At 72.7% G+C, this 226,758-nt stretch carries 196 protein-coding genes, 1 tRNA gene, 5 pseudogenes and 1 riboswitch (2 of these 203 cut by a window edge); of the genes and pseudogenes, 75 read left to right on the plus strand and 127 right to left on the minus strand.

What is annotated here, in order from left to right:
* On the plus strand, positions 1–243 hold the 3' portion of the coding sequence (locus BS75_RS17740; protein WP_034088934.1) for a Uma2 family endonuclease. Its footprint begins 435 nt before the window's first position; 243 of the gene's 678 nt are visible here — the last part of the coding sequence; its start codon lies off the left edge, out of view; it ends in the stop codon at positions 241–243.
* Between the two features lie 10 nt (positions 244–253).
* Here BS75_RS17740 and BS75_RS17745 read toward each other — a convergent pair whose 3' ends face one another.
* The 5 genes from BS75_RS17745 to BS75_RS17765 form a co-directional block, all read right to left on the minus strand.
* Positions 254–1,558 carry a geranylgeranyl reductase family protein gene (locus BS75_RS17745; RefSeq protein ID WP_034093259.1) on the minus strand — a complete coding sequence of 435 codons (1,305 nt, stop codon included), beginning with the start codon at positions 1,556–1,558 and terminating at the stop codon, positions 254–256.
* A gap of 127 nt (positions 1,559–1,685) precedes the next feature.
* Positions 1,686–2,378 carry a demethylmenaquinone methyltransferase gene (locus BS75_RS17750; RefSeq protein ID WP_034088935.1) on the minus strand — a complete coding sequence of 231 codons (693 nt, stop codon included), beginning with the start codon at positions 2,376–2,378 and terminating at the stop codon, positions 1,686–1,688.
* Between the two features lie 19 nt (positions 2,379–2,397).
* Positions 2,398–2,811 carry an imidazolonepropionase-like domain-containing protein gene (locus tag BS75_RS17755; RefSeq protein WP_034088936.1) on the minus strand — a complete coding sequence of 138 codons (414 nt, stop codon included), beginning with the start codon at positions 2,809–2,811 and terminating at the stop codon, positions 2,398–2,400.
* Between the two features lie 7 nt (positions 2,812–2,818).
* Entirely contained in the window at positions 2,819–4,081 is a 1,263-nt protein-coding gene (gene mqnC / locus BS75_RS17760; RefSeq protein ID WP_081983302.1) for a cyclic dehypoxanthinyl futalosine synthase, read from the minus strand.
* Positions 4,082–4,215: 134 nt separating this feature from the next.
* Positions 4,216–5,094, minus strand: a complete 879-nt coding sequence (locus BS75_RS17765; RefSeq protein WP_042438192.1) for a menaquinone biosynthetic enzyme MqnA/MqnD family protein — start codon at positions 5,092–5,094, stop codon at positions 4,216–4,218.
* A 265-nt stretch (positions 5,095–5,359) separates the two neighbouring features.
* Between BS75_RS17765 and BS75_RS17770 the strand changes: the two genes are divergently transcribed.
* Positions 5,360–5,563, plus strand: coding sequence for a cold-shock protein (locus BS75_RS17770; protein ID WP_034088937.1), 204 nt, complete (start codon positions 5,360–5,362; stop codon positions 5,561–5,563).
* 143 nt (positions 5,564–5,706) lie between these two features.
* Here BS75_RS17770 and BS75_RS17775 read toward each other — a convergent pair whose 3' ends face one another.
* The 4 genes from BS75_RS17775 to BS75_RS17790 are packed head-to-tail and all read right to left on the minus strand — an operon-like array spanning position 5,707 to position 10,516.
* The gene (locus tag BS75_RS17775; protein WP_034088938.1) at positions 5,707–6,795 is read right to left on the minus strand and encodes a Zn-dependent alcohol dehydrogenase; all 1,089 of its coding nucleotides are present in this window, start codon (positions 6,793–6,795) and stop codon (positions 5,707–5,709) included.
* 29 nt (positions 6,796–6,824) lie between these two features.
* On the minus strand, positions 6,825–8,318 hold the full coding sequence (locus tag BS75_RS17780; protein WP_034088939.1) for an aldehyde dehydrogenase family protein: 1,494 nt from the start codon (positions 8,316–8,318) through the stop codon (positions 6,825–6,827).
* Positions 8,319–8,333: 15 nt separating this feature from the next.
* A complete protein-coding gene (locus BS75_RS17785) occupies positions 8,334–9,563 on the minus strand; it encodes an acyl-CoA dehydrogenase family protein (RefSeq protein ID WP_042438161.1) in 1,230 nt (409 codons plus the stop codon).
* A 44-nt stretch (positions 9,564–9,607) separates the two neighbouring features.
* Entirely contained in the window at positions 9,608–10,516 is a 909-nt protein-coding gene (locus tag BS75_RS17790) for an SDR family oxidoreductase (RefSeq protein ID WP_034088940.1), read from the minus strand.
* Between the two features lie 148 nt (positions 10,517–10,664).
* On the opposite strand from BS75_RS17790, the gene BS75_RS17795 reads away from it, so the two are divergent.
* The gene (locus tag BS75_RS17795) at positions 10,665–11,603 is read left to right on the plus strand and encodes a cyclase family protein (RefSeq protein WP_034088941.1); all 939 of its coding nucleotides are present in this window, start codon (positions 10,665–10,667) and stop codon (positions 11,601–11,603) included.
* An 807-nt stretch (positions 11,604–12,410) separates the two neighbouring features.
* On the opposite strand, the gene BS75_RS17800 is transcribed toward BS75_RS17795, so the two are convergent.
* The 4 genes from BS75_RS17800 to BS75_RS17815 all read right to left on the minus strand — a co-directional run bounded on the left by BS75_RS17800 (position 12,411) and on the right by BS75_RS17815 (position 16,846).
* Complete coding sequence (locus BS75_RS17800) at positions 12,411–12,884, minus strand: ATP-binding protein (protein WP_034088942.1); 474 nt, start codon at positions 12,882–12,884, stop codon at positions 12,411–12,413.
* A gap of 437 nt (positions 12,885–13,321) precedes the next feature.
* Positions 13,322–14,326 carry an acyl-CoA dehydrogenase gene (locus BS75_RS17805; protein WP_034088943.1) on the minus strand — a complete coding sequence of 335 codons (1,005 nt, stop codon included), beginning with the start codon at positions 14,324–14,326 and terminating at the stop codon, positions 13,322–13,324.
* Positions 14,326–15,531 carry an acyl-CoA dehydrogenase family protein gene (locus BS75_RS17810; RefSeq protein WP_034088944.1) on the minus strand — a complete coding sequence of 402 codons (1,206 nt, stop codon included), beginning with the start codon at positions 15,529–15,531 and terminating at the stop codon, positions 14,326–14,328. Before BS75_RS17810 ends, BS75_RS17805 begins: the two co-directional genes overlap by 1 nt.
* 46 nt (positions 15,532–15,577) lie before the next feature.
* A complete protein-coding gene (locus BS75_RS17815; protein WP_042438164.1) occupies positions 15,578–16,846 on the minus strand; it encodes an amidohydrolase family protein in 1,269 nt (422 codons plus the stop codon).
* Between the two features lie 63 nt (positions 16,847–16,909).
* Here BS75_RS17815 and BS75_RS17820 point away from each other — a divergent pair, with 63 nt between their 5' ends.
* The 3 genes from BS75_RS17820 to BS75_RS17830 all read left to right on the plus strand — a co-directional run bounded on the left by BS75_RS17820 (position 16,910) and on the right by BS75_RS17830 (position 20,770).
* Positions 16,910–17,629 (plus strand): cysteine hydrolase family protein, encoded by a 720-nt coding sequence (locus tag BS75_RS17820; protein WP_231607814.1) that lies wholly within the window; start codon positions 16,910–16,912, stop codon positions 17,627–17,629.
* Positions 17,630–17,768: 139 nt separating this feature from the next.
* Entirely contained in the window at positions 17,769–19,391 is a 1,623-nt protein-coding gene (locus tag BS75_RS17825) for a class I adenylate-forming enzyme family protein (RefSeq protein WP_034088946.1), read from the plus strand.
* A 275-nt stretch (positions 19,392–19,666) separates the two neighbouring features.
* Entirely contained in the window at positions 19,667–20,770 is a 1,104-nt protein-coding gene (locus tag BS75_RS17830) for an alpha/beta hydrolase (protein WP_052069511.1), read from the plus strand.
* A 32-nt stretch (positions 20,771–20,802) separates the two neighbouring features.
* Here BS75_RS17830 and BS75_RS17835 read toward each other — a convergent pair whose 3' ends face one another.
* Positions 20,803–22,968 (minus strand): bifunctional glycosyltransferase/CDP-glycerol:glycerophosphate glycerophosphotransferase, encoded by a 2,166-nt coding sequence (locus BS75_RS17835; RefSeq protein ID WP_052069512.1) that lies wholly within the window; start codon positions 22,966–22,968, stop codon positions 20,803–20,805.
* Between the two features lie 48 nt (positions 22,969–23,016).
* The gene (locus BS75_RS17840; RefSeq protein WP_231607815.1) at positions 23,017–23,415 is read right to left on the minus strand and encodes an STAS domain-containing protein; all 399 of its coding nucleotides are present in this window, start codon (positions 23,413–23,415) and stop codon (positions 23,017–23,019) included.
* A 183-nt stretch (positions 23,416–23,598) separates the two neighbouring features.
* Here BS75_RS17840 and BS75_RS51920 point away from each other — a divergent pair.
* The 3 genes and pseudogenes from BS75_RS51920 to BS75_RS17850 all read left to right on the plus strand — a co-directional run.
* Positions 23,599–23,817, plus strand: a pseudogene (locus tag BS75_RS51920) (sigma factor); the annotation flags it as partial.
* A gap of 200 nt (positions 23,818–24,017) precedes the next feature.
* Positions 24,018–24,155: a sigma factor-like helix-turn-helix DNA-binding protein gene (locus tag BS75_RS51925; RefSeq protein ID WP_331281471.1), complete on the plus strand. Its 138-nt coding sequence runs from the start codon at positions 24,018–24,020 to the stop codon at positions 24,153–24,155.
* Positions 24,152–25,315: a hypothetical protein gene (locus BS75_RS17850; RefSeq protein ID WP_042438168.1), complete on the plus strand. Its 1,164-nt coding sequence runs from the start codon at positions 24,152–24,154 to the stop codon at positions 25,313–25,315. Before BS75_RS51925 ends, BS75_RS17850 begins: the two co-directional genes overlap by 4 nt.
* 43 nt (positions 25,316–25,358) lie before the next feature.
* Here the strand turns inward: BS75_RS17850 and purU are convergent, their stop codons facing one another.
* The 4 genes from purU to BS75_RS17870 all read right to left on the minus strand — a co-directional run bounded on the left by purU (position 25,359) and on the right by BS75_RS17870 (position 29,732).
* Positions 25,359–26,240, minus strand: a complete 882-nt coding sequence (purU, locus tag BS75_RS17855; protein ID WP_231607816.1) for a formyltetrahydrofolate deformylase — start codon at positions 26,238–26,240, stop codon at positions 25,359–25,361.
* 103 nt (positions 26,241–26,343) lie between these two features.
* Positions 26,344–26,787 (minus strand): SCO4402 family protein, encoded by a 444-nt coding sequence (locus BS75_RS17860; protein WP_408022541.1) that lies wholly within the window; start codon positions 26,785–26,787, stop codon positions 26,344–26,346.
* 126 nt (positions 26,788–26,913) lie between these two features.
* On the minus strand, positions 26,914–28,116 hold the full coding sequence (locus BS75_RS44450; RefSeq protein ID WP_052069513.1) for a hypothetical protein: 1,203 nt from the start codon (positions 28,114–28,116) through the stop codon (positions 26,914–26,916).
* Between the two features lie 236 nt (positions 28,117–28,352).
* Positions 28,353–29,732, minus strand: a complete 1,380-nt coding sequence (locus tag BS75_RS17870; protein WP_034088949.1) for an efflux RND transporter permease subunit — start codon at positions 29,730–29,732, stop codon at positions 28,353–28,355.
* 241 nt (positions 29,733–29,973) lie between these two features.
* Here BS75_RS17870 and BS75_RS17875 point away from each other — a divergent pair, with 241 nt between their 5' ends.
* Positions 29,974–30,678: a bifunctional DNA primase/polymerase gene (locus tag BS75_RS17875; protein ID WP_034093270.1), complete on the plus strand. Its 705-nt coding sequence runs from the start codon at positions 29,974–29,976 to the stop codon at positions 30,676–30,678.
* Positions 30,679–31,169: 491 nt separating this feature from the next.
* Here BS75_RS17875 and BS75_RS17880 read toward each other — a convergent pair whose 3' ends face one another.
* The gene (locus tag BS75_RS17880) at positions 31,170–31,859 is read right to left on the minus strand and encodes a metal-dependent transcriptional regulator (protein ID WP_034088950.1); all 690 of its coding nucleotides are present in this window, start codon (positions 31,857–31,859) and stop codon (positions 31,170–31,172) included.
* A gap of 183 nt (positions 31,860–32,042) precedes the next feature.
* Here BS75_RS17880 and BS75_RS17885 point away from each other — a divergent pair, with 183 nt between their 5' ends.
* A complete protein-coding gene (locus BS75_RS17885; protein ID WP_034088951.1) occupies positions 32,043–32,792 on the plus strand; it encodes a sugar isomerase domain-containing protein in 750 nt (249 codons plus the stop codon).
* A gap of 4 nt (positions 32,793–32,796) precedes the next feature.
* Here BS75_RS17885 and BS75_RS17890 read toward each other — a convergent pair whose 3' ends face one another.
* The gene (locus tag BS75_RS17890) at positions 32,797–34,197 is read right to left on the minus strand and encodes a PAS domain-containing protein (RefSeq protein WP_042438171.1); all 1,401 of its coding nucleotides are present in this window, start codon (positions 34,195–34,197) and stop codon (positions 32,797–32,799) included.
* Positions 34,198–34,692: 495 nt separating this feature from the next.
* Between BS75_RS17890 and BS75_RS17895 the strand changes: the two genes are divergently transcribed.
* Positions 34,693–35,610, plus strand: coding sequence for a DUF4231 domain-containing protein (locus BS75_RS17895; RefSeq protein WP_034088952.1), 918 nt, complete (start codon positions 34,693–34,695; stop codon positions 35,608–35,610).
* A 44-nt stretch (positions 35,611–35,654) separates the two neighbouring features.
* On the plus strand, positions 35,655–36,584 hold the full coding sequence (locus tag BS75_RS17900; RefSeq protein ID WP_034088953.1) for a DUF4231 domain-containing protein: 930 nt from the start codon (positions 35,655–35,657) through the stop codon (positions 36,582–36,584).
* A 39-nt stretch (positions 36,585–36,623) separates the two neighbouring features.
* Here BS75_RS17900 and fxsT (BS75_RS17905) read toward each other — a convergent pair whose 3' ends face one another.
* Entirely contained in the window at positions 36,624–40,661 is a 4,038-nt protein-coding gene (gene fxsT, locus BS75_RS17905; protein ID WP_034088954.1) for an FxSxx-COOH system tetratricopeptide repeat protein, read from the minus strand.
* Positions 40,662–40,920: 259 nt separating this feature from the next.
* On the opposite strand from fxsT (BS75_RS17905), the gene BS75_RS17910 reads away from it, so the two are divergent.
* Entirely contained in the window at positions 40,921–41,823 is a 903-nt protein-coding gene (locus tag BS75_RS17910) for an alpha/beta fold hydrolase (RefSeq protein WP_034088955.1), read from the plus strand.
* A 37-nt stretch (positions 41,824–41,860) separates the two neighbouring features.
* Here the strand turns inward: BS75_RS17910 and fxsT (BS75_RS17915) are convergent, their stop codons facing one another.
* The 5 genes from fxsT (BS75_RS17915) to BS75_RS17935 all read right to left on the minus strand — a co-directional run bounded on the left by fxsT (BS75_RS17915) (position 41,861) and on the right by BS75_RS17935 (position 51,087).
* On the minus strand, positions 41,861–45,901 hold the full coding sequence (gene fxsT, locus BS75_RS17915; RefSeq protein WP_081982412.1) for an FxSxx-COOH system tetratricopeptide repeat protein: 4,041 nt from the start codon (positions 45,899–45,901) through the stop codon (positions 41,861–41,863).
* Complete coding sequence (locus BS75_RS17920; RefSeq protein WP_052069514.1) at positions 45,898–47,463, minus strand: TIR-like protein FxsC; 1,566 nt, start codon at positions 47,461–47,463, stop codon at positions 45,898–45,900. Before BS75_RS17920 ends, fxsT (BS75_RS17915) begins: the two co-directional genes overlap by 4 nt.
* A 126-nt stretch (positions 47,464–47,589) precedes the next feature.
* Positions 47,590–48,396: an aminoglycoside N(3)-acetyltransferase gene (locus BS75_RS17925; RefSeq protein ID WP_034088956.1), complete on the minus strand. Its 807-nt coding sequence runs from the start codon at positions 48,394–48,396 to the stop codon at positions 47,590–47,592.
* The gene (locus BS75_RS17930; protein ID WP_034088957.1) at positions 48,397–50,874 is read right to left on the minus strand and encodes an FxsB family cyclophane-forming radical SAM/SPASM peptide maturase; all 2,478 of its coding nucleotides are present in this window, start codon (positions 50,872–50,874) and stop codon (positions 48,397–48,399) included.
* Positions 50,875–50,901: 27 nt separating this feature from the next.
* Positions 50,902–51,087 carry a hypothetical protein gene (locus BS75_RS17935; protein WP_034088958.1) on the minus strand — a complete coding sequence of 62 codons (186 nt, stop codon included), beginning with the start codon at positions 51,085–51,087 and terminating at the stop codon, positions 50,902–50,904.
* 1,098 nt (positions 51,088–52,185) lie between these two features.
* Between BS75_RS17935 and BS75_RS17940 the strand changes: the two genes are divergently transcribed.
* Positions 52,186–53,160 carry an alpha/beta fold hydrolase gene (locus tag BS75_RS17940; RefSeq protein ID WP_034088959.1) on the plus strand — a complete coding sequence of 325 codons (975 nt, stop codon included), beginning with the start codon at positions 52,186–52,188 and terminating at the stop codon, positions 53,158–53,160.
* A 64-nt stretch (positions 53,161–53,224) separates the two neighbouring features.
* On the opposite strand, the gene fxsT (BS75_RS17945) is transcribed toward BS75_RS17940, so the two are convergent.
* From fxsT (BS75_RS17945) to pdxH, 6 genes are all read right to left on the minus strand, one after another.
* Complete coding sequence (gene fxsT, locus BS75_RS17945; RefSeq protein WP_034088960.1) at positions 53,225–57,259, minus strand: FxSxx-COOH system tetratricopeptide repeat protein; 4,035 nt, start codon at positions 57,257–57,259, stop codon at positions 53,225–53,227.
* Complete coding sequence (locus BS75_RS17950) at positions 57,256–58,521, minus strand: toll/interleukin-1 receptor domain-containing protein (RefSeq protein WP_034088961.1); 1,266 nt, start codon at positions 58,519–58,521, stop codon at positions 57,256–57,258. The genes fxsT (BS75_RS17945) and BS75_RS17950 overlap by 4 nt, the downstream gene beginning before the upstream one ends.
* 32 nt (positions 58,522–58,553) lie before the next feature.
* On the minus strand, positions 58,554–59,261 hold the full coding sequence (locus tag BS75_RS17955; protein ID WP_052069515.1) for a TIR-like protein FxsC: 708 nt from the start codon (positions 59,259–59,261) through the stop codon (positions 58,554–58,556).
* 73 nt (positions 59,262–59,334) lie between these two features.
* Positions 59,335–61,677 (minus strand): FxsB family cyclophane-forming radical SAM/SPASM peptide maturase, encoded by a 2,343-nt coding sequence (locus BS75_RS17960; RefSeq protein WP_231607818.1) that lies wholly within the window; start codon positions 61,675–61,677, stop codon positions 59,335–59,337.
* Positions 61,674–61,868, minus strand: coding sequence for a hypothetical protein (locus BS75_RS17965; protein WP_042438173.1), 195 nt, complete (start codon positions 61,866–61,868; stop codon positions 61,674–61,676). Before BS75_RS17965 ends, BS75_RS17960 begins: the two co-directional genes overlap by 4 nt.
* 280 nt (positions 61,869–62,148) lie before the next feature.
* On the minus strand, positions 62,149–62,772 hold the full coding sequence (gene pdxH, locus BS75_RS17970; RefSeq protein WP_034093276.1) for a pyridoxamine 5'-phosphate oxidase: 624 nt from the start codon (positions 62,770–62,772) through the stop codon (positions 62,149–62,151).
* Between the two features lie 459 nt (positions 62,773–63,231).
* On the opposite strand from pdxH, the gene BS75_RS17975 reads away from it, so the two are divergent.
* A complete protein-coding gene (locus BS75_RS17975; protein WP_034088963.1) occupies positions 63,232–64,332 on the plus strand; it encodes a citrate synthase 2 in 1,101 nt (366 codons plus the stop codon).
* Positions 64,333–64,476: 144 nt separating this feature from the next.
* Positions 64,477–65,595, plus strand: coding sequence for a phosphoserine transaminase (gene serC, locus BS75_RS17980; RefSeq protein ID WP_034088964.1), 1,119 nt, complete (start codon positions 64,477–64,479; stop codon positions 65,593–65,595).
* Positions 65,596–65,746: 151 nt separating this feature from the next.
* On the opposite strand, the gene BS75_RS17985 is transcribed toward serC, so the two are convergent.
* The 6 genes from BS75_RS17985 to BS75_RS18010 all read right to left on the minus strand — a co-directional run bounded on the left by BS75_RS17985 (position 65,747) and on the right by BS75_RS18010 (position 70,251).
* A complete protein-coding gene (locus tag BS75_RS17985; RefSeq protein WP_034088965.1) occupies positions 65,747–66,085 on the minus strand; it encodes a DUF4229 domain-containing protein in 339 nt (112 codons plus the stop codon).
* Positions 66,086–66,222: 137 nt separating this feature from the next.
* On the minus strand, positions 66,223–66,747 hold the full coding sequence (locus BS75_RS17990; RefSeq protein ID WP_034088966.1) for a GNAT family N-acetyltransferase: 525 nt from the start codon (positions 66,745–66,747) through the stop codon (positions 66,223–66,225).
* A gap of 3 nt (positions 66,748–66,750) precedes the next feature.
* On the minus strand, positions 66,751–67,914 hold the full coding sequence (mqnE, locus tag BS75_RS17995; RefSeq protein WP_034088967.1) for an aminofutalosine synthase MqnE: 1,164 nt from the start codon (positions 67,912–67,914) through the stop codon (positions 66,751–66,753).
* Positions 67,915–67,968: 54 nt separating this feature from the next.
* Positions 67,969–68,943: a threonine ammonia-lyase gene (locus BS75_RS18000; protein WP_034088968.1), complete on the minus strand. Its 975-nt coding sequence runs from the start codon at positions 68,941–68,943 to the stop codon at positions 67,969–67,971.
* A gap of 9 nt (positions 68,944–68,952) precedes the next feature.
* Complete coding sequence (locus BS75_RS18005; protein ID WP_034088969.1) at positions 68,953–69,429, minus strand: Lrp/AsnC family transcriptional regulator; 477 nt, start codon at positions 69,427–69,429, stop codon at positions 68,953–68,955.
* Between the two features lie 117 nt (positions 69,430–69,546).
* Positions 69,547–70,251 carry a UbiX family flavin prenyltransferase gene (locus tag BS75_RS18010; protein ID WP_034093277.1) on the minus strand — a complete coding sequence of 235 codons (705 nt, stop codon included), beginning with the start codon at positions 70,249–70,251 and terminating at the stop codon, positions 69,547–69,549.
* A 157-nt stretch (positions 70,252–70,408) separates the two neighbouring features.
* On the opposite strand from BS75_RS18010, the gene BS75_RS18015 reads away from it, so the two are divergent.
* The gene (locus BS75_RS18015; RefSeq protein WP_034088970.1) at positions 70,409–71,143 is read left to right on the plus strand and encodes a hypothetical protein; all 735 of its coding nucleotides are present in this window, start codon (positions 70,409–70,411) and stop codon (positions 71,141–71,143) included.
* Positions 71,144–71,205: 62 nt separating this feature from the next.
* Here the strand turns inward: BS75_RS18015 and BS75_RS18020 are convergent, their stop codons facing one another.
* The 3 genes from BS75_RS18020 to BS75_RS18030 all read right to left on the minus strand — a co-directional run bounded on the left by BS75_RS18020 (position 71,206) and on the right by BS75_RS18030 (position 74,324).
* Positions 71,206–71,799 (minus strand): NADPH-dependent F420 reductase, encoded by a 594-nt coding sequence (locus BS75_RS18020; RefSeq protein WP_052069516.1) that lies wholly within the window; start codon positions 71,797–71,799, stop codon positions 71,206–71,208.
* A 141-nt stretch (positions 71,800–71,940) separates the two neighbouring features.
* Positions 71,941–72,870 carry a menaquinone biosynthesis prenyltransferase MqnP gene (mqnP, locus tag BS75_RS18025; RefSeq protein ID WP_034088971.1) on the minus strand — a complete coding sequence of 310 codons (930 nt, stop codon included), beginning with the start codon at positions 72,868–72,870 and terminating at the stop codon, positions 71,941–71,943.
* On the minus strand, positions 72,867–74,324 hold the full coding sequence (locus BS75_RS18030; protein WP_034088972.1) for a menaquinone biosynthesis decarboxylase: 1,458 nt from the start codon (positions 74,322–74,324) through the stop codon (positions 72,867–72,869). The genes mqnP and BS75_RS18030 overlap by 4 nt, the downstream gene beginning before the upstream one ends.
* 164 nt (positions 74,325–74,488) lie before the next feature.
* Between BS75_RS18030 and BS75_RS18035 the strand changes: the two genes are divergently transcribed.
* Complete coding sequence (locus tag BS75_RS18035; RefSeq protein WP_042438175.1) at positions 74,489–75,931, plus strand: purine-cytosine permease family protein; 1,443 nt, start codon at positions 74,489–74,491, stop codon at positions 75,929–75,931.
* A 14-nt stretch (positions 75,932–75,945) separates the two neighbouring features.
* On the opposite strand, the gene BS75_RS18040 is transcribed toward BS75_RS18035, so the two are convergent.
* A complete protein-coding gene (locus BS75_RS18040; RefSeq protein WP_034088973.1) occupies positions 75,946–77,196 on the minus strand; it encodes a PucR family transcriptional regulator in 1,251 nt (416 codons plus the stop codon).
* Between the two features lie 138 nt (positions 77,197–77,334).
* Between BS75_RS18040 and BS75_RS18045 the strand changes: the two genes are divergently transcribed.
* Together BS75_RS18045 and BS75_RS18050 are read left to right on the plus strand one after the other, a co-directional pair.
* Complete coding sequence (locus BS75_RS18045) at positions 77,335–77,778, plus strand: nucleoside deaminase (protein ID WP_034088974.1); 444 nt, start codon at positions 77,335–77,337, stop codon at positions 77,776–77,778.
* Positions 77,779–77,810: 32 nt separating this feature from the next.
* Positions 77,811–78,893 carry an isopenicillin N synthase family dioxygenase gene (locus BS75_RS18050; protein WP_034088975.1) on the plus strand — a complete coding sequence of 361 codons (1,083 nt, stop codon included), beginning with the start codon at positions 77,811–77,813 and terminating at the stop codon, positions 78,891–78,893.
* Positions 78,894–78,966: 73 nt separating this feature from the next.
* Here BS75_RS18050 and BS75_RS43410 read toward each other — a convergent pair.
* A pseudogene (locus BS75_RS43410) lies at positions 78,967–79,922 on the minus strand (DUF3027 domain-containing protein).
* Positions 79,923–80,304: 382 nt separating this feature from the next.
* Between BS75_RS43410 and BS75_RS18060 the strand changes: the two are divergent.
* The 4 genes from BS75_RS18060 to BS75_RS18075 are packed head-to-tail and all read left to right on the plus strand — an operon-like array spanning position 80,305 to position 83,928.
* On the plus strand, positions 80,305–81,651 hold the full coding sequence (locus BS75_RS18060; RefSeq protein ID WP_042438307.1) for an MFS transporter: 1,347 nt from the start codon (positions 80,305–80,307) through the stop codon (positions 81,649–81,651).
* A 27-nt stretch (positions 81,652–81,678) separates the two neighbouring features.
* Positions 81,679–82,236: a hypothetical protein gene (locus BS75_RS44455; protein WP_052069517.1), complete on the plus strand. Its 558-nt coding sequence runs from the start codon at positions 81,679–81,681 to the stop codon at positions 82,234–82,236.
* Between the two features lie 32 nt (positions 82,237–82,268).
* Positions 82,269–83,018 (plus strand): futalosine hydrolase, encoded by a 750-nt coding sequence (locus BS75_RS18070; RefSeq protein ID WP_152645914.1) that lies wholly within the window; start codon positions 82,269–82,271, stop codon positions 83,016–83,018.
* 34 nt (positions 83,019–83,052) lie between these two features.
* A complete protein-coding gene (locus BS75_RS18075) occupies positions 83,053–83,928 on the plus strand; it encodes a 1,4-dihydroxy-6-naphthoate synthase (protein WP_034088978.1) in 876 nt (291 codons plus the stop codon).
* Between the two features lie 31 nt (positions 83,929–83,959).
* On the opposite strand, the gene BS75_RS51510 is transcribed toward BS75_RS18075, so the two are convergent.
* The gene (locus BS75_RS51510) at positions 83,960–84,343 is read right to left on the minus strand and encodes a cold-shock protein (protein WP_034088979.1); all 384 of its coding nucleotides are present in this window, start codon (positions 84,341–84,343) and stop codon (positions 83,960–83,962) included.
* A 399-nt stretch (positions 84,344–84,742) separates the two neighbouring features.
* Between BS75_RS51510 and BS75_RS18085 the strand changes: the two genes are divergently transcribed.
* Positions 84,743–84,982, plus strand: a complete 240-nt coding sequence (locus tag BS75_RS18085; RefSeq protein WP_034088980.1) for a hypothetical protein — start codon at positions 84,743–84,745, stop codon at positions 84,980–84,982.
* On the opposite strand, the gene BS75_RS18090 is transcribed toward BS75_RS18085, so the two are convergent.
* Positions 84,983–85,609 carry an HAD family hydrolase gene (locus tag BS75_RS18090; protein ID WP_034093281.1) on the minus strand — a complete coding sequence of 209 codons (627 nt, stop codon included), beginning with the start codon at positions 85,607–85,609 and terminating at the stop codon, positions 84,983–84,985.
* 116 nt (positions 85,610–85,725) lie between these two features.
* On the opposite strand from BS75_RS18090, the gene BS75_RS18095 reads away from it, so the two are divergent.
* Complete coding sequence (locus tag BS75_RS18095) at positions 85,726–86,679, plus strand: class I SAM-dependent methyltransferase (RefSeq protein ID WP_052069518.1); 954 nt, start codon at positions 85,726–85,728, stop codon at positions 86,677–86,679.
* Here BS75_RS18095 and BS75_RS18100 read toward each other — a convergent pair.
* Entirely contained in the window at positions 86,666–87,691 is a 1,026-nt protein-coding gene (locus tag BS75_RS18100; RefSeq protein ID WP_034088981.1) for a hypothetical protein, read from the minus strand. The two genes, BS75_RS18095 and BS75_RS18100, sit on opposite strands and share 14 nt — an antisense overlap.
* Before the next feature lie 233 nt (positions 87,692–87,924).
* On the opposite strand from BS75_RS18100, the gene BS75_RS18105 reads away from it, so the two are divergent.
* The 3 genes from BS75_RS18105 to BS75_RS18115 all read left to right on the plus strand — a co-directional run bounded on the left by BS75_RS18105 (position 87,925) and on the right by BS75_RS18115 (position 93,237).
* Positions 87,925–90,345 carry a helicase-associated domain-containing protein gene (locus BS75_RS18105; protein WP_034088982.1) on the plus strand — a complete coding sequence of 807 codons (2,421 nt, stop codon included), beginning with the start codon at positions 87,925–87,927 and terminating at the stop codon, positions 90,343–90,345.
* Positions 90,346–90,440: 95 nt separating this feature from the next.
* Positions 90,441–91,487 carry an alpha/beta hydrolase gene (locus tag BS75_RS18110; RefSeq protein WP_081982416.1) on the plus strand — a complete coding sequence of 349 codons (1,047 nt, stop codon included), beginning with the start codon at positions 90,441–90,443 and terminating at the stop codon, positions 91,485–91,487.
* A gap of 97 nt (positions 91,488–91,584) precedes the next feature.
* Positions 91,585–93,237: a DNA repair helicase XPB gene (locus BS75_RS18115; protein WP_034088983.1), complete on the plus strand. Its 1,653-nt coding sequence runs from the start codon at positions 91,585–91,587 to the stop codon at positions 93,235–93,237.
* Between the two features lie 19 nt (positions 93,238–93,256).
* Here BS75_RS18115 and BS75_RS18120 read toward each other — a convergent pair whose 3' ends face one another.
* A complete protein-coding gene (locus tag BS75_RS18120) occupies positions 93,257–93,970 on the minus strand; it encodes a DUF4232 domain-containing protein (RefSeq protein ID WP_152645913.1) in 714 nt (237 codons plus the stop codon).
* A 170-nt stretch (positions 93,971–94,140) separates the two neighbouring features.
* The gene (locus BS75_RS18125) at positions 94,141–94,458 is read right to left on the minus strand and encodes a hypothetical protein (RefSeq protein WP_034088985.1); all 318 of its coding nucleotides are present in this window, start codon (positions 94,456–94,458) and stop codon (positions 94,141–94,143) included.
* A gap of 346 nt (positions 94,459–94,804) precedes the next feature.
* Here BS75_RS18125 and BS75_RS18130 point away from each other — a divergent pair, with 346 nt between their 5' ends.
* Positions 94,805–96,916: a HelD family protein gene (locus BS75_RS18130; RefSeq protein ID WP_034088986.1), complete on the plus strand. Its 2,112-nt coding sequence runs from the start codon at positions 94,805–94,807 to the stop codon at positions 96,914–96,916.
* A gap of 32 nt (positions 96,917–96,948) precedes the next feature.
* Here the strand turns inward: BS75_RS18130 and BS75_RS18135 are convergent, their stop codons facing one another.
* On the minus strand, positions 96,949–97,656 hold the full coding sequence (locus BS75_RS18135) for a copper homeostasis protein CutC (protein ID WP_034088987.1): 708 nt from the start codon (positions 97,654–97,656) through the stop codon (positions 96,949–96,951).
* A 317-nt stretch (positions 97,657–97,973) separates the two neighbouring features.
* Entirely contained in the window at positions 97,974–99,314 is a 1,341-nt protein-coding gene (locus BS75_RS18140; protein WP_034088988.1) for an aldehyde dehydrogenase family protein, read from the minus strand.
* Positions 99,315–99,469: 155 nt separating this feature from the next.
* Here BS75_RS18140 and BS75_RS18145 point away from each other — a divergent pair, with 155 nt between their 5' ends.
* Positions 99,470–100,141, plus strand: a complete 672-nt coding sequence (locus BS75_RS18145) for an HD domain-containing protein (protein ID WP_081983305.1) — start codon at positions 99,470–99,472, stop codon at positions 100,139–100,141.
* An 86-nt stretch (positions 100,142–100,227) separates the two neighbouring features.
* On the opposite strand, the gene BS75_RS18150 is transcribed toward BS75_RS18145, so the two are convergent.
* The 6 genes from BS75_RS18150 to thrC all read right to left on the minus strand — a co-directional run bounded on the left by BS75_RS18150 (position 100,228) and on the right by thrC (position 105,445).
* Positions 100,228–100,488: a DUF4031 domain-containing protein gene (locus BS75_RS18150; protein ID WP_034088990.1), complete on the minus strand. Its 261-nt coding sequence runs from the start codon at positions 100,486–100,488 to the stop codon at positions 100,228–100,230.
* Entirely contained in the window at positions 100,485–100,862 is a 378-nt protein-coding gene (locus BS75_RS18155) for a hypothetical protein (protein WP_034088991.1), read from the minus strand. The genes BS75_RS18150 and BS75_RS18155 overlap by 4 nt, the downstream gene beginning before the upstream one ends.
* Before the next feature lie 130 nt (positions 100,863–100,992).
* On the minus strand, positions 100,993–102,615 hold the full coding sequence (groL, locus tag BS75_RS18160; protein WP_034088992.1) for a chaperonin GroEL: 1,623 nt from the start codon (positions 102,613–102,615) through the stop codon (positions 100,993–100,995).
* A gap of 342 nt (positions 102,616–102,957) precedes the next feature.
* A complete protein-coding gene (locus tag BS75_RS18165; protein WP_030255564.1) occupies positions 102,958–103,158 on the minus strand; it encodes a cold-shock protein in 201 nt (66 codons plus the stop codon).
* Positions 103,159–103,788: 630 nt separating this feature from the next.
* Positions 103,789–104,067 carry a MoaD/ThiS family protein gene (locus tag BS75_RS18170; RefSeq protein ID WP_034088993.1) on the minus strand — a complete coding sequence of 93 codons (279 nt, stop codon included), beginning with the start codon at positions 104,065–104,067 and terminating at the stop codon, positions 103,789–103,791.
* Positions 104,068–104,146: 79 nt separating this feature from the next.
* On the minus strand, positions 104,147–105,445 hold the full coding sequence (gene thrC, locus BS75_RS18175) for a threonine synthase (protein ID WP_042438241.1): 1,299 nt from the start codon (positions 105,443–105,445) through the stop codon (positions 104,147–104,149).
* Positions 105,446–105,462: 17 nt separating this feature from the next.
* Positions 105,463–105,596: riboswitch (SAM riboswitch) on the minus strand.
* 168 nt (positions 105,597–105,764) lie between these two features.
* On the opposite strand from thrC, the gene BS75_RS18180 reads away from it, so the two are divergent.
* Both BS75_RS18180 and BS75_RS18185 read left to right on the plus strand, forming a co-directional pair.
* Positions 105,765–106,775: a glucosyl-3-phosphoglycerate synthase gene (locus tag BS75_RS18180; RefSeq protein WP_034088995.1), complete on the plus strand. Its 1,011-nt coding sequence runs from the start codon at positions 105,765–105,767 to the stop codon at positions 106,773–106,775.
* A gap of 78 nt (positions 106,776–106,853) precedes the next feature.
* Positions 106,854–108,287: an alpha,alpha-trehalose-phosphate synthase (UDP-forming) gene (locus BS75_RS18185; protein ID WP_034088996.1), complete on the plus strand. Its 1,434-nt coding sequence runs from the start codon at positions 106,854–106,856 to the stop codon at positions 108,285–108,287.
* 3 nt (positions 108,288–108,290) lie between these two features.
* Here the strand turns inward: BS75_RS18185 and BS75_RS18190 are convergent, their stop codons facing one another.
* The 3 genes from BS75_RS18190 to BS75_RS18200 form a co-directional block, all read right to left on the minus strand.
* Positions 108,291–108,650 (minus strand): hypothetical protein, encoded by a 360-nt coding sequence (locus BS75_RS18190; RefSeq protein ID WP_034088997.1) that lies wholly within the window; start codon positions 108,648–108,650, stop codon positions 108,291–108,293.
* A 95-nt stretch (positions 108,651–108,745) separates the two neighbouring features.
* Positions 108,746–109,585 (minus strand): trehalose-phosphatase, encoded by an 840-nt coding sequence (otsB, locus tag BS75_RS18195; RefSeq protein WP_034088998.1) that lies wholly within the window; start codon positions 109,583–109,585, stop codon positions 108,746–108,748.
* A gap of 52 nt (positions 109,586–109,637) precedes the next feature.
* Positions 109,638–109,865: a DUF3263 domain-containing protein gene (locus BS75_RS18200; protein ID WP_034088999.1), complete on the minus strand. Its 228-nt coding sequence runs from the start codon at positions 109,863–109,865 to the stop codon at positions 109,638–109,640.
* Positions 109,866–110,109: 244 nt separating this feature from the next.
* On the opposite strand from BS75_RS18200, the gene BS75_RS18205 reads away from it, so the two are divergent.
* Together BS75_RS18205 and BS75_RS18210 are read left to right on the plus strand one after the other, a co-directional pair.
* Positions 110,110–110,400 carry a hypothetical protein gene (locus BS75_RS18205; protein ID WP_034089000.1) on the plus strand — a complete coding sequence of 97 codons (291 nt, stop codon included), beginning with the start codon at positions 110,110–110,112 and terminating at the stop codon, positions 110,398–110,400.
* Positions 110,401–110,506: 106 nt separating this feature from the next.
* Entirely contained in the window at positions 110,507–110,860 is a 354-nt protein-coding gene (locus BS75_RS18210) for a cupin domain-containing protein (RefSeq protein WP_034089001.1), read from the plus strand.
* Positions 110,861–110,954: 94 nt separating this feature from the next.
* Here the strand turns inward: BS75_RS18210 and BS75_RS18215 are convergent, their stop codons facing one another.
* The 3 genes from BS75_RS18215 to BS75_RS18225 form a co-directional block, all read right to left on the minus strand.
* Entirely contained in the window at positions 110,955–111,833 is an 879-nt protein-coding gene (locus BS75_RS18215) for a carbohydrate ABC transporter permease (protein WP_081982417.1), read from the minus strand.
* Positions 111,834–111,836: 3 nt separating this feature from the next.
* The gene (locus tag BS75_RS18220) at positions 111,837–112,652 is read right to left on the minus strand and encodes a carbohydrate ABC transporter permease (protein WP_231607819.1); all 816 of its coding nucleotides are present in this window, start codon (positions 112,650–112,652) and stop codon (positions 111,837–111,839) included.
* Positions 112,653–112,889: 237 nt separating this feature from the next.
* Positions 112,890–114,155, minus strand: coding sequence for an extracellular solute-binding protein (locus tag BS75_RS18225; protein ID WP_152645911.1), 1,266 nt, complete (start codon positions 114,153–114,155; stop codon positions 112,890–112,892).
* 569 nt (positions 114,156–114,724) lie between these two features.
* On the opposite strand from BS75_RS18225, the gene BS75_RS18230 reads away from it, so the two are divergent.
* Together BS75_RS18230 and nagA are read left to right on the plus strand one after the other, a co-directional pair.
* Positions 114,725–115,669, plus strand: a complete 945-nt coding sequence (locus tag BS75_RS18230; protein ID WP_034089004.1) for an ROK family protein — start codon at positions 114,725–114,727, stop codon at positions 115,667–115,669.
* Complete coding sequence (nagA, locus tag BS75_RS18235; RefSeq protein ID WP_034089005.1) at positions 115,666–116,868, plus strand: N-acetylglucosamine-6-phosphate deacetylase; 1,203 nt, start codon at positions 115,666–115,668, stop codon at positions 116,866–116,868. Before BS75_RS18230 ends, nagA begins: the two co-directional genes overlap by 4 nt.
* 94 nt (positions 116,869–116,962) lie before the next feature.
* Here nagA and BS75_RS18240 read toward each other — a convergent pair whose 3' ends face one another.
* From BS75_RS18240 to BS75_RS18250, 3 genes are all read right to left on the minus strand, one after another.
* Positions 116,963–117,583, minus strand: coding sequence for a carbohydrate-binding protein (locus BS75_RS18240; RefSeq protein WP_156164265.1), 621 nt, complete (start codon positions 117,581–117,583; stop codon positions 116,963–116,965).
* The gene (locus tag BS75_RS18245) at positions 117,580–117,969 is read right to left on the minus strand and encodes a hypothetical protein (RefSeq protein WP_034089007.1); all 390 of its coding nucleotides are present in this window, start codon (positions 117,967–117,969) and stop codon (positions 117,580–117,582) included. The genes BS75_RS18240 and BS75_RS18245 overlap by 4 nt, the downstream gene beginning before the upstream one ends.
* 183 nt (positions 117,970–118,152) lie before the next feature.
* Entirely contained in the window at positions 118,153–119,841 is a 1,689-nt protein-coding gene (locus tag BS75_RS18250) for a diguanylate cyclase (RefSeq protein ID WP_034089008.1), read from the minus strand.
* A 428-nt stretch (positions 119,842–120,269) separates the two neighbouring features.
* Between BS75_RS18250 and BS75_RS18255 the strand changes: the two genes are divergently transcribed.
* Positions 120,270–120,851 carry a flavin reductase family protein gene (locus BS75_RS18255; RefSeq protein ID WP_081982419.1) on the plus strand — a complete coding sequence of 194 codons (582 nt, stop codon included), beginning with the start codon at positions 120,270–120,272 and terminating at the stop codon, positions 120,849–120,851.
* Positions 120,852–120,873: 22 nt separating this feature from the next.
* Here BS75_RS18255 and arfB read toward each other — a convergent pair whose 3' ends face one another.
* The gene (gene arfB / locus BS75_RS18260) at positions 120,874–121,302 is read right to left on the minus strand and encodes an alternative ribosome rescue aminoacyl-tRNA hydrolase ArfB (protein WP_034089009.1); all 429 of its coding nucleotides are present in this window, start codon (positions 121,300–121,302) and stop codon (positions 120,874–120,876) included.
* Between the two features lie 114 nt (positions 121,303–121,416).
* Here arfB and BS75_RS18265 point away from each other — a divergent pair, with 114 nt between their 5' ends.
* Positions 121,417–121,905 (plus strand): hypothetical protein, encoded by a 489-nt coding sequence (locus tag BS75_RS18265; RefSeq protein WP_034089010.1) that lies wholly within the window; start codon positions 121,417–121,419, stop codon positions 121,903–121,905.
* 63 nt (positions 121,906–121,968) lie between these two features.
* Here the strand turns inward: BS75_RS18265 and BS75_RS18270 are convergent, their stop codons facing one another.
* The 7 genes from BS75_RS18270 to BS75_RS18300 form a co-directional block, all read right to left on the minus strand.
* Entirely contained in the window at positions 121,969–122,592 is a 624-nt protein-coding gene (locus BS75_RS18270; protein ID WP_034089011.1) for a GNAT family N-acetyltransferase, read from the minus strand.
* A gap of 48 nt (positions 122,593–122,640) precedes the next feature.
* Positions 122,641–123,864, minus strand: coding sequence for a hypothetical protein (locus BS75_RS18275; RefSeq protein ID WP_034089012.1), 1,224 nt, complete (start codon positions 123,862–123,864; stop codon positions 122,641–122,643).
* A 56-nt stretch (positions 123,865–123,920) separates the two neighbouring features.
* The gene (locus BS75_RS18280; protein ID WP_034089013.1) at positions 123,921–124,427 is read right to left on the minus strand and encodes a SigE family RNA polymerase sigma factor; all 507 of its coding nucleotides are present in this window, start codon (positions 124,425–124,427) and stop codon (positions 123,921–123,923) included.
* A 184-nt stretch (positions 124,428–124,611) separates the two neighbouring features.
* On the minus strand, positions 124,612–125,370 hold the full coding sequence (locus BS75_RS18285) for a bestrophin-like domain (RefSeq protein WP_034089014.1): 759 nt from the start codon (positions 125,368–125,370) through the stop codon (positions 124,612–124,614).
* Positions 125,371–125,437: 67 nt separating this feature from the next.
* Positions 125,438–126,820 carry a family 2B encapsulin nanocompartment shell protein gene (locus tag BS75_RS18290; protein ID WP_034089015.1) on the minus strand — a complete coding sequence of 461 codons (1,383 nt, stop codon included), beginning with the start codon at positions 126,818–126,820 and terminating at the stop codon, positions 125,438–125,440.
* 130 nt (positions 126,821–126,950) lie between these two features.
* Positions 126,951–127,739 (minus strand): alpha/beta hydrolase family protein, encoded by a 789-nt coding sequence (locus BS75_RS18295; RefSeq protein WP_034089016.1) that lies wholly within the window; start codon positions 127,737–127,739, stop codon positions 126,951–126,953.
* 70 nt (positions 127,740–127,809) lie between these two features.
* Positions 127,810–128,244: an Lrp/AsnC family transcriptional regulator gene (locus BS75_RS18300; protein ID WP_152645910.1), complete on the minus strand. Its 435-nt coding sequence runs from the start codon at positions 128,242–128,244 to the stop codon at positions 127,810–127,812.
* A gap of 155 nt (positions 128,245–128,399) precedes the next feature.
* On the opposite strand from BS75_RS18300, the gene BS75_RS18305 reads away from it, so the two are divergent.
* The 3 genes from BS75_RS18305 to BS75_RS18315 are packed head-to-tail and all read left to right on the plus strand — an operon-like array spanning position 128,400 to position 131,553.
* Entirely contained in the window at positions 128,400–129,191 is a 792-nt protein-coding gene (locus BS75_RS18305) for a tryptophan 2,3-dioxygenase (protein ID WP_034089018.1), read from the plus strand.
* The gene (gene kynU, locus BS75_RS18310; RefSeq protein WP_034089019.1) at positions 129,181–130,440 is read left to right on the plus strand and encodes a kynureninase; all 1,260 of its coding nucleotides are present in this window, start codon (positions 129,181–129,183) and stop codon (positions 130,438–130,440) included. The genes BS75_RS18305 and kynU overlap by 11 nt, the downstream gene beginning before the upstream one ends.
* 60 nt (positions 130,441–130,500) lie before the next feature.
* Positions 130,501–131,553 carry an EamA family transporter gene (locus BS75_RS18315; protein WP_042438231.1) on the plus strand — a complete coding sequence of 351 codons (1,053 nt, stop codon included), beginning with the start codon at positions 130,501–130,503 and terminating at the stop codon, positions 131,551–131,553.
* Here the strand turns inward: BS75_RS18315 and BS75_RS18320 are convergent.
* The 6 genes from BS75_RS18320 to BS75_RS18345 all read right to left on the minus strand — a co-directional run bounded on the left by BS75_RS18320 (position 131,525) and on the right by BS75_RS18345 (position 136,320).
* Positions 131,525–132,016, minus strand: coding sequence for a DUF3180 domain-containing protein (locus BS75_RS18320; RefSeq protein ID WP_034089020.1), 492 nt, complete (start codon positions 132,014–132,016; stop codon positions 131,525–131,527). The two genes, BS75_RS18315 and BS75_RS18320, sit on opposite strands and share 29 nt — an antisense overlap.
* A gap of 69 nt (positions 132,017–132,085) precedes the next feature.
* Positions 132,086–132,673 carry a 2-amino-4-hydroxy-6-hydroxymethyldihydropteridine diphosphokinase gene (folK, locus tag BS75_RS18325; protein ID WP_034089021.1) on the minus strand — a complete coding sequence of 196 codons (588 nt, stop codon included), beginning with the start codon at positions 132,671–132,673 and terminating at the stop codon, positions 132,086–132,088.
* A complete protein-coding gene (folB, locus tag BS75_RS18330) occupies positions 132,670–133,029 on the minus strand; it encodes a dihydroneopterin aldolase (RefSeq protein WP_034093287.1) in 360 nt (119 codons plus the stop codon). Before folB ends, folK begins: the two co-directional genes overlap by 4 nt.
* Positions 133,030–133,265: 236 nt before the next feature.
* Positions 133,266–133,718, minus strand: coding sequence for a nuclear transport factor 2 family protein (locus BS75_RS18335; RefSeq protein ID WP_034089022.1), 453 nt, complete (start codon positions 133,716–133,718; stop codon positions 133,266–133,268).
* Entirely contained in the window at positions 133,715–134,584 is an 870-nt protein-coding gene (folP, locus tag BS75_RS18340; protein ID WP_231607820.1) for a dihydropteroate synthase, read from the minus strand. Before folP ends, BS75_RS18335 begins: the two co-directional genes overlap by 4 nt.
* Positions 134,581–136,320: a phosphatidylglycerol lysyltransferase domain-containing protein gene (locus tag BS75_RS18345; RefSeq protein WP_408022593.1), complete on the minus strand. Its 1,740-nt coding sequence runs from the start codon at positions 136,318–136,320 to the stop codon at positions 134,581–134,583. Before BS75_RS18345 ends, folP begins: the two co-directional genes overlap by 4 nt.
* Positions 136,321–136,587: 267 nt before the next feature.
* Between BS75_RS18345 and BS75_RS18350 the strand changes: the two genes are divergently transcribed.
* Together BS75_RS18350 and BS75_RS18355 are read left to right on the plus strand one after the other, a co-directional pair.
* The gene (locus BS75_RS18350) at positions 136,588–137,778 is read left to right on the plus strand and encodes an alpha/beta hydrolase (RefSeq protein ID WP_063771498.1); all 1,191 of its coding nucleotides are present in this window, start codon (positions 136,588–136,590) and stop codon (positions 137,776–137,778) included.
* Between the two features lie 205 nt (positions 137,779–137,983).
* A complete protein-coding gene (locus tag BS75_RS18355; RefSeq protein ID WP_052069520.1) occupies positions 137,984–139,282 on the plus strand; it encodes an alpha/beta hydrolase in 1,299 nt (432 codons plus the stop codon).
* On the opposite strand, the gene folE is transcribed toward BS75_RS18355, so the two are convergent.
* The 6 genes from folE to dacB form a co-directional block, all read right to left on the minus strand.
* A complete protein-coding gene (folE, locus tag BS75_RS18360) occupies positions 139,279–139,887 on the minus strand; it encodes a GTP cyclohydrolase I FolE (protein ID WP_034089023.1) in 609 nt (202 codons plus the stop codon). The genes BS75_RS18355 and folE overlap by 4 nt on opposite strands.
* A 119-nt stretch (positions 139,888–140,006) precedes the next feature.
* Entirely contained in the window at positions 140,007–142,010 is a 2,004-nt protein-coding gene (gene ftsH / locus BS75_RS18365; RefSeq protein ID WP_034089024.1) for an ATP-dependent zinc metalloprotease FtsH, read from the minus strand.
* Positions 142,011–142,279: 269 nt separating this feature from the next.
* Positions 142,280–142,834: a hypoxanthine phosphoribosyltransferase gene (gene hpt / locus BS75_RS18370; RefSeq protein ID WP_034089025.1), complete on the minus strand. Its 555-nt coding sequence runs from the start codon at positions 142,832–142,834 to the stop codon at positions 142,280–142,282.
* A 111-nt stretch (positions 142,835–142,945) separates the two neighbouring features.
* Complete coding sequence (gene tilS / locus BS75_RS18375; RefSeq protein WP_034089026.1) at positions 142,946–144,121, minus strand: tRNA lysidine(34) synthetase TilS; 1,176 nt, start codon at positions 144,119–144,121, stop codon at positions 142,946–142,948.
* 264 nt (positions 144,122–144,385) lie between these two features.
* Entirely contained in the window at positions 144,386–145,504 is a 1,119-nt protein-coding gene (locus BS75_RS18380; RefSeq protein WP_081983306.1) for a zinc-dependent metalloprotease, read from the minus strand.
* A gap of 119 nt (positions 145,505–145,623) precedes the next feature.
* The gene (dacB, locus tag BS75_RS18385) at positions 145,624–147,096 is read right to left on the minus strand and encodes a D-alanyl-D-alanine carboxypeptidase/D-alanyl-D-alanine endopeptidase (RefSeq protein ID WP_081982420.1); all 1,473 of its coding nucleotides are present in this window, start codon (positions 147,094–147,096) and stop codon (positions 145,624–145,626) included.
* Positions 147,097–147,173: 77 nt separating this feature from the next.
* Here dacB and BS75_RS18390 point away from each other — a divergent pair, with 77 nt between their 5' ends.
* Positions 147,174–147,668, plus strand: coding sequence for an inorganic diphosphatase (locus tag BS75_RS18390; protein ID WP_034089028.1), 495 nt, complete (start codon positions 147,174–147,176; stop codon positions 147,666–147,668).
* 96 nt (positions 147,669–147,764) lie between these two features.
* On the opposite strand, the gene BS75_RS44460 is transcribed toward BS75_RS18390, so the two are convergent.
* Positions 147,765–148,760 (minus strand): M23 family metallopeptidase, encoded by a 996-nt coding sequence (locus BS75_RS44460; protein WP_152645909.1) that lies wholly within the window; start codon positions 148,758–148,760, stop codon positions 147,765–147,767.
* A 154-nt stretch (positions 148,761–148,914) separates the two neighbouring features.
* Between BS75_RS44460 and BS75_RS18400 the strand changes: the two genes are divergently transcribed.
* The gene (locus BS75_RS18400) at positions 148,915–149,268 is read left to right on the plus strand and encodes a trypco2 family protein (RefSeq protein WP_034089029.1); all 354 of its coding nucleotides are present in this window, start codon (positions 148,915–148,917) and stop codon (positions 149,266–149,268) included.
* A 1-nt stretch (position 149,269) separates the two neighbouring features.
* Positions 149,270–152,503, plus strand: a complete 3,234-nt coding sequence (locus BS75_RS44465; RefSeq protein WP_052069522.1) for a serine protease — start codon at positions 149,270–149,272, stop codon at positions 152,501–152,503.
* Positions 152,504–152,568: 65 nt separating this feature from the next.
* Here BS75_RS44465 and BS75_RS18410 read toward each other — a convergent pair whose 3' ends face one another.
* Entirely contained in the window at positions 152,569–155,100 is a 2,532-nt protein-coding gene (locus tag BS75_RS18410) for an ATP-dependent Clp protease ATP-binding subunit (protein ID WP_034089030.1), read from the minus strand.
* 468 nt (positions 155,101–155,568) lie between these two features.
* Between BS75_RS18410 and BS75_RS18415 the strand changes: the two genes are divergently transcribed.
* On the plus strand, positions 155,569–155,988 hold the full coding sequence (locus tag BS75_RS18415) for a hypothetical protein (protein WP_156164266.1): 420 nt from the start codon (positions 155,569–155,571) through the stop codon (positions 155,986–155,988).
* Here BS75_RS18415 and BS75_RS18420 read toward each other — a convergent pair.
* From BS75_RS18420 to BS75_RS18475, 12 genes are all read right to left on the minus strand, one after another.
* Positions 155,927–156,271, minus strand: a complete 345-nt coding sequence (locus BS75_RS18420) for a histone-like nucleoid-structuring protein Lsr2 (protein ID WP_034089032.1) — start codon at positions 156,269–156,271, stop codon at positions 155,927–155,929. The two genes, BS75_RS18415 and BS75_RS18420, sit on opposite strands and share 62 nt — an antisense overlap.
* A 136-nt stretch (positions 156,272–156,407) precedes the next feature.
* On the minus strand, positions 156,408–156,911 hold the full coding sequence (locus tag BS75_RS18425; RefSeq protein ID WP_034089033.1) for an amino-acid N-acetyltransferase: 504 nt from the start codon (positions 156,909–156,911) through the stop codon (positions 156,408–156,410).
* A 230-nt stretch (positions 156,912–157,141) separates the two neighbouring features.
* On the minus strand, positions 157,142–157,300 hold the full coding sequence (locus tag BS75_RS49350) for a hypothetical protein (protein ID WP_034089034.1): 159 nt from the start codon (positions 157,298–157,300) through the stop codon (positions 157,142–157,144).
* A gap of 142 nt (positions 157,301–157,442) precedes the next feature.
* The gene (gene lysX / locus BS75_RS18435) at positions 157,443–158,966 is read right to left on the minus strand and encodes a bifunctional lysylphosphatidylglycerol synthetase/lysine--tRNA ligase LysX (RefSeq protein ID WP_081982421.1); all 1,524 of its coding nucleotides are present in this window, start codon (positions 158,964–158,966) and stop codon (positions 157,443–157,445) included.
* A gap of 106 nt (positions 158,967–159,072) precedes the next feature.
* The gene (locus BS75_RS51930) at positions 159,073–160,023 is read right to left on the minus strand and encodes a hypothetical protein (protein ID WP_174515058.1); all 951 of its coding nucleotides are present in this window, start codon (positions 160,021–160,023) and stop codon (positions 159,073–159,075) included.
* A gap of 111 nt (positions 160,024–160,134) precedes the next feature.
* Positions 160,135–160,923, minus strand: a complete 789-nt coding sequence (locus BS75_RS18445; protein WP_034089036.1) for a type III pantothenate kinase — start codon at positions 160,921–160,923, stop codon at positions 160,135–160,137.
* Between the two features lie 50 nt (positions 160,924–160,973).
* Positions 160,974–161,963, minus strand: coding sequence for a carboxylating nicotinate-nucleotide diphosphorylase (gene nadC, locus BS75_RS18450; RefSeq protein WP_034089037.1), 990 nt, complete (start codon positions 161,961–161,963; stop codon positions 160,974–160,976).
* Complete coding sequence (locus BS75_RS18455; RefSeq protein ID WP_042438226.1) at positions 161,960–163,639, minus strand: L-aspartate oxidase; 1,680 nt, start codon at positions 163,637–163,639, stop codon at positions 161,960–161,962. The genes nadC and BS75_RS18455 overlap by 4 nt, the downstream gene beginning before the upstream one ends.
* Positions 163,636–164,127, minus strand: a complete 492-nt coding sequence (gene panD, locus BS75_RS18460) for an aspartate 1-decarboxylase (RefSeq protein ID WP_042438223.1) — start codon at positions 164,125–164,127, stop codon at positions 163,636–163,638. The genes BS75_RS18455 and panD overlap by 4 nt, the downstream gene beginning before the upstream one ends.
* Positions 164,128–164,180: 53 nt before the next feature.
* Positions 164,181–165,029: a pantoate--beta-alanine ligase gene (panC, locus tag BS75_RS18465; RefSeq protein ID WP_034089038.1), complete on the minus strand. Its 849-nt coding sequence runs from the start codon at positions 165,027–165,029 to the stop codon at positions 164,181–164,183.
* A complete protein-coding gene (locus tag BS75_RS18470; RefSeq protein ID WP_034093298.1) occupies positions 165,026–165,931 on the minus strand; it encodes a Rossmann-like and DUF2520 domain-containing protein in 906 nt (301 codons plus the stop codon). Before BS75_RS18470 ends, panC begins: the two co-directional genes overlap by 4 nt.
* 111 nt (positions 165,932–166,042) lie before the next feature.
* Positions 166,043–166,735 (minus strand): lysophospholipid acyltransferase family protein, encoded by a 693-nt coding sequence (locus tag BS75_RS18475; protein WP_034089039.1) that lies wholly within the window; start codon positions 166,733–166,735, stop codon positions 166,043–166,045.
* 197 nt (positions 166,736–166,932) lie between these two features.
* Between BS75_RS18475 and BS75_RS18480 the strand changes: the two genes are divergently transcribed.
* A complete protein-coding gene (locus tag BS75_RS18480; RefSeq protein ID WP_042438221.1) occupies positions 166,933–168,078 on the plus strand; it encodes a threonine aldolase family protein in 1,146 nt (381 codons plus the stop codon).
* Between the two features lie 64 nt (positions 168,079–168,142).
* On the opposite strand, the gene BS75_RS18485 is transcribed toward BS75_RS18480, so the two are convergent.
* Complete coding sequence (locus BS75_RS18485) at positions 168,143–168,853, minus strand: response regulator (RefSeq protein ID WP_034089041.1); 711 nt, start codon at positions 168,851–168,853, stop codon at positions 168,143–168,145.
* Positions 168,854–168,886: 33 nt separating this feature from the next.
* Positions 168,887–170,206 (minus strand): sensor histidine kinase, encoded by a 1,320-nt coding sequence (locus tag BS75_RS18490; protein WP_063776572.1) that lies wholly within the window; start codon positions 170,204–170,206, stop codon positions 168,887–168,889.
* A 118-nt stretch (positions 170,207–170,324) separates the two neighbouring features.
* Between BS75_RS18490 and BS75_RS18495 the strand changes: the two genes are divergently transcribed.
* Together BS75_RS18495 and BS75_RS18500 are read left to right on the plus strand one after the other, a co-directional pair.
* A complete protein-coding gene (locus BS75_RS18495) occupies positions 170,325–171,344 on the plus strand; it encodes an SAM-dependent methyltransferase (RefSeq protein WP_034093300.1) in 1,020 nt (339 codons plus the stop codon).
* Positions 171,345–171,370: 26 nt separating this feature from the next.
* Positions 171,371–172,525, plus strand: a complete 1,155-nt coding sequence (locus BS75_RS18500; protein ID WP_034089042.1) for an NADH-quinone oxidoreductase subunit D — start codon at positions 171,371–171,373, stop codon at positions 172,523–172,525.
* A 90-nt stretch (positions 172,526–172,615) separates the two neighbouring features.
* Here the strand turns inward: BS75_RS18500 and BS75_RS18505 are convergent, their stop codons facing one another.
* Positions 172,616–173,818, minus strand: a complete 1,203-nt coding sequence (locus BS75_RS18505) for a hypothetical protein (RefSeq protein ID WP_034089043.1) — start codon at positions 173,816–173,818, stop codon at positions 172,616–172,618.
* A gap of 293 nt (positions 173,819–174,111) precedes the next feature.
* Positions 174,112–174,606, minus strand: coding sequence for a carboxymuconolactone decarboxylase family protein (locus tag BS75_RS18510; protein ID WP_034093301.1), 495 nt, complete (start codon positions 174,604–174,606; stop codon positions 174,112–174,114).
* A 47-nt stretch (positions 174,607–174,653) separates the two neighbouring features.
* Here BS75_RS18510 and pdxR point away from each other — a divergent pair, with 47 nt between their 5' ends.
* Entirely contained in the window at positions 174,654–176,099 is a 1,446-nt protein-coding gene (pdxR, locus tag BS75_RS18515) for a MocR-like pyridoxine biosynthesis transcription factor PdxR (RefSeq protein WP_034089044.1), read from the plus strand.
* Between the two features lie 79 nt (positions 176,100–176,178).
* On the opposite strand, the gene BS75_RS18520 is transcribed toward pdxR, so the two are convergent.
* Positions 176,179–177,732: a hypothetical protein gene (locus BS75_RS18520; protein WP_042438219.1), complete on the minus strand. Its 1,554-nt coding sequence runs from the start codon at positions 177,730–177,732 to the stop codon at positions 176,179–176,181.
* A gap of 284 nt (positions 177,733–178,016) precedes the next feature.
* Positions 178,017–178,475, minus strand: coding sequence for a hypothetical protein (locus tag BS75_RS18525; RefSeq protein ID WP_034089046.1), 459 nt, complete (start codon positions 178,473–178,475; stop codon positions 178,017–178,019).
* A gap of 219 nt (positions 178,476–178,694) precedes the next feature.
* Here BS75_RS18525 and BS75_RS46690 point away from each other — a divergent pair.
* The 3 genes and pseudogenes from BS75_RS46690 to BS75_RS18540 form a co-directional block, all read left to right on the plus strand.
* Positions 178,695–179,345, plus strand: a pseudogene (locus tag BS75_RS46690) (DUF5753 domain-containing protein); the annotation flags it as partial.
* An 85-nt stretch (positions 179,346–179,430) separates the two neighbouring features.
* Positions 179,431–179,649, plus strand: a complete 219-nt coding sequence (locus tag BS75_RS50355; protein WP_034089047.1) for a DUF397 domain-containing protein — start codon at positions 179,431–179,433, stop codon at positions 179,647–179,649.
* 107 nt (positions 179,650–179,756) lie between these two features.
* Positions 179,757–180,533, plus strand: a complete 777-nt coding sequence (locus tag BS75_RS18540) for an SDR family oxidoreductase (RefSeq protein ID WP_081982422.1) — start codon at positions 179,757–179,759, stop codon at positions 180,531–180,533.
* Between the two features lie 165 nt (positions 180,534–180,698).
* Here the strand turns inward: BS75_RS18540 and BS75_RS18545 are convergent, their stop codons facing one another.
* The 6 genes from BS75_RS18545 to BS75_RS18570 are packed head-to-tail and all read right to left on the minus strand — an operon-like array spanning position 180,699 to position 187,691.
* Positions 180,699–181,865 carry an ABC transporter ATP-binding protein gene (locus BS75_RS18545; RefSeq protein WP_231607822.1) on the minus strand — a complete coding sequence of 389 codons (1,167 nt, stop codon included), beginning with the start codon at positions 181,863–181,865 and terminating at the stop codon, positions 180,699–180,701.
* A gap of 20 nt (positions 181,866–181,885) precedes the next feature.
* On the minus strand, positions 181,886–183,526 hold the full coding sequence (locus BS75_RS18550; protein WP_197091948.1) for an ABC transporter permease: 1,641 nt from the start codon (positions 183,524–183,526) through the stop codon (positions 181,886–181,888).
* Positions 183,523–184,569, minus strand: coding sequence for an extracellular solute-binding protein (locus tag BS75_RS18555; RefSeq protein WP_034089048.1), 1,047 nt, complete (start codon positions 184,567–184,569; stop codon positions 183,523–183,525). The genes BS75_RS18550 and BS75_RS18555 overlap by 4 nt, the downstream gene beginning before the upstream one ends.
* Positions 184,566–184,985: a hypothetical protein gene (locus tag BS75_RS49360; protein ID WP_160312268.1), complete on the minus strand. Its 420-nt coding sequence runs from the start codon at positions 184,983–184,985 to the stop codon at positions 184,566–184,568. The genes BS75_RS18555 and BS75_RS49360 overlap by 4 nt, the downstream gene beginning before the upstream one ends.
* A gap of 55 nt (positions 184,986–185,040) precedes the next feature.
* Positions 185,041–186,453: a Dyp-type peroxidase gene (locus BS75_RS18565; RefSeq protein ID WP_231607823.1), complete on the minus strand. Its 1,413-nt coding sequence runs from the start codon at positions 186,451–186,453 to the stop codon at positions 185,041–185,043.
* Complete coding sequence (locus BS75_RS18570) at positions 186,453–187,691, minus strand: NHL repeat-containing protein (RefSeq protein ID WP_152645907.1); 1,239 nt, start codon at positions 187,689–187,691, stop codon at positions 186,453–186,455. Before BS75_RS18570 ends, BS75_RS18565 begins: the two co-directional genes overlap by 1 nt.
* A gap of 337 nt (positions 187,692–188,028) precedes the next feature.
* Between BS75_RS18570 and BS75_RS48325 the strand changes: the two genes are divergently transcribed.
* Positions 188,029–188,205: a hypothetical protein gene (locus BS75_RS48325; RefSeq protein WP_156164267.1), complete on the plus strand. Its 177-nt coding sequence runs from the start codon at positions 188,029–188,031 to the stop codon at positions 188,203–188,205.
* 184 nt (positions 188,206–188,389) lie between these two features.
* Positions 188,390–189,556 carry a lactonase family protein gene (locus BS75_RS18575; protein ID WP_042438274.1) on the plus strand — a complete coding sequence of 389 codons (1,167 nt, stop codon included), beginning with the start codon at positions 188,390–188,392 and terminating at the stop codon, positions 189,554–189,556.
* A gap of 82 nt (positions 189,557–189,638) precedes the next feature.
* On the opposite strand, the gene BS75_RS18580 is transcribed toward BS75_RS18575, so the two are convergent.
* The 3 genes from BS75_RS18580 to BS75_RS18590 all read right to left on the minus strand — a co-directional run bounded on the left by BS75_RS18580 (position 189,639) and on the right by BS75_RS18590 (position 196,305).
* Positions 189,639–193,244, minus strand: coding sequence for a putative Ig domain-containing protein (locus BS75_RS18580; RefSeq protein WP_034089051.1), 3,606 nt, complete (start codon positions 193,242–193,244; stop codon positions 189,639–189,641).
* 264 nt (positions 193,245–193,508) lie between these two features.
* Positions 193,509–194,951, minus strand: coding sequence for a S1C family serine protease (locus BS75_RS18585; protein WP_197091949.1), 1,443 nt, complete (start codon positions 194,949–194,951; stop codon positions 193,509–193,511).
* 169 nt (positions 194,952–195,120) lie between these two features.
* A complete protein-coding gene (locus BS75_RS18590) occupies positions 195,121–196,305 on the minus strand; it encodes an ROK family transcriptional regulator (protein WP_034089052.1) in 1,185 nt (394 codons plus the stop codon).
* Between the two features lie 360 nt (positions 196,306–196,665).
* Here BS75_RS18590 and BS75_RS18595 point away from each other — a divergent pair, with 360 nt between their 5' ends.
* Positions 196,666–198,552: a glycoside hydrolase family 9 protein gene (locus BS75_RS18595; RefSeq protein ID WP_160312267.1), complete on the plus strand. Its 1,887-nt coding sequence runs from the start codon at positions 196,666–196,668 to the stop codon at positions 198,550–198,552.
* 61 nt (positions 198,553–198,613) lie between these two features.
* Here BS75_RS18595 and BS75_RS18600 read toward each other — a convergent pair whose 3' ends face one another.
* Entirely contained in the window at positions 198,614–199,186 is a 573-nt protein-coding gene (locus BS75_RS18600; protein WP_042438215.1) for an HdeD family acid-resistance protein, read from the minus strand.
* 44 nt (positions 199,187–199,230) lie between these two features.
* Positions 199,231–200,199 carry a LysR substrate-binding domain-containing protein gene (locus BS75_RS18605; RefSeq protein ID WP_034089053.1) on the minus strand — a complete coding sequence of 323 codons (969 nt, stop codon included), beginning with the start codon at positions 200,197–200,199 and terminating at the stop codon, positions 199,231–199,233.
* 71 nt (positions 200,200–200,270) lie between these two features.
* Here BS75_RS18605 and BS75_RS18610 point away from each other — a divergent pair, with 71 nt between their 5' ends.
* A complete protein-coding gene (locus BS75_RS18610; RefSeq protein WP_034093311.1) occupies positions 200,271–201,347 on the plus strand; it encodes a YeiH family protein in 1,077 nt (358 codons plus the stop codon).
* A gap of 399 nt (positions 201,348–201,746) precedes the next feature.
* Here the strand turns inward: BS75_RS18610 and BS75_RS18615 are convergent, their stop codons facing one another.
* Positions 201,747–202,067: an ArsR/SmtB family transcription factor gene (locus BS75_RS18615; protein WP_034089054.1), complete on the minus strand. Its 321-nt coding sequence runs from the start codon at positions 202,065–202,067 to the stop codon at positions 201,747–201,749.
* Between the two features lie 223 nt (positions 202,068–202,290).
* Here BS75_RS18615 and BS75_RS18620 point away from each other — a divergent pair, with 223 nt between their 5' ends.
* The gene (locus tag BS75_RS18620) at positions 202,291–203,199 is read left to right on the plus strand and encodes a polysaccharide lyase family 7 protein (RefSeq protein ID WP_042438212.1); all 909 of its coding nucleotides are present in this window, start codon (positions 202,291–202,293) and stop codon (positions 203,197–203,199) included.
* A gap of 85 nt (positions 203,200–203,284) precedes the next feature.
* Here BS75_RS18620 and BS75_RS43415 read toward each other — a convergent pair whose 3' ends face one another.
* Positions 203,285–203,926 carry a pyridoxamine 5'-phosphate oxidase family protein gene (locus tag BS75_RS43415; RefSeq protein ID WP_042438209.1) on the minus strand — a complete coding sequence of 214 codons (642 nt, stop codon included), beginning with the start codon at positions 203,924–203,926 and terminating at the stop codon, positions 203,285–203,287.
* Positions 203,927–204,400: 474 nt separating this feature from the next.
* Here BS75_RS43415 and BS75_RS44475 point away from each other — a divergent pair, with 474 nt between their 5' ends.
* On the plus strand, positions 204,401–206,767 hold the full coding sequence (locus tag BS75_RS44475) for a SpoIIE family protein phosphatase (RefSeq protein WP_052069526.1): 2,367 nt from the start codon (positions 204,401–204,403) through the stop codon (positions 206,765–206,767).
* A gap of 6 nt (positions 206,768–206,773) precedes the next feature.
* Here BS75_RS44475 and BS75_RS18635 read toward each other — a convergent pair whose 3' ends face one another.
* Positions 206,774–208,102, minus strand: coding sequence for an NAD(P)/FAD-dependent oxidoreductase (locus tag BS75_RS18635; protein ID WP_034089056.1), 1,329 nt, complete (start codon positions 208,100–208,102; stop codon positions 206,774–206,776).
* A 196-nt stretch (positions 208,103–208,298) separates the two neighbouring features.
* Between BS75_RS18635 and BS75_RS18640 the strand changes: the two genes are divergently transcribed.
* A complete protein-coding gene (locus BS75_RS18640) occupies positions 208,299–209,894 on the plus strand; it encodes an APC family permease (protein WP_081982426.1) in 1,596 nt (531 codons plus the stop codon).
* A 94-nt stretch (positions 209,895–209,988) separates the two neighbouring features.
* Positions 209,989–210,912 carry an NADP-dependent oxidoreductase gene (locus tag BS75_RS18645; protein WP_034089057.1) on the plus strand — a complete coding sequence of 308 codons (924 nt, stop codon included), beginning with the start codon at positions 209,989–209,991 and terminating at the stop codon, positions 210,910–210,912.
* Between the two features lie 71 nt (positions 210,913–210,983).
* On the opposite strand, the pseudogene BS75_RS52225 reads toward BS75_RS18645, so the two are convergent.
* Together BS75_RS52225 and BS75_RS52230 are read right to left on the minus strand one after the other, a co-directional pair.
* Positions 210,984–211,349, minus strand: a pseudogene (locus BS75_RS52225) (response regulator transcription factor); the annotation flags it as partial.
* A 228-nt stretch (positions 211,350–211,577) separates the two neighbouring features.
* A pseudogene (locus BS75_RS52230) lies at positions 211,578–211,796 on the minus strand (histidine kinase); the annotation flags it as partial.
* 318 nt (positions 211,797–212,114) lie between these two features.
* Between BS75_RS52230 and BS75_RS18660 the strand changes: the two are divergent.
* Together BS75_RS18660 and BS75_RS18665 are read left to right on the plus strand one after the other, a co-directional pair.
* Complete coding sequence (locus tag BS75_RS18660) at positions 212,115–212,732, plus strand: FtsX-like permease family protein (protein WP_034089059.1); 618 nt, start codon at positions 212,115–212,117, stop codon at positions 212,730–212,732.
* Positions 212,733–212,859: 127 nt separating this feature from the next.
* Positions 212,860–212,932, plus strand: a tRNA-Arg gene (locus BS75_RS18665).
* Positions 212,933–213,053: 121 nt separating this feature from the next.
* On the opposite strand, the gene BS75_RS18670 is transcribed toward BS75_RS18665, so the two are convergent.
* Complete coding sequence (locus BS75_RS18670) at positions 213,054–214,520, minus strand: purine-cytosine permease family protein (protein ID WP_034093314.1); 1,467 nt, start codon at positions 214,518–214,520, stop codon at positions 213,054–213,056.
* A gap of 79 nt (positions 214,521–214,599) precedes the next feature.
* On the opposite strand from BS75_RS18670, the gene BS75_RS18675 reads away from it, so the two are divergent.
* From BS75_RS18675 to BS75_RS48330, 5 genes are all read left to right on the plus strand, one after another.
* Positions 214,600–215,295, plus strand: coding sequence for a TetR family transcriptional regulator C-terminal domain-containing protein (locus BS75_RS18675; protein ID WP_042438207.1), 696 nt, complete (start codon positions 214,600–214,602; stop codon positions 215,293–215,295).
* Positions 215,296–215,320: 25 nt separating this feature from the next.
* Entirely contained in the window at positions 215,321–216,952 is a 1,632-nt protein-coding gene (locus BS75_RS18680) for an amidohydrolase (protein WP_034089060.1), read from the plus strand.
* A 122-nt stretch (positions 216,953–217,074) separates the two neighbouring features.
* Positions 217,075–217,677, plus strand: coding sequence for a SigE family RNA polymerase sigma factor (locus tag BS75_RS18685; RefSeq protein ID WP_034089061.1), 603 nt, complete (start codon positions 217,075–217,077; stop codon positions 217,675–217,677).
* A 2-nt stretch (positions 217,678–217,679) separates the two neighbouring features.
* Positions 217,680–218,867 carry a hypothetical protein gene (locus BS75_RS18690; protein WP_034089062.1) on the plus strand — a complete coding sequence of 396 codons (1,188 nt, stop codon included), beginning with the start codon at positions 217,680–217,682 and terminating at the stop codon, positions 218,865–218,867.
* Between the two features lie 96 nt (positions 218,868–218,963).
* Positions 218,964–219,125, plus strand: coding sequence for a hypothetical protein (locus BS75_RS48330; RefSeq protein WP_408022543.1), 162 nt, complete (start codon positions 218,964–218,966; stop codon positions 219,123–219,125).
* A 20-nt stretch (positions 219,126–219,145) separates the two neighbouring features.
* Here the strand turns inward: BS75_RS48330 and BS75_RS18695 are convergent, their stop codons facing one another.
* Complete coding sequence (locus BS75_RS18695) at positions 219,146–219,637, minus strand: Lrp/AsnC family transcriptional regulator (protein ID WP_042438204.1); 492 nt, start codon at positions 219,635–219,637, stop codon at positions 219,146–219,148.
* A gap of 166 nt (positions 219,638–219,803) precedes the next feature.
* Between BS75_RS18695 and BS75_RS18700 the strand changes: the two genes are divergently transcribed.
* Positions 219,804–221,555 carry a PLP-dependent aminotransferase family protein gene (locus BS75_RS18700; RefSeq protein ID WP_052069528.1) on the plus strand — a complete coding sequence of 584 codons (1,752 nt, stop codon included), beginning with the start codon at positions 219,804–219,806 and terminating at the stop codon, positions 221,553–221,555.
* A 3-nt stretch (positions 221,556–221,558) separates the two neighbouring features.
* Here the strand turns inward: BS75_RS18700 and BS75_RS18705 are convergent, their stop codons facing one another.
* From BS75_RS18705 to BS75_RS52235, 3 genes are all read right to left on the minus strand, one after another.
* Positions 221,559–222,062: a DUF4276 family protein gene (locus BS75_RS18705; RefSeq protein WP_231607824.1), complete on the minus strand. Its 504-nt coding sequence runs from the start codon at positions 222,060–222,062 to the stop codon at positions 221,559–221,561.
* A gap of 15 nt (positions 222,063–222,077) precedes the next feature.
* Positions 222,078–223,301, minus strand: a complete 1,224-nt coding sequence (locus tag BS75_RS18710) for an AAA family ATPase (RefSeq protein ID WP_034089064.1) — start codon at positions 223,299–223,301, stop codon at positions 222,078–222,080.
* A 471-nt stretch (positions 223,302–223,772) separates the two neighbouring features.
* On the minus strand, positions 223,773–224,528 hold the full coding sequence (locus BS75_RS52235) for a helix-turn-helix domain-containing protein (protein ID WP_034089065.1): 756 nt from the start codon (positions 224,526–224,528) through the stop codon (positions 223,773–223,775).
* A 254-nt stretch (positions 224,529–224,782) separates the two neighbouring features.
* Here BS75_RS52235 and BS75_RS18720 point away from each other — a divergent pair, with 254 nt between their 5' ends.
* The 3 genes in view from BS75_RS18720 to BS75_RS18730 are tightly spaced (at most 49 nt apart) and all read left to right on the plus strand, a layout consistent with a single transcriptional unit that may run on beyond the window.
* Complete coding sequence (locus BS75_RS18720) at positions 224,783–225,445, plus strand: DUF4097 family beta strand repeat-containing protein (protein WP_034089066.1); 663 nt, start codon at positions 224,783–224,785, stop codon at positions 225,443–225,445.
* A gap of 49 nt (positions 225,446–225,494) precedes the next feature.
* Entirely contained in the window at positions 225,495–226,487 is a 993-nt protein-coding gene (locus tag BS75_RS18725) for an ATP-binding cassette domain-containing protein (RefSeq protein ID WP_034089067.1), read from the plus strand.
* Positions 226,484–226,758: the 5' portion of an ABC transporter permease gene (locus BS75_RS18730; RefSeq protein ID WP_034089068.1), read on the plus strand. The gene runs 517 nt beyond the window's last position; 275 of the gene's 792 nt are visible here — the first part of the coding sequence; its start codon is at positions 226,484–226,486; the stop codon falls past the right edge of the window. Before BS75_RS18725 ends, BS75_RS18730 begins: the two co-directional genes overlap by 4 nt.

Genomic DNA, 226,758 nt, shown 5'->3' on the forward strand with positions numbered 1-226,758 from the left:
GACCGGTATGCCGAGGCCGGCATCCCCTGGTACTGGGAGGTCGAACTCGACTCCCTGGGCAACTGGGACATCTCCGCGGTCAGGGCCTACGAACTCGTGACGCTGCCGACGCAGGGCCTCGCGGTCAAGCCGCTGCGCCCGTCCGTCTACGTCCCGGTCGGCGAATGGGAGCCCGGGGACGCGGGCATCGACTTCCCGGAGCCGTTCGGCATCCGCATCCCCTGGGCCGACCTCGCCTTCTGAGAACCGCCGGTCAGGCCCTCGGAGCCACCTTGGCCAGGCCGTTGATGATGCGGTCCATCGCGTCGCCGCCCTGCGGGTCGGTCAGGTTGGCCAGCAGCTTCAGCACGAAGCGCATCAGCATCGGGTGGGTCAGGCCGCGCTGCGCGGCCATCCGCATCACCAGCGGGTTGCCGATCGCCTTCACGAAGGCCCGGCCCAGCGAGTAGTAGCCGCCGTAGACCTCCTTGAGGATCCTCGGGTAGGCCTCCAGCGCCCGCTCCCGGCCCAGGTCGGTCTGCCGGGCCAGGGCCTGGACGATGACGCCGGCCGCGATCTGCCCGGATTCCATCGCATAGGCGATGCCCTCGCCGTTGAACGGGTTGACCATCCCGCCGGCGTCGCCGACCAGCAGGAAGCCCCGGGTGTAGTGCGGCTGCCGGTTGAAGGCCATCGGCAGCGCCGCGCCCCGGATCGGCTCGGTCATGTTCTCCGGGGTGTAGCCCCACTCCTCCGGCATGCCCGCGCACCACACCTTGAGCAGCTCGCGGTAGTCGATGTCCTTGAAGGAGGCGGTGGTGTTGAGCAGCCCCAGGCCGACGTTGCTGGTGCCGTCGCCCATGCCGAAGATCCAGCCGTAGCCGGGCAGCAGCTTCTCCTGGCCGCCGCGCCGGTCCCACAGCTCCAGCCAGGACTCCAGGTAGTCGTCGTCGCTGCGGGGCGAGTTGAAGTAGGTGCGGTAGGCGACGCCCATCGGCCGGTCCTCGCGCCGGTGCAGGCCCATGGCCAGCGAGAGCCGGGTGGAGTTGCCGTCCGCGGCGACCACCAGCGGCGCGCGGAAGACCACCTCGCGCTTGTCCGGGCCGAGCTTGGCGGTGACCCCGACCACCCGGCCGGAGCGCTCGTCCAGCACCGGGCCGGTGACGTTGCACTGCTGGTGCAGCTTGGCCCCGGCCTTCTCGGCCTGACGGGCCAGCAGCTCGTCGAAGTCGGCGCGCTTGCGGACCAGACCGTAGTCGGGGAAGCTCGCCAGCTCCGGCCAGTCCAGCTCCAGCCGGACCCCGCCGCCGATGATCCGCAGCCCCTTGTTGCGCAGCCAGCCGGCCTCCTCGGAGATGTCGATCCCCATGTCGACCAGCTGCTTGGTCGCGCGCGGCGTCAGGCCGTCGCCGCAGACCTTCTCCCGCGGGAACTGCGCCTTCTCCAGCAGCAGCACCTCCAGGCCCGACTGGGCCAGGTGGTACGCCGTGCTCGCCCCCGCAGGACCGGCGCCGACCACGATGACATCGGCCTCAGCCTCGATGGCGGCAGCCTCGCTCGCTGCGGTCTGCTGGGTCAGCTGCGACACCTGGGACTCCTGCTGCTCTCGTCGGAAGACTGTGGGCCCGCCCGGGGCCACCTCGCAGTCTAGGAGATGGTCGTGCGCGGCCGACGCCGAGCCGCACCCGTCAGCGGGTCACGGCGGGTCACGGCCGGAGGCCGCGGTGGAGGGCGACGATGCCGCCGGTGAGGTTGCGCCAGGCGACGGCGGACCAGCCGGCCTGCTGCAGCCGGGCGGCCAGGGCGGGCTGGTCCGGCCAGGCCCGGATGGAGTCGGCCAGGTAGACGTAGGCGTCCGGGTTGCTGCTGACGGCGGTGGCGACCGGCGGCAGCGCCCGCATCAGGTACTCGGTGTAGACGGTGCGGAAGGGCGACCAGACCGGGTGGCTGAACTCGCAGATGACGACCCGGCCACCGGGCTTGGTGACCCGCAGCAGCTCGCGCAGCGCGGCGTCGGTGTCCTGGACGTTGCGCAGCCCGAAGGAGATGGTGACCGCGTCGAACACGGCGTCGGCGAAGGGCAGCCGGGTGGCGTCGCCGGCGGTCAGCGGCAGCTCCGGGTGGCGGCGCTTGCCCTCGCGGAGCATCCCGAGCGAGAAGTCGCAGGGCACCACGGTCGCCCCGGCCTCGGCGAAGGGCAGCGAGGAGGTGGCGGTACCGGCCGCGAGGTCGAGCACGTACTCGCCGGGGCGGGCGTCGACGGCACGGGCGACGGCCTTGCGCCAGAGCCGGGTCTGGCCCAGCGAGAGCACGTCGTTGGTCAGGTCGTACTTGGCGGCCACGTCGTCGAACATCGAGGCGACTTCGTGCGGCTGCTTGTCCAGGGAGGCTCGGGTCACCTCCCCATTGTTCACCCAGTCACGCCCGGCGGTGGACCAGTCGTCCGGCCAGCACGGTCGCCACGCAGCTGCCGTCCTCGGCGAAGACCGCCAGGTCGGCGCGGGCACCGCGCTCCAGCGAGGGCGGACGGTCCAGCACCGCCAGGTTGTTGCGCTGCGCGGCGGCGCGCAGCGCGGGGTCGGCCAGGTGCTCGGCGCGCGCACCGGTCGCGCCGAGGCGCAGCAGGGCGTGCACCCGCTCGCGGGCGCTGGGCGCCTCCGGCAGCGGGCCCTCGTGCAGCAGTCCGGGGCCGAGCCGACCGCGCCAGCGGCGGACCCGGGCGGTCGGGTAGGCCGCGGCGACCTCGTCCGGGCTGCCGAGCGCGACGATCCGCTCGCCGTCGACTGCGACGGCGAGCGGCGGCTCCTGCGAGCCGGTGTGGATCGTCAGCACGGCTGTGTCAGTTGGCGTTGAGGAGCTTGAGCTCCGGATGCGCCGTGCCGCCCGCCCGTCGCCCGCCGCCACCCTTGTCCGAGTGGGCTGCGCCCACGCCTCCCCCTTCGATCGCGGTGGAGGCGATGTGCGAGTACGCGTGGTCGTTGACCGGGTCGTCGGCCGGGTCGTCGTGGATCACCAGGTGCTCGTAGGTGGTGGCGCGCTGGGCCGGCACCCGGCCGGCCGCGCGGATCAGGTTGATCAGCTCCATCCGGTTGGAGCGGTGCTTGGCCCCGGCGGAGGAGACCACGTTCTCCTCCAGCATCACCGAGCCGAGGTCGTCCGCACCGTAGTGCAGCGTCAGCTGGCCCATCTCCTTGCCGACGGTCAGCCAGGAGCCCTGGATGTGGGCGACGTTGTCGAGGAACAGCCGGGCGACCGCGATCAGCCGCAGGTACTCGATCAGCGTGGCCTGGGTGCGGCCCTTGAGGTGGTTGTTCTCCGGCTGGTAGGTGTACGGGATGAAGGCCCGGAAACCGCCGGTGCGGTCCTGGACGTCGCGGATCATGCGCAGGTGCTCGATCCGCTCGGCATTGGTCTCGCCGGTGCCCATCAGCATGGTGGAGGTGGACTCGACGCCCAGGTTGTGGGCGATCTCCATGATCTCCAGCCAGCGCTCGCCGGACTCCTTGAGCGGGGCGATGGCCTTGCGCGGGCGCTCGGGCAGCAGCTCCGCGCCGGCGCCGGCGAAGGAGTCGAGACCGGCCGCGTGGATCCGGCGGATGGCCTCCTCGGCGGTGACGCCGGAGATCCGCGACATGTGCTCGATCTCGGAGGCCCCGAGCGAGTGGATCACCAGCTGCGGGAAGTCCTTCTTGATCGCGGCGAAGGCCCGCTCGTAGTACTCGACGCCGTAGTCCGGGTGGTGGCCGCCCTGGAACATGATCTGGGTGCCGCCGAGCTCGACCGTCTCCGCGCAGCGCCGGAGGATCTCCTCCAGGTCACGCGACCAGCCCTTCTCGACGTCCTTGGGGGCGGCGTAGAAGGCGCAGAACTTGCAGGCGGTCACGCAGACGTTGGTGTAGTTGATGTTGCGCTCGATGATGTACGTCGCGATGTGCTCGGTGCCGGCGTAGCGACGGCGGCGCGCGGCGTCGGCCGCCGCGCCCAGCGCGTGCAGCGGGGCGTGCCGGTAGAGGTCGAGCGCCTCCTCCGGGCTGATCCGGCCGCCGCCGGCGGCCCGGTCGAGGACGGCCTGACGAGCGCTCTCGGCGGTCGTGGTGGGCATGCTCTCGGGCACCTTGGCGTCCTCTCGTACTGCACTGCTACGGGCATCGACCAGCCTACGCGAGCCCCCGGCGGGGCCGGGGGAGGGTCCGGCCCCGCGTCCGGTCCCGCATCCGCCCCTGCGTCCGGGGCGCCTCAGCGCTGCAGCAGGCTGATGTGCTCGGTGCTCATGCCGATCCGGTCGGCGAACTCCCGCAGCCCGGTCAGCTGCCGCTCGCCGAAGGAGAAGTCCAGCGCCTCGGCGTAGTAGCGGCGCAGCAGTTCCGCGTCGAAGGACTCCCAGCGGGCGGCCTGCTCGGCGACCTTGTCGACCTCCTCCATCGAGAGGTCCCGGGACTCCAGGAAGGCCCGGTGCACCTCGTGCACCTGCTCCGGCTCCCGGGCCAGGAAGTCGCGGCGGGCGGCCCAGACCGCGAAGACGAAGGGGAGGCCGGTCCACTGCTTCCACATCTCGCCCAGGTCGTGCACCTGCAGCCCCAGCCTCGGGGCCTCGTGCAGCGAGGCCCGCAGCGCGGCGTCGCCGATCAGCACCGCGGCGTCGGCCTCCTGCATCATCAGCGAGAGGTCCGGCGGACAGGTGAAGTAGTCGGGCTGCACCCGGTACTGCTCGGCGAGCAGCAGCTGGGCCAGCCGGACGGAGGTCCTGCTGGTCGAGCCGAGGGCGACCCGGCGGCCGTCCAGCTGCTCCAGCGGCACCTGGCTGACGATCAGGCAGGACAGCACCGGGCCGTCGCTGCCGACCGCGATGTCCGGCATGACCACCAGCTGATCCGCGTTGCGGAGGTACTCCACGCAGGTGATCGGGGAGATGTCGAGCTCTCCGGCGACCAGGGCGTCGCTCAGCCGTTCGGGGGTGTCCTTGGTCAGGTCCAGATCAAGGAGGGTCCCGGTCCGGGCCAGGCCCCAGTAGATCGGCAGGCAGTTCAGGAACTGGATGTGCCCCACCCGGGGGCGGACGGCGCTGCCGTTCGGGCTGCCGTTCGGTGCGGTGTCACGCTCGGTAGAAGTGTCCACATCCAGCACAGTAGCCCCGTGTATCCGGTGCGGTGCCCCCGTGTCCCGGCCCCCGATCGTCCCTGGCCGGGCGGGAACCTGCGTGCTAGGGTTTCTGCAGTTGCAGTTTGATTTCCCATGCAGTACTCAAGCCTGCGGAGCATGTGACCGCGGGCTTCTGTAGTTTTCAGAGCTTTGTCACAGAAGTACCTGAAGCGGGGATCAGCGCAGCGGACCGGGCGTCACGAGGTGTGGCGTCCATTCGTCCCTCGCAAGGAGAACGGTTATGGCGACCGGAACCGTCAAGTGGTTCAACGCCGAAAAGGGCTTCGGCTTCATCGCCCAGGACGGCGGCGGCCCCGACGTCTTCGTCCACTACTCCGCCATCAACGCGAGCGGCTTCCGCTCGCTGGAGGAGAACCAGCCGGTGGAGTTCGACGTCACGCAGGGCCCGAAGGGTCCGCAGGCGGAGAACGTCACCCCGGTCTGAACCCAACCACTGGTCAACCGCTCCTGATCAATCCCGATCGGGTCGCCTGATCCTCCGGTGGCTTCCGCAGCACCGACCCAAGAGGGCCCGCGTCCGCACCCCGGACGACGGGCCCTCTGCCTTGCCCCGGCTCGGCCGCCCCCTCAGAAGACCAGCACCGCCCGGGCCACCCGGGCGTGGTGGGTGTCGTCGGCGGCCCGGTCGAAGTCGTCCACCGGATAGGTGGCGGTGACCAGTTCGTCCAGCAGCAGCCGGCCCGAGCGGTACAGCCCGACATAGCGCGGGATGTCGGTCTGCGGACGCGAGGAGCCGTAGCGGCAGCCGAGGATCGACTTGTCCAGGAACAGCTCCGCCGGGCGGAAGCCGGCCTCCGTCGTCGGCGGGGTCATCCCCAGCAGCACCGCCTGGCCGTGCCGGTCGAGCAGGTCGATCGCCTGCCGGACCAGCGTCGGGCTGCCGACGCACTCGAAGGCGTGGTCGACCCCGGTCGGCAGCAGCGCCCGGACCGCCTCGACCGTGCTGCCGCCCGCCTCGGCCACCGCCCTGGCGTCGATGAAGTCGGTCGCGCCGAAGGTCCGGGCGACCTCCTCCTTGGCGGCCACCGCGTCCACCGCGACGATCCGCGAGGCTCCGGCGATCCGCGCGCCCTGGACGACGTTGAGCCCGATCCCGCCGCAACCGATCACCAGCACCGTGTCGCCCAGGCCGACCCGGGCCCGGTTCAGCACCGCGCCGACGCCGGTCACCACGCTGCAGCCGATCAGCGCGGCCGAGGCGAAGGGGATCTCCGGGTCGATCCGGACCGCCTGCACCGCCTTCACCACCGTCCGTTCGGCGAAGACCGAGGCCGAGGCGAAGTTGTGGAGCGGGGTGTTCGGCTCCGAGGCGCGGGTGAACGGCTTGGTCGGCCGGCCGATGGCGAACCGGCACATGGTCGGCCGCCCCTGCCCGCACTCCGGGCAGGCGCCGCAGTTGGCGATGGTGGACAGCGCGACATGGTCGCCCGGGGCGACGTTGGCGACGCCCTCGCCGACGGCCTCGACCGTGCCCGCGCCCTCGTGGCCGAGGACCACCGGGACCGGGAACGGGATCGTCCCGTTGATCACCGACAGGTCGCTGTGGCAGAGCCCGGCGGCGGCGATCCGCACCAGGACCTCGCCAGGACCCGGGTCGCGGACCGCGAGATCGTCCACCACCCGGGCCGCCCTGCCGTCGAAGATGACGCCTTTCATCGGTTCCCCTCACGGTTGGTGATGGTTGGTCAGGACTGCCAGACCAGCGCCTGCAGCTCGCTGTAGGCGTGCAGCGCGAAGGAGCCGCAGTCGCGGGCCACCCCGCTCTGCTTGAAGCCGCCGAAGGGCGCCTCCGGGTGGCGCTGGACGGTGTTGATGCCGACGCTGCCGCTGCGCAGCCGCCCGGCGAGGGCGTAGGCGCGGGCGGTGTCGCGGGAGAAGACGTAGTCGTAGAGGCCGAACTCGGTGGAGTTGGCCAGTGCGACGGCCTCCTCCTCCTCGTCGAAGGGCAGCACCACCACGACCGGTCCGAAGATCTCCTCGCGGGCCGCCGCCATCCCCGGGGTGACGTCGGCCAGCAGCGTCGGGGCGACGTAGAAGCCGGTCCCGGGGACGGCCTGGGCGCCCTCGACCCGCTCCTTGCGGGTGCCGCCGGCGACCAGCCGCGCGCCCTCGGCCAGCGCCCCGGCGATGTACCCCTCCACCCGGTCCCGGTGCGCGGCGGTGATCAGCGGGCCGACCACCGTGCCCGGCAGCAGCGGGTCGCCGAGCGGCAGCGCCGCGGCGAAGCGGGCCAGTCCGGCCAGCAGCTCCTCCTGGCGTGAGCGGTGGACCAGCACCCGGGTCGGCGCGGTGCAGATCTGCCCGGAGTGGAAGGCCCAGGTCGAGCCGACGGCCGGGACCACCTGGGCCAGGTCGGCGTCGGCCAGCACCACCGCCGCGCCCTTGCCGCCGAGTTCCAGCAGCAGCCGCTTCATGCTCGCCCCGCCGTCCGCGGCGATCCGTCGGCCGACCCCGGTCGAGCCGGTGAAGCTGACCATGTCGACCTCGGGCGAGGCCACCAGCGCCGCCCCGACCCCGGGGCCGGAGCCGGTGACGACATTGAGGATCCCGGGCGGCGCCCCCGCCTCCTCGAAGATCTCGCCCAGCCGCAGGCAGGTCAGCGGATCCTGCGGGGCCGGCTTGGCGACCACGGTGTTGCCCATCGCCAGCGCCGGCGCCAGCTTCCCGGCCAGGTTGACGATCGGGAAGTTGTAGGAGGTGATGCAGCCGACGACGCCGACGGGCCGGCGGGCGGCCACCGAGTTGGTCAGCCCCCCGGACGCCAGCGCGGTCGCGCCGACCGGCACCGGGGCGAAGGGGAGCAGCGCGGGTTCCAGCGCGCCCCTGGCGTAGCGGCGGAACCGGTCGGCGACCACCGGCAGTTGCATCGACGAGGCCACCCGGATGGTCGCCCCGGTCTCCTGCTGGAGCAGCGGCACGAAGTCCTCGACGTGCGCCAGCACCGCGTCCGCGATCCGCTCCAGCACGGCGGCGCGTTCGGCCGGGGAGGTCCGGGACCAGCCCTCGTAGGCCCGGCGGGCGGCGGCCACGGCGTCCGCCACGTCGGCGGCCGAGGCCTCGGGCGCGTGGCCGACCACCCGCTCGGTGGCCGGGTCGACGACGGGGTAGCTGCCGTCGCCGCCCTCGCGCCAGGCGCCGTCGATGTAGAGCCGGTGGGTGGCTGGGGTACTGCCGGTCATGGCTTTCCTTCCGGGTCACGGCTGGTCGGGGCGCGGGTCCTGGTTGGTCGGGGCGGCCGCCGGTTGCGGGCGCGGCTCGCGGGGCAGTCGGAGCACCCGCTCGGCGATGAGGTTGCGCTGGACCTGGTCGCTGCCGCCGTAGACGGTGTCCGCCCGGGAGAACAGCAGCCGGTGCTGGTCGGCGGTGAGCGGGTAGCGGCCGGGGAGGTGGGGGCCGGGGGCGGTCGCCCCGGCCGGGCCGAGGACCGCCAGCGCCAGCTCGCCGAGCCGCTGGTGCCAGCCGCCCCACAGCAGCTTGGCCACCGCCGCCGAGCCCGGCTCGGCGGTGCCGAGGGTGCGCAGCGCATTGCAGCGCAGCGCGTGCAGGTCGGCCCACTGCCGGGTGAGCCGCTCCCGCAGCACCGGGTCGCCGACCGCGCCGGTCCGCACCGCCGTGGCCAGCACCGCCTCGAACTCCCGGGCGTAGCCGATCTGCCGGCCCAGCATCCCCGCGCCGCGCTCGAAGGAGAGCAGCGCCATCGCCACCCGCCAGCCGTCCCCGGGCGCGCCGAGGACGTCGGCGGCGGCGGCCCGCGCACCGTCGAAGAAGACCTCGCTGAACTCGGACGCCCCGTCCAGCTGCCGGATCGGCCGCACCTCGATCCGGTCCGGCTGGTCCATCGGCAGCAGCAGCAGGCTCAGCCCGTGGTGCCGGTGCGAGCCCGGTTCGGTCCGGGCCAGGACGAAGCACCAGTCGGCCCACTGCGAGAGCGAGGTCCAGGTCTTCTGCCCGGTCACCAGCCAGTCCGCGTCCGCAGCTCCGGTCTCGCGCCGGGCGCCGGTGCGGACGGCCGCCAGGTCGGAGCCGGCCCCCGGCTCGCTGTAGCCCTGGCACCAGATCTCCGTGCCCGCCGCGATCGGCGGCAGGAAGCGCTCCCGCTGCGCCCTGCTGCCGAAGCGCAGCAGCGTCGGCGCGAGCAGGTGCTCGCCGACGATGCCCAGCGGGGCCGGGCCCCGGGCGCGGGCGTACTCCTCGGCCCAGACCACCTGCCGGGTGAGCGCGCCCTCGGACCAGCCCAGGCCGATCCAGCCGCCGGCCCCCAACTCCTGCTCCCAGGACCGGCGCCGGTCGGGGTCGAGCTCGGTCGGGCCGACGTCGGTGCACAGGTCGGCGAAGGGCGCACCGGCGCCGTCCAGCCGCTCGGCCAGCCAGGTCCGCGCCCGCGCGCGGAACGCCTCGTCCTCGGCGCTGAAGGAGAAGTCCATCTCGGTGGTCGGTCCCTTCCCTGGTCGACTGCCGGGTGGGGCGGTCAGGCGTTGGGGCGCTGCTTGGCCGCGGCGGCCCGCGCCATCGCGTCCAGTTGGGCGAGCATCGGCATCGGGTCGCTGCCCACCGCCCCCGGCAGCGCCTCGGCGATGCGCTCCGGCGTCCAGCCGCCGCCCTCGGCGTACATCGAGCGGAGTTCGCGCGGCTGCGCCCAGACCGCGATCTTCGGGCCGGCGACGGTGTAGACCTGCCCGGTGATCCCGGCGGCCCGCGCCGAGAGCAGGTAGACCACGAGGGCGGCGACGTCCTCGGGCTCGCCGATCTCGGTGAGCTCCATCGGGACGTTGGCGGACATCCGGGTCCGGGCCACCGGGGCCACGCAGTTGGCGGTCACCCCGTACTTGTGCAGCCCGAGCGCGGCGCTGCGGACCAGCGAGATGACACCGCCCTTGGCCGCGCTGTAGTTGGCCTGGCTGACGCTCCCGGTGTGGTTGCCGCTGGTGAAGCCGACCAGCGTGCCGCCGCCCTGGGCCCGCATCAGCGCGGCGGCGGCGCGGAAGACGGTGAAGGTGCCCTTGAGGTGGGTGTCGACGACGCCGTCCCACTCCTCCTCGGACATGTTGAACAGCATCCGCTCGCGCAGGATGCCGGCCACGCAGACGACGCCGTCCAGCCGGCCCCAGCGCTCGACCGCGGCGGCGACCACCCGGGCTCCCCCGGCCATGGTGGAGACGTCGTCGGCGACCGCCACCGCCTCGCCCCCGGCCGCCTCGATCTCCTTGACCACGGCCGCCGCGACCTCGCTGGTCGGGTTTCCGCCGTCCATGGCGACGCCGTAGTCGTTGACGACCACCCTGGCCCCCTCCGCGGCGCAGCCGAGCGCGACCGCGCGGCCGATCCCGCGCCCCGCGCCGGTCACCGCGATCACCCGGCCTTGCAGGAAGTCACCCACGTCGTACCCCTCCTCAGGTTTCTGACGGACCGTTAGATTCTAGGAGCGAGGGCGGGGCGAGGCCATAGCTGAGTGGTCGTCAGATTTCCCCGGCCCTGCTCGCGCCCACCGCACCGCTTCACACCCACCGCTACCGACGGAGGCACCCGTGGCCGCTCCCAACGACTTCGACGAGTTCCGCGAGATCGCCAAGCGCGTCAACAACTGGGGCCGCTGGGGCGCTTCGGACGAGATCGGCACACTGAACCTGATCACCCCGGAGGCGGTCCGCGCCGCCGTCGCGACGGTGCGCTCCGGCCGCCGGTTCCCGCTGGCGCTACCGCTCCGGCAGCAGGGCGTGCAGAACGGCCTGATCCCCGGCCGGGTCAACCCGCTGCACACCATGACCGCGCTGAACTGGGAGATGTTCGGCCCCGGCGCCATCGCCACCAGCGACGACGTGGCCACCCTCGGACTCCAGGCCGGGACCCACTGGGACGGCCTCGGCCATGTCAGCCACGGCAACCGGATCTACAACAACCGGCCGGCCGACAGCGCGATCACCGCCCACGAGGGCGCGGTCCGCAGCGGCGTCGAGAAGGCCGGTCCGGTGCTCGGCCGGGGCGTGCTGCTGGACGTGGCCCGGGCCCTCGGAGCGGGCAGGCTGGAGCCGGGCCACCCGGTGACCGCCGAGGAGCTGGACGCGGCCGAGGAACTGGCCGGGACCGAGGTCCGCAGCGGCGACCTGGTACTGGTGCGCACCGGGCAGGTCCAGCTGTACCTGGGCGGCGACCGGGACGCCTACGCCTTCCCCTCCCCCGGCCTCTCGCTGTCCACGCCGGCCTGGTTCCACGCCCGTGACGTGGCGGCGGTCGCCAACGACACCCTCACCTTCGAGATCTTCCCGCCCGAGATCGACGGCCTCTATCTGCCGGTGCACGCCCTGGACCTCGTGGAGATGGGCATGATGCAGGGCCAGAACTGGAACCTGGAGGCGCTGGCGGCGGACTGCGCCGAGGACGGGCAGTACGCGTTCCTGCTGTCCGCACCGCCGGAGCCCTTCGTCGGCGGCGTGGGGGCCCCGGTCGCCCCGGTCGCGGTCAAGTAGCCGCCGAACCGGCCCACAGAACGGGTGGCGAGACGCCGTGCAGATCGGACGGCCTGCCCGGAGTCCCGCCACCCGGCCCCGACGCCTGGACTCCGTACGCATACGGACTCTGCCCTGACCCGCGCCGACCCGGCCCACTCTCGCCAAGGACGCTCCCCATCGACCAGTGGTCGAACACGCCCTCAACGTCCCCTCGCAGCGAGCCGTTGACTCCAAGCGTGATCAGCCGACCACGCCACGTCAATGCCTTGTCCGTGATTCGGATTGGTTGCGTACGCTTTCGGTCGTCGGGAAATTCGCAAGTTGGCCGGAATCGACCGGCCGTCACGCCGGGCCGGGACAACCCGCCGAATCGTTCCGCCCCACGGCTCCCACGCCGACCGTCGGCACTCGATCATTCCACCGAATCAGGCTTCCCACCAGCATGCGGAGCAGGTCCGGAGGACCGTCGCGAGCCGCCCCGGCAGCCGACCCGATCGGTCCAGGCACCGGACCGTGCGCGCACGTCCGCCGCCGCCCGTCGACCCTCCGGACCGGCCGGGGTTACCGGGGCGTATGCCGCCCGAGACCGAATTGTGGCCGAGCCGGAGCGGCCGACAGACCCCCGGAACGGCACGGCGGGCCCCGGCGAATGCCGCCGGACCGCCCACATAATTGCCGCTCGGTTTCCGCGCGGTGGCGGATTGCCGCAATGGCGGAATACCGCAGCGGATTCACGGCGCCGCCGATATTCGGCGCGCTCCCGGCCGACGGACGGCGGTGCGGCGGTCGGGCGGTGCGGCGGTCCGGCAGTGCGGCGGTGGCGGCTCAGCCCACCAGCAGATGGAGTCCGGGGACGCCGGCGCCCTGCCGGGCTTCGCCGGCGGTGCCGGCCGCGCTCTGCGGCTCGATCTCGCACCAGACGCGCTTCCCGACGCCGTCCGGGTGCCAGCCCCAACGGTCGGTCAGACACTCGACCAGTTCCAGGCCCCGGCCGTTGGTGGCCTCGCTGCGGGTGTGCCTCGGCAGCGGCGGCTGGTCGCTGGCGTCCGCGACCTCGACCCGGACCGGGCGCCGCTCCGCGTCCCGGCCGACCGGGAAGACCAGGCGCAGCACGGCCGGTGAGCCGGTGTGCACCACCGCGTTGGTCACCAGTTCGGAGACCACCAGCACCAGCGTCTCGGCAAGCGGCGCGTCAGGGTCCACACCGCAGCTCTGCAATCGGGTCCGGGTCCAGCGCCGGGCTCGCCCGACCTCGGCCGGATCGGCCTGCACCGCGATCTGCACCTGTAGCACCTGCACCGCTCACACCACCCGTACTTGCGGGATCAGTCGTGCCTTGGAAAACACGGGGGTGCTGGGACTCTGCGGACAGCTTCCCTCCCCGGATCTGATCCAGGATGATTCGCCCACGCCGGCCGGAGCAAGCGCTTCAGGCATATTCCAACATTGGGACCGCCCCGGGGTGCATACTGCCCCCGCCGGCCCGACTGCCACTGCGGCGGACCGCGGCGGCGTCAGCGGAGGGCGCCCGACCTGCTGCGCAGGACGGTTCCTACGCCCTGCACGCCGAGACAGCTCCCGATTCGTCCGCACTCATGGAGCGTAGCCGAACCGTAACCGGATCACCGGCAACCGGCTGGCGTCCGGACAAAACCACCCTTCCTACAAGTGTCCACAGTCTCCCCACAGTGGTCGTCACCCACCGTCGCCGCACCCGTCCCGCACAGCTGCCGCTGTCACAACAGCAACTGACGGGACAGCAGTTCGGCGCACTCCTCGCTGTCGGCGAAGCTGTGCTGCCACACCCAGGAACGTTTCAGCAGGAGCTGGACGTCCGCCTCCCAGGTGAACCCCATTCCGCCGTGCACCTGGAGACAGTCGCGCGCGCCGCGCACCGCCGCCTCGTCGGCGAGCAGCTTCGCCCCGGCCACCGCCGCGCGGGCCGCGGGGGTCGCTCCGTCCGCGTCCAGCACCACCGCTGCCGCCCGCACCGCCACCCGGGCCGGTTCCAACCGCGCCAGCATGTCGGCGCACAGGTGTTGCACCGCCTGGAAGGCCCCGATCGGTTGTCCGAACTGCTCGCGCCGCCCGGCGTGGACCACCGCCGACCTGACCGCCCGGTCCGCCAGCCCGACCTGCAGCGCGGCGGTCAGCAGCGTCCCCTCGGTCCACACCAGGGCGGCGTCGGCCCGGTCCAGGAGGGTGCCGGACGGGAGCGCCGCGTCCACCCGCCACAGGGGGGTGAGCGGGTCGACCGCGCGCACCGGCTCCGCCCCGGCGGCCACCTCCGCCGGGTCGACCCGGCGCAGCTCGCCCGAGCCGGTGTCCAGGACCAGCAGCAGATCGAGCCTGGGCAACTGCTCGACCAGCAACGGGCCGCGCCCGGCCGGCAGCCGTACCAGCGCGGCCGTGCCGTCGAGCCCGAGCGCCCCGGCCAGTTCGGTGGCGACCAGCGGCCCGGGTACCAGTGCCCGTCCCAGCTCCTCGAAGACCAGCACCGCCTCGGCCAGTCCCAGCCCCAGCCCGTCCGAACCGGCCCGCCCGTCCGACCCGTCCGCCCCGTCGGGTCCGCGCAGCCCGAACACCCCCGCCCGTCGCAGCTCCGCCCAGAGGACGGGGTCGGGACCGCCGCCGTCATCGTCGACAGCGGCGCGCAGCCGCTCCGGCCCGAACCGGCCCGCCAGCAGCGCGCGTACCGCGGCCTGCAGCTCCCGCTGTTCGACCGTCAGTCGAAAGTCCATCAGCTCCCCCTGGTCGCGGATCGAGGCTTCGGCAGGCCGAGGATCCGCTGGGCCACGATGCTGCGCTGGATCTGCGAGGTGCCGGCGGCGATGGTGTAGGAGAGGCCCTGCAGCCGCTGCCCGGTCCAGTCCTCCTCCTCCCCGACCGCTCCCAGCAGCAGGGATCCGCTGCCGAGGACCTCGGCGGCCAGGTCGTACAGCTCCTGCCGGGCCTCGGAGAAGCGCAGCTTGAAGACCGAGGCCCCGGCGCCCGGCACCGCGTCGCCACCGGTGCGGGCCGCCGCGGCGGCCGCCTCCGAGACGTTCCACTGGACCAGCCGCCACAGCGCGTCGAACTGTCCGGCCAGCAGCCCGAAGCGGCGGCGCAGCACCGCGTCCGTCCACGCCCCCTCGGTCTCGGCCAGCCGGGCCAGTCGGCCGAGGGTCCGGCGGCAGGCCACCACCTCGGCCGCGAAGGCCGTCCCCCGCTCGAAGGAGAGGGTGACCATGGTGACCCGCCAGCCGTCGTTCTCGGCGCCCACCCGGTTGCTGACCGGCACCCGCACCTCGTCCAGGAACAGTTCGGCGAACTCCGTGGTCCCGGCCAGGGTGCGCAGCGGCCGGACGGTCACCCCCGACGCGTCCATGGGCAGGATCAGCCAGCTGATGCCCTGGTGCCTGGGCGCCTCGGGGTCGGTGCGGACCAGCAGTTCGCACCAGTCGGCGACCTCGGCGTGCGAGGTCCAGATCTTGCTGCCGGTGACCACGTAGTGGTCGCCGTCCCGCACCGCGCGGGTGCGCAGGGCGGCGAGGTCGGAGCCCGCGTCGGGCTCGCTGAAGCCCTGGCACCAGATCTCCTCGCCCCGGAGGATCGGCGGCAGGTAGCGTCGCCGCTGCTCGGGCGTGCCCTCGGCGACGATGGTCGGCCCCGCGTGGAGCAGCCCGACGAAGTTCGCCCCGACGTAGGGGGCGCCGGCCCGCTCGGTCTCCTCCAGCAGGATCAGGTGCTCGACCGGTCCGGCGCCGCGTCCGCCGGCCTCGGCCGGCCAGTGCACCCCGGCATAGCCGGCCTCGTACAACTGCCGCTGCCAGGCCGTGTCGTAGGCGCGCCGGGCGGGCCAGTCGGCGGGGTCGGGCGGCGGTCCGAGCTCGGCCATGGCCTTCGCCAGCCAGCTCCGCAGCCCGCACCGGAACCCGGCCTCGGCAGGGGTGTCGCTCAGGTCCACGGCGCGTGCCTCTCTCCGGAGCAGTGGGGTGGCGGGCGGTCGCGGTTCAGCCCGCGAGCGGTCGGCCGCTCAGGTCCAGGTGGCGGTCGAGGTCCAGGCCGAGCATCCGGATGGCGTTGCCGCGCATGATCTTGTAGATCACGTCCGGCGGCAGTCCGCCGACATGGTCGCGGGCGACCGCCTCGGTCTCCGGCCAGGTCGAGTCGACGTGCGGGTAGTCGGTCTCGAAGGTGATGTTGTCCACGCCCACGGTGTCGAGCGAGGCGATGCCGTGCTTGTCGCGGAAGAAGCAGGCGAAGATCTGCCGGTAGTAGTAGCTGGACGGCGGCTCCGGGACGATGTCGCGCACCCCGCCCCAGGCCCGGTGCTCGCGCCAGACGTCGTCGGCGCGCTCCAGGGCGTACGGGATCCAGCCCATCTGCCCCTCGCTGTAGGCCAGCTTCAACCGGGGGAAGCGCACCAGCACGCCGGAGAAGAGGAAGTCCGTCATCGAGGCCATGGCGTTGTTGAAGCTCAGCGTGGCCTGGACGGCCGGGGGCGCGTCCGGCGAGGCGGCCGGCATCTGCGAGGAGGAGCCGATGTGCATGCAGACCACGGTCCCGGTCGCCGCGCACTCGGCGAAGAACGGGTCCCAGTAGCCGCTGTGGATGCTGGGCAGACCCAGGTAGGTGGGGATCTCGCTGAAGCAGACGGCGCGGACGCCGCGCGCGGCGTTGCGCCGGATCTCGGCTGCGGCCAGTGCCACGTCCCAGAGCGGGATCAGGCAGAGCGGGATCAGTCGGCCGCCGCTGTCGCCGCACCACTCCTCCACCATCCAGTCGTTGTAGGCGCGGACGCAGGCCAGCGCGACCTCCTTGTCGTGCGCCTCGGCGAAGGTCTGGCCGCAGAAGCGGGGGAAGGTCGGGAAGCAGAGCGAGGCCTCGACATGGTTGTTCTCCATGTCGTCGATCCGGGCCTTGGGGTCCCAGCAGCCCCGGCGCATCTGCTCGCGGGTGATGCCCTCCAGGGTCATCTCGTCCCGGTCGAATCCGACGGCGGCGATGTTGCGCTTGTACGGGAACTGCAGGTCCTCGTAGATCCACCAGTCGGTGGGCGGCCCCTCCGGATCCATGGTGATCCGGTACTTGCCGCCGACGTAGGCGAGTTCGCCGATGCCCGCGCGCAGCGGCTTGGGGCCCCGGTCCCGGTACCTGGCCGGGAGCCAGGTCTCGAAGAGGTGGGCCGGCTCGATCACGTGGTCGTCGACGCTGACCACCATCGGCAGCGCCGACTCCGGCTCGGGCTGTGGCTCGGGCTGCGGCTCGGGGTGGTCCATGGGTCTCCCTCCGAGGTCCGGCTGCCCGAACCCTTTACCTGACGATCCGTCAGATTCAGACTAGTGACCCCGACAACGGGCGGCAAGCGCCCGGACGAGCGGGCGGGACAGGGGACGGCGATGAACGCGAGGCTCGACCGACTGCTCGACCCGGCCCGGTCCGCACTGGTGACCTGCGAGTGCCAGCAGGGGGTGCTCGGCGCGGACGCGGTCTTCCCGGCCCTGGCCGAGGCGGCGGCCGGGGTCGGACCGGACGGACTGGTGGCCCAGGTTCGGCGGCTGGGCGCGGCGGCCCGCGCCACCGGGGTGCCGGTGCTGCACTGCACCGCGCTGCGGCGGGCGGACGGACTCGCGGCCAACCGCAACGCCCTGCTGTTCGCGGCGGCGGCCAAGGCGGGACCGGGGCTGACCCCGGGCTCGGCGGCGGCCGGGCTGCACCCCGGGATCGGCGCCGACCCCGAGCGCGACCTGGTCCTGCCGCGACTGCACGGCCTCGGCCCGTTCCAGGAGACCGGCCTGGCCCCGGCACTGCGCAACCTCGGCGCCCGGACCGTGGTGTGCGTCGGGGTGTCGCTCAATGTCGCACTGCTGGAGCTGGTGCTCGGCCTGGTCGGGGCCGGATTCCAGGCGGTACTGCCCGCCGACGCCGTCGCCGGGACCCCGCCGGAGTACGCGGAGGCGGTGCTCCGGCACACCCTGGCCCTGGTGGCCACGGTGACCGACACGGCGGCGGTGCTCGACCGCTGGGGCGGCGCCCCGCCCCGACCGGCGGAGGAATCCTGAGCACGGCAGGGGCCCCGAACACGGCACGGGCCTTGAGCACGGCACGAGTCTTGAGCGCGGCACGAGTCTTGAGCGCGGGGCCGGGCACTCGTAGTCTCATCCAGTATCTGACAGATAGTCAGATCTCTGGAGGCCAGCCATGCCGAGTCCCGGATCCGCCGCCGCACGGATAGCCGATGCCCGCACCCTGTGGGAGCTGCTGGAGCGCCGGGCGGCGCAGACCCCGGACGCGCCCATGCTGCTGCAGGAGGTCTCCCCCGGGGTCGACCGCCGGCTGAGCTTCCGCGAGGTGCGCGACCGCGCCGAACGGGTCGCCGCCGGGCTGCACCGGGAGCAGGGGGTGGCCGAGGGCACCCGGGTCGCCTGGCAGCTGCCGACCCGGGTGGAGACCGTCGTCCTGTCGCTCGCCCTCGCCCGGCTGGGCGCGGTGCAGACCCCGGTGATCGCCATCTACCGGGGGGCCGAGGTCGGCCGGATCCTGCGCGAGTCCGAGGCCGAGCTGTTCCTCCTGCCGGGGCTGTGGCGCGGCTTCGACTACCGGAAACTGGCCGAGGAGCTGGTGGCCGGCCTCGACGCCCCGCCCCGGCTGCTGGTCGCCTACGAGGAGGCGGACCTGCCGGTCGGCGACCCGTCCGGACTGCCGCCGGCCCCCCGGGGCGACCTCGCCGACGACCGGGCGCCGGTCCGCTGGGTCTACTACACCTCCGGCATCACCGCCGCGCCCAAGGGCGCCCGGCACACCGACCGGACGCTGATCGCGGGCGGTGCGGGCCTGGCCGACGCGCTGGGGATGAGCCCGGCGGACGTCGGCTCGATCGCCTTCCCCTACGCCCACATCGGCGGCCCCGACTACCTGGTCACCATGCTGGTCCACGGCTTCCCGGCGCTGCTGGTCGAGTCCTTCGCACTGCCCGAGGTGCTGCCCGCGTACCGCCGCAACGGGGTCACCATGGCCGGCGGCAGCACCGCCTTCTACGCCGCCTTCCTGGCCGAGCAGCGGCGGCTGCCGTCCGGCGAGCGGCTGCTGCCGAGCCTGCGGATCATCTCCGGCGGCGGCGCGCCCCGGCCGCCGGAGATGTACCGGGAGGTCGCCGAGGAGCTGGGCTGCGTGCTCGCCCACGGCTACGGCATGACCGAGGCCCCGGCGATCTGCATGGGATCGCCGAGCGACACCCCCGAGCAGCTGGCCCACACCGAGGGCCACCCGGTGGCCGGGGTGGAGGTGCGGGTGGTGCGGCGCGAGGGCGGGGAGGCGGAGCCGGGCGAGGTCGGCGAGGTGTGGCTGCGCGGTCCGATGGTCTGCCGCGGCTACACCGATCCGGCACTGACCGCGCAGGCGTTCACCAGCGACGGCTGGTTCCGCACCGGGGACCTGGGCCGGCTCAGGCCCGACGGCCATGTGGTGCTCACCGGGCGGCTGAAGGACCTGATCATCCGCAAGGGCGAGAACATCGCCCCGCAGGAGATCGAGGACCTGATCTACCAGGACCCCAGGGTCGCCGGGGTGGCCGTGATCGGCCTGCCGGACCCGGTGCGCGGCGAGCGGGTCTGCGCCGTGGTCGAGCGGCGGCCGGGGACGGAGCCGCCGACCCTGGCCGAGCTGGCCGAACGGCTGCGCGCGGCCGGGCTGATGGCGCAGAAGATCCCCGAACAGCTGGAGATCGTCGACGCCCTGCCGCGGAACGACACGCTCCGCAAGGTGCTGAAGCACGAGCTGCGGGACATGTTCGCCGTTCTGCCCTGGTCGGATCCGCGCGGCTGAGCGCCTGCCGGGCGCTTCCCCGGCCCGCGCGACCTCCGGGCAACCGTTCCCCCGCCGTACGGCCATTCGAGCGTCATCCATTGGTATGAAAAACTCCACCGACTCCCAGGTAATCTCAAGGTAAGCACGCCTCCTGGATTCGCCCGTACGGCTGCGCACCTTGTCGACGGTTGCAACCCAGCGGTCATCGGATGCGTCTTCACCAGCGGATTCCGTCCAGTTGCCGTCCGTCCGACGGCTGCAGGCGACGGCGGGAGAGTCCGGAAGGGTTACCGATGAGTCTCACAGGAACGCCGTTCTTCGCCATCACCATCCTGATCGTGGTGCTGGCAGTGACCGGCATGATCGCCGTATGGAACCGGATACCCGGTCCCCACGCGGTACGAATAATCGGCAGGGTCGGTATGACCGTGCTCAGCCAGGCCGCAGCGGTGCTGATGGTGCTGGTGTACGTCAACAACAGCATGGGCCCCTTCTACGACAGTTGGGGCGATCTGTTCGGCAGCAACGCCACCGTTCAGATGAGCGCGACCGGCAACCAGACCGGGAAGCCCATCGGAGGCACCAAGCCGGGGACCGTCCAGGCGGACCCGCTCACCTTCAGCACCTACACGACGGGTGTGCTCAAGACCAAGGCCGTCGGCCCTGAGTCGCACATCAAGGGCAGCCTCTATGTCTGGCTGCCGCCGCAGTACAACCAGGCGCAGTTCGCCCACACCGAGTTCCCCGTGGTCGAACTGCTGCCCGGTACCCCCGGCACCCCGCAGACCTGGTTCGGCACCATGAAGGCCAACGACGAAATGGTCAAGCTCATGGGCGAGGGCAAGGTCAAGCCGATGATCCTGGTCGCCGCCACGCTGAACATGTTCGGCGGCGGCAACGACTCCGGCTGCGCCAACCTGCCCGGCAGCTACCAGACCGCGACCTGGCTGGCCAAGGACGTGCCGACGATGATCAAGGGCAACTTCCGGGCCGCGACCGACGCCAAGCACTGGGCGATCATGGGTTACTCGGCCGGCGGCTACTGCTCGGCCAACCTGACCGTCCAGTACCCGCAGTCCTTCCACGCCGCGGTCACCATGTCCGGCTACAACTACCCGGACGCGGCGGTCGTGCTCAAGGACCCGGCGCTGGCCAAGGCGAACAACCCGTACCTGCTGCTCAAGGACGCCAAGCAGCAGCCCGACATCGTGATCCTGGCAGCCGGCTCGCTCGGCGACCCCGGCACCATGCCGGACGCCCGGGCCCTGATCGGCGTGCTGCACAACCCCGGTCCCAGCCGGGTGATGCAGCTGGACCACGGCAGCCACACCACCGCCGTCTTCCAGACCATGCTGCCGGACTCGCTGGTCTGGATCTCCCAGCAGATCGCGGTCTGAGCCGCCGCCCGATCAGTTCGAGGCTCGCCCGATCACGTCAAGAACACGCCGCGGACCACACGTTCCGCGGCGTGTCCGTCGTCCCAGGGGCAGAAGCGGTCCCGGAACGCGGTCCGCAGCTTCACCGACTCCGGGCCCTCGGCCGAGCCGTCCAGCAGCACCCGCTGCAGCTCCTCCTGGGTGGTGGCGAACGGCCCTGGCGGCTCGGCCCGGAGGTCGAAGTAGACGCCGCGGATCCGCTGGTAGTCCTCCCAGTCCGGGGCGAAGACCACGATCGGGCGGTCCAGCACCGCGTAGTCGAACATCGCCGAGGAGTAGTCGGTGACCAGGACGTCCGCCGCCAGGTAGAGCTCCTCCACCGAGGGGTGGGCGGAGACGTCCAGCAGCTGCCCGGAGGCGCCGAGGTCCTGGCCCGCGTCCGCGTAGAAGTAGTGGGTGCGGACCAGCAGGGTGGTGTCCGGACCGAGCGCCGCCGCCAGCGCCGCCAGGTCCAGCGCCGGGACGTAGCCCGCCTGCTGCTCGCGGTGGGTGGGCGCGTACAGCACCACCCGGCGTCCCTCGGCGATGCCGAGCCGGCCCCGGATCTCCGCGGCCTCGGCCGGATCGGCGGCGGCCAGCCGGTCGTTGCGCGGGTAGCCGGTCTCCAGCACCCGGTAGCCGCCCGGGTAGGCGCTGCCGAAGGCCGCGGTGGAGTGCGGGTTGGGCGACACCAGGTAGTCCCAGCGGGCCACGTGCTCCAGCATCCGCTCGAAGTCCATGTCGCCGCCGGCCTCGGGCCGGTCCCGCAGGTCCAGGCCGAGCAGCTTCAGCGGGGTGCCGTGCTGGGTCTGCACATGCACCGAGCCGGGCCGCTTGGTCATGGTGTGCGGGAAGTTGACGTTGTTGACCAGGTACTTGGCGGTGGCCATGGCCCGGAAGTAGGCCGGCGTGTTGGCCAGCACGTACGGGACGCCGTCCGGCAGCGCGGCGGCCTGGGCCCGGGTCTCGACCACCCACACCCCCCGTACCTGCGGGGCGAGTTCGCGGGCCGCGCGGTAGATCGCGGCCGGGTTGCAGGCGAAGCCCCGGTACCAGTAGGCCGCGTAGACCGCGAGCCGTTCGTCCAGCGGCAGCCGCCGGTACGCCCCGTACAGGCTGCGCCGGGCGGCGCCGCGGACCACCTTGCGCGCGCCGTTGCGCAGGGTGCGCGGCAGCGCCTGCAGCGGGCGCAGCTGCTGGTACGCGCCCCAGGCGTCGCGGTCCACCAGCCGGTACTGGACGCCGCGCAGCCCGCCCGGGTAGCCGTAGCCGGCCGGACGGTGCCGGCGGAAGTGCTCGGCGGTGCGGTGGAAGAAGTCGCGCCGCAGCTCGGCCGGGACCAGCCCGGGCGTGTCCAGGATGGTCACCGCCTGCTTGACGGTGCGGTCGAAGACCAGCCGCCGCAGCTCGGCCGGGACCGGGCGGCCCTCGGCCGCGCGCCGGTCCAGGAAGGCGAAGATCGCGTCGTACTGGGCGAAGGCGTCGACGTGCTTGGGCGAGGCGGTGTTGGTGATCGCGCCCTCGCGCTGCCGCCGGTAGAAGTAGCAGTCCCGGTCGAGGTAGCCGATCCGCTCGGCGGCCAGCAGCAGCGGGTAGGTGACCGAGATGTCCTCGTAGTAGCCGCTGCCGAAGCGGACGTCGAGCCCGAGCAGGAACTCCCGGCGGACCACCTTGTTCCAGACCGCGAGGATCATCTGCAGCAGCCCCGGCCGCTCGGCCAGGGTGAACGAGGCCGGGACGCCGTCGAGCAGCCGGCGCCAGGTGTCGGGCTCGGTGCTGCCGTCGGGGAAGATCCGGGCGAAGCCGGTGACCAGCACGTCCGGGCGGTCGGCGGCGAGCCGGTCGGCGACCGCCGGGAGCGCGCCCTCGGCCAGCCAGTCGTCGCTGTCGACGAACCAGACGTACTCGCCGGTGGCCTCGGCCAGCCCGGCCTCGCGGGCCCCGCCGAGGCCGCGGTTCTCGGTGAGGTGCAGCACGGTCAGCCGGGCATCGCGGGCGGCGTAGGCGTCCAGGATCGCGCCGCTGCCGTCGGGCGAGCAGTCGTCCACGGCGATCACCTGCAGCGTGACGCCGGCCGGGAGGTCGGCGGCGAGGACCGAGTCCAGGCAGCGCGGCAGGTAGTCGGCGACGCCGTACACCGGCAGGACGAGGCTGAGGCTGAGGGTGGCTGCTGGGTTCACGAGAACCGAGCCTACTGCTCCGCTTCCGCGCGGACGGGACGGGCCGGCTCAGGCCGGGCGGGCCAGCGGACGGGGCACCGGCGCGGCGGTGGCGGAGGCGACGTCGGGGTGGATGTCGAAGAGCCGGCGCAGGCCGAGCGCGGTGAACACCCGGTGCACATGGCCGGCCTGTCCGGCCTCGGCCCCGGGCGGGGCCGGCGGCAGCACCAGCCGCAGCTCGCCCCCGCAGGAGCGCAGCAGCCGCCGGGCCCCGATCAGCACGCCGATGCCGCTGGAGTCGCAGAACCGCACCCCGCCGAGGTCGATCACGATCCGCCGCTGCCCCTCGGCCACCAGCCGGTGCGCCTCCGCCCGGATCCGACCGCCCGACACCAGGTCGATCTCACCCACGGCGCGCAGCACGGTCCAGCTCTCGCACGCCTCGGAACTCACTGTCAGTGTCGTCACGCCGAGCCACGATTCTGAGATTGTCGGGACAGGACCATTCAGGATCAGTCACGAACAGTCGTGACACCTGATCAGGTTACCCGCGAACTTGGACCAACCGGATGCGCGGCCCCCTGACCGGGCGATAGATTCGAGAGCACGACCGGCCCGTCCGCGCACCGGCATCCAGGGGGAGGCGGCGCCATGGCAGCATCGGCCCCGCTTCGCTGGGACCGCCGGATCCAGCGTCGGCTGGTCCGCGGCGAGGAGTCCGCACTCGGCGAGCTCTACGACCAATTCGCGCCGCTGGTCCACGGGTTGGCGCTCCGGGTGCTGGCCGACCCGGAGGCCGCGGAGCAGATCACCCGCGAGGTCTTCGCCCAGGTCTGGGAGCACCCCGAGGAATTCGACCCGGCCTCCGGCTCCATGCGCTCCTGGATCGGCACCCTCACCCACCGGCGCGCCGTGCACCGGCTGCGGCCGGAGCAGGGCCCGGCCGAGGGCGCCGGGGAGCAGGAGGGGCCGGGCCCGCCGGCCCGGAGGAGGAGGCCCTGGCCGCGGCCACGGCCGCGCGGGTCCAGCACATCGTCGCCGGGCTGCCGCAGACCCTGCGGGAGACCCTGCTGCTCACCTACTTCGGTGGCCGCACCTACCGGCAGGCCGCCAAGGAGCTGGGGATCACCCCGGCCGGCGCCAAGCACCGGATGCGGCTCGGGCTGCAGTTGCTGGCCACCGCCCTCGCCTCGGAACCCGTCCGGTGACCACCGACTGCTCCCCCTCCCCCGCACCGTCCCCGGGCGCGCCGCTGGACCACGGGACCCTGCGCGGGCTGCTCGGCGCCTGGGCCCTGGACGCCTGCTCCGACGAGGAGTCGGCCCAGGTCGAGGCGCACCGCACGGTCTGCCGGAGCTGCTCCGAGGAGGCGTCCCGGCTGCGCAACGCGGCCGGCTGGCTCTCCGCCGACGAACCGCTCGACCCGGATCCCAAGCTGCGTGGATCGGTGCTGGCCCGGGCCCTCGCCCGCCGCGCGCCGCGATTCCCGGTGCCCGGCTACACGGAGGTCTACATCGCCGAGACCGCCCGGCTCGACGCGCTCCTGCGCGACCTGGGCGAACCGGACTGGCGGGAGTCGGCCGAGCTGCGCTGGCACAGCGGCTCCGAACTGCTGCGCCCGGCCGAGGTGCTGTGCCATCTGACGGCTGTGGACGGCCTGCTGGCGGTGGCCCTCGGGCTGCCCGACCCCAGTGCCGGCGCCGGCCTCGGCGAGCGCACCGCGCTGCTGCGGGAGCGCTCGCTCCGGCGCTCGCCGGAGTCCGTCCGCGCCCAGTGGCGGGCGCAGACCCGCGCCGTGGTGGCCACCGCCGCCCTGGCCGAGGCCCTGGACGAGGATGACCGGGCGGGCCCGGGCCCCGCCGGCGACGTGCCGGTGGACTACGGCGCCTTCCGGATCCCGGTCCGCACGGCCTTCCTCGACCGGGCCTTCGAGTGCTGGATCCACGCCGACGACATCGCCGAGGCGGTCGGCTACCCCTACGACCCGCCGCGCAGCTCCCATCTGCGGCAGTTGATCGGACTGGCGGCGCAGTTGCTGCCGACCGCCCTCGCTGCGCTCCGGGCTGCCGGCAACGCCTCGCTGACCGCCTGGCAGGACCCGGCCTTCGGCGACCCGCGCGGTCCGCGCGCGGTGCGGCTGATCATCGAGGGCCGGGGCAGCGGCGAGTGGCTGGTCCCGCTGGAGGCCGACGCCCCCGTTCCGCCGCCGGACACCGAGCCGGTGGCGGTGCTGGCCGTCGACGGCGTCGAGTTCTGCCACCTCGCCGCGGCGCACCGCGACGCGGACCGGCTGCCCTGCGGCATCACCGGCGACCGCGCCGCCGCGCGCGACCTGCTGCACGCCGTCCGACTGCTCTCCCGGCCCTGAGCCTGAACGGCCCTGAACCTGCCCTGCCCGGGCCGGGCCCGGCTCAGGTGAAGACGACCGTCCGGCTGCCGTTGAGCAGCACCCGGTGCTCGGCGTGCCACTTCACCGCGCGGGCCAGCGCCTGGCACTCGACGTCCCGGCCCAGCGCGACCAGTCGCTCCGGGGTCACGTCGTGGCGGACCCGGACGACCTCCTGCTCGATGATCGGCCCCTCGTCCAGCTGCGCGGTCACATAGTGCGCGGTGGCGCCGATCAGCTTCACGCCCCGGGCGTGCGCCTGGTGGTAGGGCTTCGCGCCCTTGAAGCTCGGCAGGAACGAGTGGTGGATGTTGATCGCCCTGCCCTCCAACTGCTTGCACAGGTTGTCCGAGAGCACCTGCATGTAGCGGGCCAGCACCACCAGGTCGACCTGCTCGCGGTCGACCAGCTCCAGCAGCGCGGCCTCGGCCTCGGACTTGGTGTCGGCAGTCACCGGGATGTGGTGGAACGGCACCCCGTAGGAGGCGGCCAGCTCACGGAAGTCGGTGTGGTTGGACACCACGCCGACGACGTCCACCGGCAGCGCCCCGCTGCTCGCCCGGAACAGCAGGTCGTTCAGGCAGTGGCCGAACTTGCTGACCAGCAGCAGCATCCGGGTGCGCTCACTGCTGGGGTGGATCTGCCAGTCCATCCGGAAGGCGTCCCCGGTGGCGGCGAAGCTGGCGCGCAGCTTCTCGGCGGTGACCGGGGCCTCCGCGGAGAAGTGCACCCGCATGAAGAACAGCCCCTCGCCGTCGGGCGCCGAACCGTCGCCGAACTGCTGGCTGTCGATGATGTTGCAGCCGGTACGGAAGAGGTAGCTGGACACGGCGTGCACAATGCCCTGCTTGTCCGGGCAGGACAGGGTCAGAACGTACTGGCTCGTACTCGGCTGCTGCGGTGCCACCAGGGAGTCCTCTCGCGTCGCGCTCGCTCGTCGGAGAACCCAGCCTGCCACAGCAGCAAGCGGCCTTGTTCGGAACGCTCGAAGTGTGGGCGCGAACCAACGCCTACTGGCCGCCGGAGCGGGTCATGATGGCGAGGACCTCCAGCGAACGCGGTGGGAGGTCGGGGTCCTCGCCGTCGTTCAGCGAGAGCCGGAGGTGGGCGTCGCGGCAGGCGCGGACCGCCTCCGGCCAGGCCTCGTGCTGGAGGTAGGCGTAGGACGGGGCGTCCGGGCCGACCTGGTGCAGGATGCGCAGCACCCGGAGCACCGCCGCGTCCACCAGGGCGGCCTCGGTGGTGTCGCGGAAGATCGTGCCGACGTACTTCTCGCCGGACCAGCGGTCCAGCCAGGTGTCCTCGACCAGGCGGTAGACGGCATCGGTGACGTCGCCGTAGCCTTCGCGGCCGAGCACCCAGCACTCGTGCTGGAACGCGGGGTCGCCGAGCATGTGCAGGGCTGAACGGACCCGGGCCCGCCAGCGCCACCAGGGGATGTCATTGAGCGGCATAGCGCCCATGCTGGCGGAGCGGGTGCCCTTTCGAGAAGAGCTGGACGAAGCCTGCGGCGAACCGTGATGTGAAACCTGCATAGTGATCGATCCTACGTTCGATCCGACCGGTCGCCCGTCGCGGTCTCAGAGCTGGATCGACGAGCGCCTGGGCATGCCGGTCGCGTCCGCGATGCTGTTCCACAGCTCCGACGCCTTCGCCTTGTCGGCGGACGCCATGCCGCTGGCGGCATCGCCCTCCGAGAGCTCGCCGCCCGCCTTGGGCTGGTGCTTGTGGGCGCAGCTGGACTTGGACTGACCGGCCCAGGCCGCGTAGTGGGCGTCCGCGTCGGCCGACGCCTGCCAGCCCTCCCGCAGCACCTTGACCAGCTCGCCGCCGTCCGGCAGGGCGTCGGTCTGCAGCGTGCCCAACTGCTGGATCAGCTGCCGGCGCAGCCCGGCCGCGGTGTTCAGGTCCTGCTGCGACTGCGCCAGGCTCTGGCAGCCCTTGACGTTGCCGACCGCCGTGATCACCGCGGAGCGGCCGTTGGAGGCCGTGGCCAGCAGGTCGGACAGGGCCTGGGCCTGGATCTTCTCCTGGGCGTTCGAGGCGCCGGAGGCCGAGGCCGAGGCGCTGGCCCCGGCGCCGGTGCTGGCCTGGGCGGGGGTGTCGCCGCCGTCGAACATCGCGGCGGCGCCGATGCCGATCACCGCGCAGGCGGCGATCGCGATGGCGGCGATGGTCCGGTTGGAGATCCGTCTACCGCCAGATCCGGACCTGGCCCCCGCCCCGCTCTCCCGGACGCCGCCCTGGCCGCCCTGGCCGCCCTGGCCGCCGGTCGGCTGGGTGCCGTACTGCGGCTGCTGGACCGGCTGGCTCTGCTGGGTGTAGCCCTGCTGCTGGCCGTAGGTCGGCTGACCGTAACCGGACGGGGCGGGCTCGTAGGACGGCTGCTGCTGGTACCCGCCGCCGTAGCCGGGCTGCTGCGGCTGCCACTGCTGGAGCGCCGTCGGGGCCGTCGCCCCGGGAGCGCCGGGGCCACCGGGGCCGCCCGCGCCGCCCGGCGCGGCCGGGAACGGCGGCAGGAACTGGGTCGACGCCTCGCCGCCGGAGCTGTTCGGGTCCGGCAGGCCGTGCGGCGGCAGCGGCAGCACGCCGGTGGGGTCGCCGAAGTACTCCGGCTCACCGCTGGCCTGGTGGCCCTGCGCGTCCCACGGAATCGGCTCCTGCGAGGAGTGCAGCACCTCGCCGGGGATCGTCCCGGGCATCGGCCCGGGACCGGTCTGCGGCTCGGGGCGGAAGAGGTCCTCGGGGGTCAACTCGTCGAAGTTGGGGCGGCGGTGATTCAACGCGATTCCTCACTTCGCCCGGCATGGGCGGCACTGCCCCCGCACCCGCGCGGGACAACTTGTCAGAACAGCGGCCCACGCTACCTGTTCACCCGGGCGGGTGGCCACGCACCCACCCGATTGACACCTGCCGTTCCCCTCCGCTCCGCACGGCGGTGGACCGGTTCCGGCCACCGCCCCGGAACCGGTCGGGCACCGGTCTCGACCCTGTCTCAGCCCCTGTCCCAAGCGCTGCCTCAGGCCGCCGCCTCGGCCACCGTCCGGGCCTGGAACTCGCGCACCGCCCGCTGCTCCCGGTACGGCTCCAGCCTGCGGCGGAAGTCGTCCAGGTACTCCGCACCGCGGGCCGAGCGCAGACCCGCCATCAACTCGACGGCCCGCACACCGGTGTCGCACGCCTGCTCCAGATCGCGCAGCTGCAGCTGCGCGGTCGCCAGCAGCACCAGGTCCACCGCCCGCCGCCGGACCCGCTCCTCCGGATGGGCCTTCAGCGCCTCCTCCGCCTGCCGGGCGGCCTGCCGGGGCTGCTCCAGATCCCGGTGGCAGTGCGCCAGTTCGTCGGCGAGATAGGCCCGGTCGAAGTGCGCGATCCAGTCCGGGTCCTCCTCCGGACGGCTGTGCTCCATCGCCTCCGCGGCCCGGCCGGCCACCACCTGGCAGGACCTGGCGTCGCCCAGCAGCGCGTGGCCGCGCGCCTCCGCCACGTAGAACAGCGACATCGCCGTGGGCGTGGCCGCGCCCCGCGCACCCTCCTGCGCGGCGCGGGCGAGTTGGGCGATCTCCCGGGGGTTGCCGAGGTTCGCCGCGAGGTGGCTCATCGAGGCGGCCAGGACGTACGCCCCGTAGGCCCGGTCCCCGGCCGCCTGCGCCAGCCGCAGCGCCTGGATGTAGTAGCGCTGCGCCAGGCCGGGTTGGCCGGTGTCGATCGCCATGTACCCGGCCAGTTCGGTGAGTCGGGCGACCGCCGAGAACAGCCGCCGCCCGGTCTCCTCCCGGTAGGAGCCGGAGAGCAGGCCGGAGACCACGCTGTTGAGGTAGTGGACGACGACGGGCCGCACATGCCCGCTGCCGAAGCGGTGGTCCAGCTCGACCAGCATCGAGGTGGTGGCGCGCACCGCGTCGACGTCGGCGCCGCCGACCCGGGGGCCGCCGGCCCGGGCGACCTGCTCGTCGACCCCGGTGATCAGCCAGTCGCGACTGGGCTCCACCAGCGCGGAGGCGGCCACCGAGCTACCGGTGAGGAAGTCCCGCCGGCCCACGTCACTGCGCCACAGCTCGCACACCTGCTCCACGGCGCCGCCGAGACTGGCCGAGAAGTGCAGCCCGATGCTGGAGGAGATGGACTTGCCGTCGGCCATGCCGATCTCGTCCACGCTGACCGAGCGTCCGAGTTTGCGGCCGATCGCCTCGGCGATGACCGCCGGGGCCTGGCCCCGGGGTTGCTGGCCGCGCAGCCAGCGGGCCACCGAGGTCTTGTCGTAGCGCAGGTCGAGGGCGTGTTCCGCGCCGCAGAGGTTGACCCGGCGGGCAAGCCCCGCATTGGAGCACCCGGCCTCCTGAATCAGCGACTGGAGCCGTTCGTTGGGCTGTCGTGCAACCAGCGGTCTGGCGGCCATGAGGGTGCCTCCCCCTTGAGCGAACGCGACTTCCGAGAGACTGGGACACGGGTGGAATCCCTCGTTGTGTCACGGCAATTGAGACATTCTGTCCAGCGTAGCGATCGGCCCCGGATAAGAGATACCCGTCGCAGGCCCCCGCACCCCACATGCGCCCCCGTCAGTGCATCGACGCGCCCCCTGTGGTCGACTTTTACCGATCAGACCGTAACCGGTCAAGCCGCTGCCAGTTGTGCAGAGCGTGGAAGACACCCTGGGAGCCGTTCGGCCTGCTGGACCGACGCAAGACACCGCCCGTGACCTGCTCATCAACGCGGCCGTGCGGTACGCGGAAGAACGTCACTGGGAGGTCGCGCCGGGGACCTGGCTGATCGAGGACGACGGGCCGCTGCGCTGCTCGTGCGGCGACCTCTCCTGCCCCGCCCCCGGCGCGCACCCCGCGACCCGCGAGTGGACCCGCAAGGCGAGCGCCGGACCGGGCGTGGTCCGCCGCTGGTGGACCGACAACCCGCTGGCCTCGATCCTGCTGCCGACCGGCCGCACCTTCGACGCCATCGACGTGCCGGAGATCGCCGGCTGCCTGGCGCTGGCCCGGATGGAGCGGATGGGCCTCCAGCTCGGACCGGTGCTGGCCATGCCCGGCAGCAGCTCGGGCGGGCCGGGGCGCGGCCGGCGGCTGCTGTTCCTGGTGCTGCCCGGATCGCTGCCCAAGCTGCCGGAGCTGCTGCGCCGGCTGGGCTGGGGCCCCGGCCGGCTGGACCTGATCGGCCACGGCGAGGGCGGCTGGGTGGTCGCCCCGCCGACCCGGGTCGGCGGCTACGGCTTCGCCCAGTGGGCCCGCGAGCCCACCGCGCTGAACCGCTGGCTGCCCGAGGCGACCGAGCTGATCAACCCCATCGCCTACGCCTGCGGCCGCGAGGCCCCGCTGACCTCCGTGGTCCGGTAGCGGCATGGTCCGGTAGCGACGCGGCCCGGTAGCGACGCGGTCCGCCGGTACGGCGATCCCTGCGGCCTCCTGCGGTCGGACCTCCGACGCCCTTTCCCGGCGTCCGGGGTCCGACCGCAGGAGGCCGTCGTGCTGCTCCCCGGGCTGCTCCCCGGAGGGTGGGAACTACCCAGCCGGCCGAGTGGAAAAGCCCCACTTTCGAGTGACAGGGCTCAAGGATTCGCGGTCGCTGCCGAGGGGAGAAATCCGGTCGTAAGCGTCCACACCACCCGGCCGGGAGCCACCGGCCACGAAGGGAGCCGCCGCACCGGCCGCACCGATCGAAACGTCCGGAGGGGAAGCCGGACCAGGGTGCGGGGGGACAGGGGAAGGGGGACGGGGGACGGGGAGGGAACAGGGTGGGGACGAGGACGGACCCGGCGCTCGGGGAAAGAGCCGGGTCCGTCCTCGGTGCCGCCCGGGCACGGCGACGCCGCGGCGCCGCGGAAGGCTCAGCTGGTGGCCACGAACACGTGCGCCGCGATCTCCTTGTCCAGCTCGGCGGCCTCGCCGCCGCTGCTCACCAGCACCCCGCCCGGCGCGGACGTGACGCTCACCACGGCGCCCGGCTGCACGCCGGCCCGCCGCAGGGTGTACATCAGCTGGGCGTCGGTCTGGATCGGCTCGCCGATCCGCCGGACCACCACGCTCCGCCCCTCCGAACCGGGCACCAGCTCGTCGAGGCTGACCACGATCTCGTCGTCGCTCTCGCCGGGGGCCTCGCCCAGCTCCTCCAGGCCGGGGATGGGGTTGCCGTAGGGCGACTCGGTCGGGTGCCGCAGCAGCTCCAGCACCCGGCGTTCCACCGCCTCGCTCATCACGTGCTCCCAGCGGCAGGCCTCGGCGTGGACCTGCTCCCACTCCAGCCCGATCACGTCCACCAGCAGGCATTCGGCGATGCGGTGCTTGCGCATCACCCGGGTCGCCAGCTTGCGCCCGCCCTCGGTCAGTTCGAGGTGCCGGTCGTCCGCGACCTCCAGCAGGCCGTCGCGCTCCATCCGGGCGACCGTCTGGCTGACCGTCGGCCCGCTCTGCTCAAGGCGCTCCGCGATCCGGGCGCGCATCGGCACCACGCCCTCTTCCTCCAGCTCGAAGATGGTGCGCAGGTACATCTCAGTCGTGTCAATAAGGTGGCCGGTCATCGCCGCGGGCTCCGTTCCTCGTCGTCCAGCGTCGTCGCACTGCAATTCTGACGCATGCCACCGACAATCCGGTCTTCCGCGCCCCCTGGCCCTGTTGACATCCGCCCCACCGAGGCAGGACCGTGCCTCGGAACGAAGAGCGCAGTCACACCGGGCACCCTGACGAAAGCGAGCACACACCCGATGAGCGATCTGGCCGGGCGATACATCAACGCGGCGATCTCCCTGCTGCAGCGGGTCCGCGACGAGGAGACCGAGGGCGTCCGGCTCGCGGCCGAGGCCCTGGCGCGGACGGTGCGCGAGGGCGGGCGGATCTTCGCCTTCGGCGCGGGGCACTCCTCGCTCGCCGCCATGGACGTCGTCTACCGGGCCGGCGGCCTGGTGCTGATGAATCTGCTGGACGTGCCCGGCGTGACCGGGGTGAACGTCGTCCCGGCGCACCTGGGCAGCTCGCTGGAGCGGGTGTCCGGACTGGCCACCGCCGCCCTGGACGCCAGCCCGGCGCGCAGCGGCGACCTGCTGTTCCTGATCTCGCTCTCCGGCCGCCAGGTGATGCCGGTCGAGCTGGCCATGCACGCCCGGGCGCGCGGGATGACCGTGGTCGGGGTGACCTCGCTGGCCTACCCGGCGGCGGTCAGCGCCCAGCACCCCTCGGGCACCTACCTCAAGGACCAGTGCGACATCGTGCTGGACAACAAGATCGCGGTCGGCGACGGCGAGCTGACCACCGAGGGCGCCGACACCACCTTCGGCCCGGCCTCGACCATCACCACGGTCGCGCTGATGCAGTCGGTGGTGGCCACCGCGGTCGGGCTGCTGGCCGAGGAGGGCCCGACCCCGCCGCTGTTCCGCTCCGGCAACGTCGACGGCGGCATGGCCTGGAACGCCAAGCTGATGGCCGACAACCGCGAGCGGGTCTTCTACACCTTCTGAGCTGCTACACCTGCTGACCGGGCGGCCGGTCCTGGCCCGCGGCGGCGCGGCGGGCCGCCGCCAGGTCGACCGCGACCGCGACCCGGGCGGCGATGTCCTCCGCGTAGGCCGTGTCGGCCCGGTCGAACCGGTGCCGGCCGGGGCCCCGCAGGAAGGTCAGCACGCCCAGGGTCCGGCCGCCGCTGCGCAGCGGCGTGCACAGGGCGTGGACGGTGTCGGCCGGCCAGCGCCGGAGCACCGCCCAGTCGGCCTGGGGCGGCACCCCGCTGTCGGAGGAGGCGACCGTGACCGTCTGCTCGACCGCCCGGACCGCCGGATGGACCTCGCTGTAGCGGACCGGCAGGCCGGTCGGCTCCAGCACCGCCTCGTGGCCGAGGCCGCCGACCGCGCCCAGCCCCCCGCCGGGCGACATCGCCGCCCGGACCAGCGGGCCGGACCCGGTGTCACCGTGGGCCCTGGGCCGGTCGAGGACGTCCAGCAGCGCCCGGTCCGCGAAGCCGGCCAGGACGAAGTCGAGGTAGCCGATCGCGGCCTCCATGGCGTCCTCGCACTCGGCCGCGGCCTGTCCGGCGCGGCGCAGCTGCGAGGCCCGGAACCGCAGCACCGTGCCCTCCTGCTCGGCCTGCTCGTGCAGGGTGACGTCCTCGAAGAACCAGGCGACCCCGAGCGGGACCGGCTCCTCCCCCAGCGGGGAGCCGAGCCGGACGAACTCGCTGCGCCAGCAGCGGCGGCGGCCGGGCTCGGCCCGCAGCGCGGCCCAGAGCTTGACGCCGGTCAACGGCTTGCCGGTGGCGAGGACGTGCTGGAGCGCGGCCTCCAGCTCCTGCACGCCGTCGCCCAGGACCTCCCCCAGCGGGTGGCCGAGCAGGGCGTTGCGCTCGCAGTCCAGCCAGCGGGCGGCGGACTCGCCGACGGCGGCCGGGCGCAGGTCCGCGTCGACCAGCACCACGCCGGTGGGCGCCTCGTCCAGCATCGCCTCCGCCAGGCCGAGCGAGCGCTCCAGCTCGACCTGGGCGCCGGCCTCGGAGAAGGCGAAGTACAGGCCGAGCGGCCCGCCGTCGGCGGCGGTGAGCGGGTGCGCCTGGGCGCGCACCAGGACCCTTCGGCCGTCCCGGGTGGTCAGCGCGAACTCGTGGATCCGGCCCGCACCGTGACCGTCGGTCAGCTGGAGGTGGACGGCTTCGGCGTCGGCCGGGCGCAGCGCCCAGCCGGCCAGCCCGTCGCGGCCCACCGCCTCCCCGGCGGTCCAGCCGAGCAACCGGGTCGCCTCCCGGTTCCAGTGGGTGACCACCCCGTCGCGGTCGAGCGCGGCGAGTCCGACCTCCATGCCGTCGAGCAGGACCGCGAGCAGACGGGCATCCGCGTCCAGAGCCAACGCCGGTGCCGCCGCCCCCTGGGCGTCCATTCCGCTGCACCTCCCTGCGGGTTGCGAACCGGGGTGTGAACCGTAGGCCATTCAACTCGCACCCTCCGACTGGTACACCCCTTTCCGCCAAAAATCCCCCGCAGGTGACGTTCGCGTGCTGACGGAGCAGCCCGCGCCCGCCGGAGCCCGGGAAATTAATCCGTTGCCCCGGCGCGGGGCACCTGCCTAGAGTGGCGCCACACTCGAAAGGAGGTGATCCGGAGTATGACTACTTCTGGGACCAGTGAGGTGGCTGCTTCCTAGCAGCCTGTAGATCGTTTCGGACTGTGTGGCAATCCACTGCAGCCACCCGACCCCCGGGCCCGCCGGCCGTCCTCCGGCGCCCGTCCATCCTGGACGGGAGCCGGCCCGGGGGTTGTCCATGTCCGGAGCCTCCATATCGGCAGGTGTGCTGTGCAGACTCCTCGGGCAGCGTCACACTTGTGCGGAACACCGCCGCACGGGACGCCACGGGTATGCCACGAGGGGGAGTCGATGGTCCGCAAGGAACCGGCCGGGAACCGCGAGCGCCAACTGTTACCGGAGCCGTTCTGGTTCTCCGACGAGGCCTCGCTGGCGGGCCAGCGCCAGGCACTCCGCTGGTACGTCGGCCAGATCACGATGCTGATGCTGGCGGCGGTCGTCGGCACCTTCGACTTCCATCTCAGGGGCCTCAACCTGGCCCCCGCGCTCTCGGTGCTGGCCTTCGTCGGCGCCTGGTACTTCTGGGACCGGCTGCGCGCGGAGAACCCCCAGGCCCGCTGGTACGAGGGCCGGGCGGCGGCCGAGTCGGTGAAGACCCTCGCCTGGAAGTACGTGGTCAGGGCGCGGCCGTTCGCCGGTCCGGCCAGGTCGGTGGACTCCGACACGGCATTCGAGGAGCAGATGGCGGAGGTCTTCCAGACCTTCCGGGGCAGCCCGGTGATCCCCGAGGGGACCAAGCCGGCCATCACCGACGAGATGCGCCGGGTCCGCGGCACCCCGCTGGGCGTCCGCCGCGACCTCTACCTGCAGGAGCGGGTCCGGGCGCAGCGGACCTGGTACCTCTCCCGGGCGGACCTGTGCGACAGCGAGAAGGCCAAGTGGCAGCTGGTGTCGGTGATGGCGATCATCCTCGGCGGTGGCTTCGCGGTGCTGCAGATCTTCAGCGTCATCCCCTGGCACACCCTGGGCATGTTCACCACCTTCGCCGCCTCGGTCACCGCCTGGACCCAGTTGAAGCAGTTCACCCCGCTGGCCTCGGCCTATCGACTGGCCGCCGGTGAACTCGACGACATCGAGGTTCAGTTGACCCGACTCGACCTCAACGCGCCTGGCGCCGAGGAGGCCTGGTCGAAGCAGTCACGGGACGCCGAGGACGCCGTCTCCCGCGAGCACACCACCTGGCGGGCCCGGAGCGACCGGCGGGTGTGACCGACCGGTGCGACCGGAGTCCGACAGACGGCCAGGGGGACGCAATGCCGCATCTGGATCCACCGCACTTCCCGGAGTCCGAGCTGCTGCCGGAGGCCTTCCGGGTGGTGGACCGGGCCTCGCTGCGGGGCCAGGACTACACCCTGTTCTGGTTCCGCTGCCAGCTCGGCCTGACGCTGCTGGCCGCCCTGTTCGGCACCTTCCCGGAGCGGGAGGTGCACGGGATCAACGTGGTCCCGCTGTTCGCCGTCTGCGCCTTCCTGGGCGCCGGGGCCTTCGCCTGGGCCCTGCACCACCGATCGCCCCAGGCCGACTGGTACCGGGGGCGGGCGGCGGCCGAGGCGGTGAAGGCCCTGGCCTGGAAGTACACGGTGCGGGCGGCGCCCTTCGAGGGGCCGCCCGCCTCGGCCGAGGCCGACCAGCGCTTCGACGAGCTGCTGGACAGCGCGCTGCGGCTGTTCCGGACCGAACCGGACCTCGGCGGCGGCTCGCCGATGACCAACTCGCAGATAACCAAGGGGATGCGCGAGGAGCGCGCGTCGACCCTGCGGGAGCGGCGCAACCTCTACGTCTCGGAGCGGGTCGACGCCCAGCGGATCTGGTACCTCTCCCGCGCGGACGAGTACGAGCACCGGTCCAACGTCTGGGCGCTGTGGACGGCGTCCTCGTTCGTGGCCGGCGCCGCGGTCGCGGTGCTGGAGGTGACGGCCGCGCCCTCGCTGCGGGCGCTCGGCCTGCTCTCGGCCGGGGTCGCCTCGGCGACGGCCTGGACCCAGCTGCTCCAGTTCCGCCCGCTGGCCTCGACCTACCGGCTGGCCGCCAAGGAACTGCTGCGGCTGGCAGCCGAGTTGCGCAACCTCGACGTCAAGGCCCCGGACGCCGAGGAGCGCTGGTCCTGGCTCGCCCGGGAGGCCGACGACGTGATCATGCACGAGCACCTGCTCTGGCGGGCCCGGAGCGCGCGCCGGATCTGACGGCGCATCCGGCCGGGACTCCGGCCGTCGGGGCTCCGGTCACCAGCGCTGGAGCTCCAGGATCCGGCTGACCCGGGCGCCGGACCTGGCCCGCCGGTAGTCGGGGTGGCCGGGGCCGAGCGCCCGGTCCAGCTGCGGCAGCAGCTCCGCGCGCAGCTGTCGGGCCTCCGCCTCCCGGCCGGACGCCTCCAGCGTGACCGTGAGGTTGGCCCCGCAGAGCAGCGCGTCCAGGAACTGTTCGCCGTAGCGGGCGGCCAGCAGCTCCCGCGCCCGCCGTGCCCCGGCCTCGGCCTGCCCGTACAGGCCCGCGTCGCCTTGGACGTTGGCCAGGTTGGCCATCGAGCAGAGCGTGACCGGGTGGTTCTCGCCGAGCACCCGGACCAGCCCGGCCAGCGTCCGCCGGCCGAGCTCCAGCGCCTCCCGCAGCCGCTCCGGGCCGCCGCCGTCGCTCAGGTAGACCATCACGTTGTCGGCGGCGCCGAGGGTGTTCGGGTGCTCCTCGCCGAGGTCCCGGAGGAACTGCCGGTGCACCTCCCGGGCCTCGGCCAGGGCCCGGTCCGGGTCGCCGGTCACCCACAGGTCGGCGGCGTAGCTCAGCCGGCACAGCCGGGTCTCCGGGTGGCCCTCGCCGTACTCGCTCCGGTACCGGTCGTAGGTGGCCCCGGTCAGCCGCAGCGCCTCCTCGCCGTGTCCGACCAGGCGCAGCGACACGGCCAGGCTCCGGGCCAGCGCCAGCGAGTCGATGTGCTGCTCGCCGACCAGCGCGTCCATCCGCTCCTTCAGCGGGCGCAGCCGGTCCACCGCGTCCACCAGGTGGCCCAGGTCCCTGGCCTCGCGCGCCTGCATGGCCTGGAGCAGCAGGGTCTCCCGGTGCTCCGGGCCGAGCCGCTGGGCCCAGCCCTGGGCGGTGGCCGCGTCGAGCGCCTGGGCCTGGACGAAGTTGCCGACCAGCCGGTGGTCGACGGCGAGGTTGCCGGCCAGCCGGAGGGTGCGGACGTCGTACTCGCCCAGCGACTGGCTCATGGTGGCGTGGGTGCGCCCGTCCAGGGCCAGGGCCTCCTGGTAGCGGCCGAGCGCCCGCAGGTCGGAGGCCAGGTTGCCGGCCGTGAACAGGGTGTGGACATGGCTCTCGCCGATCATCGCGGTCTGCCGGGCCAGGGTGTCCCGGTCCAGCGACAGCGACTCCCGGTAACGGCCCTGCATCCGCAGGGTGTTGCCGAGTTCGGTGCGCAGCCGCAGGGTGAGCCAGTCCGGACCGGCGACCCCCGCGTGCCCGGTCCAGCGCCGGTCCAGCTGCTCGGCCAGGGTCCGGGCGGAGTCGTAGTCGCCGCCGCGCCACAGGTACCTGACCCGGTCCAGCATCAGCTGCCGGACCCGCTTGTCGTAGCAGTGGTGCGCCCCGGCCGGCAGCAGGTGCGGCCAGATCTGCTCCAGCCGCCCGTGGTTGCGGTCGTCGTCGACCTCGCCCTCGATCCGGTCCCGCGCGCCGACCAGGAGCCCGTGGACCAGGTGCCGGGTCTCCTCGCGCTGCTCCTCGCCCAGGCTCTCCCGGACCACCGCCTGGACCAGCCGGTGCATCTGGACGCTGCCGTCGCCGCTGTCGATCCGCGCCAGCGAGTACCGGCCGATCTGCTCGAAGACCGTGCCGAAGCTGCTGGGGTCGACGATCCTCGGGTCGAGCTCCCCCAACTGCTGGAGCAGCAGGTCGCTCTGGAGCAGCGAGCGGGCGATCGGCTCGGTGCCGAAGTGGGCGCAGATCTCCAGCACCCGGACCGCCGCCGGGGCGGTCGCCCGCAGGGTGTTGATGGACAGGCCCCAGGTCGCCACGACCGGGTTGGGGTCCTCGGTCTCCACCGCCTGGCTGAGGATCAGCGCCAGCCGCCCCTCCAGCAGCCGCAGGTACTCCTCGACCGGGATCCCGGTGCTGGAGAGGTAGGCGGCGGCCTGCTCGACCGCCAGCGGCAGGTCGCCGAGGCGTTCGGCGATCCGCTCGGCCTGCTCCGGCGAGAGCGTGGCGACCCGTTCGCAGAGGTGCTCGATGCTCTCCGCGCGCTCGAAGACGTCGAGCGGCACGGCGTCGGCGACGGTGCCCCAGGTGTGGTTGCGGGAGGTGATCAGCACGTGGCCGCTGCCCTGCGGGAGGTAGCCGGCCAGCTCGGCCGGCTCCCTGACGTTGTCGAACACCAGCAGCCAGCGCGGGCCGGGGCGGTCCTGGCCCAGCCACTCGACCGCGGCGGCGGCGGCGAGCACGGTGCTGTCGGCCGCCGGGAACCCCGCCCCGGAGCGGTCGCCGGCGGCCGCGGCGGGCCGCTCGATCTCGCGCGCCAGCGCCGCGAGCGCCGCCAGCGAGTCCGGCACCAGCTCGGGACGGTCGGCGGCGACCCACCAGACCAGGTCGTAGTCGGAGCGGTACCGGTGGGCGTACTCCTTGGCCAGCTGGGTCTTGCCGACGCCGCCGAGGCCGTGGAGCGCGATCGGCCCGGCCGGTCGCGCCGGGTCGGCGCCGGCCCGGAGCTGGTCGTGCAGCCGCTCCAGCGCCTCGGCCCGGCCGGTGAAGGTGCCGTTGCGGGCGGGCACGTTCCAGATCCGCGGCCGTCCGCCGGGGAAGCGGGTGGCGACGGCGGGCTCCCCCGCCCCGTCCGGCGCGCGTTCCGGGTCGAGGCCGCGCAGCAGCGCCTGGACGGCGGCGGGTGCGGCCAGGCCGACCAGGTCCACCAGCCTGGCGTCGGCGCCGCCGGACGCCTGGTCGTGCCAGACCTGGTCGACCCGGACCACCAGCGGCCGGGCGGCCCCGTTCCGGCGGCTGCGGGCCACCACCCGCTGCCAGAACGCGGCGGCCCCGGCGGAGCGCTGGAAGGAGCGGGACAGCACCGCCAGCACCCGGTGCGAGCCGTCGGTGCTCCGGTCCTCGTCCGGATTCGGCGCCCAGTCCGCGGCGATCTCCCCGGTGGTCACCCGGTAGCCGCCGACCCGCAGCACCTCGGCCATCCACTCGGCCCAGCCGCGGTCCTCGCGGACGTGCCCGAGGTGCAGGGCGGAGGTCGCGGCGTAGCGGCGGAGGTACTCCTCCTTGGCGGCACGGCGCTGCGCCTCGCCGGTGCCGGGCAGGGCGGACACCTCGCCCCGGGTGATCACGTCGGTCAGCCGCTCGCAGGCCGCGAGCAGCGAGCCGCTGATCCCGGGGGCGTCGCCGAAGGCCGCCAGAATCTCCTCGTAGGCGTAGAAGGGCTGGTAGGGAAGCTGGACCGAGCCCAGGAAGTGCCCGGGGTCGGGCAGCGCGAGCGGGTCGAGCACCCGGGAGAGCCGGCGCCGGGCGGACTCCCGTCCGGTCTCGGCCTTCTTCAACTCGGCCTCGTCGACCCGCATCGGCACCGGCAGGATCCGGCCGGGCAGCGCTGCCCGACGGTCCGGCGCCGGCTGGTCCGCGGGCCGGCGGTCGGACAGCACCCGGTCGGCGAAGCGGGCGGCGCCCTCGGTGCCCTGGCCGCTGAGGGTGAAGCAGAGCACCAGGGTGTCCGGCAGTTCGGTGGCGCAGAGCAGCGCCGAGGCGCCGAGCCCGGCCCGGCTGTCGATCAGGACGTAGTCGTACCCGCTCCGCATGGACTCGCGCAGGGCGCGGAGGAACCGCGCCCCCTCGGGCCGGGCGTGGCGGCAGGGCCGCGCGGGGTCGGGCGGCCGGACGCGGCCGACGCCGCCCGCGGGCAGGAAGCCGAGGCTGCCGCCGGGCGGGAACCAGGGCCAGTCGAGCTCCAGCACGTAGCGGTCCACCGAGGCGCTGCGGGCCAGCAGTTCGTCGGTCTCCGGCGGGGCCCCGGGGCTGTCGGCCGCCTCGTCGTACTCGGCGAGCAGGTCGGCGATGCCGGTGGCGGTGTCGTGCTTCCCGGGGTCGAGGAAGGGGCGGAGGAAGCACTCCAGTCCGGGCGCCTCCAGGTCCCAGTCGACGGCCAGCACCCGTCGGCCGGCGGCGGCCAGGATCCAGGCCGTGTTGGCGAGGGCCGAGGTCCGGCCGGTGCCGCCCTTGTAGGAGGCGAAGGTGACCACCTGGCCCTTCCGGGCCGGTTCCTGACTGCCGATCATGTCGCCCTCCGCACCGCTCGGGCTCGTCCAGCTGGAAAAGCCGTACCGCTGCTCGTTCCGACGGGAAGCCTCCCGGGCATTCAAGCACAGTGCCGGGCTCCTGCCGCCTTCTGGGCAAAGCGGCCGGTCCGGGTGACACTGTTCTCGGACGACAAGGGGGAGAGATGATCCGTCAGGAACTGCTCTATTCAGTCCATTCGGCCGGGTCGGCCAAGGGCCGGCGTCGGCCCCGGCGGAGGGGCGGGGCGTGACCGTACGCATGATCACGGCGTCGGACGGCCGGACCCTCGCCGCACACAGCACCGGTGACCCGCGCGGACGGGCGGTCTTCCTGCTGCACGGGACGCCCGGCAGCCGGTTCGGGCCCGCCCCGCGCGGGTCGCTGCTCTACCGGCTGGGCATCCATCTGATCGCCTTCGACCGGCCCGGATACGGCGACTCCGACCGCCGCCCCGGGCGCCGGGTGGTGGACGCGGCCGAGGACGTGGCCCTGGTCGCCGACACCTTCCGGCTGCGGCGCTTCGCCGTGGTGGGCCGCTCCGGCGGCGCCCCGCACGCCCTGGCCTGCGCCGCCCGGCTGGGCGACCGGGTGACCAGGACTGCGGCCCTGGTCAGCCTCGCGCCCAAGGACGCACCCGGCCTCGACTGGTACACCGGCATGTCCGCCTCCAACATCCGCCAGTACACGATCGCGGAGCAGCAGCCCGAGCTGCTGGCCCCGGGGCTGCACGCCCGGAGTCGCGAAATCCGGGAGGACCCGCACCGGCTGATCGTCGCGCTGCGCCGGGAATTGACCGAATCCGACCGTCGGGTGGTCGGCGACGCCGGAATGCGGCAGCAGCTGGAGCAGACCTACCGGGAGGCGCTGCGCACCGACGCCGGCGGCTGGATCGACGACACCGTGGCGCTCAGCAGCGCCTGGGGCTTCGATCCGGCCGAGATCGACCCCGCCGTCCCGGTGCTGCTCTGGCACGGCGAGGACGACGTCTTCTCGCCGGTCCAGCACACCGTCTGGCTGTCCCGGCGGATCCCCGGGGCCCAGCTCGTGATCGAACCCTGGGCTGCGCACTTCGCCGCCTTCCCGCTGATGCCGCAGGTCCTCCAGTGGGCGGCGCGGGAGGGCTCGCCCGCCCGCTTCGAACGCACCGGCCCCGCCTACTGAGCCGGGTCGGCCCCGCCACGGGGCGGGGCCGACCGCACTAGACCGGCTGGATCTCCAGCGAACGGCCGAGCCGGCGCCACTCGCGACAGGCCCGGGTGGCCGGGTGCTCGTCGCCGAGCTGCCGGATCAGCTCCTCGATCACCCGGCCGCGCAGCTCCTGCGCCTCCGAGCGGCGGCCGGAGGCGCGCAGGGTCACCGCCAGGTTGGCCTCGCAGACCACGACGTCCGGGTGGGTCGGCCCGTACCGGGCGACCAGCCCGGCCAGCGCGGTCCGCCCCAGCTCCTCCGAGCGGACCAGGTCGCCGTCCTCGCCCACCGAGTTGGCCAGGTTGAGCAGCGAGGTCAGCGTGAACGGGTGGTCCGGGCCGACCACCCGCTCCAGGGTGCTGGTGGTGTGCTCGCCGAGCGCGACCGCCTCCTCGGCCTGGCCGCTGTCGCGCAGGTAGATGGAGACGTTCACGGCGACGGCCAGGGTGAACGGGTGCTCCGGGCCGAGCTGGGCCAGGTAGCCGTCGTAGACCTCCTGGGCGAAGTCCCGGGCCAGCTCCTTGTCGCCGGAGGCCGAGTAGTCCGCGGCCAGGTTCAGCGCGCAGGCCAGGGTGTCCGGCGCGTTCTCGCCGTAGTTGTCCAGGAACCGGGCGTAGGTCTCCTTGGTGATCTGCCTCGCCTCGCCCTCGCGTCCGGCCTTGCGGAGGGCCACTGCGAGGCTCTTGGCGTAGCGCAGCGTCGGCAGGTCCATCACCGGCACCGCCCGGTACTCCTCCTGGAACTCCTCCAGCAGCTCCACCGAGCCCCGGTAGTCGCCGAGCGCCCGCAGGTCCTCGGCCAGCGCGGCCTTGGTGGTCAGGGTGTACAGGTGGCGCGGGCCGAGCACGGCGACGCGGCGGTCCAGGGTCTCCTGGTCCAGCTGCCGGGCCGCCTCGTAGTCGCCGGTGAAGCGGTAGTCGATGGCGAGGTTGTTGACCGTGGACAGGGTCTGCGGGTCCTCGTCGCCGAACTGCTCCTTGAACTTGTCCAATATCTCCTTGTCGATGTCCAGCGCCTCGGCGAACCGGCCGAGCGCCCGGAGGTCGGCGGCCAGGCCGCGGGCGGTCATCAGGGTGTACGGGTGGTCGGCGCTGAGCAGTTCGCGCTGCTTGTCCAGGGTCGCCTGGTCCAGGGTCAGCGCCTCGGCGAAACGGCCCTGGCTGCGCAGCACGTTGGCCATGTGGAAGCGCAGCAGCAGGGTCTGCCGGTCGTCCTCGCCGAGCTTGGCCACCCAGAGCCGGTTCAGCTCGTTGCCCAACTGCTCGGCGGCGTCCAGCTCGCCGCGCTTCCACAGGTAGCGGACCCGGTCGAGCAGCAGCTGCCGGGTGTCGGCCTGGTCGCACTCCTCGGCCCGGGAGGAGGCCAGGTGCGGCCAGATCCGCTCGAAGGCCGGCCAGTTCTCCGGGTCGTCGGTGTCGCCGACGGCCGGCCTGGCCCCCACCAGGATGTCGTGCACCTCGTGCATGGTGCTGTCCTGCTGCAGGGGGTTCAGCTTGGACCGGATCACCGCCTGGACCATCCGGTGCACCTGGAAGGTGTTGCTGCCGGGGTCGACCTTGGCCAGCCCGTAGCGGCCGATCGCCTGGATCACCTTGCCCAGCATGAACTTGTCGCGCAGGTCCGGGTCGTAGCCGACCAGCACCTTGATCATCTGGTCCCGGTAGAAGAGGTCCATGGAGATCGGGTCGGCCGAGAAGTAGGCGCAGAGCTCCAGCAGCCGGGCCGCGGCCGGGGCCTGCTGGGCCAGCCGCTCGATGGAGATGTTCCAGGCGACGCCGAAGACGTGCGGGTAGTCGGCGGGCTGCTGGGCCAGCGCCAGCGCCCGGACCGCCTCCTGCTGCAGCTGGGCGACGTAGGCGTCGACCGGCGTGCCGGTGGTGTTCAGCCAGGCGGCGGCCAGGCCGACGGCCAGCGGCAGGTCGCCGACGGCCTCGGCGACCCGGTTGGCGTCCTGCCGGCTGAGCCCCTTGGCCTGCCGGCACAGGTGCTCGATGCTCTCGCTGCGGGTGAAGACGTCCACTTCCAGCGGCTCGGCGTGGTTGGACCAGGCCTGGTTCCGGGAGGTCACCAGGATGTGGCCGGAGCCGCCGGGGAAGTAACGGGCGATCTTCGCCGGGTCGTCGGCGTTGTCGAAGATCAGTAGCCAGCGGTCGATCGGGCTGCCCCGGCGCAGGGCGTCACGCGCCGCCTCGGCGGCCTCGGCGACATTGTCGCCGACCCGGAGTTCGAGCTTCTTGGCCAGCTCGCCCAGCGACAGCGCCACCCGGTCCGGCTGCTCGGCCTCGATCCACCAGACCAGGTCGTAGTCGGCCATGAACCGGTAGGCGTACTCCAGCGCCACCTGGGTCTTGCCGACGCCGCCGAGGCCGTAGAGGGCCTGCGGGGGCGGCAGCACCACGGTCGTGCCGCCGCCGAGCTGGCTGCGCAGCCGCTCCAGCGCCGCCGCACGGCCGGTGAAGGAGGTGTTACGGAACTGGACGTTCCAGATCCGCGGCCGGGTTCCCGGGAACCGGGGGCCGCTGCCCACCGGGTGCTCGACCGCGGCCAGGTCGGACCGGCCCAGCGCGCGCAGCAGCGCGGCCGCCGCCGGGGCCTCCTCCATCCGGACCAGGTCCACCGAGTTGCGGTTGCTGAACGGCGCGGTGGGCCGTACGTCGCCGACCCGGACCGGGATCAACTGCCGCCTGGTGCCGGAGGGATCCGACTTGGCCACCGACTCCCACAGGGCCTGGGCCTGCGGCGAGCGGACGTAGGAGGGCGAGAGTATGGCCACCGTCCGGTAGGAGGCGTCCATCGACCGCTCCGCCTCGGCCCGCGGGTCGGACCCGGCCGAGACGTCGCGCGGCAGCACCCGGAAGCCCGCGCCCTTGAGCACGCTCTCGATCCAGTCGGCCCACATCCGGTCCTCGGGCACGTACGAGAGGTAGAGGTCGGCCAGGACCGGCGGCCGGCGCCGGGTGAACGAGTCGACATAGCGCAGCCGGGTGTCCTGCGGGATGGCCGGCAGCGCGGTCACCCGCTCGTCGGTCAGCACCGCCGTCAGCCGCTCGAAGGCGGAGAGCATCGAGGTGGGCACCCCGGACTGGTCGCCGAAGGTCGCCAGGATCTCCTCGTAGGCGTAGAAGGGCCGGTAGGGGACCTCGACCGCGCCCCAGTAGCGGGTCAGCTCCTCGCCGCTCAGGCCCTGCGGCAACCCGTCGAAGCGGACCCGGGACAGCGCCCGGCCGGCGTCGACCTTCTCCTTCTCGCCGTCGTCGATGCGCATCGGCACCGGCAGGATCCGGATGTTCCGGTCGTGGTAGCGGTCAGCGATGTGCTGGGCTATGGAGGAGGCGCCGTCGATGCTCTGGTTGCTGAGGGTGAAGCAGACCACCAGGTCGTCCGGCATCTGCACGGTGCAGATCTCGGCGATGTCGGAGAGCCCGGTCCGGCTGTCGATCAGCACGTAGTCGTAGTTGCGGCGCATGTCGTCGCGCAGCGCGTCGAAGAACTGCCCGCCGTCCAGGTCGTCGTAGAACTTGTCCCAGTTGATGCTGGCCAGGGTGGCCGAGTAGTCGCTGTTCAGCCGGCCCGCCGAGAGGAAGTCCAGGCTGCCGCCGGGCTCGAACCACTGCCAGGCCAGCGGCACCGCGTGCGGGCGGACCCGGGCGAACTCGCGGTACCACTCCGGGCCGCGCTCCAGGCCGCGCAGCGCCTCCTCCCGGTACTCGGTGATCAGGTCGATCACGCCGCTGGTCGCCGCCTGCACCTCGGGCGCCAGGAAGGGCTCGAAGAAGCGCGCGAGACCGGGCGCCTCCAGGTCCCAGTCGACGGCCAGCACCCGGAAGCCGTTGGAGGCCAGGATCCAGGCGGTGTTGGCCAGCGCCATGGTCCGACCGGTGCCGCCCTTGTACGAGTAGAAGGTGATGATGCGTCCGTTGCGATCGTCGGGGCGGGCGGCCGACTCGGGTCCGGACCGGACTCCCTCCGCCGTCGCCGCCTCGCCGTTCACGCGTTCCGCGTCCGGTCCGTCCGTCGTCCCGTGGTCGTCCGCTGCACGGTGCTCAGTCATGGCATTCCTCCGCCGGGTCCATGGTCCTGCTGCCGGGGGTCGTCGTGGTCGATGCGCGGGTCGGGCCGCCGGACGGGTGGGTCCGGAGCGGACGAGTGGGACGGGGGGAGGTGCTCCGGGGTGTCCGGCGCGAACGGGTCGACCGCCCCGAAGTCGGTCGGCCCGTAGTCGGTCGGCCCGTAGTCGGTGGGTCCGAAGTCGGTGGCTCCGTAGTCGGTGGGGCCTGCGTCCGCCGCGCCGGTGGCCGGCAGGCCGAAGCCGGGCATCCCCGGCGGCACCGCCCGCCACTGCCCGCCGCGCGAGGGGTCGGGTCTGGCGTCCCGCAGGCTCGGACGGGACGAGGACCCGCTCTTGGCCGGGGAACGCGGCCGGCGGTGCTCCTCGTAGGCGTGCATGGCCCGCTGCGCCGCCCGGGGCAGCTCCTCCGAGAAGGAGCGCAGGGTCGGCAGCTCGGTGGTGCTGTGGAAGGAGGGCTTCAACCCCCTCCGGCTGGACCGGAAGGTGTCCGCCTGCAGTCCCCGGAGCTCGACCTCGCCGGTCGCGCGGTCCGGGTCGTTCTCGCACCAGGGCTCCATCACGCTCACCCAGGGCGGGTTCACCCGGTCGAACTCCCGGGCCAGCCGCTGCTTCTCCGGGTTCAGCAGTGCCCAGCGGTCGAACAGCAGGAGCTCCGGGGCCTTGGGCTCGACCGCCGCCAGTAACTCCTCGGCGGTGTCCTCGAAGGCGTGGATGCTCGGCTGGAAGTCCAGCTGCCGGGCCACCCTGGCGGCGTGCTCGGCCAGCGTCCGGCCCTCGTCCGGGCCCGGACGGTAGGGCTGCCAGTCGACCGGGCGGTCGCCGTAGCAGGAGCCGTCGGACCGGCCCGGGAGCGGCACCGACCGGTCCGCCGCCAGCACCGAGATCCGCAGCTCCCGGCCCTTGTCCTGGGTCTCGAAGGCGCTCGGCAGGCTCGGGTAGTCCTGCTGCTCGGTGTCGATCGGGATCATCGCCTGCTTGGCGACCTCGACTATCCGCTTGGCGATCCCGTACAGGGCCATCTCGTAGGCCTCGTGCAGGTAGCCGAACTTGAGCAGCGCGAACAGGCCCTCGTCGGCGTAGCCCCGGCCCAGACCCGGGTGCTTGTACTGGAGCCGGCTGGCGACCTCGGGCAGGCTGTCGACGTCCTGCGGGATCCACAGCACCGGCACCACCCCGCTGGTCAGGTTGGCGTCCGCCTTGCGCAGGTACACCGGCCTGCGTTCGAAGGCGTACCACTCCTGGCCGCAGTTGACGCTGCGGAAGTAGCGCGGGGAGTACAGCGGGACGAAGACCCGGCAGCGCGCCAGCGCGTCCGAGAGCACATCCGGCCAGGGCTCGCCGGGACGCATCTGCCGGTCCATGAAGCCGATCTCCGGCGTGCTCGGCAGGTCGCCGAAGTGCACGATCAGCCGGCGCAGATCATTGAAGAACTTGTCCACCCAGATGTCCGGGTCGGGCTCGCCGGCCGCACCGTACACCGGCGTGTGCGCATAGCTGAGGAAGAAGTACGGCCGGTCCTCGTCCCGTCCAGCCCGCTCGGCCACCCGCGCCTCCCCCGATCCGCCGGCACAGCCGCCATGCGTCATGTACCGGCCCATTCGACCCGGTGTTTGACTGAGCGTCAACCATGCCTTGTGCAAGAACCATTGAACACCTGCTGGGGCCGTGCGTCAGTGGGGCGGGAAATTCCGGCGCTCCCGGAGCCAGCGGTCGGCGGCGTCCACGGCGGGCGCCACCGGCACCAGGAAGCACTCGGCGGCGCCCACCCAGCCCTCGCCGAACTTCACCGACTGCCGTACCGCCGAGCCCAGTTCCGGGAAGTGCCGGTCGTCGAACCGGATTCCCTCGAACTCCGCCCATTCGGCCGTCCCGTCCTGCCCGGCGACCCGGCAGCGGTACAGCTGGGTGGGCGGCTCCGGCTGTCGGCAGTCGGCCAGGTGGTAGGGGCTCAGCAGCCAACTGGGGATGCCCAGCAGCAGGGCCGAGGCCCCGAGTTCATACAGGCGGCCGATGGGTGACTCCTCGCCGAGGTGGCAGGAGCGGGGGTGGACGGCGGTGATCCGCGCCGCCTCCGGGCCGACCGCGGCGAAGGAGCACTGCGGATGGCTGCTGCGCAGGGCCCCGCGGGTGCGGCGGACCTCCTCGGAGAGTGCGCCCATCGTCGGCGAGCTGGGTGTGGTCGCCGGATCGAAGGCGGGCATCGCCGCCAGGAAGCGTTCCAGCGCCCCGCGGTCCAGGCCGGCCGTGGCCTCCCGGTGGGCCCGGGAGCTCAGCGAGTTCTCCGGCGTGCCGGTGTACGCGACCAGCGTGCCGGTCGGACCGAGCGCCCGCCGCAGCGCCTGCACCACCGTCCGCGCGCCGCCCCGGACCGGGCCGAGCCTCCGCATCGACGCCTGCACCAGCAGCACGCCGCCCTCGGTCACTCCCAACTCCCGCAGCTCCCGCAGCAACTGCGTCCCGCCGATCGCCCCGCTCATTCAGCCCCCTACGGCCGCACCGTGCTCGCCGGCCCAGACCGCCTCGTCCCGGGCGACGCGTTCCGCCACCGCAGCCTCGACGCCGCGGCCCACCGGCTCCTTCGTCCACGGTCCCACCGTCGCCCGCATTCCGACAGTGAAACGTGCCCCGAGTCCGGTCAGCGCACCGGAACCGGCCAGTGTCTCCACGGCGGCGGCGGTGTGGTCCCGCCAGCGGACGAACTCCTCCTCGGCATGGCGCAGCACCGGATCCGGGCTGCCCTGGGCGCGGTGGTCGCGGACCCGGGACAGCCAGTACTCGGTGACCCCCAGATGCGCGTAGGTGCCCTGGAACAGCCCCTCCAGCGGACGCGGGTCCGGGCGCCAGGGGGCGCGGTAGCGCCGCTCGTGCGCCGGGTCGAACAGCTGGTACAGGTCGAATGCCGCACCCAGCTTGACGTGCTGGAACTCGTGCACCAGCAGCAGTGCCAGCAGGTCGTCGGCCGGGGGGCGGGCGATGCCGACCGCACCGTAGGAGTGCCGGGTGGCGGCGCTGCTGCCGCGCCCGCCCGGGAGTTGGACCAGCGGGGTGACCACGGCCAGGCCCTCGGCCAGCCCGGGGGCGTAGCCCGGCAGGGCGCGCTCGATCAGCCGCCGGGCCCCGGCCAGGCCCTCGGCCCAGGCCCGGTACTCGGCCCGGTCCAGCCGCCCGGCCGCCGCGTGCCCGACCCCGTAGCGGTCCCGCAGCGGGTCGGTGTCGTCCAGTGCCAGGCTCAGCCCGGGTCCGAGCGCCACCCGGCGCAGCGGCAGCCAGCGCGGGTCCGCGGCGGCGCCCTCCGCGGCGTCTCCGGGCAGCGGCAGCCGCAGCCGTTCGCCGTCGCAGTCCACGGTGAACCGGTCCGCGCCGTCGGGCGCGACCAGCGCCTCGCGCGCGCCCTCCAGCCGCAGCACGCCCAGGGTGGGCAGCCGCAGCAGCCCGCCGCGCACCGGGACCGCGACCGGCTCGCCCTGGCCGGCCCGCAGCGTCGCGGCGGCGGCGATCTCGGCGATCCCGCCCAGGTCGACGGCCGGTCCGGAGCCGTCCATCCGGAGCGCGGCGGCGGCCCAGGAGCGGGTGTAGGGGTGGGCCAGCACCTGGTCGAGGGCGTCGGGGGCAGCCGCGTCCAGCTCGGTGACCCGGGCCCAGGCGGTCCGGTCGGCCGGGGTCGGCTCGGCCCCGCTCCAGACCTCGGCCAGCAGCTGGCGGTTCAGCTCCAGCTGGAGCTCGGTCAGTGCCCTGACTGTTTCGGCGCTGCCGTATCCGGCAGCCAGCTCGTCGAACTGAGTACCGGTCAGTTCGTCCTCGACGGAACGCTCGTCCTCGACGGCCATCGGTGCTTCCCTCCGCTGCTCACGTTGGCTGACCCCGGTGATGAACGCGTAGAGGTCGTCGCAGAACACCGAGGGGTTGTCGAAGTCCGAACCGGTGCGGTAGCGGTGGGCGTACAGCCCGCCCCCACAGGAGCGCACCACCGGGCACTCCTGGCAGGCGGCCGAGAGGCCGGCCAGCCCGCCCTGACGGTCGATCATGCCCGGGTGCCGGGCGGCGGTGTCCAGGTCGTCGGCGAAGACGTCGAAGCCGGTGGCCGGGGCCCCGTCGAAGGCCGTCTTCAACGAGTCCGCCTGCTCCAGCGTCCCGTCGGTCTCGATCACCACCAGGTCGGCCGGGTCCAGGCCGAGCGACTCGGTCAGACTGGGTCCGCCGCGAAGGGTGCTGTGGATCGAGTCGAACATCCGCACCGCTACCGGCCGGCCCTGGGCGTCCCAGCGGTCGTAGACGGCGCGCAGCCAGTCCGCATAGGGGGTGGCCGTGCCCTCGGGGCGCAGCGGCGGGGTGTCCCAGGTCGCGTGCGGCAGCAGGAAGTCGATCCGCGGCGGGCGGAGCTCCACCAGCGCGTCGTAGACCGCGACCGGATCGTTCCGCACGTCGACGGTGCAGAGCAGCCCGGCGTAGAGCGGGCGGTAGCGGGGACGATTCAGCAGCTCGATGGCGCTCAGCACCCGGTCGTGGCTGCTGCGCCCGTCGGCGTAGCGGCGGTGCAGGTCGTTGGCGGCCCGGTCGCCGTCCAGCGAGACCCCCACGGCGATGTTCTGCTCCAGGAACAACTCGCAGTAGCGCTCACTGAGTTGGACCCCATTGGTGTGGATCCGCAGATCCAGCGCACAGACGCCGTCCAGCGCCTTGTGCAGCAGCTCGCCGGCCCGGCGTAACAGTGCCGGACCGGCCAGCAGCGGTTCTCCGCCGTGAAGGACGACATGAACCTTGTCCAGCCGATGGCCGCGGGCGTGCTCGGCGATCCGCTCCGCCGTCCGCGCCAGCACCTCCTCGGAGGCCACCTTGGGCCTGCCCCGCCAACTGGTGTCCTCGTGCTCGTAGACGTAGCAGTGGTCGCACGCGAGGTCGCAGCGGCTGTGCACCTTCAGCACGAACTGACGGAAGGGCACCGAGGAGGCTTCCATGAATTTTCGTTTTTCCTGTGGCCGGTTTCAGATGGAGGAATTGAAACCGGCGACGGCGAGCCGATCCGCCGGGTTCTCCGCGAGAACGCGAGCGGCCATGGAGCGCTGGGCCGAGGCGTCCTGCCCGGTCATCTGGTCCAGCGACCGGCGGCGGCCCTTCTTTGGCGCGTCGATAACCGTACGGGAAACAGTGGTCTGGAGAACGAGGTTCACGGCGTCATCCTTTGGGTAGGGGGAAGCTGGAGAGGATCAGCCGCTCGACGCGCGCATACCGCTCCTTGGCGCGAATCCTAGACACACCGGGACCGGTCGCGCATGACCATGACTCGAGCCGACCCATCGCGTCGGCTGCGGCTTCCGTGGCGCACGCCTCTTCCCTTCCGATTCGGTGTCACTCGAACGGAGGACCAGCACAGTTGGGCCGTTCGAGTAGACGGCTGTCGGCCGTTCGGCCGAACGGAGCTACGCCACCGGTAGCGGCCGGTCCCGCGCCCCCGTGGCCGCGCGGCGGACAAAGGCCCTGGACGAAGACCCGGCGGACATTCCGCGGCGATCCCCCGGCAGCCGCGTCCAGGATTTCCGGCCGGAACTCCGGCGGCACGCGCCGGAGAGCCGAGAATTCCGGCTGCTTTTCGAGCGACTCGCAGACGACGCATTGTCGGGATTTCCGGGTCCGACCGGACCCGCCCCCGGGCGGAGCAATCCCGCTTTCGCCGGGCCCCGCCCCCCGCCCCGGTGCGCCGGGCCTCATTCCCCGCATCCGCCGAATTCCCCGGCCGACCGGCCCGACCGTTCCGGCCCGCGCCCGACCGCTGCCGCCGCCCCGGGACGGCCCCGGGGAGGACCGCCCGGGAGCCGTACGGCACCGCGTGCCACCGGGTCCGTCCGGAGCAGGAACGTCCAGCGAGCCGTCGGCATCCAATCGGCTCGCGACGGGACCCGACCCGTTACGGCCAACTCCTGGGCAGACCCTCGACAGTCGGCAGCCGACGACGGCATAATCGAGGTCCTGCCACGATCCATTTCTGACTACCAATCATATATGACTGCCAGCTCGTATGTTGATGCGATCCACCACCGGGCGGGCGCATGCGGCGCACATAGGGGGCTGGGACCGGAGTGGGACGCATGGGCGAGCAGATCCACACGATCGGGCGAACTTCCGCACCACCCGCCCCGAGTGCCACTCTGAGCAGCCAGGCGTCCACCACAATGGTGCCTCCGGTGCGTCCCCCGCAGTACCTCCTCCCCGCGAACCACGACGACTGCCCTCCACGCGCCGATCGGTCCAGCGCAGAGAGAAAGGCGTCGATGAGGGTCGAGCCCCACCAGGCCGGTTCAGCGCAGGGGCGCACCGGCGAAGCCGTCCTCCCCGACCGGTCCGAGGCCCCCGGCTTCCACTCCGTCGCGGGTCCGGGCGGGCGTACCCTCGCGGTCGAGACCTGGGGCGACCCTCAGGGCGATCCGGTCTTCCTGATGCACGGCACCCCCGGCAGCAGGCTGGGCCCGGTGCCCCGACCGGTCGAGCTGTACCGCCGCGGTGTCCGGCTGATCAGCTACGACCGCCCCGGCTACGGCCAGTCGAGCCGTCAGGCCAACCGCCGGGTCAAGGACGCCGCCGCCGACGTCGGGAGCATCGCGGACGCCCTGGGTCTGGATCGCTTCTCCGTCGTGGGCCGCTCCGGCGGAGGTCCGCACGCACTGGCCGCGGCGGCGCTGCTCAGCGACCGGGTGCGCCGGGTCGTGGCGATGGTGTCGCTCGCCCCGCCGAAGGCCGAGGACCTGGACTGGTACGCGGGCATGGTCGACTCCAACGTCACCGCCTACCAGCGGGCCGGCCGGGAGTCCTACCAGGAGTTCCAGGAGCTGCTCAAGGACAGGCGGCTGCCGATCGCCGGGGAGAACGGCGATCCGGGGCATCTGATCCAGGAGCTCAACCAGGAGTGGGAGGACTCGGACCGCAATGTGGTGGCCGACTCCGGCATCCGGGTGCAGCTGCGCGACTCCGTCTTCGAGGCCCTGCACTACGACCCGCAGGCCGGCGGCTGGGTCGACGACGTGGTCGCGCTGACCAGCGACTGGGGATTCCGTCCCGAGGACATCCCGCCCACCGTCAAGACCCTGCTGTGGCACGGGCAGCAGGACCACTTCACCCCCTCCGACCACACCCGCTGGCTGGGACGGCACATCGACCACGCGACGGTGGTGGTCGAGGAGGCGTTCGCCCACTTCACCGCGCTGACCCGGTTGCCCGACGTGCTCACCTGGGCGGTTTCACGGGGCTGACCCCGCCCCGCCCGGCCGGGCAGCCGCTCGGCGGACGCCCGGCCGGCCGTTCACCCGCGCCTCCTCACCACTGCTGGAGTTCCAGGATCCGGCTCACCCGGTTGCCCGCCCTGATCCGGAGGTAGTCCGGGTGACCGTTGCCGAGTGCGCGGGCCAGGTCCTGCATCAGGTCGATCCGCAGCCGCTGCGCCTCCACCGGTCGTTCCGCGTCCTCCAGCGTGACCGCGAGATTGGCGGTGCAGACCAGCGCGTCCAGGTTCTTCTCGCCGTAGCGCGCCTTCAGCAGTTCCGTCGCCCGGCGCGCGCCGGCCTCCGACTCCTCGTAGAGGCCCAGCTCACCCTGGATGTTGGCCAGGTTGGCCATCGAGCAGAGCGAGAAGGGGTGGTTCTCCCCCAGCACCCGGACCAGCAGCGACAGCGTCCGCCGTCCCAGTTCCAGCGCCTCCTGCAGCCTGGCCGGGTTCTTGCCGGCCCCGCGCAGGTACACCACCACGTTGTCCGCGGCGCCGAGGGTGCTCGGGTGCTCCTCCCCCAGGTCGCGCAGATACTCCCGGTGCACCTCGGCGGCCTGCTCCAGGGCGGCGTCGGCCTGCCCGGTCGCCCACAGGTCCGCGGCGTGGCCCAGCCGGCAGAGCCGGGTCTCCGGGTGGCCGTCGCCGTACTGGGCCTTGTAGGTGCTGTAGGTCGCCCGGCTCAGCAGCAGCGCCTCGTCGGCCCGGCCGACCAGGCGCATGGAGACGGCCAGACTGCGCGTCAGCGCGAGGGCGTCGATGTCCTGCTCGCCCAGCAGTTCGTCGCCGCGCTCCTTCAGCAGCCGCAGCCGGTCCAGCGCGTCGAGCAGGTTGCCGAGGTCGCGCGTGTCCCGCGCCAGCAGGCCCTGGGAGCGCAGGGTCTCCCGGTGCCCCGGGCCCAGCTTCCTGGACCACCCCTGCGCGGTGGAGGTGTCGATCTCCAGTGCCTGGAAGTAGTTGCCCGCGAGCCGGTGGTCCACGGCCAGGTTCCCCGCCATCAGCAGGGTGCGGCTGCTGAACTGGCCCAGCGTCGTGCGCATGGTCGCGTAGGTCTGCTCGTCGAGCTCCAGCGCCTCGGCGAACCGGCCCAGCGCCCGCAGGTCGGAGCCCAGGTTCCCGGCGGTCATCAGTGCGTGCACGTGCCCCTGGCCGTTCATCTCGGTCTGCCGCCGCAGGGTGTCCTGGTCCAGCCGCAGCGACTCCTGGTAACGGCCCTGCATCCGCAGCGCGTTGCCGAGCTCGGTGCGCAGCCGCAGCGTGACCCAGTCCGGCTCCTGCTCGGCCGCCGACGCGGTCCAGCGGGCGTTCAGGTCCTCGGCCAGGACCTGGGCGGCGGCATGGTCGCCGCTGCGCCACAGGTAGCGGACCCGGTCCAGCATCAGCTGCCGCACGTCCTTCTCCAGGCAGCGGTCCGCCCGGGAGGGAATCAGGTGCGGCCAGATCTGCTCCATCCGGAAGCGGTTGACGTCCTCGTCGACCTCGCCCTCGATCCGCTCGCGCGCGTTCACCAGCAACTGGTGGACCAGGTGCTGGGTCTGCTCGCGCTGCTCGGCGGACAACGAGTCCCGCACCACGGCCTGGACCAGCCGGTGCATCTGGACGCTGTCGTCCCCGGTGTCGATCCGGGCCAGCGAGAGCTTGCCGATCTGCTCGAACACCGTGCTGAAGCTGCTGGGGTCGATGATCGTCGGGTCGAACTGCTCCAGGTGCCGACGCAGGGCGTCGGTCCGCAGCAGGGTCCGGGCGATCGGCTCCGGGCCGAAGTGGGCACAGATCTCCAGCAGCCGGGCGGCGGCCGGGGAGGTCGCCCGCAACGCCTCGATCGACACCTGCCAGGTGGCCTTCACCGAGTCCGGGTTCTCGCCGTCCGCGCCGAGGTCGAAGGCGACGCCGAGCCTTCCGTCCAGCAGTCGCAGGTACTCCTCGACCGGGATGTGCGTGGTGTCCATGTAGGCGGCGGCCTGCTCGACGGCCAGCGGGAGGTCGCCCAACCGCTCGGCGACCCGGTCCGCCTGCTCCAGGGTGAGCTGCGGAACCCGGCCGCGCAGGTGGTCGGTGCTCTCCTTGCGCTCGAAGACGTCGACCGGGACCAGTTGGGCGTAGTCCCCCCAGGCGTGGTTGCGCGAGGTGATGATCACGTGGCCCTGGCCCTGCCCCTGGCCGCCGCTCGGCATGTAGGCACTGACATCGGCGGGCTCGCGGGCATTGTCGAAGATCAGCAGCCAGCGCGCGGTCGGACGGTCCTGGCGCAGCGCATCCACGGCCGCGTTGGCGGCGACGGTCGTCACGTTGGAGACCGTGACCCCCGTCCCGCCGGGCAGCCCGCCCGCGTTGGCACCGGTGACGACGGATCGGCGCTCGATCTCGCGGGCCAGTTCCGCCAGGGAGTCGGCCACCATCTCCGGCTGGTCCGCCGAGATCCACCAGATCAGGTCGTAGCTGGACCGGTAGCGGTGCGCGTACTCCTTGGCGAGCTGGGTCTTCCCCACACCGCCGAGGCCGTGCAGCGCGGCCGGCACCAGCACCGTGTGCTGCCCGCCCTGGAGTTGGTCCCGCAGCCGGTCCAGCTCCTCGATCCGGCCGGTGAAGGTGCGGTTCCGGGTGGGCACGTTCCAGATCTGCGGCTGGCTGGCCGGGAAGCGGGCGGTCACGCCCATGTTCTCGGTCGGCAGCCCCCGGCGGTCCGCGTCGACTCCGCGGAGCAGCGTCTGGGCCGCCGCCGTGCTGCTCAGTCCGGCCAGGTCGACCAGCTTGCTGTCGCTCTCGCCGACGCCGCTGAACACCTGGTCGAGCTGGACGTCGCCGACCCGCACCGCCAGCGGCCTGATCGTCCCGGACAGCTGGCTGCGGGCCACGATGCGCTGCCAGAAGGCCGCCGCCCTGGCCGACCGCCGGAAGGACCTGGAGAGGACGGCGACGACCCGGTGCGCGCCGTCGACCAGGCGGTCCTCCTCCAGGCTCTCCACCCAGTCCGTCCCGATCTCGGTGCTGGTCACCTGGTAGCCGCTGGTCTGGAAGACGTCCATCATCCACTCGGCCCAGTTGCGGTCCTCGCGCGCGTAGGCGAGGTGCAGGCCCGAGGCGACGGTGTGCTGCCGGGTGTAGCCCTCGCTCCCGCGCTTGCGCAGGGCCTCGTCCATCCGCGGCATCGCGGTCACCTCGCCCCGGGTGATCACGTCCGTCAGTCGTTCGCAGGCGGCCAGCAGCGAGCCGCTGACGCCGGGCGCGTCACCGAAGGTCGCCAGGATCTCCTCGTAGGCGTAGAAGGGCTTGTAGGGGAACTGGATGGATCCCCAGTACTCGCCGGGATCGGGCTCGGCCAGGTTGTCGAGGATCCTGGCGAACTTGCGGCGGGCCAACTCCCGTCCCGCTTCCGCCTTCTTGAGCTCGCCCTCGTCGATGCGCATCGGCACCGGCAGGATCCGGGACGGCCGGGGGCGCTTCCGGTCGAGGATCCAGTTGGCGATCCGCGAGGCCCCGTCGATGCCCTGACTGCTCAGGGTGAAGCAGACCACCAGGGTGTCCGGCAGGTCCGTGGTGCAGACGCTGGAGCTGTCGCTGAGACCGGTGCGGCTGTCGATCAGGATGTAGTCGTACTCGCGTCGCATGTCCTCGCGCATGGCCTCGAAGAACTGGCCGCCGTTGCGCTTCTCGTAGAAGTCGTCCCACTTGATGCTGCCCAGGGCACTGGAGTAGCGCTGGTCGATGTGGCCGGTGGGAACGAAGGTCAGGCTGCCGCCGGGAGGGAAGTGCGCCCAGTCGAGCTCCACCGTGTGCCGGGCCACCGAGGCGTACTGCGGGATGAGTTCACTGATCTCGCTCTGCGACCAGCGGCGGCGCGAGAACATGTCGCTGTACTCGGTGATCATGTCGATGACCCCGGTGCAGTGGTCGAGCTTCTTGGGGTCGAGGAACGGCCGGAAGAAGCTGTCGAGGCCGGGCGCCTCCAGGTCCCAGTCGACCGCCAGCACCTTCTTCCCCGAAGCGGCGAGGATCCACGCGGTGTTGGCCAGCGCCATGGTCCGCCCGGTTCCGCCCTTGTAGGAGTAGAAGGTGATGACGTGTCCGTTGCGGCCGTTGTCCGTCATGGTGATTCCTCTGCTGTTACTGCGGTCTGGTCGGTCTGCCCGGTTCTCCCGGCGTCCTGCCTTCGTCCCTGGTCGGTTCCTGCGAGCGGGCCCAACAGCCGGCCGAGACCTGTGCCCCTGCTGGAGAGGCTCGCCTGCTCCGGCTCCACCGCGCTGGCGACACGCCGTAGTTCGGCGGACAACTGCCGCTCCAGCTCGTGCTCGTCGGCGACCACGTACAGCGGTTGCCCCCACTGTCTGCGGAACCGGCCCCACCAGGGTTCCAGCAGGTCGACGGCGCGGACCAGCAGCGCGTCGACGGGGTCCGCGCGGACCCGCCCGCTCTGCGGATCCGCCGCCTGCTCCCAGGGCACCAGCACCGAGAGCGCCGAGACGTCGCAGTCGGCCAGCGCCCTGCACAGGGCGTCGGCGCGGCTGCTGCTGCGCAGCGCCCGGGGGTCGACCACCAGCACGGTGGGCGCGCCCGCCACGACGGCCCCGGTGGCCGGGTCGAACTCCTCGACGACCGGCCGCAGTCCGCTCCTGGCCGCCTGCCGGGCCACCAGCGCGGCGACCTCGCGGGGGGAGCCCAGCGCCCCGTAGGGGACCCGGCCCTCGAAGTCCCCCTCCGGGGAGGTCAGGAACAGCACCCGGACCTCCGCCGTCGACCGGTCGTCCGGCGCGACCGGGAACGTGCCGGGCCCGGCGGCGAGGTCGGGTCCCACCGGGCCGCCGGCCTTCGGCCCGACGCGGCCGAGCGGGAGGGCGCTCCGGCCGGCGGCGACCGACTGCTGCGCCACCCCGTCCACCACCCGGAGGTACTGCTGCTCCCAGTAGCTGAGCCTGATCAGGGCCGAGAGCCCGTACCGGGCATAGCGCTCGCCCAACTGCGCGTGGTCGGTCGGCGGCGTGCGGGCGTCCGGCGGCAGCAGCGCGCGCGGCACCGCCTCCCAGAGCACCGGGACGATCCGCCGGGGTCCGGCCTCCGGCCGGGCGGCGTACCACCACTCGCGTCCGCAGCGGACGTCCTCGAAGTAGGCCGCCGAGTAGAGCGGCACCAGCACCCGGCACTCGGCCAGGGCCTCCTCCCGCTGCTTCTCCGCCTCCTCGGGGACCCGGTCCGCGATGCTGAGGAAGACCAGCGGCGGCACGCCGGACGCACCCCACCAGTACGCCACCCGCTGCTCCAGGTCCCCGTGGAACCGCTCCAGCCAGGGGCTGCCCCGGTGCCGGCGCGGAGCGCTCAGGTAGACCAGGGGCGACCGAACCGCAGGGCACGCCATCTACCCGACTCCGTCCGTGGCCATCCGCTTCCCTAACCGAGGTCCGGCACCGGGGGCGGGGCGCCGGCCGGGCCGCTCAGCATGTGCTCGAACCTGTCGGCCGTGGGCTCGAACGGGTTCTTCGCAGCGGCCACGTCCATGGGCTCGCCCGGCTCGGTGACCGTCCTCCGGGCGACCCGCCTGATCCGCTCGGCCAGCAGCCAGAGCGACCGGTCGCAGTCCTCCCACAGGTCCGGACGCGCCAACAGGGCGTACAGGCCCAGCCGTTCGTAGGACTCGGGGAACTCGACGTCCCAGAACTGGTACTTGCTCGCGATCTCGGGCACCGGCAGGTCGCCGAACGGGATCCAGTGCACCGGGACGATGGCCTTGGTGTCGGTCTCGACGCCCTCCACCCGGGCGACCCGCTGCTCGAAGACCCACCACTCCTTGCCGCACCACTCGCTGGCGAAGAAGCGCGGCGACAGCACCGGCACGAACACCTTGCAGCGGGCCAGTTCGACCGACAGCCGGTTCTGCCAGTCCTCGCCCAGCCAGATCCGACTGTCGATCATGCCGATGTCGGCGTCCTTCGCCAGCGGCGTGGCCATCTCCCCGAGATGGTCCCAGAGCGCTTCGAAGAGGCGCTCCACCGGACCGCGCGGCCCGCGCGCGGGATGCCTGCGCGTGGGCGGGGCAGGCGGATGCGCATGGCTCAGGAAGAAGTAGGGACCGCGATCCTCGCCCGCGTTCGTGCCCATCCGCACCCCCGACTCAGCCCGATCGAGTCAGATCCTAGCTGAACCGTGACGTGACGTACCATCATCTGTCTTACTAATCTGTCAACTTGAGTCGCATTTCGATCCATTCCAGAAACTGCGAGCCGATGTCGGTCAACGCCCGGGAGCCCCGCAACTGCTCCGCCGCCGCGGTCACCTCGCTCCGGAGGCGTTCGTGCCGCCGCAGCGCGTCCGGGTCCGCGTCCGACCGCGCCCGCGACATCCAGTAGTCCATCACCGCGAGGTGCGCGTACACGCCCTGCAGCACGCCCTCCGGGGGGCGCGGGTCGGGACGCCAGCCCACCGGGATCAGCACCTCCGCGTCCGGCAGGCAGAACCGGTCCAGGTCCAGCAGCGCGTCCAGCTTCACGTGCTGGAGCTCGTGGACCAGCAGCAGCGCCAGCCGCTCGGCCGAGACCGGCCGCGCGATGCCCACCGCGCCGAAGCCGTAGCGGGGGGTGCCGCTGACCTCCTCGCCGGGCGCCCCCGGCCGCTGCGGAACGATCGAGCGGAGCCCTGCGGCCAGACCCCCGGCGTAGGCCGGCAGTCTCGCCCCGACGATCCGCCAGGCCTCCCGGAGCGCCGCCTCCCAGGCGGCGAATCCGGACTCGTCGGGACGCTCGACCGGGAGCATCCCGGCGGCCGGATCGGTGTCCTCCAGGGCGACACCGACCGTCCCGTCCACCACGAGCCGGCGCAGCGGCTCCCAGCGTCCGCCCACCCGCTCCGCCCAGTCCGCCAGCGCCGTCGCCGGATCGGCCGAAGGCGGCAGGTCCACCGGCACCGGGTCCCCGGGGATCCGGTCGAAGACCACCCGGCCCCAGGTCGGCAGGGACAGCACGCCGTTCCGGCGCACCGGGACCGGGACCGGCCGGTGCCAACCGGCGTGGAGCACCGCCGCTGCGGCCGTCCGGGCCAGGGCGGCCTCCACGTCCGCGCCCCGGAATCCGCCGGGCAGGTCGAGGCAGCCGCGCAGCCAGTACTGCACGAACGGCTGCGCCAGCACCGCGTCCAGCGCCGCCGGAGCCTGCGCGTCCAACGCGGTGAGCAGCCGCGGGACCTGGTCGTCGGGGCACAGGCCGATGACCCGCGCCAACAGGCCCCGGTTCAGCTCCCCCTGACTCTCCGCCAGCGCCTGCACGGCTTCGGCGCTGCCGGGCCCCTGGGCCAGCTCGGCGAACTGCTCCTCGCGGAGGACCAGGGCGTGCACCGGCGCCGCCGTGCCGGACGGCCCGGTCCGCCGCGCCGTTCGCGCCGCGTCGGCCGCCTCCAGGCCGCCGATGAAGTCCAGCAGGTCGTCGCAGTAGACCGACGGATGGTCGAAGCCTCCGCCGCCGGGCTCGGAGCGGTAGCGGTGCGCGTAGAGGCCGCCGCCGCAGGCCCGGACGACCGGACAGTCGCGGCACTGGCGGCACAGCCCGTCGAGGCCCTGCTGCCGGGCCAGAATGCCCGGATGGGCCGCGATCTCGTCGAAGGAGTCGGCGAAGACGTCCAGGCCGGTGGCCGGAGCCCCGTCGAAGGCCGTCTTCAGCGAGTCGGCCTGCTCCAGCGTTCCGTCGACCTCGATGACCACCAGGTCGACCGGCTCCAGGCCGAAGGACTCGCTCCGGCTCCGGCCGCCGGCCAGCGCCTGGTGCAGCGACTCGAAGATCCGCACCGGCACCGCCCGGCCGTCCTCCTCCCAGCGCTCGTGGACCACCCGGAGCCAGTCCGCGTAGGGGGTCCGCACCCCCTCCGGGCGCAGCGGCGGACGGTCCCAGGTGGCGTGCGGCAGCAGGAAGTCGAGCTGTGGCGGCGCCAGCTCCACGAGCGCGTCGTAGACCTGGCGCGGATCGTTGCGGACGTCGACGGTGCACAGCAGTCCGGCGAAGAGGTGGCGGTAGCGCGGGCGTTTGAGCAGCTGGACCGCCCGCATCACCTCGGCGTGGCTGCTCCGCCCGTTGCGGTAGCGGCGGTGGAGGTCGTTGGCCCGGCGGTCGCCGTCCAGGGAGATGCCGACCCGGATCCCGTAGTGCAGGAAGAGCTCGCAGAACGCCTCGTCCAACCGCACCCCGTTGGTGTGCACGCACAGGTCCAGCTCGGCCACGCCGTCCAGGGCCCGGTGCAGGATCTCGGCGGCGCGGCGCAGCAGTTCGTGCCCGGCCAGCAGCGGTTCCCCGCCGTGCAGCACGACGTAGACCACCGGCAGCGCGTGGGAGCGGGCGTGCTCGGCGATCCTGGCCGCGGCCGCCCGCAGCACGGCGTCCGAGGCCGCGCCGGGACGCCCGCGCCAGCTGCTGTCCTGGTGCTCGTACACGTAGCAGTGGTCGCAGGCGAGGTCGCACCGGCTGTGCAGTTTCAGCACGAACTGGCGCAGCGGAACCACCGGCCCGCCGATCGGGCGAAGGTCCGGCGTCACCTGGCCGAGGAGCCGAACGCGGCCACTCCCGTGTTCTCCGCAGCGCGGCCGGTCGCGGCGGCCCGCTCCAGCATCGCGGTCAGCAGCGGCCCGCCCTCGGCGGCCATGAGCGCCAGCGGAACCCGGGTCCCGGGCCGTCCACCGCCCGTCGGCCCGGTCCGGGTGAGCACACGCATCTCGGGTGAGTTCATCAGATGTCCAGCCTTCCGCACGCAGCGAATCCCCGTGGTCGCCGCCGTGGATGCCCGCACCGATTCCGGCTTCCCCGGTGTCCTGCCGCCGAGGACCTGCCCTGCCGCGCGCGCACCCCGCCCGGCGCTTCGTGGTACTGGTCACATTGTCGCCACGGGGACAGGCCGAGCCGCAAGACCCCCGCCGTGGGGAAAGCGCGAAAGGACCGGTAAGCACCTTCTGGCGCCCGGCCCTTGGCCAGAATTCAACGCCGGACCGCAGGCCGCCCCGCCGCCCGGGTCACGGCTGCAGTCGCTGCACCGCCCATCCGCCCGCCTCCGCCCGGTACCGGAGCCGGTCGTGGAGGCGGTTCTCCCGGCCCTGCCAGAACTCGACGGCGCTCGGGACGACCCGGTAACCGCCCCAGTACGGCGGCACCGGCACCTCCTCGCCCTCCGGGTGGAGCACGGCCAGCTCGGCGTAGCGCCGCTCCAGCTCCTCCCGGGAGGCGACCGGCCGGGACTGCTCGCTGGCCCAGGCGCCGAGCTGGGAACCGTGCGGACGGCTGTGGAAGTATCCCTCGGTCTCCGGGCGCGGAACCCGCTCGGCCCGGCCGACGACGGTCACCTGCCGGGCGATCTGGTGCCAGGGGAAGAGCAGCGCGACCCGGGGGTTGGCCGCCAGCTCGTCGCCCTTGCGCGAGCCGTAGTTGCTGTAGAAGACGAATCCGCGCCGGTCGTAGCCCTTGAGCAGGACGGTGCGGGCGCTCGGCTGCCCGTCGGCGTCGGCCGTGGAGACCACCATCGCATTGGGCTCGTCCAGGCCGGCCGCCGTCGCCTCGGCCAGCCAGTGGGCGAACTGGTCCATCGGATGCGCGGCGAGGTCGGCCTCCACCAGCCCGGCCGCGCTGTAGTGGCGGCGCATGCCCGAGACGTCGACGGCGGACGCGGCGGGGGCGGGGGCGCCGTCCGGCGTGGCCGTGCGGGCGGTGGGCGCGGAGGGCGCGGTGAGGGCGCGGTCGGAGGAGTGCACGCCACCATCATCCTCCTCCGGCCGGGCCCCCGAGCAGGGTCCCGCGGCCCCGGAACCGGCCGTACCGGGCCGCCGCATCGGCCGCCACCAGGGACGATGCACCACCCTGGGCGACAATCTTGATATCGAGAGATATCCTGCCTCCGGGCCCGGGCCGAACCCGTGCGGGGGATCACCGCGTTGTCCTCTGGCGCAATGCACCCAGTGCCTGCCACCCTGACACTGCGTGCCATGCAACGAAGCATCATCCACGCGCGCCACCGCGCGCCGCGCAACCGCGCGGAGCGCACACACAGCCGACGACTTGGCCACACCACAGTCACCGACGTCGATTTCATAGGAGCCGCCTTTATGTCCGATTTCGTCCCCGGGCTTGAGGGAGTCGTAGCGTTCGAGTCCGAGATCGCCGAGCCCGACAAGGAAGGCGGCTCGCTGCGGTACCGAGGCGTCGACATCGAGGAGCTGGTCGGCCACGTCTCCTTCGGCAACACCTGGGGCCTGCTGGTCGACGGCAAGTTCAACCCCGGCCTCCCGGCCGCCGAGCCGTTCCCGCTGCCGATCCACTCCGGCGACATCCGGGTCGACGTCCAGTCCGCGCTCGCCATGCTCGCCCCGGCCTGGGGCCTCAAGCCGCTGCTGGACATCAGCCCCGAGCAGGCCCGCGACGACCTCGCCCGGGCCGCCGTCATGGCCCTCTCCTACGTGGCCCAGTCCGCCCGCGGCCAGGGTCTGCCGATGGTCCCGCAGAGCGAGATCGACAAGGCCCAGACCATCGTCGAGCGCTTCATGATCCGCTGGCGCGGCGAGCCCGACCCCAAGCACATCAAGGCCATCGACGCCTACTGGACGTCCGCCGCCGAGCACGGCATGAACGCCTCCACCTTCACCGCCCGGGTCATCGCCTCGACCGGCGCGGACGTCGCCGCGGCCCTGTCCGGCGCGGTCGGCGCCATGTCGGGCCCGCTGCACGGCGGCGCCCCCTCCCGCGTGCTCGGCATGATCGAGGAGATCGAGCGCACCGGCGACGCCACCGCCTGGGTCAAGAACGCCCTGGACAAGGGTGAGCGGCTGATGGGCTTCGGCCACCGGATCTACCGCGCCGAGGACCCGCGCGCCCGCGTGCTCCGCCGCACCGCCCAGGAGCTCGGCGCCCCCCGCTACGAGGTCGCCGCCGCCCTGGAGAAGGCCGCGCTGGAGGAGCTGCACGCCCGCCGCCCCGACCGCGTCCTGGCCACCAACGTGGAGTTCTGGGCCGCCATCGTGCTCGACTTCGCCGAGGTCCCGGCGCACATGTTCACCTCGATGTTCACCTGTGCCCGCACCGCCGGGTGGAGCGCCCACATCCTGGAGCAGAAGCGCACCGGACGCCTGGTCCGGCCCGCCGCCCGCTACATCGGCCCGGGCCCGCGCAGCCCGCAGGAAGTCACCGGCTTCGACGACATCGCGCGCTAGCACCCGACCGGGTGGTGCGTGGGGGTGTGCGGAGCGGAAGACGACCGTCCGCACGCCCCCTCGTTCGTGTCCCACTGACCCCGTTCGTGTCTCATTGGCCGGACCCGGCCGCTCCGGGCCGGCGGCAGCCACTAGGCTTCGGCCGTGGCTCAGATCCAGATTCCCGCTGACATCAGGCCCGCTGACGGCCGTTTCGGCGCAGGTCCGTCCAAGGTGCGCCCCGAGGCCCTCACCGCCCTCGCCGCGACCGGGACCTCCCTCCTCGGTACCTCCCACCGCCAGGCCCCGGTCAAGAACCTGGTCAAGGCCGTGCGTGAGGGCGTGAGCAGCCTCTTCTCCCTCCCCGAGGGCTACGAGGTCGTGCTCGGCAACGGCGGCTCCACCGCCTTCTGGGACATCGCCGCCTTCGGCCTGGTGCGGGAGAAGTCCCAGCACCTGAGCTTCGGCGAGTTCTCCTCCAAGTTCGCCTCCTCCACCAAGGCCGCCCCCTGGCTCGCGGACCCGTCCGTGGTCAAGGCCGAGCCGGGCACCCACCCGCTGCCGGTCGCCGAGGCCGGCGTGGACGTCTACGCCCTCACCCACAACGAGACCTCGACCGGCGTCGCCATGCCGATCGAGCGGGTGGCCGGCGCCGACGAGGGCGCGCTGGTCCTGGTGGACGCCACCTCCGGCGCGGGCGGCCTGCCGGTCGACATCGCCGAGACCGACGTCTACTACTTCGCGCCGCAGAAGTGCTTCGCCTCCGACGGCGGCCTGTGGATCGCGGTCTTCTCCCCCGCCGCGCTCGCCCGCGCGGCCGAGATCGCCGCCTCCGGACGCTACATCCCGCCCTTCTTCGACCTGCCGACGGCGATCGACAACTCGTCGAAGGACCAGACCTACAACACCCCCTCGCTGTCCACCCTGTTCCTGCTCAACGAGCAGCTGCAGTGGCTGAACGGCAACGGCGGTCTCGACTGGTCGGTGGCGCGGACCGCGGACTCCTCCTCGCGGCTCTACACCTGGGCCGAGAAGTCCTCCTACGCCACCCCCTTCGTCGCCAACCCGGCGGAGCGCTCGCAGGTCATCGGCACCATCGACTTCGACGCGTCGATCGACGCCGCCGCGGTCGCCAAGGCCCTGCGCGCCAACGGCATCGTGGACACCGAGCCCTACCGCAAGCTGGGCCGCAACCAGCTGCGGGTGGCCATGTTCCCGGCGATCGACCCGGCCGACGTCGAGGCGCTCACCGCCTGCGTCGACTACGTCATCGAGCAGCTCTGACCTGAACGGACGAGCGGGGCCCGACCGGTGAACCGGTCGGGCCCCACTCGTTCCAACGCGTTCAGTGCGCGATGGCGCTGATCACAACGGCCAGCAGCAGCAGTACCAGCGCGCCGCTGACGATCCGGGTACGGGTCTTCGGGTTCACGGGTCAGTTCCCCTGCTGGGCCCGGACCGCGTCGTCCAGGGCGTCCTCGGCGGCGGCGTCGGCGGCGAAGCGCGACTTCATGCTGCGCGGCCGGGCCTGCCGCTGCTCGATCCCGGTGGTGATCTGCGCGGACATCGCGTCGCGCTGCTTGCTGAGCACGACGTAGCTCAGCGGTGCGGAGACGATCCCGGCGAGGATCAGCAGCAGGAACACCCCCGACGCCCCGGCCGTGACCGGCAGGATGCCGAAGTGGGCGAGCGCCAGGGCGACGACGAAACAGGCGCCGAAGATACTCGTCCGCATCGAGGTGTAGCGGAGGGTGGCGTGCGACTTGCTGCTCACGGCGGGTCCATCTCTTTCCCGAGGTCTTCACCCGAGCCCCGAGGCTGGGTCCGGACAACCTGTCCAGTACAGCACGCCCGCCCCGGTGTTCCGCACGGAGGGGGGCGCAGCGCGGCCGTCGGCGCGGCCCGGCTCGGTCAGCGCAGGTCCAGCCACATGGTGACGTCGTCGCGTTCGTCGCCCGGGGCCACCCGGATCGCGCCGGGCACCCGGCCGACCTCCTTGTAGCCGCTGCGGGCGTAGAAGTCCTCCAGCCCGAGGCCGCCGCGCAGGGTGAGCCGCAGCCCGCTCAGGCCCCACCCCCGGGCCACCCGCTCGGCCTCGGCCAGCAGCTCCGAGCCGTAGCCGCGGCCCTGCGCGGCCGGGTCGACCATCACCCGCTTCAGCAGCCGCCAGTGGGTCATCAGGTTGAACCGCTGGTCCTCGAAGAAGACCAGCGCGACCGGGCGGCCGCCGGGCTCCTCCTGGGCGATCAGCAGCCGGTCGGGCCCCTCGGCCACCCCCGCGAACTGCCGCTCCGCCGCCGGGCGGACGGTCTCGGCGGTGACCGGCGGGACGAAGCCGACGGCGCCGCCGGCGTTGCTGACGTCGGTCCAGAGCGCGGTGATCCCGGCCCGGAGCTCGGGGGTGAGCCGGGGGTCCAGCGTGAAGAGGAGGGCCACTGCTCAGAAGCGCATCAGCTGCGGGGTCTCGCGCCGGTCGGCGACCGGTCCGTCGTACTCGCGGATGATCTCGTAGCGGGTGTTCCGCTCGACCGGGCGGAAGCCGGCGTCGCGGATCAGCTCCAGCAGGTCCTCGCGGCTCATCTTGTTCGGGGTGCCGAAGCCGTCCGCGTCGTGGGTGATCTTGTACTCGACCACCGAGCCGTCCATGTCGTCCGCGCCGTGGTTGAGCATCAGCTGCGCGCCGGCCAGGCCGTGCATCACCCAGAAGACCTTGACGTGCGGGACGTTGTCGAAGAGCAGCCGGGAGACCGCGAAGGTCCTGGCCATGTCGGCGCCGGTGGCCATGGTGGTCCTGGCCTGGAGCCGGTTGCGGACCACGCCGTCCTTGGAGTCGTGGAAGTCGTGCTGGTAGCGCAGCGGGATGAAGACCTGGAAGCCGCCGGTCTCGTCCTGCAGCTCGCGCAGCCGCAGCACGTGGTCGACCCGGTGCCGGGGCTCCTCGATGTGGCCGTAGAGCATCGTGGCCGGCGTCTTCAGCCCCTTGGAGTGCGCCAGCCGGTGGATCCGCGACCAGTCCTCCCAGTGGGTGTCGTGGTCGACGATGTGCTGGCGGACCTCCCAGTCGAAGATCTCCGCGCCGCCGCCGGTCAGCGACTCCAGGCCGGCGTCGATGAGTTCGTCCAGGATCTCGTCGGCGGACAGGCCGGAGATCTTCTCGAACCAGTGGATCTCGGTGGCGGTGAAGCACTTGAGACCGACGTTCGGCAGCGCCTTCTTCAGCTCCCGCAGGCTGCGCGGGTAGTAGCGCCAGGGCAGGGTCGGGTGCAGGCCGTTGACGATGTGCAGCTCGGTGAGCTGGTCGTTCTCCATCGCCTTGGCCAGCCGCACGGCCTCCTCGATGCGCATGGTGTACGCGTCCTTCTCGCCCGGCTTGCGCTGGAACGAGCAGTAGGCGCAGGAGGCGCTGCAGACATTGGTCATGTTCAGATGGCGGTTGACGTTGAAGTGGACGACGTCGCCGTTCTTCTGCGTCCGCACGTGGTGGGCCAGACCGCCCAGCCAGGCCAGGTCGTCGGTCTCGTAGAGGGCGATGCCGTCCTCGCGGGACAGCCGCTCCCCGGCGTAGACCTTCGCCTCGAGCTCCCGCTTGAGTCCTGCGTCCATCCGCCCTCAACCCTTCACTTGCCTGGTGACGCTGATCCCGATGAGCCTACGCCCTCACTGCGAGAGCAGTTCACTGAGCAGGGCCGGGTCCAGATTGCCGCCGCTGACCACCGCCGCGACGCTGCGCCCCTGCGGCAGTCGGTCCGCGTGGTGGAGGTAGGCGGCGGTGGCCACCGCCCCGGAGGGCTCGGCCACCAGCCGGCCGCGCCGGGCCAGCACCGCGACGGTGGAGCGGATCTCCGCCTCGGTGACGGTGATGATGTCGTCCACGTACGCCTGGACGTGCTCCCAGGGCAGCAGGCCCAGGGTGTTGGTGCGCAGCCCGTCGGCGATCGTCCGGTGGGTCAGCTCGAAGGGCCAGACCGCGCGTTCGCCGGTACGGAAGCTCTCGGCCGCGTCGCCGGCCAGCTCCGGCTCGACGCCGACGACCCGGACGCCGGGCATGGTGAGCTTCAGCGCGGCGGCGGTGCCGCTGATCAGCCCGCCGCCGCTGACCGGTACCAGCACCGTGCGCAGGTCCAGGTCGAGCGCGGTGGCGTCCTCGGCGATCTCCAGGCCGACGGTGCCCTGTCCGGCGATGATCCACGGGTCGTCGTAGGGCGGCACCCAGACGTAGCCGTGCTCGGCGGCCAGTTCACCCGGGACGTCGTCCCGCTCGTGCATCCGGACCAGGATCACCTCGGCACCGAAGGAGCGGGTGTTCTCGACCTTGACGGCGGGCGAGGTGTCCGGCATCACGATGACGGCCTTGATGCCCAGCGCCCGCGCCGCGTAGGCCACGGCCTGGGCGTGGTTGCCGCTGGACTGGGCGACGACGCCGCGCGCCCGCTCCTCCGGGGTCAGCGCCGCGAGCCGGTTGTAGGCGCCGCGGATCTTGAAGGCCCCGGTCGGCTGCAGCATCTCCGGCTTGAGGTGCAGGGTCCGGTGCTCGGTCTCCGCCCAGGGGCAGGGGAGCAGCGGGGTGCGCACCGCCACGCCGGCGATGCGCTTCTGCGCGGCACGCAGATCGTCCAGGGATATCAGGGCCACGGTGCTCGCCTACGCCTTCCGCTCGGTCACGACATCGGTGTCGGGCAGTTCGGTCGCCCGGTTCTCCCACTTGGTGGAGAGCACGACCGTGGTCCTGGTCCTGGCCACGCCCTTGGTGCCGGAGAGCCGCTTGACGATGGACTCCAGCCCGTCGACGTCGGGCATCCGGACCTTGAGCATGTAGGAGTCGTCGCCGGCGATGAACCAGCAGTCCTCGACCTCGGTGAGGTCGTGCAGCCGGTGGGCGACGTCGTCGTGGTCGGCCGCGTCGGAGAGCTGGAGGCCGATCAGCGCGGTCACCCCGAGGCCGAGCGAGGCCGGGTTGACGGTCGCCCGGTAGCCGGTGATGATCCCGGCCTGCTCCAGCCGGTTGATCCGGTCGGTGACACTGGGCCCGGAGAGTCCGACCAGACGTCCCAGCTCAGCGTACGAGGCACGGCCGTTCTCCCGCAGCGCCTGGATGAGCTGCCTGTCCACCGCGTCCATGTGAATAACCTGGGCCTTCCGATCGTTGGGGAACCCACCGACATTATCCGGAATCGAAGCATCCCGAGCTGTCGCCCCTGCCATCCCAATGACGATACCGGGTGCGGGTGACCCAGCTCACTCGGCCCGGTCGCTCCCCCCGTCACTCCCCCGGGCCCCGCCCAGCGCACCCGTCCAGCGCCGGTAGAGGTCGTGCCGGACGCCGACGGCGTCGAGCACCCGCCCGGCCACGAAGTCCACCAGCTGCTGGGCGCTGCCCACCCCGGCGTAGAAGCCCGGCGCGGCCGGCAGGACCACCGCCCCGGCGTCGTCCAGCGCCACCAGCTGGCGCAGCGTCTGCCCGCTGAGCGGGGTCTCCCGGACACACACCACCAGCGGCCGACGCTCCTTGAGCACCACGCTCGCGGCCCGCTGCAGCAGGTCCTTGGACAGCCCGAGCGCGATCCCGGCCACCGAGGCGGTGCTGCACGGCACCACCAGCATCCCCCTGGCCGGGTAGGAGCCGCTGGAGGGTCCGGCGGCCAGGTCCCCCGCCGCCCAGTAGCGGACCCGGTCCAGCTCCACCGGCTGCGGCTGGCCGGCGTCCAGCGGCTGCTCCAGCCACTCCCGGAGGTCCTCCTGCCAGTGGCCGTCCCGGAAGGCGATCCCGGTCTCGTCCAGCAGGGTCAGCCTGGCGGCCCGGCTGACCACCAGGTCGACGTCCTCGCCGGCCGCCAGCAGCGCGCGCAGCACCGCCGCCGCGTACGGCGTCCCGGACGCCCCGGACACCCCGACCACCCAGGGCCGCCGCCCGGCGCCACCACTCTTGCCCGCCTCGTTCAGCTCCACCCGGCCGACCCTACCGGCGACGGGCGACGGCGGACGTTCGGCCCATTACCGCCCGAAGCGTTCAAACATGATTGCGACCATCAAACCGAGTCCCTATGGTTTCAGCTCTCTGCACGGCGTGTTCCGTGCTCGTCACTGGGGGAACTCCACCATGTCCTGCTCTGCCTGCAACACTGCCGACGCCGTTCTCGGCGACGGCCACCCCTGCCCGGGCGCCGCCCAGGCCGCCCCGGTCGGATTCGGCGCGCCGATGGCCGCCCCGATGGCCGCCCCGCGCCCGCCGCTCTCGAACTCCTGGCAGAACACGGCCTGGCTGAGCATCGGCCTGTCCGCCCTCTACCTGGTCGTCTGCGTGGTCCGGCTGGTCTTCACCTTCCACGAGACCTCCCGGATCGAGAGCATTCTGAACGCTCCCGGCCCGGACTCCGTGGCCCAGCTCAACTCGCTGCAGAGCACCGACAGCCTGCTGAACAACCTGACCCTGGTCGGGTTCGTCGCCTATCTCGTCGGCTACCTCGTCTACTTCGCGGCCGTCCGCAAGGCGGTCCGCGCCGCCGGGCTGAACTCCGCCCTCCTGGTCAAGCACTGGACGTACTACGCCTGGCGCGGTGCGATCCTGGTCTCGCTGCTGGCCTCCTTCTTCAACGCCGGCAGCAACAGCACCGACGGCTCCTCCGACGACGCGGCCCAGCTGATCGACCAGTTCAAGCACATCGCCATGACCACCGAGCTCTACCTGGCGGCCCGCATCGTCACCATCGGCGTGCTGATCGTCGCGGTGGTCGTCACCCGCAACCGGGTCCGCGCCGCCATCCAGCAGGTCCGGCCCACCGCCCCCTTCGGGGCCGGCTACCAGCCGCAGGGCATGGCGCCGCAGCCGTACTGAGCCCCCAACGACGCGAGCCCGCCCCCGCCGGTGCCTTCGGCGGGGGCGGGCTCGCGTTCGGCTCAGCCCCGGCCGAGGATGTGCAGGCCGACGTGCCGACCGGACCGCTCCAGCTCGGGAAGGAGCAGCCACAGCACGGCGTCCGCCAGGTCCTGCTTGTCCGGGCCGACGTAGTAGGGACGCAGGCCGACCGCCTCGATCAGCTCCGCCACCCTCACCTCGTCCGCGCCGGCCCGGGCCGTGAAGACCAGGTCGCCCCGGACGCCGTCCCAGGTCGGCTCCGCGTAGGACTCCCACGGCTGCGAGTTGAAGGCGCGGGCGTACCGCGCGCCCGGCGCCAGCTCGGCCACGGCTGCGGCCGCGTTCAGCACCGGGCCGGGGAAGTTGTTGCTCGCGTCGACGACCAGCTTGCCGTCGAGCGCGGCGCCGTGGTCGCGCAGGAGTGCGGGGACCCCGCCCCCGGGCACGGCGAGCAGGACGGTGTCGGCCTCCGCGACCGCCTCCGCGACGGTGGCGACCCGGGCCGCGGTCTCGCCCGCCGCCTTCGAGGCCAGCGGGTCGCGGGACCCGAAGACCACGTCGAGACCGGCCCGGGCGAGGGCCCGGCCGATGGTGCCGCCGATGTTGCCGCTTCCAATGACTGCGATGACGCCCATGGAGGTTCTCCCCTTCGACGGTGGATCCGACCACTGTCGGACCCTACCGAAGAAGGCCCCCGGGGCCCCCGGAATTCCGCCCGAAAGCCAGGAATTCCAAGGGCCCTGACGATGTTTCAGTGCACTCGTCGGACGGCCGGGTCAGACCCCGAGCCCGCGCAGCACCAGGTCCAGCAGGGCAAAGGCGAAGAGCGAGATCCCGACGAAGCCGTTCACCTGGAAGAAGGCCCGGTTCAGCCGGGACAGGTCGCCGGGCCTGACGATCGAGTGCTCGTAGACGAAGGCGCAGCAGACCACGATCAGACCGACCCAGAAGGCCCATCCGGCGTCGGTCAGCACCGCGTACCAACCCAGCAGCAGCACGGTCACGACGTGCGCGACCCGGGCGCCGCGCAGCGCGTTGTCCACGCCGAAGCGGGCCGGGACGGAGCGGACGCCGTCGGCGCGGTCGGCGGCGACGTCCTGGCTGCCGAAGATCAGGTCGAAACCGCCGATCCAGACGCCCACGGCGAGCCCCAGCACCAGGGCGTCCCAGGACCAGTGGCCGGTGACGGCCAGCCAGGCCCCGATCGGGCCCATCGCCTGCGCCAGGCCCAGGATCGCGTGCGGGAAGTCGGTGAACCGCTTGCCGTAGGGGTAGACCACCATCGGGATCACCGCGACCGGCGCCAGCGCCAGGCAGAGCGGGTTGAGCAGCGCCGCCGCGCCCAGGAAGACCAGCAGCGCGACCGCCGAGCCGACGTACGCGGTGCGCATCGACACCGCGCCGGTGACCAGCTCGCGTCCGGCGGTGCGCGGGTTGCGGGCGTCGATCTCGCGGTCGATGATCCGGTTCGCGGCCATGGCGAAGGTCCGCAGGCCGACCATGGCGAGGGTGACCAGCAGCAGCTGCAGCCAGTGCACCCGGCCGTTGTCGAGGAACATGGCCGTCAGCGAGGCGATGTAGGCGAAGGGGAGGGCGAAGACCGAGTGCTCGATCATCACCAGCCGCAGGAACGCCTTGGCCCTCCCCTGGACCGACCCGGATCCCGGCTCCGATCCGGGAGCGGGGGTGACGACGACGGCGCTCACAGGCCGTACTCCTTCCAGCGACGGGTGACGGTGGCGGCGGTACCCGGGTCCGACTCGACCATCTCCGGCCAGCCGCCGTCCCGGGTGTAGCCCTCCTCGGGCAGCTTACGGGTCGCGTCGATCCCGGCCTTGCCGCCCCAGAACTGCTGGTAGGAGGCGTGGTCCAGATGGTCGACCGGCCCTTCGACCACGCTCAGGTCGCGGCTGTAGTCGACGTTGCCCAGGGCCCGCCAGGCGACCTCCTGGTAGTCGTGGACGTCGCAGTCGGCGTCCACCACCACGATCAGCTTGGTGAGCGACATCATGTGCGCGCCCCAGATGGCGTGCATCACCTTCTGGGCGTGCTTGGGGTACTTCTTGTCGATCGAGACGATGACGCAGTTGTGGAAGCCGCCGGCCTCGGGCAGGTCGTAGTCGACGATGTCCGGAACGATGATCTTCAGCAGCGGCAGGAAGAAGCGCTCGGTGAACTTGCCCAGCGGCCCGTCCTCGGTCGGCGGCCGGCCGACCACGATGGACTGCAGCAGCGGGCGCTTCCGCATGGTCACGCAGTCGATGGTCAGCGCCGGGAACGGCTCCTGCGGCGTGTAGAAGCCGGTGTGGTCGCCGAACGGGCCCTCGGGCAGCAGCTGCCCCGGCTCCAGCCAGCCCTCCAGCACCACCTCGGCGTCGGCCGGGACCTGCAGCGGAACGGTCCTGCAGTCGACCATCCGGATCCGCTCACCGGCCACGAAGCCGGCGAACAGGTACTCGTCGATGTCGCCGGGCAGCGGCGCGGTCGCGGCGTAGGTCACGGCCGGCGGGCAGCCGAAGGCGATGGCGACCGGCAGCCGCTCGCCGCGCTTGGCGGCGACCGCGTAGTGGTTCCGGCTGTCCTTGTGGATCTGCCAGTGCATGCCGATGGTGCGCCTGTCGTGCCGCTGCAACCGGTAGAGGCCGAGGTTGCGGATGCCCGAGTCGGGGTCCTTGGTGTGGGTGAGGCCCAGGTTGAAGAAGGAGCCGCCGTCCTGCGGCCAGGTGAACAGGGCCGGCAGCCGGTCCAGGTCGACCTGGTCGCCCTTGAGCACGACCTCCTGCACCGGGGCGTCCTCGCCCTTGACCTTCTTCGGCGGGACGTGGGTCATCCCGGCCAGCTTGCCGAAGGCCTCGCGGACGCCGGTGAAGCCGTGCGGCAGCTCGGGGCGCAGCAGTCCGGCGATCTTCTCGGCGATCTCCTCGGGGCCCTTCAGGCCCAGTGCCTTGGACAGCCGCCGCTCGGTCCCGAAGACGTTCATCGCCAGCGGCATGGACGCGCCCTTGACGTTCTCGAAGAGCAGCGCCGGGCCCTTGGCCTTCTGCACCCGGTCGACGATCTCCCCGACCTCCAGGTACGGGTCCACCTCCACCTTGATCCGCTTGAGGTCGCCCTCGCGTTCCAGCGCCCGTAGAAAGGACCGAAGATCGTCGTATGCCATGCCTGCCAGTATCCGCCACTCGCTAGGCTGGCCTTCACCGGCACCCGGGCGTGCCGCCGCAGGCCCCCGTGGCCGGACGTACGTACGAAACGTACGCCGCACGCCCCCGGAGACCCGTCGTTCCGACCGTTTACGGGATCCATACGTGCCCCGACACTGACCCTATGACAGCCGCCCCCACCGAGATCTCCGCCTATGGAGACCACGTCGTCGCCGTCGAACCCACCGGTGCCGAACCCGTCCCCGCCGAGGCACGCCACGGCCGGCCGATCGGCCTGCTGTGGACCTGGACCTCGCCCAACATGGAGTTCGCCACGGTCTTCGTGGGCGTGCTCGCCGTCGGCGTCTTCGGGCTGGGCTTCTGGCCCGCCGTGCTGGCCATCGTGCTCGGCACCGGCCTCGGCGCGCTCGCCCACGCCTTCCTCGGCCTCAGCGGCCCGCGCTTCGGCGTCCCGCAGATGGCGGCGGGCCGCTCCGCCTTCGGCTTCGTCGGCAACGCGCTGCCGGCCGGGCTGAACGCGCTGACGGCCGGCATCGGCTGGTTCGCCGTCAACAGCGTCAGCGCCGCGTACGCGCTGAACACCCTGCTCGGCTGGCCGCTGCTGCTCTGCCTGTTCATCGTGGTGGTGCTGCAGGTGACCCTGGCCTACTTCGGCCACAACTTCATCCACAGCGCCGAGAAGTACGCCTTCCCGGTGCTGACCCTGATCTTCGTGGTCGCCTCGGTGGCCATCCTCGGCAAGTCGCACATCGGCTCCGCCAACGGCGCGCACGCCTTCCCCGGCGCGTTCCTGCTGACCGTCGGCGCGACCTTCGGCTACGCCGCCGGCTGGACCCCCTACGGCTCCGACTACACCCGCTACCTGCCGAAGGCGACGCCCAAGTGGGCCGTCGCGCTCTGGCCCGGACTGGGCGTCCTGGTCTCCTGCGTGCTCCTGGAGGTGGTCGGCGCGGCCTCGGCGACCGTGCTGATCCCGGCCAAGCTGGCGGCCACCCTCTCCCCCACCGCCGCCTTCACCTACGCCCTGCCGGGCTGGCTGGCCGACTTCACCCTGCTGGCGATAGCCGTCGGCGGCATCGCCGCCAACGCGCTGAACATCTACTCGGGCGCGCTGTCCTTCCTGGCCACCGGCATCAAGCTGCCGCCGTTCCTGCGCCGGGCCGGGGTCTCCCTGGTGTTCGGCGTCGCCGGCACGCTGCTGGCCTGGTCGGGCCTGAGCGACTCGGCGACCAAGTACAACAACTTCCTGCTGGTCATCACCTACTGGATCGGCCCCTGGCTGGCCGTCACCTTCGTCGACCGCTGGCTGCGCCGGGGCGAGTCCGACGAGCAGGTCGCCGCGCTGCTGGACGACCGCCGACACACCAACTGGGCCGCCCCGCTGGCGATGGCGCTCGGCACCGGCCTCGGCGTCTGGCTGTTCTCCAACCAGACCGAGTACACCGGCCTGGTCGCCGAGCACGTCCCGGCCCTGGGCGACAGCGCCTTCGAGGCCGGCTTCGTCCTGGCCGCCCTCCTCTACCTCGCCCTCCGCCTCGTCCCCGGCCTCGGCGGCGCCCGCGCCACCGCCCCGTCCGCCCCCGCCCCGGACCCCTCCCGGGCCTAGACCCGACGGCCGGCTCAGCCCGCCGCGCGCAGCAGCCGGTGGGCGCAGCAGGCGAGGAGGAGCTCGCTGTGGGCGTCGGGGTCGCCGACCGGGAAGCCGAGGAGTGACTCGATGCGTTCCAGCCGCTGGTAGAGCGACTGGCGGCCGACGTGCAGCAGGGCGGCGGTGCGGGTGGGGCTGCAGCCGTTGCGGAGGTGCACCTCCAGGGTGCGGACCAGGTCGCTGGGGTGGGCGGCCTCCCACTCCAGCAGCGGGCCGACGGCGCGGCTGACCAGGTGGGCCAGCCGGTCGCGGGCGGCGGGGGTGAGGCCCTCGCCGGTCAGCTGCCGTTCCAGCGCCAGTGCGCGGGAGGAGGTGACCAGCGCGCCCAGCGTCCCGCCGGGCCCGGTCGCGCAGCAGGAGGGCTCGGCGGCCGGGACGGTGAGGGCCAGCCCGAGGGTGGTCCTGGCCTCGCGCAGCGACTCGCCCCAGCGGCTCCAGGCCGCGTCGGCGAGGGTGGCCGGGCCCAGGGCCACCGTGCAGGGCAGCCCCGGCGCGCCCGGGGCCGCCAGCGCCGCCTGCGCGGCACGGACGGCGTCGCCCGCGCCCGCCGGGACGGCCAGCAGCGCCGCCAGTCCGCCCGCGACCGGGGCGCGCAGCAGCGCGGCGTCCAGCAGCAGCGCCGCCCGGTCGAGCGCGGCCGCCGCGCCGGGGCCGGTCGCGGCGACCCCGAGCAGCCGGTGGCTGCGCTCCGGCCGGAAGTCCAGGGCCCGGCAGCGGCCCAGGACGTCGGGCTGGCTGCGGGCGGTGCCGGCGGCGAGGTCGGCGAGCAGCTCGGCGGCGCGGCCGTCGCGGTCGGCGGCGGGGTGCGGCCGGTCGGCCAGCGACTGGGTGACGATGGCGGTGTTGGCGGCCTCGGCGATCCGGATGAACGGGACCACGGCGCGCAGCGCGACCAGTGGCAGGCCGCGTCTCCGGCTCTCGTCGAGCAGTTCGTAGGGCATCTCGGTGAGCGAACGGCCCAGCTCCACCGCGATCCCGGCGACGCCGCGCTCGGCGAGTTCGCGGACGTAGTGGCGGCGCGCCCCGGCGTCCGCGCCGGCCAGGCCGAGGCCGGTGGTGAGCAGCAGCTCCCCGCCGGACAGCAGCGGGCCTATCTCGTAGATCTCGCTGGAGTGCACCCAGCGCACGGGGCGGTCCAGCTCCGACTCCCCGCAGAGGATCTCCGGCGCGGCGTCGCCGAGCACGTCGAAGGAGAGGATCTCGCGGAGCGTCAGTGCGGCCATGTGAGACTCCCGGAGCGAGTGGCGGACGGCGGCGGAGCGGGGGTGTCGCCCCCGACGGACAGGATGTCGGGCGCGGGGTGGGCTGGAGCGTACTTTCCGCACGTTGCCTCGGTGTTTCCGGGCCGGGAGAGTGGTGACATGACAGACATTGCGGAGCTCCTGGGCGTGGCCGTCGAGGAGGCCAGGCTCGGCCTGGCGGAGGGCGGCATCCCGATCGGGGCGGCGCTGTTCGGCCCGGACGGGGAGCTGCTGGGCCGTGGCCACAACCGCCGGGTCCAGGACGGCGACCCGTCGATGCACGCGGAGACGGCGGCGTTCCGGGCGGCCGGGCGGCTGCGCGGCTACGGCCGGACCACCATGGTCACCACCCTGTCGCCGTGCTGGTACTGCTCCGGCCTGGTCCGGCAGTTCGGCATCGGCCGGGTCGTCGTCGGCGAGGCCGAGACCTTCCACGGCGGCCACGAGTGGCTGGCCGAGCACGGCGTGCAGATCACCGTGCTGGACGACCCCGAGTGCACCGCACTGATGCGCGAGTTCATCGCCGCCCGCCCCGACCTGTGGTTCGAGGACATCGGCGAGTAGGCGTTCCGTCCACCCCCCAACAGAGGAGCAGCATGTCCCCGCGCATACCGGTGATCGACCTCGTCCCCTGGCTGTCGGACGACCCCGAGGCCCGTGCCCGTACCGCCGCCGCCGTGGACGCGGCGCTCAGCCGGGCCGGGTTCCTGCTGATCACCGGCCACGGGGTGAGCCTGGAGATGCGGGAGAGCGTCCGGGCCGCCGCCCGGGCCTTCTTCGCGCTGCCGACCGAGGTCAAGCAGCGCTACGCGGTCGGCGTCGGCGGACGCGGCTGGCTGGCGAAGGGCGCGGAGGCGAACGGCTACTCGGAGGGCACCGAGACCCCGCCGGACCTGAAGGAGTCGTGGACCGTCGGCGCGGACCTGCCGACCGGCGACGCCGAGATCGACGACTTCTGGTTCCAGCCGAACCGCTGGCCGGCGGACGAGGTCCCGGCGCTGCAGCGGACCCTGGAGGCCTACCTGGCGCGGATGCGGGTGGTCGCGGACGAGGTGCTGCGGCTGCTGGCGGCGGCGCTGGGGCAGGAGCCGACCTTCTTCACCGACCACACCCGGCACCCCACCTACACCCTGAACGTCAACTGGTACCCGGGCACCGGCGTGGTCGGCGAGCCGCAGCCGGGCCAGTACCGGATCGGCCCGCACACCGACTTCGGCACGGTGACGCTGCTGGACCGGCAGCAGGGCCGGGGCGGACTTCAGGTCTGGATCGCCGGGGAGGACGGCGAAGAGGACGGCGAAGAAGATGTGGCGCGAAGCGCCTCGGACGAGGGTGGCGGCGGGCGACGGGCGGGCGTCTGGGAGGACGCGCCGTTCGACCCGGACGCACTGACCGTGAACATCGGCGACCTGATGGCGCGCTGGACCGGTGACCGCTGGACCTCGGGCCGGCACCGGGTGCTGCCGCCCTCGCCGGACGCGCCGGAGGAGGACCTGATGTCGCTCGTCTACTTCTACGAGTGCGACCCGCACACGGTGGTCGCGCCGGTGGAGTGGCGGCGCGAGGCGCCTCAGCCGGGGGTGGCGGCCGGACGCCGGGCGGTCGGACCGGTGGCGTACGAGCCGGTGGACTCGTCGGAGTACCTGCGGGGCAAGCTCGACGCCATCAGCGTGGGCTGACGCCGGTCGGCGACGCGCGAGGTGACGCCGCATCATCCCCTGATGCGGCGTCACCTCCCGCGTTCGGGCGGGCTCAGCTGTGGCCGAGCTCCTCGTCCTGGTCGGCGCTGCCGACCGAGCCGCCCTCGCGGTCCGGGTGCAGCGGCATCGGCTCGACCGCGAACTCGTCCAGCACCGGCGGGACCGGCTGCGGCGGGGCGGGCAGCACCGCGGCCTCGGAGTGGCCGCCGCAGCCGTAGTTGAGCGCCACCACATGCCCGTCGGCGGGGCCGAACTCGTTGGCGCAGATGCCGAAGGTCTGGCTGAGGGTGCCGGCCACCGGCACCAGGAAGCCGCAGGAGGCGCAGTCGGCCGGGGCGGCCTGCGCCATCGGGGTGTGCGCGCCGTAGTCCTTCTCCCAGCGGTCGGCCGCGAGGTGCAGCCCGAGCCGGGACAGCACCCGGACCCGGCCCAGGCCGAGCTCCTCGGCGACCGCCGCGATCGCGCCCCGGTTGGTCGGCGCCGCCAGCTCCTCGCCGAGCGCCGTCGCGACCGGGGCGTCCCCGGCCCGGCCCCCGCCTCGGCCTCGGCCCCGGCGACCTCGCCGACCAGCGCCTCGGCCGCCGCGACCAGCGCGGAGTTCGGGGCGGGCTCGTCGACGCCGGTCCAGCCTGGTTCCAGCCGCAGGTCGTCCTCGTCGGTCGGCAGCAGGTCGCCGGGGCCCATGTCGCCGGGGCGCAGCCGCTCGCTCCAGGGCACCCACTGCGGCGCGACCAGCGCCTCAGGGCCGGGGAGCAGCACCGTTTCGTCCAGCGTGACCAGCTTGCTGCGCGACGCACGGGTCACCGTGACGGCCCAGCGCCAGCCCCGGTAGGCCCATTCGCGGGTAGCGAAGTAGTGGGTGACGACCCGCTCGCCGTCGACGTCCACACCCAGGTGCTCACCGACGGCGGCCTCGCCCGCGGCGTCGACGGCGGCAGCCCGCGCAAAGTCGACAGCTTCGGCACAGAGTCGGTCAGGGGTACGGCTTCGCGTCGTCGCAGCACTCATCACAGGATCGATTCTCTCCCAAAGACTTACCCCTGGATTGCCACCGGCTCCGGGCGGCACGGCGCGGGCTGTCCACCGGAGGGTGTTGGACGTCCATTCTGCGGGACGAAGAGCACCGCAACCGAACGGCAGACAGAGGGCACGCTACCGGTTGGTCCGCCTCGCCGGACAGTACCCCTTTTCCTGCGGCGGATGGTCCTGTCCTGGCCGAATGATCCGCGTCCGGCCCGGAAATGCCGTATGACAGGCCGTCCGGTCGGGCAGGATGGGGCTCGTGGCCGATGATGCGCCCCCGGAGTCCGAGGCCGGGAGCCCGGAGCGCCCCTCCCCGTCCGGACCGGCGGGAGGCGAGGGGCGGGCTGTCGGGCGCGGGCATTCACGGCTGGGCCGGGTCGCCGACCGGGCGCACCGCGCCGCCGGGGCCACCGCCGTCGGCACCGGTCGGGCCGTGGGCGCGACCGGGCGCCGGATCCGCCGGGCCACCTCGGCCGAGGGCGCGGGCGAGTCGGGCCTGGCCAAGCTGATCGAACTGCACGCGGTGAACTCGGCCGGCGACATGATGGTGACCGTGGCGCTGGCGTCCACCATCTTCTTCTCGGTGCCGACCGGCGAGGCCCGGGGCCGGGTCGCGCTCTACCTGCTGATCACCATGGCGCCGTTCGTGCTGCTGGCGCCGGTGATCGGGCCGCTGCTGGACCGGCTGCCGAGCGGCCGGCGCAGCGCCATGGCGCTGTCGATGCTGGCCCGGGCCGCCATCGCCTGGATGATGACCAGCTCCATCGCCGGCGGCGGCCTGGCCGTCTACCCGGAGGCACTGGGCGTGCTGGTCGCCTCCAAGGCCTACGGGGTGGTCCGCAGCGTGGTCGTGCCCCGGCTGCTGCCGGCCCGGGTGACGCTGGTGAAGGCCAACGCCCGGGTGACCCTGGCCGGGCTGCTGGCCACCGGGCTGGCCGGCGCGGTCGGCGGGCTGCTGCACCTGGTCGGCCCGGACTGGCCGCTGCGCGGGGCCTTCCTGGTCTACCTGGGCGGCGCGCTGCTGGCCTTCCAGCTGCCGCACCAGGTGGACCTGGCCAAGGACGAGGAGCGGGCGCTGCTGCACACCCGTCCCCCGGACGAACCCCGGCTCCGGCTGCGGGCGGTGGGGCCCTCGGTGGTGCTGGCGCTGGGCGCGGAGGGCACCCTGCGCGGGCTGTCCGGGTTCCTGACGTTCTTCCTCGCGTTCCTGCTGCGGGTGCACCCGGCGAGCGGCCTGCCGTCGACGGCGGCGCTGGGCATCGTGGTCGGCGCGCTGGGCGTCGGGAACGCCCTGGGGACGGCGCTGGGCTCCTGGCTGCGCTCCCGGGGGCCTGAGATCCTGGTCACATTCCTGCTGGCGGTCGCCGCTGCGGCGGCCGTCGCCGCCGCCGTCTTCTACGGCATCCTCACCCTGACCCTGCTGGCGGGCACCGCCGGAGTGACCCAGTCGCTGGGCAAGGTCGCCCTGGACTCGCTGATCCAGCGGGACGTGCCCGAACGGGTCAGAACCTCGGCCTTCGCCCGTTCGGAGACGCTGATGCAGCTGGCCTGGGTGCTCGGCGGCGGCCTCGGCATCGTGCTGCCGCTGATCGGCCGGGTCGGCGCGAGCACGGCGGCCGGACTGCTGCTGCTCGCACTGGTGCTGACCGTGCACGGGCTGCTCCGACTGCCGCCCGCGTCCCGGCGGGTCGCGGGTGCCCCCGACGTGGCTTGATCGCGGAGGCCGGGTAGCCTCAGCACCATGAGTATCAACCGTGCTGTCCTCGCCCTCGGAGCCGTCGCCGTCGTGGGCGTCGCCACGGTCGGCGCCTCCGCCGCCCTTGCCAACCACTACGGCAAGCCCGTGCCCAAGGTCGCCGTGACCACCGGCGCCAACTGGACCCAGCTGGCCCCGACCGCGCACTGCTACAACGCCGGCAAGCCGCTCACGGTGAACCAGCAGAAGAGCTGCCAGGCGGACTACGTCACCCTGGTCAAGGCCGGGAAGCTGAAGACGATCACCGTCGCCCCGAACGCGAACTACTCCATCAACATGGACAAGATCGGCGCGGACAAGGGCTGGTCGGCCGTGAGCATCGGCAGCCAGCCGGTCGCGCAGACCAACCGCTCCTACGCGGGCAACCTCTCCGCCGCCACGCTGATCGCGACCGCCAACAGCGCCGAGCAGCAGGCCGCCCAGCAGGCCGGGCAGACCAGCGCGCCGGCGGCCATGACCTCCGTGCCGATCCAGGTCACCGAGGGCGACGGGACCAACGTCTACGGCCTCTGGTACTTCCTGATCAAGCAGGACCCGAGCTGACGACCGCTCACCGGTCGGACCCGGCGGACCCGATGCCACTGCCGCGCCTGCTCGTCGTGACCGCCGTCGCCCCCGAGGCGGCGGCGGTGCTGCGCGGCGTGACGACGGCCCTGGGGCACACCGGGCCGGTGGAGGTCGCCCTGCCGGGCGGGCTGCTGCTGACGCGCTGCGGCCCGGTGGACGTCCTGGCCGCCGGGGTCGGCCCGGCGGCCGCCGCCGCGGCCACCGCCACCGCGCTGACCGCAGCGGCCCTGACCGCCGGCGGCCCGACCGCCGCCCCCCCGTGGGCCTACCGGCTGGCCGTCTCCGCCGGGATCGCCGGCGGCTTCGCCCCGGCCGCGCCGCTGGGCTGCGCCGTGGCCGCCGAGGCGATCGTCGCCGCCGACCTCGGCGCGGACACCCCCGAGGGTTTCGCCGACGCCGCCGCACTCGGCTTCGGCCGGGTCCGCCACACGACCGTCCATGCCGAGCAGGTCGCCCGCCGACTGCGCGGCGCCGGAGTGCCGACCGCGCTGGGCACCGTGCTGACCGTGTCCACGGTCACCGGCAGCGCCGAGCGCGCCGCCGCCCTGACGGACCGCCACCCGGGCGCGGTGGCCGAGGCCATGGAGGGTTTCGGGGTGGCCGAGGCCGCCGCCGCGCACGGCGTCCCGGTGCTGGAGCTGCGGTCCGTCTCCAACGCCGTCGGCCCCCGCGACCGGGCGGCCTGGCGGATGGGCGAGGCGTTCGCCACCCTGGAACGGGTCTTCGCGCACCTGCCCTACGCCGACCTGACCGGCTGAACCAGCCCGCCGAACCCTCCACAGGAGCCGCCGCATGACCGGCACCAGCAGCACCAGCCTGAGCACGGCCTACTCGCCCTGCCCGAACGACACCTTCACCTTCCACGCCTGGGCGCACGGCCTGGTGCCGAGCCCACTGGCGCCGGAGGTGGCCTTCGCCGACATCGACGTCACCAACGGGCTCGCCGAGCGCGGCGAGCTGGACCTGCTGAAGATCTCGTACGCGGCGCTGCCCTGGGTGCTGGAGGAGTACGCGCTGCTGCCCTGCGGCGGCGCGCTGGGACGCGGCTGCGGCCCGCTGGTGCTCACCGGCCCGGACGCCTCGGCGGACCCGGCCGACCTGGCCGGCCGGACCATCGCGGTGCCCAGCGAGCGCAGCACCGCCTACCTGCTGTTCCGGCTGTGGGCGGCGGAGGCGGTGCCCGGCGGCCTGGGCGGGATCGTGGTGCTGCCCTTCGACGAGATCATGCCGGCCGTCGGCGACGGCAGGGTCGACGCCGGGCTGGTGATCCACGAGGCCCGGTTCACCTACCAGCGCTACGGGCTGCGCTCGCTCGCCGACATGGGCGAGGCCTGGGAGGCCGCGACCGGACTGCCGATCCCGCTCGGCGCGATCGTCGCCCGCCGTTCGCTCGGCGCGGAGCGGCTGGCCGAGCTGGCCTCGGCGATCCGCGCCAGCGTCCGCTACGCCTGGGCGAACCCGGAGGCCAGCCGGGGCTATGTGCTGGAGCACGCGCAGGAGATGGACCCGGCCGTCGCCGACCAGCACATCGCGCTGTATGTGAACGACTTCACCGCCGACCTGGGCGAGGACGGCTACGCGGCCGTGCGCGGCCTGCTGGAGCGGGCGGCGGCAGCCGGGCTGGTGCCGGCGACGGCCCCGGGGGCGCTGGACTTCCCCGGGGCCTGACGCCGGAACCGCCGACGCGGGCGGGGCGGTCTCAGACGTCCAGCTGGTCCGCGACCGCCCGCAGCAGCGTCGCGACCTGGTGGCCGGCCTGCTTCTCCGGGTACCGGCCGCGCTGCAGTCCGGGCAGGATCCGCTCCAGCAGCGTGGTCAGGTCCTGGACGATCGGTGCGAGGTCGTCCGGCTTGCGCCGGTTGGCCGCCGCGAGCGAGGGCGCGTCCTCCAGCAGCGTCACCGACAGCGCCTGATCACCCCGGTGGCCCGCGACCACGCCGAACTCCACCCGCTGACCGGGCTTCAGCGCCTCGACCCCGGCCGGGAGCGCCTTGGAGTGGACGAAGACGTCGCCGCCGTCGTCGCGGGAGAGGAAGCCGAAGCCCTTCTCGGTGTTGAACCACTTGACCTTGCCCGTGGGCATCAGGGACCTCGTCGCTGGTGAGTCGGAGAGAGAACAGTGTGGGTGGAGCGGAACTGCGCCCGGCCGCCGGACGCCGGACCGTGCGGTGACGGCAGGCTCCGGTGGGTTCCGGGTGGATCAGGGACGGGCCATTGTTCCAGGTCGGCACCGTGATGATCGAGCGAATTCCCCCGGAGGGAGCCATCGTCCCCAGGGGGCGCCGGGATCCGCGGGACGCCGGAAGCGTCGTGCTGTCGCAGCCAATTGGCACACCCCCGATCGATCCGTCCGCGGGGGCGGCGACCACTGGTGGTCGCCGCACAGTCCCCGTGCGTGACGTGCATACCCGGCGGGAGTACCGGCTTAACCCCCCGGCCGGGGACGGCGCCGGGGAGATCGCGGCGGACGTATCGTGGTGCCGTGACTACCGAAACTCCGAAGCCCGGCGACTCCCTGGTCCGGGTCGGCGCGATCCTGTTCCTGATCGGCGCCGTCGCCACCGTCGTGACGGTGGCCCCGCTCTTCCTCCACCTGCACCGGCTGCCGACGCCCGCGTACTTCGTCTGCATGGTGATGCCGCTGGGCTTCGCCGTGGCCCTGGCCGGGCTGCTGACCTCGGCCCGCAGCCAGCGGCGCAGCGCGGTCGCGGCCCGCGGCTGATCAGACCCGGGCGGCCAGGTGGCCGGCCAGCCAGTCCGGGAAGTCGGTGAGGTCCGCCAGGACCACGGCCGCACCGGCCTCGGTCAGCGCGGCGGCGTCGTAGGGCCCGGTGCTGACCCCGACCGGGACGGCCTCGGCCGCCAGCGCGCCGACGATGTCGCCGAGGTGGTCGCCGACGTAGACGGCGGCGCCCTCGGCGCGGAGCACCGTCCCCTTCTCCGGCCCGAAGACCAGGCCGTGCAGGGCGTCCACGTCCAGCCCCAGCGCGTCCAGGTTGAGCCGGGCGTTGGGCGTGTACTTGCCGGTGACCACGATGGCGCGGCCCCCGTGGGCGCGGACGGCGGCGATGGCCGCGTGCGCACCCGGCAGCGCCAGGCAGCCGGCCACGGCGTGCTCGGCGTAGATGGCGCGGTAGCGGTCCGCCGTCCGGTCGACGGCCTCGGCCGGGAACCAGTTGGCGATCTCCTGCTCGACCGGCGGGCCCAGTCGGCCGACCACCAGGTCGCTGTCGATCGGCACCCCGGTCTCGGCGGAGAGCAGGTCGTAGGCGACCTTGATCCCGGGCCGCGAGTCGATCAGCGTCATGTCGAGGTCGAATCCGACGGTGAGACCCGCTCGTGAGTTCATGACGATCACTGTACGGCGCGGCCCCTCCGCGTCCGCCGGCCCGCCGGGCGCAGACTGTCCGGATTCCTCCGGCTACAGCTCTTGTGACCCACATCACTCAGAGCCACCATGGCAGGATGCCGACCACAGAGCAGGCAGCAGCAGAGGCAGCAGCAGAGCGGGCCCGGACGGAGCGGAAGGCGTCCATCGCCCATGGATTCGACCTGGTCGCGCCGGTCTACGGCACGGCGGGCGGCGACTTCTTCCGGAGCCTCGGCCGACGGCTGACGGCCTTCGCCGGGATCAAGCCCGGGGACCGGGTGCTGGACCTGGGCTGCGGCCGCGGCGCGGTGCTCTTCGCCGCCGCCGACGCCGTCGGCCCCGACGGCTACGCGGCCGGGATCGACCTCTCCTCCGGGATGGTCCACGCCACCGCCGCCGAGGCGGCCGGACGCGGGCTGCGCAATGTCGCGGTCCGGGTCGGCGACGCGGAGGACCCGGGATTCCCCTCCCACTCCTTCGAGACGGTCACCGCCGGGCTGATGATGTTCATCACCCCGGAGCCGGAGGCCGTGCTGGCGGCGGTGCGGCGGGTGCTGGTGCCCGGCGGCCGGTTCGCGATGACCACCCTGTGTCCGGAGCAGACCGGCTGGCAGACGGCCCTCCACGCCGCCCTGGCCTTCCAGGACCCCCCGCCCGGAGCCCTGCCGACCACCGTCAAGGGCGGCAACGGCCGCTTCGACACCCTGGACGGCATCAGCGCGACCATGGACCGGGCCGGCTTCGCCGAGGTGCGCACGGTCGAGGACGAGCACGTCGCCACGGTCGCCGACGCCGAGGCGTGGTGGGCCTCCGTCTGGGCGTCCGGGGTCCGCGGCGCCCTGGAGAAGATCCCCGAGCAGCGCCGGGCGGAGGCGAAGGCGGCCGCCTTCGCCGTGGTCGACGGCCTGGCCGTGGACGGGGTGCTGACCCGGCGCACCGGCGTCCGCTTCACTTCGGGGATCAGTACTTCGGGGATCAGCACCTCGGGGACCGGCACTTCGGGGACCGGCAGCACCGGGCCCGGCCCGGCCGGTCCTACCGCCGACTGATCCGCCAGGCCAGGTACAGCGCCGAGCAGCCCGCCGAGGTCCGCAGCCACAGCCCGGCGGCGGAGGTCAGCGCCGACCTGGCCGCGTCATTGCTCAACTGGTGCCCGTGGACCTGGGAGTAGAGCTGGAAGCCGAAGACCAGGGCCGCCGCCACCGGGATCCAGATCGAGGCGACCCGGGCGGTACTGAGGCCGAGCCGCCGGGCGGAGTAGGCGAAGAACCAGCCCAGCAGCACCACGTACCAGAGGTCCAGCACCGCGCCGGACGCCAGCACCAGCGCCGCCAGCGCCTCCACCAGCGGCAGCCGCCCGCGCGGGGCCGAGGGCGCGGCGGCCGGACGGCGGCCGGACGGCCGGAGCAGCCGGCGCAGCAGTGAGCCGCGCGGCTCCGCGGCGGCGTCCCCGGCGGTCCCGTCCTGCTCCGCGGCGGCGCCCTCGTCGAAGTCGTCCTCGACCGGCTGCCGGGGGGCGGGCACGCCCGGCCCCGGCTCCTCCTCCAGGCCGAGGAAGTCGGGCGAGTAGGTGGCGGACCAGCCGGGCATCTCCGGCCCGTACGTCCCCGCCCGGCCCCCGCCCACGAAGCCGCCACCGCCCCCCGCACCCGAGCCGGAGCCGGGGTCGGCGCCGGGGCCGGCGGGCTCGGCGGAGCCGGCCGGCTCCGGAGGCACCGGCAGATCCGCCGGCGAGACGGTGTACCGCCACGGAATCGAGGGACCCGGTCTCGGCACCGCCGGGCGCTGCGCGGCCTCCCCCTCCGGCTCGGCGCCCGGCACCCCGCCGTGCACGGCCTGCCGGACCACCTCGTCCGGCGTCCCGAGACCGGAGAGGATCTTCCGCACCGCCGAGGTCTCGGCCCGGTCCGCCCCGGAGGAGCCGCCGCGTCGGCCGTCGATGTCCTGTCGGAGGCCGGCGACCAGCCGGGACCGCTCGGCGGCGGTCAGGCTGGTGGCCTGGGCCAGATCGCCGACCCGGCTCAGGTAGTCGTAGACGATCTGGTCGCTCTCGATACCCATGACGACGCCCCTCCCGGTCGGCTCCCCAGCTGCCCCGCCCCGAAGCATAGGGCGCTGCTCTCGTGCGTACCCGCTGATCCAGGCGTTATCCCCGGCACCACCCGGGGCGCCGGACGGCACCGGAACCGCCCCCGTTCCGGCGTGCGGCCCGGCGCGCGGCCCGTCGGAAGCTCCCGGGCGGGCGATCCGCGCTGAATGGCCTTCCGCCGAAGGACGGGACTAGCCTGGGTCGGATGAGCAGCCGAAGAAGCGGGCAGAACGGCAGCGCCGACCCCGCACCGCGCACCACCGCGCCGCGCACCCTCGCGGAGGAGCTGCGCGCCCGGCCGGACGACGGCCTCGCCGCGCTGCTCCGCGCCCGCCCCGACCTGCTCAACCCCGTGCCCGGCGACCTCACCCAGCTCGCCACCCGGCTGTCCACCCGCGCCTCCGTGGTGCGCGCGCTGGAGCGGCTGGACCGCTTCACCCTGCAGACCGCCGAGGCGCTGGCGGTCGCCCCCGACGACAGCCCGCTCCCGGTGCTGACCGCGCTGCTGGACGGCGCCCGACCGACCGCACCGCTGGCGGTGCTCCGGGAACAGGCCCTGGTCTGGGGCCCCGCCGACCGGCCGCGACTGGTCCGCACCGCCCGCGACGTGCTCGCGCCCACCGGCGGCACCCCCGGGCCGACCGGGCTCGGCCCGCCCTTCGCCGAGGCCGCCGCCGGGCTCTCCCCGGGGCGGCTCCAGGACGTCCTGGCCGACGCCGGGCTGCCCGCCACCCACGACCCGGTCAGCGCCGTCGCCGCGCTGGCCGCCCTGTGGGCGGACCGCGAGCGGGCGGAGGCGCTGCTCGCCACCGCGATTCCCGGGGTCAAGGACGTGCTGCGGCGGCTGATGTGGGGTCCGCCGAACGGTGCCACGCCCGCCCGCGGGGTCCGCGCCGCCGAGGCCAGGACCCCCGTCGAGTGGCTGCTGGCCCGGGGCGCGCTGCTGCCCTCGGGCCCCGACAACGTGGTCCTGCCGCGCGAGGTGGCGCTGCACCTGCGCGGCGGACGCGCCCACCGGCAGGTCGAGCCGAAGCCCCCGGCCGTGGCAGCGGCGGCCCGGCACGACCCGGGGCAGACCGACCGCGCCGCAGCCGCGCAGGCGTTCACCGCCGTGCGGACCGTCGAGGAGGCGCTGGACCTGTGGAGCGCCGAACCGCCCGCCGTGCTGCGCACCGGCGGCCTCGGCGTCCGGGAGCTGCGCCGCACCGCGACCGCCCTGGACCTGCCGGAGGCCGAGGCCGCCTTCTGGCTGGAGCTGGCCTTCGGCGCCGGGCTGCTCGCCGCCGACGGCGAGGCCGCCGAGCGGTGGATGCCGACCCCGCTGTTCGACGAGTGGCTGCGGCAGCCGGTCGCCGAGCGCTGGCTGCTGCTGGCCCGGGGCTGGCTGGCGGCGACCCGGGTCGCCGCGCTGGTCGGCAGCCGGGACGCCAAGGACCGGGTGCTCTCCGCGCTCGGCGACGGGCTCGACCGCTCGATCGCGCCCGAGCTGCGCCGCGCCGTGCTGCGGGAGCTGGCCGAGCTGCCGCCGGGCTCGGTCCCGGAACCGGCCTCGCTGCTGGAGCGGCTGCGCTGGCAGCACCCGCTGCGCGGCGGCGCCACCCGGGACCGGCTGGTCGACTGGACCCTCGCCGAGGCCGAACGGCTCGGCCTGAGCGGACGCGGCGCCCTCGCCTCCTACGCCGCGCCGCTCGCCGCCGGCCAGGACCCGACGGCGGCGCTGGCCCCGCTGCTGCCCGAGCCGCTGGACCAGGTGATCCTGCAGCCGGACCTGACCGCGATCGCCCCGGGACCGCTGCACACCCCGCTGGCGCAGACCCTCGCGGTCGCGGCCGACGTCGAGTCCAAGGGCGGGGCGACGGTCTACCGGTTCACCCCGGACTCGGTCCGCCGGGCGCTGGACGCCGGGCGGACCGCCGACGAGCTGCACGCCTTCCTGGCCGCCCACTCCAGCACCCCGGTCCCGCAGCCGCTGACCTACCTGGTCGACGACGTGGCCCGGCGGCACGGCCGGCTCCGGGTCGGCGCGGCCTCGGCCTACCTGCGCTGCGACGACGACGCGCTGCTGGCGGAGCTGCTGGCGGACCGGCGGGCGGCCCAGCTGCGGCTGCGGCGGCTGGCGCCGACCGTGCTGGCGGCGCAGGCCGACCCGGTGACCGTGCTGGCCCAGCTGCGGACGATGGGCTACGCCCCGGCGGCGGAGTCGCCCGACGGCGATGTGCTGATCTCCCGCCCCGACGCCCGCCGCACCCCGCCGCGCAGCGCGCCGGTCCCGGTGCCGGACGGACCGCCGCCGGTGTCGGCGGCGCTGCTGGGCGCGGCGGTGCGGAGCGTCCGGGCCGGCGACCGGGCGGCCACGGCGGTGCACCGGGAGCCCGGGGCCGCCCCCGCGGAGCTGCCGCGCACGGCCGCCGCCGAGACCCTGGCGGCGCTGCAGACGGCGGTGCTGACCGGCGAGCGGGTCTGGATCGGCTATGTGAACGCGGAGGGCTCGGCCAGCCAGCGGGTGGTGGAGCCGGTCCGGGTGGCCGGCGGCTTCGTGACCGCCTATGACCAGGCACGCGAGGAAATGCAAACGTTCAGCTTGCATCGGATCACTGGTGTCGCAGAGTTGGCCGAGGACTCCTGAGAGTTGTCTAGGATTCTCCTGACAGTTCGCGGAACCGGTCGGGAACGGACACGCGTCTCGCACCACGTCCGTCCCCTTCCTCGGAGCGCCCCGCCATGCCTGAGACCACCCGTCGTCCCCGTGCCCTCCGGGGTGGCCTGACGGCTGCCATAACCGCGACCGCAGCCGCCGCGCTGCTGCTGACCGGCTGCGGCTCCTCCGCCCCGAAGGCGGGCTCGCAGAGCCCGGCGACCACCGCCCCGTCGAGCCCGGCGGCGGTTCCGTCCACCCCGGCGCCCTCGCCCTCGAACACCACGGTGTCGCTGCCGACCGGTCCGAAGGCGGCGCTGAAGCTGTTCGAGACCACCTCGGTCGGCCCGATCTACGAGACCACCCTGCACGGCGCCAAGTCCGGCGTCTCCGGCAAGGTCTGGGTCTGGCTGCCGCCGCAGTACAACGACCCGAAGTACGCCGCCTACGGCTTCCCGGTGGTCACCGCGTACTCGGGCGGCGCCAGCGACGGCTACAACACCTGGACCGACCAGGGCCAGCTGCCGCTGCTGGTCGACGACGTCTCGCTGGCCAAGCAGGGCAAGGCCAGCCCGTTCATCATGGTCATGCCGATCCAGAACTTCCACGAGGACGAGAACCGGCTGCTGGACTGCAGCGACATCCCGGGCCACCAGAAGATGGGCACCTGGATGGGCGTCGACGTCCCCGACTTCGCCCGGGCCAACTTCCGCACCCTGACCAGCCGCAACGGCTGGGGTGTGATGGGCGCCTCGACCGGCGGCCTGTGCAGCGCCAAGCTCGCGCTGCAGTTCCCGCAGACCTTCGCCGCCGCCGTCCCGATCGACGGCTACTTCCTGCCGGACTCGCTCTACTGGAAGGGCCACCACGCGGACTGGGTCGCCAACGCCCCGCAGCTGATGGTGGCCCACAGCACCGCCGATGTCAGCATGCTGGTCACCGCCGGCGGCGGCGAGGCCTACGAGGAGAACGTGGTCCAGGCGTTCGTCCACGCCGCGAAGAGCTCGCCCTCGGTCAAGCTGACCTACTACGTGCTGCCCAACGCCCAGCACCTCACCTCGGACTTCAAGCGGCTGATCCCGACCACGCTGGAGTACCTCACCCAGCACCTCTCCCCGCCCACCGCGGGCTGAACCAGCGCGGTCCGCGCATCCGCGCTCCGCGCCGGGGCGCGGATGCGTCACACTGGAGGGTCCGCCCCGCGCTCGGCACCCACCGGAGGACCCGCACGTGAACGATGGACCGCTGATCGTCCAGTCCGACAAGACCCTGCTGCTGGAGACCGGCCACCCCAAGGCCGCCGACTGCCGCCGGGTGATCGCGCCCTTCGCCGAGCTGGAACGCGCGCCGGAGCACGTCCACACCTACCGGGTCACCCCGCTCGGACTGTGGAACGCCCGCGCCGCCGGGCACGACGCCGAGCAGGTCGTCGACGCGCTGGTGACCTACTCGCGCTACCCCGTGCCGCACGCGCTGCTGGTCGACATCGCCGACACCATGGCCCGCTACGGGCGGCTGACGCTGTCCAAGCACCCGGTCCACGGGCTGGTGCTGACCTCGACCGACCGCCCGGTGCTGGAGGAGGTGCTGCGCTCCAAGAAGATCATCCCGCTGGTCGGGCAGCGGCTGGACGCCGACACCGTGGCCGTCCACCCCTCCGAGCGCGGGCAGATCAAGCAGGTGCTGCTGAAGCTCGGCTGGCCGGCAGAGGACCTGGCCGGCTACGTCGACGGCGAGGCGCACCCGATCGAGCTGGACCAGGACGGCTGGGAGCTGCGCCCCTACCAGCAGCAGGCGGTCGAGGGCTTCTGGCACGGCGGCTCCGGCGTGGTGGTGCTGCCCTGCGGGGCCGGGAAGACCCTGGTCGGGGCGGCGGCGATGGCCACCGCCAAGGCGACCACGCTGATCCTGGTCACCAACACCGTCTCGGCCCGGCAGTGGAAGCACGAGCTGGTCAAGCGGACCACGCTGACCGAGGACGAGATCGGCGAGTACAGCGGCACCCGGAAGGAGATCCGCCCGGTCACCATCGCCACGTACCAGGTGATGACCACCAAGCGGAAGGGCGTCTACGCCCACCTGGAGCTCTTCGACTCCCGTGACTGGGGCCTGGTCGTCTACGACGAGGTGCACCTGCTGCCCGCGCCGATCTTCCGCTTCACCGCCGACCTCCAGGCCCGCCGCCGGCTCGGGCTGACCGCGACCCTGGTCCGCGAGGACGGCCGCGAGGGCGACGTCTTCTCGCTGATCGGCCCCAAGCGCTTCGACGCGCCCTGGAAGGAGATCGAGGCCCAGGGCTACATCGCACCGGCCGACTGCTGCGAGGTCCGGGTCACCCTGACCGACTCCGAGCGGCTGGCCTACGCCACCGCCGAGCCCGAGGAGCGCTACCGCTTCTGCGCGACCACCGCCACCAAGCGCAGGGTCACCCAGGCCCTGGTGGAGAAGCACCGGGGCATCCCGACCCTGGTCATCGGCCAGTACATCGACCAGCTGGACGAGCTGGGCGAGGCGCTGAACGCCCCGGTGATCAAGGGCGAGACCAGCAACCCGCAGCGGGAGAAGCTCTTCGACGCCTTCCGCAACGGCGAGATCACCGTGCTGGTGGTCTCCAAGGTCGCCAACTTCTCCATCGACCTGCCCGAGGCGACCATCGCCATCCAGGTCTCCGGCACCTTCGGCTCCCGGCAGGAGGAGGCCCAGCGCCTCGGCCGGGTGCTCCGGCCGAAGGCGGACGGGCACACCGCCCACTTCTACTCGGTGGTCGCCCGGGACACCGTCGACCAGGACTTCGCCGCGCACCGGCAGCGCTTCCTGGCCGAGCAGGGCTACGCCTACCGGATCGTCGACGCGGACGACGTGCTGGCCGGCGACGACGTCTGAGCCGACCGGCCCCCCGGCATCAGTCGCCGATCGGACTGATGAAGGTGCCGGGGTGGGTCGCGCCGTCCTGGAGCAGCACGTTGCCCCAGCGCCAGGGCAGGTCGTAGGAGGTGGTCTCGTTCGGCGGGGTGATCACCAGCGTGGTCGCCGCGAAGTCGTTGCTCGCCACATTGCCCTCCGCCGTCCACGGCAGGAAGTGCACGGTGAACTGGGTGGAGTCGCCCGGGTGCAGGGTGATCGTCACCGGCTGCTGCGAGCTGCGCACCAGCGGCCACTGGATCCCGCTGTTGACCAGGTCGACGCCGGGGAAGCCGTGCATCGAGCAGGTGTGGCCGCTGGTGTTCTTGAGGATCACCACGGCGCTCTGCTGCTGGCTGGAGTCGCTGTTGGGGACGGCGTCGCCACCCGTGGCCCAGCTGTAGCCGAGGTCGGTGGTGTGGCAGCGGCTGCTGTCGGCCCCGGTGGTGGTGGCGTTGGTCGAGCCGGAGGCGCCGGAGGTCGGCGTGGCCCCGCCGTTCGAACCGCTGCTGCTCCCGCTCCCGCCGCTCCCGGCGGGGCCGCCTGCGGAGGCACCCGCCGACGCACCCGCCGAGGCACCCGCCGACGGGACGGACGCGCCGCTCGCCGAGGCGCCGGGTGCGGCCGTGGCACCCGTGCTGCCGCTGCAGGCGCTGAGCGCGAAACCACCGAGCAGAGCCGCCACCGCAATTGTCGCTGTCCGCTGAAGACGCATCAGAACTCCCTGGGCCATTGGCGTCCCGGCCCGCGCCGTGATCACCGATCGTTGCTCATCGGGAATCACGCGGTGTGCGCAGCATCGGTTTCCCCGGCGGCGGGGCTGTGACCCAGCCGTGAAGATGTCCCGGTCCGGTGCTGTTGCTGTTGCCGTTGCTGTTGCCGTTGCTAGCGGGCCTTCATGCCCTCGTCGCCGAGGAGCACCACCCGCCAGGCGGTGTCGAGGACGATCCCGGTGTTCCGCAGCGCGCAGCGCAGCGGATGCCGGCTGCGCCCGGAGGCGGAGTGGGCGCCGGCCGGGGCGTGGGCCGAGGCGTCGCCGTGCGTCCCGTGGTGGCTGGGCCGGGTCCGGGCGCGGGGGTCGTGCCGGGTCTGGGTGCAGCTGTCGGTGCGGGTCTCGTTGTGGGTCTCGGTGCGGGCCTCGGCGGGGTCGGGGGCGGTGCCGCCGACTGCCACGACCTCGGAGTCGATCGGTGTGGTAGCCATGACTCCACGGTAGGTTTTCGCAGCTGTCCGGGCGTCGCCCCGAAGGCCGAACCGGCCGCCGGCCTGCGGTCCTCCTCCAGAGGTACGGCTCTCCTGCCCGGATCAGGGTTTTCCCTGAGAGCCGCCGGGCGGCGCCCGGGCCCAATCGGTTCGCGTGCGCGCGGGACACCGTCTAGGATGTCGCGTCTGCCGCCTCCCCCACCGCGCGGCCCTGCGGTTCGACCGCCGGTGCTTGGGGAGTGCGCCATCCGGTCGGAACCGGGTGGCTCTCAAACTCCATCGCAGAAATTTGAGACCGCTGCGTGCCGGGCACCCCCCGGTGTTCCGCAGCCGGGAAGGCTCCCCCGTGTCCACGCCCACGCCCCCGTCCACCTCCGTCGGCAGCGGCAATCCGCTCGACCGCGAACGCGCCCACCTCTCCGCCTCCCGCGCCGCGCTGCGCGCCATGCGCACCGACGTGGAGTCGCTGGACATCTCCGACGTCGCCGCCAACTGGGTCAACGCGGTGATCCTGCAGCGCGAGATCAGCGACCGGATCAAGGCCCTCGCCGACCTGGCGCACACCCCGCTGTTCTTCGGCCGGCTCGACTACCTCCACGCGCCCGGCATCGACCTGGCCGAGGGAGAGCAGTTCTACATCGGTCGGCGGCACGTCCACGACGCCGACGGCGACCCGATGGTCATCGACTGGCGCGCGCCGGTCTCCCAGCCGTTCTACCGGGCCAGCCGCAAGGACCCGCAGGACGTCGGGCTGCGCCGGCGCTTCGGCTACACCGGCGGCGAGCTGACCGCCTACGAGGACGAGCACCTCACCGACGCCACCGAGGCCGACACCGGCAGCGCGCTGCTGGCCGCCGAGATCGAGCGCCCCCGCGTCGGGCCGATGCGCGACATCGTCGCCACCATCCAGCCCGAGCAGGACGAGATCGTCCGGGCCGACATCCACGGCACCGTCTGCGTCCAGGGCGCGCCCGGCACCGGGAAGACCGCCGTGGGCCTGCACCGTGTGGCCTACCTGCTCTACGCCCACCGGGAGCGGCTGGCCCGCACCGGCACCCTGGTCATCGGCCCGAACCGGTCCTTCCTCCACTACATCGAGCAGGTGCTGCCGGCCCTGGGCGAGCTGGACGTCGCCCAGGCCACCGTCGAGGAGCTGGTCGACCATGTCGCGGTGACCGGTGCGGACCCGGCCGACACCGCCGTGGTCAAGGGCGACGCCCGGATGGCGCAGGTGCTGCGCCGGGCCGTCCGGGCCGGCATCCGGATGCCGACCGAGCCCTGCGTGGTGGTCCGCGGCTCCCGGCGCTGGCGGGTCCCGGCCTACGAGCTGGAGGAGATCGTCCGCGAGCTGGCGGAGCGGGACATCCGCTACGGCGCGGCACTGGCCGCGCTGCCGCAGCGGATCGCGCACGCGGTGCTGGTGAAGATGGAGAACGGCGGCGAGGCCCCGGACGACCGGGTGCAGGACGCGGTGGCCCGCAATGCCGCGGTGAAGGCCGCGGTCAAGGCGGTCTGGCCGGTGGTGGACCCGGCGAAGCTGGTCTTCCGGCTGCTGAGCGACGCCGAGTTCCTGGCCGAGTGCGCCGAGGGCCTGCTGACGCCCGAGGAGCAGCAGTTGGTGCTGTGGGCGAAGCCGCCGCGCAGCCTGCGCTCCGCGCCCTGGTCGATGGCGGACGCGGTGCTGGTGGACGAGGCCAGGGACCTGGTGGAACGCACCCACTCGCTGGGCCATGTGGTGCTCGACGAGGCGCAGGACCTGTCGCCGATGCAGTACCGCGCGGTCGGCCGGCGCTGCACCACCGGCTCGGCGACGGTGCTGGGCGACATCGCCCAGGGCACGACCCCGTGGTCCACCGCGACCTGGGCCGAGGCGCTGGCGCACCTGGGCAAGCCGGGCTCCCGGATCGAGCCGCTGACCAAGACCTTCCGGGTGCCGAGCGAGGTGATCACCTTCGCCTCGCGGCTGCTGCCCGGCATCGCGCCGGACCTGGAGCCGGCCGAGTCGGTGCGTGAGTCGAAGGGCGCCCTGTCGATCCGTCAGGTGGCCCCGGCCGAGCCTGCCGAGGACCCTGCCGAGGACCCCGGCGCAGCCTCCGCCGCGCTCGACGCGGCCGTGCTGGACGCCTGCCGGGAGTCGCTGCGGCACGAGGGCTCGATCGGCCTGATCGCCGCCGACGCCCGGGTGCCCCGGCTGGCCGCCCTGCTGGACGCGGCCGGCCTGCCGTACCTGGCGCCGGGCGAGGAGACCTCGGCCGAGGCCCGGCTCACCCTCGTCCCGGCTTCGCTGGCCAAGGGTCTGGAGTACGACTACGTGGTGCTGGACGAGCCGGCCGGGATCGTCGACGGCGAGCCGGACGTGCGCACCGGCCTGCGCCGGCTCTACGTCTGCCTGACCCGTCCGGTCTCGGGGCTGACGGTGCTGCACTCCCGTCCGCTGCCGGACGCGCTGGCCGGGTAGGGCCTGGCGGCGGCCCCGGCCGGGGCCGCCCGCTACGCGGCGGCGCCGACCTCGGCGTCGACCAGCCGGCGCCACTGCTGGACCAGGCCGGTGTCGACCGGGGTGTCCCAACCGCCGGTGCGGACCATGCCGCCGACGTGGAAGCCGTCCACGCCCAGCGAACGCAGCCCGGCCACCTGATGGGTCTTCAGTCCGCCGCCGACGAGGATCTGCGGCTGGTAGCCGGGCTTGCCGGACAGCGCCACCTCGTTGGCGAGGACGTCCAGGCCGGAGGCCACGCCGGCCGACGATCCGGCGGTGAGGACGGTGTCGAGGCCGGGCAGCCCGTCGATGGCGGCGCGGACGGCGCAGCGGTCGGCGGCGTTGTCCAGCGCCCGGTGGAAGGTCCAGCGGCAGCCGGGGATGGCGTCGAGGACGGTGCGGACGGCGTCCAGGTCGACCTCGCCGTCGGGGGTGAGGAAGCCGAGGACGAACTCCTCCGCCCCCTCGGCGCGCAGTTGCCCGGCAGTGGCGCAGAGGCCGTCGAGGTCGCGCGGGACGAATCCGTCGCCGTCGCGCAGCATGACCCGGAGTGGGATGTGGACCGCCGCGCGGATGCGGGCGAACTCCTCCACCGAGGGGGTGAGCCCGTCGGCGCTCATGTCGCCGGCCAGCTCCAGGCGGTCCGCGCCACCGGCGGCCGCCGCCACCGCATCCTGCGCGGAGGTGGCGATCACCTCGAAGATTGCACGGTTGCTCACGTGACACCCTTTCTCATCGCGCACCCGGCAATGCTGGTCAGGTGCGTGCAATCTCTCTCGGCCGTCGGTCCCAGCGGCGCTGAAGTTCCACGACACAACGACAACAGGTCTAGTCCACTGGGGTCAGCGTAGATCCTGCAAGGGCTTCCCCGCATCTCAGGGCCGACAGGAACATGACGACTTCTGCGCCGGGCCGGGGCGCGGCGGACCGGCGCGGCGGCCGGCCGGCGGGCGTGTCCGCAGGTGGCGGCGGCCCCGGGGGTTCGACCCCGGGGGCCGACCCCGGGGCCGCTGTTCCGCCGTCGTCCGTACGCCGTTCAGCCGAGCGGCACGTCGAGCACGGCCTTGCGGTGGCTGAAGGTCTCCACCGAGAGCAGTCCGTGGTAGCCGCCCATGCCGCTCTCGCCGACCCCGCCGAAGGGCAGCTCGGGCACCCGCAGGTGCGCCATCGGCGCGCCGAAGCCCAGTCCGCCGGAGGAGGTCTCCTCGGCCAGCCGGCGGCGGGTGGCCGCGTTCCCGGTGAAGCCGTAGAGCGCCAGCGGCTTGTCCCGGTCGTTGATGAAGTCGATGGCCGCGTCCAGTCCGTCGACCTCGACGATCGGCAGCACCGGGCCGAAGATCTCCTCCCGCATCACCGGGGCGTCCGGCGCCACCCCTGCCAGCACCGTCGGCGCGATGTAGCGGTCGGCCCGGTCACGGGTCCCGCCGGTGACGGTGCGGCCGGAGTCCAGCAGCCCGGACACCCGGTCGAAGTGCCGCTCGTTGACGATCCGGCCGTAGCGGGGCGACTGCTGCGGGTCGGCGCCGAACAGCTCCTCGACCGCCCGCGCCAGGGCCGGCTCCAGCCGGCGCGCGGTGGCCGGGTCGGTCAGCACGTAGTCCGGGGCGACGCAGGTCTGGCCGGCGTTGGCGAACTTGGCCTGCGCCAGCCGGCGCGCGGCGGCGTCGAGGTCCGCATCCGCGTCCACGAACACCGGGGACTTGCCGCCCAGCTCCAGGGTGACCGGCGTCAGGTGCTCGGCGGCGGCGCGCATGACGATCCGTCCGACGGCGCCGTTGCCGGTGTAGAAGATGTGGTCCCAGTGCTGCTCCAGCAGCGCGGTGGTCTCCGGCACCGCGCCCTCGACCACGGCCACCGCCTCCGGGTCCAGGTAGCGCGGGATCAGCCGGGCCAGCGCGGCCGAGGTGGCCGGGGCCAGCTCGCTCGGCTTGACCACCACGGTGTTGCCCGCCGCCAGCGCGCCCGCCAGCGGCACCGTCAGTAGCTGCACCGGGTAGTTCCAGGGCGCGATCACCAGCACCGTGCCCAGCGGGTCGAGCCGGGTGCCGGCGGTGGCGTCGGCGCCGAACACCCCGGTCACGTCGACCGGCTGCGGGGCCAGCCACTCGGCCAGGTGCGCCAGGGTGTGGTCGATCTCCCGGACCGGGAGGTCGATGTCCGCGCCGGACGCCTCCGCCTCCGGCTTGCCCAGGTCCTGGTGCAGCGCCTCAACCAGCTCGGCCCGGTTCTCGGTCAGCAGCGCGCGCAGCCGGGTCAGCTGCTCCGTGCGCCAGTCCAGCGGCCTGGTCCGGCCGCTGCGGAAGGTGGCGCGCAGCCGCGCGACCAGCTCGGCGGGCTGCTCGGCGGCGGCACGGGGGGCGGCGGGGGCAGTGCTCATGGGGTGCCTCATCGGTGCGTGGGGGTGGACGCGTTCGACGCGCGGTGCCGGCCTCTGGTCGGCATGTTTCGACGGTAAACCTCAATAGTTGATAATGTCAACAATACATGCCGACCACCTCCCCGAACGGCCGCTCCACGGCGCAGAATGGCCCCATGTCCTCGCTGCCCCACCCCGATACCGCACTCGCCGCCGCCCTGCTGGAACGCTGGACCGAGCTGGTCCACCGGGTCCGCCCCGGCGCCGGACCCGACCCCGCGCCCTACGGCGACCAACTGCTGCGCCGCTGGTCCGAGCCCTGGCGCCGGTACCACACGCTGCGCCATCTGGACGCGGTGCTGACCGTGCTCGACGAGCTGGCCGACGCCGGCGCGGCGGGAAACGCCGACACCGCCCGGCTCGCCGCCTGGTTCCACGACGCCGTCTACGCGCCGGAGCGCAGCGAGAACGAGGAGCGCAGCGCCCGGCTGGCCGAGCGCGTCCTGCCGGAGCTGGGGCTGCCGGCCGCCGCCGTGGCCGGGACGGCCCGGCTGGTCCGGCTGACGGCCGCGCACGACCCCGCGCCCGACGACGCCGACGGCGCGCTGCTCTGCGACGCCGACCTGGCCGTCCTCGGCGGCCCGGCGGCGGCCTACGCCGCCTACGCGGCGGCGGTACGCGCCGAGTACGGCTTCGTCCCGGACCCGGAGTTCCGGACCGGCCGGGCGGCGGTGCTGCGGCAGCTGCTCGCCCTCCCCCGGCTCTACCGCACCCCGGCCGCCGCGGCGGCCTACGGCGTCCGGGCGCGGGCCAATCTGGAGGCCGAGCTGGCCGAACTGGGCGGCTGAGGGCACCGGTCGGTTCAGGGCGCGGTCGGTTGAGGGAGCGGTCGGGCGAGGGCGCCGGTCGGCCGAGGGTGCCGGTCGGGCGCGGCTCAGCCGGCGTGCTTGCGCCTGCGCAGTCCCGCCGCGGTGATCCGGGCGACCAGCTCCCGGCTGCCGACCGGCTGCGCACCGGCGGCCAGCGCGTCGGCGTAGCGGGGCTCGGGGAGGTCGTAGTGGTCGCGCTCGAAGCCCCGCTCCGGCACCCCGAGCAGCCGGGCGAAGGCGTGCAGCTCCTCGTAGGAGCTGTCGCTGACCAGGTGCGACCAGAGCCGGCCGTGGCCCGGCCAGGTGGGCGGGTCGATCAGGATCATGCGCCCGAACCGCCCGAACCCCCCAGCGCCCCGACCGGGGCGACCACGAGCCCCTCCTTCTCGCAGACCCAGTGCGGGTCCGGACCGAGCTCCGGCTCGACGCTGAGCGGCTGGAGGTCGCCCCCGGCCGTGCAGGAGGGGCAGAGCGGCCAGCGGCCGTAGCTCTCCAGCAGGGCGTCCTGGACGTCCTGGGCGACCAGCCCGAGGACGTACTCCGCGCCCTCCGGCCACTGCTCGACCCACCAGCGGCGCTGCGCCACCGCGTCCTCCAGCAGCGACACCACGGTGGCATCGGCGACGTCCCTGGCGCTCAGGTCGCGGAGGACCCCGGCGCGGGCGGTGTGCAGGGCGGCTTCCAGGCCTTCGGCATCCATCCGGCCATTCTCTCGCACCCGCCGCCGACCGGGCCGCCGGGAACGCCGCGAGGCGGCCCTCCCCGGAAGGGGAGGACCGCCTCGCGGTCAGTGCTGCTTCAGGTCCTGCCGATCCCGATCGAGCGTGGGATCAGAAGTCCATGTCGCCGCCGGGCATGCCGCCGCCCGCGGGGGCAGCAGCCTTCTCCGGCTTGTCGGCGATGACGGCCTCGGTGGTGAGGAAGAGCGCGGCGATGGAGGCCGCGTTCTGCAGGGCGGAGCGGGTGACCTTGGCCGGGTCGATGATGCCGGCCGCGATCAGGTCCACGTACTCGCCGGTGGCAGCGTTCAGGCCGTGGCCGGCCGGAAGGTTGCGCACCTTCTCCACCACGACGCCGCCCTCAAGGCCGGCGTTGAAGGCGATCTGCTTGATCGGGGCCTCAAGGGCGACCTTGACGATGTTGGCGCCGGTGGCCTCGTCGCCCTCCAGCTCCAGCTTGTCGAAGATCACGCCGGCCTGCAGCAGCGCAACGCCACCACCCGCGACGATGCCCTCCTCGACGGCGGCCTTCGCGTTGCGGACGGCGTCCTCGATGCGGTGCTTGCGCTCCTTGAGCTCGACCTCGGTCGCGGCGCCGGCCTTGATGACGGCCACGCCGCCCGCGAGCTTCGCCAGGCGCTCCTGGAGCTTCTCGCGGTCGTAGTCCGAGTCGCTGTTCTCGATCTCGGCACGGATCTGGTTGACCCGGCCGGCGACCTGGTCGCTCTCGCCGGCGCCGTCGACGATGGTGGTCTCGTCCTTGGTGATGACGACCTTGCGGGCGCGGCCCAGCAGGTCGAGACCGGCGTTCTCCAGCTTGAGGCCGACCTCCTCGGAGATGACCGTGCCACCGGTGAGGATGGCGATGTCACCGAGCATGGCCTTGCGGCGGTCGCCGAAGCCCGGGGCCTTGACGGCGACGGACTTGAAGGTGCCGCGGATCTTGTTGACCACCAGGGTCGACAGGGCCTCGCCCTCGACGTCCTCGGCGATGATCAGCAGCGGCTTGCCGGACTGCATGACCTTCTCCAGGATCGGGAGCAGGTCCTTGACCCCGCCGATCTTGGAGTTGGCGATCAGGATGTACGGGTCGTCGAAGGACGTCTCCATACGCTCCAGGTCGGTGGCGAAGTAGGCCGAGATGAAGCCCTTGTCGAAGCGCATGCCCTCGGTGAGCTCAAGCTCCAGACCGAAGGTCTGCGACTCCTCGACGGTGATGACGCCTTCCTTGCCGACCTTGTCCATCGCCTCGGCGATGAGCTCGCCGATCTGCGGGTCAGCGGCGGAGATGGAGGCGGTGGAGGCGATCTGCTCCTTGGTCTCCACGTCCTTCGCCAGCTCCAGGAGCTGCGCCGAGACGGCGGCGACGGCCTTCTCGATGCCGCGCTTCAGCGCCATCGGGTTGGCGCCGGCGGCGACGTTGCGCAGGCCCTCGCGCACGAGCGCCTGGGCCAGCACGGTGGCGGTGGTGGTGCCGTCGCCAGCGACGTCGTCCGTCTTCTTGGCGACCTCCTTGACGAGCTCGGCACCGATCTTCTCGTACGGGTCCTCGAGCTCGATCTCCTTGGCGATGGAGACACCGTCGTTGGTGATCGTGGGGGCGCCCCACTTCTTCTCCAGGACGACGTTGCGGCCCTTGGGGCCGAGCGTGACCTTGACAGCGTCGGCGAGCTGGTTCATCCCGCGCTCAAGGCCGCGACGAGCTTCCTCGTTAAACGCAATGATCTTGGCCATGGAAGTGGTCCTCCCGGACAGGGTGGCTGCGTGTGGACCGCGCTGGCGCCCGCGACGGACGGACCCGGCCGGCGACGGTCACTTCCCGTCGCGCCCGGGGCCTCACCTACCCGGCCCGTTGTCACTCTCTACCTCAGAGTGCTAACGCCAATGATTAGCACTCGACCCCCTTGAGTGCAAGCGGCTCGGGGGGTGGCGCTGCGGGAGCGGGGCGGGAGCGGACGGCCAAAGCCGCCAGGCCCGCACCCCCGAAGGGTGCGGGCCTGGCGGAAGACCTGCGTCACTGCTTCGTTCGGAACGAGGCTCGGCCGGTCATGTCTAGTCAGCGATCACCCGACCAGGTCACACCACGCGGACCATGTCCGCCTGCGGACCCTTCTGACCCTGCGAGATCTCGAACTCGACTCGCTGGCCCTCTTCGAGCGACCGGTACCCGTCCATCTGGATCGCGCTGTAGTGGACGAACACGTCCGCACCACCGTCGACCGCGATGAAGCCGTACCCCTTCTCCGCGTTGAACCACTTGACGGTGCCCTGAGCCATTCCAAACTCCCCTATTACTGGCCCTTTCACGGTCCGCACTCCGCGGTCCGGGCCGGGCTACTGCGCGCTGCGCAACGCTCCGACCGACGCTGAATGTATCCACTCCGATGCCCTCTGCAACAGGGCATAAGGCGGTTAATTCTTGGAGGGTGTTATCGGACAGGTGCCGGCGAACGCCAACAAACCCGCGCAATACGGTCCGGACATAGCGGACCAGCAGGACAAAAAGAACTGTAAATTCTGACGCCGGGCCGCAGTCCGGCCGGGACTGCCGGGCCGGGGCGGGCAGGAGCGGCACGGGGGACCCGGGCGGCGGAAGCCGGGGACCCGGTGGGCGCGGCGCGGTTCGAACGTGGTGCCGGCGGTACAGGACCGGACAGCGGCCCGAAAGCGGCGTACGGAAAGCGACGGCCGAAAAGCAACGCTGCCCGAGCGGCCCTCGGCCACTCTACCGCTGTCGCGGAGCACCCGACGCCGCGCGGTGCTCCAGCACGCTCCGTATCGGAAAGAGGATCGGAACCTTCCGGTCCTATTGTGTGCGCCCTTTGCCGGCGCCCCGGAACAGCGGAACCGGGTCCCTGGGAATTCAGGGGACCCGGTTCCGGAATTACCTGCAGTTGCCGCCGGTGATCAGCAGCCGCCGGCCACGGCGGGAATGATCGACACATTCGCGCCGTCCGCGGTGGCCGTCTCCAGGCCGTCCGCGAACCGAACGTCGTCGTCGTTCACGTACACATTGACGAAACGGCGCAGCTTGCCGGTGTCGTCCAGGATCCGGCCGCCGATACCGGCGTGGTTGGCCTCCAGGTCGGCGATGACCGCGGCCAGGGTCGCGCCCTCGGCCTTCACCTCGGCCGCGCCGCCGGTGTAGGTGCGCAGGATGGTCGGAATGCGGACGGAAACGCTCATGCTCTAGCTCCTGACCTGACTTCGTTCGGAGACGGCTGCGGGCGCCGCGCTCCCTGATCGGTTCCCCCGCTACGCTCGGTCACCCGAGTCCGGCCTCGCGGAACGAGTCCAGGGTGGGGCGGATGGTGGCGGACAGGCCGGTGGTGGCCTCCACCGCGTCCAGCGTCTTCAGGCCGTCGCCGGTGTTCAGCACGACGGTCTCGGCGGCCGGGTCGAGCAGGCCGTTCTCGATGAGCTTGCGCAGCACGCCGACGGTCACGCCGCCCGCGGTCTCCGCGAAGATGCCCTCGGTCCGCGCCAGCAGCTTGATGGCGTCCACGATCTGCGCGTCGTCGACGTCCTCGACCGCGCCGCCGGTGCGGCGGCAGATGTCCAGGACGTAGGGGCCGTCGGCGGGGTTGCCGATGGCGAGGGACTTGGCGATGGTGTCCGGCTTCTGCGGGCGGATCACGTCGCGGCCGGCCTTGAAGGCGACCGACACCGGGGAGCAGCCCTCGGCCTGGGCGCCGAAGATCTTGTAGGGCTTGTCCTCGACCAGGCCGAGGGCGATGAGCTCCTTCAGCCCCTTGTCGATCTTGGTGAGCTGGGAGCCCGAGGCGATCGGGATCACCAGCTGGTCCGGCAGCCGCCAGCCGAGCTGCTCGCAGATCTCGTAGGCCAGCGTCTTCGAGCCCTCGCCGTAGTAGGGGCGGAGGTTGACGTTGACGAAGCCCCAGCCCTCGCCGGCCGGGTCGCCGATCAGCTCCGAGCAGAAGCGGTTCACATCGTCGTAGTTGCCCTCGATGCCGACCAGCTCGCCGCCGTAGACCGCGGCCATGACGACCTTGCCCTGCTCCAGGTCGTGCGGGATGAAGACGCAGGAGCGCAGCCCGGTGCGGGCCGCCGCCGCGCCCACCGCGCCGGCCAGGTTGCCGGTGGAGGAGCAGGAGAGAGTGGTGAAGCCGAAGGTGCGGGCGGCCTCGACGGCGATCGCGACGACCCGGTCCTTGAAGGAGTGGGTCGGGTTGCCGGAGTCGTCCTTGACGTACAGGCCGCCGGTGACGCCCAGCTCGCGGGCCAGGTTGTCGGCCTTGACCAGCTTGGTCCAACCGGGGTTCAGGCCGGGGTGCTCGGCCACGTCGACCGGGACCGGGAGCAGCGGCGCGTAGCGCCAGATGTTGGTGGGGCCCGCCTCGATCCGGGCGCGCAGTGCCTCGGGGTCGCCGACCGGCAGCTCGTAGGCCACCTCGAGCGGTCCGAAGCACTCGGTACAGGCGAAGTCGGGGGCCAGCGGCGAGCGCGCTCCGCACTCCCGGCAGGACAGGGCGACGGCGGGGCCGAAGGGCTGGTCGGTGGTGGGCGCGACGGGCGCGACGGGTGCTACGGCGGTGACAGCCATGATGGCGAGGCCCTCTCTCCTCATCTTCCCCGCGGCGTGTTCGCCGCAGGACGGAATTGGCACCTTCCCCACCAGCGCCGGTACGGCTTGTGCTGGCAGGAGGGTTGCCGGGACTTCAACGGGCCGTTCCCTCAGTCCCTCTGGATGAGCTCTATGGCGTCCGGTCGCGACCTGTCGGTCGGCGCCGGTGCGCATTTGTGCGTAAGACTGGGCACCCCCCGTGCAGCGGGCGTGCCGTGTCCCCAAGACTGTAACCGAAGCCCCCCGGCCGGATCACGATCGTCCGCGAGGCGAGACGCGGATCACCAAGAGGAGTCCTGTGCTTGACGAGGTCGCGGACTGGCTGCGCCGCCGCTCCTGGACGGCTGCCGACCGGCCGCTGTCGGACCTGCTGGCGGCCAAGCGGGCCACCGGCAGCACCGTCAGCGTGGTGCTGCCGGCCCTGGACGAGGAGGCCACGGTCGGCGGGATCGTCGCGGCCATCCGCCGGGACCTGATGGAGCGGTGCCCGCTGGTGGACGAGCTGGTGGTGGTCGACTCGGGATCCACCGACGGGACCGCCCCGGCGGCGGCCCGGGCCGGGGCCCGGGTGGTGCACCGCGACGCGATCCTGCCCCGGCTGCCGGCCGAGCCCGGCAAGGGCGAGGTGCTGTGGCGCTCGCTGCTGGCTACCGAGGGCGACATCGTCTGCTTCATCGACGCCGACCTGCGCGAGTTCTCCTCCGCCTTCGTCTCCGGGATCGTCGGCCCGCTGCTGACCGACCCGGGCGTGGCCTTCGTCAAGGCGATGTACGACCGGCCGCTGGACACCGAGACGGTGTCCATCCCGGCCGGCGGCGGCCGGGTGACCGAGCTGGTGGCCCGGCCGCTGCTGAACCTGCACTGGCCGCTGCTGGCCGGCTTCGTCCAACCGCTGGGCGGCGAGTACGCGGCCCGGCGCTCGCTGCTGGAGCGGCTGCCCTTCGCCACCGGCTACGGGGTGGAGCTGGGCCTGCTGGTGGACGCGCTGGAGCTGGCCGGGCTGGACGCCCTGGCCCAGGTCGACGTGGGCGTGCGGCACCACCGGCACCAGGACGCCCAGGCACTGGGCCGGATGGCCGCGACCATCTACCGCACCGCGCTGGACCGGCTGGCCAGGACCGACCGGCTGAAGGCCGCCGACGACCTGGTCACCCCGAGGCTGACCCAGTTCACCCGGACGCCGGAGGGCTTCGCCCCGACCACGGTCGGGATACCGGGCCTCGACCGCCCACCCGTGGTCACCCTGCCCGAGTACCGCTCCACCGGGCACCGGCGGCAGAACGCGGGCCCGAACACCGGTGGACGGTAGTACGAATACTGAACACCCGTGCAGCAACCGCCCGGACGGCGGGTTTGGCCCCCTCCCCGCAAGGCAAGGCTCTCAACCATGGTCGAAGCAAGCCCGGCACGGATCCTGCTCGCCTCCAACCGGGGGCCGGTCTCCTACAGCATCGAGGACGACGGTGAGCTCACCGCGCGCCGCGGCGGCGGCGGACTGGTGTCCGGGCTGTCCGCGATCGGCGAAGAGGTGGACTCGGTCTGGGTCTGCGCGGCGTTGTCCGAGGGCGACCGCGCCGCCACCCGGCAGGGGCTCACCGACCCCTCGGTCCGGATGCTGGACATCGACGCCGGCACCTTCGCCCGCGCCTACAACGGCATCGCCAACTCGACCCTCTGGTTCGTCCACCACCTGATCTTCAACACCCCGACCACTCCGGTCTTCGGCGCCTCCTTCCGCCGCGAGTGGGCCTCCTACCAGGCCTACAACCGGGCCTTCGCCGAGGCGCTGGCCGAGGCCGCCACCCCCGGCGCCACGGTGATGGTCCAGGACTACCACCTCTCGCTGACCCCCCGGCTGCTCCGCGAGCTCCGCCCCGACCTGCGGATCGGCCACTTCTCGCACACCCCCTGGGCCCCGCCGGACTACTACCGGCTGCTGCCCGACGACGTCGCCGCGCAGGTGCTGGCCGGCATCCTCGGCGCGGACCGCGCCGGGTTCCTGACCCGCCGCTGGGCCGCCGCCTTCGCCGACTGCTGCGAGGCGGTGCTCGGCGCCGCCGTCGACCGCCGCGAGGACGGCACGGTGACCGTCACCCACGCCGGCCGGACGACGGTGCTCGGGGTGCACGCGCTGGGCGCCGACGGCGACTTCCTGCGCGAGCGGGCCCACCGGCCCGATGTGGACTCCCGGCTGGCGGCGCTGCGCGAGGCCGTCGGCGACCGCCGCACCATCGTCCGGGTGGACCGGACCGAGCTGTCCAAGAACATCGTCCGCGGGCTGCACGCCTACGAGCACCTGCTGCGGACCCGGCCGGAGTGGCTGGAGCGGGTGGTCCACATCGCCTTCGCCTACCCCTCGCGACACGACCTGCCGGAGTACCGCGAGTACACCGCCTCGGTGCTGCGCACCGCGCAGGAGATCAACGACGAGTTCGGCACGCCGACCTGGCAGCCCGTCATCCTCCATGTGAACGACGACTTCCCACGCTCGCTGGCCGCCTACCGGCTCGCGGACGTGGCCCTGGTCAACCCGATCCGGGACGGGATGAACCTGGTCGCCAAGGAGATCCCGGCCGTCTCCGACGCGGGCTGCGCGCTGGTCCTCTCCCGCGAGGCGGGCGCCTACGAGGAGCTCGGCGAGGACGCGATCACGGTCAACCCCTACGACGTGATCGCCACCGCCGAGGCCCTCCACACCGGGCTGTCCATGGACCCGGAGGAGCGCGCCGACCGCTGCAAGCGGCTGGCGGCGGCGGGCACCGCGCTGCCGCCCAGCGCCTGGTTCCTGGAACAGTACCGAGCCTTGGAACAGCAGGACTGAGCGTCAGACGGCGGAGCGGGTGTCGATGCCGAGCTCGCGCAGCCGCTCCAGGTTGGCGGCCTCGACCCGGCGTGCCGCGCGGCGGACGCTGGGCCGCATGTCGTGCTGCTTGGTGCCGTTGTAGACGTTGTCGAACATCGCCGCCGGGGCGAAGTGCAGCAGCATGTCCATGATCGGGTAGGAGCGGCGGGCGTCCGGCGGGCCGAGCACGGCCCAGGCCCAGTGCACCCCGCTGAGCGCCACCTCCGGATCGGGGTGCGGCTCACCCGCCCGCGCGGTCCGGAAGACCTCCTCCCGGCCCTCGAATCCGAGCGCCGCCCACTGTCGGCGGGACTCCTCCCGCACCCAGCGTGGTTCGGGCATCAGGCCCTCCCGGTTCCATGGCTCGCGACGCCGCCCGGACGGCGGCGCTACCACGGTACGGGGGCCCGCCCGGGCCGTCCCGGGCGGGGGCTCGGCTACCGGTCCGCCAGTTCCGCCGCCAACTCCGCCAGCAGCGCGGCGATCCCGTCCGGACCGGGGACGACCAGGTCGGCGCGGTCGGCCAGGGCCGCCACCGGGGGCTCGCCGGTGGCCGGGGCGCTGCAGACCAGCAGTCCGGGCAGCCCGGCCGAGTCGCGCAGGCCGTCGACCGCGTCGTAGGCGGCCAGGTCGCCGAGGTCGTCCCCGCCGAAGAGCACGCTGCCGGCCTCCCGCTCGCGCAGGAAGGCGGTCAGCGCGACGCCCTTGTCCATCCCCGGCGGACGCAGCTCCAGCACCATCCGACCGGGCTCGACCGCCAGTCGGTGCCGCGCGGCCAGCGCCCGCAGCGGCGCGTCCAGCTCGGCCAGCGCCGCATCGGGCACGGCGGCACGGCGGGTGTGGACGGCGAGGGCGTGCCCCTTGTCCTCGATCCAGGCGCCCGGCGGCAGCTCCAGCAGCGCCAGGTCCGCCCGCAGCCCGGCGATGCCCGGGTGCTCCCCGGGCGCGCGCAGCTCACCGGTGGCGGCGTCCCAGCGCTCCAGTCCGTAGTGGCCGAGCACGGTCAGGTGCTCCAGGCCGGGGACGTCCGCGAAGCCGCCGAGCCGGACGGCGGTGGCGGCCGGCCGGCCGGTGACCACGACCACGGCGGCGACCAGCGGCGCCAGTCGGGCCAGCGCGGGCACGGCGGCCGGGTGGGCCCTGGCCTGCTCGGGGTCGGCCACGATCGGCGCGAGCGTGCCGTCGTAGTCGAGCCCGACGACGGCGCGGGTCGGATCCTTGAGCAACGCCGCGAGCCCGGCGGCTCCGGCAGCGGTATGCGGTTCGGGAAGGGCCATGGCTCCGACTCTACGGTCCGGGCCCGCCCCGGGGGCCGCGAACCGGGAGGGGTCAGCGGCGGGAGCGGCGCTGCTCCCGGAGCCGTCGGAGCCGGTTGACCAGCAGCGGGTCGTGGGCCAGCGCGGCCGGCCGGTCCAGCAGGCCGTTGAGCAGCTGGTAGTAGCGGACCGGCGCGATCCCGAGCTGCTCGCGGACGGCGGCCTCCTTGGCCCCCGGGGTGCGCCAGGGTCGCGCCTCCAGCGCGAGGATCGCGCGGTCGCGGTCGCTGAGCTCGTCCATCCTGCACTCCCCTCGTTCCGGCGGTACGACCATACGACCTGTCATGGTGTCGGGCGGGTCCGACACCCGCCGCGCGCGCCGGAGCGCAGGCCCGGAATGGCCGCCGCCACTTTCTCGTTCCCCGACAAACGAAGCCTTGTTGAATAAATGCGGAATCAATTCAAATATTGCCATGGCGCGTTCACGTCAATACGATGGAGCCGATCGTCGGCCCAGGACGAACCGAAGCAATGGGAGGCATTTCATGCAGCTCAACAGCAGGCGCGCGACCACCGTCATCGGCGCGGCGGCCGCCGCGCTGGCCCTCACCGCGGGCACGGCGGCCGCCGCGGCCGCCCCACCGTCCATCAACTACCTCAACTGCCCCACCACCGACACCATCTACACGGCGGGCAGCGTCCACATCATTACGTACACATATGACCGGACATCAGTCTTCTACACGACCCAGGGCGAGCTGGGCAGCTACCGGGTCTACTACCAGAACGGCAACGCGGCGAACCAATTGCTGGGGACCTTCGACTACTGGTGCTGAGTGCATTTCGGCGGCGGGTCGACCGATTACGACCTGTCATGGTGTCGGGCGGGTCCGACACACAGTGCCGCTGCCCGCCGGGGCCGGTCGCGGCTAGCGTCGGAGCATGACCAGCATCAGCAGCTTCGCCGTGCACATCCCCGACGCCGACCTGGAGCCGGATCCGCTGGACCCGGAGCAGATCGTCGCCGGCTCCCCCGAGGTCTCCGGCGCGGTCCTCTGGGAGTCCGAGGACGGCAAGCAGATCCGCGGAATCTGGCAGATCACCCCGGGCACCGTCACCGACACCGAGGCCGACGAGCTGTTCGTGGTGGTCAGCGGCCGGGCCACGATCGCGGTCGAGGACGGCGCGACCTTCGACGTCGGCCCCGGCGACGCCTGCGTGCTGCGCGAGGGCGACCGGACCACCTGGACCGTCCACGAGACCCTGCGCAAGGCGTACCACATCACCCTGCCGTAGTCGGCCCGCCGGCACGCACAGAGCCCCGGCCGGGGCGGTCCTCCGTGGAGGTCCGCCCCGGCCGGGGCTCTGCTGCGACCGGCCGACTGCCTGACTACTTGACCGATCCGGAGGTGAGGCCGGAGACGACCTTGCCCTCGATCAGGGCGAACAGGATGATCACCGGGACGGTGGAGAGCAGCCCGGCGGCGAAGAGGTGGCCCCAGTCGGTGGAGTACTGGCCGACGAAGGAGGAGAGCCTGACGGTCAGCGGCTCGGTGCCGGGGTCGGAGTTCATCAGCGTCAGGGCGACGATGAACTCGTTCCAGGCGGCGATGAAGGTGAAGATCAGCGCGGTGACGATGCCCGGCAGCGCCAGCGGGATGATGACGCGGAACAGCGCGCCGATCCGGGAGCAGCCGTCGACGATCGCGGCTTCCTCGATCTCCTTGGGGATGGCGCCGAAGTAGGCGTTGAGGATCCAGATCGCGAAGGCCATGTTGAAGCCGGCGTTGACCAGGATCAGTGCCCAGATCGAGTTCACCATGTTGAACTGCAGGAACTCGCGGTAGATGCCGACGATCATCGCGGTCGGCTGGAACATCTGGGTGATCAGCACCAGGACCAGGAAGACCCCACGCCCGAAGAACTTGCGCCTGGCGGTGTAGTACGCGGCCGGGATGCCGACCAGCAGGACCAGCAGCGTCGCGCCGCCGGCGATCTCCAGGCTGACGCCGATGTTGGAGGCGATGCCGGTGGACAGGAAGTTGTGCAGGGTGGGGTGGCTGGGGAAGTAGTCCCGGTCCAGGAGTTCGTTGTGCGGGCGCAGCGCGGTGATGAACATCTCGATGTACGGCAGCAGGAAGAAGATCCCGATGACGTAGGCGGCGCCGGCGGTGATGACGGTGCGCAGCCGGGGCGGCTTGCGCTGCTTCAGCACCTGCGGGGACCGGGGCTTGGCGGACGCGGGCACGGGCACGGTGTCGGTGGCCATTTGTCAGTCCTCCGCGGAGTTCCACTTGGACGCCCGCAGGAACAGCAGGACGATCACGATGATGAAGCCGAAGTTGACCACCGACATCGCAGCGCCCTCACCGATGTTCGACTGCTCGGTGGTGTACATGAAGATGGTGCTGGTGGCGTCGGCGCTGTTGGCGCCGCCCCCGTTCATCTCGTAGATGATCGGGAACGAGTTGAAGACGTTCATCACGTTGATGAGCGCCGCCACCATCAGCGCGGGGCGCAGCAGCGGCAGGGTGACGGACCAGTAGGTCCGGAAGACCGAGGCGCCGTCGAGCTTGGCGGCCTCGTAGACCTCGCCCGGGACCGCCTGCAGGCCGGCCAGCAGCGCGTAGGTGGTGAACGGGACCGAGACGAAGACCGCGACGAACATCTCCCAGATGAAGGCCGGGGTCTGCTCGGAGAGGGGGTTGGAGCCGGGGCCGTTGAACTGCTTGATGAAGCCGAGGTCGTGACCGATGAGGGTGATCACGCCGTTGCTCGGGTCCAGCATCCACTTGAAGATGATGGCGGTCATCACGACCGAGGCGGCCCAGGGCGCGATCAGCGCCCAGCGGGCGACCTTGCGGCCGGGGAACTGCTTGTTGAAGAGCTGGGCCACACCGAGGGAGACGAGCACGGTGACCGTGACGACGCCGAAGACCCAGACCGCGGTGCGGATGAGGACCCCGTTGAGGACCGGCTCGTCGAACAGCTTGGTGAATTCCGACCACCCGGCCGACCCGTGGTCGAAGCCCATCGAGTCGTACTTCTCGCGGGAGGTCAGGAACATCTGGACGACCGGCCAGATCACTACGAAAAGGATCAGCGCGGCCGCCGGAGCCACCCAGGGCAGGGGAGCGAGTGCGCGAGCCAGACGGCGCAGTGAACCGCCCGGACGTCGTGTGCCCTTGCCCGGTCCGCCCTGCCCGGGCGCAGGCGCCAACGCGTCTGCGTGGGTCGATTGCGTCATGGTCTTCTCCATCGGTGCGCGCCTGCGGCCAGTGCGGCTGGTGGTACGCCGCACTGGCCGCAGGCGCTGCGAGTGGTCTTAGTTGTTCAGGGCGAAGGTCTGCAGGGTGCCCAGGACGGAGGCCGGGGAGCTGGGGCTGTTCACCGCGGCGCCGATGGTCGGCTTGATCTTGCCCAGGACGGCGTCCCAGTTGGTGTTGGTCGGGTACTGCACCGCGTTCGGCACGGCCGCCAGGAAGCCGGCGTCGACCGGGTTGCTCGCGGAGAGCGCGGTCGAGGCGGAGGTGGTGGCCGGCAGCAGGTCGTACTCGTTGTCGAACTGCTCCTGGTACTTGTCCGCGTAGGCGAAGTCCAGGAACGCCTTGATCTGCGCCGCGTGGCCGCCGGTGTTGAAGGCGGTGATGTCGTCGTGGACGGCGAGGGCGGAGGTCAGCGGGCCGCTCTTGCCGGGCATCGCGACGACGCCGTAGTCCGCGGCGGTGAGCTTGCCGGTGGACTGGATGGTCGGGATCAGCGCGCCGGAGCCGCCGACCATGCCGACCGTGCCGGCCGCGAACGCGTCCCAGGCCTGGGTGCGGTTCTGGGTGGCGGCGCCGGACTCGGTGTCACCGGCGGCGACCAGTCCCTGCATGTACTGGAAGGTCGCGATGTTCTGCGCCGAGTTGATCGCGTACTTGCCCGAGCTGTCGGTGTAGTTGCCACCGTTGCCCAGCATCCACATCAGCGACTCGCCCTGCGCCTCCTCCGGGCCCAGCGGCATGTCGTAGCCCACGTTACCGCCCGGCAGCGCCTTGATCGCCGCCGCGTCGGCCTTCAGCTCGTCCCAGGTGGTCGGCGGCGTCGTGATCTTGGCCTGCGCGAAGAGCTTCTTGTTGTAGAACATGGCGCGGGCGCTGGTGGTGAACGGGGCGCCGTAGGCGACGCCGTTGTTCTCCTCCTGCTTCTCGAAGACCGGGATCAGGTTGGCGATGGTGCTCGCCGACATGACCTGGCTCAGCGGGTAGAGCAGGTTGTCGGAGGCGAACTGCTGGGGCGCGTCGCCCTCCAGGATGTCCGGGTACTGCTTGGCCTGGAACATCGCCGTGGTCTTGGCCTGCCAGTCGGTCCAGGAGATCGTCTGGACATGGACCGTGATGCTCGGGTTCTGGGCGTGGAAGGCGGTGGCGATGCCCTGCCAGTAGGCCTGCGAGCTGTTCGAGGTACCGGCCGTGCCGTAGTCGGCGGCAAGCAGGTTGATGGTGGTGGAACCACCACTGGAGCCCGACGAGGCCTTCGAGGAGGAGCTGCTGCTACAGGCCGTCAGGGCCATGGCGCCGGCAACACCGAGAGCAGAGAGAGCGAGCATACGACGCTTCAACGAACTACCGCCTTCGCAGATGCGAACCAGGTCCTGGCCTGGTCCGAATTTGAGTCCAAGGTCGGCAGTTGTGACCGGCGGGCGTGATGAGGGACCACCCGCTCGGACCGGAAGACCTGCCGTCCCCGTTGTGTCGGCAAGTCTGTCCGCGGGCCGGTCAAGAGGTCTACACCATTTACCGAATCGCTGAACTTCATTGCATCCTGCGCAACGACATTACGGACAAACCACCTGTAATTCCGGCAGCGGCAGTCATCTGATGCACCGTCATGTCTCCTACCGTGACCAGTTTCCTGATCGCAACAGTGAAATTTCTCGAACCCCCTTGCGGAATCACCCGGCCGTTCACCTGCGTTTCCACTTGGTCTAGACCACAGGCTCACCCCTTTCGACATCCGTGCAGCTCAAGCCCCTTGACACCGACCGCTACTCTCCGTGAGAAACAGGGAGCGGGGCCGTCGCCGGGCAGGGGGCGGTCGCACCGATCGAAACTTGGACCAGACCAATCCAATAACTGGACTAGACCTCTACTCCCTAGGAAAGGGAGACTGTCCCCCGTGAAGCACGTCATCGCACTCGATGTCGGCGGGACCGGCATGAAAGCCGCACTCGTCGCCCAGGACGGCACGCTCCTGCACGTGGAGCGCCGAGCCACCGGCCGGGAACACGGCACGGACGCCGTCGTCGACGGCATCCTCGACTTCGCCGCGCACCTGCGCGACGAGGGCCTGCGCCGCTACGGCACGGCCGCGGCCGCGGCCGGGGTCGTCGTCCCCGGGACGGTCGACGAGAAGAACGGCATCGCCGTCTTCTCCGGCAACCTCGGCTGGCGCGACCTGCCCATGCGCCGGCTCCTCAGCGAACGGCTGGCCGACGCCGGGCACACGCTGCCGGTGGCGCTCGGCCACGACGTCCGCACCGGCGCCCTGGCCGAGGCCAGGATCGGCGCCGGACAGGGCATCGACCGCTTCCTGTTCATCGCACTGGGCACCGGCATCGCCGGCGGCATCGGCATCGACGGACGGATCGAGGCCGGGGCCCACGGCAACGGCGGGGAGATCGGCCATGTGGTCGTCCGGCCCGGCGGGCCGCCGTGCGGCTGCGGTGGACGCGGCTGTCTGGAGACCCTGGCCTCCGCCTCCGCCGTCACCCGCGCCTGGGCCGCCGCCAGCGGCGACCCGAACGCCGACGCGGCCGGCTGCGCGCGGGCCGTCGAGGCCGGCGACAAGCGGGCGCTGGAGGTCTGGTCCGATGCCGTCGCCGCGCTGGCCGACGGGATCATCTTCGCCCAGAGCCTGCTCGACCCCCGAACGGTGATCATCGGTGGCGGCCTCGCCGAGGCCGGTGACACGCTGTTCACACCCCTGCGCGAGGCAGTCCTGGAGCGGATCACGTTCCAGGTGCCGCCCGCGCTCGTACCGGCGATGCTCAAAGACACCGCCGGATGCCTGGGCGCAGGGCTGCTCGCCTGGGATCTGCTCTCACTGGAGGTGACCGCGTGAACAACGCGGACCGCACTGTGCTGGCCGGGGCCAGGCTCGTCCTGCCCACCGGCGTCGTCGACAACGGGCGGCTGATCGTCGAGAACGGCCGGATCGTCGAGGCGGCGGCAGCGTCGGAGAGCGCGCTGCCCGAGGCCCCTGCGTCCGGGCCGCCGGCGCTGGACCTCGGCGGCTTCACCGTCGTCCCCGGGTTCGTGGACATGCACGTCCACGGCGGCGGCGGGGCGTCCTACGCCTCCGGCATCGCCGAGGAGGCGCTGACGGCCGCCCGGACCCATCTGGAGCACGGCACCACCACCACCGTCGCCTCCACCGTCACCGGCGAGATCGACGAGATCTGCCGGCAGGCGTCGGTGCTCAGCGAGCTGGTCGAGGACGGCGTGCTGGCCGGCGTCCACTTCGAGGGCCCGTTCATCAGCATCAACCGCTGCGGGGCGCACCAGCCCGACCTGCTCCGCGACCCCGACCCGGCGCTGGTCCGCAAGCTGGTCGACGCCGCCCGGGGCACCGCCAAGATGCTGACCCTGGCTCCCGAGCTGGACGGCGGCCTGGAGTCCATCCGGCTGCTGGCCGAGCTCGGCGTGATCGCCGCCGTCGGCCACACCGACGCCGGCTACGACCAGGTGCTGGCCGGCATCGACGCCGGTGCGACCGTCGCCACCCACCTCTTCAACGCCATGCCGGCCATCGGCCACCGCGCGCCGGGCCCGATCGTGGCGCTGCTGGAGGACGAGCGGGTCACCGTGGAGCTGATCGGCGACGGGGTGCACCTGCACCCGGCCGTGATCGACCTGGCCATGAAGGGCGCCGGTCTGGACCGGGTCGCCCTGGTCACCGACGCCATGTCGGCGGCCGGCTTCGGCGACGGCCTGTACCCGCTGGGCCCGCTCCAGGTCCGGGTGGAGAACGGCGTCGCCCGGCTGGTCGAGGGCGGCTCCATCGCCGGCAGCACGCTCACCCTGGACGTCGCCTTCCGCCGCGCGGTGACCCTCAACGGCCTGTCGCTGGAGCGCGCCGCCCAGGTGCTCTCGCTGAACCCGGCCAGGCAGCTCGGCCTGGACGACCGGGTCGGCTCGCTGGAGCCCGGCAAGTACGCCGACCTGGTGGTCCTGGACGCCGACCACCAGGTGGTCGCGGTGATGCGCCGGGGCGAGTGGGTCGTCGGCGCGGACGCCTTCCGGGTGCCGGCCCCGGCCTGACGCCCGACGCCCGCCGACGCCTCCGACGACGCGAGCGGCCTGCCACCCCGGGGGGATGGCAGGCCGCTCGCGTGTCCGTCGGTTCCCGGGTCGGCTAGTTCCAGGGCGGGGTGCTGCTGGAAACGGTCAGCGCGAGCTGGTCGACATTGATCCCGGCCGAGCTGCCGCCGCCGTAGCTCAGGGCGATGGTGTTGCTGCCGGCGTTGAGCGTCACCGAGGCGTACGAGCGCTGCCAGGCCTTGTCCCAGTCGGTGTTGCCCGAGATCCAGTTCTGCAGGTTGATCGTCTGGCTGGTCTGCTTGCCGTTGACGGTCATCGTGAACGGGTCCTGCGAGGTGCTGCCGGCCGCGTTGGCGTAGTGCACCCAGAAGGTGTACTGCCCGGCGGTCGGCACGGTGACATTGGCCCAGGTGATGCTCATCCCGGCGGCCGTCAGCGGGACGAACTTGCCGTCGGTGGAGGCGCCGCCGGTGTGGTTGTTCATCACCACCGCGTTGCCGCCGAGCGTCATGCCGGAGACGTTGGTCGCCCCCGGGAGCGCCGCCGAGGCCGAGGCCGAGGCGGAGGGGCTGACCGAGGCCGAAGCGGTGCTGCTGGCACCGGCCGAACCGCTGCCCTCCGCCGTGGCGGAGGACTTCGGGGGGCTGTTGTGGAGCAGCGCCACGCTGATGCCGATGACCACGGCCAGCACCACGCCGGCCGCGCCGAGCATCACCGCGCGGTTGCTGCCGCCCCGGCCCCGCCCGCGCCGCCGCCGGCCCGGCCACCGGCCCGGCCGCCGCCCTGCGGCGGTCCGGTCGGCGCGGCCTGCTGGCCGTACTGCTGACCGGGCTGCTGGCCCTGTTGCTGACCGGGCTGCTGGAACTGCTGCTGCTGGCCGGGCTGCTGGTAGGGCTGCTGCTGCGGGACCTGCGGCTGACCGTAGGCTCCCGGCTGCGGCCGCTGGCCGTACTGGGTGCGGCCGACCTGCGTCGCCTGCTGGTAGGAGGTGCGCGGCACGCCGGGCTGGGGCGCGGACCGGGGGGCCTCGCCCTCCTGGCCGCGGTAGAGGTAGGCGAACGGGTCGTCGTCCTCGGGCACGCCGTTGTCCTCGGCTGTCATCGAGTCGTCAACTCCCCTGTGGTGGCTTGTCCCTCCGCTCCGGCACGGCAGACGGGACAAGGTCAACGTACATGATCGAATCAGGGCGAAGCACCCTCGCGCACGCCGGAGGGCGGGCGCCCCCGTGTGCGGCACACTACCTCGAACGTGTGACAGAGAGGTAAGGCCGGGACCGGCCCGCGGTCAGCCCGCGCGGCGGTGGGAGCGCCCGCCGGAGGGGTTGTTGCCGGTCCCACCTGCGCGGGAGCGCTTCTCCAGATACATCCGCTCGTCAGCGGTGTGCAGTACCTCGTCGATGGTCATACCGCAGCCTGCCCAGCCGATGCCCAGACTCACACCGACCCGCACCGTACGGCCGCCCTCGACCCGGATCGGCGGGGTGATCGCGGTCCGCAGCCGCCCGGCCAGATCCCGGGCCTCCTCCCGGCCGACGCCGTCGGCCAGGACCACGAACTCGTCGCCGCCGAGCCGGGCCACCGTGTCGCCCTCGCGGACCACGTGCTGGAGCCTGCGGGCCACCTCGATCAGCACCGCGTCGCCGGCGCTGTGCCCGAAGCGGTCGTTGATCGACTTGAAGCCGTCCAGGTCGCAGAAGACCACCGCGAGCCCGCGTCCGCCCGGGGCCTCGGCCGCCGGGTCGTCCGGCAGCACCGCGTGCACGTGCTCGAAGCCCGCCGTCTCGTAGGCCTCGGCCGGACCGCTGTAGAGGCTCTCGTAGGTCGACAGGCCGTAGCTGTGGCTCTCCTCGGCGAGGAGGTCGGCGCCCCCGTCCAGCGCCTGCGGGCGGTCGCACAGCCGCATCCGCAGCCGGATCCGCAGCTCGGCCGCGTTCGGCAGCCCGGTCAGCCCGTCGTGGCTGGCCCGGTGCGCGAGCTGGAGCTCGTGCCGCTTCCGGTCCTCGATGTCCTCGACGTGGGTGAGCAGGAAGCGCACGCCCTCGGCGGTGTCGGCGACCACCGAGTTGCGCAGGTGGACCCAGAGGTAGCCGCCGTCCCGACGGGACAGTCGGACCTCCGCCCGGCCGTTCTCGGCCACCCGGCGCAGCTTCTGCTCGTCCTCCGGGTGGACCAGGTCGACGAAGCTGTAGCGCTCCAGCGACGCCCTGGGCCGCCCGAGCAGCCGGCAGAGGGCGTCGTTGACCCGGGTGAGCCGACCGCCGGCGACATCGTGCAGCTCGGTGATGGCCATCCCGCTCGGGGCGTACTCGAACGCCTGGCGGTAGCTCTCCTCGCTGGCGCGCAGGGTCTGCTGCTCGCGCTCGAAGCGGACCAGCGCGCGCTGCATCTCGGCCCGCAGCCGGGCGTTGCCGATGGCGATGCCGGCCTGCTGGCTGAACATCGCCAGCGCCTCGCGGCCCCAGGCGCCGGGGCGCCGCCCGTTGCGCGGCCGGTCCACCGAGAGCACGCCGAGCAGTTCGCCGCCGAGGCTGTGCATCGGGGCGAACAGGAAGTCGTCGACGTGCCAGTCCTCCTCGACCGGGGAGTCGATGCCGCGTCCGCCGCCCCAGGTGGGGATGTCGGGAGGGCTGGCCCAGGAGCGCTCGCGGGGGACGAAGACCAGCGGGCCCCACTTCTCACCGACCGCCAGCAGCCGGTTCCAGGAGTCCCGGGAGCCCGTCCGGCCGAGCATGGTGTCGATCCCGCTGTCCGGCTCGCCGTCCTCGTCGAGCTCCCAGACCGCGGCGACGACCAGGTCGCCGTCGGGCCGCACCAGGTTGACGGCGGCCGCCTCGTAGCCGAGACCGGTCACCGCCCCCTCCACCACGGCCTGCAGCGTCCCGGCGAGGCTGCGGGCCGCGTTGAGGTCCGCTATGACGCGGTGCAGGCTGCGCAGGGTCTCAAGCCGGACGTACGGCTCCGACTCGGTGTCCATCACGCGCTCCCTCCGTGACAGCGACGCAGCGGTCTCGCCCCCGGGACCCTGGGTGGATCCCTCCGTCTTTTCCTATCGTCCGATTGCCAAGCAAACTGAATCACAGGGAGCACACCAATAGGCACGCTGGGTCAGCAAATGGACGTCACTTGTGACCCAACTCACACAACTGTCGACCGGTGATAAGCAGTTCATTCAGGACAAACCCCGCCAATCCCGCCCCAGCAGCCCCCTTCGACATCGGCCGCTTCAGACAACAAATGAAGCCTCGGAGGGCTTGCGGACATGCAATTCGTTCATTCCTGGGTGTCAATGGCGCGTCAACGGCCCCGACCGGGCCCGTCGACCCCCCGGCCCGAATCCAAACCCGTTTGTCCGGGACCTGTCACTAGGACCTCGGTCGCACCCGCTGCTAGGTCGCACGGCCGATGCGACCTGCCCTCGGACGCGGATACGGTGCTCAGGTGTACATCGCAACCACGACCACCCCAGAACCTGTCGGCAGCGAGGCCTCACCGGAGGAGTTCCGCGCCGCGCTCGGGCACCTCGCCTCCGGCGTGGTGCTGCTCACCGCGCACGACCCGGAGGAGGGGGCGCGGGGCGAGGACATCGGGATGACCGCCACGGCGTTCCTCTCCGTCTCGCTGGAGCCCCCGCTGGTCCTGGTGTCCGTCCGGGCCGACTCGCGGATGGAGGAGGCGCTCTCCCGGATCGACCGCTGGGCGGTCTCGATCCTCGCCGCCGAGCAGCGGACGACGGCTGCCAGGTTCGCCATGAAGGGCCGGGTGAGCGACCGGCTGCTCTTCGCCGACCTGCCGCACGGGCGCGGCGCGGCGAGCGGGGCGCCGCTGGTGACCGGGGCGCTGGCGACGGTGGAGTGCCGCACCGAGCAGCGGGTGACCGCGGGCGACCACCTGCTGCTGATCGGCCGGGTGCTGGAGGCCAGGGCGGACAACTCCGACGGCGAGCCGCTGGTCTACTTCCGCGGGCAGTACCGCCGGCTGGGCTGAGCGCCGGGCCGCGGCGGGCGGGTCAGTCGAACCGCCCGGAACGGCCGCGCTTGACGTCCGCGCGGCGCTTCTTGTCGGTCAGTCGGCGCTCGACCATGCCCCGGCTCGGCCGGGTCGGCCGACGGCTGCGCGGCGGGGGTGCGACCGCCTCGCTCAGCAGCGCCCCCAGCCGGACCGCCGCGGCCTCCCGGTTGCGCCACTGGGAGCGGTGCTCGGACGCCTTGACGATGAGCACCCCGCCGTCCGTGAGCCGCCCGGAGAGGCGCTCCAGCGCCCGCTCCTTCCACACCTGCGGCAGCGCCTCGGAGGCGCCGAGGTCGAAGCGGAGCTCGACCTGGCTGTCGCTGGTGTTCACATGCTGGCCGCCGGGGCCGGAGGAGCGCGAGAAACGCCACTGGAGCTCGGCGTCGGGCAGGACGACCGAGCCGCGGACGCGGACGGGGAGGGACATGGCTCCATGGTCGCCGCTGCCCGGCCCTCCGCGCCAGGCATTAAGGCCGACCCGTCGGGGCGGGCGTCGGGGGCGGACGTCGGGGCGGTGCCGAAAGCGTGGGACGATCGGCGCGTGATCGAGCTCGGCTACTCCCTGTCCAACCGCTTCCCCGACCCCCCGCAGACCGACTACCGCAGCGTCGGCGTCCGCAGCCTGCGGCACGACCTCTTCTGCGGTGACATCCATCTGGAGGCCGAGGGCGGCGAGCTGGCCACCTCCTGGGGCTGGGTGCCGGTGCTGGACTTCGCCTGGGCCGTCTGCGACATCGTCGAGGAGATCGACCGCGACCCGGCCGGCGGCCGCTCCAGTGCGCTCCAGCAGTCCGAGCTGGACTTCACCGAGTCGGCCGACCTGCTGCGCTTCAGCCGCCGCTTCAACTGGGTGGAGATCCGCGCGGACTGGACCGAGGCCCCGCCGCTCACCGTCCGCCACGGCGAACTGCGGCGCGAGGCCCGGGACTTCCTGCACGACGTGATCGCCGACCTGGCCGACATGCACGAGGGCCTGGCCGACAACCCGGCCGTCTGGGAGCTCCAGGCCCGCTTTCCCCGGATGCCCTGAGCGCCGGACGCCCTGAGACCCGGGTCCCGGCCTCCGGGCGCCCTGAACCCGGGCGCAGCGGGGTCAGGGCTCGGTGCTGCGCCCGAGCAGCAGCGCCCCGGACGGCGCCGCCGCCGGAGTCCCGTGGACGTCCAGCCGGTGGAAGCCCAGCCGCTGGTAGAAGGCGAGCGCCCCGCTGTTGCCCGCGGCCATGCCGAGGTGCACCCGGGGCGCGCCGGCCGCGCGCACCGCCGCCAGGAAGGCGGCGACCATCGCCCGTCCCGCGCCCTGCCCCTGGGCCTGCGGCAGCAGGTCGATGTGGAGGTGGGCGGGGTACCGGTCGGGCACCTCGCCGTCCAGCATCCACTCCGGGTGGTGCAGTTGGGCGATCCGCTCGGCATCCGGCCCCTCGCCGCCGCCCTCGGGGTAGCGCGGCCCGACCACCGGCAGCCAGCTGCGCCGGTACTCGGCCACGAAGCGGCGGGTGTCGGGGGTCCCGATGATGTAGCCGATCGCCGTGTCCGCCTCGTCGGCGAGGACGAAGGCGAACTCCGGCTCCAGGTCGACATAGGGCCCGGTGAAGATCTCCGGCAGGATCCGCGGGTCCCGGTAGAGCGCGGTCGCGTCCGCACCGGCGTCACCGGTGCGGACGCAGACGTCGTAGCAGGCTTCCCGGTCGGCCGGGCGGTAGGCGCGTATGGTCGGCATCCCGCCAGCTTGGCACAGCCGGCTGGAGGCCCGACCGACCGGATCCGGTTACTTCCAGAGCGGGCTGGTGACGATCGCCCGGAGCTGCGCCAGGGTCAGCACCGGCAGCGGACGGGTCGCGGCCGTGCCCTGGGCGGTGGAGTTGAACTCCATGACCACGACGCGCAGCCCGTCGGGCTGGAGCAGGTCCGCCACCCGCTGGACCGCGCCGGAGCCGCCCTTCTCCGCACCCTCCTGGCTGAGCAGCAGCTTGTCGCCGTTGCCCAGCGTCGTGGCGGCGGCGAACAACTGGAACATCGCGGAGGCGTCGCTGTTCGGATCGGTGAGGCTCGAATTCAGGTCCCAGTGCTGGACGTTGACCTGGAACAGCGCCGGGCCGCGGCCGTCGTCGAGCTCGACCGAGACGTAGCCGGCCTGGCCGCTCTCCCCCGAGGTGGTGATCCCCTTCGGGAACAGCTTCCCGAGCGTGGCCAGAATGTGCGCCTCGGTGGTGTCGCCCGGGACCGGGGGCTGCGTCACCGGAGCGGGCTTCGGGAGCGCCGCCAGCGCCGGCGTCCAGTCCTCGGCGGTGAGGACGGCCCGGACCTGCGCGGCGGTCAGCGGCGGGTTCTTCCTGGTGGTGGCCGCCCCCTTCTCGGCCGGCGCGTTCCACTCCTCCAACTGCAGCTGCCCGCCGTCGGCGAAGGTCACCGTGCCGCTCCAGTCCTCGGCGGAGGTGGTCCGGGTCGGGTACTCGTAGCCCTGCTCGAACACGAACCGGCCGCCGCCCGCCAGCGTCCCGGCCGTGCACACCGTGTTCGGCACGGCGGAGGCGGCGGGGCAGTCCGGCACCCCGCCGCCGGGGGCCACCCTGGTCAGCGAGAAGTCGATCAGCGCGGCCCCCTTGCCGTCGTCCAGGACCACGGCGGCGGTGCCGCGCGGGCCGGTGCCGGCGGGTGCGAACACCGAGCCGGAGGGCAGCAGCCCGGCCAGCGTGCTGTTCATCCACTGCGCGGAGAGCAGCGGTCCGGTCGGGTGACGCGGGACCGGCGTGCCGTACACGGAGGCCGCACCGATCTGCGAGCGGTTGTCCTTCAGCGCGCCCGGCAGCACCGTGCCGCCGACGACGGCCGCCACGGCCAGCGCGGTGACGCCGCCCAGGATCCCGGCCGTCCGCCGGCGGCGGCGCCGACGGCCGTCCGCGAGGCCGCCGTTGACCAGGGTGACCAGGTCCGGTTGGAAGGACCGCGCCGTGTCCTGGAATGCTGCGCCGAGCTCGTCCTCGAAGGGCATGACTGATCACCATCTCTGTCATCGGGAAGGCACGTGGCAAGTAGGGGGTACAGCTCCTAGTGCTGGGCGAAGTCGCCCAGGCTGGTGCCGAGGACGCCGCGCAGCCGGGTCAGCGCGCGGGAGCACGCGGCGCGGACCACCCCGGCGGTCATCCGCAGGATCGCGCCGGTCTCCTCGACGCTGCGGTCCTCCCAGTAGCGCAGGACCAGCACCGCCCGGTCGCGGTAGGCCAGCCGGCCCAGAGCTTCGAGCAGGGCGATCCGGGTCGCGGAGTCGCCCTCGCGGACGGCGGCCTCGGCGACGTAGCCGGTCGGTTGCTCGCCGCTGCTGCGCCGCCGCTTGTGGCTGATGAAGGTCCGGGCCAGCACGGTGTGGGCGTAGGCCACCGGGTTGTCGGCCGCCGACACCCGGCGCCAGTTCAGATAGACCCGGCCCAGGGTCTCCTGCACCAGGTCCTCGGCCAGGTGGACGTCGCCCCCGGCGAGCAGGCAGGCCGACCGGTAGAGCTGGCCGCTCCGGTTGGTGGCGAACTCGACGAACTCGTCGACCTGTTCCTGCTTCACGCCTCGTCCACCCCGTGCTCGGTCCCGCCGGTCCCCCCGGCCTTCGTTTCCCGCCCCTATGACGCGGCGACGGCGGACCGCGTTACGGGGGGAACCGAGAAAAATCCGACGGGCGGGGTACAGGTCGGTTCCGACCTGTACCCCGCCCGGGGAGGATACGGCAGTGCGGTTCACCACCGCGGGTTCAGCGGGGTGGGGGCAGCCTGCTCAGGAAGACCTGGAAGGCGGTCGGATCCACCCGGGTCACCCCGGCGAAGGGGTAGTCCATCTCCTTGATCAGGATCAGCGAGACCACCACCAGCGCCCCCAGGGACAGCACCATCAGGCCGTGGGCCACGCTGTTCGACAGCCCGAAGAGAAAGGTGAACCCGACCGTCAGCACCCCGCCGGCGATCAGCGCGACCCACAGGATCGCCGGGACCGAGTCGCTCACCTCGTTGAGCCGCTCGCGTCTGGCCGACGCGAGGTTCTCGACATCGGTGACCGCATGGTCGTAGAGCACCTGCTGCTGGGCGGTGACCGGCTGGTAGCCGTAGACCAGCGAGCGGATCTGGTAGACCAGATCGGTGGCCTGCGGGCTGCTCCTGTGGTCGACCATCAGCGACCACTCGGAGTTCTCGACGGTGTTGGCGTAGGCGAGGGTGTCCTTCTCGATCTCGGCCCCCACCGGGAGCGGCATCGAGCGGGAGATCCAGTAGACCCCGGCGAGTGAGTCGGCCTCGCTGAAGGTGTTCTGCTGGGCCGCACCGACGTTCCCCCAGACCGAGATCACCACGAAGCCCAGCAGCACCGCGTACAGGACACCGACCCCGGCGAAGATGAAGCCGGCCACCTCGTTCTGGCCCTCGCGGCGGTGGTGCGGGACCAGCCGTTGGACCACCCAGAGCCCGCAGGCGATCCCGGCCATGGACAGTACGAAGATGACGACGTCGGACCAGTTCAATGAGCCCCCTTCGATCGAGCGGGCCGGCCTGTCGACCGGCCCGCCGCGGACGCGAGAACGGTGCGGCTCAGCCGTACTGCCGGGCGACCTCCACGTTCTCCAGTACGCCGAGGGCGTCCGGGACCAGGATCGCCGCCGAGTAGTAGGCGCTGACCAGGTACTGGATCACGGCCTTCTCGTTGATGCCCATGAACCGCACCGAGAGGCTGGGCTCGTACTCGTCCGGCAGGCCGGTCTGGTGCAGCCCGACCACGCCCTGGTTGTCCTCGCCGGTGCGCAGCGCCAGGATCGAGCTGGTGTTGCCGCCGTTGATCGGGATCTTGTTGCACGGGAAGATCGGCACCCCGCGCCAGGACGGGATCCGGTGGCCCTCGACGTCCACCGTGTCCGGGTAGAGGCCGAGCCGGTTGCACTCGCGGCCGAAGGCGGCGATGGCCCGGGGGTGGGCCAGGAAGATCTTGGTCCCCCGGCGACGGGAGAGCAGTTCGTCCAGGTCGTCCGGGCTCGGCGGGCCGCCGTGGGTCTGGATCCGCTGCTCGTGGTCGGCGTTGGCCAGCAGCCCGAAGTCCGGGTTGTTGACCATCTCGTGCTCCTGGCGCTCGCGCAGCGCCTGGACGGTGAGCTTCAGCTGCTGCTCGATCTGGTTCATCGGCTGGTTGTAGAGGTCGGCGACCCGGCTGTGGACCTGCAGCACGGTCTGGGCAACGCTCAACTCGTACTCGCGCGGCGTCAGTTCGTAGTCGACGAAGCTGCCGGGCAGCTCCTCCTCGCCCTCGTGGCCGGCCGCCAGGGCGATCTCGGCCTGGCCGTGCTTGTCCTGGGCCCTGGCGGCGTCGGCGCGGAAGCGCTCGACCTGCTCGCGCAGTTCCGGGGAGCGGCCGAGCAGGTCGGCGAAGGCCTCGCGCGGCAGCACCAGCAGGGTGCCGGCGGTGGCCGCCTTGGCGGTGTAGTCCCAGGTGGCGCCGTCATCGAGCAGGGTCTCGTCACCGAAGTGGGCACCGTTGGAGAGGGTGCCGAGCACCGCCTCGCTGTCGCCGAACTTGCCGTCACCCAGCTTACGGACCTTTCCGTGGGCGACCACCAGGACATGGCCGACCGGCACCCCGCGCTCGGCCAGGACCTCGCCGGGCTCGAACTCGCGCTGCTGGAAGCGTCCGGCCAGCTCGGTGAGCAGGGCCTGGTCGTCCAGGCCACGCAGCAGCGGCAGTTCGGCGAGGGTCGGCGGAACAATCGTTACTGCGGAGCCGGTCTGGGTGAAGCTGAGCCGCCCGCAGCCGATCGCATAGCTGAGACGCCTGTTGACGCGGTAGCTGCCGCCGCTGACCTGGACCCAGGGCAGCATCTTCAGCAGCCAGCGCGAGGTGATGCCCTGCATCTGCGGCGGCGTCTTGGTCGTCGTCGCGAGGTTCTTCGCTGCGGCTGTGCCGAGAGCGGTCTGCTGTTCAGTCATCTCTAGCTGTCTCCCCAGAAGCCGGTGTGACGTGCGCTTCCAGAGTGACGGTGTCGGGGGTGCCGGGCCATTCCCCGATCGAGTGAGCATGTTCGATTCCGGATCGGGGTAATTGCGAAATGATGCAGCGTCAGTTCTCCAGCGCGGAGAGCAGATCGGGCCAGACGACGGACTCCGGGTCAATCAGGTCGAAGTGGTCGAGCCCCAGGAATTCGACCGACTTCACGCTGTCGCCCGCGCTTTCGGCCCGCTCGGCGTACACCCGGCTCATCGCCAACGGCACCTGGACGTCCTCGGTCCCGTGCAGCAGCGTCACCGGGACGCCGAGCGGCAGCAGCGCCATCGGGTCGGCCAGCGCGTAGCGTCCGGGCACCCGGTCCGGGCCGCCGCCGAGCAGCCGGGCGGCGACGCCGTCCTCCAGACCCCAGGCGTCGGTCAGTTCCAGGGAGTTGCATCCGGCGAGCGAGACCACGCCGTCGGGCCGCCAGGAGCTGTGCCAGCCGCAGTCGATCGGGAGCCGGTGCCGGGCCGCCGCCCACAGCGCGAGCTGGCCGCCGGCCGAGTGGCCGAGCAGCACCGTGCGCCGGGGCCGGATCCCGTGCGCGGCGGAGATCGCGCCGAGCGTCTCGCAGAAGGTCGCGATGTCGTCGAAGGTCCCCGGCCAGCCCCCGCCGGAGGGTCCGATCCGGCGGTACTCGGGCACCACCACCGCATAGCCGGCCCGGGCCAGCGCATCGGCCAGCGGGCCCACGTGGGCCCGGTCGTACCGGTCCGACCAGAAGCCGCCGTGGATCAGCACCACCAGGGTGTCCGCCGCGCCCCGGGGCAGCCGCAGGTCGGCGACCTGTTCCGGGCGGTCGCCGTAGCGGGCGGTGTGGTCCGGCGGCGGCGCGGGTCGGCTGAGAATGTCTCGGCTCATCGGTCGGCTCCCTCTGGTGCCTCGGCGGCAGGTCGGGCCCCGCTGCTGCGGACCGGCCCCGCGACGGAGCTCAGGCCGGCTCGACCGGGCGCCAGAGTACGGGACTGGAAAGGATCATGGTGCTGGAGGGCTGCCCGTACTCCGCCACTCGGTCGATCAGCGCCTCGAACTCCGCCATCGACGCCACCGCCACCATCAGCACACAGCACGCTCCCCCGGTCACCCGGTGCAGTTGGAGCACCTCCGGCCAGCCGCGGACGGCGGGGTCGCGCAGCACGCAGCGCGGCCCGTAGCACTGCACCTGCACCAGGGCGCTCACCGGGAGTCCGGCGCGGACCAGGTCGACCTCGGCGTGGTAGCCCTTCAGCACCCCGGAGGCCTCCAGCCGCCGCACCCGCTCGGCCACCGCCGGGGAGGACAGGTTCACCCGCCGCGAGAGCTCGTTGAAGGAGAGCCTCGCGTCCTGCTGCAGTTCGGCCAGCAGCCGCCGGTCCAACGCGTCCATCCCCGGTCCTTCCGATCGACAATCCATCCGCACTGTCTGCCTTGTGCATGGTAGGCAACATCGGCGAAGTGGGCTGCGACGGCCATTCATCGCGCGCCCGGATCGACGCAGAATGATCGTGCGGCGCAACGGTGCGGCGCAGATGGAGACGTGCCATGCCCACCACCGCACACCCCGCAGCCCCCGCAGCCGCTTCGGCCGCTTCGGCTCCGAAGGTCGACTTCGACGGCCCCAGCACCCCGTACGCCGCCTACGCCGGGATAGACACCCTGCACTCGCTGCTCCAACCACGCAGCAAGGAGCCGGCCGAGACCTCTTTCATCGTCGCCACCCAGGTCATGGAACTGCTGTTCGGCCTGCTCCGGCACGAGTGGACGCTCGCCCAGCAGGCCCTGCGCGCCGACGACCTGACCGGGGCCACCGCCGCCCTGCGGCGCGGGCTCGGCGTCCAGGACGTCCTGGTCTCCTCCTGGGACCTGCTGGCGACGATGACCCCGGTCGAGTTCGACGCCTTCCGCCCGCAGCTCGGCGAGGCCAGCGGCTTCCAGTCGTACACCTACCTCCACCTGGAGTTCCTGCTCGGCAACCGGAACGAGCGGCTGCTCGCCCTGTACGCCGGCAGCCCGCGGATCCACACCGAACTGGCCGAGACCCTGCACGGACCGAGCCTGCCCGAGGACGCCAGGGGCGTGCTCGACCGGCGCGGCGTCGCGGACTGGGCCGCCGTCTACCGCGACCCGGCCCTCCGCGACCTGGCCCAGCTCGGCGAACTGCTGCTGGACGTCGCCGAGCGGGTCACCCGCTGGCGGCAGCGGCACCTGGTCGCGGTCAAGCGGGCCATGGGCGCCAAGCCGGGGACCGGCGGATCCAGCGGGCTGAGCTGGCTGGCCAAGGCCGCCGAGCAGGACGTCTTCCCGGAACTCTGGGCGGCCCGCAATGAGCTCTGAGCCCACCGCCGCGACCCCCGCCGAACTGGACGCGGCCGACCCGCTGCGCGACCGGCGCGAGCACTTCGTGCTGCCCGAGGGCGTGCTCTACCTCGACGGCAACTCCCTCGGCGCGCTCCCGGTGCACACCCCCGCCCGGGTCGCCGAGCTGGTCGAGCGCGAATGGGGCCAGGGCCTGATCCGCAGCTGGAACGAGGCCGGCTGGTACGACCTGCCGCGCGGCCTCGGCGACCGGATCGCCCCGCTGGTCGGCGCGGCCCCCGGCCAGGTCGTGGTCTGCGACTCGACCTCGGTCAACCTGTTCAAGGTGCTCACCGCCGCGCTGCGGCTGCGCCCCGAGCGCCGGGTGCTGGTCTCCGAGGAGGGCAGCTTCCCGACCGACCTCTACCTGACCGAGGGCGTGATCGGCGGCGCCGGCGACGGTCCCGGCGGCTACCGCCGACGGCTGCTCGGCCGCGAGGAGCACAGCCTGGAGGCCCTCGACGCGCTGCTCGACGCGGACACCGCAGTGCTGCTGCTCTCCCACGTCGACTACCGCACCGGGCGGCTCCGGGACATGGCCGCCGTCACCGAACTGGCGCACCGGCACGGCGCGCTGGTGGTCTGGGACCTCTGCCACTCGGCCGGGGCGCTGCCGGTCCGGCTGGACGACTGCGGCGTCGACTTCGCCGTCGGCTGCGGCTACAAGTACCTGAACGGCGGCCCCGGCGCGCCCGCCTTCCTCTACGCCGCCGAGCGCCACCACGCCGCCGCCGAGCAGCCGCTCACCGGCTGGTTCGGCCATGCCGAGCCCTTCGCCTTCGAGACCGGCTACCGCCCCGCCCCCGGCATCGGCCGCTTCCTCACCGGGACCCCGCCGCTGCTCGCCCTGGCCGGGCTGCAGGCCGCCCTCGGCATCTGGGAGGAGGTCGACCTGGACGCGCTGCGCGCCAAGAGCCTGGCGCTGACCGACCTGTTCCTCGACCTCACCGCCCCGCTCGGACTGGAGGTGCTCACCCCGCTCCCGCCGGAGCAGCGCGGAAGCCAGGTCTCGCTGCGCCATCCGCAGGCCAGGGCGGTGATGGCGGCGCTGATAGAGCGCGGGGTGATCGGCGACTTCCGCGCCCCCGACGTGCTGCGCTTCGGCTTCACCCCGCTGTACCTGTCCTACGCGGACGTCGCCGCGGCGGCCCGGGCGCTGTGCGAGGTGGTCGGGTCCGGGATCTGGCGCGAGCCCCGCTTCGCCGACCCCGGCGGCGCGGTGACCTGACAGGAGTGTTGCCCGAGTACGCCACTGTTGAATCCGAGGGCCTGCTGCCACAATGACGGTATGCCCGCCGCCGCCAGGTCCCGCCGCGCCCTCGGTCTCGCCCTGCTCTCCGCCTGCGCCTTCGGCGGCTCCGGGGTCGCGGCCAAACCGCTGATCGGCGCCGGGCTCTCGCCGGTGCAGGTGGTCTGGCTGCGGATGGCCTGTTCGGCGCTGGTGCTGCTGCCGGTCGCGGTGCGCCACCGCGACCTGCCGCGCCGGCATCCCGGGCTGCTGCTCGGCTTCGGCCTGGTCGGCGTGGTCTTCGTGCAGGGCTGCTACTTCTTCGCCATCTCCCGGATCCCGGTCGGGGTGGCGCTGCTGATCGAGTACCTGGGCCCGGCGCTGCTGCTCGGCTACGTCCGCTTCGTCCAGCGGCGCCGGGTGACCCGGGCCGCGACCGTCGGCGCGCTGGTGACCATGGCCGGTCTGGCCCTGGTGGTGCAGTTCTGGGAGGGCCTGGGCGGCCTCGACCCGGTCGGCGTGCTCGCCGCACTGGGCGCGGCCCTGGGGATGGTCGGCTACTTCGTCATCTCCGAGAAGTCCGGGGCCCAGGCGGCCGACCCGGCCGGGCCGGAGCGGGCGCCGATCGACCCGCTCGGGCTGACCGCCTACGGGCTGCTGATCGGCGCGCTGATGCTGCTGCCGTTCGCCCAGCCCTGGTCGATCCACTGGCGGTTGCTCGGCGGGCAGGCCGACCTGGGCGGGCAGCGGCTGCCCGCGCTGGTGCTGCTCGGCTGGATCGTGCTGATCGCCACCGTCCTCGCCTACCTGACCGGGGTGGCCTCGGTCAGCCGGCTCTCCGCGCCCGTCGCCGGGGTCGTCGCCTGCCTGGAGGCCGTGGTGGCGACGGTGCTGGCCTGGGTGCTGCTGGGCCAGCACCTGGACAGCCCGCAGATCGTCGGCGGGCTGCTGGTGCTGGTGGGCGCCTGCGTGGCGCAGACCTCGGGCGCGGTCGCCGGACCGGCCAGGAAGGGCCCCGTCGCGGAGGGCTCGACCGCCGAGGAGTCGACCGCCGAGGACTCGACCGCGGGAAGCCGGACCGCGGTCAGCCCCGCCGGTACGGCGCGGGGCTGACCTGGTCCGGGTCCTCCGGCAGTCGGCAGATGTGCTGGAGCCACAGCCCGGCCGCCATCACGCCGATCCCGGCCAACACCGCGAGACCGGCGGTGACCACCTGGCCGTGCCGCCCCGGGACGGAGTCCCACTGGCTGCCCAGGAACACCCCGAGCCCCCCGTAGACGCCGGTGACCAGGGCCGCGACCAGGGCGCTGGCCTGCCCCAGGACCACCGCGCGGGCCGCCCCCAGCGGGTCGACCCCCTTGGCGTCGGGGACCCGCTCGCGCTGGGCCCGCAGCCGGGCCCGGAGCGAGACGGCGGTCGCGGCCAGCACCACCGCGATGATCGCCAGCACGATCGGGGCGGCCGTGGGCACGCCGGGAACCGTCCCCAGCGAGTTCCACAGCCGGGTGCCGCCCCAGCAGAGCAGCCCCGTGACCAGGGTGATCCCGACGAGTACGACCGGGCGTAGCGGCTTCACTTCTCCCCTTCTCGCAAGCTTCTTCTCTTCTCGCAAGCTTCTTCTCGGTACCGCTGCCCTTCGGAACCGCTACTGCGGCAGGTGCAGCGCCAGGTCGGTGCGGCGGCGCACGCCGTCCTCGCCCACCGCGGCCAGCAGCCCGGCCACCGGCCCGTGGCCGGCCAGCTCCGCCTCCGGGTCCGCGTCCAGCCACGGGGCCAGCACGAAGGCGCGCTCATGGGCCCGGGGGTGAGGCAGGGTCAGCTCGGGCTGCGTCAGCTCCACGCCCTCGTAGGCGAGGATGTCGACGTCCAGGGTGCGCGCACCCCAGCGGACCTCGCGGACCCGGCCGAAGGCGTCCTCGACCGCGTTGGCACGCTCCAGCAGCGAGTGCGGCGGCAGGGTGGTGCGCAGCACCAGGACCGCGTTGAAGTAGGTCGGCTGGCCCTCGGGGCCGCCGACGCCGTCGGTCTCGTAGACCGCCGAGACGGCCTTGACCCGGACGCCGGGGGTCTCCTCCAGCGCGTCCACGGCGCCCTGGAGGTTCTCCAGCCGGTTGCCGAGGTTGCTCCCCAGCGCGACGACGGCGCTGCGGGGGTTGTGCAGGGTGGTGTCGGCCGAGTCGACGCGCTGCTCGACCTCGGGGGCTACGGGCGTGGTGGTGGGGTCGCTGCTCATTCGCGGCTCCGAACGATGGTGATGGTCACGTCGTCGAACGGCACGGTGATCGGGGCGTCCGGCTTGTGGACGGTCACCTCGACCTCCTGTACCGCGTCGTGCTTCAGACATTGGTCGGCGATGCGCTGGGCCAGGGTCTCGATCAGGTCGACGGGCTCGCCCTGGACGATGGCGACGACCTCCTCCGAGACGATCCCGTAGTGCGCGGTGCGGGTCAGGTCGTCGCCGGAGGCGGCCGGCCTGGTGTCGAGGCCGAGCACGATGTCCACCACGAAGGTCTGGCCCTGCTCCCGCTCACGCGGGAACACTCCATGATGGCCACGGGCCCGCAGGCCCTTCACGGCGACACGGTCCAGCAATCGAATCACTCCCACTGTCCAGGCACCTCTACTCTGTCCGGGCGCGCCGGGGCGCGGGGAGCAGGGAGGAACGCGGCAGGCGACGTTGCCTGCCTGAACCAAACTACCTCCCGGTTCCGACAGTCCCGGTCGGGCGGGTGGCCCCGCACGCAGGGCCAACGACGGGTCGCGACCCGGAATTCCCCGCCCCCGGAAGCACCCGGAGGCGCAGCGGAGGGGCACCGGCGGACCGGCTACTCGTCCTCACCGCTCGTCAGCACGGGTGAGCCGTGGTGCGACCAGAGCCTCCAGCCTGCGGCGGTGCGCCGGAACAGGTTGGTGGCGACGATCCTGCCGCCGACCAGCGGGCCGAGCTCGCCCTCCTGTTCCGACTCGCCGCCGGAGAGGATGTTCTCGGTGCAGGTGACCAGGGCCACATCGCCGAGCAGCTCGATCTCCACATCGGTGAGGAAGAACTGGATGTACTCGGTGTGGGCCATGATCAGCGCGTAGGAGCGCAGCACCGAGGCCCGGCCGCGCAGCACCGGCCAGCCCGGGTGGACGCAGACCGCGCCGCGGACGTCGTCGGCGTCGGCGCCGGACACCCAGACGTCGGTGAGCGCGTCCAGGTCCCCCGCCTCCAGGGCGGCGTAGAGCGAGGCGTTGGCGGCCTCGACCGCCTCCTCGTCGGCGCCCGCGGCGCTCATCGGTCCGCCCCGCGGGCGGCTCGCAGCGCGGACTCCACCCGGACGGCGTCGGCCGTCGCGGTGACCTCGTGCACCCGGACCGCCCAGGCCCCCTGGGCCGCCGCCAGCGCCGAGACGGCGGCGGTGGCGGCGTCCCGGGCACGGGCCGGACGGAGCTCGCCGGTGGCCGGATCGGCCAGCAGCGTGCCCAGGAAGCGCTTGCGGGAGGCGGCGACCAGGATCGGCCGGCCGAGCCTGGTCCAGGCGTCCAGCCGGGCGAGCAGCGCCCAGTCGTCCTCGCGGCGCTTGGAGAACCCGAGCCCGGGGTCGACGATGATCTGGGCGGGGTCGACCCCGCCGGACACCACGGCGTCCATCTGGCGCTCCACTTCCTCGATGACCTCCCCCACCACATCCCCGTAGGAGGCGAGTTCATCCATCGAGGCGGACTGTCCGCGCCAGTGCATCACCACGAAGGGCACCCCGGTCCCGGCCGCGACCGGGACCATGTCCGGGTCGGCGAGCCCGCCGCTGACGTCGTTGACGATCCGCGCGCCGGCCTCCACCGCGGCCTCGGCCACGGCCGCCCGCATGGTGTCGATGCTGACCGTCACCCCGGCCTCGGCCAGGCCCCTGACCACCGGAAGCACCCGGCGCAGTTCCTCCTCCCGGGTGACCCGCACCGCGCCCGGCCGGGTTGACTCGCCGCCCACGTCCACGATGTCGGCGCCCCGGGCCACCAGCTCCAGACCGTGCGCCACGGCCAGGCCGGGATCGAGCCAGAGCCCGCCGTCGGAGAAGGAGTCCGGGGTGACGTTGACGACGCCCATCACCCCGCAGCGGCCCCAGTCGTCGACGCCGGGCAGAGCACTCTTGAAGGCGTTCATGGAGCCATTGTCGCGGGCTGGACGTCCGGACCGGGGGCCACCTCCGTCCGCGACCCGCCGCGGCGGGTGAACCTGCGCAGGCTCCGCGGCAGCTCCATCACGATGAACGCCTCCGCCTGGAGCGCCGAGAGCCCGATCCGGGGCAGGTCCCGGGCGGTCGGGTAGACCAGGAAGCGGGGCTCCCAGATCGGCCGGAACTTGGCGTTGAACTTGTACAGCGACTCGATCTGGAACCAGCGCGAGAGGAAGACCAGCAGCCCGCGCCAGGCGCGCAGCACCGGCCCCGCGCCGATCCGCTCCCCGCGCGCCAGCGCCGAGCGGAACATCGCGAAGTTCAGCGAGACCCGCTCCACGCCCAGCTCGGGGCAGGCCTGGAGGGCCTTGACGATCAGCAGCTCGTTGAGGCCGGGGTCGGCGTCGCGGTCGCGGCGCATCAGCTCCAGCGAGATGCCGTCCTTGCCCCAGGGCACGAAGTGCAGCACCGCGCGGATGTCGCTGGCGCCGGGCGCGGCGTCCTCGGGCAGCTTGTGCGCGGTGATCACCACGCAGCCCTCGTCGGCCGGGTCGCCGAAGCGGCCCAGCGCCATCGAGAAGCCGCGCTCGGTCTCGGTGCCGCGCCAGGCGTCGGCGGCGTAGCGGATCTGGTCCCGCTCGACCTCGGTCAGCTCGTCCACCCGGCGGACCCGGCACTCGTAGCCGGCCCGCTCGATCCGCTTCACCATCTGTCGGACGTTGCGCATGGCGCGGCCCTCCAGGGTGAAGTCCTCCACCTCGACGATGGCCTCGTCGCCGATCTCCAGCGCGTCCAGCCCCGCCTCGCGGGTCCAGACCTCGCCGCCGACCTCGCTGCAGCCCATCACGGCCGGCACCCAGGCGTAGCGGTGGGCCTCCTCCATGAACCGCTTGATCGCGCCGGGCCAGGCCTCGACGTCGCCGATCGGGTCGCCGGAGGCGAGCATCACCCCGGACACCACCCGGTACGCGATGGCGGCCTTGCCGCTCGGCGAAAAGATCACGCTCTTGTCCCGGCGGAGCGCGAAATAGCCCAGCGAGTCGCGGGCGCCGTGCCTGGTCAGCAGCTCCCGCACCTGGTGCTCCTCGTCCGAACTGAGTTCGGCGATCGGCTTGGAGGGCTTGGTCGCCAGCCACACCGTGCTGACCGCGGTGAACAGTCCCAGCGAGGCGAGCGAGTAGTAGACCGCGTCGTGCACCCGGTGGTCGGTGTAGTGGATCGGGCCGCCGATGCCGAACAGCCCCCAGGCCACCTCCCACCAGCGGTCGTGGAAGCTGGGCTCGCCGCCGAGGGCGTGCGCGTGCGAGCTGACGATGATCAGGCCCAGACCGAAGCTGAAGATCGACATCGCCACGAAGTTCCACAGCGCCCGCCAGCGGGTGCGCGGGTCGGAGAGGGCGTAGAACTCGTGCCGGTTGAACAGCAGCACCAGGAAGACCGCGATGGCCACTATGGCCGTGCCCCGGTGGTGCCAGCGGAGGACCTCCAGCACCGCGCCGACCGGCAGCAGCACCACGACGGCCTTCCAGGCCCGCTGCTTCCGGCGGCGCAGCGCGTGCGCGAGCATCAGCAGCAGGATGCCGACCACCAGTGAGGCGGCGGTGGCCAGGGTGTTCACGCCGGGCAGGAAGTTGGCGAGTTCACGGACCCGGGAGTCGCGCAGATGCGGCGCGACGGCCCCGACGATGTCGATGAGGCCGACCAGGGCGGTGGCGTAGCCCATGGCGGAAGGCACCCAGGGACGGGAGACCTTTGGCAGCTGAATGCCCTTCCGGTTGCGGCTCTCGGAAGGCTGGGGGTCGTTCATAGGGCTCCACAGTAGAGCCTTCGGTAAGGACTTCGGTCAGACCGTAGTAGGAGTGGGTCATCACCAGGCATGAGTTCTCCGTCCGTGCATAACGTTTTGCTAAACCACAGCAACTTCCCAGGCATCCTGGAACGTCTAGACCTCCTGTCATGCCAATCGTCATTACGTCCGGGAAGTGGACCCATGGGACTCACCAGCCAGAAACTGCAGACACTCGTCGCGGTGTTCGCGGTCGTCTGTTTCGCAGCCACGGTCTGGTTGTGGCCCCGTCTCGCCAAGCGCGCGTGGTGGTCCTACCTGGCCCGGATCGGCGTGCTGCTGGCGAGCCAGCTGCTGACCCTGGCCGCGATCGGCCTGGCGGCGAACAACTGGGGCGGCTTCTACAGCTCCTGGGGCGACCTGATGGGCAGCGACCAGGGCGCCACCCCGGGGATCACCAACGGCTACCACCCGGCCGGCGTGGCGGGCGTGGACATCCTCGACTCCAAGCCGGTGCCGCTGGAGCTCGGCGGCGCGACCGGCAGCGGCGGGACGCTGCAGCAGGTCGTCGTCCAGGGCTCGGGCACCGGGCTGACCGAGCCCGGCTACGTCTACCTGCCGCCGCAGTACAAGGATCCGGCCTACGCCCACACCAAGTTCCCGGTGATCCTGGTCTTCACCGGCTACCCGGGGACGGCCCAGAACCTGATCACCCGGATGAAGTATCCGACGGTCGCGGCCCAGGCCATCTACGAGAAGCAGATGCAGCCGTCGATCATGGTGCTGATGCGGCCCTCGGTCGCCATGCCCCGGGACACCGAGTGCCAGAACGTGCCCGGCGGACCGCAGGCCGAGACCTTCTTCGACACCGATCTGCACCAGGCCATGGCCGCCCGCTACCGGGTCGCCGCCGGCGGTGCGGGCTGGGGTGTGATCGGGGACTCGACCGGCGGCTACTGCGCGCTGAAGCTGAGCATGCGCAACCCGGGCGCCTTCGCCGCGGCGGCCTCGCTCTCCGGCTACTACAAGGCCGCCGAGGACGACACCACCGGCAACCTCTTCGGCCCCGGCAAGGGCGACCAGCGGCTGCGCAACGAGAACGACCTGATGTGGCGTCTGAAGAACCTGCCCGCACCGGAGGTGTCGGTGCTGGTCACCAGCAGCCGGCAGGGCGAGTACGACTACCGGGCGACCGAGCAGTTCATCGCCGCGGTGAAGGAGCCGATGCAGGTCTCCTCGCTGATCCTGCCCAGCGGCGGCCACAACTTCGACACCTGGAACCGGGAGACCCCGGAGGCGCTGCGCTGGTTGGCGGCCCGGCTCCAGCCCCCGGTCGGGGGTCCGGACGGAGGTCCGGGCAGTTCCCCGAGCGGGACGGGAACCGACGTGTCCTGACACTCGTCGAACCGGGGGCGGTGCCGGAGGGGCGCCGAACAGGTCGTCAGGGCCTCTGTCCGGCAGAGCCCCTGGGGACCGCAGCGAATGCGATGGCGGGTCCATCGCGCAGGCCGGAGCACCGGCCGACGGCGGGGGCCAGCGGGCGTTCGCGGTGAACCGAAGGATCGACGCCGGCCGGCCGGCCGGAACAGGAGCAGCACCGATGAACCTGACGAGCGACACGCTGCTGGACGCGATGATCGCGCTCACCGTGATCAGCGTCGCCCTCACCGTCTGGCTGTGGCCACGCCTGGCCGGGCGCGGACTGCTCTGGATACTCGCCAGGCTCGGCATGATCCTCATGTCCCAGGTCTCCCTGGTGCTGGTGGTCGCGCTCATGGTCAACTCCTACGGCGACTTCTACCCGACCTGGCAGGACCTGGTCGGCGGCGGCGGCAACCAGCAGGTGGCCTTCGGCCAGACCAGCGGAGGGGCCGGCACCGCCGTCAACGGGGTCATCGGCGGCAAGCTGCTGGTACCGGTCCCGGGCGGGGCCGACTCCGTCAAGGACATGCCGAAGGGGCCCGCCGACCAGGTCGGCCAGCTCAGCGAGGTGCGGCTGTACGGCAAGAGCTCGCACCTGGACGCCCTGGCCTACGTCTACCTGCCGGCCCAGTACTTCCAGCCGGCCTACGCCCACACCGCGTTCCCGGTGATAACCGCCTACCCGGGCTACCCGGGCTGGGTGCAGCAGCTGGTCCAGCGGATGTCGCTGCCGGAGCAGGTGGCCTCGATGGAGATGCAGGGCAAGATGCAGCCGACCATCCTGGTGCTGGTCTCCGAGAACGTGGTCGCCCCGCGCGACACCGACTGCGTCAACGTGGTCAAGGGGCCGCAGGTCGACACCTTCATGAGCACCGACTACGCGGCGGCGATCCGCTCCGGGCTCCGGGTCACCGACGACCCGCGCGGCTGGGGGCTGACCGGCTACTCGGAGGGCGGCACCTGCGCCCTGGAGCTGGCCATGCGCCACCCCGACCTGTTCGGCGTGGTCGGCGACATGGGCGGCGACTACAGCGACCTGGAGGACGGCGAGAGCGGCAACCTGTTCGGCCCGAAGGGCAGCCAGAGCCGGGCCGAGCTGATGCAGCAGTACAACATAGCCTGGCGGCTCGCCCACCTGCCGGTGCCCAGCATCCAGGTGCTGGTGGCCACCACCGAGAAGGAGAGCGACTACAAGGCCACCCAGGCCTTCCTGCAGGAGGTCCGGGCCCCGATGACGGCCACGCCGATGTTCCTGAAGGTCGGCGGGCACAACTTCGGCACCTGGACCCAGGAGCGCGACCCGGAGCTGGTGTGGATGAGCCAGCACATGGCCCCGCCGGTCGCGGTCACCACCCCGACGCCGCCCCCCACCAGGACGCCCCCGGCCAAGGGCGCCACCCAGGGCCCGGCCAAGGGCGCCGGCACCGCCACCCGCGGCGCGCTCGCGGACGGGCCGGAGACCGACCCCAGGCGCTAGCGCCCGACGATGAAGCCCATCGCCTCGGCCCGGGTCGCGGGGTCACGCAGCTGGCCCCGCACCGCCGAGGTGATGGTCTTCGCCCCGGGCTTGCGGATGCCGCGCATGGACATGCACATGTGCTCGCACTCCACCACGACCACCACGCCGCGCGGCTCCAGAATGCGCATCAGCGAGTCGGCGACCTGCGTGGTCAGCCGCTCCTGCACCTGCGGTCGGCGGGCGTAGACGTCCACCAGCCGGGCCAGCTTGGACAGGCCGGTGATCTTGCCGCTGCTGGACGGGATGTAGCCGACGTGGGCGACCCCTCGGAAGGGCACCAGGTGGTGCTCGCAGACCGAGGTCACCTCGATGTCCTTGACCAGCACCATCTCGTCGTGGCCGAGGTCGAAGGTGGTCGTCAGCACGTCCTCCGGCTCCTGCCAGAGTCCGGCGAATATCTCCTGGTAGGACCGGGCAACCCGGGCCGGCGTGTCGCGCAGCCCCTCGCGGTCGGGGTCCTCGCCCACGGCGATCAGCAGCTCGCGCACGGCGTTCTCCGCCCGCTTCTGGTCGAACACCCCTACGGCTCCGGTCGAACCCTCGATGGTCACCGGGTCGGTCATGGAACGTCCTCATCTCTCGGGTGCTCGACGATCGGCAGCCGGAACAACGGCCGGATGCCGCCGCCCCAAGGGTAAAACCTTGGGACGACGGCATCCATTCCGGGGCCTTGAGCGCCTGGTCAGGCGGTCGGCGGCTCCAGCGGCGGGAGCTTCACGATGTCCACCGGCTGCGCCGTGGGCTGGGTGATCCCGTTGGTCAGCGCCAGTTCCTTCGGCGACTGCACCGGCGGCCGGGTGGAGGGGGTGCGGCGGGCCGAACCCGTCCAGGCCGGTCGGGCGGGACGCTTCACGATCGGCCGGAAGATCTCCGCGATCTGCTCCTTGTTCAGCGTCTCCTTCTCCAGCAGTTCGAGCACCAGGTTGTCCAGGACGTCCCGGTTCTCGACGAGGATCTCCCACGCCTCGTTGTGGGCGTTCTCGATCAGCTTCTTGACCTCCTCGTCCACCAGCCCGGCGACCTCTTCCGAGTAGTCGCGCTGGTGGCCCATCTCACGGCCCAGGAAGGGCTCGGAGCTGTCGGTCCCGAACTTGATCGCACCCAGGCGCTCGGTCATGCCGTACTGGGTGACCATGGCCCGCGCGGTGGCGGTGGCCTTCTCGATGTCGTTGGAGGCGCCGGTGGTCGGGTCGTGGAAGACCAGTTCCTCCGCCGCGCGCCCGCCCATCATGTAGGCCAGCTGGTCCAGCATCTCGTTGCGCGTGGTCGAGTACTTGTCCTCGTCCGGGAGCACCATGGTGTAACCCAGGGCCCGGCCGCGGGACAGGATGGTGACCTTGTGCACCGGGTCGCTGTTCGGAGAGGCCGCCGCGACCAGGGCGTGTCCGCCCTCGTGGTACGCGGTGATCTTCTTTTCCTTCTCCGACATGATCCGGGTGCGCTTCTGCGGGCCGGCCACCACGCGGTCGATGGCCTCGTCCAGCATCGAGTTGTCGATCAGCTTCTTGTCGCTGCGCGCGGTGAGCAGGGCGGCCTCGTTGAGGACGTTGCTCAGGTCCGCACCGGTGAAGCCGGGGGTGCGGCGGGCGACGACCATCAGGTCGACGTCCGGAGCGACCGGCTTGCCCTTCTGGTGCACCTTCAGGATCTCGAACCGGCCGGTGAGGTCGGGACGGTCGACCGCGATCTGGCGGTCGAAGCGGCCCGGACGCAGCAGCGCCGGGTCGAGGATGTCGGGGCGGTTGGTGGCGGCGATCAGGATCACGCCGCCCTTGACATCGAATCCGTCCATCTCGACCAGCAGCTGGTTGAGGGTCTGCTCGCGCTCGTCGTGCCCGCCGCCGAGGCCGGCGCCGCGGTGGCGGCCGACCGCGTCGATCTCGTCGACGAAGACGATGGCCGGCGCGTTGGCCTTGGCCTGCTCGAAGAGGTCGCGGACCCGGCTGGCGCCGACACCGACGAACATCTCGACGAAGTCGGAGCCGGAGATCGAGTAGAACGGCACCCCGGCCTCGCCGGCGACGGCGCGGGCCAGCAGGGTCTTACCGGTTCCGGGCGGGCCGTAGAGCAGCACACCCTTGGGGATCTTGGCGCCGACGGCCTGGAACTTGGCCGGCTCCTGCAGGAACTCCTTGATCTCGTAGAGCTCCTCGACCGCCTCGTCCGCCCCGGCGACGTCCGAGAAGGTCGTCTTGGGGGTGTCCTTGGTGATCAGCTTGGCCTTGGACTTTCCGAACTGCATGACCCGGGAGCCGCCACCCTGCATCTGGTTCATCAGGAACAGGAAGACCACCACGATCAGCACGAACGGCAGCAGCGACAGCAGGATGCTGACGAAGGCGTTCTGCTTGTCCTGGCTGACGGTGTAGCTGCCGACGGTCTTGTCGTGGACCTGGTTCTGCAGGTTGTCGGCCAGAGTCGCGGCGTAGGCGTCGTTGACGTAAGGCGCCTGGATCTGCGTGGTGCCGTCGATGCTGTTGTTCAGCTGGACCTTGATCATCTGACTGTCGCCAGTCGTGATCTGGACTGCCTTGGCGTTGCCGTCGTTGATCTGCGCGACGACGGTACTGGTGTCCTCGGTCTTGTAACCGGCCGAGGACGACACCACGGTCATCAGCACGAAGACAGCGGCAACCGCCAGCAGGACCCACATCACCGGCGCACGGAAGTATCGCTTCACGTCCATCCATGCGGGGCGGCATGAGCCGCCCCGTCCCTCCTGCCACTGTGCGGCATCTCACGGCTTCGTGAGCCGTGGATGCGTCCTATGTCTGACCTCGACCGGTTGGTCATCCACTGTCAACCGCACACAGTGGATTATTGGACGGTACCGCAGCCATTCTCCATCGGAACGGCGCGGTACCGGTGCCAAACGGCTCTTCCCCGGGTCCAACGGAGGGAACCTGCGTCCTGTTCCCGCTCCACCGGCCGGTTTGGCCGCCTGTTCGACCTTCTTCAGCCGCCGTACACGTGCGGCGCGAGCGTTCCCACGAACGGCAGGTTGCGGTACTTCTCGGCGTAGTCCAGGCCGTAGCCGACGACGAACTCGTTGGGAATGTCGAAACCGACGTACTTCACGTCGATCGACACCTTGGCCGCGTCGGGCTTGCGCAGCAGCGTGACCACCTCCAGCGAGGCCGGACCGCGCGAGTTCAGGTTGCTGAGCAGCCAGGACAGGGTGAGCCCGGAGTCGATGATGTCCTCGACGATCAGCACGTCGCGGCCGGTGATGTCGGTGTCCAGGTCCTTCAGGATCCGGACCACCCCGGAGGAGCGGGTGCCCATCCCGTAGGAGGAGATCGCCATCCAGTCCATGACGAGCGGGCTGTGCAGGGCCCTGGCCAGGTCGGCCATGACCATCACCGCGCCCTTCAGCACGCCGACGATCAGCAGGTCCTTGCCGGCGTAGTCGCGGTCGATCTGCGCCGCCAGCTCGGCCAGCTTGGCGTCGATCTCATCCTTGCTGATGAGCACCTTCGCAAGATCGGTGCCCATGTCCTTCTCGTCCACCCGCGGTACTTCCTCAAGTGCTGGAGATCCGGTGTCTGCTGTCCAACCTTGCCACACCCGTCCGGCCGACCGGACCGGTGGCGGCGCCGCCGCGGGGCGGTCAGTGGCCCGTCAGGGGCGGCGGAAGGCCAGGTGGCCGGAGCGGCGCCGGAGTTCCACCGCACCGGGGAGGTGCAGCGGGCCCTGGCCGTGCCAGTCGGTGACGAGTTGGTCCATGGCCTCGACATGGCGGGCGAAGAGGTCGCCGGCCGGGCTGCCGGCCCGGATCGCGGCGCGGCGCAGCACCCGGCGGCGCACCGCCGGCGGCACCTCGGCCAGCTTCGCGGCGTCCAGGCCCTGCTCGTCGGCGGCCCCGACCTCGACCTGGGCGGCCCAGGCGTCCAGCGCGTCGGCGTCGTCGCGGAACAGCCGGGCGGTGCGGGCCAGCGCCTCGACCACGCCGCCGCCCAGGTGCTTCTCCAGCACCGGCAGCACCTCGTGCCGGACCCGGGCCCGGGTGTAGGCGGGGTCGGTGTTGTGCGGGTCGTCCCAGACCGGCAGGTCGAGCACGGCGCAGGCCTGGCGGGTGGTGCTGCGGTCCAGGTCGAGGAAGGGCCGGCGGTAGCGCCCGGTGGCGGCGGCCATCCCGGAGAGCGAGCGCGGGCCCGAGCCCCGGGCGAGGCCGAGCAGCACGGTCTCGGCCTGGTCGTCACGGGTGTGGCCGAGCAGGATCACCCGCGCGCCGTGCCTCTCGGCCGCGCTGTCCAGCGCGGCGTAGCGGGCGTCGCGGGCCGCGGCCTCGGGGCCTCCGCCCCGTCGCCCGCCGCCCTTGTCGGAGGCGCTGTGCGCCGCCCCCCAGTCCCGGCCCACCCGGACGCCGAGGGCGTCCACCGGGTCCAGGCCGAGCGCGCGCAGCCGGCCGGCCACCTCGACCGCGCGGGCGGTGGAGCCCTGCTGGAGGCCGTGGTCGACGGTGACCGCGCCGGCCCGGAGGCCGATCCTGGCGGCCTCGAAGGCGGTGGCGGCGGCCAGGGCCATGGAGTCGGCCCCGCCGCTGCAGGCCACCAGGACGAGCGGGGCGTCCGGTGCGGGGCGGGGCCGGGGGGTGCGGCGCTTGGCGTGCTGGGGGTCGACGTCGCCGACGGGGTGGAAGACCGGCCGGGGGTCGGGGGTCGGGGCGCCGGCCTGGGCGCCGGTCGGCGTGTCGGCGGCGTGGCTGCTGAAGGTGTCGGGAACCTGGGCGGCGACGTCGTTCAACACCCGGCGTACTGCCAGGCGTATCGCGGCCACTGCGGGATGCGGACCCATGGTTGATCACTCCTCGGGTCGAACCGGGGGACTGAGGGTGGCCGCATCGTCTCACAGAGTGACCGGTGGGCTACCAATGGTGTCGATCTGCGTGCGGGCCGACCGCGAGCCGGACCGCCAGCAGATCGTCGCAGAAGTCTCCCGTGCCGCAGGCCCCAACAGTTCCCGCATCGCCCCGGTTCCGCCCGGAAGGATGAATGAGGAAACGTTTCGGCAGGTCACGGAGCGTCAGACCGGGCCACCGGACCGTCCACGACCGCCCTCTCAGCGGTGCATCCGCGCGACCCAGGCCGAGGGGTTGTGCACCTCCTCCTTGGTCGGCAGGGTGTTCGGCGAGGTCCACACCCGGTTGAAGCCCTCCATGCCGACGGCGTCCACGACCGCGCGGACGAACACCGCGCCGTCCTGGTACTGCCGCAGCTTGGCGTCCATGCCCAGCAGCCTGCGGAGCACCTGGTCCATCCGGCCCGCGCCCTTGGCCCGGCGCTGCTGGAACTTCTCCCTGATCTCCGCCACCGAGGGCACCACCTGCGGCCCGACGCCGTCCATCACCACGTCGGCATGGCCCTCCAGCAGCGACATCACCGCCGTCAGCCGGCCCAGGATCGCGCGCTGCGCGGGCGTCTGCACCACGTCCATCAGGCTGCCGGTGCCCTCGCCGGCCTCCGCCTGGTCCGTGCCGTTGCCGCCGAAGACGCCCGGCAGCGAACCGGCCGCCTCGCGCAGCCGCTCCAGCAGGGTCAGCGGGTCCACGTCGGTCTCGGCCAGGAACGCCTGGATCTCGCCCTCGATGTGGTCGCGCAGCCAGGGCACCGCCGTGAACTGGGTCCGGTGGGTCTCCTCGTGCAGGCACACCCAGAGCCGGAAGTCGTGCGGGTCCACCTCCAGCTCGCGCTCCACCTGGACGATGTTCGGCGCGACCAGCAGCAGCCGGCCGGGCTGCGCCGGGCGCGCGTCGTCCAGCGGGGCGAGGTCCGCCGGGACGTCCGCCGGGGCGAAGGTCTCGTACTGGCCCAGCACCCGGGAGGACATGAACGCCAGCAGCATCCCCACCTCCAGGCCGGTGACCTTGCCGCCGACCACGCCCAGTGCCGCGCCGCCGGGGACGTCCGCGCGGCGGGCCTGCATCCGGTCCGTCAGCGGGGTGATGACGGAGCGGAAGCCCGCCACGTTGGCCCTGATCCACCCCGGCCGGTCGACGACCAGCACCGGCGTGCCGCCCTCCGGCGAGCCCATCCCGGTGAATTCGCGGACGTGCCGCTCCGAGGAGGCGGCGTGCCGGCGCAGCTCGGCCACGGCCGCGCGGGCCTCGTCGGGGCTCACCTCGGGACCGGAACGCACCAGCCGGGTCGCGGTGGACACCGCGAGACCCCAGTCGACCATGTCTGCCATATGCGCTCTCACTCCTCCGGAGGGACGACCGGGTGCGGTGCGCGCCGCCCCCCGGCTCCGCGCGCCCCCACCCATGGCTTGCCTGCTGCCACCGTACGTGTTCCTGCCCGCTAGCGGCAGCCGCATGCGGCGACGCGCCCGGCCAGCTGGTCCAGCGCGTCGCGGGCGGAGAGGGCGTCGCCGCTGCCGTTGGACATGAAGGCGAAGGCCAGCAGCCGCCCGTCGCGGTCGACGACCAGTCCGGCCAGGGTGTTGACGGTCGACAGCGAGCCGGTCTTGGCCCTCACCACGCCGAGCCCGGCCTGGCTGTCGCCGCTGGTGTAGCGGTTGTCCAGGGTCCCGGTGAACCCGGCCACCGGCAGTCCGCCGACGATCGACCGCAGTCCCGGGTGTGCGGCCGAGGAGTCCAGCGTGAGCAGCTGGGTCAGCAGGTTCGCGGGGACCGCGTCCTGGCCGTCCAGGCCGCTGGCGTCGTACAGCTGGCTGCCGCCGAGCTGGATGCCCAGGCCGCGCAGGGTCTGCAGCACCGCGGCGGCGCCGCCGGCGAAGGTCGCGGGCCGGCCGGCCGCGATCGCCACCTGGTGGCCCAGGGTCTCGGCGATGTCGTTGTCGCTGTTGGTGAGCATCCGCTCGACGATCTCGGACAGCGGCTGCGAGGCCACCTCGGCCAGCTGCGGGGCGGTGGCCGGGGCGGTGGTGGTGCCGGGGCTGCCCAGCACGGTGATCCCCCGGGCCGCGAGCAGCGAGCCGAAGTCGGCGGCGGCGGTGGCGGCCGGGTCGCCGTAGCGCGGGGCGTCCTCGGTGCTGTTCGGGTCGATCCGGCCCTCGTCCGCGGTCAGCGCCTGGACCAGGGCGATGTTGTCGTTGACCCCGATCGGGTGCAGCGGGCTGCCGGTGAACAGCGAGATGTCGTAGCCGAGCCGGACCGAGGCGGTGCCCCGGGCCCGCAGCGCGGCGGCCGTCCGGGTGGCCAGGGTGGCCAGGCTGGCCTGCGGGTCGCCGCCGCCGGTGGGCGCGGCGGTGAGGGTCGGGTCGCCGCCGCCGACCAGCACGATCCGACCGGGCCCGGCCAGCACCACCCGGGTGGTGAAGCGGTGCTCGGGACCGAGCAGGGTGAGCGCGGCGGTCGCGGTGGCGATCTTGTTGGTGGAGGCCGGGGCCTGGGTCTCGGTCGCGTTCAGGGCGAACAGGCTCTGCCCGTCGGCGACGTCGACCACCGAGGCGGTGAGCCGCCCCAGCACCGGCGCGCCCAGGTCGGGGCCCAGCGCGGCGGCCATCCCGGCCGCGGTCGGCAGCGGTGCGGCGGCGTCGGTCGCCCCGGCGGCCGGCAGCAGCACCTGCCCGGCCGGCTGCCAGCTCGGCGCGGGCAGGGCCATGATCTTCGGCCGCACCGGCCGGACGGCGGCCGGAGGGCCCTGCGACCGGTCCCGCTCGGCCACCCGCTGGCCGCCCTGCCACGGCCCGGCAGCGGCCACGGCGACCACGGCCAGGGCGAGTCCCGCCCCGCCGGCCGACAGCGCCACCGTCCGCACCGGCGCCAGCGCATAGCCGCGCAACGCCCGCCCCCACCACGTACGACCCATCCGGACCTGCCCCTTTCCTGAGCACCCCACGACGTAGGAGACACTATTGGCTGCAAACGTCTGACATTGGAGGAGCCTTGGAGTTCGACGTCACCATCGAGATCCCGAAGGGTTCGCGGAACAAGTACGAGGTCGACCACGAGACTGGTCGGATCTTCCTCGACCGGATGCTCTTCACCTCGACCCGCTACCCGGCCGACTACGGCTTCGTCGAGGGCACCCTCGGCGAGGACGGCGACCCGCTGGACGCGCTGGTCATCCTGGAGGAGCCGACCTTCCCGGGTTGCCTGATCAAGTGCCGCGCCATCGGCATGTTCAAGATGACCGACGAGGCCGGCGGCGACGACAAGCTGCTCTGCGTCCCCGCCTCGGACCCGCGCTGGGAGCACCTGCGGGACATCCACCACGTGTCGGAGTTCGACCGCCTGGAGATCCAGCACTTCTTCGAGGTCTACAAGGACCTGGAGCCCGGCAAGTCGGTCGAGGGCGCCCACTGGGTCGGCCGCCAGGAGGCCGAGGACGAGATCGTCGCCTCGATCAAGCGCCTCGCGGACTCCGGTCACGCCCACTGACGGGTACGGCCGGTCCCGGCCGGTCCGCACGCCGACGCCGTCCTCGGAGCCCCGGGCTCCGGAGGCGGCGTTTCGGTGTCGGCGGCGCCGGGGCGGTCAGGACCGGCCGGTCCCGGCCCGGACCCGGCGGCCCCGGTAGAGGCCGCCGTTGATCCCGGCGAAGGCCAGGTCGAGACCGAGCCCGTCGCGCTCGGCGTGGAGGTGCAGATGGGGTTCGGTGCTGTTGCCCGAGTTCCCGACCTCCCCGATCGGCCGGCCCGCGGCCACCAGGTCGCCGGTGGCGACCCGGACGCTGCCGGGCCGCAGATGGGCCAGCATCACCAACTCGTGGCCGGTGTCGATGACCACGTGGTTGCCGAACGGATTGACGTCGGGGCTGGGACTGCCCACCGGTTCGTCCGGCAGCCCGTCGACCGCCCGCAGCACGGTTCCCGCGCACGGGGCCAACAGCTTTGCCCCGTAGGCAGGATAGGTCTCCAGCCGGCTCCTGGCCGCCGGGCCGTAGCTGCTCCGCGAGCCCGTCGGGCAGGTCGCTATCAGGTCGACCGCCCCGCGCTGCCGGGGGTGGCAGACATGGTGGTTGATGCCCCGTCCGCCGCCCTGGGAGACCCACCAGACACCCTCGGCGAAGGGCACCAGCAGCGGCGCCGACAGCGGCGCGCCCCAGCGGTGGCGGCGCGCCCGTCCCAGTGCCACCAGGCTCAGCGCGAGCGCGGCGCCGCACACCACCGGCCCCACCAGCCCGCCGCCGCTGCGCAGTCCGGGCACCCCGGGCAGCAGCGGCAGCCCCAGCGGGCCGGCCAGCCGCAGCACCGACAGCAGCGCGGCCAGGGTGGCCCCGCGCCCCGTCCACAGCAGCCAGCGCGAGCACACCGGAGCCACGGTCCACCCCTCCAGCCACACGTTGAGCAGCAGCACCCAGAGCAGCGCCGCCACCCAGCCCAGCACCGAGCGGGCGTCCCAGCAGCACCAGATCTGCGACCAGGCGTAGGCGAGGACGCAGATCGGCTGCACCGTGGCCCGCAGGATCACCCCGGCCGCACCCGTGGTCATCCGGTCACCGTTGGCGCACGGTTCGTTCGACTCCGTCATGAGACCCCCCTGCCGAGTGTGACGGATGCCGATCACAAATCGGTTCCGTCGGTCGGTTTTTGACGCTGCAGTGATCCTCCCGGATCCGTGATCCACCGACACCGGTTGTCGTACTGTCGGTCTGGGCCGAGGAGCGACTCTCAGGGAGCGGGGCATGTCCGGGGACACACAGCAGGACGGCGGGTTCGGACCGATCGAACTCTCCGCCGCCGTAAGGGCGATCCGACGGGAGCTGGCCGCGGCGGCGGCGGACGGCGAGGGCGAGCCGGTCCGCTTCGAGGTCGGCCCGATCCAGCTGGACCTGACCGTCGAGCTGACCCGGGAGACCGGCGCCAAGGGCGGCGTCCGGGCCTGGGTGGTCGAGGCCGGAGCGGACACCAGGGCCACCCGGAACAGCACCCACCACCTCTCGTTCACCCTCACGCCCAGGTCCGCCGCGACCGGCGGCCCGGTCGAGATCGCCGACCCCGAGCCCGGCGGCACCTCCCGCTTCGGCAGCGGCGGCTGAGATGGCCCACCCCCAGCGCGAACGGATCGCGGCCGTCCTCGGCGAGAACGGCCAGGGCAGTGGCTATCTGCTCAGCCCCTGGCTGGTGCTGACGGCGGCTCATGTCGTGGGCGGGGCCGCGACCGCGGTGGTGGTCGTCCCCGGCGGGCACGGCCGGGTGGAGTGCCGGGTGGCGTGGCGCCGGTACGAGGAGGACTGCGACGTCGCGATCCTGGTGACCGAGCGCTACCTCGTTCCGGCGGAGGTGGCCCGTACCTTCGCCACGGTGCGATGGGGCACGGTCGAGGACCTCGCACCACGTCCGGGTGCGCACGCCGTCGGCTACCCCCACGCCCAGCGGGACGGGCAGGGGGAGTTGGACAGCGAGCAGTTGGTCGGCACGCTCAAGCCCGCGAGCGGCCTGCTGCGGGGGCGTCAGGTCCTCGACAGCCTGCACGGTGCTCCGGCGGCCACCGGCGACCACGGCTCACCCTGGGCGGGCTTCTCCGGGGCGGCCGTGTTCGTCGACGACCACCTGGTCGGGGTCGTCCGCTCGGATCCGACCCGGTGGCAGCACGGACGGGTGGAGATCACCCCGACCACGGCGATCGTCCGGTCACCGGGAATCCACAAGGCGTTCCACGAGAATCAGCTGGACCTCGTGTGGGTCGTCCTCGACCCCCCTGAGCAGGAGCAGGAGTTCGAGGAGCGGCTGCGCTCCTACATCGCCCAGCAGTCCGGCAGCATCCACATCATCGGTATGAGCCGGGGCAGCAGCGACGAGGACCACTGGCTGCTGGACTCCAACTACCTCAGCCTGGAGCTGGTCGGCGGCAGGGCGCGCCACTTCCCGCTCCCGGACACCGAGGCCGCCGGGGCGACCGAGCCGCAGCGCGCCGAGCAGGCCCTCTCCGGGCAGCGGCGGGTGCTGATCCGGGGCGCGGCCGGTTCCGGCAAGACCACGCTGATGCAGTGGCTGGCCACGGTCACCGCCCGGCGCGAACTCCCGCCGCCGCTGGCCGAGCTGAGGGACTGCGTGCCACTGCTGCTGCGGCTGCGCACCCTGGTCCGGCTGGGCGAGCTGCCCGCCCCCGAGGACTTCCTCGCCGCCGTGGCCAAGCCGCTGACCGGCCTGCCCGGCGCGGCCGGCTGGGTCACCGAGCAGCTCCGGCGCGGTCGGCTGCTGCTGCTGGTGGACGGCGTCGACGAGGTCCCGGAGGCCGACCGGCCCCGGGTGCGCGACTGGCTGCTGGAGCTGCTGGCCGCCTACCCGGACGCCCGCTACGTGGTCACCACCCGCCCCTCCGCGGTCCGCGAGGGCTGGCTGTCCCAGGCCGGCTTCACCGAGCTGGAACTGCTCCCGATGAGCCGCGCCGACGTCGCCACCTTCATCACCACCTGGCACCTGGCCGCCGACGCCGGACCGGACGACGACGGCAACGACGACGACCGGAGCGAACGGATCAACGGCTGGCGCGACGCCCTGCTCGCCGCCGTCGTCGCCAAGCCCGACCTCGGCCGGCTCGCCACCACCCCGCTGATGTGCGCGCTGATCTGCGCCCTCAACCGCGACCGCAACGGCTACCTGCCCGAGGGCCGGATGGAGCTGTACGCGGCGGCGCTGGAGATGTTGCTGGTCCGCCGCGACCGCGAGCGCGGCATCGCCGTGCGCGAGGGCCTGCGGCTCAGCGCCGAGCAGCAGCTGACGCTGCTGCAGAAGCTGGCCTACTGGCTGGTGACCAACGGCGCGACCGAGATCGAGCGGCCGCTGGCGGTCCGGAAGCTGGACGACGCGCTGCCGTCCATGTCGGCGGTCAACGGCGACGGCGAGGAGGTGCTGCGCCACCTGCTGGTCCGCAGCGGGCTGCTGCGCCAGCCGACGGTCGAGTCGGTCGACTTCATCCACCGCACCTTCCAGGACTTCCTGGCCGCCAAGGCCGCCGTGGAGGAGGAGGACCTCGGCGTCCTGGTCGGCCACGCCCACGACGACCAGTGGGCGGACGTGCTGCGGATGTCCGTCGGCCACGCCCGCCCGGGGGAACGCGCCAAGCTGCTGCGCGCGCTGCTGCGGCGCGCCGAGGCCGACCCGGCCCACGGCGACCGGCTCCGGCTGCTGGCGGCCACCTGCCTGGAGCACGCCACCGAGCTGGACCCGGAGGTCCGGCTCGCGGTCGAGACCAGCGTCGCCAGGCTCGTCCCGCCGCACTCCGAGGAGGCCGCCAAGGCGCTGGCCACGGTCGGCGAGATCGTCCTCGACCTGCTGCCGGGCCCGGGGAGGCTCGACGAGGACACCGCGCTCGCGGTCGTCATCGCCGCCACCACCATCGCCGGTGAGCGGGCGATCCCGCTGCTGGCACGCTATGCCGACCATCCCTCGGCCAAACTGCGCGGTCGGCTCGCCTTCGTCTGGGACCGCTTCGACACCCGTACCTACGGCGAGCGCGTCATCAGCCGGCTGACCGTCGACGGCGAGCTCCGCTTCTACGTCAAGAACCGTGAGCAGGCGGCCTTCCTGGCCGGGATCGGCGGACGGCCCCGGGTCGAGTCCTCCGGCCCGCTCACCGACGAGGACCTGCGACTGCTGCCGCTCGGACCGCTGGTGGAGTTCCGGCTGCACGAGAACCCCTACCCGATCGACCTGTCCTTCCTGGCCGGGGCACCGGGGCTGACGGAACTCCTGCTGATCAACTGCGAGGCGGACCTGGACCTCCGTCCACTCACTGACCTGCCACTGCACAGCCTCACCCTGAGCGGTGCGCTGGGCTCCAGCGACCTGACCCCGGTCGGCCGGATCACCAGCCTGCGGAAACTGTCCCTGGGCCGTTCCGGTGCCGTCGGCCCGATCACACCACCGCCGGGAATCGACTTCCTCTCGCTGACGCAGGACTCGGCTGTCAGCGGTCTGGAGCGCTGCACCGAGCTGGACATCCTCCTCATCGGCGAGCGCCCGCACCCCACCCACGTCTGGCGCCGGTTGTCCGCCGTGCCCGCCCTGGGGCAGCTGATCATCTACGAGGCGTCACTGGCGGACCTCGACCCGGCGTATCCGCTGCTGCAGCTCTACTTCCTGACTCTGGTCGGCGTCAGCGACCTGGACCAGCTGTGGCGGCTGCCTCTGGTCTGCCCGAACCTGCGGGTCCTCAGCATGGTCGCCGATCCCGCCTCCGTCGACCCCGCGCACCTGGCCCCGCTCCACGGTTGCCAGGTCATCTTCGTACCCCCGAGCGTGATCGAGGCCGCCCCGAAGCCTGCCTGAGCAGCACGCAGGGCCCGACCCCCGTGGGGGTCGGGCCCTGCGTCAGCGGTTCGGGCGGTCGGCGGCTACGCCGCGCCCGCGCCGCCCTTGGTCAGGTCCGGGCCGGTCGTCGCCACCGGAGGGGTGTCGGCGATCGGGGACTTGTCGGCGCCGACGAAGGTGAACTTCGCCGCCTTGCCCTCGCCCTCGACGTCCACCAGGACGATGTGACCGGCACGCAGCTCGCCGAAGAGGATCTTCTCCGAGAGCACGTCCTCGATCTCGCGCTGGATGGTGCGGCGCAGCGGGCGGGCGCCCAGGATCGGGTCGTAGCCGCGCTTGGCGAGCAGGGACTTGGCCGCGGGCGTGAGCTCCAGGCCCATGTCGCGGTCCTTGAGCCGGTCGTCCACCTTGGCGGCCATGAGGTCGACGATCTGGATGATGTCGTCCTCGGACAGCTGGTGGAAGACCACGATGTCGTCGACACGGTTGAGGAACTCGGGGCGGAAGTGCTGCTTGAGCTCCTCGCCGACCTTCGCCTTCATCCGCTCGTAGCCGGTGGCGACGTCGCCCTGGGCGGCGAAGCCCAGGTTGAAGCCCTTGGAGATGTCCCGGGTGCCGAGGTTGGTGGTCATGATGATGACCGTGTTCTTGAAGTCCACGACCCGGCCCTGGCTGTCGGTCAGCCGACCGTCCTCCAGGATCTGCAGCAGCGAGTTGAAGATGTCCGGGTGGGCCTTCTCGACCTCGTCGAAGAGGACGACCGAGAACGGCTTGCGGCGGACCTTCTCGGTCAGCTGGCCGCCCTCCTCGTACCCGACGTAGCCGGGAGGCGAGCCGAACAGCCGGGAGACCGTGTGCTTCTCGCTGAACTCGGACATGTCGAGCTGGATCAGCGCGTCCTCGTCGCCGAAGAGGAACTCGGCCAGCGTCTTGGACAGCTCGGTCTTACCGACGCCGGACGGGCCGGCGAAGATGAACGACCCTCCCGGGCGCTTCGGGTCCTTGAGGCCCGCACGGGTGCGCCGGATGGCCTGGGAGAGCGCCTTGATGGCGTCCTTCTGGCCGATGACGCGCTTGTGCAGCTCGTCCTCCATCCGCAGCAGGCGGGAGGACTCCTCCTCGGTGAGCTTGAAGACCGGGATGCCGGTCGCCGTGGCCAGGACCTCGGCGATCAGCTCCTCGTCGACCTCGGCGACGACGTCCATGTCGCCGGCCTTCCACTCCTTCTCGCGCTTGCTCTTCGCGGTCAGGAGGGTCTTCTCGTTGTCGCGGAGAGCGGCGGCCTTCTCGAAGTCCTGCGCATCGATCGCGGACTCCTTCTCCCGGCGCACGTCGGCGATCTTCTCGTCGAACTCGCGCAGGTCCGGCGGCGCGGTCATCCGGCGGATGCGCATCCGCGAACCGGCCTCGTCGATGAGGTCGATCGCCTTGTCGGGAAGGAACCGGTCCGAGATGTACCGGTCCGCCAGGGTCGCGGCGGCGACCAGCGCGGCGTCCGTGATGGACACCCGGTGGTGCGCCTCGTAGCGGTCCCGGAGGCCCTTGAGGATCTCGATGGTGTGCGCCAGCGAGGGCTCGGCGACCTGGATCGGCTGGAAGCGGCGCTCCAGCGCCGCATCCTTCTCCAGGTGCTTGCGGTACTCGTCGAGCGTGGTGGCGCCGATGGTCTGCAGCTCGCCTCGCGCCAGCATGGGCTTGAGGATGCTGGCCGCGTCGATCGCGCCCTCGGCGGCGCCCGCACCCACCAGGGTGTGGAGCTCGTCGATGAACAGGATGATGTCCCCGCGGGTGCGGATCTCCTTGAGCACCTTCTTCAGGCGCTCCTCGAAGTCACCGCGGTAGCGGGAGCCGGCCACCAGCGCGCCCAGGTCGAGGGTGTAGAGCTGCTTGTCCTTCAGCGTCTCCGGGACCTCGCCCTTGACGATGGCCTGGGCCAGGCCCTCGACGACGGCGGTCTTGCCGACGCCGGGCTCACCGATCAGCACCGGGTTGTTCTTGGTGCGGCGGGACAGCACCTGCATGACCCGCTCGATCTCCTTCTCGCGCCCGATGACCGGGTCGAGCTTGGCTTCACGAGCGGCCTGGGTCAGGTTGCGGCCGAACTGGTCGAGGACCAGCGAGGTCGACGGGGTGCCCTCGGCCGGGCCGCCGGCCGTGGCCGACTCCTTGCCGCCGGCCTGGTACCCGGACAGCAGCTGGATGACCTGCTGCCGGACCCGGTTCAGGTCCGCGCCGAGCTTCACCAGGACCTGGGCGGCGACGCCCTCGCCCTCGCGGATGAGGCCGAGCAGGATGTGCTCGGTCCCGATGTAGTTGTGGCCGAGCTGGAGCGCCTCCCGGAGCGAAAGCTCCAGGACCTTCTTCGCCCGAGGAGTGAAGGGGATGTGGCCGGACGGGGCCTGCTGCCCCTGTCCGATGATCTCCTCAACCTGCTGGCGGACCGCCTCGAGCGAAATCCCGAGGCTCTCCAGGGCCTTAGCGGCGACACCCTCACCCTCGTGGATCAGACCCAGAAGGATGTGCTCGGTGCCGATGTAGTTGTGGTTGAGCATCCGGGCTTCTTCCTGAGCCAGGACGACAACCCGCCGCGCGCGGTCGGTGAACCTCTCGAACATCGTTAATCGCTCCTCAGAGCGGTCGGGCAGTGAGGGGTCGGTCCCCTCCCTGTCCTTCCGCATGCTAGTCCCGGAGGCCGGAACAGCTCACGTCTACCGCCGGCAGCCGACGCCACGCTCTGGGCGAGGCGGCCGACAATGACTCCAACCGAATGCTCCGGGATGGTGTTCCCGCAGGCCAAGCAGATCCACCCGGAATCGCTACGCCGACGGCGAACGCCCTCGGCGACACGCCGCAGGGATTGCCGTTCGAGGCCGTCCCCGCGCACTCCGCCCAAGGGATTCATACCCTCCCCCGGGGGCATTCCACTCCGGTCCCGAGGGGTCCGGGTGTTCGCCTGACGAGAAGTCGGACGGCCGCTGCGGGCCAACTGTGTGACATCGAGCGGCGAACGGACGGCCCGGCGTGACCGGGTCGGCCCCCGGTGCGTTGGACGGTGCGTGGCGCACCGCATCCTCGAACGAGCCGTGGTCGAACGACCCCTCGAACAATGCTCCGCGGCGCCGACCGGGTTCCACGAGGCCCTGGAGGCCCCGCTGGGGCCCGGTCTGGCGGCGCTGGACGGCCTGGCCCGGCTCGGCCGCCGCCCCGCACCGGTCGCCGCGGACGGCGACCGGTTGCTGGTCCTGCTGGCCCCCGGCAGCGCCGAGGAGGTGCCGGGCATCCTCGGCTGGTTGGGCTGGTCGCATCTGGACGGGCAGTTGAGAACCCGTCTGATCCGCTCGGCGCCGGTGCCGGACCGGACGCTGCCGACCCGGTCCGAGCTCCCCCGTCTGCTCGACGCCCTGGCCCACGCCTGTGCCCGCGCCCATCTGGACGGGACGGTCAGCCGTGCGCCTTCTCGTACGCCTCGCGGAGGACGCTGGGCACCCGACCGCGGTCGTTGACCTCGTAGCCCTCCTCCTTGGCCCAGGCACGGATCTTCGCCGTGTCCGGGTTGCCGCCCACCGGGCGCGGAGCGCGGGCACGCCCGCCGCGCACGGCGCTGACCCGGCCGCTCTGCTTGCGGCCGCCGGAGGTGTACGGGGCGAGCAGCTCGCGCAGCTTGCCCGCATTCGCGTGAGTGAGATCGATCTCGTAGGCAACCCCGTCAAGAGCGAACGTCACCGTCTCGTCCGCCTCGCCGCCCTCGAGATCGTCGACAAGAAGGACCTGAACCTTCTGCGCCACGGGCTTCCCTTTCCTCAAAAGCATGGATTACTTGTAGGAAAGGAAACCGCTTTTCCGCGAAAAACTCAAACCCCCTGACGCGAGAAGCTTCGAGAGGGGTCTCCGCGGACTGTCCGGAGTCCGCTCCGCGGACGCGTCAGAGATGCAAGAGCATCCGTGTGTTACCCAAGGTGTTCGGTTTCACACGTTCCAGCCCGAGGAACTCGGCGACGCCCTCGTCGTAGCTGCGCAGCAGCTCCTCGTAGACACCGCTGTCGACCGGTGTGGCCTCGATCTCGGCGAAGCCGTGTTTGGTGAAGAAGTCGACTTCGAAGGTGAGGCAGAAAATCCGGCGCACCCCGATCCAGCGGGCGGTCTGGATGAGCTTCTCCAACAGCAGATGTCCGATACCGGTACCCCGGCAGGAGTGGTCCACCGCCAGCGTGCGGACCTCGGCCAGGTCCTCCCACATCACATGGAGCGCGCCACAGGCGACCACCTCGGCGTTGTCGTCCCGCTCGGCGACCCAGAACTCCTGTACGGATTCGAAGAGCGTGACCGTCGGCTTGTTCAGCAGGATTCGCTCGCGCGCGTAGCCGTCGACGAGTCTGCGCACTGCCCGTACATCGCTGGTCCGCGCACGGCGGATCGTGACCTCCATGGGGGGACGCTATCGCGTTCCCCGGCGCGGACGCGCCACGATTTCCGCAGGCCCTTCCCCCCGGAGTGCATCATGAGCACGACGGTAAAGGGCCGCGGTACGGAATCCGGCCATAGCGGAAGGCCCGCCGCCGCGTTCCAGGCGAAGCCGGGCCTTCTGGAAGAACACGTCCATCGCGTCCGCCGCCGCCGGGCGCGATTATCCCCTTTGCCCCGGGAAAGGCCCGGAGGTCAGTCCTGGGTGGCGCGCTGGGCGTGGATGATCGCCTCGGCGGCCGCGTCCTCGCGGGCCGCGCCGGCGCCGCCCTGGTTACGGAACAGGGTGCGGATCATCAGGCCGAAGGCGATGGCCATCACGGTGGGGGGCGTCAGTGCCTCGATGTACTGCATGGTTTTCGGACCGCCTCGCTCGATGCTGGATGCCTCGCTGGATCGGCGTGCACCGTCCGGCAGAAGACTAACCCCGGTCCCTGTGGATCCAGGGGACCGGGGTTGGCCCTGCGCTGCGGGGGGTAGGGAGACGTGTCCCGCGCTACTGCTGGACGTCCGGCCTGACCAGCGGGAAGAGCAGCGTCTCGCGGATGTTCTTGCCGGTCAGCAGCATGATCAGGCGGTCGACGCCGAGACCGAGGCCGCCGGTCGGCGGCATCCCGTACTCCAGCGCGCGGAGGAAGTCCTCGTCCACCTGCATGGCCTCGACGTCGCCGCCGGCCGCCAGCAGCGACTGGGCGGTGAGCCGGGCCCGCTGCTCGACCGGGTCGACCAGCTCGGAGTAGGCGGTGCCGATCTCGGTACCGAAGATCATCAGGTCCCACTTCTCGGCCACACCCGGGTTCGACCGGTGCTGCCGGGTGAGCGGGGAGACCTCGGTCGGGTAGTCCTTGATGAAGGTCGGCCTGATCGCGTCCTCCTCCAGCAGCCGCTCGACCATCTCCAGGACGATCTGGCCGTGGCCCCACTTCTGCTCGTAGGGGACCCCGGCCGCGTCGGCCAGCTTGCGCAGCTCATCGACCGTGGTCTCCGGGGTGACCTCGGTGCCGAGCTTGTCGGAGATCCCGCCGTAGACGGTGACCTCGGCCCAGGGCTCGGCCAGGTCGATCTCGTGCTCGACGCCGTGCGGGTCGGTGCCCCGGATCACGGTGGTGCCGAGGGCCTCCCGGGCGGCGTTGATGATGGTCGCCCGGATCAGCTCGGCCTGGGTGTTGTAGTCCCCGTACGCCTCGTAGGACTCCAGCGAGGTGAACTCCGGGTTGTGGGTGGAGTCCGCGCCCTCGTTGCGGAAGTTGCGGTTGATCTCGAAGACCTTCTCCGCGCCGCCGACCACCAGCCGCTTGAGGTAGAGCTCGGGGGCGATCCGCAGGAAGAGGCCGAGGTCGTAGGCGTTGATGTGGGTCTTGAAGGGGCGCGCGTTGGCGCCGCCGTGGACCGGCTGCAGCATCGGCGTCTCGACCTCGGTGTAGCCGCGCTCCTCGTAGGTGCGGCGGATCGAGCGGACCACCTTGCTGCGCAGGTACAGCATCTCCCGCGCCTCGGGGTTGACGATCAGGTCGACGTAGCGCTGCCGGACCCGGGCCTCCGGGTCGGTCAGGCCCTTGTGCTTGTCCGGCAGCGGACGGAGGCACTTGGAGGTGAGCTCCCAGCGGTCCACCATGATCGACAGCTCGCCGCGCTTGGAGGTGATGACCTCACCCTCGACGCCGACCTGGTCGCCCAGGTCGATGTCGGCCTTCCAGGCCGCCAGGCTCTCCGCGCCGAGCTTGTCCAGCGAGAGCATCACCTGGAGGTCGGCGGTGCCGTCGCGGAGGGTGGCGAAGCAGAGCTTGCCGCCGGTCCGGCTGAGCACGACGCGCCCGGTCACCCCGGCGCGGTCGCCGGTGGCGACGTCGGCTTCGAGGTCCGGGTGGGCGGCGCGCAGGTCGGCGAGGGTCGTCGTCCGGGGGAAACCCACCGGGTACGGGTCGACGCCGGCGGCGCGGAGCCGCTCCAGCTTCTCGCGGCGCACCCGCATCTGTTCGGGAAGGTCATCAGGGGCCGGCGCAGGAGTCTGATCAGTCACCCCACCAGGGTATCGAGCGTCGGCCCCTGCCCCGTACCGGATATCCGGCGGGACAGGGGCCGATCGCGGGCAGGGGCCGACCGCGGGCAGGGGCCGACGGACCGGCTCAGCCGGTGCCGGTGGCGAGCTCCGCCTCGGGCTCGGCCGCCGGGTCCAGCTCGGAGCGGACGCCGCGCGGCCAGAGGTCGCCGGGGGTGGGGATGGCGCGGACGGAGGACGTCCCCTCGGCCGGAGCGGTGGAGGCGTTGTCGCGGCCGGATTCGGCGGGACGCACGGCGGGGTCGTAGGCAGCCATGGGAATCGGTCCTCCACGTCGGGTCGGTAGGGGGTGCGGTTGCACCCCCGCCGCGGGTGCGGCAGGTCGGGACTGCTGGCGCAGGGACCGCAGCGGCCGGGCGAAGTCCGCGACGTTGCCGGCGTCGCCGGACCGCGCGGGCTCGGGCACACGGGCGGTCCCCGGCGCCTGGGCCGGTTCCGGCAGCCGGGTCGGGCCGTCGGCGTCCGTCGCGCCGACCACACCGGCCACGGCGGCCACGGCCGCCTCGGCATGGCCCGGGACTGCGGTCAGCGGGTTTCCCGCGATGGCGAGCTGACGGGCCGCCGGCTCCAGGCCGGCCCTGGCGCCGCCGGCGGCCAGCGCGCCGCAGCGGGAGCGGAGGTCGAGCCGACGGGTCCGCTCCTGCGGGGCGCAGGGCAGGGCGGTCAGGTTGCGCAGGGCGGTGAGGTCCTCGCGGTCGGGCAGGTAGCCGTCCGCGACGGCCTCCTCCAGCCGCTCCAGGTAGCCGGAGGCGGAGCCGGGCAGGGCGGCGCGGTAGCGGGAGAGGTCGGCCAGGGCGAAGGCCCGCATCCGGCCGCCCTCGTGCACGGCCTCGTCGATCGACTCGGCGAGGCGGAGCACGTCCTGGACGTCCTCCACCCAGGCGTTGCGGGCCCATCCGGGGAGGACCGGGGTACCGGGGGTGGCGGGGTTCAGCACGTGGGCGAGGGCTCGGCGCAGCACCCGGAGCTCGTCCGCGCTGAAGGCCATGCCGCCGCGGGATCCATGAGGCATAGGCATGCTCGGACCCTATGCCGGAAATGCCTGATTTCTGATTATCGACACGCCGTCATCGGACCGCCACCCGAGGCGGGTTGGACCCCGCCGACCGGGCGAAGGCGTCCCCGGCGCTCAGGTGGTGGCGGTGTTCTTCTCGTACACCAGCCGCAGGCCGATCAGGGTCAGCCAGGGCTCGTGCACGTCGATGCTGCTCGCCTCGCCCAGGACCAGCGGGGCCAGCCCGCCGGTCGCGATCACCTGGACGTCGTCCGGGTCGGTGGACAGCTCGGCGGCCATCCGGTTGACCACGCCGTCCACCTGGCCGGCGTAGCCGTAGAGGATGCCCGACTGCATGCACTCCACGGTGTTCTTGCCGATGACGTTGCGCGGCCGGATGATCTCGATCTTGGGCAGCTTGGCGCCGCGCTGGCCCAGCGCCTCCACCGAGATCTCGATGCCCGGCGCGATCGCTCCGCCGAGGTAGTCGCCGCGCTCGTTCACCGCGTCGAAGGTGGTCGCCGTCCCGAAGTCGACCACGATGCAGGGGCCGCCGTAGAGGTGCTTGGCGGCCAGGGTGTTGACGATCCGGTCCGCACCGACCTCCTTCGGGTTGTCGGTGAGGACGTGCACCCCGGTCTTGATGCCGGGCTCCACCAGGACCGCCGGCACGTCGCCGTAGTAGCGCCGGGTCACCTCGCGCAGCTCGTGGAGGACCGAGGGCACGGTCGAGCAGATGGCCAGTCCGTCGACCGTGTCCTCCCCGAGCGCGGGGTGCGCCCCCATCAGCCCCTGCATCAGCACTGCCGTCTCGTCCGCCGTGCGCCGCGGGTCGGTGGAGACCCGCCAGTGCTCCACGATCTCCTCGCCGTCGAAGAGGCCGAGCACGGTGTGGGTGTTGCCGACATCGATGGTGAGCAGCATGGGCGCAGGCCATTCTTCGGGTGGGTCGCGGCTGATGGACGGTCGGGGGACTATCCGCGCAGGTCGAGACCGATGTCAAGGATGGGCGAGGAGTGGGTCAGCGCCCCGACGGCGAGGTAGTCGACACCGGTCGTGCCGACCTCGCGGGCGTTCTCCAGGGCCAGCCCGCCGGAGGACTCCAACTTGGCCCGGCCGGCCACCAGCGCGACCGCCTCGCGGAGCTGGGGAACGGTGAAGTTGTCGAGCAGGATCAGGTCCGCCCCGGCGTCCAGCACCGGCTGGATCTGGTCGATCCGGTCCACCTCGACCTCGACGTCCAGGTCGGGGTAGGCGGCGCGGACGGCCTTGAACGCCTCGGCCACGCCGCCGGCCGCGACCACGTGGTTGTCCTTGACCAGGGCCGCGTCGGACAGGCCCATCCGGTGGTTGGCGCCGCCGCCGCAGCGGACCGCGTACTTCTGCAGGGCGCGCAGGCCGGGGGTGGTCTTCCGGGTGTCGCGGACGACCGCGCCGGTGCCCTCCAGCGCGTCCGCCCAGGCGCGGGTGGCGGTGGCGATGCCGGACAGGTGGCAGAGCAGGTTGAGCGCGCTGCGCTCGGCGGTGAGCAGGTCGCGGGTGCGGGTGGTGACGCTGAGCAGCACCTGCCCGGCCTCGACCCGGTCGCCGTCCTCGACCAGCCGCTCGACGCTGAACTCCTCCTCGGCGACCAGCGAGAGCACCGCCTCGGCGACCCGGAGCCCGGCGACCACGCCGCCCTGACGGGCGGTGAAGTCGGCGGTGGCGACGGCCGCCTCGGGGACGGTGGCGACGGAGGTGACGTCCTCGCCGCCGGCCAGGTCCTCGGCCAGCGCCAGGGTGGCGATGTCCTCGACCTCGACCGGGTCGAGCCCGGCCGCTTCGAGCAGCGCCGCGAGCTGCGGGTCGAGCCCGGTCACGTACTCGCCGTCGCCGCAGGCGCAGCCCTCGCCGCAGCCCTCGCCCTCGCCGCCGACGAGCGGAAGTTCGTCGTGGTGGTGGCCGTGCTCGTCGTGCGCGCTCATGCTCGGGTCTCCTCGGGGAGGGTGGTCAGCACGGTGCCGTGCTGGCGGCTGATCAGATGAGTGTTCCAGTTGCTGTCGTCCCGGTCGGGGAAGTCCTCGCGCCAGTGGCAGCCACGGGTCTCCTCGCGCAGCCGGGCGGCGGCGGTCAGGGCGGTGGCGACCAGGTGCAGGTTGGTCGCCTCCCAGGTCTCGACCTGCGGCGGCTCGCCCTTGGGGTGGTGCGGGTCGTCGGCGTCGGCCGGGTGGGCCCCGGTGAGCGCGGCCAGGCCCGCGGCGGCCCCGGCCATGCTGTCGGCGCTGCGCAGCACGCCGACGCCGCGGGTCATCAGCCGCTGGATCGCGAAGCGGGCCTCGGAGGCCAGCAGCGGAACGCGTTCCACCTCGCGCTCCGTGTCTTCGTGGCGGGGCGTCAGCCTCCCTGCGGCGTCGCGCTCGGCGATGTCGGCGGCGATCCGCTCGGCGAAGACCAGGCCCTCCAGCAGCGAGTTGGAGGCCAGCCGGTTGGCGCCGTGGACGCCGGTCCAGGCGACCTCGCCGCAGGCGTAGAGCCCGGAGACCGAGGTGTGCCCGTGCAGGTCGGTGCGGACGCCGCCGGAGGCGTGGTGCGCGGCCGGGGCGACCGGGATCAACTCGGTCACCGGGTCGATGCCGTGGCTGCGGCAGGAGGCGAGGATGGTCGGGAAGCGCTCGGCCCACATCCGCTCGCCGAAGTGCCGGCCGTCCAGGTACATGTGCTCGGCGCCGGTCGCCTCCATCCGCCGCAGGATGCTCTTGGCGACGATGTCGCGCGGGGCCAGCTCGGCCAGCTCGTGCTGGCCGACCATGAAGCGGACCCCGTCCGCGTCCACCAGGTGGGCGCCCTCGCCGCGCACCGCCTCGGAGATCAGCGGCTGCTGGCCCTCCGCGTCGGGGCCGAGCCAGAGCACGGTCGGGTGGAACTGGACGAACTCCAGGTCGGTGACCTCGGCCCCGGCCCGCAGCGCCAGCGCGACGCCGTCGCCGGTGGAGACGGCGGGGTTGGTGGTGGCCGAGTAGACCTGGCCCATGCCGCCGGTGGCCAGCACCACGGCCCGGGCGTGGACCGCGCCGACGCCGTCCCGCTGCCCCTCCCCCATCACGTGGAGGGTCAGCCCGGCGGTGCGGCCCTCGGCGTCGGTGAGCAGGTCCAGCACCAGGGCGTGCTCGACCAGCACCACGTTGTCGTCCGCGCGGACCGCCTCGACCAGCGCCCGGGAGATCTCCGCGCCGGTGGCGTCGCCGCCGGCGTGGGCGATCCGGCTGCGGTGGTGGCCGCCCTCGCGGGTCAGCAGGATCTCGCCCTCGGCGTCCTGGTCGAAGGCCGCCCCGGCGGCGATCAGCCGGCGGACGGCGTCCGGGCCCTCGGTGACCAGGACCCGGACCGCCTCCTCGTCGCACAGGCCCGCGCCGGCCACCAGGGTGTCGCTGAGGTGCTGCTCGGGGGTGTCGCCCTCGCCGAGCGCGGCGGCGATGCCGCCCTGCGCCCAGCGGGTCGAGCCGTCGTCCAGCATCGCCTTGGTCACCACCAGCACCCGCAGCCCGGAGGCGCGCAGCCGCAGCGCGGTGGTGAGTCCGGCCACGCCCGAACCGACCACGACCACATCGGTGCGGACGGTCCAGCCGGGGGCCGGGGCGGTGAGACGGGTCACTGGGGTCATGCGTCACTCCGTGCGTGCGTGGGCGCGCCGGTGGCTGCGCCGTCGACGTCACCGTACGCCTGCGCCGGAATCGCACGCGCATCCGCATCGCCGCGGACCAGCCCGCTGCCGGCCGGTGCCTCGGCCGCGTCGCCGCCGAGGTGGGTGATCCGGTTGTCGGCGTCGACGAACAGCACCCGGGGCTGGTGCACCCGCGCCTCGGCGTCGCCCATCTGGCCGTAGCCGATGATGATCACCAGGTCGCCCGGGTGGACCAGCCGGGCGGCGGCACCGTTGATGCCGATGATGCCGGTGCCGCGCGCCCCGGCGATGGTGTAGGTCTCCAGCCGGTTGCCGTTGTCGATGTCGACGATGTGGACCAGCTCGCCGGGGAGCAGGTCGGCGGCGTCCAGCAGGTCCTGGTCGATCGTCACCGAGCCGACGTAGTGCAGGTCGGCCTGGGTGACGGTGGCCCGGTGGATCTTGGACTTGAGCATGGTGCGAAGCATGGTCACGCCTCCTTGGTGAAGTGCATGCCTGGTGGTTCAGGACGAGACGAGGGTCAGAAGCCGATGCGGACGTTGTCGATCAGCCGGGTCCGGCCGACCTTGGCGGCGAGCGCGAGCAGCGCCTCGCCGCGGAAGTCCTCGCGGTCGACCTCGGTGAAGTCGACCGGGTCGATCAGGCCGAGGTAGTCCGGGGCGAGCCCGGACCCGGCCAGCACCGCTCCGGCCGCCGCGCGGACCGCCGCCGGACCGGCCGGGACGGCGTCCCGGCCGGCGAACAGCGCCCGGGAGAGCGCCAGCGCCCCGGTCCGGTCCTCGGCCGAGAGGAAGCGGTTGCGACTGGACAGCGCCAGCCCGTCGGCCTCGCGGACGGTCTCCACGCCGAGGATCTCCACCGGGAAGTTCAGGTCCCGGACCATCCGCCGGACCAGTGCCAACTGCTGGCCGTCCTTCTCGCCGAAGCAGGCCACGTCGGGACCGGTGAGGTGGAGCAGCTTGGCGACGACGGTCAGCATTCCGTCGAAGTGCCCGGGGCGGGCGGCGCCCTCGTAGCCCTCGCCCATCGGGCCGGCCGCGATCCGGACCTGCGGCTCGCCGCCGGGGTAGACCTCGTCCACGGCGGGGGCGAAGACCAGGTCGGCGCCGGCCTCCGCGGCGAGCGCGAGGTCGGCGTCCAGGGTGCGCGGGTAGCGGTCCAGGTCCTCGCCGGCGCCGAACTGCAGCGGGTTGACGAAGACGGTCACCACCACCGTCCCGGCCGCGCCGACGCGCGCGCGGGCGGCGCGGACCAGCGAGGCGTGGCCCTCGTGCAGCGCGCCCATGGTCATCACCACGGCGCGGAGGCCGGAGCGGGCCTCGGCCGCCTCCGCCAGTGCCGCCGCCGTGCTCACCAGTGCCGTGCTCATCCGTTCTCCTCCGCCAGCACGTCCAGCAGGACCTCGGCGGCCTCCGCCTTCAGCATTCCGTTGGCCAGCGCCCGGTCGGCGGTGGCGCGCGCCATGGCGCGGTAGCTCTCCAGGATCTGCGGCGAGGTCGCCCGCAGCTGCGCGACATGGGTCCGCACCGTGCCCGCGTCGCCCCGGGCGACCGGTCCGGTCAGCGCCGCGTCGCCGCTGCGCAGGGCATTGTCCAGGGCCGCGCCCAGCAGCGGGCCGAGCATCCGGCCGGGTTCGGCCACGCCCGCGTCGGAGAGGATCTCCATGGCCTGTGCCACCAGGGTGACCAGGTGGTTCGAGCCGTGGGCGAGGGCCGTGTGGTAGAGCGGGCGGACCGCCTCCGGCACCCATTCGGGCTCGCCGCCCATCTCCACCACCAGCGCCTCGGCGACCGGGCGCAGCTGCTCCGGGGAGGTCACCCCGAACGGGCAGCCGGCCAGCCTGGCCACGTCCACGGCGGTGCCGGTGAAGGTCATCGCCGGGTGCAGCGCCAGCGGCAGCGCGCCGACCCGGGTGGCGGGTTCGAGCACCGCCACGCCGTGCGCCCCGGAGGTGTGCACCAGCATCTGCCCGGGCCGCACCGCGCCGGTCGCGGCCAGTCCGGCCACCAGCTCGGCCAGCGCGTCGTCGGGGACGGTCAGCAGCACCAGGTCGGCGGCGGCCATCACCTGCGGCGGGGTGACCAGCCGGACTCCCGGCAGCAGCGTCTCGGCGCGCCGCCGCGAGGCCGTCGAGACCCCGGAGGCGGCCACCACCCGGTGTCCGGCCAGCTGCAGCGCCGCGCCGAGCGCGGGGCCGACCCGGCCGGTGCCGACCACGCCGACGGCGAGCCGTGCGGGCCGGTTGTCGGGGGCGCCGGGGTCCCCGGGAATGTCGTCGAACAGACCGCCGGGCAGCCCGAACTCGCCTGTGCTCACGTCAAGGCTCCTTCTCCGTTCCAGTCCTCTACGGGTACCGGACGTACGCGGCCATCCTACGGCGGGTCACGAGGACTCGGCTGTGACCTGGCCCTCGTTGTAGACGTTGGCGAGCTCCTGCTGCGAGAGCTTCTGGATGGCTTCCATGATCTCCTCGGTGACCGCGCGCCGGGCGGGTCCGACCGCCATGGCACGCTCGCGGACGGCCACGGCCCGGTCGCCGAAGTCCATGGGCTCACCGAACTTGACGGTGATCCTGCGGATCCGGGGCAGCCGCTTGCCCACGGGCTGCACCTTCTCGGTGCCGGCCAGCGCGACCGGAACGACCAGCGCCCCCGAGGTCAGCGCGAGCCAGGCCACGCCGGGCTTGCCCCGGTAGAGGCGGCCGTCGAGGGAGCGCTTGCCCTCCGGGTAGATCCCGAAGGCGTTGCCCTCGTTCAGCGCCTCCAGCGCGGCGTCCAGCGAGGCCTGGGCGGCGCGGTGGGTGCCGCGCTCGACCGGGACCGCGTCGATCGCGGTGAAGAAGCTCCGGCTCAGCCAGCCCTTGAACCCGGTCCCGGTGAAGTACTCGGCCTTGGCCAGGAAGACCACCGGACGCGGTGCGACCAGCGGGATCACCACGCTGTCGATGAAGGAGAGGTGGTTGCTGGCCAGGATCACCGCGCCGCGCTTCGGCACGTTCTCGCGTCCCTCGACCACCGGCCGGTAGACCAGCCGCATCAGCGGGGCCAGCACCGACCTGGCGATTAGTGCGAACACGTGCCCTCCGTAGTCATCCGCGAACGTCCGGTGATGTTACCGGGCAGTCACCGAGCTGGATGGCCCGGCTGCGGGATCGTATGACATCCGCGAGCACTGCGGGAGCCGTGTCCGGCGCGTCGGACCCGTCACTGCCGGTGTGGACGACCGGCGGGCCGCCCCTGGGACGATCCGGGTCATTGGGAGAGGATCACCCCATGAGCGATGAGACGAAGGACCCGGCCCAGCGGCGGTTCGAGGCGCAGCGCGGCTGCACGAAAGTGCTGTCCGGGGCGCGCCCGGTGTCGCTGCGGGAGCGGATGGCGGAACTGGCGGCGGACGCCGAGGGCGCCTACGACCTGGACGGGCGGCTCGACTTCTACGGCAACGGCGTGGTCGAGGCGCTGGAGAAGCGGGTGGCCGGGCTGCTGGGGACGGAGGCCGCAGCGTTCTTCCCGACCGGCACCATGGCCCAGCAGGTCGCCCTGCGCTGCTGGGCGCGCCGCACCGGTGACCCGACGGTGGCGATGCACCCGCTGGCCCATCCCGAGGTGCACGAGCGCTTCGCCTACTCCCAGCTCAGCGGGGTCCGCAGCGTCTGGCCGACCACCGAGCCGCGGTCGGCCTCGGCCGAGGAGGTCCAGGACTTCGCCGAGCCCTTCGGCACCCTGATGCTGGAGCTGCCGCTGCGCGACGCCGGATTCGTCCTGCCGACCTGGGAGGAGCTGACCGCGACCGTCGCCGCCGCCCGGGCCAGGGACGCGGTGGTGCACTTCGACGGGGCCCGGCTGTGGGAGTGCGCCCCGCACTTCGGCCGCACCCTGCCGGAGATCGCCGAGCTGGCGGACTCGGTCTACGTGTCCTTCTACAAGACCCTCGGCGGGCTCAGCGGCGCGGCGCTGGCCGGTACGGCGGACTTCGTCGCGGACACCAAGACCTGGCGGCACCGCTACGGCGGGCAGCTGTTCCAGCAGTGGCCGGCCGCGCTGGCCGCGCTCGCCGGCCTGGACCGCGAACTGCCCCGGCTGGACGCCTACGTGGCCAAGGCCAAGGAGGTGGCGGCCGCCCTGACCGAGGCCCTGGCCGAGGTCCCCGGCGCCCGGATCTTCCCGGAGGTCCCGCACACCCACCAGTTCCAGGTCTGGCTGCCGTTCCCGGCGGACGACCTGGACGAGGCCGGGCTGCGCCTGGCCGAGGAGACCAGGCAGTCGCTGTTCGGGATGTGGCGCGAGCCGGGGCTGCCCCGGGTCTCGTACACCGAGGTCACCGTCTCGGCGGCGGCCCTGGACTGGTCCCCGGAGGAGGTCCGCGCGGCGGCGGGCGCCTTCCTCTCCCAGCTGCGCGGCCTGTCCCGGGTGGGCTGAGCCCGGGTCGGTGCCGGGGTCGGGGTCGGGGTCGGGGTCGGGGTCGGGGTCGGGGTCGGGCCGGCTAGGGGACGCCGCCGGCCCGGACCAGGCCGGTCTCGTAGGCCAGGACCACGGCCTGGACCCGGTCCCGCACCTCCAGCTTGGTGAGGATCCGGCCGACATGGGTCTTCACGGTGGCCTCCGAGAGCGAGAGCCTGCCGGCGATCTCGCCGTTGGAGAGGCCCCCGGCGATCAGCAGCAGCACCTCGCGCTCACGGTCGGTGAGCCGGGCCAGCTCCGGGGTGTCCATCGGCGGCTGGGAGCTGGGCAGGATGGTGGCGAAGCGGTCGATCATGCGGCGGGTGGTGGTCGGCGCGACGACCGCCTCGCCGCTGTGGACCGCCCGGATCGCGGCGACCAGTTCGGCCGGCGGCACGTCCTTGAGCAGGAAGCCGCTGGCCCCGGCCTTGAGCGCGGTGAACGCGTACTCGTCCAGGTCGAAGGTGGTGAGGATGAGGACGTGCGGTCCGGCGCCCGGGCCGCCGGCGCCCGGGAGGCCGGGGAGCGCCGGGTCGGCGGCGCAGATCCTGCGGGTCGCCTCCACTCCGTCCATCCGGGGCATCCGGACGTCCATCAGCACCACGTCGACCTCGGCCGTCGCCAGTACCTCCAGGGCCTGGAGGCCGTCCCCGGCCTCGGCCACCACCTCGATGTCGGTCTGGGACTGGAGGACCATCCGGAAGCCGGTGCGCAGCAGTTCCTGGTCGTCGACGAGCATGACGCGGATGGGCATGGGCTTCCTTGGCTGGTCGGGTGCGGGCGAGGGCTAGGAGGCGTGGGGGGCGAGGCCGGGGCCGCGGTCGGGCACCGGCCCGGACTCGGTCACCGCGGCCTCGGCGGGCGCGGCGGCGGACCTGCGCGAGGGTTTGAGCGGCAGGCTGGCACTGATCCGGAAGCCGCCGCCGGGGCGGGGCCCCGCGTCCAGCGTGCCGCCGACCATCCCGACCCGCTCGCGCATGCCGATCAGACCGTGGCCGAAGCCGTCCGCGCCGCCCTGGACCGCGAGCGCGGTGCTCGCCCCGCGACCGTCGTCCTCGATCACCAGGTCCATCCCCCGGTCGTCGAAACGGAGCCGTACCGACGCCGTGGTCTCCGGTCCGCCGTGCTTGCGGGCGTTGGTCAGCGCCTCCTGGACGATCCGGTAGGCGGTCAGCTCCACCCCGCGCGGCAGCTCCCGGGGCTCGCCCTCGACCTTGAAGGCGACCGGCAGGCCGGCGCTGCGCACCTGCTCCAGCAGGTCGGGCAGCTGCTCGACGCTCGGCTGGGGGACGTACTCGCCGACGCTGTCGGCGGAGCGCAGCAGGCCGAGCAGCCGACGCATCTCCTCCAGCGCCTGCCGGCCGGTGCCGGCGATGGTCGCCAGCGCCTGCCTGGCCTGCTCCGGTGAGGAGTCCATGACGAAGGAGGCGCCGTCCGCCTGGACGATCATCACCGAGACGTTGTGGGCGACCACGTCGTGCAGTTCACGGGCGATCCGGGCGCGCTCGGCGGCGACGGCGATCTTCGACTGGGCGTCGCGCTCGCGCTCCAGCCGGGCCGCCCGGTCCTCCAGCTGCATGTAGTAGGCCCGGCGGATCCGGGTGAGCCGGCCGAGGACCCAGCAGAGCAGGAAGGGCGTCGAGAAGACCACCGCCATGGCGACCTCCAGCCAGACCCGCCCGGACGTGCCCCGTGCGGGGTTGCCGTGCTGAGTGCCCTCGAAGCCCGGGTGGTAGAAGCTGAACCAGGCCAGCGGGCCGGCCGCGAGGCCGAAGAGCAGCGAGATCCTGGAGGTCCACACCTTGCCGAAGGCCGCACCGGTGTAGGCGATGATCAGCAGGGCGATGTCGGCGAGGAACAGCCCGGTCCGGAAGCCGACCTGGACCAGCCCGACCGCTATGGCGACCGCGACGGCGGCGTCGGGGAAGCGCCGCCGGACCACGAGCACCCCGCAGAGTACGAAGGTGACCGGGGCGACCTGCAGGAACTGGTAGTCGTCCTGCCAGGCCTCCAGCACCTCCAGTGCACACGGCAGGAACAGCAGCAGCGCCCAGGCGGCGTCGGCCACCATGGGATGCCTGCGGAACCAGCTGTAGAGGAGTTGCACAGTTGCAAGCCTAGGCAGGCCCGGAGGCCCGGGGGTCCACCGCCGGACTGAACCCGGTGTCCTCCGCAGGTCGGAGTTGGTTGCCCAAGCCACTCACTGGAAAGGTGGACGGGTGGCGATGATCGGCTGGCGGGACGCGACGGAGACGGCACTCTACGGGCCCGGCGGCTTCTTCCGGCAGCCGGTCGGACCGGCCGGGCACTTCCGTACCTCGGTCCACGCGTCCCCGCTGTTCGCGGCGGCGCTGACGGAATTGGTCCGACAGGTGGACGAGGCACTGGGCCGTCCGGCGGAACTGGTGGTGACCGATGTCGGGGCCGGGCGCGGGGAACTGCTGCTCGCGCTGGGCGCACACGCCCGGGCGCACCACCCCGGACTGGCGGACCGGCTGGTGCTGAGGGCGGTGGAGCGCGCCGGGCGGCCGCCGGGGCTGCCGGCCTGGATCGGCTGGCGCACGCGGATCGAACCGGCCGCGAACGGGGTGCTGATCGCCAACGAGTGGCTGGACAACGTCCCGGTGGACATCGCCGAGGTGGACGAGGACGGCGTGGTGCGGCTGGTACTGGTGGACCCGGCGACCGGCGCCGAGGCCCTGGGCGCCCCGGTGGCGGGGGCGGACGTCGGGTGGCTGGAGCGGTGGTGGCCGCTGGACCCGGCCGAGCCCGGACTCCGGGCGGAGCTGGGCGGGCCGAGGGACGCGGCCTGGGCCGAGGCGGTCGGGTCGCTGGGGCGCGGTCTGGCCCTGGCCGTGGACTACGCGCACCGCGCCGGGGACCGTCCGCCCTTCGGCAGCCTCGCCGCCTACCGGGAGGGGCGGGAGGTCCACCCGGTGCCGGACGGCCGCTCCGACCTGACCTCGCACGTCGCGCTGGACGCCTGTCTGGCGGCCTCGGCGGGCGAACGCGTCGTCCACAGCCTGTGGACGACGCAGCGGGAGGCGCTGCGACTGCTGGGGGTGAGCGGGGCCAGGCCGCCGCTGGAACAGGCCGGCCGCGACCCGTCCGGCTACGTCCGCGCCCTCGCCGCCGCCGGGGAGGCGGCCGAGCTGACCGAGCCGGGCGGACTCGGCTCCTTCGCCTGGGGGCTGCAGTCGGTGCGGATGGCGCTCCCGGCGGGATGGCAGACTCTTGCCCCATGACGAGTAGCCCCAGGACGAGCAGCACGGTGCGGGAGACGACGGTCGGGATCGGCGCCGGGGCCGCCACCGAACTCGGCACCAGCGACATGGTGCTGAACATCGGCCCGCAGCACCCGTCCACCCACGGCGTGCTGCGGCTGAAGCTGCGGCTGGACGGCGAGGTGATCACCGCCGTCGAACCGGTCATCGGCTACATGCACCGGGGCGCGGAGAAGTTGTTCGAGGCGCGTGACTACCGTCAGATCATCATGCTGGCCAACCGGCACGACTGGCTCTCGGCCTTCGCCAACGAACTGGGCGTGGTCCTCGGCGTCGAGCGGATGCTCGGCATGGAGGTGCCCGAGCGCGCCACCTGGACCAGGACCCTGCTGGCCGAGCTCAACCGGGTGCTCAACCACCTGATGTTCCTCGGCTCCTACCCGCTGGAGCTGGGTGGGATCACCCCGGTCTTCCACGCCTTCCACGAGCGCGAGCAGCTGCAGGCGGTGCTGGAGGAGGCCTCCGGCGGCCGGATGCACTACATGTTCAACCGGGTCGGCGGCCTCAAGGAGGACCTCCCGGCCGGCTGGTACGGGCGGGTCGGGGCCGCCGTCGCGGCGCTGCGCGAGCGGGTGCGGACCTTCGACGACCTGGTCCTCGGCAACGACATCTTCCGCGCCCGGACCCGCGGCGTGGGCGTACTGGCCCCGGAGCACGTCCACGCGTACGGGGTGAGCGGGCCGATCGCCCGCGCCTCCGGCGTCGACTTCGACCTGCGCCGGGACGAGCCCTACCTCGCCTACGGCGAGCTCGGCGACGTGCTGCGGGTGGTGACCCGTCAGGAGGGCGACTGCCTGGCCCGGTTCGAGTGCCTGCTGGAGCAGACCCGCAACTCGCTGGACCTGGCCGACGCCTGCCTGGACCGGATCGCCGAGCTGCCGAGCGGACCGATCAACCAGCGGCTGCCCAAGGTGCTCAAGGCCCCCGAGGGCCACACCTACACCTGGACCGAGAACCCGCTCGGCGTGAACGGCTACTACCTGGTGTCGCGCGGCGACAAGACCCCCTGGCGGCTCAAGCTCCGCTCGGCCTCCTACAACAACATCCAGGTGCTGGGCGAACTGCTGCCGGGGACGCTGGTCGCGGACATGGTGGCGATCCTGGGCTCGCTCTTCTTCGTCGTCGGGGACATCGACAAGTAGCCGGACCGCCGACACGACGACACCACGACGGCGGGGCCGGGGGATTCCGAACTCCCCCGGCCCCGCCGTCGTTCACTCCGTACCCGGGTCCTACAGCGCGCGCAGCACCCGGACGTCGATCGGCTCGGTCTCGTCCTCGGCCGTGAGGTCGACCAGGCCGCCGTCCGCGGTCGGCTGCTGGTGCGCGTCGGCCGCGGCAGCCGCAGCCTCCCCGGCGCGGCCGTGGGCGGGCTGCGGTGCGGGCTCGCCCGCCTCGGCCGGCAGGCCGGCCGCCGCGTCGTAGCGGCGCTGCTCGGCGGCGGCCTCCTCGCCGACCACGTCGGCGAGGTCGGCCGGGACGCCGCCCAACTGGTGCGAGATCGCCTCTTCCTGACGGGTGAAGAAGCTGAAGGTGCCGCCGGCGGCGGCCTGGGCGCCCCGCGCCGCACCGCGCTGCAGCGGCGCGGGCAGGACGGTCGCCGCCGGACGCAGCGGCGGCAGCGCCGCCCGGGCCCAGGCGGGCCCCTGCGTGGTGGCGGCCGGCTGCTGCTGCGGCAGCGGCTGGGCGCGGTGCCGGGACTGGGGCTGGATCTGCACCTTGGCGGCGACGGCGGGCAGCGCGGCGGGCGCGGCCGGAGCCGCCTGCGGCTGGGCGACGGGCTGCTGCGGGCCGGGCTGCTGCGGCGCGGCCTGCTGGGTGGCGGGCTGCGTGGCGGGCTGCGTGGCGGCCTGGCCCTCGGCGGCGGCCTGGGCGTCGAGCTGGGCCTGGATCTGGGCCTCGGCCTGGGCGCGCTTCTGGGCCGCGGTGCGGGCGGGCGCCTGGGCGGCGATCCGCTGGGCCTCGCCGACTGCCGCCCGGCGCTCCAGTCCGCGCAGCACCGAGGCGGCCTTGAGGTAGGCGGTGGGCGTCGGCCGGTTGCCGCGCAGCGCGAGCTCGCGACGGCGCGCCTCCTCGGCCTCGCGGACGGCCTGCTCCGCGGCGAGCCTGGCCCGCTCCCGGAGCAGCCGCTGGTTCTCGGCCTCGGCCCGGGCGATCTGGCTGCGCTGCGCCAGCAGCCGTCGCTCCAGCCGCTTGACCTGCTCCTCGGCGGTCTCGGCCGAGAACTCCAGCTCGGCCAGGCGCTCCTCGAAGCGGATCTCGTCGCGGTTGCGGGCGGCGACCTCGTTCTCCAACTCCGCCTCGCCGCTGCGTTCACGCAGCCGCAGCAGCACGGCGGAGGCGGCGGCGCCCACCGCGGTGGCGACGACCAGCACCCGGAGCAGCGCGAGGCTGCTGGTGAGCGGGGCGGACACCAGTGCGGCAACCGCCAGCACTCCGCAAGCGATGGGAGGGAGCAACCTGCTCAGAGGCGAGGATTGGCGATGGCGACCACGTGGCATGGCCAGAAATCTAGCGTGCCGACTATACGGATGTCAGGTGAGGTCCCCAAGATGCCCTTGACATGACTATGTTGTGACATTCGGTCAACTTCTGTAGCACTACGGTGACACTCTTCGCCCCGCTTCGCGGCTGATGTCCGGTTAGGATCCGGCGGCCACAGCGAAATGATCACGCCAGGTGTTCGACGGCCCGGCCGGACCGGCAGGACCGTCGGCACCGCGCCGGGTCAGAGCGAGGCCGGGTCCATCCGGGTGGTCACGGCGATCCGGTTCCAGGCGTTGATGGTCAGGATCAGCGCGATCAGCTGGGCCAGTTCGGCCTCCTCGAAGTGCTCGGCCGCCTGCGCGTAGACGGCGTCCGGGACGAAGCCGTCGGTCAGCACGGTGACCGCCTCGGTCAGCGCCAGCGCCGCCTGCTCCTTCACCGTGAAGAAGGCGCCGGCCTCCTGCCAGGCGTTCAGCAGGTAGATCCGCTGCTCGGACTCGCCGGCCTTGCGGGCGTCCCTGGTGTGCATGGCCAGGCAGTAGGCACAGTGGTTGAGCTGCGAGGCACGGATCTTGACCAGCTCGGCCAGGGCCGGGTCCACGCCCTTCCGCGAGGCCCGGTCCAGGGCCACCATCGCCTGGTAGAACTCGGGAGCGGCCTGGAAGAAGCTCATCCGGGGGCCGTGCACGTGGTGGGCGTTACCGTCAGTGGTCGGCTGCGTCGTCTGCGTCGTCATGTCCACCAGACTATGCCGGAACCAGCCCAGGACTATGGTCCATTTCCATGACACGAATATGGGCCACTTCCTCCGAGCCCGGCAGCGATCTGCACCTGGACCTGAACCTGGGGGAGGGTTCCGCCGGCGGCGTGCGCGCGGCGCTGATCCGGGCGCTGCGGGACGCGGTCCGCAGCGGGCGGCTGGCGCCGGGCGTGCGGCTGCCGTCCTCGCGGACCCTGGCCGCGGACCTCGGGCTGGCCCGCAACACCGTCGCCGACGCCTACGGCGAACTGGTCGCGGAGGGCTGGCTCTCGGCCCGGCAGGGCTCCGGTACCCGGGTCGCCCAGCGGACCCTCCCCGGCCGCACCACCACCGCCCGCCCCGCCGTCCGGCGTCCTGAGGCGACCCACAACCTCCACGCCGGGTCGCCCGACCTGTCCTCCTTCCCCCGCGCCGCCTGGGCCGCCGCCGGACGCCGGGCGCTGGCCAACGCCCCGGCCGCGGCCTTCGGCTACGGCGATCCGCGCGGCCGGGTCGAGCTGCGGCAGGCCCTCGCCGACTACCTGGCCCGGGCCCGGGGGGTGCGCACCGATCCGGAGCGGATCGTCATCTGCGAGGGCTTCGCCCAGGGGGCGGCACTGCTGGGCCGGGTGCTGCGGCAACTGGAGTCCCGCCGGGGCGGGAGGCCGCGGCGGCTGGCGGTGGAGTCCTACGGTCTCGGCTTCCACCGGGGGCTGCTGACCGGCGCCGGGCTGGGCACCGTCCCGCTGACGGTCGACCGGCTCGGCGCCGCCACCCCGGAGTTGGCCTCGATGCCGGAGGTCGGCGCAGCGCTGCTCACCCCGGCGCACCAGTTCCCGACCGGCGTCCCGCTGGCTCCGGAGCGCCGGACCGCCGTGGTGGAGTGGGCCCGGGACGCGGACGCGCTGGTGCTGGAGGACGACTACGACGGCGAGTTCCGCTACGACCGGCAGCCGGTGGGCGCGCTGCAGGGGCTGGACCCGGAGCGGGTCGCCTACCTGGGCACGGCGAGCAAGAGCCTGGCGCCCGCGCTCCGACTGGGCTGGATGGTGCTGCCGGGCCGACTGGTCGACGGGGTGGTGGCGGCCAAGACCGAGGCGGAGCGCCATCCGGCCAGCCTGAACCAGCTGGTGCTGGCCGAGTTCATCACCTCCGGGGCCTACGACCGGCATGTCCGGGCGATGCGGCTGCGCTACCGCCGCCGGCGCGACCGGCTGGTGGCCGCGCTGGCCGAACGGGCCCCGGCGGTCGAGGTGAGCGGGATCGCGGCCGGGCTGCACGCGGTACTGCGGCTCCCCCCGGGCACCGAGGACGACGCGCTCCACGGAGCGGCCTGGCTGGGCCTGGCCGTCCAGGGCCTGGACGAGTTCCGCCACCCCGACGTCCCGGCCGCCGGCGACGCGGCCCTGGTCGTCGGCTACGGCACCCCGCCGGAGCACGGCTTCTCGGCCGCGCTCGACGCCCTCTGCCAAGCCCTGGAGGCGATCTGACCACCGGTCGGCCGGCCATGGCTCGGGCGGAGCGATGTCGTCATCGCTCCGCCCGTTGCGCCGCCCGCCCGGTCGCGGATCAGCTGATGCCGTAGGCGTTGTCGATCTGCTCGTCGGTGCTGTTGCCGCTGGTGTCCACGATCACGGTGCGCAGCGACACGAAGCCGCCGGCGGGGTCGTGGACATCGGCGGACCAGGCGTTGCCGCTCCGCTTGGCCGCGATGGCCTTCCAGCTCTTGCCGCCGTTGGTCGACACCAGCACGGTCAGCGACTTGACGTTCTCGGACGGCACCGACAGGCCGGTGCCCCCGCTGCCGCGGAACAGCGTGATGGAGAGCGGGGTGTTGGCGCCGGGGGCCCCCTGGTTGGCGCCGTTCAGTCCCAGCGGGGTGAAGCGGGCCAGGAAGCCGGGGGCGAGCTGGTCCTGGTCGGGCCTCGCGTAGAAGTGGAAGTCCAGGACGGCCGAGGTGGACAGGGTGCCGACCGGGACCGGCTGGCCGGGCCGGTAGCGCTGGGCGACGGTGGCCAGGTCGTACCAGCCGGCGGAGCCGATCGGTGCGTCGAGCTCGGGGTAGCTGTTGCCGTAGGTCTGCTGCGCCACGTACTTGAGCAGCTTGCCGTTCCTGCGGAGGGTCGCCCAGAGCTTGTAGTCGGCCGTCTCGCCGGTGCCCTCGTTGGCGTCGCCGATCAGATCGTTCAGAGCGAACTGGATCCGGCCGTTCCAGACCGTGGGGAGGTTCTCCCCCGGGCCCCAGGCCGCCCGGCCGAAGCTCTGGTAGTAGGTCTTCCCGGCCTGCATCGTCAGCGGTTGGGCGAAGCCGCCGCCGATGTCCCCGGCGTCGCTCATGACATCGGTCCGGGCGGTCCACCGCCCGGGGGAGGTGAAGACCTCGGTGCCGTAGGGCGCGCTCTGGTTCTGGAACTCACCGGCCCAGAGGTCGGTCCCGCAGAGGCCCGGGTCGTTGGCCGGCTCGGGCTGGAGGGTGAGGGCGTCGTTGTTCGTCATCTCCTCCCCCTTGTCGACCCGGATGTACTCGTAGGCCAGCTTGGCCCGCGAGTAGGCGTAGCTGGGGTTGCTCGGCAGCGTCGGGACGACGCCGCTGACCAGGTAGTCGCTGTTGGAGCCCAGCCAGGACTGCAGCCAGGACAGGCTGAAGTCACGCGAGGAGTCGGGGATCTCGTACAGGTCGCCGGGGCTGTTGAACGCCTCGACGTTCACCCCGCCGCCGCCGGGCAGGCAGGCCCGCGCGTCGATCCGGGTCTGGAAGCCGCCGCCGGCCGGGGTGTTGAGCGAGATCTTCACCGGCTTGCCCTTGCGGGCGTCGAGCGTCAACCGGGAACTGCCCGAGACCTTGACCGTGGCGGTGCCGAGGGTGTCGGTCATCCCCCACGCGGTGCCCGGGGCAGGGGTCTCGATGTCCGTGATGACCGCATAGTGCCCGGCCGGCAGGGACACCGCATGGCCGCTCTGGGCCGTGTAGTTCTGCCAACTGCTCAGGTTGACGATGTTCTCCTGACCGCCGGAGACCGCCTTGCCGTTGCGGCCGATGGTGGTGATGGTCAGCGAGCTTCCGGCGGCCATGGCCGGGGCGGCCGAGAGCGAGTAGACCAGCGGCAAGAGGGCCGTGGTCACGGCGAGAGTGAGCGGTATCCGCCGCACAGAAAACTCCTAGCGTTAAGTTTGAGGCCGCCGATTTTAGTGTGGCTCACACACCCCCGAGGCGTGTGCGAACGTAAGCAGCCGGTGTGAGCTCGCGCCTGATGTCTTGACATAACGGACATGCCAGCAGAGAGTTCCGCCCCCGTCACACCCGCGCACCGGCCGGGGTTGCCGTCAGGACGCGGTCGTCCTCAAGGTGCCGTCTCATCCGTAGGGTCGAATGCGGCCCGTCGGTCGAACGGTCGAAGCGGCTCGCCTCAGCGGTGGGCTGCTGCCAGGTGGCGGCGGAGTCTGATTCGTTCGTCCGCTGCTGCGCTCTGGTCGCGGCCGGCTGCGGCCTCGGCCTCGGCCAGGCGGGTGCAGTCCGCGCACCCGGTGACGGGGACGGGCCGGGTGAGCGACAGCGGAAGCGGCGTCGCCGGCGACGTGCTCCGCCGACGCGGGACTTCGGGGTTCGGGGACGAGGTCGGCAGTCGGCCCCAGGTGCTGGCGGCGTTGGCCTCCGCCACCCGGGCCCGCAGCGCCTCGGTGCTGTCGAGCCTGACGATGTCGGTGGGACTGACCTCCCAACCGGGGCCGCCGCGCAAGGGACAGAGGAGCAGTCGGCCGTCCGCCTCGACGCTGATGACGCGTCCGGTGCGGCCGGTCACCCGGTCCCGCACGACGCTGTTGATGTCCACGCCCGGCGCGGCGCGCCCGTCTGCACTGCCCACCATTTGCTCCCAGCGGGTCCGCCCGCACACGGTGCGGGAATCGGCCGATCTCAGAGTCAAGGGTGCACGCACGGGCCTACGCTGGACTGGTACGAAATCACCCAAACGTCCCTCTGGGACATGGAGTTGATCATGTCTGCCAAATCGAAGCCGTTAACCCCCGAGCGATCGACCAGGCACCTGTTCGGCTATCGATTGCGCGAGTTGCGCCAACGGGCCGGGATGAGCCTGGAAGCGCTCGCCAGGGTGGTCAACTCCAGTTCGTCCCAGGTCCAGCGCATCGAGACGGCGGAGGGAACGATCCCGCCCGACCTGCCGGCCAAGTTCGACATCGCCCTTGGCGCGGACGGCGTGTTCTCGCTGCTCTACCTGATCGCCCGGCATGAGGTGCATCCGGACAAGTACCGCCGGATGATGGAGTTGGAGGCCCAAGCGCAGGGCATCAAGCAGTATGCCGGGCAGGTACTTCCAGGGCTGGTACAGACGGAGGACTATGCCCGCGCGCTCTTTCGGGTGAGCAACCCGCAGGCGACGTCGGCCTGGATCGAGGAGAAGGTGGATGCGCGGATGGGTCGGCAGGAACTCCTGCACGCCGACCCCGCACCGTACTTGTCCATCCTCCTGGACGAGGCCGTGCTTCGCCGACCGATCGGCGGGCCGGAGGTGATGCGCAGACAGCTCGCGACGCTGCTCCCGCTCGCCGACTCACCGAACAGCGTCGTCCAGGTCATCCCCAACAACCACGGCGAGCACCCCTTCCTCGGAGGTTCGCTCAAGCTCCTGGAATTCGCCGACGGCCCGTCAGCTGCGTACGAGGAGGGCTTCAGGACCGGAACTCTGGTGGAGGAAGCGGAAAGCGTTGACTCGCTCCGTCGTGCATTTGATCTGATGAGGTCGTACGCACTGTCGCCCACCCTCTCATCGGCCATGATCATCAGCGCAATGGAGGCACTTCCACATGAGTACCAACCCCGACCTGGCCTCGGCGGCGTGGCGCAAGAGCAGCTACAGCAACGGCGACGGGGGCGATTGCGTCGAGACGGCACCGGGGTTCATCAATGGCGCCGTGCCCGTGCGTGACAGCAAGGACCCCGCAGGTCCCGCGCTGGTCTTCCCCGCTGCCGCCTGGACGGCGTTCGTGGACGCGGTGAAGTCCGGCGAGCTGCCGATCGTCTGAACGCAATCCGGCCCCTGCCGCGCACCGCCGGCCGTCAGGGGGCTGATCGCTGCCCGGCGGGGGCCTGGGAGACTGCTCCCATCCTTCCCTACCTTGGAGGAACGGCGATGAGCAGCGACGACAGCGAAGGCACCCGCGACCTGGGTGCGATGGTGATCACCGGGGCGGGGCGGGGCATCGGTGCGGCCACGGCGCGGCTGGCGGCGCGGCGGGGGTATGCCGTGTGCCTCAACTACCGCTCCGACGAGGGGTCGGCGCTGGCGCTGGCGCGGGAGATCGAGGCAGTCGGCGGACGGGCGCTGCCGGTGCGGGCCGATGTCGCGGTGGAGTCGGAGGTGGAGGCGATGTTCGCCGCCGTCGACCGCGAACTGGGGCCGCTCACCGCGCTGGTGAACAACGCCGGGGTGCTGGAGAAGCAGTGCCGGGTGGACGGGATCACGGCGGACCGGCTGCAGCGGGTGCTGGCGGTGAATGTCACCGGACCGTTCCTCTGCTCCCGGCAGGCGGTGCTGCGGATGTCGACCCGGTACGGCGGGCAGGGCGGGGCGATCGTCAATGTCTCCTCGGCCGCTGCCCGGCTCGGCTCGCCCGGCGAGTACGTGGACTACGCCGCGTCCAAGGGGGCGCTGGACACCATGACCACCGGCCTGGCGCTGGAGGTGGCGGCCGAGGGGATCCGGGTCAACTGCGTCCGCCCCGGCTTCATCTACACCGAGATGCACGCCTCCGGCGGCGAGCCGGACCGGGTGGACCGGGTCGGACCGGGGACGCCGATGGGGCGCGGCGGGCAGCCGGGGGAGATCGCGGAGGCGGTGCTGTGGCTGCTGTCCGACTCGGCCTCCTACGTCACCGGCGCCTTCGTCGACGCCGCCGGCGGACGGTAGTAGCGGGCCTGAGCTCCGGCCGGCGCGGCGTCCACCGGCTGGGGGGACCGGGGCACGGGTGTCAGTAGGGCATGAGTGTCGAGGTGTCCAGGGTGAAGGAGAAGGGCGCGGGGATGTGGACGTCCTCGCCGAACCCGGCGTCCTCGCGCAGCCGGAGGAGGTGGATCACCTCTGCGCGTCGCCCCCGGCGCCCCCGGCAGCCTCGGCGCCCTCGGCCGGCCAGCCGGCGACCGGGCCGTTGACGCGGAAGGTCACCCGGGTGCCGGGCGGCAGGGCCACCGCGCCCGCGCAACGCGCGGTCACCTGACCGGCGGCCCCGGTGTCGGCGGTGACGACGGTGTCGTGGCCGTGGTAGTCGCACTGGGTCACCACCCCGTCCACCCCGCCCGGTTCGCCGTGCGGCAGCAGCCGCAGCTGCTCGGGCCGGACCAGCACCACCACGGCGGTGCCCTCGGCGAAGTCCGGCGAGCCTTCGGTCAGCGGCAGCGGGCCGAAGGCGGTCTCGGCCCGGCCGCCCCGGACCGTCCCCGGCAACAGGTTGGCGTCGCCGACGAACCGGGCCAGCGCGGCGTCCGCCGGGTGGGAGTACAGCTCCTGCGGGGGCGCCGCGTGGGCGACCAGGCCGTGTCGCAGCACCGCGACCTGATCCGCCATCGACAGCGCCTCGTCCTGGTCGTGGGTGACGATGACCGTGGTGGTGCCCGCGTCGCGCAACACCCGGAGTACCTCCAGCCGGACGCTGGTGCGGAGGAAGGCGTCCAGGGAGGAGAAGGGCTCGTCGAGCAGCAGCAGCGCCGGGTCCGGCGCCAGCGCCCGCGCCAGCGCCACCCGCTGCTGCTGGCCGCCGGAGAGCTGGTGCGGGTAGCGGCCGGCCAGGTCGGCCAGCCCGGTCAGCGCCAGCATCTCCGGCACCCGCTCGGCGCGCTGGGCGCGCGGCAGTCCGAAGCCGACGTTGCCGGCGACGTCCAGGTGCGGGAAGAGGCAGCCCTCCTGCGGGACGTAGCCGACCTTCCGCGCCTGCGGGGCGACATGACGGCCGGGGCCGTCCATCAGCGTGCCGCCGATGGTGATCTCGCCCGCGTCGGCGCGTTCGAAGCCCGCGAGGATCCGCAGCAGCGTGGTCTTGCCGCTGCCCGAGGAGCCGAGGACGGCGGTGACCGAGCCCTGCGGGATCTCGATGTCGACGCCGCGCAGGACCGGCTGCGAGCCGAAGCCCTTGGTCACTCCGGTGATCGTCACGGCCTGGGCGCGGGCCGCGCGGGCCGGCTCCGCCTGCGCGCCGGCTCGCACGGCGACCGACGAGCCGGTCTTGGTCAGGTCAGTCGCTTCCACGCCAGTCGCTTTCAGATCGGTCATTGGGGTCCGGCCGCCCTTCCTGGAAGCCGGTCGAAGAACCGCCCGAGCACATAGCTGGGCACCGCCGTGATGGCGATCATCAGCAGGGCGAACGGAGCGGCCTGCCCGTAGGCGAGGTTCTGCTGGTAGTTCCAGAACTGCGTGGCGAGCGTCTGCACCCCGGTCGGCACCAGGATCAGGGTAGCGGTCAGCTCGGTCACCGCCGAGAGGAAGACCAGGCAGAAGGCGGCCGCGAGCCCCGGCGCGACCAGCGGGCGGGTCACCCGCCAGAGCACCGCGAGCCGTCCGAGGCCGAGGGAGTGCGCCACCTCCTCCAGCCCCGGCGGGGCCTGGGCCACCGAGGCGCGGACGCCGACCAGGGCCAGCGGGAAGAACATGATGGCGTAGGTCACCACCAGCATCGGCGCCGTCTGGTACCAGACGCCGCCCGCGTAGGTCTCGCTGAAGTAGGTCAGCGACAGCGCGATGACCAGCCCCGGCATGGCCAGTACCAGGTAGTTGCCGCGCTCCAGCAGCCGCCGCAGCCGGCCGTCGTGGCGTACCGCGAGCACTCCGACCGGCAGCGCCATGACGGTGGCCAGCGCGGCGGCGGAGCCGCTGTAGAGGGCGGTGTGCCAGGTCGCGTCGGCCAGGGAGTCACCGGTGAACGGGTGCTGCGTCCCGGTGACCCACCAGTAGACGGCGGAACCGACCGGGACGCCCAGCGCCAGCGCGGCCAGCAGCGCCAGGGCGGCCAGCGCCGGGAGGGTCCACCAGCCCAGGTGGTGGCGGCCGGTACTGCGCTGCGCGCCGCGGTCCACCCGGCTGCCGCGGCTGCGGCCACGCAGCGCGGACTCCCCGGCGAGGACCAGCAGGCCCAGCACGATGAGCACCAGCGACAGCGCCGAGGCGGTGGGGATGTTGAAGGACACCGAGAACTCGGTGAAGATCTCGGTGGTGAAGGTCTGGTAGCCGAGGATCTCGAAGGCGCCGTACTCGGCCAGCAGGCCCAGGGCGACCAGCAGGCAGCCGCCGAGGACGGCGACCCGGGCCTGGCGCAGCGTCACCCGCCAGAAGGTGCGCAGCCGGCCGAGCCCGAGGTTCATCGCCACCTCCTCCAGCGCCGGGTCGGCGTTGCGCAGGCTGGCCGCCACCGGCAGGTAGACCAGCGGGTAGACCGACAGGGTCATCACCAGCACCGCGCCCTGGAAGCCGGACACGTCGGTGCTGAGCGAGGCCCAGCCGAAGCTGATGACGAAGTCGGGGATGGCCAGCGGCACGACCAGCAGCACGGCCCAGAACCGGCGGCCGGGCAGGTCGGTCCGCTCCACCAGCCAGGCGGCCCCGGTGCCGATCACCGCGCACAGGGCGGTGACGACGACGGTGAGGCGGACGGTGTTCCACAGCAGTTGGCCGGTGAGCGGCCGGTCGATCAGCGAGAGCACCTTGGACAGGCCCGCGCCCTGCGCCTCGACCAGCAGGAACACCAGCGGCATCAGCAGGACCAGGGTCACCAGGGCGCTGACGGCGAGCAGCACGGTGGGGGGCCGGGAGCCGCGCCGACGCCAGGACCGGCCGGAGGGCCGGTCCTGGGAGCCGCCGACCGGGTCGGCCGGGTCGGCCGAGACGACCCGGCCGGCCCCGGTCAGCGAGGTCACAGCAGTCCCGCCTGGCCGAGCAGCGAGATGGCGTTGGAGCCGTCACCGAGTTCGGGGATGGTGATCGGGTTGGGCTGGAGCTGCGAGAACGGCGTCTCCGGCGCGGTGGTCTGCACCCCGTCGTCGAGCGGGTACTCGTAGCTGATCGAGTGCGCGATGATCTCCTGGCCCTGCCTGGACACCAGGAAGGCCACGAACTTCTGCGCGGCGGCCTGGTTCTTGGAGGACTTCAGCACGCCCGCGCCGGAGATGTCCAGCACATAGCCGGGGTCCTGCGGGGCGAAGTAGGCGATCTTGGAGTGCATCGCGCCGGAGCCGAGCTCGGCCTGCATCCGGTACCAGTAGTACTGGTTGACGACGCCGAAGGCCGCCGCGCCGCGGTTCACCTCGTCCGCGATGGTCTCGTTGTCGGGGTAGACCCGGGAGCCGGCGTTGGCCTTGATGCCCTCCAGCCAGGACAGCGCCTTGGCCTGGCCATAGGTGTGGGCGACCGAGGTGACGATGGGCTGGAAGTCGGTCTCGCCCGCCGCGAAGGCCAGCTTGCCCTTGTACTGCGGGTCGGCGAGCTGCAGCACCGACGTCGGCAGCTGCGACTCGCTGATCAGGCTCGGATTGTAGATGAGCACGCTCACCCGGGCCGAGATGCCCTCCCAGTCGCCCGCGGTGGAGTTGTACTTGCTGGGCGTGACGGCCAGGGTGCTCTGGTCGAGCGGCGCCAGCAGGCCCTTGTTCTGCAGGTAGTCCAGGGCCGGCGAGTTCTCGGTGTAGAAGACGTCCGCACGCGGGTGCTTCGCCTCGGTGACGATCTCGTCGGCGAAGGTGTCCTCGTCGTTGTAGCGGACGTTGACCTTGATGCCGGTCTGCTGCTCGAACGCGGTGACCAGGGACTGGGTGGTCTGCTCGTGCTGGCCGCTGTAGAGGGTGATCGACCCCTTGGAGGCGGCGGACGAGGAGCCGCCGCAGGCGGTCAGCGTGGTGCCCGCGAGGCCGACGACGGCCGCGACGGTGAGGATCCGCAGGGCGGGGGTACGGAGGGTGGTCACGAGGCTGCTCCCGGGCACAGGGCGTTGACGGCATCTTGGGCCTTGGCCACCGCGATGGCGTCCGCGGGAGCCGCACTGACACTGGCGGTGCTGAACGCCTGGTAGGCGGAGTCGAGTTGGCTGACGGCCTGCTGCACGGCCGAGTCGGAGAGCTTCAGCTGCTGCAGCGGCAGCACCTGGGCCTGGGCGTAGCCCACCGAGTCGGCGTCCGCGTCCGGGCCGTCGGCGAGCACATCGCCGACCTGGAGGCAGGCCTGCTGCCTGGCCGTACCCTGCAGCGCGGAGGCGGACGACGAGGCGGAGGACGAGGACGAGGAACCGCACGCCGCCAGACCTGCGGTGGCGAGCACCACGCAGGCGACCAGCGCCAGCGGCCTCGCCGTCCTCGCGAGCTGGAGTGGGACTTTAGCGGACACGTTGACGAGTCTCCTTCAAATACCGGGAACAGGGCGGGTGGTGGGCGCCGGGCGGTCAGCCGAGCAGGGTCCGGCCGATCCAGTCGCCCGGACCGGTGGCCCCCGGCGGGATCGCGAACACGGCGCTGGCGGTGTGGGTGGTGAACTGGTTGAGCGCGTCCGCCTCGGCCATCCGGCCGAAGACCGGGACGAAGGCGGCGCGGGGGTCCTTCTGGTAGCCCAGGAACAGCAGCCCCGCGTCGTACTCCAGCGCCTGCCGCCACGGGGGCCAGCGCTCGACGAACGGTGTCGTGCCGTTGTTGTAGGAGAAGCCGCGCCGCACGATCACCGCGCCGTTGTTGGACGCGGGCGCGGCCAGCCGCACATGCGCGTCGGAGGCGATGACCAGGTCGCCGTCGGCGTCGCGCCGGTCCAGGTCCAGCGGGGCGAACTCGTCGGTGCCGCCCGGCAGCGCGCCGTTCAGCTTCTGCCGGCCGATCACCTGCTCCTGCAGGTTGGGGGCCAGCCGGTCCCAGTGCTCCAGGGTGATCCGGATCCGCCGGTACACCGCGTAGCTGCCGCCCTGCATCCAGCCCGGGCCCTCGGAGCCCGCCCACAGCACGGCGTCGGGGTCGGTGGGCGGGTGGGCGTTGGAGTTGACCGTCCCGTCCTTGAAGCCCATCAGGTTGCGCGGCGTACCGCCCTGGTTGTCCGGGGAGAAGCCGAGCTGGGTCCAGCGCAGCGTGGCCACGTCCGGAGCGATCCGGGCGATGCTGCGGACCGCGTGGAAGGCCACCTGCGGGTCGTCCGCGCAGGCCTGCAGGAAGAGGTCGCCGTCGCTGTCGCCGGCGACCAGCTCGTCACCGGAGAAGTGCGGCAGCTCGACCAGCGCGGCGGGCAGTTGCCTGCCGATCCCGAACCGGCTGCTGCCGTCGGCCGCGGTGAACAGCGAGCGGCCGAAGCCCACGGTGAGGGTGAGCCGGGAGGCGTCGAGGCCGTAGGCCTCCAGCGAGTCGTCCGTGGTCGAGCCGCCGGTGGCGTCGGCGTAGGCGTCGCTGCTCGCGCCGTTCGAGGGGCTGTAGATGGGGACGGTGACGGACTGGCCCTGGGCCAGTTCCGCGCCCAGCCGGGTCCATGCCTTCAGCAGCGCGATCAGGTCGGCCCGGTTGTCGCTGGTGAGGTCGAACGAGGCCAGCACCACCTGCCGCTGGGTGTCCGTCAGAATGCCCGACTGGTGCGCCCCGTAGAACGGTTCCGTGTTGGTGGTGCTGCCGGAGGAGCCGGCGATGGCGGGTTCGGCGAAGCCGCCGACGACTCCGCCGCCCACGACGCCCGCACCGACCAGCAGTCCGCCGCGCAGCACGGCCCGGCGGCCGGGGCGCGCCCACGGGTCGTCGGCCGACGACGGGTCGGCAGCGGTTGCCATGGTTTCGGGCTCGGGCTGCTGCGGTTGCTCCGCCCCGGCCGCAGGGGTCTGCTCGTCAGCCATCAGTGCAACAGCTCCAGGGTGTTGGTGGCGTCGTTCACGAACAGCACGCCGGTCCCGGCCTGGTCCACCACCACGTCGAACAGGTCGCCGTTGCCGGGCGGGTCCTGGCCGATGTCGTCGTCCGCGTAGTACTCGCCGACCTGCTTGCCGGCCGGGGTGATCTCGACGACCTTGCCGTTCCGGGAGTTGGCGGCCAGCAGGTCGCCGTCCGGGGCCAGGGCCAGGCCCAGCGGGTCGGCCAGCTGGCCGCCCTCGCTCAGCGTGGTGCCGGCGCCCGCCGACGTGGTCCGGCTCAGCGCGTCCGGGACGGTCGCGATCCGGTTTCCGAGGTTGTCCGCCACATAGAGCGTTCCGGAGGACCCGAGCGCCAGGCCGGTCGGGCCCTTGACGAACGCGGCGGCGTCCGGAGCCTCCGGGAGACCGCTCGCCACCTGGGTCTCCGCCGTCACCTTCGGCGGGGTGGTGGCGGTCTGCGACAGCGTGAGCCGGACGACGTCGCCCTGGTCGACGGTCGAGGCGGTGTTCGCCCCGACACCGATCAGGGTGTTGCTGACGAACAGCGTGGCCGTGTCGCCGTCGTCCTGGACCGTGGCGTCCCAGGGGCCGTCCAGGTAGGAGCCCGCGATGGTGCCGGCCAGCTTCCCGGTCGGCGAAAGGACCAGCAGACAGCCGGCACCGGCGGTGTCCAGCTTGCCGTCGGTGCTGGGCAGGCTGCCGACGATCACCCAGCCGGTCTTCAGCTGCACCATCGCGGTGGTCAGCCCCACCCCACCGGTGCACCCCGGCACGGTGCTGGGCAGGCTGGCGAACACGCTCTGGCCGCCACCGACGTGCATGTCCACGATGGTGGTGCCGGTGCCCTGGTTGTTCGACGAGTTGTTGAAGTCGTCGACCAGCACGTCGCCCGAGGTCACCGAGCCGACGGTCCGGGTCACCGGCCAGATGGCATAGGGGTTGATGTCCCCGTTGGGCGGAGTCGTCGACCCGATGACGCTCTCGTTGTCCTTGCCGGCCAGGAACGACCCCGGCGACGGCTGGAGGGAGGCCTCCGCTGCCTTCTCCTCGGCTGCGTACTGCGGGTTCGCCGGCGCACCGGCCTGCGTGCCGCTCAGTCCCGCCGGGGCAGCCGCACTCGAACTGCCGGAGCTGCAGGCGGCGGTGGACAGACCGAAGGCCGCGAGTACGGAAAGAGCGACCGATGTACGTACCCACCGGGGTGGCAGCGGAGGGATGCGCATGCCGGGGACTCCTTTGATCTGCTGGTCTGCCGCGAGCAGCCCCACTGGCGGCTCCGATGATGGTTAGGTTCACCTAAGTAAGGTTTGCCTAGCTTAAGCACCCCGGCCCGAGCTCTACAAGATGGCCGCACAACCACACCGAGCACCGCGGCATTTTCCTGAATCATCGTCACAACCTGCCGACGACAGCGCCTTTGGCGAAATCCGGGAACCGGGACGGTCGGCCGCGGCGGATGCACCCACTCTCACCTGCGCGGGCATTGTCCGCATATGCCCCGAAACCGATGGGATCAGCTCCGTATACGTCATAGTGCCGCTCATACAAGACTCTTAATAAGTGGCGTCGGTACAACGGGGCGGGCCTGGTCAGTCGCCGCCGGAGACCGACCGCTCCCCGCTCGACGCCGGCGCCGCCGCCGTCGTCGGCATGTGGTTCATGATCGAGGCGCAGCCGAGCGGTGCGGTCGACGCCGTCCTGGCCGGACGGGCCGGACGGCTGCGTCCGTCGCGCTGAGCCTGCGTCAAATGGCGGAGCGCGCGACTTCTTACGGACTGCGAACGCGTTCCGGCGGAACGGGAATCCGGGCCGATTCTGGCTTACGGTCAATTCACCGGTCGCCGGCGGGAATGCGATTCCGCCGCGGACCGGAATTCTGCCGCCCCGCCCTACCCAGGGGGATTTTCCGATGAAGTCGATCATGCGTACCGTCCGTGTCGCCGCCGCCGTCGCGGTCGCCACCGCCGCCACCGCGCTGGGCGCGGGTCCCGCACTGGCCGCGGCCCCGGCCGCGGTGTCCACCCCGGTCACCGCACCCGCCGCCGCCCAGGCGGGCCCGGAATCCGCGGTTTTCGTCCAGACCGACAACCCGGCCGGCAACGCCGTCGTCGCCTACCACCGGGGCGCCGACGGCCGACTGCACCAGGCCGGGGTCTACCGCACCGGCGGCAAGGGCGGGGTCCTGGCCGGCTCGATGGTGGACCACCTCGCCTCGCAGGGCTCGCTCGCCTACGACGCGGCCCACCACCTGCTCTACGTGGTCAACGCCGGCAGCGACACCGTCAGCGTGTTCGCCGTCGACGGCGACCGGCTGCACCGCACCCAGGTCATCGGCTCCGGCGGGTCGTTCCCGGTCAGCATCGCCGTCCACGACAACCTGGTCTACGTCGCCAACGCGCTCGGCGGCGGTTCGATCCAGGGCTTCGTCCGGGAGGGCCGGGGCCTGGTCCGGATCCCGGTCTGGAAGCGCGAGCTGGGCCTGAACCCGACGGCCACGCCGCAGTTCACCCACACCCCCGGACAGGTCTCGTTCACCCCGAACGGCGACGCGCTGGTGGTCACCACCAAGGCGGGCGGCAACAGTGTGGACGTGTTCCCGCTGGGACGCTTCGACGCCCTCTCGACCACGCCGGTGGTGAACGCCCTGCCCGGCGCGGTGCCCTTCGGCTTCACCTTCGACCGGGCCGGACGGCTGGCGGTCACCGAGGCCGGCACCAACTCGCTGGCCGTCTTCGACCTCGGCCGCAACGGCCGGATCCACCCGGTCGACTCGGCCGCGACCATGCAGACGGCGACCTGCTGGGTGGTCCGCACCGGCGACCACTACTACGCCTCCAACGCCGGCAGCGCCAGCCTCAGCGGTTTCCGCGAGGGCCCGCACGGCCGGCTGACCGCCCTCGGCAACACCGCCACCGACCCCGGCACGGTGGACGCGGCGGCCTCGCCCGACGGCCGTGACGTCTATGTGCAGACCGGCGGCCGGGGCGTCGTCGACGAGTTCCGGGTGAACCCGAACGGCTCGCTCACCGAGATCGACTCGGCGACGGTGCCCGGCGGGGTCGGCGGCGAGGGCATCGTCGTCGCCTGACCCGGCAGACCGCAGACGGCGGGACTCCCGCAGCCACGGCCGTCGGGCCGGGCTGCGGGAGTCCCGCCGCTCGACTACCGGGTCACAGCACGGTGCTCAGGGTGAACGACTGGGTCGCCGTCCCCGCCGTGCTCTTCGCCGTGAAGACCAGCTTGTAGCTGCCGAGCAGCGCGATCGTGGTGCCGGAGATGGTCGCGGTGCCGTTGCTGCCGGAGGTGAAGACCAGGCCCGAGGGCAGCGCCCCGGACTCGGTGATCGTCGCCGCCGGGAAGCCGGTGGTCTTGACCGTGAAGCTGAACGGCACGATCCCCAGCGCGGTGGCCGAGTTGGCGGTGGTGAAGGCGGGCGCCTGGTCCACCGTCAGCGACAGCGCCTGGGTGGTGCTGCCGACGGCGTTCTTCGCGGTCAGCGTCAGCGGGTAGACGCCGCCGGTCCCGGCCGCCGGGGTACCGGACAGGGTCGCCGTGCCGTTGCCGTTGTCCTTGAAGACCACCCCGGACGGCAGGGCGCCGGCCTCGGTGAGCGCGATCGGCGCGGTGCCGGTGGTGGTCACCGTGAAGCTGCCCGCCGCGCCGGTGGCCAGGGTCGCGGTGCTGGCACTGGTGATCACCGGTCCGGTGGACTGGGTGACGGTGACGGTCAGCGCCAGCGTGCCGCTGCCGGAGGCGTTGGTCGCGGTCAGCGTGACCGGGTAGCTGCCGGCCGAACCCGGGGCCGCCGTACCGGCGATGGTCCCGGTGCCGTTGCCGTTGTCCCGGAAGCTCAGCCCGGACGGCAGGGTGCCGCTCTCGGTCAGCGCGGGGGCGGGGTAGCCGGTGCTGGTCACCGGGTAGGTGCCGGCCGTGCCGGTGGAGAAGGCCGCGGTGGCGGCGCTGGTGACGGTCGGCGTCTGCGAGACGGTGAGGCTGAAGCTCTGGGTCGCCGAACCGGTGGCATTGGTCGCGGTGATCGACAGCGGATAGCTGCCTCCGCCGGCGGCCGCCGGAGTGCCGGCCAGGGTCGCGGTGCCGTCGCCGTTGTCGGTGAAGGTCACCCCGGCGGGCAGCGCCCCGGACTCCTTCAGCGCCGGGACCGGAAGTCCGGTGGTGGTGACCGTGGTGGTGAAGGCCACTCCGGCGGTGGCGGCGGCGGTCGCCGCGCTGGTGATCGCCGGGGCGGTGTTCTGCTGCAGCACGGTGGAGCCGCTGCCCGCCACCGAGGTCCAGCCGGAGAGCGTGCCGCCGTAGGCCGAGCCGAAGGCCGCGCCGTCGACGGTGGTCCCGGTCGGGGCGGTGACCGGCACCGACACCGCCGAGGTGCCGGAGTTGGCGATGGTCACCGCGCCATTGGTCTCCGAGGCGGTCACCGAGCCGGCCGACTGCGCCGCGGACCAGGCCGTCTGCTCGCCCAGGACGTCGCCGATCGCGCCCAGCGTCAGCTGCTGGTACGGGGTCTCACTGCTGAAGTAGCTGTCGTAGTCCGCCAGCAGCGGGTTGAGCACCGAGTAGAGCAGGCCGTCGCCGGTGCGGTCGTTGGTGGTCGGCGGCGTCCCGCTGGTGGCCGGGCCGGCCGGGGGCGCGCCGATGATGTTGGTCTGGTGGACGTAGCTCGGCCGGGGGTCGTTGCTGAGCATGTTGGTCAGCATCCCGGAGACCACGCTGTCCACGATGTCGGCGAAGGTGGCCGGTGCGGTCTCGCAGGTGGTGGTGGAACTGGCGACGCAGGTCCCGCCCAGGGACGGCGGCTCGTACAGGGTGTTGTACTCGTCCACCTCCTGGGCCTCGGTCGAGGCGTTGTAGTAGATGTTGATCGGGTGCCGGGGCACGACCTGCGAGGTGCCGTCCAGGAACGGCTGGGAGGCGGCGTAGGTGGAGCCGCTGTAGCTCGCGCCGATGCCGAACTGGGTGTCGGGCGGGTTGGGGTAGACCTTCGAGGCGTCGTCGCCGACGTCCTTGATGCCGACCGCCTCCAGCGCCGGGATGAAGTACGGGTTCTGCTCCCAGGCCGACTCGTCCGCGTTCTCGGTGGTCGGCGGGGTCCAGCCGGCGGGCTGCGGGGTGCCGGCCGCACCGGTGTCGGTGTAGCTCAGCTCCTTCTCGCCGCCGCCGGTGACGTCGGTGGTCGACGCCGGGTCGCCCGAGCTGTTGTCCGGCAGCGTCGCCGAGTCCGGGGTGGACATGGTGTCGATCAGCGACCAGCTGTTGCTGCCCGCGACCTCACGGTAGATCAGGTAGTCCGAGGCGTGGCAGATGGCCTCCATCTGCAGGTCCACCGAGCCGCCGGAGCCGACCGTGATCGGCGCGGTGACATAGGCCGCCGACTGACCGGCGCTGGGCGAGTCGGTGAACTGGTCGGTCACCGCGTACTCGTAGCTGCCCGCCGCCAGGGTGCCGGTGGCGGATCCGGCGTCGGCCTCGTCCAGGTCCGGCGGGTCGACCGTGGCCGGGTTGCCCGGGACCAGGTCGGCGAAGCCGGAGTGGTTGCCGGGGACGAAGACCTGCGGGTTCTCGTAGCCCAGCGCCTGGCCGGCGTCGGTGCTCTCGGTCAGGCCGAGGCCGCCGGTGCCCGGGGTGGAGCCGGGCTTGGCCGCCGCCCAGCCGGTGTTCTCGTTGAGCTCGGCCTCGATGTAGTTCTGGGTCGCGCAGCCGACGTCCAGGTACGGGGTGTCGTAGGTGTGGCTGAGCCAGCCGAAGTCGTCGGCGTAGGGCTTGCCGGTGGCCGGGTCGGTCTTCTGGAACTCCGCCAGCACCGGGTCGGCGCCGGAGTTGTCGGCCTGGAACTCGACGCTGCCGCCGCCGTTGAACAGCTGCTCCATCCGGAAGTCGTTGGCCTGCGACCACTTGGCCGCGTAGTCGACGTCGGTCGCCTGCATCCGCAGGGCGTCGGCGTCGGCGTAGTCGATGGTGTGGGTGGCGGTGTCCCAGGCGTCGTCCGGGGTGAAGGTGTCGTCGATGTCCATCTCGACGTAGTTGCGGTACTCGCCCAGGTGCAGCCCGCCGGTGACCCAGTCGACCAGCCCCGGCGCCAGCAGCAGCCACTGGATCTGCGCGGCGTTGTAGTCGAAGCCCAGCGAGAGCTCGGCGACGCCGGCCTGGGCGTCGGTGCTCGGGTGCTGGTAGACGGCGGCGAGGATGCCCCCGGCCGAGTTCTCCAGCCAGGGGGTGACCGGTGCGCCCGCGGTGGCGGTCGCCGGGTAGCCGTAGGAGCCGGTCCCGAACGGCACCGTGCCCTTGAGCTCCGGCAGGGCCAGCAGCCCGGCCGGGGTGAGCTGGGCGCTGGTGCCGTCGAGCGCCCCGGCGCTGCTGTCGGTCAGCCCCAGCGCGGGGTTCGGGTAGCTGTACCCGTCGATCTGCCGGACGCCGAAGGACGACTCGTAGGCGTCCAGCGCGGTCAGCTGCCCGGCGGCGAAGTCCGCCGGCGAGTCGGCGATCACCACGCCGTTGTAGTACCCCTGGCTGCCGCTGGACAGCGCGGGCAGCGCCACCGTCTCGCTCCCGGCCGTCCCCGCGCCGTCGACCTCGGTGTACGGCACGCCCTCGGTGGTGAGCGCGGACTCCCAGGCGGCGGTCGTCGGATCGGACGCCCCTCCCCCGACGCCGCCGACCAGTAAGACCTTCAGATCGAGCTGCTGCGACGTCGCGGCGACCGCCGGCGACGCGGCGAGCGGCGCGGCGGCCCCCGCCGCCGCCAGCAGAGTGGCGGTGGCCAATACGGCCGTCCACCCTCTCTTCCCCTGCCTCATTACCTGACCCTCCCTTGGCAAAAACCTCAGCAGCCTCACTCGGCTGCGGCGCCAGAATGGCAGGCGCTGGCGGTCATGCACGGTGGTTGTGGAGAGTCTGTGGCAGAAGCCCCGAGATATCCGAACACCTGTCCTTTTCAACGCTCGCCGTACGAACGAGAAAAGCCCGTGCGGGTGATTCCCGGGGAATCACCCGCACGGGCGGGGTGACGATGTACTTGCGTCAGGACCTCAGGAGGCCGGTCCACTGACGAGGGTGACCGTCGCGCTCCGGCTCGCGCCGGTGTTGTCGGTCCAGCCGACGGAGACCCGGTCGCCCGGCTTGTGACCGGCCATCAGCGTGCTCAGCGCATTGGCACTGGCCACCGGCTGACCGCCGAGCGAGGTGATCACGTCGCCCTCGGCGATGCCGATCTGCGCCGCCGGGGTGCTCGGGATCACGCCCGCGACCAGCGCGCCCGCGCTCGCCCCGTCGCCCGAGCCCTGGCCGCCGCCGCTGGTCACCGAGGAGATCTGCACGCCCAGGAAGGCGGTGGCCCCCAGGTGCACGGCGGTGCTCGCCGTGCCCGCGACGATCTGCTGGGCGACCGGCAGGGCGGTGTCGATCGGGATGGCGAAGCCCTGGGTGGCCTGCTGCCCGCCCTGGTCGGACTGGCCGCCCTGGTCGGACTGGCCGCCCTGACCGGACTGGCCGGCGAAGCCGGTGGACGCCGAGCCGGCGGTGTCCATGCCGATCACCGCGCCGGAGGCGTCGACCAGCGGACCGCCGGAGTCGCCCGGCTGGACGTCCGCGTTCACCTGGATCATTCCGGTGAGCTGCTCGGAGGTGCCGGAGGACTCGTCACTGGCCGTGATCGACTGGTTCAGGGCGGTCACGCTGCCGGGTGCGGCCGTCGGAGTGAGACCGGTGCCGCCGGCGTTGCCGATGGCCGTCACCGGGTCGCCGACCTTGACCGTCGACGAGTCGCCCAGCTGGGCGGTGGACAGCCCGGAGGCGTTGGCGAGCTGGAGAACCGCCAGGTCGGCGCTGCGGTCGTAGCCGACCACGGTCGCGGTGTAGGTGCGGCCGTTGCCGATGTCGGTGGCGGTGATCGTGGTCGCCCCGTCGATGACGTGGTTGTTGGTCAGCACCTCGCCCGAGGAGGTGACCACGATGCCGGTCCCGGCCGCCTGCATGTCCTGGTAACCGAGCGTGGTGTTGATGTCGACCAGCTCCGGGTCCACCTTGGCGGCGACGCCGGTGCCGGAGGTGCTGGTCCCGCCCCCGGTCCCGCCGCTGGTCCCGGTGCCGCCGCCGGTTCCGGTGCCGCCGGTGGAGTTGCCGGGCGGGCTGTAGGGGTAGTTCGGTCCCCCGGGGTTGACCGCAGGGACCACGGAGGCCGCCGTCGGCCGCCAGAAGGTGTGGTCGATGCCGATCCCGGCCGCCATCGCCAGCACCACCACCAGCAGCAGCGCCAGCAGGTTCCGCACCGGGTGCCGGCGCGGCGCCGGGTACGCGTACGGGTAGGCGCCGCCGGGCGGCACGTAGGGCGGCGGCGGCTGGTCGGGCATCGGCGCGGACGTGGGCGGCGGGTAGTCGGGCATCGGCGGCAGCGGCCGGGTCGGCCGGTCGTCCGCGCCCATGTCGCCGGGTACGCCGCCGTACGGCGTCCCTGGTCCCTGGTTTCCGGTCATGACAGCCCCCAAGAGGGTCCGATCCGCACGGGTATCTGCGGCTCTGCTCCCTTCCCATCATGAGAGCCGCAGGGGTGGGCCACCATCAGAATCGGATGAGATAACCGCCCGCGCGGATGAGTTCCCAGGTGGAGCCGTGCGGATCCGCGCCGCAGGGCGGCCGGGAAGGTCACGGACCGCAGGCGGCCGCCAGCCGGTCGGAGACCACCTGCGGCCAGGCGGTGCGGGCGGCGACGGACACCGCGCCGGTCAGCATGGCGGCGTCGCCCAGCCGGGAGATCCGGACCAGTGGCGGGAAGGGGGCCAGTCGGGGCAGCCGGGCCCGGATCGGTTCGAGCAGCACGTCGCCGTTGAGGCCGATCTCGCCGCCGAGAACCACCAGCGGCACGTCCACCACCTGCGCGATCATCGCGATGGTGGCGGCGATCCGGCGGGCCTCCTCGCCGACCAGCTGCAGCGCGAGCGGCCGACCCGCCTTGGCCTCGGTGAACACCTCCTGGACGGTCGGCAGCCGGCGCGGTCCGTCCACCCCGGCGCGGGCCGCCTCCGCCCGGTAGCGCGAGGCGATGCGCTTCTGCAGGGCGTCCCCGGCGGGGCTGCCGACCGCGAAGGAGCGATGGGCCGGGAAGTCGACCTCTCCGGCCGCGCCGTGGTGGCCGCGGCGCAGCTTCCCGTCCAGGACCAGGCCCGCGCCCGCACCGGAGCCGACCGAGAGGAAGGCGAAGTCCTCCCACTCGGCGCCCCCGCCGTGGCGCAGTTCGCCGAGCGCGGCCAGATTGACGTCGTTGTCGACCTCCAGCGGACCCGGCAGCACCGTCCGCAGGGCGGCGACCAGCGGAGTGCCCTCCAGCCTCGGTTCGTTGCTGACCATCAGCACCTGGGTGGCGGGGTCGACGATCCCGGCCACGGCGACGACCGTGGCGGCGGTGGCCCCGGGGCCGGTCGGCGCCTGCGCCACCAGCCGGGCCCGGACCGTCGCCAGGATGCCGAGCAGGGTCTCGGCGTCGTCGCTGTCGCGGGGGTGGTCGTACCGGGCGCGGACGCTGCCGTCGAGGTCGGCCACGGCCCCCCGGACCCAGTTGCTGCCGATGTCGATCCCCAGCACGTGCCCGAGGTCCGCCACCGGCTCGAAGAAGACCGCGCCGTAGTGCAGTTCGCCCTCGGGACGCGGGGCCTCACGGACCAGTCCGGCGTCCAGCAGGGTCTCGATGGCGTGGTTGGCGGTGGGCTTGGACATGCCCAGCCGGCGGGCCACCTCGGCCCGGGAGAGCTTCCGCCCGGAGCACAGCGCGTCCAGAACGCTGCGGGCGTTCATGGTCCGGAGCGTCGCCAGGTTGGCGCTTTTGGCGGTCATCCCCGGAGTCTAGGGTCGCCCGGCGCCGGGACGGCGTCCGGTCGCTGCCCCTCCGGGTCCGACCCGGTTGACCAGGCACGGCCGACCGGACCGGTGTAGCTGACGCCAGGTCAGACACCCGACCGTGGCCGCATTCCCGGCGGCCGGTGCCCGCGCAGGGTCTTGACGGGGGCCACCGGGGTCACTACGGTCGCGGACCAGCAGTAAGGAAGGTTAACTAACTGACCATCAGCTGCCCCCCACGCCCTCGTCCCCCACAAGGAGCCAGCCATGGGATCGACGTCCCGTAGAGCACGCAGCCGCCGTGGACCACGCCCCGATCGCCGTACCCTGCTGGCGATCGCCGTAGGCACCGGGCTGGTGCTGGCCGCCACGCCGGTGATGAGCGCCGAGGCCGCGACCGCCGGTCAGCTCCGGGTGGACCAGGTCGGCTACGGCACCAACGACACCAAGATCGCCTATCTGATGACCAGCGCCTCGGTCTCCGGCGAGGGCTACAAGGTGGTCAACTCCGCCGGGACGGCGGTAGCCAGCGGCACGGTCAGCACCAGCAGCCGGGGCTCCTGGAACTCGGCCTACCCGGACGTGTACCCGATCGACTTCTCCTCGGTGACCGCGGCCGGCACCTACCACCTCGTCACCACCGGGTCGATCGGCCTCAGCTCCGACACCTTCCAGATCGAGAGCCCGGCCACCCTCTACACCGGCCTGGTCAACAGCGGCGTGACCTTCTTCCAGAACCAGCGCGACGGCGCGGACGTCATCGCCGGCACCCTCAGCCGCAAGCCCGCCCACCTCAACGACGAGAACGCGACGGTCTACCAGACCCCGGCCTTCATCGCCAACAGCGACGGCGGCACCGGCGACCAGTTCAACGGCAGTCTGAAGCCGATCTCCGGCGCGGCCAAGGCCAATGTCGAGGGCGGCTGGTTCGACGCCGGGGACTACCTGAAGTTCACCTTCACCGCCTCCTACGCCGACGACCTGCTCTACTCGGCCGCCCGCGCCCTGGGCGCCGACGCCCCGGCCTCGCTGACCGCCGAGGCGCAGTACGGCACCACCTGGCTGAACAAGATGTGGAACCCCGCCACCAAGACCCTGTTCCTCCAGGTCGGCGTCGGCGCCGGCAACGAGTCCACCACCTACGGCGACCACGACGTCTGGCGGCTCCCCCAGGCCGACGACACCGACTCCGCCTCGACCGACATCTACATCAAGAACCGCCCGGTCTTCGAGGCCGCCGCCCCCGGCGCCAAGATCGACCCGGACGTGGTCGGCCGGGTCGCCGCCGCCTTCGCCTTCGCCGCCCAGGCGGACAAGGCAGCGGGCAACACCAGCGGCGCGACCACCGAACTGGCGGACGCCACCTCGCTCTACGCGATGGCCAACACCAGCCCGAGCGGCACCCTGGAGAGCGCCGACCCCGCGGCCTACTACCCCGAGTCGATCTGGCACGACGCCATGGAGCTCGGCGCCACCGAGATCGCGCTCGCTCAGCAGGACCTCGGCGACGCCTCCTCGGTCTACACCCCGTACCTGACCCAGGCCGCCACCTGGGCCAAGGACTACATCGCCGGCGACTCCGGCCAGGACACGCTCAACCTCTACGACGTCAGCGCCATCGCCCACGGCGACCTGGTCACCGCGATCGCCAAGGCCGGCAGCCCGTCCGGCCTGGCCGTCAGCTCGGCCACGCTGATCGCCAACCTCAAGTCCCAGCTCTCCGGCGCGGTCAGCACGGCCGGGAAGGACATCTTCCACGAGGGCGGTGACTACACCAACTTCGACGTCGACTCGCACACCTTCGGCTTCATCTCCACCGAGGCCATCTACCAGAAGGCCAGCGGCGACAAGGAGTATGCGGCCTTCGCCAACGAGCAGCGGGACTGGCTGCTCGGCGACAACGCCTGGGGCACCAGCTTCATGGTCGGCGAGGGCACCACCTTCCCCGACTGCATGGGCTCGCAGATCCCCAACATCCTCGGCAACGCCAAGGGCACCGGCCCGATCGACACCGGCGCGGTGGTCAACGGCCCGAACGACCCCTCCAACTTCACCAGCAGCAACCTCGGCGACCTGATGACCGGCATGAAGAAGTGCGAGAACGACTCCTTCACCGCCTTCACCGGCCACGGCGGCGAGTACATCGACGACGTCCGCTCCTGGGCCAGCAGCGAGCCCGCGCTCGACATGAGCGGCAGCGCGGTCCTGGCCGGCGCGCTCCAGTCCGCGCTCAACGGCGGCTGAGCCACCCGACAGCAGCGGGCCCTGGCCGACACCGTCGGTCAGGGCCCGCTCGTCGATGTGCTCAGGGCGTGACCCGGCTCCGCAGTCGGAACGCACTGACGATCTCGAAGACGCCCAGCGCGATCAGCCACCACCCGGCCAGCACGGCCAGCACCACCACGCTGGTCACCGGCGAGGCCACCAGCACCATGCCGCCGAGCACGCTCACCACGCCCAGGAAGACCACCCATCCCCGGCCCGGCAGGGCGGGCGCGGTGATCGCGGCGGAGAGCTCGGCGAAGCCCCGGAACATCCAGCCGATGCCGATCCACAGCCCCAGCAGCACCACGGACTGCTCCGCGCTGCGGAAGCACAGCAGCCCGAAGACGATCGAGAGCACGCCGCTGGCCAGCATCAGCACCCGGGCCCCGCCGCTGAAACGGTGCCCGAAGCCCTGGGCGAACTGCATGATCCCGCTGATCAGCAGGTAGACGCCGAACATCACGGCGACCACGACCACGGTCTTGTGCGGCCACAGCAACGCGATGACCCCCACCGCCACCGAGGCGATGCCGAGCACCAGCGCCACCGGCCAGGCCGCCTTGGCCAGACCCTCCTCCCAGGGGGTCCGACCGGATGGGAAGGAATCGACCATGACGGCTCCTCTGTCCGGGTCCATGCTCCTTTTCACCGTTTATGTCATGGAACATCACCTTCGGCCAGCGGAGCGGCGGCCGCCGCCCTGGTGAGCCGGAGCAGCTGGCGGGCGGAGGCCGGCAGCTCGGCGTCGGCCCGCCAGACCGCCCGCAGCACCCGGGTCAGCTCCAGTTCCTCCGCCACCGGGACCTCCACCAGCCGTCCGGCCGCCAGGTCGTCCCGCACCGCGAGGTAGGAGAGCACCGCCGGGGCGGCGCCCTGGGCGGCGGCGCTGCGCAGCGGCGAGGTCGCGCCGAGCTCCAGCACCGGCACGGACGGGCCGTTCCAGGGGCGGAGCGCGTGCTCCAGGGTCTCCCGGGTGCCGGAGCCGGCCTCGCGGAGCAGCAGCGGGGTGTCGGCCAGCTCCGCCCCGCCCAGCGGCGCCCGCCGCCGGGTCCACGGATGGAAGGGCGCGGTGACCACGGCCAGCCGGTCCCGGCCCACGGCCAGCGACCGCAGGTCCTGGGGGACGAACGGGCCCTCGATGAACCCCAGGTCGACCTCGCCGTGCCGGAGCGCCTCGATGACCTGGTAGCTGTTGGTCACCCGCAGTCCGACATGCACCCCGGGCTCGACCTGGCGCAGCGTCACCAGCCATCCGGGAAGCAGGTGTTCGGCCAGGGTCAGGCTGGCGGCGACGCGCAGGTGGTCCTGCTGCTGGGCCTGCAGCGCGGCCAGCCCCTCGGCCAGCTCCTGGGCCTGGGCCAGCACCGCCCGCGCCCAGTCGGTGACCACCAGGCCGGCCGGGGTGAGCCGGGAGCCCCGGGTGGAGCGCTCCAGCAGCTGGAGCCGCAGCCGGCGCTCCAGGGTGCGGATCCGGGCGCTGGCGGCGGGCTGGGTGACGGCCAGCCGGGCGGCGGCCCGGCCGATGCTGCCGGTCTCGGCGATGGCCACCAGCAGTTCGAGGGAGTGGAGGTCCGGGAGGCGGCGGGAGGCGGGGAGCGAACGGGACTCACCGGACACATCAGTCATAGGGAAACTCTATGGCGTGGGTGCGAAGCCTGGTCTAGCGGAGCTTGTGCGCCCGACGGAGGGTGGTGACCATGACCATGACTCCGCCCCGGCCGGTCCTCCGGCAGCCTCCGGCGAGCAGCCCGGCGAGGCAGCCGCAGCCGCAGCGCAGCCGGGCCGCCGTCGCGGCCGCCCGGACGCTGCTGCCCGGTCTGGCCGCCACGGCGGCGGCGGTGGTGGTGGCCTGGTTCGTGCACCGCGCGGTGCCCGAGGTCGCCCCGCTGACGGCGGCGGTGGTGCTGGGCGTGGTCGTCGGCAACCTGCGGCTCCTGCCCGCCTCGACCAAGCCGGGACTGGGCTTCTCGGCCAAGCGGGTGATGCGGCTGGCGATCGCGCTGCTCGGGGTGAAGCTGGCGCTCAGCCAGGTGCTCGGGCTCGGCTGGCAGACCCTGGTGGTGGTGCTGGTCGTGGTCGGGGCCACCTTCTTCGGCACCCAGTGGCTGGGCCGGCGGATGGGGCTGCCGGGCGACCAGCCGCTGCTGATCGCGACCGGCTTCTCCATCTGCGGCGCCTCCGCCGTGGCGGCGATGAACGGCGTCACCGACAGCGACGAGGAGGACGTGGTCACCGCCGTCGCGCTGGTCACCCTCTGCGGCAGCCTCGCCATCGCCGTGCTGCCGCTGCTGCACCACCCGCTGGGGCTCGACCCGCTGCAGTTCGGCCGCTGGGCCGGGGCCAGCGTCCACGACGTGGGCCAGGTCGTCGCGGTGGCCCAGACGGCGGGGCCGCTCGCGCTGACCCAGGCGGTCGTGGTCAAGCTGATGCGGGTGGCCCTGCTCGCCCCGCTGGTCACCGGCGTCGCCCTGGCCCGCCGCCGGCGCCGGGGCGCGGCCGCCGTCGGCGGCCGGCGGCCGGCCCCGGTGCCGCTGTTCCTGGTCGGCTTCCTCGGCTGCGCCGCGCTGCGCAGCACCGGCGTGGTCCCGGCCGGCCTGGCCGCGAACATCGGCACGGTGGACGACCTGCTGATGGCCGCCGCCCTGTTCGCCCTCGGGATGACCGTGGACATCCGCAGCCTGGTCCGCACCGGGCGGAAGGCCCTGCTGCTGGGCCTCGCCTCCTGGGTGACCATCGCCGGCGTCTCGCTGGCCGGGGTCTGGCTGACCACCTGAGCCCGGCCCCTGAACCGACCGCGCGGGCCGTCGCCGTCCGTTCGGACCGCGACGGACCCGACGTCCCGGCAGGGACGGGTCCGGTCGAGCGGCCACCGGCGGCGGAGGGCCACCGTCGCCGCGGCGAAGGCCGCGACCACCGCCGCCAGCGCCGGGTAGGCCACCACCGGCAGCGGGGCCAGGCCCAGCACCGGGGCCAGCGGGGACGCCGGGAGCAGCAGTCCGAGCGCGGCCAGCACGGCCACCGCGGCGCCGACCGGCCGGCCCGGCCGCCCGCCCCCGCCCCCGTGCGCAGCAGGTACAGCGCCACCGCCTGGGTGAGCAGGTTCTCCGCGAACCACCCGCTGTGGAACAGCACCTGGGTGTGCGGACCGGCGTCGTGCCCGGCCAGCAGCCGCATCAGCAGGAAGGCGGCGCGTCCGAGAACTGAGCGAGCATCAGCCGGACGGCGCTGACCACGTGCGGGTCGTCCACCAGGTACACCCGGTGCCGGCCCTCGCGCCTGGAGCGCACCAGTCCGGCCAGCTTCAGCTTGGCGAGGTGCTGGCTGACAGCCTGGATCGAGCCGCCGACCCGGTCGGCGAGCGAGCCGACGTCGGACTCCCCCTGCGCCAGCGCCCAGATGATGTGCAGCCGCACGGCCGAGCTGAGCAGCCCGAAGGACGCCGCCGCCTGCTGCAGTTCCTGCGGCGACGGATCCCTGTCCTCCGGAACAGGCATCGACGACCGAACCTTCCCCTGGGTTGTGCGCCCCCGGTGTCGCGGTGGCCTCGGCCAGCAGAATACGTTGTCCGGTTCCGCACCCCGAGTCCAGTGTCCCGGACCGACTCTCACCGCTGTCACCAGCAATTCTCGCCTGCTGCTTGCGAGGATGTGCAACCATTTCTGCCACCGCCCCGATCGCCCGTACCACGGCGGCGGAGCAGAACCGGAGATGGGATCCATGACAGGTATCGACCGAATACGGCTTCGCGACCGGCGCTCCTTCCTGTTGGGGGCTGCCGCCGGGGTCGCCGTGCCGCTGGTTGGCCTCGGGCTGTGGGAGGCGACGTCCGGTTCGTCGCACCCGCACGCCTCCGGCGCCCCCTCGCCGGCGTCCGGCGCCACCGGCAGCGCCACCGCGCCGAGCGCGCCGCCGGGCGTCCCCACCGCCTCCAGCGCCGCCTCGGCCCCGGCCCTGCCCGTCGCCGCCGGACCGGTCTCGCTGGACGACTGGATGCTGACGCTGCCGGTCGACAAGCACGGAAACCTCAGCGGCAAGGCCAAGCAGCTCCAGCAGGCTGCGGTCACCGCGCCCTGGCTGGTGTCCAACAGCGACGGCAGCCTCAGCTTCTGGGCCCCGGCGGCCGGCGCCAGCACCTCCAACTCCGAGCACTCGCGGACCGAGTTGGTCTCCACCAAGGACTTCACCTTCGGCTCCGGGGTGCACACCCTGAGCGCGCTGGTGAGCGTCACCCAGGTGCCGACCTCCGACCCGGACATCTGCCTGGGCCAGGTCCACGGCGGGGGTGCGATCAAGTCCATCCCGTTCGTGATGCTGCACTGGCGCGACGGCAGCATCGTGGTGATCGTCAAGCAGGAGCTGCACGGCTCGCACTCGCAGAGCATCACCCTGCTCACCGGGGTACCGCTGAACACCAGGTTCGCGTTCTCGATCACCGACAACGGCGACGGCACGCTGGGGCTCGCGGCCTCCTGCAACGGCAGCACCCAGCGGGCCACGGCCCAGGTCGTGTCCGCGTTCATGGGCACCGACCAGCGCTTCCAGGTCGGCGACTACCAGCAGGCGGTGAGCAGCAGCTCCGCCACCGACGGCGGTCGGGCCACCTTCTACGCGATCAACCAGAGCTGAGCCCGAGCGGCCCGCAACGACCGGCCGCACCCACCGTCGTGCTCACGGCGGTGGGCGTCCGGCCGAGCACCCGGCGGGCGAGGGCTCATCCCGGCGAGGACTCGGCCTCGGCCTGCTCAGCGGCCCGCCGGTCCCCGGCCGAGCCGAACCAGTCGCCGCCCTTGCGCCGCATGTCGTCGGTGCCCCAGGCCCGGTTCACGGTCGGCACCCGGCTCATCCGGGGGATGTGCTTGGAGCAGTGGATGTAGGCCTCCTCCACCGTCACCTCGACCCAGACCTTGGCCCGGCGGCCGGGCACCGAGTCGACCGGCAGTTCCGGGTGCAGTTCCCGCATCGCCTCGTCCAGGACCACCCGGGCGGTGCCGTTGACGTGCAGTCCGATCCGGTCCGCGCCGAAGTCCAGGAAGAGCAGGCCGATATGGGGGTTCTCCCGGCAGTTGCCCAGGCTGGCCATCACCCCGTTGCCCCGGTAGTCCGGGTAGGTGAGGGTGGACTCGCCGTACACCCGGACGAAGCCGGGTGGTCCGGCCCGGAACGAGCAGTCGCACTCCCCGTGGCTGTCCGCGGTGGCCACGAAGACCATCTCCTGTCTGGAGACGAACTCCTGCATCCGGCCGTTGAGATGGTCCAGCACCTGGTCCCGGTAGAAGTTCCCGGCCCGGTCGGCGGTGCCGAGTTCCTCCTGCAACCGGTGTTCGCCGGCCGAGCCCACCGTCCGTTCGTCCATGCCACGTCCTCCCGCTCGGTTGCCGGACAGCGCTCCCGGCCCGCAGCCCCGCCCCGTTCCGGGGCCGACCGTATGCGAATGACCCCTTCCCCCGGGCCGTACCCGGCGCACCGCAGGCTCCGACACGGCGTCAATTGGCAATCTGCACGCCCCGTGGCGGCACGGATGGCCCCCGCTGCGGGCAGAGCCTGGGCATCTGGGCCTTGACCTGCAATTTTCGCACACCTGTACCATTTGTCGCACCCGGAACACCGGTGCCTCCGGAACCCGGGGCCACCCCCGGAGGGCGCATAGCGGACCAGGTGGTCACGACGGCCCAAGCGGCACGTTCGGGCATATTCCATCGCGAGAGCTAGATCACCGCTACCCTAGGTCACCAGCTCGACCGGGCGTCCCGGAGCGGACCGTTCCGGTGGACGGGCCGGTCCGCAGGACACCGGTGCCACGGGACCGATGAACGCATGGTGGTGTCACGTGCCGGGGTGGAAAGCCAGGGCAGCCCTGAAGGCAGCGCGGAACTCCGCGGGCGAGGCCGAACTCCGCAGCGCGGAGGGCGGCCTCCCCTTCCGCACGCGGATGCCCGCACTGGCCCGCGCGGCAGCGCTCGGCGCGGTGGTGATCGCACTGCTGGCGCCCGCGGCGGCCCTGCTCGGCCGGTTGCCGCACATCCCGCACCTGGACCTGGCCCCGGACCACTCGCCGGCCATGCGGCCCTGTCCCGCGGTCGCCCTGCTGCTCCTGGCGGGCGGTCAACTACTGCTGCTGCGCCGACCGTCCAGCCGCCGCACGGAACGCGGCGGGCAGCTCGCGGCGGCCGCGGCGGTCGTGGTCGCGCTGCTGCCGCCGATCGCGCCGGTCGCCACGACCGGCCTGGTGCTGGTCGCCGCCGCGCAGGCCGCGATGCTGCCCCGGCGCCGCCGCTCGGTCCTCCCCGGCCAGTGGCTGGCGCTGGGGGCGGTCGTGGTCGGCCAGGTGTCGCTGTACGGATTCCTCGCCCCGCTCACGGACCCGGGGCGCAGCCTCGGCCCCGGCGGCATCGCCTTCGGCACCGCCCTGGCGCTGAGCCTGCTCGGCGCCGCGGCCTTCCTCTCCCGCCCGGACACCGGCCTGGCCGCGCTGCTGACCAACGCCGGCACCACCGGGCTGCTCGGCCGCTGCATGGTCGGGGTCACCCTCACCGTGCTGCCGTTCATGGGCTGGTTCCAGCTGGCCGGCCAGCAGGCCGGCTGGTTCGGCGAACGGCTCGGCACCGCCGTCGTGCTCTGCCTCCGGATGTGCACGCTGCTCGGCGGCAGCTTCGCGGTACTGGCGCTGGCCCGCCGGTCCGAGCGCGCGCGCTCGCTGGCCGAGCGCAAGGTCGGCGAGTACGCCCAGCTGCAGGCGTTCATGGACCACACCCCGGCGGTGATCTTCACCCGGGGCCCGGACGGACGCTTCCTCTCCGTCAACTCCCGCTTCGAGAAGGTCTTCGACGTCCCGCTGGAGCGGATCATCGGCCACCGGGTCGAGGACCTGCTGCCGCCGGAGACCGCGGCGGCGGCCGCCGCCGGGGACCGCGCCGTGCTGGCCGACGGCCGCGCGGTGCAGCTGGAGACCGTCATGCCGCAGTCGGACGGGCCGCACTCCTTCCTGACCACGCTCTTCCCGCTCACCGACGGCTCCGGGAAGCCCTACGCGGTCTGCGGGGTGGCGCTGGACGTCACCGACCGGGTGCTCGCCCGGCGCGAGATCGAGCAGCAGCGGCAGCGCTTCCGCGACCTGCTGGAGGCCGGTCCGGACGCCACCGTCATCTCCGACGGCGGGGGCGTCATCGTCATGGTCAACGCCCAGGCCGAGAAGCTGCTCGGCTGGGAGCGGGCGGAGCTGCTCGGCCGACCGCTGGGGCTGCTGCTGCCCGGGGGCGCCGAGCGGGCCGAGGGGGACGGCACCGACCTCTGCGCCCGGCACCGGGACGGCCACGACTTCCCGGTCGAGATCAGCATGAGCCCGCTGATGACCGAGGACGGCCTGCTGGTCTCCGCCGCGATCCGCGACATCACCGAGCGCCGGCAGGCCGAGGCCGAACGCCGGACGCTCTACGAACAGCAGCGGCAGACCGCGCTGACGCTCCAGCACAGCCTCATGGGCACGCCCCCCGACCTGCCCCGGCTGCCCACCGCCAGCCGCTACCTGGCCTCGGCCCAGGAGGCCGGGGTCGGCGGCGACTGGTTCGACCTGGTCCCGCTGGACGGCGGCCGGACCGGCGTGCTGATCGGCGACGTGATGGGCCGGGGCGTGGACGCCGCCGCGGTGATGGGCCAACTCCGGGCCGCCGCGCATGCCCTGGCCCAGACCGGGATGGCCCCGGACCGGCTGGTGACCGCCCTCGACCTGTTCGTCAGCGAGCTTCCCGACCAGCTCGTCACCTGCTGCTACCTGGTGCTGGACCCGGTCGCCGGTGAGCTCACCGTCTGCTCGGCCGGCCATCTGCCGGCGCTGCTGGCACTGCCCGCCACAGCCCCGAAGCCGCTGGACGCGCCCATCAGCGTCCCGCTCGGCGTCGGCGGTGTCCCGCACCTCCAGGCCACCCACCCGCTGCTGCCCGGCACCACCCTGCTGCTCTACACCGACGGCCTGGTGGAGACGCCCGACACCGACATCGACGGACGCATCCAGCTGCTGACCGACACCCTCGGCAGCGCCCTGGACGACTGCCCCGAGGGCCCCGGCCCGGCCGGGGCCGAGCTCGACCGGATCGCCGACCGGCTGCTCTGCGCCCTGCTCCCGGTCCCCGAGGAGTACGACGACGACGTCACCCTGCTGCTGCTCCGCCTCCCGGAGGCCGAGGACGCCGCTTCCTAGCCGGGGTCAGCCCTGTCCGCGCAGCACCGGCCAGGCGACCCTGGGGTGGAACAGCGAGGTGGGCGGCGACAGCAGCGACATGACGTCGACGAAGGCGCTGCAGACCGCCTCGTCACGGCAGGACTGGGCGATGACCCGGTCGAGGTAGCGGTGCTGGAGCCGGATCAGCGAGCCCGAGGGGCCGCCCACGGTGCTGCGGAAGCGGACGTCCTCGGCGGAGGACATCATCCAGGCGTCCTTGGCCACGGCGGCGACCCCGCGCTGCACCCGGCGGGTCACCGACGGGTCCGCGCCGAACTCGCGCAGGGTGTCGCGCAGCACCAGCGCGCCCAGCGCGGCGATGGTCATCCCCTGGCCGTAGACCGGGTTGAAGGTGCAGGCGGCGTCGCCGAGGACGACCAGCCCCGCCGGTGCGCCCTGCTCGTAGCGGCGGCGGACGCTGGGTCCGGCCCGGAAGCCGCGCACCTCGCCCTCGGGCTCGGCCCCGGCCAGCACCTCGTTCAGCAGCGGGTCGCGCAACAGGCCGAGCTGGGCCGCGAAGCCCGCCTCCCCGGGCGCGGGCTCCGCCCCGCGCATCCCGCCGACGCTGACGATCCAGCGGTCCTTCTCGACCGGGAGCAGCACCCCGAGCCGCGGATGGTCGGGCGCCTGGGTCTGGATGTAGACCACCGAGCGCGGCGCGTCGGTCCCCGGCGGCCTGCGGTAGAAGCGGGTGCTGTAGGCGACGCCGGCGTCGACGCTCTCCTCGGCCGGCGCCGGGCAGCCGAGCTCCCGCAGCCACTGCGCCGTCCCCGAGGTCCGTCCCGACGCGTCGACGACCAGGTCCGCCCGGACCTCCTCCACCGGGCTCCCGGCCCCGCCGCGCTCCCGCACGGTGACCCCGGTGATGCCGGAGCGGCCGCCGAGCAGCCCCACGACCTCGGTCGCCTGCCGGAACTCCACCGACTCCTCGGCCTCGGCCCGGCGCCGCACCGCCGCGTCCAGCAGCGGACGGGTGCAGCAGGTGATGGTCAGTTCGCTGGGATAGCGCGGGAACCAGCCGCCGGAGCTCAGCCAGCGCAGTCCGGTGGGCACCGGCACCCGCACCGCCCCGGCGGCCTCCAACTCGGCGTCCAGGCCTGGTACCAGCTGCTGCAGCGCCCGGCGTCCGCTCTCCAGCAGCAGGTGGGCATGGCGCCCCTGCGGGGTTCCCGGCCGGAAGGCCGGGCCGTCGGGGTAGCGGTCCCGCTCCACCACCACGATCCGCTCGAACCGCCCCAGCAGCGCGACCGCCGCCAGGGAGCCGGCTATGCCGCCGCCGATCACAACTGCCCTGCCCCGCGTCCCAGTTGTCATGCCGTCGAGGTTAGCGGACCGGGCCGGACGTGCACAGACGAACAGCTGTCGGGCCACGGCCGCGCCGGTTGCACCGCCACGGAGGACGCCCGTTCGGCCGAGCCACGGCTGCCGGTCCACCGGGGGGCGGCGTGGCACGCTGGGGCGGAACGGAACGGGACAGAACACATCAGGACCGAGCAGCTCGGGGGCGTGAGTGTCGGACAGTCAGGAAGCCCGCCCGGACGCCGCCTCGGCGGTGCTCGCCGAGGAGCGCCGGCTCCGGCACGACCTCGGCTTCTGGGGACTCACCGCCATCGGGTTCTCCAACATCCTCGGCTCGGGCTGGCTCTTCGCCGCCATGTACGCGGCCCAGACCGCCGGTCCGGCCGCACTGCTGGCCTGGCTCGCGGCCGGGCTGCTGTGCGCGCTGGTCGCGCTGGTGATGGTGGAGCTCGGGGTCTCCCGGCCGGAGGGCGGCGGCACCGTGCGCTGGCCGCTGCTGGCCTCCGGACGGCTGGTCGGGACGCTGATCGGCTGGTCGACGCTGCTGTCGGTCGGCGGCACCGCCGCCGAGATCAGCGCCATCATGCAGTACGCCGGGCACTACCTGCCCTGGCTCTACCACCACGGCGGCCTGACCGGGGCCGGGGTCGCGGTGGCCATGGGCCTGAGCCTGGTGCTGACCGCGCTCAACTGGTTCGCCGTGAAGATCTTCGCCCGGCTCAACAACCTGGTCTCGGTCTTCAAGGTCGTCGTCCCGGTGCTCACCGTCGTCGCGCTGCTCGCCTCCGGCTACCACTCGGGACGGCTGACCGACCCCGCCCACGGCGGCTTCGCCCCCTACGGCTACCCGGCCGTGCTCAGCGCGCTGGCCGGCGGCGGCATCGTCTACTCGCTGAACGGCTTCCAGGCCCCACTGGACTTCTCCGGCGAGACCCGCGACCCGCGCCGGACCATGCCCGGATCGGTGCTGGCCGGTATCGGCCTGGCGCTGCTGCTCTACCTCGGGCTCCAGTTCGCCTTCCTCTCCAGCGTTCCGGAACGGCTGCTCGGCCACGGCTGGGCGGGCGTCGACTTCGACTCGCCCTTCGGCCAGCTCGCGCTGATCCTCAACCTCCAGTGGGTCTCCAGCCTGCTCTACGTGGACGCGGTGGTCTCCCCCGGCGGCTCGGCCTACGTCGGCGTCGCCATCGACGCCCGGCACACCTATGCGCTGGCCAAGAACGGCACCATCCCGCGCCTCTTCATGCGGGTCAGCACCGCGACCGGGGTCCCGCAGCGGGCACTGCTGCTCAACCTCGCGGTGATCCTGGTCTTCCTGCTGCCCTTCGGCGGCTGGCAGCAGATCGTCAGCGTGATGGGCGACCTCTACCTGCTGATCTACTCCGCCTCGGCCGTGGCCGTGGCCGTCTTCCGCTCCCGCCCGGACGCCGTGGGGACCGGTTGGGTGCGCGGGCTCGACTGGATCGCCCCGGTGAGCTTCGTCGTCTCCGGGGAGTTCGTCTACTGGTCCGGCTGGCACGACCTGCGACTCGCCCTGCCGATGGTGCTGCTCGGGCTGCCGCTCTTCCTGCTGCTCCGCCCCGAGCAGCGCGAGGAGGCCACCCTGGCCGCCGAACTCCGGCGCGGCGCCTGGCTGCTGGCCTACCTACCGGTACTGGTGCTGCTCTCCTGGCTGGGCTCGTTCAAGGGCTCGGACCACCTCCGCGCCCCCTACGACTCACTCACCGTGGCCGTCGTCTCGGCGGCCGTCTTCGCCTGGGCCGTCCGCTCCGGCCGCAGCCTGCCTACCGTCGGCGGCCAGGTCTAGGCGGCAGACTGTCCAGCGCGAAGGCAACCGCGTCGCGGAGGCAACCGCGTCGCGCAGGCAACCGCGTCACCCTGCGTCGAGATCGGAGCACCTGATGAAGGCAGTGCGATTCCAGCGGTTCGGCGGCCCTGAGGTGCTGGAGATCGTGGACCTCCCCGATCCGCACCCGGGCCCCGGCCAGGTCCGGATCGCGGTGCGGGCGGCCGGCGTCAACCCGAGCGACTGGAAGAAGCGCCAGGGCCTGATGGACGAGGAGCTCCCGCAGACCCTGGGCTACGAGGCGGCGGGCGTCGTCGACGAGCTCGGCGCGGGCGTGGCCGACGTCGCCGTCGGCGACCGGGTGTTCGGCTTCTGCACCGAGGGGGCGGCCCAGGCCGAGCTGGCGGTGCTCTCCTACTACGCGCCGGTCCCGCCGTCGCTCGACCTCCCCGGCGCCGCCGCGCTGCCGGCCGCCGTCGAGACGTCCACCCGCGCGCTCGACCAGCTCGGCGTGGAGGGCGGCGGCACGCTGCTCGTCAACGGCGCCTCCGGCAGCGTCGGCAGTGCCGCGGTGCAACTCGCCGTGGCGCGCGGGGCGCGCGTGATCGGCACCGCGGGCCCGGCCAACCACGAGTACCTCCGCTCCCTGGGGGCCGAGCCCGTCGCCTACGGCGAGGGCCTGGTCGAGCGGGTCCGCGCGCTCGCGCCCGACGGGGTCGACCTCGCCCTCGACGTCGCCGGGAGCGGCGTCCTGCCCGAGCTGATCGGGCTCGCGGGCGGCGCGGAGCATGTCGTGACGATCGCCGACTTCACTGGCGCGCAGCAGCACGGGGTACGGTTCAGCCGCGGCGACTCCGGCCGGGCGCTCCAGGTGCTGGCCGGCATCGGCGAGTTGACCGAGTCAGGGCGCTTCTCGCTCCCGGTCGCGCAGACCTTCCCGCTCACCGCGGTCGCCGAGGCCCACCGCGTCGGCGAACGCGGCCACGCCCCCGGCAAGCTGGTGCTGGTGGTCGGCCCGCCCGCCGCCGAGGAGGGCTGACGCACCTGCCGCCGCTCGCCACCCCCACGGCGGCGAGTGTGCATCCTGACACAACGGCTTGACAGCGCAGGCTAGTTGCTCCGGCTCAGGTCGGTGCTGCCGATGGCGACCAGGCCGGTCTCGTAGGCGACGACGACCGCCTGGGCGCGGTCGCGCAGGCCGAGCTTGGCGAGGATCCGGGCGACGTGGGTCTTGACCGTCGCCTCGGAGAGGACGAGCCGGGCCGCGAGTTCGGCGTTGCTCAGGCCACGGGCCAGCAGGACCATCACCTCGCGCTCGCGCGGCGTGAGCGCGGCCAGGTCGCGGTGGACCGAGGCGGCCCCGGGGTCGCGCCGGGCGAAGCGCTCGACCAGCCGCCGGGTGATCGCCGGAGCCAGCAGCGCGTCGCCGCTGCGGACCGTGTGCTTCACGTTGTTGGTCAGCGCCTCCTGCACCACCCGGTAGGCGGCGAGTTCGATCCCGGGCGGCACCGGTCGCCGCTCCCCGGTCACGGTCAGGTCGACCGGAAGACCGGCCAACCGCACCCCGCCGACCAGCGCCTCCAGCCGGTCCAGTCCCGGCTGCGGGCTGAGCCCGGCCGCGTCCGGACCCTCCGAGTCCATCGTCAACAGCCCCATCACGTGCCGCAGTTCGGTCATCGCCGCGCGGCCTCCGGCCTCGACCGCGAGCAGCGCCTCCCGGGACAGCTCCGGGTCCCTGTCCATGATCTTGCGCGCGGCTCCGGCCTGGATCGCCATCATCCCGATGTTGTGGGTCACCACATCGTGCAACTCCCGGGCGATCCTCGCCCGTTCGTGCTCGACCGCGAGGTTCAGCGCCGCGACCTGCTCACGCTCCAGCGCGGCCAGCCGGTCCCGGCCCTCGTCCGCGCGGCGGCGCCACATCCGGATCTCCCAGGCCGCCGCGAAGACCGGGACCAGGACCAGCACCGCGACCACGGCGGCCGGCCCCTCGCCGACGGCTTCGAGGTAGTGGACGCCGGCCAGCACCAGCAGCAGCGCCAGCACCGCGTCGAACGCCCGACCGCGCGTCGTGGCCGGCCTCCCGGTCTGCGGCGCGCCCTCCACCCGGCGCCACAACTCCGCTACCAGCGACCGCAGTCGGTTCGGCCCTGCCACATTCGTCACCCGATCATTCTCGCGGAGCCGGGCCACGGACGGTCCGTCCCGGTCCGGATCGTCGGCGAGGTCTTCGACCCGCACATGCAGACCAACGAGGTGCTGACCGACGCGGCCACCATCACCGCTGCCGAGCCCGACCTGCACCCGGACAGCTACTCCGTCGAGCTCAAGCCCGGCACGGACCGGACCGCGTACCTCACCGGGCTGAACCGCACGCTCACGCCGCTCGGCGTCACTGCCACAACGGACCCAGGCAGCACCGGTACCAGCGGCACCATCGTGGTCCTCGACGCGCTCACCGCCGCGCTCACCCTGATGCTGGTCGCCGTCGCCGCCATGGGCGTGCTGAACACCGTCCTGCTGGACACCCGGGAGCGGGTCCGCGAGATCGGCATCGCCAAGGCGCTCGGGATGACCCCCGGGCAGACCACCGCCATGGTGCTCTCCTCGGTCGCGCTGATCGGGGTGGTCGGCGGCGGCGTCGGCCTGCCGCTCGGGCTGCTGATCCACGCGGTCACCGTCCCGGCCATGGGGCGCAGCGCCGGGCTGGTGTTCCCCGCTTCGGCCATCGACGTCTACCCGGTGCCGGAGCTGGTCCTGCTCGGCCTGGGCGGCCTGGCCATCGCGCTGCTCGGGGCGCTGCTCCCGGCCGGCTGGGCGGCCCGCACCCGGACCGTCACGGCGCTGCGCACCGAGTGACGCCGGCACCAGGAGCCGGGCGGGCGCGCGGAAATCCACTCGCGCCCGCCCCGCCGCCGTCCGTACCATCGACAGCAGCGCGCCGGGGACCTCGACAAGTCCCAAGTCCCGTCGTCCGGCGCCTGATTGACCCGTAGCTCAGTGGACAGAGCACCCGGCTACGAACCGGGGTGTCGCAGGTTCGATCCCTGCCGGGCCAACGCCTCGGGCGCGTGTCCGCCGTCAGCGACAGGCGGAATGCGCCCGTGCAGAGGACCGACCGATCTCGCAACCGACCTCGTTCCAGGCCGTGTTCGACTCCCGGGACGAACAGGCAGGCGGTCAGCCGGCGGATCCGGCACCGGCGCCCGCTCGGTGCCGACGCATCATCAGCAGGTAGACGCCGGCCGAGACGATGATGCCGGTCGGCAGCGACAGGTCGGCGCCCCCGGCCGCACGGGCGACCGGACCGGTGTAGAAGCTGGTGCTCAGGCACAGCGAGGCGGCGGCGGTACCGGCCACCAGCGCCGTCGCCCCGGCCCAGTTGACGCCGCCGCGGTACCAGAAGCGTCCGCCGCGGCTCTCGTCGCTGAGTTCGAGCCCGTTGTAGCGGTTGCGGCGCCAGAGGATGTCGGCGGCGTAGACGGCCATGCTCGGGCCGAGCAGGGCGACCATCAGCTCCAGCATGTTGCTGACGGTGTCGAGGAAGTCGGACACCAGCACCGCGTACAGGGTCAGCGCGACGCCGAGGGCGCCGTCCAGCGCGACGCTGCGCGAGCGGCGGATCCGGACCCCGACCGCCATCAGCGCCAGGCCGGAACTGTAGGCGGTCATCGCGTTGTTGGCGATCGCGCCGAGGACGACGGCGAGCAGGAAGGCCGGCCTGAACCAGCCCGGCAGGATGGCGGTGAGCGCGGTCTGCGGGTCGGTCATGTCGATCGCGGTGCCGGCCAGCGACCCGAGCGCGGTGAAGAGCACGCTGGGGAGGAACGCGCCGAGCGCCGTCCACCAGGCGATCGACGCCGACGAGGTGGAGCGCGGCAGGTAGCGGGAGAAGTCGGCGCTGTTGTTGTAGCTCAGCGGGGCGGAGGCGATCAGCGCCAGCCCGCCGGCCATCGCGGCCCCGAGCGCGGTGCCGTGCAGCGGCTGGGCGGGGTGGTAGGACCAGTCGGCCCGGTTCAGCACGTACCCGGCCAGGACCACGAAGACCACCGTCAGCACCAGGGTGAACGGCAGGTAGAGCCGGACGATGGTGGCGTGGCCGTAGACGCTGATGGCCAGCGTCGCCGCGGCGACGGCCACCACGATGACGGTCTTGGCCACGGCGTCCGGATGGACGCCGAACCTGGCCACCAGGCTGAACGCGGCCAGCGAGGCCGCCGCCCAGTTCAGCGCGAGGTAGCAGACCGAGACGAACCAGCCGGTCAGCGCGATGTTCACGCGGTTGCCACGGGTGCCGAACATGGCCCGCATGATCACTTCGCTCGGCGTGCCGGAGGCCGGACCGCTCACCGCCAACAGCCCGACCAGCCCCCAGAGGAGGTTGCCGGCCACGATCACCAGCAGCGACTGCCACAGGTCCAGGCCCATCAGGATCAGCGCGCCGCCGACCACCAGGCTGAGGTAGCTCACATTGGGCGCCGCCCAGACGCCGAAGAGGTCCCGGGCCCGGCCGTGCCGCTCACTGTCGGGGATGTGGTCGATCCCGTGGGTCTCCATGCCCCGCGCCCTGCCCGCGCCCTCGCTCTCGCCCTCCCCGGGCGGGGAGGCGGACGCGACCGCGTCGCGGTCTGGAATCGTGGGTGCCATGGGGTCCTCCGAGCAGCAGGTGAACACGGACAAGGGAGTCGGCTTGTCTATTGGTCGCACATCCAATAGCGTTCAGGACATGACGTCAAGCGTTCGGCCGAAACGGGTTCGCAAGGCCCCGGAGGCCCGGCGCGCCGAGATCGTCGCCACCGCCGAGACCATCGCCCTGACCGAGGGCCTGGAACTGATCACGGTGCGGCGGATCGCCGACGAGCTGGCCGTCCGCCCCGGACTGATCAGCCACTACTTCCCGGTGGCCGAGGACCTGGTCGCGGAGGCGTTCGGCGACGCGGCGACGGCCGAACTGGACCGGCTGATCCCGGCCGACCGGCCGGCCGGGCAGGCGCTCGGCCAGCTGGCCCGCTTCCTGTCGCTGACCGGTGGCCGGCGCTACGACGACATGAGCCGGCTCTGGCTGAACGCCCGGCACCTGAGCCGGTACCGGGCCACGCTGCGGGACCGGGTCGGCCACCAGGAGTCGCTGTGGCGCGAGCGCCTCACCGGGCTCGTCCGCGAGGGCGTCGACGCCGGGGACTTCCGCACCGACGACCCGGCGGCGGCGGTCATCCAGATCCTCGTCGTCCTGGACGGCCAGGGCGCCCACGTCAACACCGACCGCAGCAACCGCCCGCGCCCCGTCCGGACGATGGCCTTCAGCACGGCGGAGCGGGTGCTCGACCTGCCCGCCGGCGCGCTGGAGGCGCTCGCACCGGCACCCGCGACCACCGACGACCCGTCCGGTCACGAACCCTCCCGGCCCCCGGCCGGGGACTGACCAACTGCCCCGAAGGAGCCGCCCCGTGCACCCCGATCTCGTCCTGCTCTCCGCCCGGCTGCTCGACCCGGTCACGGGCCGGTTCCTTCCGCACAGCGCCCTCGCCGCGAGCGGCGGCCTGATCAGCTGCCTCGGCGACGACCGCGAGGTCCGCGCGCTCGCCGGACCGGCCACCACCGTCATCGACCTCAAGGGGGCCGTGGTCTCCCCCGGCTTCGTCGACGGACACCTGCACCCGGTCTCCGGCGCCGAGCGGACCCGGGGCGTCGACCTGTCCGGCTGCGCCGACCTGGCCGCCGTGCGCAGCACCCTCGCCCGTGCCCGGGAGGGGCTCACCGCCGGTGCCTGGCTGCGCGGTTGGGGCCTGGACCCGAACGTCTTCGGCGACCTGCCGGTCAGCGCCGCCACCCTCGGACCGGTCGTCGACGGCGTCCCGGCGCTGCTCGACCTCTTCGACGGCCACTCGGTGCTGGCCGGCTCCCGGGCGCTGGAGCTGGCCGGGGTCGACGGCCCCCGGCAGTTCGAGCAGGCGGCCGAGGTCGTCTGCGACGAACAGGGCCGCCCGACCGGCCTGCTGCTGGAGGACGCGGCCTGCGAACTGGTCGAGGCCGCCGCCCCCAGGGCCACCGCCGCCGAGGAGCGCGCGCAGCTCTCCGCCGTGCTGCGCGGGATGGCCGCAGCTGGCCTGACCGGCGGCCACGCCATGGACGCCCACGGCAACAGCCTCGACCTGTACGCCGCGCTGGAAGCCGACGGCGAACTGCCGCTCCGGCTCCGGGTCGCCCCGCACTGCCAGCCCGGCGCGGACGCGGAGAGCGTGGCCGAGCTGATCCGGGGCCAGGGTGTCGGCGGACGGCTGTGGCGGGTGGCCGGGGTCAAGCTGTTCATCGACGGCACCATCGACAACGGCACCGCCTGGCTCGAACACCCGGACTGCCACGGGGACTCGGCGCACGCCTTCTGGCCCGACCCGCAGCAGTACACCCGGGCGGTGGGCCAGCTGCACCGGGCCGGCGTGGCCACCGCCACCCACGCCATCGGCGACGCGGCCGTCCGCCACGTCCTCGACTCCCTCGCCCGGGCCCGGACCGGGACCCCGCCCCGGACCGGCGACGTCCGGCACCGGGTCGAGCACATCGAGACCGTTCCCGACGGCACCGTGCGGCGCTTCGCCGAGCTCGGGGTCACCGCCTCCATGCAGCCCACCCACTGCTGCGACTACACCCGGGCCGACCACACCGACAACTGGTCCCGCCGCCTGGGCGAGGAGCGCGCCGGGCGGGGCTGGCGCTGCCGGGACCTGGCCGAGGCCGGGGTGCGGGTGGTCCTGGGCTCCGACTGGCCGATCGCCCCCTACGCGCCGCTCGGGGTCATGGCCGGGGCCCGGCACCGCCGTCCCACCCGCGACCTCGCCCAGCCGCCGCACGGGATCGACCAGGCGCTGAGCCCGCTCCAGGCGCTCCAGGGCATCACCGTCCACCCCGCCTGGGTGGACGGCGAGGAGGAGCGGGCGGGACGACCGGCCGTCGGCCACCGCGCCGACCTCACCGTCCTCGCGGACGACCCGCTCACCGTGGCCGACACCGACCTCGCCGCACTCCCGGTGCTGCTGACCGTCGTCGACGGCCGTCCCACCCACCGGGCCGACCACCTCTGAGCAGTGGTGAACCGGCCCCACCATCGATGCAACTGAACCCCCTGCCTGGGCGTAAACACTGCGGCGGCGCCCGAGAGCGGGCAGCGCACCGATCGGCAGGACCGAGGACGAGGGGAGGTGCGGTGGCGGAACAGAGAGGTCTCGACTTCGACGATTTCTATGCCGCGACGTACCGGCGGGTGGTGGGGCAGGTGTACCTGATGACGGGCAGCATGGCCGAGGCCGAGGACTGCGTGCAGGAGGCCTACGCCCGTGCCTGGCAGCGGTGGGCCAAGGTCAGCCGGCACGAGGCGCCCGAGGCGTGGGTGCGCACCGTCTCCTACCGGCTCTCCGTCTCGGCCTGGCGGAAGGCGGTGAACCGGCTGTCCGCGCACCGGCGCGGCGCGGCCGGTGAGGAGGTGCCCGGTCTGAGCCCGGACCACCTGGCGCTGGTGGCCGGACTGCGGAAGATCTCGGTCGAGCAGCGGAACGCGATAGTGCTGCACCACCTCGTCGGACTGTCGGTGCAGGAGGTCGCGGCGCAGACGGACAGCCCGGTGGGCACCGTCAAGGCCCGGCTGTCGCGGGGCCGCAAGGCGCTCTCGCCGCATCTCACCGAGCAGTGGGACGAGACCGCGCCGGGGGCGTCCACCGTCGGCCCGGCCGCGCCCCCGCCGGGCGTGCGCCCCGCGTCCGGCATGCACCCCGCGACCGGCGCACGTCCCGCGGCCGGGAAGGAGTTCTGACCGTGGTCCAGAACATCGAGGATTTCCGAGACATCGACCCGGAGCGGTTCGAGGACCTGCTCTCCGCCGTCTCCGTCGGCGCGGCCGCCGCCGCCCGTCCGCCGGGTCCCGCCGCCGCACGGGCGCGAGGCCGACGGCGCGGGATCCAGCGCCGGGTGGCCATGACCGCGTTTCCGATGGCCCTGGCCGTCGTGGGCGCAGTGGTCGGCTACGGCCTGGCAGGCAGCGGTTCCGGCCCGACGCCCCTTCCGGCCGCGCCCGTGACCGCCCCGGCGACGACCGCCCCCGCCCCGAGCACCTCCGCCACCAGCGGAACGGCGGCACGGTCCGCCGCCCCGACGCTCTCGCTCAACTTTCCGAGCGCGCTGGCCGAGGGGGCGCTGAACCAGATCTCCTTCACCGTCGACAACCCCGGCGCGGCCCGCACCACAACCGTCTCCGTCCAGCTCGGCACGCCGACCATGCCGACGCCGAACGCGACGACACCGGACGAGTCGGCCGTCGCCGAGCGGCTGGACCCGGCATCCGGCGCCTGGGTCTCCGTTCCGGTCCAGTACCAGGCGGTTGCGGTGGGCCCGTCGGCCGACGTGGCGACCTTCGCGCTGAACCTGCCCGCCGCCGGCAGCGTCACCCAGTCCCTGCGGATCATCCCGGTGGGCGTCACCGACGCGGAACTCGTCGTCCAACTGAGCGGGGGCCGCCGTAGGCTGGTCAGCAACTCCCGTGATCTGCAACTGGTCGCGCCCTCGTTCACGGCCACCGGTCCGACGACGGTCACCACCGGGACCACCTCGGGCGAGTCCGACTTCACCCTCACCGACTCGACCACCGGCTCCTACACCGGTGTCCAACTGCACCTCGACGCCTACGGCTCCACGTCGGACTGCTCCTTCAGCCCGTTCCCGGACGCCCAGTGGTCGGACGGCGGGGCCTGGCACACCGTCTCGCTGGCCGGTCAGTGGCCGCTGCTGGACACGGTGTCCCTGTCGCCGGGGCAGAGCATCGTGGTCAGGGTGAAGCTGCCGGTCCCGGCCACGACGCCGTCGTGCCTGGCCCGGGGCCAGGTCGGCATGATCGTGCAGACGCCGGGCGCCGGTACCGCGGTCCAGAACGGAACCCCCGGCAACAACCTGCCGCCGGGGCTCGACCTGCGGGCCGACGCGCCGTTCTTCGACGTCGTCCACGGCTGACCCGGTCAGCACCCTCCGGCCCGGCCTGTCCCGTCAAAGCCGGCCCCGGTCCGGTCACGCCGACTCCGACGTGACCGGACCGGAATCCCCGAACCGGTGACACCCTCCGCTACCCGCAGGTGGACGGGGCGGCCGCCCCGCGACGAGGAACTCACCCGCGCCGGCGTCCGACTGGTCGCCGTACCGGACTGCGGGCACGACATCATCCTGGACAACCCGGACGCCTTCGCCCGACCGACCGCCACCGCGCCCGGCTGACGCCTTCGCGACCCGGACCCTCAGGGCTCAGGGACCAGGTGCCGACGGCCGGCTATCTGCTCGAAGATCAGGTTGGTCCGGGTCTGCGCCACTGCCGGATGGGTGGTGAGGTGGTCCACCACGAAGTCGCGCAGGGCGTCGGGGTGCGCGAGGGCGACATGGAGCAGGTAGTCGTCGGACCCGGCCATGTGGAACACCGCCACCACGCCGGGCATGTCGGGGGCGGTGGCGCGGAAGCTCTCGTTCTGCTCACGCGTGTGCGCCCGGAGCCGGACCGAGATCATCGCCTGCAGCGGCAGCCCGATCGCAGCAGGGGCGATCTCCGCCCGGAAACCGCGGATGACCCCGCGCTCGCGCAGCGCGCGCACCCGGGCCAGACAGGTCGAGGGGGCGATGCCCACCGCGTCCGCGAGCGCGTTGTTCGGCGTGCGGGCGTTGTCGGCGAGGATGCGCAGGATCGCCCGGTCCACATCGTCGATGGGCGCTCGGCGCGCTTCGGAAATATTCGGCACGCCACCCAGAGTCCCTGCCCGTACCGATGATAAGCAAGGATTCTGCCGAAGATTCCGAATCTTCTGCGGATTGCTTCCCCCTCACCCGCCACAGGTTCCATTCTGGCTAGCGATCGGACCGGCTCACGCCAACGCCTCCGACCCAGCGAACCGGGAGTGCTGAGCCATGAGCCGAACCGACACCCTGGCCGTTCGAATCGGCCACGACGAACCCGTACGGACGGACCTCCGAGCCGCGCCCCTGGACGTGTCCCCCCTCCGCGGCCCGCACGCCCCGTCCCGGTCGACCCCGGTCCAGGAACCGCACCTCGGCGACTTCGAGCTGCCAACCGGTGGGCTCGACGACGAGCAGCGGCTGCGCGCCCTCGACACGATGGACGCGTACCTGACGAGCAAGCGCCAGTACCTGCTGGGCTACCAGGCCACCCAGGAGATGGGCAGCGGCGCCCTCGACCTCGGCCGGTTCCTGCACCACAACATCAACAACCTCGGCGACCCGTTCCAGAGCGGTGGCTACAAGCCGAACACCAAGGTCGTCGAGCGCGCGGTGCTCGACTACTACGCCGCCCTGTGGCACGCCGAGGGGCCGTACGACGCGGACGACCCCCAGTCGTACTGGGGGTACGTGCTCTCCATGGGCTCGACCGAGGGCAATATGTACGCGCTCTGGAACGCCAGGGACTACCTGAGCGGCAAGGCGCTGATCCAGCGCCCGACCGGTACGTCCGGCGCCCCGCGCCACGTCCGGGCCGCGTCCGGGCCGGGCAACCCCAACGCCCGCCGCCCGGTGGCGTTCTACTCGGAGGACACTCACTACTCGTTCGCCAAGGCGGTCCACGTGCTGGGCGTGGAGACCTTCGGCGCCGTGGGCATGGAGCAGTATCCGGGCGAGTGTCCGCTGGTCGGGCCGACGGGTCAGCCGCGCGACTGGCCGGCCGAGGCGCCCTCCCGCAGCGGCCCCTCGGGTCATCCGTGGGACGGCACCGGCGAGATCGACATCGACGCCCTGGCGGTGCTGGTGGAGTTCTTCGCCGCCAAGGGGCACCCGATCTTCGTCAGCCTCAACCTCGGCAGCACCTTCAAGGGGGCCCACGACGACGTCCGACAGGTCTGCGAGCGACTGCTGCCGATCTTCGAGCGGTACGACCTGATCCGCAGCGAGGTGGTCCACGGCAGGGACCCGGGCACCGGCGAGCCACTGGTCGACCTGCGCCGACGCTTCTGGATCCATGTGGACGGCGCCCTCGGCGCCGGCTACGCGCCCTTCATGCGGATGGCCGGCGCGGATCCGGCGGCGTTCGGTTGGACCCCCGACACCGACCTGCCGGAGTTCGACTTCGGCATCACCCTGCCCACCGAGCGGTTCGGCGATGTCGACATGGTCTCCTCGATCGCCATGAGCGGCCACAAGTGGCCCGGCGCACCTTGGCCGTGCGGCATCTACATGACGAAGGTCAAGTACCAGATCGCCCCGCCGTCCCAGCCCGAGTACATCGGCGCGCCCGACACCACCTTCGCTGGCTCCCGCAACGGATTCTCGCCGCTGGTGCTCTGGGACCACCTGTCCCGGCACTCCTACCAGGAGCAGGTGGACCGGATCCGCCGGGCCCAGGAGCTGGCCGCCTACCTGGAGCAGCAACTGCGCCGCCTGGAGCAGGAGCGCGGCGTCGAGCTGTGGCCGGCCCGCACCCCGGGCGCCATCACCGTCCGGTTCCGCAAGCCCGGCCCCGAGCTGGTGGCGAAGTGGTCGCTGTCCTCGCAGGACGTGCTGATGGTTCCGGGCGACGAGGCCACCCGGCGCAGCTACGTCCACGTCTTCCTGATGTCGTCGGTCGACCGGGCCAAGCTGGACGCCCTGCTGCGGGACCTCGCCGACGACCCCGCCATCCTCCGACAGGCCGCCACCACGCTCGGATGACCCTCAGCAGCGGGGCGAACTGCCGAGCAGCCAGGCAACATCCCGGCACAGCTTGTCGAACGAGTCGGAGAGGGAACGCGTGAGCCCGACATCGAGGGCTGACGAGAAAGTCAACTGATCCGCCGTCTCCTTGTACGGGCGCCAGTCCCGCTGTTCCTCAAGCCACTTCTTGGCATTGCGGGGAAGATGGTCGGGGTCCTTGGGCGGCTCCAGCCCTTCGGAAAAGCCGAACCGACCGGCCAGCGATGCCGCGCCGGCCAGGAACCAGGACTCGTACTCTCGGCTGGCGACGACCACACGAACCGGTGTATCGGACCGGGCGGCGACCGCCCAAGCGAGGAGCTTCGGCCCCAGCTCGGCCGGACAGTCGTCGTCCGCGTCCAGTAGGACCAGGACACCGCCCGCACTCGCCCCGCGCATGCGGATGCCCTGCTGCTGCACGGCCCTCTCCAAGGTGCTGTGCTTGGCGAGTTGCTCGCCCTGTCCCTCCACGATCGCGGCGATCACGGGTCGGGCCATGCCCTACTCCCCCGTTCCCGAGTCGGCCGGCACCAGTTGGTTGTCCCGCATCAATGCACCGAGCGTGGTCAACCTCTCGGCGAGGATCGTCCGTGAGGCACCGTCAACCGGTCCGATCCTGGTCACGCCCTCGCGCATGGCCACCACCTGCACCCAGTCCGGATCGGCCTCGTCGCGGTCCAGCAGGTCGCCGCTCTGAGTGGCGACGATCACCTGCACATGCTCGGATGCCTCGGTCAACGCATCGAACAGCACCCCGGCAGCGGTCGGATGCAACCCGAGCTCCGGTTCGTCGATGCAGACGACGGGGACGTAGCCGACCAGCGCATCCGGCTGGAAGAGCGCGGCCAGCACACCGGCCGCCCGCATGGTGCCCTCGGAGATGGCCAGCGGCCCGAAGCGGGTCACCGCTCCTGATTCCTCGTCGACCATACGGAGTTGCACGGAGGAGAAGGTGTCCAGTACCTGCCCATCGATACCGGCCGCACCGGGAACGATCGCTCGGACATAGGCGTCGACGCGCTCCTTGACCGACGGGAATCCGGAGGCGAGCGCGCCGAGGACATCCCCCAGGTGTTCTCCGTTCGGACCGAGCATCATTCCGGGTGTTCGCGGCTCGGGCCGGTCCATGCGGCGGGGGTCGGGCTCGAAGCGCGACATGCCGATCAGCGCTGTGAACAGGTCGCTCAGAATGCTGCTGGATACCGCGCTGCTTCGCAGCCACAAACCGTGGACGGAAGTCGGCTCGCCGAGGACGCTGTGATCCGTGATCGACCGCAGGGCCTTGAGGTCACGCTCAAATCCGAGCCTCGAACCATCCGCTGTACGCGCATCGCACCACTCCCGCACGATGACGACGGGGCTCCGCAGGTTGTCGGACGCACGCAGCTCGAAACCGTAGGTGGCGTTGCAGAGCTGGTCGGGTGAGCCGGAGGCGGTGAAGCAGATGTCCAGCTCGATCACCAGAGTCACGGCGCCGCCGACGCTGTCGCGGTGCAGTACCTCGACGGCTCCTCCGCGCGCCCGGAAAGCCTCCTGTGGAGTGGTCTCCACTGCGTCGCGCGCGAACATCAGCGCGTCGAGGAAATTGGACTTACCAGAGGCGTTCAGGCCGAGCAGAACGGTCAGTGGCCCGAGTACGACGTCGCACTCAGCAATCGACTTGTAGTTTCTGATCCGAACACGCGTGAGGAACGGGACAGCGCGGGAGGTGGCTTCGGCGGGCATCCCACATCAACTCCTCAGCCGGACCGATGCTGCAGCACAGAGTGCGCCGTCGGGTTCGAAGCCGACGACCCCGCGACCCAAGCCTTCCCAGACCGCATCCCTGACCTGCAGAGACTTGCCCAATGGGGTATCTGGCCTGCAAGTATCGCTCTCGGTGACTCTCGCGGGACTCTACCATTCCCCACCCTCGCGCGTACTGAATCCGGCAGCGGTAGCCCCACGCTGAGAGGTCGCTTCGGCTTGATCGAGGACTTACCTTCCAGCGGCGAGTCCGCCGAGGAGAAATCGGGCGACGAAAAAAGTGGGAACGAAAAGTACCCCCGCCTTGGCGTGGTGAAATCCGGCGTTGCTCGGCGCCGGAATTACGTGGTGCTGGGCGGCCAGTTGGGCGGGTCGGGCCGATGGACGCTGGCCTCGGCCTGCGGCCCGCCGCAGCAGCGCCAGTACGCAACTGGCCGCCGCGCAGGCGGTCTAGTCGAGATCCGGGCTCGGCTCGGCCGGGGCGTCCGAGGGGGCTTCGTACCTCGCGTGAAGGACGTCACGGGCCTGGTCCGCGGCGCGGGCGAGGCTCTCGGAGACGTAGTCGAGGAAGCGGGCGATGTTCTCCAGACGGTCGCCGGCCTGAGTGCCGGAGCCGAGAACGGCGACGCCCTGCCGCGTGATCTCGACCTGCTTGGTGAGGGCGCGGACGCTGGCGACCATCGACTGGTACCAGAGGTCGTCGTCGATGACGTAGCGCTCACGGCGGCGTTCGTCGCGTTCCCGGCGGACCAGGGTCTGACTCTCCAGAAAGCTGATCGACTTGGAGATGGTCGCGGGACTGACCTGGAGGCGCTGGACCAGCTCGGACGCCGTCAGGCTGCCGGTGTCGCTGGTCACGAGGCAGACCAGCACCCGCGACATCATCTTGGGCAGGCCCGATTCCACCATGGCGGTGGTGAACAGCTCCTCGTACGCACGCACCGCCTCGGCGTCACGTCCGTGCGGCTGGGGCACCGGTTCCGCCCCTCGGGACGCGGGCTGACTGCGCCGGTGGGCGCGGCGTTCGGTGGCGCGGTGGGCCAGGTCGGCCCGGTAGGCGGTGGGGCCGTCGTTCCGCATCACCTCGCGCGTGATCGTCGAGGTGGGGCGGTCGAGGCGCCTGGCGATCTCCGCGTAGGGGAGACCGTCGGCCAGACCCAGTGCGATCTGCTGGCGTTCCTGCTGGGTGAGTCTGCCTCCCGGCATCACGGTCTCCTTCGTGCATCGGTGCATCGTGCGTCGGCGATGCCCCGAGCATAGCGTTCACTCTCAGTCCATTGCAACACGCAAGGGCGGGGCATTGCATTGACCTTCAGCGCCAGTGCAACGATTTAGCGCCATTCACCAGCAGCGATGGCCTTTTCGTGCAACAAGCTTGTTGCTGGACATTGGAATGCAACGTAGCGTTTCTCATGTCAGCAACACCGGGCCAGCAGGCCGCAGACTCGCAGGAGAGCATCATGCAGAAGTTCGCCACCCCCGCCCCGATCGCCGCCGTCCTCGACATCCCCTCCGGGCGCGTCCAGCTCATCGCCGCCGACCGGGCCGACACCACGGTCGAGGTCCTGCCCGCGGACGCCTCCAAGAGCCGCGACGTCAAGGCCGCCGAGCAGACCACGGTCGAATACACCGACGGAGTCCTGCGGATCGGGGTCCCGACGAAGAACCAGTACTTCGGCCCGACCGGATCCATCGAGGTGACCGTCCAACTGCCCGCCGGCTCCCGGATCGAGGCGAAGGCGGCCAGCACCGAACTGCGGGCCGTCGGCCGCCTCGGCGAGATCGCCTTCGAGGGCGCGTACCGCCAGATCAAGATCGACGAGGCCGCCGGCCTGCACCTCACCGCCGTCGACGGCGACGTCGAGGTCGGCCGACTGGGCGGCCCCGCCGACATCAGCACCGCCAGGGGCGACATCCGAATCGCCGAAGCCACCCACGGCCGGGTCGCGCTCCGCACCCAGACGGGCAGCATCTCGGTCGCCGCCGCCAAGGACGTCTCGGCCTCCCTGAACGCCGGCACCACCCAGGGCCGCGTCACCAACAGCCTCAAGAACGACGGCGCCACCGAACTCCACATCCACGCCACCACCAACCAGGGCGACATCACCGCCCGCAGCCTCTGACCAACTGCCCCACAGCCCCTGACCCGCAAGCCCAGAAGGAGCACCCATCATGACCACCCCGGCCATCGCGGCGAACGGGCTGCGCAAGTCCTACGGCGACAAGGTCGTGCTCGACGGCATCGACCTGGCCGTCCCGGAAGGAACGGTCTTCGCCCTGCTCGGGCCGAACGGGGCCGGCAAGACCACCGTCGTGAAGATCCTCTCCACCCTCGTCTCCGCCGACCCCGGCACCGGCGGCATCCACATCGGCGGCCACGACCCGGCCGCCGATCCGCAGGCAGTGCGCGCCGCGATCGGCGTCACCGGGCAGTTCTCCGCCGTGGACGGGCTGATCACCGGCGAGGAGAACATGCTGCTGATGGCGGACCTGCACCACCTGTCCAGGCGCGAGGGACGGCGGGTCGCCGCCGACCTGCTGGAGCGCTTCGACCTGGTCGAGGCCGCGAAGAAGCCCGCCTCCACCTACTCCGGCGGCATGAAGCGCCGACTGGACCTCGCCATGACCCTGGTCGGCAACCCCCGGATCATCTTCCTCGACGAACCGACCACCGGCCTGGACCCCCGCAGCCGCCACAACATGTGGCAGATCATCCGCGAACTGGTCTCCGACGGCGTCACCGTCTTCCTCACCACCCAGTACCTCGAAGAGGCCGACCAGCTCGCCGACCGCATCGCCGTCCTCCATGACGGCACGATCGCCGCCCAGGGCACCGCCGACGAGTTGAAGCGACTCGTCCCCGGCGGACACGTCCGGCTCCGCTTCACCGACCCCACCGCCTACCGCGACGCCGTCTCCGCGTTCCCCGACGCCACCCGCGACGACCAGGCACTGGCCCTGCAACTCCCCAGCGACGGCAGCCAGCGCGACCTGCGCACCATCCTCGACCGGCTGGACTCCACCGGCACCGAGGCCGCCGAACTCACCGTGCACACCCCCGACCTCGACGACGTCTTCTTCGCCCTCACCGGCAGCACCGACATCCCCAACCAGGCCACCCGACCGGCCACCCGGCCCGCCCAGTCCAAGGAGAACGTCCGATGAGCGCCCTGTCCCTCGCCGCCCGCGACTCGTCCACCATGCTGCGCCGCAACCTCCTGCACGCCCGGCGCTACCCCTCCCTCACCCTGAACCTGCTGCTCACCCCGATCATGCTGCTGCTGCTCTTCGTCTACATCTTCGGCGGGACCATGAGCGCGGGCATCGGCGGCGGCCACTCGGACCGCTCCGCCTACATCGCCTACATCGTCCCGGGCCTGCTGCTCATGACCATCGGCAGCACGGTGGTCGGAACCGCGATCTCCGTCTCCAACGA

Source organism: Streptacidiphilus albus JL83 (assembly GCF_000744705.1).
Taxonomy (GTDB): domain Bacteria; phylum Actinomycetota; class Actinomycetes; order Streptomycetales; family Streptomycetaceae; genus Streptacidiphilus; species Streptacidiphilus albus.

Excerpts from the sequence above, each read along its gene's own strand:
- BS75_RS18455 (WP_042438226.1), bottom strand. The coding sequence starts at position 163,639 with ATGACCCCAGTGACCCGTCTCACCGCCCCGGCCCCCGGCTGGACCGTC.
- BS75_RS18700 (WP_052069528.1), top strand. The coding sequence starts at position 219,804 with ATGAGCCGAACCGACACCCTGGCCGTTCGAATCGGCCACGACGAACCC.
- BS75_RS18205 (WP_034089000.1), top strand. The coding sequence starts at position 110,110 with ATGCAGCTCAACAGCAGGCGCGCGACCACCGTCATCGGCGCGGCGGCC.
- BS75_RS18610 (WP_034093311.1), top strand. The coding sequence starts at position 200,271 with ATGACCATGACTCCGCCCCGGCCGGTCCTCCGGCAGCCTCCGGCGAGC.
- BS75_RS18245 (WP_034089007.1), bottom strand. The coding sequence starts at position 117,969 with ATGACAGCCGAGGACAACGGCGTGCCCGAGGACGACGACCCGTTCGCC.
- BS75_RS50355 (WP_034089047.1), top strand. The coding sequence starts at position 179,431 with ATGAGTACCAACCCCGACCTGGCCTCGGCGGCGTGGCGCAAGAGCAGC.
- BS75_RS18620 (WP_042438212.1), top strand. The coding sequence starts at position 202,291 with ATGACAGGTATCGACCGAATACGGCTTCGCGACCGGCGCTCCTTCCTG.
- tilS (WP_034089026.1), bottom strand. The coding sequence starts at position 144,121 with ATGGGTCCGCATCCCGCAGTGGCCGCGATACGCCTGGCAGTACGCCGG.
- BS75_RS18400 (WP_034089029.1), top strand. The coding sequence starts at position 148,915 with ATGTCCGGGGACACACAGCAGGACGGCGGGTTCGGACCGATCGAACTC.
- BS75_RS17785 (WP_042438161.1), bottom strand. The coding sequence starts at position 9,563 with ATGGACTTCTCCTTCAGCGCCGAGGACGAGGCGTTCCGCGCGCGGGCG.
- BS75_RS18190 (WP_034088997.1), bottom strand. The coding sequence starts at position 108,650 with ATGCCCGAACCACGCTGGGTGCGGGAGGAGTCCCGCCGACAGTGGGCG.
- mqnE (WP_034088967.1), bottom strand. The coding sequence starts at position 67,914 with ATGGACGCAGGACTCAAGCGGGAGCTCGAGGCGAAGGTCTACGCCGGG.
- BS75_RS17940 (WP_034088959.1), top strand. The coding sequence starts at position 52,186 with ATGAGGGTCGAGCCCCACCAGGCCGGTTCAGCGCAGGGGCGCACCGGC.
- BS75_RS18425 (WP_034089033.1), bottom strand. The coding sequence starts at position 156,911 with ATGGAGGTCACGATCCGCCGTGCGCGGACCAGCGATGTACGGGCAGTG.
- BS75_RS18345 (WP_408022593.1), bottom strand. The coding sequence starts at position 136,320 with ATGGGCTACGCCACCGCCCTGGTCGGCCTCATCGACATCGTCGGGGCC.
- BS75_RS18720 (WP_034089066.1), top strand. The coding sequence starts at position 224,783 with ATGCAGAAGTTCGCCACCCCCGCCCCGATCGCCGCCGTCCTCGACATC.
- BS75_RS18255 (WP_081982419.1), top strand. The coding sequence starts at position 120,270 with ATGCGACCTGCCCTCGGACGCGGATACGGTGCTCAGGTGTACATCGCA.
- BS75_RS18315 (WP_042438231.1), top strand. The coding sequence starts at position 130,501 with ATGCCCGCCGCCGCCAGGTCCCGCCGCGCCCTCGGTCTCGCCCTGCTC.
- BS75_RS51510 (WP_034088979.1), bottom strand. The coding sequence starts at position 84,343 with ATGCCCACGGGCAAGGTCAAGTGGTTCAACACCGAGAAGGGCTTCGGC.
- panC (WP_034089038.1), bottom strand. The coding sequence starts at position 165,029 with ATGAGCACGGCACTGGTGAGCACGGCGGCGGCACTGGCGGAGGCGGCC.
- BS75_RS18485 (WP_034089041.1), bottom strand. The coding sequence starts at position 168,853 with ATGCCCATCCGCGTCATGCTCGTCGACGACCAGGAACTGCTGCGCACC.
- BS75_RS18200 (WP_034088999.1), bottom strand. The coding sequence starts at position 109,865 with ATGGACGAGCTCAGCGACCGCGACCGCGCGATCCTCGCGCTGGAGGCG.
- BS75_RS17900 (WP_034088953.1), top strand. The coding sequence starts at position 35,655 with ATGCCGCATCTGGATCCACCGCACTTCCCGGAGTCCGAGCTGCTGCCG.
- BS75_RS17895 (WP_034088952.1), top strand. The coding sequence starts at position 34,693 with ATGGTCCGCAAGGAACCGGCCGGGAACCGCGAGCGCCAACTGTTACCG.
- BS75_RS17780 (WP_034088939.1), bottom strand. The coding sequence starts at position 8,318 with ATGACCGGCAGTACCCCAGCCACCCACCGGCTCTACATCGACGGCGCC.
- BS75_RS44455 (WP_052069517.1), top strand. The coding sequence starts at position 81,679 with ATGAGTATCAACCGTGCTGTCCTCGCCCTCGGAGCCGTCGCCGTCGTG.
- BS75_RS18225 (WP_152645911.1), bottom strand. The coding sequence starts at position 114,155 with ATGCTCGCTCTCTCTGCTCTCGGTGTTGCCGGCGCCATGGCCCTGACG.
- dacB (WP_081982420.1), bottom strand. The coding sequence starts at position 147,096 with ATGGGTCGTACGTGGTGGGGGCGGGCGTTGCGCGGCTATGCGCTGGCG.
- BS75_RS18170 (WP_034088993.1), bottom strand. The coding sequence starts at position 104,067 with ATGAGCGTTTCCGTCCGCATTCCGACCATCCTGCGCACCTACACCGGC.
- BS75_RS18590 (WP_034089052.1), bottom strand. The coding sequence starts at position 196,305 with ATGACCGCCAAAAGCGCCAACCTGGCGACGCTCCGGACCATGAACGCC.
- BS75_RS18615 (WP_034089054.1), bottom strand. The coding sequence starts at position 202,067 with ATGCCTGTTCCGGAGGACAGGGATCCGTCGCCGCAGGAACTGCAGCAG.
- BS75_RS18145 (WP_081983305.1), top strand. The coding sequence starts at position 99,470 with ATGTCCTCGCTGCCCCACCCCGATACCGCACTCGCCGCCGCCCTGCTG.
- BS75_RS18645 (WP_034089057.1), top strand. The coding sequence starts at position 209,989 with ATGAAGGCAGTGCGATTCCAGCGGTTCGGCGGCCCTGAGGTGCTGGAG.
- BS75_RS18150 (WP_034088990.1), bottom strand. The coding sequence starts at position 100,488 with ATGATCCTGATCGACCCGCCCACCTGGCCGGGCCACGGCCGGCTCTGG.
- BS75_RS18605 (WP_034089053.1), bottom strand. The coding sequence starts at position 200,199 with ATGACTGATGTGTCCGGTGAGTCCCGTTCGCTCCCCGCCTCCCGCCGC.
- arfB (WP_034089009.1), bottom strand. The coding sequence starts at position 121,302 with ATGTCCCTCCCCGTCCGCGTCCGCGGCTCGGTCGTCCTGCCCGACGCC.
- BS75_RS43415 (WP_042438209.1), bottom strand. The coding sequence starts at position 203,926 with ATGGACGAACGGACGGTGGGCTCGGCCGGCGAACACCGGTTGCAGGAG.
- BS75_RS17775 (WP_034088938.1), bottom strand. The coding sequence starts at position 6,795 with ATGAAAGGCGTCATCTTCGACGGCAGGGCGGCCCGGGTGGTGGACGAT.
- otsB (WP_034088998.1), bottom strand. The coding sequence starts at position 109,585 with ATGGCCCTTCCCGAACCGCATACCGCTGCCGGAGCCGCCGGGCTCGCG.
- BS75_RS18540 (WP_081982422.1), top strand. The coding sequence starts at position 179,757 with ATGAGCAGCGACGACAGCGAAGGCACCCGCGACCTGGGTGCGATGGTG.
- BS75_RS17930 (WP_034088957.1), bottom strand. The coding sequence starts at position 50,874 with ATGGAAGCCTCCTCGGTGCCCTTCCGTCAGTTCGTGCTGAAGGTGCAC.
- BS75_RS18575 (WP_042438274.1), top strand. The coding sequence starts at position 188,390 with ATGCGTACCGTCCGTGTCGCCGCCGCCGTCGCGGTCGCCACCGCCGCC.
- BS75_RS18020 (WP_052069516.1), bottom strand. The coding sequence starts at position 71,799 with ATGGGCGTCATCGCAGTCATTGGAAGCGGCAACATCGGCGGCACCATC.
- BS75_RS18140 (WP_034088988.1), bottom strand. The coding sequence starts at position 99,314 with ATGAGCACTGCCCCCGCCGCCCCCCGTGCCGCCGCCGAGCAGCCCGCC.
- BS75_RS18125 (WP_034088985.1), bottom strand. The coding sequence starts at position 94,458 with ATGGCTACCACACCGATCGACTCCGAGGTCGTGGCAGTCGGCGGCACC.
- BS75_RS18095 (WP_052069518.1), top strand. The coding sequence starts at position 85,726 with ATGCCGACCACAGAGCAGGCAGCAGCAGAGGCAGCAGCAGAGCGGGCC.
- kynU (WP_034089019.1), top strand. The coding sequence starts at position 129,181 with ATGAGCTCTGAGCCCACCGCCGCGACCCCCGCCGAACTGGACGCGGCC.
- BS75_RS18570 (WP_152645907.1), bottom strand. The coding sequence starts at position 187,691 with ATGCGCATCCCTCCGCTGCCACCCCGGTGGGTACGTACATCGGTCGCT.
- BS75_RS18350 (WP_063771498.1), top strand. The coding sequence starts at position 136,588 with ATGGGACTCACCAGCCAGAAACTGCAGACACTCGTCGCGGTGTTCGCG.
- BS75_RS18155 (WP_034088991.1), bottom strand. The coding sequence starts at position 100,862 with ATGGATGCCGAAGGCCTGGAAGCCGCCCTGCACACCGCCCGCGCCGGG.
- BS75_RS18275 (WP_034089012.1), bottom strand. The coding sequence starts at position 123,864 with ATGCCCTTCGAGGACGAGCTCGGCGCAGCATTCCAGGACACGGCGCGG.
- BS75_RS18600 (WP_042438215.1), bottom strand. The coding sequence starts at position 199,186 with ATGGTCGATTCCTTCCCATCCGGTCGGACCCCCTGGGAGGAGGGTCTG.
- pdxH (WP_034093276.1), bottom strand. The coding sequence starts at position 62,772 with ATGCGCCGCCACTACAGCGCGGCCGGGCTGGTGGAGGCCGACCTCGCC.
- BS75_RS18525 (WP_034089046.1), bottom strand. The coding sequence starts at position 178,475 with ATGGTGGGCAGTGCAGACGGGCGCGCCGCGCCGGGCGTGGACATCAAC.
- BS75_RS18335 (WP_034089022.1), bottom strand. The coding sequence starts at position 133,718 with ATGAGCGCCGCGGGCGCCGACGAGGAGGCGGTCGAGGCCGCCAACGCC.
- BS75_RS18040 (WP_034088973.1), bottom strand. The coding sequence starts at position 77,196 with ATGGCCGCACTGACGCTCCGCGAGATCCTCTCCTTCGACGTGCTCGGC.
- BS75_RS18410 (WP_034089030.1), bottom strand. The coding sequence starts at position 155,100 with ATGTTCGAGAGGTTCACCGACCGCGCGCGGCGGGTTGTCGTCCTGGCT.
- fxsT (WP_034088960.1), bottom strand. The coding sequence starts at position 57,259 with ATGACGGACAACGGCCGCAACGGACACGTCATCACCTTCTACTCCTAC.
- BS75_RS18090 (WP_034093281.1), bottom strand. The coding sequence starts at position 85,609 with ATGAACTCACGAGCGGGTCTCACCGTCGGATTCGACCTCGACATGACG.
- panD (WP_042438223.1), bottom strand. The coding sequence starts at position 164,127 with ATGCTTCGCACCATGCTCAAGTCCAAGATCCACCGGGCCACCGTCACC.
- BS75_RS18290 (WP_034089015.1), bottom strand. The coding sequence starts at position 126,820 with ATGACTGAACAGCAGACCGCTCTCGGCACAGCCGCAGCGAAGAACCTC.
- BS75_RS18355 (WP_052069520.1), top strand. The coding sequence starts at position 137,984 with ATGAACCTGACGAGCGACACGCTGCTGGACGCGATGATCGCGCTCACC.
- folK (WP_034089021.1), bottom strand. The coding sequence starts at position 132,673 with ATGAGCAGCGACCCCACCACCACGCCCGTAGCCCCCGAGGTCGAGCAG.
- BS75_RS18675 (WP_042438207.1), top strand. The coding sequence starts at position 214,600 with ATGACGTCAAGCGTTCGGCCGAAACGGGTTCGCAAGGCCCCGGAGGCC.
- BS75_RS18495 (WP_034093300.1), top strand. The coding sequence starts at position 170,325 with ATGATCGGCTGGCGGGACGCGACGGAGACGGCACTCTACGGGCCCGGC.
- BS75_RS52235 (WP_034089065.1), bottom strand. The coding sequence starts at position 224,528 with ATGCCGGGAGGCAGACTCACCCAGCAGGAACGCCAGCAGATCGCACTG.
- BS75_RS18215 (WP_081982417.1), bottom strand. The coding sequence starts at position 111,833 with ATGGCCACCGACACCGTGCCCGTGCCCGCGTCCGCCAAGCCCCGGTCC.
- BS75_RS17770 (WP_034088937.1), top strand. The coding sequence starts at position 5,360 with ATGGCGACCGGAACCGTCAAGTGGTTCAACGCCGAAAAGGGCTTCGGC.
- BS75_RS17890 (WP_042438171.1), bottom strand. The coding sequence starts at position 34,197 with ATGGACGCCCAGGGGGCGGCGGCACCGGCGTTGGCTCTGGACGCGGAT.
- BS75_RS17965 (WP_042438173.1), bottom strand. The coding sequence starts at position 61,868 with ATGAACTCACCCGAGATGCGTGTGCTCACCCGGACCGGGCCGACGGGC.
- BS75_RS17860 (WP_408022541.1), bottom strand. The coding sequence starts at position 26,787 with ATGCCGCTCAATGACATCCCCTGGTGGCGCTGGCGGGCCCGGGTCCGT.
- BS75_RS17975 (WP_034088963.1), top strand. The coding sequence starts at position 63,232 with ATGTCCGATTTCGTCCCCGGGCTTGAGGGAGTCGTAGCGTTCGAGTCC.
- BS75_RS18165 (WP_030255564.1), bottom strand. The coding sequence starts at position 103,158 with ATGGCTCAGGGCACCGTCAAGTGGTTCAACGCGGAGAAGGGGTACGGC.
- BS75_RS44460 (WP_152645909.1), bottom strand. The coding sequence starts at position 148,760 with ATGACGGAGTCGAACGAACCGTGCGCCAACGGTGACCGGATGACCACG.
- BS75_RS18075 (WP_034088978.1), top strand. The coding sequence starts at position 83,053 with ATGACCGGCACCAGCAGCACCAGCCTGAGCACGGCCTACTCGCCCTGC.
- BS75_RS18480 (WP_042438221.1), top strand. The coding sequence starts at position 166,933 with ATGAGCGATGAGACGAAGGACCCGGCCCAGCGGCGGTTCGAGGCGCAG.
- BS75_RS18510 (WP_034093301.1), bottom strand. The coding sequence starts at position 174,606 with ATGACGACGCAGACGACGCAGCCGACCACTGACGGTAACGCCCACCAC.
- BS75_RS17825 (WP_034088946.1), top strand. The coding sequence starts at position 17,769 with ATGCCGAGTCCCGGATCCGCCGCCGCACGGATAGCCGATGCCCGCACC.
- BS75_RS51930 (WP_174515058.1), bottom strand. The coding sequence starts at position 160,023 with ATGCCTATGCCTCATGGATCCCGCGGCGGCATGGCCTTCAGCGCGGAC.
- BS75_RS18250 (WP_034089008.1), bottom strand. The coding sequence starts at position 119,841 with ATGGACACCGAGTCGGAGCCGTACGTCCGGCTTGAGACCCTGCGCAGC.
- BS75_RS18660 (WP_034089059.1), top strand. The coding sequence starts at position 212,115 with ATGCAGACCAACGAGGTGCTGACCGACGCGGCCACCATCACCGCTGCC.
- BS75_RS17870 (WP_034088949.1), bottom strand. The coding sequence starts at position 29,732 with ATGGCCGCCAGACCGCTGGTTGCACGACAGCCCAACGAACGGCTCCAG.
- nadC (WP_034089037.1), bottom strand. The coding sequence starts at position 161,963 with ATGAGCGCGCACGACGAGCACGGCCACCACCACGACGAACTTCCGCTC.
- thrC (WP_042438241.1), bottom strand. The coding sequence starts at position 105,445 with ATGGCTGTCACCGCCGTAGCACCCGTCGCGCCCGTCGCGCCCACCACC.
- BS75_RS18005 (WP_034088969.1), bottom strand. The coding sequence starts at position 69,429 with ATGGACGCGGTGGACAGGCAGCTCATCCAGGCGCTGCGGGAGAACGGC.
- folP (WP_231607820.1), bottom strand. The coding sequence starts at position 134,584 with ATGAACGCCTTCAAGAGTGCTCTGCCCGGCGTCGACGACTGGGGCCGC.
- mqnC (WP_081983302.1), bottom strand. The coding sequence starts at position 4,081 with ATGCCCACCACGACCGCCGAGAGCGCTCGTCAGGCCGTCCTCGACCGG.
- groL (WP_034088992.1), bottom strand. The coding sequence starts at position 102,615 with ATGGCCAAGATCATTGCGTTTAACGAGGAAGCTCGTCGCGGCCTTGAG.
- BS75_RS18210 (WP_034089001.1), top strand. The coding sequence starts at position 110,507 with ATGACCAGCATCAGCAGCTTCGCCGTGCACATCCCCGACGCCGACCTG.
- BS75_RS18295 (WP_034089016.1), bottom strand. The coding sequence starts at position 127,739 with ATGAGCCGAGACATTCTCAGCCGACCCGCGCCGCCGCCGGACCACACC.
- BS75_RS18585 (WP_197091949.1), bottom strand. The coding sequence starts at position 194,951 with ATGACCGGAAACCAGGGACCAGGGACGCCGTACGGCGGCGTACCCGGC.
- BS75_RS18110 (WP_081982416.1), top strand. The coding sequence starts at position 90,441 with ATGCCTGAGACCACCCGTCGTCCCCGTGCCCTCCGGGGTGGCCTGACG.
- BS75_RS17815 (WP_042438164.1), bottom strand. The coding sequence starts at position 16,846 with ATGGACCACCCCGAGCCGCAGCCCGAGCCACAGCCCGAGCCGGAGTCG.
- BS75_RS18725 (WP_034089067.1), top strand. The coding sequence starts at position 225,495 with ATGACCACCCCGGCCATCGCGGCGAACGGGCTGCGCAAGTCCTACGGC.
- ftsH (WP_034089024.1), bottom strand. The coding sequence starts at position 142,010 with ATGGACGTGAAGCGATACTTCCGTGCGCCGGTGATGTGGGTCCTGCTG.
- BS75_RS18670 (WP_034093314.1), bottom strand. The coding sequence starts at position 214,520 with ATGGCACCCACGATTCCAGACCGCGACGCGGTCGCGTCCGCCTCCCCG.
- BS75_RS17880 (WP_034088950.1), bottom strand. The coding sequence starts at position 31,859 with ATGACCGGCCACCTTATTGACACGACTGAGATGTACCTGCGCACCATC.
- BS75_RS18380 (WP_081983306.1), bottom strand. The coding sequence starts at position 145,504 with ATGGTCGACTGGGGTCTCGCGGTGTCCACCGCGACCCGGCTGGTGCGT.
- BS75_RS18710 (WP_034089064.1), bottom strand. The coding sequence starts at position 223,301 with ATGCCCGCCGAAGCCACCTCCCGCGCTGTCCCGTTCCTCACGCGTGTT.
- BS75_RS17910 (WP_034088955.1), top strand. The coding sequence starts at position 40,921 with ATGATCACGGCGTCGGACGGCCGGACCCTCGCCGCACACAGCACCGGT.
- BS75_RS17830 (WP_052069511.1), top strand. The coding sequence starts at position 19,667 with ATGAGTCTCACAGGAACGCCGTTCTTCGCCATCACCATCCTGATCGTG.
- BS75_RS18300 (WP_152645910.1), bottom strand. The coding sequence starts at position 128,244 with ATGGACGCGTTGGACCGGCGGCTGCTGGCCGAACTGCAGCAGGACGCG.
- BS75_RS17805 (WP_034088943.1), bottom strand. The coding sequence starts at position 14,326 with ATGGACTTTCGACTGACGGTCGAACAGCGGGAGCTGCAGGCCGCGGTA.
- BS75_RS17950 (WP_034088961.1), bottom strand. The coding sequence starts at position 58,521 with ATGGCGTGCCCTGCGGTTCGGTCGCCCCTGGTCTACCTGAGCGCTCCG.
- fxsT (WP_034088954.1), bottom strand. The coding sequence starts at position 40,661 with ATGATCGGCAGTCAGGAACCGGCCCGGAAGGGCCAGGTGGTCACCTTC.
- BS75_RS17925 (WP_034088956.1), bottom strand. The coding sequence starts at position 48,396 with ATGAGCGGGGCGATCGGCGGGACGCAGTTGCTGCGGGAGCTGCGGGAG.
- BS75_RS18050 (WP_034088975.1), top strand. The coding sequence starts at position 77,811 with ATGTCCCCGCGCATACCGGTGATCGACCTCGTCCCCTGGCTGTCGGAC.
- BS75_RS49350 (WP_034089034.1), bottom strand. The coding sequence starts at position 157,300 with ATGCAGTACATCGAGGCACTGACGCCCCCCACCGTGATGGCCATCGCC.
- BS75_RS18565 (WP_231607823.1), bottom strand. The coding sequence starts at position 186,453 with ATGGCTGACGAGCAGACCCCTGCGGCCGGGGCGGAGCAACCGCAGCAG.
- BS75_RS18305 (WP_034089018.1), top strand. The coding sequence starts at position 128,400 with ATGCCCACCACCGCACACCCCGCAGCCCCCGCAGCCGCTTCGGCCGCT.
- BS75_RS18120 (WP_152645913.1), bottom strand. The coding sequence starts at position 93,970 with ATGCGTCTTCAGCGGACAGCGACAATTGCGGTGGCGGCTCTGCTCGGT.
- BS75_RS18270 (WP_034089011.1), bottom strand. The coding sequence starts at position 122,592 with ATGCCGACCATACGCGCCTACCGCCCGGCCGACCGGGAAGCCTGCTAC.
- BS75_RS18035 (WP_042438175.1), top strand. The coding sequence starts at position 74,489 with ATGACAGCCGCCCCCACCGAGATCTCCGCCTATGGAGACCACGTCGTC.
- BS75_RS18445 (WP_034089036.1), bottom strand. The coding sequence starts at position 160,923 with ATGCTGCTCACCATCGATGTCGGCAACACCCACACCGTGCTCGGCCTC.
- BS75_RS18635 (WP_034089056.1), bottom strand. The coding sequence starts at position 208,102 with ATGACAACTGGGACGCGGGGCAGGGCAGTTGTGATCGGCGGCGGCATA.
- pdxR (WP_034089044.1), top strand. The coding sequence starts at position 174,654 with ATGACACGAATATGGGCCACTTCCTCCGAGCCCGGCAGCGATCTGCAC.
- BS75_RS18105 (WP_034088982.1), top strand. The coding sequence starts at position 87,925 with ATGAGCAGCCGAAGAAGCGGGCAGAACGGCAGCGCCGACCCCGCACCG.
- BS75_RS18070 (WP_152645914.1), top strand. The coding sequence starts at position 82,269 with ATGCCACTGCCGCGCCTGCTCGTCGTGACCGCCGTCGCCCCCGAGGCG.
- BS75_RS18030 (WP_034088972.1), bottom strand. The coding sequence starts at position 74,324 with ATGGCATACGACGATCTTCGGTCCTTTCTACGGGCGCTGGAACGCGAG.
- BS75_RS44465 (WP_052069522.1), top strand. The coding sequence starts at position 149,270 with ATGGCCCACCCCCAGCGCGAACGGATCGCGGCCGTCCTCGGCGAGAAC.
- BS75_RS17955 (WP_052069515.1), bottom strand. The coding sequence starts at position 59,261 with ATGGGCACGAACGCGGGCGAGGATCGCGGTCCCTACTTCTTCCTGAGC.
- BS75_RS17885 (WP_034088951.1), top strand. The coding sequence starts at position 32,043 with ATGAGCGATCTGGCCGGGCGATACATCAACGCGGCGATCTCCCTGCTG.
- BS75_RS18185 (WP_034088996.1), top strand. The coding sequence starts at position 106,854 with ATGGTCGAAGCAAGCCCGGCACGGATCCTGCTCGCCTCCAACCGGGGG.
- BS75_RS18015 (WP_034088970.1), top strand. The coding sequence starts at position 70,409 with ATGTCCTGCTCTGCCTGCAACACTGCCGACGCCGTTCTCGGCGACGGC.
- BS75_RS18045 (WP_034088974.1), top strand. The coding sequence starts at position 77,335 with ATGACAGACATTGCGGAGCTCCTGGGCGTGGCCGTCGAGGAGGCCAGG.
- folE (WP_034089023.1), bottom strand. The coding sequence starts at position 139,887 with ATGACCGACCCGGTGACCATCGAGGGTTCGACCGGAGCCGTAGGGGTG.
- fxsT (WP_081982412.1), bottom strand. The coding sequence starts at position 45,901 with ATGACTGAGCACCGTGCAGCGGACGACCACGGGACGACGGACGGACCG.
- BS75_RS18100 (WP_034088981.1), bottom strand. The coding sequence starts at position 87,691 with ATGGGTATCGAGAGCGACCAGATCGTCTACGACTACCTGAGCCGGGTC.